Origin of the sequence: Catenuloplanes sp. NPDC051500, from assembly GCF_044454585.1 — a bacterium.
Classification (GTDB): Bacteria; Actinomycetota; Actinomycetes; order Mycobacteriales; family Micromonosporaceae; genus Catenuloplanes.
Map to the genome: position 1 here is coordinate 1 of NZ_JBITDX010000017.1, position 217,108 is coordinate 217,108.

At 70.7% G+C, this 217,108-nt stretch carries 174 protein-coding genes and 7 pseudogenes; 103 read left to right on the plus strand and 78 right to left on the minus strand.

The window, feature by feature from the left end; all coding sequences use genetic code 11:
• Positions 1-131: 131 nt before the first annotated feature.
• The 5 genes from ACIA8K_RS28800 to ACIA8K_RS28820 form a co-directional block, all read right to left on the minus strand.
• On the minus strand, positions 132-497 hold the full coding sequence (locus tag ACIA8K_RS28800) for a hypothetical protein (protein WP_396064725.1): 366 nt from the start codon (positions 495-497) through the stop codon (positions 132-134).
• 387 nt (positions 498-884) lie between these two features.
• Complete coding sequence (locus ACIA8K_RS28805; protein WP_396064727.1) at positions 885-1,265, minus strand: cyclic-phosphate processing receiver domain-containing protein; 381 nt, start codon at positions 1,263-1,265, stop codon at positions 885-887.
• A gap of 136 nt (positions 1,266-1,401) precedes the next feature.
• The gene (locus ACIA8K_RS28810; protein ID WP_396064729.1) at positions 1,402-2,166 is read right to left on the minus strand and encodes a DUF6193 family natural product biosynthesis protein; all 765 of its coding nucleotides are present in this window, start codon (positions 2,164-2,166) and stop codon (positions 1,402-1,404) included.
• A 182-nt stretch (positions 2,167-2,348) separates the two neighbouring features.
• Positions 2,349-2,993, minus strand: coding sequence for an alpha/beta fold hydrolase (locus ACIA8K_RS28815; protein ID WP_396064731.1), 645 nt, complete (start codon positions 2,991-2,993; stop codon positions 2,349-2,351).
• A gap of 468 nt (positions 2,994-3,461) precedes the next feature.
• A complete protein-coding gene (locus ACIA8K_RS28820; protein WP_396064734.1) occupies positions 3,462-3,974 on the minus strand; it encodes a hypothetical protein in 513 nt (170 codons plus the stop codon).
• A gap of 461 nt (positions 3,975-4,435) precedes the next feature.
• Here ACIA8K_RS28820 and ACIA8K_RS28825 point away from each other — a divergent pair, with 461 nt between their 5' ends.
• Positions 4,436-5,302, plus strand: coding sequence for a helix-turn-helix domain-containing protein (locus ACIA8K_RS28825; protein ID WP_396064736.1), 867 nt, complete (start codon positions 4,436-4,438; stop codon positions 5,300-5,302).
• Here ACIA8K_RS28825 and ACIA8K_RS28830 read toward each other — a convergent pair.
• Entirely contained in the window at positions 5,224-6,096 is an 873-nt protein-coding gene (locus ACIA8K_RS28830; RefSeq protein ID WP_396064738.1) for an enoyl-CoA hydratase/isomerase family protein, read from the minus strand. The two genes, ACIA8K_RS28825 and ACIA8K_RS28830, sit on opposite strands and share 79 nt — an antisense overlap.
• 513 nt (positions 6,097-6,609) lie before the next feature.
• On the opposite strand from ACIA8K_RS28830, the gene ACIA8K_RS28835 reads away from it, so the two are divergent.
• Together ACIA8K_RS28835 and ACIA8K_RS28840 are read left to right on the plus strand one after the other, a co-directional pair.
• A complete protein-coding gene (locus tag ACIA8K_RS28835; RefSeq protein WP_396064741.1) occupies positions 6,610-7,737 on the plus strand; it encodes a peptidoglycan recognition family protein in 1,128 nt (375 codons plus the stop codon).
• 154 nt (positions 7,738-7,891) lie between these two features.
• Positions 7,892-8,527, plus strand: coding sequence for a hypothetical protein (locus ACIA8K_RS28840; protein WP_396064743.1), 636 nt, complete (start codon positions 7,892-7,894; stop codon positions 8,525-8,527).
• Here ACIA8K_RS28840 and ACIA8K_RS28845 read toward each other — a convergent pair.
• Together ACIA8K_RS28845 and ACIA8K_RS28850 are read right to left on the minus strand one after the other, a co-directional pair.
• Entirely contained in the window at positions 8,511-10,262 is a 1,752-nt protein-coding gene (locus ACIA8K_RS28845; RefSeq protein ID WP_396065103.1) for a sensor histidine kinase, read from the minus strand. The genes ACIA8K_RS28840 and ACIA8K_RS28845 overlap by 17 nt on opposite strands.
• Entirely contained in the window at positions 10,262-10,948 is a 687-nt protein-coding gene (locus ACIA8K_RS28850; RefSeq protein WP_396064746.1) for a response regulator transcription factor, read from the minus strand. Before ACIA8K_RS28850 ends, ACIA8K_RS28845 begins: the two co-directional genes overlap by 1 nt.
• A 97-nt stretch (positions 10,949-11,045) precedes the next feature.
• On the opposite strand from ACIA8K_RS28850, the gene ACIA8K_RS28855 reads away from it, so the two are divergent.
• The 3 genes from ACIA8K_RS28855 to ACIA8K_RS28865 are packed head-to-tail and all read left to right on the plus strand — an operon-like array spanning position 11,046 to position 13,962.
• Positions 11,046-12,092, plus strand: coding sequence for an efflux RND transporter periplasmic adaptor subunit (locus ACIA8K_RS28855; protein WP_396064748.1), 1,047 nt, complete (start codon positions 11,046-11,048; stop codon positions 12,090-12,092).
• Positions 12,093-12,097: 5 nt separating this feature from the next.
• The gene (locus ACIA8K_RS28860) at positions 12,098-12,778 is read left to right on the plus strand and encodes an ABC transporter ATP-binding protein (protein ID WP_396065105.1); all 681 of its coding nucleotides are present in this window, start codon (positions 12,098-12,100) and stop codon (positions 12,776-12,778) included.
• A gap of 26 nt (positions 12,779-12,804) precedes the next feature.
• The gene (locus ACIA8K_RS28865; RefSeq protein WP_396065108.1) at positions 12,805-13,962 is read left to right on the plus strand and encodes an ABC transporter permease; all 1,158 of its coding nucleotides are present in this window, start codon (positions 12,805-12,807) and stop codon (positions 13,960-13,962) included.
• Between the two features lie 37 nt (positions 13,963-13,999).
• Here the strand turns inward: ACIA8K_RS28865 and ACIA8K_RS28870 are convergent, their stop codons facing one another.
• A complete protein-coding gene (locus tag ACIA8K_RS28870; RefSeq protein ID WP_396064751.1) occupies positions 14,000-14,743 on the minus strand; it encodes an SDR family NAD(P)-dependent oxidoreductase in 744 nt (247 codons plus the stop codon).
• Positions 14,744-14,834: 91 nt separating this feature from the next.
• On the opposite strand from ACIA8K_RS28870, the gene ACIA8K_RS28875 reads away from it, so the two are divergent.
• Together ACIA8K_RS28875 and ACIA8K_RS28880 are read left to right on the plus strand one after the other, a co-directional pair.
• The gene (locus ACIA8K_RS28875) at positions 14,835-15,476 is read left to right on the plus strand and encodes a TetR/AcrR family transcriptional regulator (RefSeq protein WP_396064753.1); all 642 of its coding nucleotides are present in this window, start codon (positions 14,835-14,837) and stop codon (positions 15,474-15,476) included.
• A gap of 71 nt (positions 15,477-15,547) precedes the next feature.
• Positions 15,548-16,234, plus strand: a complete 687-nt coding sequence (locus tag ACIA8K_RS28880; protein ID WP_396064755.1) for a hypothetical protein — start codon at positions 15,548-15,550, stop codon at positions 16,232-16,234.
• A 140-nt stretch (positions 16,235-16,374) separates the two neighbouring features.
• Here the strand turns inward: ACIA8K_RS28880 and ACIA8K_RS28885 are convergent, their stop codons facing one another.
• Genes ACIA8K_RS28885 through ACIA8K_RS28930 form a run of 10 tightly spaced genes read right to left on the minus strand, consistent with a single transcriptional unit; the run spans position 16,375 to position 26,150 of the window.
• Complete coding sequence (locus ACIA8K_RS28885) at positions 16,375-17,583, minus strand: glycosyltransferase (protein ID WP_396064757.1); 1,209 nt, start codon at positions 17,581-17,583, stop codon at positions 16,375-16,377.
• 21 nt (positions 17,584-17,604) lie between these two features.
• Positions 17,605-18,003: a holo-ACP synthase gene (locus tag ACIA8K_RS28890; protein WP_396064760.1), complete on the minus strand. Its 399-nt coding sequence runs from the start codon at positions 18,001-18,003 to the stop codon at positions 17,605-17,607.
• Entirely contained in the window at positions 18,000-19,202 is a 1,203-nt protein-coding gene (locus ACIA8K_RS28895) for an acyl-CoA dehydrogenase family protein (protein ID WP_396064764.1), read from the minus strand. Before ACIA8K_RS28895 ends, ACIA8K_RS28890 begins: the two co-directional genes overlap by 4 nt.
• Positions 19,195-19,758: a hypothetical protein gene (locus tag ACIA8K_RS28900; protein WP_396064767.1), complete on the minus strand. Its 564-nt coding sequence runs from the start codon at positions 19,756-19,758 to the stop codon at positions 19,195-19,197. Before ACIA8K_RS28900 ends, ACIA8K_RS28895 begins: the two co-directional genes overlap by 8 nt.
• Before the next feature lie 12 nt (positions 19,759-19,770).
• The gene (locus ACIA8K_RS28905; protein WP_396064770.1) at positions 19,771-20,586 is read right to left on the minus strand and encodes a hypothetical protein; all 816 of its coding nucleotides are present in this window, start codon (positions 20,584-20,586) and stop codon (positions 19,771-19,773) included.
• Position 20,587: 1 nt separating this feature from the next.
• Positions 20,588-20,845 carry an acyl carrier protein gene (locus tag ACIA8K_RS28910; RefSeq protein WP_396064773.1) on the minus strand — a complete coding sequence of 86 codons (258 nt, stop codon included), beginning with the start codon at positions 20,843-20,845 and terminating at the stop codon, positions 20,588-20,590.
• Between the two features lie 3 nt (positions 20,846-20,848).
• Positions 20,849-22,132, minus strand: a complete 1,284-nt coding sequence (locus ACIA8K_RS28915) for a type III PLP-dependent enzyme (protein ID WP_396064776.1) — start codon at positions 22,130-22,132, stop codon at positions 20,849-20,851.
• On the minus strand, positions 22,129-23,487 hold the full coding sequence (locus tag ACIA8K_RS28920) for a hypothetical protein (RefSeq protein ID WP_396064778.1): 1,359 nt from the start codon (positions 23,485-23,487) through the stop codon (positions 22,129-22,131). Before ACIA8K_RS28920 ends, ACIA8K_RS28915 begins: the two co-directional genes overlap by 4 nt.
• 9 nt (positions 23,488-23,496) lie before the next feature.
• Positions 23,497-24,435: a 3-oxoacyl-[acyl-carrier-protein] synthase III C-terminal domain-containing protein gene (locus tag ACIA8K_RS28925; RefSeq protein WP_396064780.1), complete on the minus strand. Its 939-nt coding sequence runs from the start codon at positions 24,433-24,435 to the stop codon at positions 23,497-23,499.
• Positions 24,426-26,150, minus strand: a complete 1,725-nt coding sequence (locus tag ACIA8K_RS28930; protein ID WP_396064782.1) for a condensation domain-containing protein — start codon at positions 26,148-26,150, stop codon at positions 24,426-24,428. The genes ACIA8K_RS28925 and ACIA8K_RS28930 overlap by 10 nt, the downstream gene beginning before the upstream one ends.
• A gap of 180 nt (positions 26,151-26,330) precedes the next feature.
• On the opposite strand from ACIA8K_RS28930, the gene ACIA8K_RS28935 reads away from it, so the two are divergent.
• The 3 genes from ACIA8K_RS28935 to ACIA8K_RS28945 are packed head-to-tail and all read left to right on the plus strand — an operon-like array spanning position 26,331 to position 28,678.
• The gene (locus ACIA8K_RS28935; protein WP_396064784.1) at positions 26,331-26,930 is read left to right on the plus strand and encodes a GNAT family N-acetyltransferase; all 600 of its coding nucleotides are present in this window, start codon (positions 26,331-26,333) and stop codon (positions 26,928-26,930) included.
• Positions 26,931-26,940: 10 nt separating this feature from the next.
• Positions 26,941-27,897, plus strand: coding sequence for an ATP-binding cassette domain-containing protein (locus ACIA8K_RS28940; protein ID WP_396064786.1), 957 nt, complete (start codon positions 26,941-26,943; stop codon positions 27,895-27,897).
• 19 nt (positions 27,898-27,916) lie between these two features.
• Positions 27,917-28,678 carry an ABC transporter permease gene (locus ACIA8K_RS28945; RefSeq protein ID WP_396064788.1) on the plus strand — a complete coding sequence of 254 codons (762 nt, stop codon included), beginning with the start codon at positions 27,917-27,919 and terminating at the stop codon, positions 28,676-28,678.
• Positions 28,679-28,694: 16 nt separating this feature from the next.
• Here the strand turns inward: ACIA8K_RS28945 and ACIA8K_RS28950 are convergent, their stop codons facing one another.
• The gene (locus ACIA8K_RS28950; RefSeq protein WP_396064791.1) at positions 28,695-31,427 is read right to left on the minus strand and encodes a LuxR C-terminal-related transcriptional regulator; all 2,733 of its coding nucleotides are present in this window, start codon (positions 31,425-31,427) and stop codon (positions 28,695-28,697) included.
• 233 nt (positions 31,428-31,660) lie between these two features.
• On the opposite strand from ACIA8K_RS28950, the gene ACIA8K_RS28955 reads away from it, so the two are divergent.
• Together ACIA8K_RS28955 and ACIA8K_RS28960 are read left to right on the plus strand one after the other, a co-directional pair.
• Positions 31,661-34,078 (plus strand): ATP-binding protein, encoded by a 2,418-nt coding sequence (locus ACIA8K_RS28955; RefSeq protein ID WP_396064793.1) that lies wholly within the window; start codon positions 31,661-31,663, stop codon positions 34,076-34,078.
• A gap of 235 nt (positions 34,079-34,313) precedes the next feature.
• Positions 34,314-34,769: a hypothetical protein gene (locus ACIA8K_RS28960; RefSeq protein ID WP_396064795.1), complete on the plus strand. Its 456-nt coding sequence runs from the start codon at positions 34,314-34,316 to the stop codon at positions 34,767-34,769.
• A gap of 424 nt (positions 34,770-35,193) precedes the next feature.
• Here ACIA8K_RS28960 and ACIA8K_RS28965 read toward each other — a convergent pair whose 3' ends face one another.
• Positions 35,194-35,679 carry a hypothetical protein gene (locus ACIA8K_RS28965; protein ID WP_396064797.1) on the minus strand — a complete coding sequence of 162 codons (486 nt, stop codon included), beginning with the start codon at positions 35,677-35,679 and terminating at the stop codon, positions 35,194-35,196.
• Between the two features lie 469 nt (positions 35,680-36,148).
• On the opposite strand from ACIA8K_RS28965, the gene ACIA8K_RS28970 reads away from it, so the two are divergent.
• Positions 36,149-37,639 (plus strand): endo-1,4-beta-xylanase, encoded by a 1,491-nt coding sequence (locus ACIA8K_RS28970; RefSeq protein ID WP_396064799.1) that lies wholly within the window; start codon positions 36,149-36,151, stop codon positions 37,637-37,639.
• Positions 37,640-38,114: 475 nt separating this feature from the next.
• Here ACIA8K_RS28970 and ACIA8K_RS28975 read toward each other — a convergent pair whose 3' ends face one another.
• Together ACIA8K_RS28975 and ACIA8K_RS28980 are read right to left on the minus strand one after the other, a co-directional pair.
• Positions 38,115-38,627, minus strand: coding sequence for an NUDIX domain-containing protein (locus ACIA8K_RS28975; RefSeq protein WP_396064802.1), 513 nt, complete (start codon positions 38,625-38,627; stop codon positions 38,115-38,117).
• Positions 38,628-38,967: 340 nt separating this feature from the next.
• Positions 38,968-39,444 carry a hypothetical protein gene (locus ACIA8K_RS28980; protein WP_396064804.1) on the minus strand — a complete coding sequence of 159 codons (477 nt, stop codon included), beginning with the start codon at positions 39,442-39,444 and terminating at the stop codon, positions 38,968-38,970.
• Positions 39,445-39,942: 498 nt separating this feature from the next.
• Here ACIA8K_RS28980 and ACIA8K_RS28985 point away from each other — a divergent pair, with 498 nt between their 5' ends.
• Together ACIA8K_RS28985 and ACIA8K_RS28990 are read left to right on the plus strand one after the other, a co-directional pair.
• A complete protein-coding gene (locus tag ACIA8K_RS28985; RefSeq protein ID WP_396064806.1) occupies positions 39,943-40,290 on the plus strand; it encodes a hypothetical protein in 348 nt (115 codons plus the stop codon).
• 177 nt (positions 40,291-40,467) lie between these two features.
• Positions 40,468-41,205 carry a hypothetical protein gene (locus ACIA8K_RS28990; RefSeq protein ID WP_396064808.1) on the plus strand — a complete coding sequence of 246 codons (738 nt, stop codon included), beginning with the start codon at positions 40,468-40,470 and terminating at the stop codon, positions 41,203-41,205.
• A gap of 12 nt (positions 41,206-41,217) precedes the next feature.
• Here ACIA8K_RS28990 and ACIA8K_RS28995 read toward each other — a convergent pair whose 3' ends face one another.
• Positions 41,218-42,060, minus strand: coding sequence for an SDR family NAD(P)-dependent oxidoreductase (locus ACIA8K_RS28995; protein WP_396064810.1), 843 nt, complete (start codon positions 42,058-42,060; stop codon positions 41,218-41,220).
• 77 nt (positions 42,061-42,137) lie between these two features.
• On the opposite strand from ACIA8K_RS28995, the gene ACIA8K_RS29000 reads away from it, so the two are divergent.
• From ACIA8K_RS29000 to ACIA8K_RS29030, 7 genes are all read left to right on the plus strand, one after another.
• Positions 42,138-42,740, plus strand: a complete 603-nt coding sequence (locus tag ACIA8K_RS29000; RefSeq protein WP_396064812.1) for a TetR family transcriptional regulator — start codon at positions 42,138-42,140, stop codon at positions 42,738-42,740.
• Positions 42,741-42,923: 183 nt separating this feature from the next.
• Positions 42,924-43,529: an SMI1/KNR4 family protein gene (locus tag ACIA8K_RS29005; RefSeq protein WP_396064814.1), complete on the plus strand. Its 606-nt coding sequence runs from the start codon at positions 42,924-42,926 to the stop codon at positions 43,527-43,529.
• 314 nt (positions 43,530-43,843) lie between these two features.
• A complete protein-coding gene (locus ACIA8K_RS29010) occupies positions 43,844-44,335 on the plus strand; it encodes a hypothetical protein (protein ID WP_396064816.1) in 492 nt (163 codons plus the stop codon).
• Between the two features lie 91 nt (positions 44,336-44,426).
• Positions 44,427-44,891 carry a hypothetical protein gene (locus ACIA8K_RS29015; RefSeq protein WP_396064818.1) on the plus strand — a complete coding sequence of 155 codons (465 nt, stop codon included), beginning with the start codon at positions 44,427-44,429 and terminating at the stop codon, positions 44,889-44,891.
• 347 nt (positions 44,892-45,238) lie between these two features.
• Positions 45,239-46,183, plus strand: coding sequence for a hypothetical protein (locus ACIA8K_RS29020; RefSeq protein WP_396064820.1), 945 nt, complete (start codon positions 45,239-45,241; stop codon positions 46,181-46,183).
• A gap of 28 nt (positions 46,184-46,211) precedes the next feature.
• A complete protein-coding gene (locus tag ACIA8K_RS29025) occupies positions 46,212-47,399 on the plus strand; it encodes a sensor histidine kinase (RefSeq protein WP_396064822.1) in 1,188 nt (395 codons plus the stop codon).
• 1 nt (position 47,400) lies between these two features.
• On the plus strand, positions 47,401-48,120 hold the full coding sequence (locus ACIA8K_RS29030) for a response regulator (RefSeq protein WP_396064825.1): 720 nt from the start codon (positions 47,401-47,403) through the stop codon (positions 48,118-48,120).
• A 39-nt stretch (positions 48,121-48,159) separates the two neighbouring features.
• Here ACIA8K_RS29030 and ACIA8K_RS29035 read toward each other — a convergent pair whose 3' ends face one another.
• On the minus strand, positions 48,160-48,834 hold the full coding sequence (locus tag ACIA8K_RS29035) for an SDR family oxidoreductase (RefSeq protein WP_396064827.1): 675 nt from the start codon (positions 48,832-48,834) through the stop codon (positions 48,160-48,162).
• Between ACIA8K_RS29035 and ACIA8K_RS29040 the strand changes: the two genes are divergently transcribed.
• The 9 genes from ACIA8K_RS29040 to ACIA8K_RS29080 all read left to right on the plus strand — a co-directional run bounded on the left by ACIA8K_RS29040 (position 48,806) and on the right by ACIA8K_RS29080 (position 54,472).
• Positions 48,806-49,345, plus strand: coding sequence for a TetR family transcriptional regulator (locus ACIA8K_RS29040; protein WP_396064829.1), 540 nt, complete (start codon positions 48,806-48,808; stop codon positions 49,343-49,345). The genes ACIA8K_RS29035 and ACIA8K_RS29040 overlap by 29 nt on opposite strands.
• Positions 49,346-49,607: 262 nt before the next feature.
• Positions 49,608-50,000 (plus strand): hypothetical protein, encoded by a 393-nt coding sequence (locus tag ACIA8K_RS29045; protein ID WP_396064831.1) that lies wholly within the window; start codon positions 49,608-49,610, stop codon positions 49,998-50,000.
• A 1-nt stretch (position 50,001) separates the two neighbouring features.
• Positions 50,002-50,319 (plus strand): hypothetical protein, encoded by a 318-nt coding sequence (locus ACIA8K_RS29050; RefSeq protein WP_396064834.1) that lies wholly within the window; start codon positions 50,002-50,004, stop codon positions 50,317-50,319.
• Positions 50,316-51,014 (plus strand): WXG100 family type VII secretion target, encoded by a 699-nt coding sequence (locus ACIA8K_RS29055; RefSeq protein WP_396064836.1) that lies wholly within the window; start codon positions 50,316-50,318, stop codon positions 51,012-51,014. The genes ACIA8K_RS29050 and ACIA8K_RS29055 overlap by 4 nt, the downstream gene beginning before the upstream one ends.
• Before the next feature lie 4 nt (positions 51,015-51,018).
• Positions 51,019-51,675 (plus strand): hypothetical protein, encoded by a 657-nt coding sequence (locus tag ACIA8K_RS29060; RefSeq protein WP_396064838.1) that lies wholly within the window; start codon positions 51,019-51,021, stop codon positions 51,673-51,675.
• Positions 51,672-52,166: an SUKH-4 family immunity protein gene (locus ACIA8K_RS29065; RefSeq protein WP_396064841.1), complete on the plus strand. Its 495-nt coding sequence runs from the start codon at positions 51,672-51,674 to the stop codon at positions 52,164-52,166. Before ACIA8K_RS29060 ends, ACIA8K_RS29065 begins: the two co-directional genes overlap by 4 nt.
• A gap of 28 nt (positions 52,167-52,194) precedes the next feature.
• Positions 52,195-52,731, plus strand: a complete 537-nt coding sequence (locus tag ACIA8K_RS29070; RefSeq protein ID WP_396064843.1) for an SUKH-4 family immunity protein — start codon at positions 52,195-52,197, stop codon at positions 52,729-52,731.
• 47 nt (positions 52,732-52,778) lie between these two features.
• Positions 52,779-53,342, plus strand: a complete 564-nt coding sequence (locus ACIA8K_RS29075) for an HAD domain-containing protein (protein ID WP_396064846.1) — start codon at positions 52,779-52,781, stop codon at positions 53,340-53,342.
• Between the two features lie 83 nt (positions 53,343-53,425).
• Positions 53,426-54,472: a magnesium transporter CorA family protein gene (locus ACIA8K_RS29080; RefSeq protein WP_396064848.1), complete on the plus strand. Its 1,047-nt coding sequence runs from the start codon at positions 53,426-53,428 to the stop codon at positions 54,470-54,472.
• A gap of 67 nt (positions 54,473-54,539) precedes the next feature.
• Here the strand turns inward: ACIA8K_RS29080 and ACIA8K_RS29085 are convergent, their stop codons facing one another.
• Complete coding sequence (locus tag ACIA8K_RS29085; protein ID WP_396064850.1) at positions 54,540-54,797, minus strand: hypothetical protein; 258 nt, start codon at positions 54,795-54,797, stop codon at positions 54,540-54,542.
• Between the two features lie 192 nt (positions 54,798-54,989).
• Complete coding sequence (locus ACIA8K_RS29090) at positions 54,990-55,943, minus strand: AraC family transcriptional regulator (RefSeq protein ID WP_396065111.1); 954 nt, start codon at positions 55,941-55,943, stop codon at positions 54,990-54,992.
• Positions 55,944-56,323: 380 nt separating this feature from the next.
• Between ACIA8K_RS29090 and ACIA8K_RS29095 the strand changes: the two genes are divergently transcribed.
• The 3 genes from ACIA8K_RS29095 to ACIA8K_RS29105 all read left to right on the plus strand — a co-directional run bounded on the left by ACIA8K_RS29095 (position 56,324) and on the right by ACIA8K_RS29105 (position 60,394).
• Positions 56,324-56,869: a flavin reductase family protein gene (locus ACIA8K_RS29095; protein WP_396064852.1), complete on the plus strand. Its 546-nt coding sequence runs from the start codon at positions 56,324-56,326 to the stop codon at positions 56,867-56,869.
• A gap of 56 nt (positions 56,870-56,925) precedes the next feature.
• Positions 56,926-57,975 (plus strand): acyl-CoA dehydrogenase family protein, encoded by a 1,050-nt coding sequence (locus tag ACIA8K_RS29100; RefSeq protein WP_396064854.1) that lies wholly within the window; start codon positions 56,926-56,928, stop codon positions 57,973-57,975.
• Between the two features lie 202 nt (positions 57,976-58,177).
• Entirely contained in the window at positions 58,178-60,394 is a 2,217-nt protein-coding gene (locus tag ACIA8K_RS29105; protein ID WP_396064856.1) for a putative bifunctional diguanylate cyclase/phosphodiesterase, read from the plus strand.
• A 69-nt stretch (positions 60,395-60,463) separates the two neighbouring features.
• On the opposite strand, the gene ACIA8K_RS29110 is transcribed toward ACIA8K_RS29105, so the two are convergent.
• Positions 60,464-61,492: a methyltransferase gene (locus tag ACIA8K_RS29110; protein ID WP_396064858.1), complete on the minus strand. Its 1,029-nt coding sequence runs from the start codon at positions 61,490-61,492 to the stop codon at positions 60,464-60,466.
• A gap of 286 nt (positions 61,493-61,778) precedes the next feature.
• Between ACIA8K_RS29110 and ACIA8K_RS29115 the strand changes: the two genes are divergently transcribed.
• The 3 genes from ACIA8K_RS29115 to ACIA8K_RS29125 all read left to right on the plus strand — a co-directional run bounded on the left by ACIA8K_RS29115 (position 61,779) and on the right by ACIA8K_RS29125 (position 64,827).
• Positions 61,779-62,678, plus strand: a complete 900-nt coding sequence (locus tag ACIA8K_RS29115) for a LysR family transcriptional regulator (protein WP_396064860.1) — start codon at positions 61,779-61,781, stop codon at positions 62,676-62,678.
• Between the two features lie 444 nt (positions 62,679-63,122).
• Positions 63,123-64,115 carry an SAM-dependent methyltransferase gene (locus ACIA8K_RS29120; RefSeq protein WP_396064862.1) on the plus strand — a complete coding sequence of 331 codons (993 nt, stop codon included), beginning with the start codon at positions 63,123-63,125 and terminating at the stop codon, positions 64,113-64,115.
• A gap of 133 nt (positions 64,116-64,248) precedes the next feature.
• Positions 64,249-64,827, plus strand: a complete 579-nt coding sequence (locus ACIA8K_RS29125) for a GNAT family N-acetyltransferase (protein WP_396064864.1) — start codon at positions 64,249-64,251, stop codon at positions 64,825-64,827.
• A gap of 248 nt (positions 64,828-65,075) precedes the next feature.
• On the opposite strand, the gene ACIA8K_RS29130 is transcribed toward ACIA8K_RS29125, so the two are convergent.
• Positions 65,076-65,573 (minus strand): MarR family winged helix-turn-helix transcriptional regulator, encoded by a 498-nt coding sequence (locus ACIA8K_RS29130; RefSeq protein WP_396064866.1) that lies wholly within the window; start codon positions 65,571-65,573, stop codon positions 65,076-65,078.
• A gap of 64 nt (positions 65,574-65,637) precedes the next feature.
• On the opposite strand from ACIA8K_RS29130, the gene ACIA8K_RS29135 reads away from it, so the two are divergent.
• Complete coding sequence (locus ACIA8K_RS29135) at positions 65,638-66,846, plus strand: FAD-dependent monooxygenase (RefSeq protein ID WP_396064869.1); 1,209 nt, start codon at positions 65,638-65,640, stop codon at positions 66,844-66,846.
• 163 nt (positions 66,847-67,009) lie between these two features.
• On the opposite strand, the gene ACIA8K_RS29140 is transcribed toward ACIA8K_RS29135, so the two are convergent.
• A complete protein-coding gene (locus ACIA8K_RS29140) occupies positions 67,010-67,810 on the minus strand; it encodes a TetR/AcrR family transcriptional regulator (protein ID WP_396064871.1) in 801 nt (266 codons plus the stop codon).
• 113 nt (positions 67,811-67,923) lie between these two features.
• On the opposite strand from ACIA8K_RS29140, the gene ACIA8K_RS29145 reads away from it, so the two are divergent.
• Positions 67,924-69,522, plus strand: coding sequence for an MFS transporter (locus ACIA8K_RS29145; RefSeq protein ID WP_396064873.1), 1,599 nt, complete (start codon positions 67,924-67,926; stop codon positions 69,520-69,522).
• A 396-nt stretch (positions 69,523-69,918) separates the two neighbouring features.
• Here the strand turns inward: ACIA8K_RS29145 and ACIA8K_RS29150 are convergent, their stop codons facing one another.
• Positions 69,919-70,440 carry a DUF4142 domain-containing protein gene (locus ACIA8K_RS29150; RefSeq protein WP_396064875.1) on the minus strand — a complete coding sequence of 174 codons (522 nt, stop codon included), beginning with the start codon at positions 70,438-70,440 and terminating at the stop codon, positions 69,919-69,921.
• 545 nt (positions 70,441-70,985) lie between these two features.
• Here ACIA8K_RS29150 and ACIA8K_RS29155 point away from each other — a divergent pair.
• Positions 70,986-71,222, plus strand: a complete 237-nt coding sequence (locus tag ACIA8K_RS29155; RefSeq protein ID WP_396064877.1) for a hypothetical protein — start codon at positions 70,986-70,988, stop codon at positions 71,220-71,222.
• A 412-nt stretch (positions 71,223-71,634) separates the two neighbouring features.
• Positions 71,635-71,706 (plus strand): annotated as a pseudogene (locus ACIA8K_RS29160) (hypothetical protein); the annotation flags it as partial.
• A 522-nt stretch (positions 71,707-72,228) separates the two neighbouring features.
• Here the strand turns inward: ACIA8K_RS29160 and ACIA8K_RS29165 are convergent.
• Genes ACIA8K_RS29165 through ACIA8K_RS29185 form a run of 5 tightly spaced genes read right to left on the minus strand, consistent with a single transcriptional unit; the run spans position 72,229 to position 80,614 of the window.
• Positions 72,229-73,764, minus strand: a complete 1,536-nt coding sequence (locus ACIA8K_RS29165) for a vWA domain-containing protein (protein ID WP_396064879.1) — start codon at positions 73,762-73,764, stop codon at positions 72,229-72,231.
• Positions 73,761-74,939 (minus strand): hypothetical protein, encoded by a 1,179-nt coding sequence (locus tag ACIA8K_RS29170; protein WP_396064881.1) that lies wholly within the window; start codon positions 74,937-74,939, stop codon positions 73,761-73,763. Before ACIA8K_RS29170 ends, ACIA8K_RS29165 begins: the two co-directional genes overlap by 4 nt.
• Entirely contained in the window at positions 74,936-77,719 is a 2,784-nt protein-coding gene (locus ACIA8K_RS29175) for a hypothetical protein (RefSeq protein ID WP_396064883.1), read from the minus strand. The genes ACIA8K_RS29170 and ACIA8K_RS29175 overlap by 4 nt, the downstream gene beginning before the upstream one ends.
• Positions 77,716-78,807, minus strand: coding sequence for a hypothetical protein (locus ACIA8K_RS29180; RefSeq protein ID WP_396064885.1), 1,092 nt, complete (start codon positions 78,805-78,807; stop codon positions 77,716-77,718). Before ACIA8K_RS29180 ends, ACIA8K_RS29175 begins: the two co-directional genes overlap by 4 nt.
• Positions 78,808-78,823: 16 nt before the next feature.
• Positions 78,824-80,614, minus strand: a complete 1,791-nt coding sequence (locus ACIA8K_RS29185) for a hypothetical protein (protein ID WP_396064887.1) — start codon at positions 80,612-80,614, stop codon at positions 78,824-78,826.
• A 270-nt stretch (positions 80,615-80,884) separates the two neighbouring features.
• Between ACIA8K_RS29185 and ACIA8K_RS29190 the strand changes: the two genes are divergently transcribed.
• Entirely contained in the window at positions 80,885-82,495 is a 1,611-nt protein-coding gene (locus ACIA8K_RS29190) for a hypothetical protein (RefSeq protein WP_396064889.1), read from the plus strand.
• A gap of 314 nt (positions 82,496-82,809) precedes the next feature.
• On the opposite strand, the gene ACIA8K_RS29195 is transcribed toward ACIA8K_RS29190, so the two are convergent.
• Both ACIA8K_RS29195 and ACIA8K_RS29200 read right to left on the minus strand, forming a co-directional pair.
• Positions 82,810-83,199 carry a hypothetical protein gene (locus ACIA8K_RS29195; RefSeq protein WP_396064891.1) on the minus strand — a complete coding sequence of 130 codons (390 nt, stop codon included), beginning with the start codon at positions 83,197-83,199 and terminating at the stop codon, positions 82,810-82,812.
• A gap of 34 nt (positions 83,200-83,233) precedes the next feature.
• Positions 83,234-83,803, minus strand: a complete 570-nt coding sequence (locus ACIA8K_RS29200; protein WP_396064893.1) for a hypothetical protein — start codon at positions 83,801-83,803, stop codon at positions 83,234-83,236.
• A 319-nt stretch (positions 83,804-84,122) separates the two neighbouring features.
• On the opposite strand from ACIA8K_RS29200, the gene ACIA8K_RS29205 reads away from it, so the two are divergent.
• On the plus strand, positions 84,123-86,990 hold the full coding sequence (locus ACIA8K_RS29205; protein ID WP_396064895.1) for a protein kinase: 2,868 nt from the start codon (positions 84,123-84,125) through the stop codon (positions 86,988-86,990).
• A 51-nt stretch (positions 86,991-87,041) separates the two neighbouring features.
• Positions 87,042-88,988 carry an FHA domain-containing protein gene (locus ACIA8K_RS29210; RefSeq protein ID WP_396064897.1) on the plus strand — a complete coding sequence of 649 codons (1,947 nt, stop codon included), beginning with the start codon at positions 87,042-87,044 and terminating at the stop codon, positions 88,986-88,988.
• Between the two features lie 567 nt (positions 88,989-89,555).
• On the opposite strand, the gene ACIA8K_RS29215 is transcribed toward ACIA8K_RS29210, so the two are convergent.
• A complete protein-coding gene (locus ACIA8K_RS29215; protein WP_396064899.1) occupies positions 89,556-90,434 on the minus strand; it encodes an LLM class flavin-dependent oxidoreductase in 879 nt (292 codons plus the stop codon).
• Positions 90,431-91,786, minus strand: coding sequence for an FAD-binding oxidoreductase (locus tag ACIA8K_RS29220; RefSeq protein ID WP_396064901.1), 1,356 nt, complete (start codon positions 91,784-91,786; stop codon positions 90,431-90,433). Before ACIA8K_RS29220 ends, ACIA8K_RS29215 begins: the two co-directional genes overlap by 4 nt.
• A gap of 87 nt (positions 91,787-91,873) precedes the next feature.
• On the opposite strand from ACIA8K_RS29220, the gene ACIA8K_RS29225 reads away from it, so the two are divergent.
• From ACIA8K_RS29225 to ACIA8K_RS29255, 7 genes and pseudogenes are all read left to right on the plus strand, one after another.
• Positions 91,874-94,528, plus strand: a complete 2,655-nt coding sequence (locus ACIA8K_RS29225; RefSeq protein WP_396064903.1) for a BTAD domain-containing putative transcriptional regulator — start codon at positions 91,874-91,876, stop codon at positions 94,526-94,528.
• 92 nt (positions 94,529-94,620) lie between these two features.
• Entirely contained in the window at positions 94,621-95,379 is a 759-nt protein-coding gene (locus tag ACIA8K_RS29230; RefSeq protein ID WP_396064905.1) for an arginase family protein, read from the plus strand.
• A gap of 854 nt (positions 95,380-96,233) precedes the next feature.
• A complete protein-coding gene (locus ACIA8K_RS29235; RefSeq protein WP_396064907.1) occupies positions 96,234-97,184 on the plus strand; it encodes a helix-turn-helix domain-containing protein in 951 nt (316 codons plus the stop codon).
• A gap of 46 nt (positions 97,185-97,230) precedes the next feature.
• Positions 97,231-97,941: an alpha/beta fold hydrolase gene (locus ACIA8K_RS29240; protein ID WP_396064909.1), complete on the plus strand. Its 711-nt coding sequence runs from the start codon at positions 97,231-97,233 to the stop codon at positions 97,939-97,941.
• A 445-nt stretch (positions 97,942-98,386) separates the two neighbouring features.
• Positions 98,387-100,963 (plus strand): DUF4132 domain-containing protein, encoded by a 2,577-nt coding sequence (locus tag ACIA8K_RS29245; protein WP_396064911.1) that lies wholly within the window; start codon positions 98,387-98,389, stop codon positions 100,961-100,963.
• Between the two features lie 589 nt (positions 100,964-101,552).
• A pseudogene (locus ACIA8K_RS29250) lies at positions 101,553-101,732 on the plus strand (NUDIX hydrolase); the annotation flags it as partial.
• A 50-nt stretch (positions 101,733-101,782) separates the two neighbouring features.
• A complete protein-coding gene (locus ACIA8K_RS29255) occupies positions 101,783-101,962 on the plus strand; it encodes a hypothetical protein (RefSeq protein WP_396065123.1) in 180 nt (59 codons plus the stop codon).
• A gap of 278 nt (positions 101,963-102,240) precedes the next feature.
• On the opposite strand, the gene ACIA8K_RS29260 is transcribed toward ACIA8K_RS29255, so the two are convergent.
• The 9 genes from ACIA8K_RS29260 to ACIA8K_RS29300 all read right to left on the minus strand — a co-directional run bounded on the left by ACIA8K_RS29260 (position 102,241) and on the right by ACIA8K_RS29300 (position 109,736).
• The gene (locus ACIA8K_RS29260) at positions 102,241-103,482 is read right to left on the minus strand and encodes a deoxyguanosinetriphosphate triphosphohydrolase (protein WP_396064913.1); all 1,242 of its coding nucleotides are present in this window, start codon (positions 103,480-103,482) and stop codon (positions 102,241-102,243) included.
• Between the two features lie 38 nt (positions 103,483-103,520).
• Entirely contained in the window at positions 103,521-103,961 is a 441-nt protein-coding gene (locus ACIA8K_RS29265; protein ID WP_396064915.1) for an adenylyltransferase/cytidyltransferase family protein, read from the minus strand.
• 32 nt (positions 103,962-103,993) lie between these two features.
• Complete coding sequence (locus ACIA8K_RS29270; protein ID WP_396064917.1) at positions 103,994-104,476, minus strand: hypothetical protein; 483 nt, start codon at positions 104,474-104,476, stop codon at positions 103,994-103,996.
• Positions 104,476-105,363 carry a hypothetical protein gene (locus ACIA8K_RS29275; RefSeq protein WP_396064919.1) on the minus strand — a complete coding sequence of 296 codons (888 nt, stop codon included), beginning with the start codon at positions 105,361-105,363 and terminating at the stop codon, positions 104,476-104,478. Before ACIA8K_RS29275 ends, ACIA8K_RS29270 begins: the two co-directional genes overlap by 1 nt.
• A gap of 1 nt (position 105,364) precedes the next feature.
• Positions 105,365-106,579, minus strand: coding sequence for a class I adenylate-forming enzyme family protein (locus ACIA8K_RS29280; RefSeq protein WP_396064922.1), 1,215 nt, complete (start codon positions 106,577-106,579; stop codon positions 105,365-105,367).
• Entirely contained in the window at positions 106,579-106,851 is a 273-nt protein-coding gene (locus ACIA8K_RS29285; protein ID WP_396064925.1) for a hypothetical protein, read from the minus strand. Before ACIA8K_RS29285 ends, ACIA8K_RS29280 begins: the two co-directional genes overlap by 1 nt.
• Positions 106,844-108,121 (minus strand): glycosyltransferase, encoded by a 1,278-nt coding sequence (locus tag ACIA8K_RS29290; RefSeq protein WP_396064927.1) that lies wholly within the window; start codon positions 108,119-108,121, stop codon positions 106,844-106,846. Before ACIA8K_RS29290 ends, ACIA8K_RS29285 begins: the two co-directional genes overlap by 8 nt.
• Positions 108,122-108,192: 71 nt before the next feature.
• Positions 108,193-108,990 carry an ABC transporter permease gene (locus ACIA8K_RS29295; RefSeq protein WP_396064929.1) on the minus strand — a complete coding sequence of 266 codons (798 nt, stop codon included), beginning with the start codon at positions 108,988-108,990 and terminating at the stop codon, positions 108,193-108,195.
• Entirely contained in the window at positions 108,987-109,736 is a 750-nt protein-coding gene (locus ACIA8K_RS29300) for an ABC transporter ATP-binding protein (protein ID WP_396064931.1), read from the minus strand. Before ACIA8K_RS29300 ends, ACIA8K_RS29295 begins: the two co-directional genes overlap by 4 nt.
• A gap of 588 nt (positions 109,737-110,324) precedes the next feature.
• Between ACIA8K_RS29300 and ACIA8K_RS29305 the strand changes: the two genes are divergently transcribed.
• From ACIA8K_RS29305 to ACIA8K_RS29370, 14 genes are all read left to right on the plus strand, one after another.
• A complete protein-coding gene (locus ACIA8K_RS29305; RefSeq protein ID WP_396064934.1) occupies positions 110,325-111,224 on the plus strand; it encodes an NAD-dependent epimerase/dehydratase family protein in 900 nt (299 codons plus the stop codon).
• Positions 111,225-111,352: 128 nt separating this feature from the next.
• A complete protein-coding gene (locus tag ACIA8K_RS29310; RefSeq protein WP_396064937.1) occupies positions 111,353-112,543 on the plus strand; it encodes a glycosyltransferase in 1,191 nt (396 codons plus the stop codon).
• Complete coding sequence (locus ACIA8K_RS29315; protein WP_396064939.1) at positions 112,540-113,556, plus strand: ROK family protein; 1,017 nt, start codon at positions 112,540-112,542, stop codon at positions 113,554-113,556. The genes ACIA8K_RS29310 and ACIA8K_RS29315 overlap by 4 nt, the downstream gene beginning before the upstream one ends.
• Complete coding sequence (locus ACIA8K_RS29320; RefSeq protein ID WP_396064942.1) at positions 113,553-114,632, plus strand: alcohol dehydrogenase catalytic domain-containing protein; 1,080 nt, start codon at positions 113,553-113,555, stop codon at positions 114,630-114,632. Before ACIA8K_RS29315 ends, ACIA8K_RS29320 begins: the two co-directional genes overlap by 4 nt.
• The gene (locus ACIA8K_RS29325) at positions 114,632-115,369 is read left to right on the plus strand and encodes an SDR family NAD(P)-dependent oxidoreductase (RefSeq protein WP_396064944.1); all 738 of its coding nucleotides are present in this window, start codon (positions 114,632-114,634) and stop codon (positions 115,367-115,369) included. The genes ACIA8K_RS29320 and ACIA8K_RS29325 overlap by 1 nt, the downstream gene beginning before the upstream one ends.
• Positions 115,366-116,172, plus strand: coding sequence for a sugar phosphate isomerase/epimerase family protein (locus tag ACIA8K_RS29330; RefSeq protein ID WP_396064946.1), 807 nt, complete (start codon positions 115,366-115,368; stop codon positions 116,170-116,172). Before ACIA8K_RS29325 ends, ACIA8K_RS29330 begins: the two co-directional genes overlap by 4 nt.
• Positions 116,169-116,852, plus strand: a complete 684-nt coding sequence (locus tag ACIA8K_RS29335; protein WP_396064948.1) for an HAD-IA family hydrolase — start codon at positions 116,169-116,171, stop codon at positions 116,850-116,852. Before ACIA8K_RS29330 ends, ACIA8K_RS29335 begins: the two co-directional genes overlap by 4 nt.
• Positions 116,849-118,033 carry a sedoheptulose 7-phosphate cyclase gene (locus tag ACIA8K_RS29340; protein WP_396064950.1) on the plus strand — a complete coding sequence of 395 codons (1,185 nt, stop codon included), beginning with the start codon at positions 116,849-116,851 and terminating at the stop codon, positions 118,031-118,033. The genes ACIA8K_RS29335 and ACIA8K_RS29340 overlap by 4 nt, the downstream gene beginning before the upstream one ends.
• Before the next feature lie 27 nt (positions 118,034-118,060).
• Positions 118,061-119,581, plus strand: a complete 1,521-nt coding sequence (locus tag ACIA8K_RS29345) for a GMC family oxidoreductase (protein WP_396064952.1) — start codon at positions 118,061-118,063, stop codon at positions 119,579-119,581.
• Positions 119,582-119,670: 89 nt separating this feature from the next.
• Complete coding sequence (locus tag ACIA8K_RS29350) at positions 119,671-120,861, plus strand: MFS transporter (protein WP_396064954.1); 1,191 nt, start codon at positions 119,671-119,673, stop codon at positions 120,859-120,861.
• Positions 120,858-122,201, plus strand: a complete 1,344-nt coding sequence (locus tag ACIA8K_RS29355) for an HAD-IIIA family hydrolase (protein ID WP_396064956.1) — start codon at positions 120,858-120,860, stop codon at positions 122,199-122,201. The genes ACIA8K_RS29350 and ACIA8K_RS29355 overlap by 4 nt, the downstream gene beginning before the upstream one ends.
• Positions 122,198-122,788 (plus strand): SIS domain-containing protein, encoded by a 591-nt coding sequence (locus ACIA8K_RS29360; protein ID WP_396064958.1) that lies wholly within the window; start codon positions 122,198-122,200, stop codon positions 122,786-122,788. Before ACIA8K_RS29355 ends, ACIA8K_RS29360 begins: the two co-directional genes overlap by 4 nt.
• A complete protein-coding gene (locus ACIA8K_RS29365) occupies positions 122,785-123,777 on the plus strand; it encodes a hypothetical protein (protein WP_396064960.1) in 993 nt (330 codons plus the stop codon). The genes ACIA8K_RS29360 and ACIA8K_RS29365 overlap by 4 nt, the downstream gene beginning before the upstream one ends.
• A complete protein-coding gene (locus ACIA8K_RS29370; protein WP_396064963.1) occupies positions 123,774-124,724 on the plus strand; it encodes an aldo/keto reductase family oxidoreductase in 951 nt (316 codons plus the stop codon). Before ACIA8K_RS29365 ends, ACIA8K_RS29370 begins: the two co-directional genes overlap by 4 nt.
• Before the next feature lie 128 nt (positions 124,725-124,852).
• Here the strand turns inward: ACIA8K_RS29370 and ACIA8K_RS29375 are convergent, their stop codons facing one another.
• The gene (locus tag ACIA8K_RS29375) at positions 124,853-125,224 is read right to left on the minus strand and encodes a hypothetical protein (protein ID WP_396064965.1); all 372 of its coding nucleotides are present in this window, start codon (positions 125,222-125,224) and stop codon (positions 124,853-124,855) included.
• Between the two features lie 148 nt (positions 125,225-125,372).
• Here ACIA8K_RS29375 and ACIA8K_RS29380 point away from each other — a divergent pair, with 148 nt between their 5' ends.
• Entirely contained in the window at positions 125,373-126,266 is an 894-nt protein-coding gene (locus ACIA8K_RS29380) for a hypothetical protein (protein ID WP_396064967.1), read from the plus strand.
• 277 nt (positions 126,267-126,543) lie between these two features.
• Here ACIA8K_RS29380 and ACIA8K_RS29385 read toward each other — a convergent pair whose 3' ends face one another.
• Entirely contained in the window at positions 126,544-127,722 is a 1,179-nt protein-coding gene (locus tag ACIA8K_RS29385; RefSeq protein WP_396064969.1) for a hypothetical protein, read from the minus strand.
• Between the two features lie 368 nt (positions 127,723-128,090).
• On the opposite strand from ACIA8K_RS29385, the gene ACIA8K_RS29390 reads away from it, so the two are divergent.
• Positions 128,091-129,464 carry an Ig-like domain-containing protein gene (locus tag ACIA8K_RS29390; protein ID WP_396064971.1) on the plus strand — a complete coding sequence of 458 codons (1,374 nt, stop codon included), beginning with the start codon at positions 128,091-128,093 and terminating at the stop codon, positions 129,462-129,464.
• 419 nt (positions 129,465-129,883) lie between these two features.
• Here ACIA8K_RS29390 and ACIA8K_RS29395 read toward each other — a convergent pair whose 3' ends face one another.
• Entirely contained in the window at positions 129,884-130,483 is a 600-nt protein-coding gene (locus tag ACIA8K_RS29395; RefSeq protein WP_396064973.1) for a flavodoxin family protein, read from the minus strand.
• A gap of 236 nt (positions 130,484-130,719) precedes the next feature.
• On the opposite strand from ACIA8K_RS29395, the gene ACIA8K_RS29400 reads away from it, so the two are divergent.
• Positions 130,720-131,472: a TetR/AcrR family transcriptional regulator gene (locus ACIA8K_RS29400; protein WP_396064975.1), complete on the plus strand. Its 753-nt coding sequence runs from the start codon at positions 130,720-130,722 to the stop codon at positions 131,470-131,472.
• Positions 131,473-131,794: 322 nt separating this feature from the next.
• Positions 131,795-133,522 (plus strand): endo-1,4-beta-xylanase, encoded by a 1,728-nt coding sequence (locus ACIA8K_RS29405; protein WP_396064977.1) that lies wholly within the window; start codon positions 131,795-131,797, stop codon positions 133,520-133,522.
• Between the two features lie 182 nt (positions 133,523-133,704).
• On the opposite strand, the gene ACIA8K_RS29410 is transcribed toward ACIA8K_RS29405, so the two are convergent.
• The gene (locus ACIA8K_RS29410) at positions 133,705-134,154 is read right to left on the minus strand and encodes a hypothetical protein (RefSeq protein WP_396064979.1); all 450 of its coding nucleotides are present in this window, start codon (positions 134,152-134,154) and stop codon (positions 133,705-133,707) included.
• A 372-nt stretch (positions 134,155-134,526) separates the two neighbouring features.
• Here ACIA8K_RS29410 and ACIA8K_RS29415 point away from each other — a divergent pair, with 372 nt between their 5' ends.
• On the plus strand, positions 134,527-135,927 hold the full coding sequence (locus tag ACIA8K_RS29415) for a hypothetical protein (RefSeq protein ID WP_396064981.1): 1,401 nt from the start codon (positions 134,527-134,529) through the stop codon (positions 135,925-135,927).
• On the opposite strand, the gene ACIA8K_RS29420 is transcribed toward ACIA8K_RS29415, so the two are convergent.
• From ACIA8K_RS29420 to ACIA8K_RS29450, 7 genes are all read right to left on the minus strand, one after another.
• A complete protein-coding gene (locus ACIA8K_RS29420) occupies positions 135,921-138,746 on the minus strand; it encodes a BTAD domain-containing putative transcriptional regulator (protein ID WP_396064983.1) in 2,826 nt (941 codons plus the stop codon). The two genes, ACIA8K_RS29415 and ACIA8K_RS29420, sit on opposite strands and share 7 nt — an antisense overlap.
• 223 nt (positions 138,747-138,969) lie before the next feature.
• On the minus strand, positions 138,970-139,902 hold the full coding sequence (locus tag ACIA8K_RS29425; RefSeq protein ID WP_396064985.1) for a hypothetical protein: 933 nt from the start codon (positions 139,900-139,902) through the stop codon (positions 138,970-138,972).
• Between the two features lie 76 nt (positions 139,903-139,978).
• A complete protein-coding gene (locus tag ACIA8K_RS29430; RefSeq protein WP_396064987.1) occupies positions 139,979-146,011 on the minus strand; it encodes an RHS repeat-associated core domain-containing protein in 6,033 nt (2,010 codons plus the stop codon).
• A gap of 9 nt (positions 146,012-146,020) precedes the next feature.
• Positions 146,021-149,554 carry a LamG-like jellyroll fold domain-containing protein gene (locus ACIA8K_RS29435; RefSeq protein ID WP_396064989.1) on the minus strand — a complete coding sequence of 1,178 codons (3,534 nt, stop codon included), beginning with the start codon at positions 149,552-149,554 and terminating at the stop codon, positions 146,021-146,023.
• 58 nt (positions 149,555-149,612) lie between these two features.
• On the minus strand, positions 149,613-152,525 hold the full coding sequence (locus ACIA8K_RS29440) for a hypothetical protein (RefSeq protein WP_396065114.1): 2,913 nt from the start codon (positions 152,523-152,525) through the stop codon (positions 149,613-149,615).
• 953 nt (positions 152,526-153,478) lie between these two features.
• On the minus strand, positions 153,479-154,225 hold the full coding sequence (locus ACIA8K_RS29445; RefSeq protein WP_396064992.1) for an Ltp family lipoprotein: 747 nt from the start codon (positions 154,223-154,225) through the stop codon (positions 153,479-153,481).
• Between the two features lie 964 nt (positions 154,226-155,189).
• Entirely contained in the window at positions 155,190-155,798 is a 609-nt protein-coding gene (locus ACIA8K_RS29450) for a hypothetical protein (RefSeq protein WP_396064994.1), read from the minus strand.
• Positions 155,799-155,954: 156 nt separating this feature from the next.
• Here ACIA8K_RS29450 and ACIA8K_RS29455 point away from each other — a divergent pair, with 156 nt between their 5' ends.
• The 10 genes and pseudogenes from ACIA8K_RS29455 to ACIA8K_RS29500 form a co-directional block, all read left to right on the plus strand.
• Positions 155,955-164,972 carry a hypothetical protein gene (locus tag ACIA8K_RS29455; protein WP_396064997.1) on the plus strand — a complete coding sequence of 3,006 codons (9,018 nt, stop codon included), beginning with the start codon at positions 155,955-155,957 and terminating at the stop codon, positions 164,970-164,972.
• 275 nt (positions 164,973-165,247) lie between these two features.
• Entirely contained in the window at positions 165,248-166,288 is a 1,041-nt protein-coding gene (locus ACIA8K_RS29460; protein WP_396064999.1) for an NAD(P)-dependent alcohol dehydrogenase, read from the plus strand.
• A 10-nt stretch (positions 166,289-166,298) separates the two neighbouring features.
• Positions 166,299-166,691 carry a MerR family transcriptional regulator gene (locus tag ACIA8K_RS29465; protein ID WP_396065002.1) on the plus strand — a complete coding sequence of 131 codons (393 nt, stop codon included), beginning with the start codon at positions 166,299-166,301 and terminating at the stop codon, positions 166,689-166,691.
• A gap of 153 nt (positions 166,692-166,844) precedes the next feature.
• Positions 166,845-167,237 (plus strand): YbaB/EbfC family nucleoid-associated protein, encoded by a 393-nt coding sequence (locus ACIA8K_RS29470; protein WP_396065004.1) that lies wholly within the window; start codon positions 166,845-166,847, stop codon positions 167,235-167,237.
• Positions 167,237-167,551 carry a type VII secretion target gene (locus ACIA8K_RS29475; protein WP_396065007.1) on the plus strand — a complete coding sequence of 105 codons (315 nt, stop codon included), beginning with the start codon at positions 167,237-167,239 and terminating at the stop codon, positions 167,549-167,551. The genes ACIA8K_RS29470 and ACIA8K_RS29475 overlap by 1 nt, the downstream gene beginning before the upstream one ends.
• A 5-nt stretch (positions 167,552-167,556) precedes the next feature.
• The gene (locus ACIA8K_RS29480) at positions 167,557-168,282 is read left to right on the plus strand and encodes a WXG100 family type VII secretion target (protein ID WP_396065009.1); all 726 of its coding nucleotides are present in this window, start codon (positions 167,557-167,559) and stop codon (positions 168,280-168,282) included.
• A gap of 10 nt (positions 168,283-168,292) precedes the next feature.
• Positions 168,293-168,946, plus strand: a complete 654-nt coding sequence (locus tag ACIA8K_RS29485; RefSeq protein ID WP_396065012.1) for an EndoU domain-containing protein — start codon at positions 168,293-168,295, stop codon at positions 168,944-168,946.
• 22 nt (positions 168,947-168,968) lie between these two features.
• Positions 168,969-169,226: a MafI family immunity protein gene (locus tag ACIA8K_RS29490; protein WP_396065015.1), complete on the plus strand. Its 258-nt coding sequence runs from the start codon at positions 168,969-168,971 to the stop codon at positions 169,224-169,226.
• A 163-nt stretch (positions 169,227-169,389) separates the two neighbouring features.
• Complete coding sequence (locus tag ACIA8K_RS29495; protein WP_396065017.1) at positions 169,390-169,734, plus strand: hypothetical protein; 345 nt, start codon at positions 169,390-169,392, stop codon at positions 169,732-169,734.
• 215 nt (positions 169,735-169,949) lie between these two features.
• Positions 169,950-170,324: pseudogene (locus ACIA8K_RS29500) on the plus strand (DedA family protein); the annotation flags it as partial.
• A 36-nt stretch (positions 170,325-170,360) separates the two neighbouring features.
• On the opposite strand, the gene ACIA8K_RS29505 reads toward ACIA8K_RS29500, so the two are convergent.
• Positions 170,361-170,687 carry an RICIN domain-containing protein gene (locus ACIA8K_RS29505; RefSeq protein ID WP_396065126.1) on the minus strand — a complete coding sequence of 109 codons (327 nt, stop codon included), beginning with the start codon at positions 170,685-170,687 and terminating at the stop codon, positions 170,361-170,363.
• A gap of 632 nt (positions 170,688-171,319) precedes the next feature.
• On the opposite strand from ACIA8K_RS29505, the gene ACIA8K_RS29510 reads away from it, so the two are divergent.
• Entirely contained in the window at positions 171,320-171,805 is a 486-nt protein-coding gene (locus tag ACIA8K_RS29510; protein ID WP_396065019.1) for a DUF3455 domain-containing protein, read from the plus strand.
• A gap of 156 nt (positions 171,806-171,961) precedes the next feature.
• On the opposite strand, the gene ACIA8K_RS29515 is transcribed toward ACIA8K_RS29510, so the two are convergent.
• On the minus strand, positions 171,962-172,930 hold the full coding sequence (locus ACIA8K_RS29515; protein ID WP_396065021.1) for a hypothetical protein: 969 nt from the start codon (positions 172,928-172,930) through the stop codon (positions 171,962-171,964).
• Positions 172,931-173,267: 337 nt separating this feature from the next.
• Here ACIA8K_RS29515 and ACIA8K_RS29520 point away from each other — a divergent pair.
• Positions 173,268-173,333, plus strand: a pseudogene (locus ACIA8K_RS29520) (hypothetical protein); the annotation flags it as partial.
• Between the two features lie 408 nt (positions 173,334-173,741).
• Here ACIA8K_RS29520 and ACIA8K_RS29525 read toward each other — a convergent pair.
• A pseudogene (locus ACIA8K_RS29525) lies at positions 173,742-174,374 on the minus strand (adenylate kinase family protein).
• Between the two features lie 129 nt (positions 174,375-174,503).
• On the opposite strand from ACIA8K_RS29525, the gene ACIA8K_RS29530 reads away from it, so the two are divergent.
• Positions 174,504-174,800: a hypothetical protein gene (locus ACIA8K_RS29530; protein WP_396065024.1), complete on the plus strand. Its 297-nt coding sequence runs from the start codon at positions 174,504-174,506 to the stop codon at positions 174,798-174,800.
• Positions 174,801-175,484: 684 nt separating this feature from the next.
• Here the strand turns inward: ACIA8K_RS29530 and ACIA8K_RS29535 are convergent.
• The 4 genes from ACIA8K_RS29535 to ACIA8K_RS29550 all read right to left on the minus strand — a co-directional run bounded on the left by ACIA8K_RS29535 (position 175,485) and on the right by ACIA8K_RS29550 (position 180,309).
• Complete coding sequence (locus tag ACIA8K_RS29535; protein WP_396065028.1) at positions 175,485-176,159, minus strand: hypothetical protein; 675 nt, start codon at positions 176,157-176,159, stop codon at positions 175,485-175,487.
• Complete coding sequence (locus ACIA8K_RS29540; RefSeq protein ID WP_396065030.1) at positions 176,138-176,392, minus strand: sigma factor; 255 nt, start codon at positions 176,390-176,392, stop codon at positions 176,138-176,140. Before ACIA8K_RS29540 ends, ACIA8K_RS29535 begins: the two co-directional genes overlap by 22 nt.
• 249 nt (positions 176,393-176,641) lie before the next feature.
• Positions 176,642-177,973, minus strand: coding sequence for an FAD-dependent oxidoreductase (locus ACIA8K_RS29545; RefSeq protein WP_396065032.1), 1,332 nt, complete (start codon positions 177,971-177,973; stop codon positions 176,642-176,644).
• Positions 177,970-180,309, minus strand: coding sequence for an ATP-binding protein (locus ACIA8K_RS29550; protein WP_396065117.1), 2,340 nt, complete (start codon positions 180,307-180,309; stop codon positions 177,970-177,972). The genes ACIA8K_RS29545 and ACIA8K_RS29550 overlap by 4 nt, the downstream gene beginning before the upstream one ends.
• Before the next feature lie 91 nt (positions 180,310-180,400).
• Here ACIA8K_RS29550 and ACIA8K_RS29555 point away from each other — a divergent pair, with 91 nt between their 5' ends.
• Positions 180,401-181,618, plus strand: a complete 1,218-nt coding sequence (locus ACIA8K_RS29555; RefSeq protein ID WP_396065034.1) for a DegT/DnrJ/EryC1/StrS family aminotransferase — start codon at positions 180,401-180,403, stop codon at positions 181,616-181,618.
• Positions 181,615-182,517 carry a glycosyltransferase family 8 protein gene (locus ACIA8K_RS29560; RefSeq protein WP_396065036.1) on the plus strand — a complete coding sequence of 301 codons (903 nt, stop codon included), beginning with the start codon at positions 181,615-181,617 and terminating at the stop codon, positions 182,515-182,517. The genes ACIA8K_RS29555 and ACIA8K_RS29560 overlap by 4 nt, the downstream gene beginning before the upstream one ends.
• A 56-nt stretch (positions 182,518-182,573) precedes the next feature.
• On the opposite strand, the gene ACIA8K_RS29565 is transcribed toward ACIA8K_RS29560, so the two are convergent.
• Positions 182,574-182,999 carry a hypothetical protein gene (locus ACIA8K_RS29565; protein WP_396065039.1) on the minus strand — a complete coding sequence of 142 codons (426 nt, stop codon included), beginning with the start codon at positions 182,997-182,999 and terminating at the stop codon, positions 182,574-182,576.
• Positions 183,000-183,209: 210 nt separating this feature from the next.
• Between ACIA8K_RS29565 and ACIA8K_RS29570 the strand changes: the two genes are divergently transcribed.
• Positions 183,210-183,335 (plus strand): hypothetical protein, encoded by a 126-nt coding sequence (locus ACIA8K_RS29570; RefSeq protein WP_396065041.1) that lies wholly within the window; start codon positions 183,210-183,212, stop codon positions 183,333-183,335.
• Between the two features lie 125 nt (positions 183,336-183,460).
• Here ACIA8K_RS29570 and ACIA8K_RS29575 read toward each other — a convergent pair whose 3' ends face one another.
• From ACIA8K_RS29575 to ACIA8K_RS29585, 3 genes are all read right to left on the minus strand, one after another.
• On the minus strand, positions 183,461-183,880 hold the full coding sequence (locus tag ACIA8K_RS29575; protein ID WP_396065044.1) for a hypothetical protein: 420 nt from the start codon (positions 183,878-183,880) through the stop codon (positions 183,461-183,463).
• Positions 183,881-184,397: 517 nt separating this feature from the next.
• The gene (locus tag ACIA8K_RS29580) at positions 184,398-184,946 is read right to left on the minus strand and encodes a hypothetical protein (protein ID WP_396065046.1); all 549 of its coding nucleotides are present in this window, start codon (positions 184,944-184,946) and stop codon (positions 184,398-184,400) included.
• Complete coding sequence (locus tag ACIA8K_RS29585; protein WP_396065048.1) at positions 184,946-185,965, minus strand: LuxR C-terminal-related transcriptional regulator; 1,020 nt, start codon at positions 185,963-185,965, stop codon at positions 184,946-184,948. The genes ACIA8K_RS29580 and ACIA8K_RS29585 overlap by 1 nt, the downstream gene beginning before the upstream one ends.
• A 289-nt stretch (positions 185,966-186,254) precedes the next feature.
• On the opposite strand from ACIA8K_RS29585, the gene ACIA8K_RS29590 reads away from it, so the two are divergent.
• Positions 186,255-186,857, plus strand: coding sequence for an RICIN domain-containing protein (locus ACIA8K_RS29590; RefSeq protein ID WP_396065051.1), 603 nt, complete (start codon positions 186,255-186,257; stop codon positions 186,855-186,857).
• A gap of 141 nt (positions 186,858-186,998) precedes the next feature.
• Here ACIA8K_RS29590 and ACIA8K_RS29595 read toward each other — a convergent pair whose 3' ends face one another.
• Positions 186,999-187,316, minus strand: a complete 318-nt coding sequence (locus tag ACIA8K_RS29595) for a transposase (protein WP_396065054.1) — start codon at positions 187,314-187,316, stop codon at positions 186,999-187,001.
• Positions 187,317-187,351: 35 nt separating this feature from the next.
• Here ACIA8K_RS29595 and ACIA8K_RS29600 point away from each other — a divergent pair.
• From ACIA8K_RS29600 to ACIA8K_RS29625, 6 genes and pseudogenes are all read left to right on the plus strand, one after another.
• Positions 187,352-187,771: pseudogene (locus ACIA8K_RS29600) on the plus strand (transposase); the annotation flags it as partial.
• Positions 187,772-188,408: 637 nt separating this feature from the next.
• The gene (locus ACIA8K_RS29605; protein ID WP_396065056.1) at positions 188,409-189,305 is read left to right on the plus strand and encodes a CPBP family intramembrane glutamic endopeptidase; all 897 of its coding nucleotides are present in this window, start codon (positions 188,409-188,411) and stop codon (positions 189,303-189,305) included.
• 161 nt (positions 189,306-189,466) lie between these two features.
• Positions 189,467-189,769, plus strand: a complete 303-nt coding sequence (locus tag ACIA8K_RS29610) for a transposase (RefSeq protein WP_396065058.1) — start codon at positions 189,467-189,469, stop codon at positions 189,767-189,769.
• A 2-nt stretch (positions 189,770-189,771) separates the two neighbouring features.
• Positions 189,772-190,206 (plus strand): IS3 family transposase, encoded by a 435-nt coding sequence (locus ACIA8K_RS29615; protein ID WP_396065120.1) that lies wholly within the window; start codon positions 189,772-189,774, stop codon positions 190,204-190,206.
• Between the two features lie 16 nt (positions 190,207-190,222).
• A complete protein-coding gene (locus ACIA8K_RS29620) occupies positions 190,223-190,441 on the plus strand; it encodes a hypothetical protein (RefSeq protein WP_396065060.1) in 219 nt (72 codons plus the stop codon).
• 123 nt (positions 190,442-190,564) lie between these two features.
• Positions 190,565-192,796 (plus strand): DUF262 domain-containing protein, encoded by a 2,232-nt coding sequence (locus ACIA8K_RS29625; RefSeq protein WP_396065062.1) that lies wholly within the window; start codon positions 190,565-190,567, stop codon positions 192,794-192,796.
• On the opposite strand, the gene ACIA8K_RS29630 is transcribed toward ACIA8K_RS29625, so the two are convergent.
• Positions 192,766-193,677: a CocE/NonD family hydrolase gene (locus ACIA8K_RS29630; RefSeq protein ID WP_396065064.1), complete on the minus strand. Its 912-nt coding sequence runs from the start codon at positions 193,675-193,677 to the stop codon at positions 192,766-192,768. The genes ACIA8K_RS29625 and ACIA8K_RS29630 overlap by 31 nt on opposite strands.
• Positions 193,678-193,789: 112 nt before the next feature.
• Between ACIA8K_RS29630 and ACIA8K_RS29635 the strand changes: the two genes are divergently transcribed.
• Positions 193,790-196,804, plus strand: a complete 3,015-nt coding sequence (locus ACIA8K_RS29635; protein WP_396065067.1) for a DUF4132 domain-containing protein — start codon at positions 193,790-193,792, stop codon at positions 196,802-196,804.
• A 61-nt stretch (positions 196,805-196,865) separates the two neighbouring features.
• On the opposite strand, the pseudogene ACIA8K_RS29640 reads toward ACIA8K_RS29635, so the two are convergent.
• Positions 196,866-197,333 (minus strand): annotated as a pseudogene (locus ACIA8K_RS29640) (protein NO VEIN domain-containing protein); the annotation flags it as partial.
• Positions 197,334-197,853: 520 nt separating this feature from the next.
• Here ACIA8K_RS29640 and ACIA8K_RS29645 point away from each other — a divergent pair.
• Positions 197,854-198,525 (plus strand): GNAT family N-acetyltransferase, encoded by a 672-nt coding sequence (locus ACIA8K_RS29645; protein ID WP_396065069.1) that lies wholly within the window; start codon positions 197,854-197,856, stop codon positions 198,523-198,525.
• Between the two features lie 82 nt (positions 198,526-198,607).
• Here the strand turns inward: ACIA8K_RS29645 and ACIA8K_RS29650 are convergent, their stop codons facing one another.
• A complete protein-coding gene (locus ACIA8K_RS29650) occupies positions 198,608-199,015 on the minus strand; it encodes a transposase family protein (RefSeq protein ID WP_396065072.1) in 408 nt (135 codons plus the stop codon).
• Positions 199,016-199,376: 361 nt separating this feature from the next.
• Here ACIA8K_RS29650 and ACIA8K_RS29655 point away from each other — a divergent pair, with 361 nt between their 5' ends.
• Entirely contained in the window at positions 199,377-200,144 is a 768-nt protein-coding gene (locus ACIA8K_RS29655) for an SDR family NAD(P)-dependent oxidoreductase (protein WP_396065075.1), read from the plus strand.
• 221 nt (positions 200,145-200,365) lie between these two features.
• Here ACIA8K_RS29655 and ACIA8K_RS29660 read toward each other — a convergent pair whose 3' ends face one another.
• Positions 200,366-201,430, minus strand: a complete 1,065-nt coding sequence (locus ACIA8K_RS29660) for an AraC family transcriptional regulator (RefSeq protein ID WP_396065077.1) — start codon at positions 201,428-201,430, stop codon at positions 200,366-200,368.
• 77 nt (positions 201,431-201,507) lie between these two features.
• Positions 201,508-202,653 carry an MFS transporter gene (locus tag ACIA8K_RS29665; RefSeq protein WP_396065080.1) on the minus strand — a complete coding sequence of 382 codons (1,146 nt, stop codon included), beginning with the start codon at positions 202,651-202,653 and terminating at the stop codon, positions 201,508-201,510.
• A gap of 306 nt (positions 202,654-202,959) precedes the next feature.
• Between ACIA8K_RS29665 and ACIA8K_RS29670 the strand changes: the two genes are divergently transcribed.
• The 3 genes from ACIA8K_RS29670 to ACIA8K_RS29680 all read left to right on the plus strand — a co-directional run bounded on the left by ACIA8K_RS29670 (position 202,960) and on the right by ACIA8K_RS29680 (position 205,670).
• A complete protein-coding gene (locus ACIA8K_RS29670; RefSeq protein WP_396065083.1) occupies positions 202,960-203,850 on the plus strand; it encodes a TIGR03619 family F420-dependent LLM class oxidoreductase in 891 nt (296 codons plus the stop codon).
• A 46-nt stretch (positions 203,851-203,896) separates the two neighbouring features.
• On the plus strand, positions 203,897-204,679 hold the full coding sequence (locus ACIA8K_RS29675) for a GntR family transcriptional regulator (protein ID WP_396065086.1): 783 nt from the start codon (positions 203,897-203,899) through the stop codon (positions 204,677-204,679).
• Positions 204,680-204,875: 196 nt separating this feature from the next.
• Positions 204,876-205,670, plus strand: coding sequence for an alpha/beta fold hydrolase (locus ACIA8K_RS29680; RefSeq protein WP_396065089.1), 795 nt, complete (start codon positions 204,876-204,878; stop codon positions 205,668-205,670).
• Positions 205,671-205,749: 79 nt separating this feature from the next.
• Here the strand turns inward: ACIA8K_RS29680 and ACIA8K_RS29685 are convergent, their stop codons facing one another.
• The gene (locus ACIA8K_RS29685; RefSeq protein WP_396065091.1) at positions 205,750-206,049 is read right to left on the minus strand and encodes a carboxylesterase family protein; all 300 of its coding nucleotides are present in this window, start codon (positions 206,047-206,049) and stop codon (positions 205,750-205,752) included.
• Positions 206,050-206,217: 168 nt separating this feature from the next.
• Here ACIA8K_RS29685 and ACIA8K_RS29690 point away from each other — a divergent pair, with 168 nt between their 5' ends.
• From ACIA8K_RS29690 to ACIA8K_RS29700, 3 genes are all read left to right on the plus strand, one after another.
• Positions 206,218-215,214, plus strand: a complete 8,997-nt coding sequence (locus ACIA8K_RS29690; protein WP_396065094.1) for a hypothetical protein — start codon at positions 206,218-206,220, stop codon at positions 215,212-215,214.
• A gap of 670 nt (positions 215,215-215,884) precedes the next feature.
• Entirely contained in the window at positions 215,885-216,370 is a 486-nt protein-coding gene (locus ACIA8K_RS29695) for a hypothetical protein (protein WP_396065097.1), read from the plus strand.
• 350 nt (positions 216,371-216,720) lie between these two features.
• A complete protein-coding gene (locus ACIA8K_RS29700; RefSeq protein WP_396065100.1) occupies positions 216,721-216,912 on the plus strand; it encodes a hypothetical protein in 192 nt (63 codons plus the stop codon).
• The last annotated feature ends 196 nt before the right edge of the window (positions 216,913-217,108 follow it).

Sequence of the window (217,108 nt, forward strand, 5' to 3'; positions counted from 1 at the left end):
CGCCATCGGCTGGCACCGCACCACCGGCGCCACCAACATCGCCCGCGCCACCCGCCACGCCAACCGCCGCTCACACGACCTCATCACCGCCGTGAACAGCAGTTATCCGACAACGCAATGACCCTGGGGGGTCAGGTCAGGCGACAAAGTGATCCACAGATTGGGCAGAACGCCTGCTTCGCGGTGGAGGTCAGCTCGATCTCGCATCGGGCGCAGTAGCCCTGCTCGTAGAGGCCGGGTTCCGGGCCGAAGCCTCCGTCGTAGTAGTCCCGATCAGGCCAGGCGACGACCTCGAGGCTGACCGCAGGGTCGTCGGCCGTGCGCGGGAGCGTCTCGCCGTACCTCGTCGCCTCGGCCAGCACGAGCTTGCGTGTCATGTCGTTGAGCTCGTCGTCGTGGACGGCCAACACCCGCCGCAGGACGTCAACGAGTTCTGGTGCCGGAAGACCGCGAAGGGCATCGGCGAGGGTCTGGCGCTCGTCGTCGTTGGTCGCCATCTGCGGATCTTAATCGCTTGCAGGCGGTGGATCGGCGGCTCTGCGCTCACCGGCCTACGTCAACGCCGGATGCCGGCCAGTCGCTGACAACAGTCAGAGGCAGTGAGTCCGGCGATCGGTACTCGTCTCCCGGGAAATACTCGATGTGCTGGTGCCGGTTGACCGCTCGGCCCTCTGCGCTCTCGGCCGCGTCGGCGACCCCGTCGAGGGCAAGCCAGAAGATGTTGAGGAACTCACAGCCGCCGGAGACGTGCAACGTCGATTCGTTCCGGAGCGCGATCAGCAGTGGCCCGCTGGTCGCCTCCTACATCACGGTGCCACCCGTGACCACGACCTCCAAGTGCTCGACGCGTTCGCGAAGCAGCTCACCGAGAGCCCGGAGTTACCTCAAGCATCCAGCGGAGCGATTCCGTCGACATAACCGACTGCGGGGTCACCTGAGGCGACGCGGACGGGATAGTTCCAGCGCCGGAGGGCCTGCGCCATCTTCGCGGCGCCCGCGGGATTGGCCGAGTGAATGATGACGACACCAACGTCGAAGGGCCGGCACTCGAAGGCAGCCCGTTCAAGCACCTCCACGACCGGCCAGATGGTGTCATCGTCGCCAAGGTCATGGTCGAGCCAAAGCTCATCGAGTCGTTGGCCGCGGTAACGATCAAGAAGCTCGACACCAGCCGAGCTCGTGCGAGCCACTTCGGCCAGCCGGCCGTCAACGAACGAGCGGAGATCGTCTACAAGTACGATCGTCGTCGGCTTGCGATCAGTCATCGCACGATGATGCACGGTCCTCCACGACGTCTCGAATCAAATATCCGGATCTGCCGCGATTCGTGCTCGCCTGCAGGAATTGCGACGTGGTGAGGGTTGTCGTGTGAGTTCGGCGGCGGCGACCTGAGGTGTGGCGCTACGTCGGCTGGTCGAGCGCGGCCAGCATCAGCGCGACGGCGTCCTGCGCGGTGGCGGGTCCCTTGGCTCCGGGGGTGGGCTTCTCGTTCCAGAGTGTCCTGGGGTCTGGTCCGGGTGTGTAGAGCTGGCGGCGGTCGGTGCCAGCCACCAGGTATGTGCCGTTTCCGAACGGTCGCACCCAGGCCAAGGCCGGTCCATGGCGGTGGGTGACCGAGCGCCGGAAGCCGAGGTCAAGGTGACTGGTGAACGGGAACAATGCGCGGAGTTGCGGCACGTGTGCGGCAGCGGCCAAGAAATCGTGCAACTCGTTGACACGCCGTGGGTGAGGCGAAGCGGTGTCAAGGTATTGCCGCCATCGGTGTTCGATCGCGTCGGCTTCACTGTGCTCGTAGGCCTCGGCGAAGGAGCTGAACCTGATGAAGGGGCAGGCCTTGCCGAACTGACGCAGGGGCGCTCCGGCCAGGAAGAGCGAGACCGCGTCGGCCGCAGCTCGCAGCTCCGTCGTATTTCCTCTGGCTATCTGCACGTGCCGCATTGAACACATGATGAGTAAGGCTCGCTCGTCCCTCGCCATGAGGACGATTACGCTCCGGTCGACGGCGTGCAGCTCGGCGCCGGTGTGAGCCCAGCCCGGCGATGCCGGGAGCTGTACGTGCCATGACTGGCCCGCGTCGTCGAATGTCGTCTGCAAAGCCGTGCGCAGGTCACCGAAGGCGGAGATATCGGGGTAGAGCGGAAAGGCGGGGCGTGTTTCATCCGGCACCGTCCCATCATGACGCGGGTCCCGGTTCGCAGACGGCAGCAGACCAGATGCATTCATCCGCCGCCGAGCGTACGCGGCCGCCACCCAGAGCGGTCACGCTGCGCAATCGCTCCCGACCTGGCTTGAGCGCACACTCGTGCCGAAATTCGTGCACTCACACGGTGGCACCGATCGCAGCGCCTTCAGCGCGGCAGGTACTCGATCAGCTGGTCGGCGAGTTGCTTCGGACGGCTGAGCGCCACCGCGTGGCCACCGTCGATCTCATCCGGTGCGACACCGAGGCGGTCGGCCGCCACCCGGCGCTGGAAGTCGAGCGGGAAGAACCGGTCTTCGCGAGCGATGAGCACTCTCGTCGGTGCGTCCGGCCACGCCGCCAGCGGCCACGGCTCGTTCCATTCTGCGCTTACCTGGTCGCGACTATGCGCCGCAGCCTCCGCGACGATCTCGGTCGGCACGCCGTTGTGAAACAGCTGCTCCGCACTGAACTCTTCAGCGCTGCGGTGACCAGTGTTGCCCCACCAGTCAGCCGGACTCTCGCCAGGCTTGGGGATCATGGGCGTGAGTAGGACGATGAGCCGCACAGGCAGCCTGTCAGCCACAAGTGGTGCGGTGAAAGCACCATACGAGTGTCCGACGATCACGAGGTCACTGCGATCGCCGACGGCACTCACGACCGTGTCACGGAACTCGGCGAAGCCCGCCGCCCTGTCCTCGATCGGCAGCTCCGGCACCACTACGTCGTGGCCCCGTCCGGCTAATTCAGGGCTCAGCAGATGCCAGTCCCAGGAACTGCCCCCGCCGCCGTGGATCAAAACAAAAGTCGCCATGCCGCAACCCTCGCACTGAGGTATGACATCCGGTGGTGCCCCGATTCGCCTTACGCGGCCACCGACCGGCGTCCTGCCGGCAGAATCACGCGCCAGCGGAAGCGTTGTCCCGCGACGACCGGCTCTGCCGCGGTCCGCGCTCGGGGCCGACCGCCGCCGTCACGGTCAGATGGTGCGCTCGACGAAGCTCCCGGCCAGCGCCTCCCAGAATCGTGACCGGCAGGCGCCGAGCAGTTCCCCGGGGCGGTGCGCGAGGGGCTCGCGATACTCCTCGGCGCCGGGGTCGGTCAGCGTGCCAAATAGCCGAAGATCACCGCGCGCTTGACCCACACACGCACGCGCCGGCGACCCCCGTGGTGCGAGGGCCTCCGGCGAGGCGGTTCCGTGCGGTGGATCAGGATCCGCGAAGGATCAGGTTGCCGCTGTCCGCGGCGCCGCTTTGCGAGCCGCTTATTTCGCTGGCGCGTTTTACGGCGCGGCATTCCCTGCGGCTTTATCCGCTGGCGTTTCGTTCAAACCCAAACCACGAAGGATGCTATCGCGGTTCGCGTTTCCACGCAGCGCAGTCAAGGAGTTCAAGCGGCCCAGCAAAGTCGTGGAAGATGCGGGACACTTCAAGTCCTGAATCGCCGACAAGGTCTTCTCAAAACGCTGGATGCGGCTTTCAAGGTCCGCTCCACTCGGCAGGTTCGCATTCTTGCGCGCCACCTGCGCGTTCACCTGGGCTTGAGTAGGCGGACAGCGACCCGGAACTTTCACCCCGGTCGGGCCAACACGATCGGCGGTCGCGGTCGGATCACCCGGGCTGAAACCCAGCGCCGGCACCAAAGCGTTAATGTTACCGGAGCCGGCTCCGGCGTTGCCCTGTTCGGCGGCCTGGCTCATCCCCGTGCCGACCGCGAGAGCCGAGACGAGCAGCGCTGCAGCGGCACCTCCAATCACCAGCTTGCGCGTCCGGCTGCTGACTACGCGTCGATACATGCACGGCTCCTCTTCGTCTCGGTACTACTTGTCGAGACATACGAGCAATGACGCCGCGGCAGTTCAGGACGCTGAACAAGTGTTCCTTAAAGCTTCCCTAACGAGACTCACGGGCGTGCAGCCGCCAACCCCCTCCGGCTGAACGAGCTGTCGGTCAGGCTGTTGGTTGAGCGCGGCGATACCGGCGCGCTGCGTGCCCGCGCCGATGCTGGCGACTATCGAGCCACAGAACAATTTGTTGAGCTGTGCATCGAGCGAGGAGACCTTGACCCACTGCGCGTCCTCGCTAGCTACAGCCGGAGCCGCCTTAAGCGACGACGAGCTGGATGAGTGGGAGATGCTGGCCGGGGCGGCGACGCCGAGGCCGGCCCGAGGCTGCCGACCGGGTCGTCGGCGTCCGGTGACCCCGGGGGCATCACCGCGGCCGGGCCGCAGCGGCCGGCGATCCGTACCGTGGAGGGGTGGTGAACGAGGTCAACCGGGGTGATGTGCGGGACTTTCTGGTCAGCCGGCGGGCGCGGCTGGGGCCCGCGGATGTAGGGCTGCCGGTGACCGGGCGCCGGCGGGTGCCGGGGTTGCGGCGGGAGGAGGTGGCGACGCTCGCAGGGGTGAGCACCGAGTGGTATACCCGCCTGGAAAAAGGCCATATTTCCGATATCTCGGCGGACGTGCTCACCGCTGTGGCACGCGCGCTGCGGCTCGATGACGAGGAACGGGAGTACCTGCGTGAGCTGGCCAGGGTCGCGGGTCCGGAGCGGGCGCGCAGCCCGCGGCCGGCGGTGGCGCTCGAGCCGCACGTGCAGTGGATGCTTGACGCGATGACGCTGGCGCCCGCGTTCGTCACCAACGGGCGGTGGGACGTGCTGGCCAGCAACGCACTCGCCCGCGCCCTCTACGCCCCGCTGCTGGCCAGCGACGTCACCCGCGAGCACGTCAACGTGGCCCGCTACCACTTCCTCGACCCGGGCGCCCGGGACTTCTTCGCGGACTGGGCGGACGCCGCCGCGATCGTGGTCGCGCTGTTGCGGACCGAGGCGGGCCGCCACCCGTACGACAGGGATCTGCGCGATCTCGTCGACGAGTTGTCCGCGCTCAGCCCGGACTTCCGCGCCCGCTGGGCGGCCCACGACGTCCGGATGTACATCAGCGGGCGTAAGACGTTCCGCCATCCGACCGCCGGGCCGATCGAGCTGTTTTATTCCACAGTGGAGCTGCCGACCATCGCGGCAGACGGGCCGCTGATGACCGTCTACGCGGCCGAGCCCGGCTCCGAAAGCGAGGACCGGCTGCGGCTGCTGACCTCCGGCGAGTTCGCCACACCGAGGTAGTGTCCCAGGTCGCGCTCGACCGCATCGGGGCCCACCTCGGCGAAGAGCGCGGCGAAGACCGCGCCGCGGCCCTGGAAGCCGGGCCAGGAAACCGATCCGGTGAACTCGGTCCAGGACGCCCGCACGTCGGCCGCTGGTGGCAGCGTGGCGCGGTTGATCTGGGCCTTCACGCCGAGGACTGACGACCTGTCGAACAGTGCGATGCGCGCGGCGACCGCGTCGACGAACGCGTCGAGGTCGGCGTCCGGGACCGTACGGGTCACCCAGCCGTATCGCTCGGCACGATCCGCGTCATAGTCCTCGCTGGTCAGGAGCACCTCGAGGGCACGGTCACGGCCGACGAGACGGGGCAGCCGGTCGCCCCCGCCACCACCGGGCACCAATCCGGTGGCGACCTCGGGCTGGCAGAAGAACGCCTCCTCCCGGCTGGCGTACCGCAGGTCGAAGGCGAGCGCGAGCTCCGCTCCCCCGCCCCGGGTGCGGCCCCGGATCGACGCGATGCTGACGAACGGCGCCGCGGCCAGGCGCGTCGCGAGCGCGACGAACATCGGCGTGGAGTCGCTGTCGGCGAGCGTCAGCAGGGCGCCGAGCTGGTCCAGGTCGGCGTGGTTGTAGAAGTATCCCGGCGTGCCGCTGTCGAAGATGACGACCCGCACCCGCTCGTCACCGCTCAACGCCTCCACGACGCCGGACAGCTCGGCGAGCGTGTCCGCGCCGACCACGTTGACCGGCCCGTTGGTGAACGTGACCCGGCGGATCGCCGGAGTCACCTGCTGAATGCCGAACTGTGTCATGAGAGGTCCTCCAGGCCGTGACCGGTGGCGATCGCCACCGGCGGTGACCATGCAACAGGCCCGCCGCAGCCCGATCCAGCTCGCGTTCATCGGGGGGATGAGATCAACCCCCCTGCGACGGTACGACGTCGGCGCGCGGCGGTATCGCCGTGTGGCGGGTCGGCTACGAGCGGTGCTCTTCAGGCCGGAACCACCACGTGACAGGCTGGTGCGCCGATGGTCTTACCGGTCGCCGATGAGCAGGGCGGCGGATATGCCGTCCCAGGACTCCCACTTTCGACAGATGCGCCCGCCCGGAAATCTCGGCACGGTGAGGAGCAGCCCCATGGCCGCAACCGGATGTCTGCGCACATCCCGCGCGAGCCCTGGGGGTATTGAACGCACCGCCACGTTCGGAACGGACCGCCCGGGCCCGCCTTACCGGCTGACCGGGTGATTCGAGGCGGCGCCGCCTCGGGGGAAGGGGCGCCGATCGCCGGACCGGCCGGCCGTCTCCACGAAGAAGGGCACCACATGCTGTCACGACGCCACCTGCTCGCGGGCGCGACCGGAATGGGCGCGGTCGCGCTTGCCGGCGCCGCCGGAGCGAGCGCCTTCGCCGGTGAGACCACGGCCCCCGCCCCGCCGGCCGCCCGCCGCCTGCCGGCCACGCTCGCCACCCGGCGGACCCGGATCGAGAGCCGGACCCGGACCGACGTCGCCGACTTCACCCTCACCCACCTGTCGGTCGTCTCCTCCGCGGGCGCGGCGGTCCGGCTGCGTACCGGCGCGGGGTGGGGTGGGTGGCTTGACCTCGCGGCGGCCTCCTGCGGCGGCGCCCGGGACGATCGGTCCGCGCCCACCAGCCGGCGCTCGCTTGTGGTCGCGCGTGACGTCACCGGCTACGAGGTGCAGACCGACGACGGGAGCACGGTCGCGGTCACCGAGCTGAACACCGCCGACGGCCCCGCCGGTCCCGTGGCCGGTGCGAGCACGCGCCAGTTGCGTACCGGTGGCGGCGTCTGTGATCTGCCCGCCTACCTGTCCCGGGCCGCGTGGGGCGCGGACGAGACGCTGCGCTTCGCCGCGGACGGCACCGAACTGTGGCCGGCGAAGTTCTACCCGGTGCAGACGCTGACGGTCCACCACACCGGGCTCTACGAGCACAACGACGACCCGGACCCCGCCGGTACCGTCCGCGCCGTCTACTACGACGACTGCGTGGTCGACGACTACGGCGACATCGGCTATCAGCTGCTCATCGACGCGAACGGGGCGGTCTACGAGGGCCGGGTGTCCGGCGACGACGGCTTCCCGGTCTACGACCGCGAGCTGCACATGGCCAACGGCGCGCACGTCGGCTCGTTCAACGCCGGGAACATCGGCATCGTCCTGCTCGGCCGGTTCACCTCCGTGCAGCCCACGCCCGCCGCCCGCGAGTCACTCGTCAAGGTGCTGGCGCTGCTGTCCAAGGTCTCCGGTCTCGACCCGGCCGGCACCACCGCCTACCTGAACCCGGGCAACGGGCTCGGCGGTCAGGTCCGCACCGTCCAGGGGCACCGCGACTGGGCGGCGATCGGCGCCGGCCCCACCGAATGCCCCGGCGACGCCTTCCACCCGACCCTCGAATCGATCCGCCGGGACGCCGCCGCGCTGCTCTGACAAGCACGGCACCGCTCTGCACAGCACCGCATGGGTGGCCGGGGCGACCGGCCACCCATGGCTGCCGGCGAGCCGCCGCCCCGCCGGCCGAGGGTGGCGACATCGGGTCGCGGCACTAACCGGTTGCTGACATGTCGTTGCGAGAGTCGGCGGCATGAACATCAGCCGATTGCCCGCTCTGCTCACCGCGGCCGTCGCGATCCTCGCGCTCTCCGCGTGCGGCGGCGAGGATACGCCGCAGGGGCGGCAGCCCGGGGTGGTCACGTTACGGACCGGAGCACCGGGCGCGAACCCGTCGCCGAGTGCCGCCGGCCGGCCGATCATTCGCCCGGACGCGAGCCGGGAGGAGATCGAGGCGCTCGTGCAGGCGTATCACAGCTGCCTCAACGACAACGGGTTCCCGCAGTGGAAGAACGCGGAGGGCCGGTTCGACAAGCCACCGGGCGAGGTGGCCGTCGCCCCTGTCGACCCGGCGGCCGCGGAGCGCGCCACCAAGGTCTGCGCGAACGAGGAGCCGGAGAGCTGGACGGCCGTCGAGGAGCGGAATCCCGAGTACCGCGACCTGCTGGAGGACCAGGCCGACTGCATGAACGACAAGGGGATGGACGTGGCGCTGCGGCAGGATCCGGAGGGCGGGCCCTGGTACATCGCGCCGCGTGACGTCGGGCCCGGCACCGCGGAGGAGCAGGCTCGCCGCAGCGTGGAGCTGTCCAATGAGGAGGCTCGCGCGAAGGTCACGCGTGAGTGCGAGCAGAAGGCGTTCGCGGAGCGGATCAAGCTGTACGGGTGAGCGGGACGCGCACGGTGACGGTGGTCCCCGCCCCGAGCGTGCTGACCACCTCCACGCCGCCGCCGTGAGCGGCGGCGAGGTCCCGCACGATCGCCAGCCCCAGACCACTCCCGCCGGTCACCCGCCGGCGGGAGTGGTCCGCCCGCCAGAACCTGTCGAACACGTGTGGAAGATCCTCCGGCGCGATGCCCGACCCGGTGTCCGCCACCGTGATGAGCAGCTCGTCCGCGGCCACGCCGGCACCGATCGCGACCGTGCCGCCCGCCGGCGTGTGCCGGACCGCGTTGGAGATCAGGTTGCCGACGACCTGCCGTAGCCGCACCGGGTCCGCGACGATCGGCAGCTCCGGGTCGTAGGAGGCGCGCAATCGTACGCCGCCGGTGTCGGCGGCGCCGCGGTGCGACTCCGCCGCCGGTCCGAGCACGTCGCCGAGCCGGATCGGCTCCGGGTGCAGCCGCAGCGTGCCGGCGTCCGCGGCGGCCAGGTCGCGCAGGTCGTCGAGGATGCGGGCCAGCTGAGCCGTCTCGTCGAGCAGCAGCGCGAGCAGTCGCGCGTCGGCCGGGGTGACGCCGTCCTCGGCCGCCTCCAGCCAGCTCTGGATGTTCGTCATCGGGTTGCGCAGCTCGTGCGCGATGTCGCTGATCATCGCCTTGCGCTGCTGTTCGGCGCGGTCGCGGCGCACGGACAGGTCGTTGAGCACGGACGCGAGGTGGCCGATCTCGTCCCGGCCGGCGACCGGCATCGGCCGGTGCGCACCGAGCGGCGCGCCGGCGGCAACGGTCAGCGCGCGCAACGGCCGGACCAGTCGTAGGCCGGCGACCACCGTGAACGCCACGGTGACGGCCAGCACCGCGCCGGTGACCAGCACGATCCGGATGATGTTGTCCCGGGACAGCGTGAACGGGCGGGGTTGGGCGCCCGCGGCCGGGTCGGTGACGAACAGCAGCGCGGGCGGCGCCGTGTAGGGCCGTAGCTGCTGCTCGCGCGCGGTCGCCAGGCAGGCGTGGAACTCCTCCACCGTGAACGGCTGGCCGTCGAGGAACCCGCTGGCGGCGTCGAAGTCCGTCCCGATGATCATCTTGACGTCGGGGGTGCCGAGGCATTCGAGGGTACGGGTGGCCAGCTGCCCCAGGGCCGTCTCCTCGGTGTCGGTCGGCAGGCGCAGCTCGTACAGGCCGCACGGCAGACCGGCGTTCCGCTCGTCCGGCTCGGCCGGCCGCACGTCCACCCGCCCGCTCGGCAGCTCCTCGATCTCCGCGCGGACCCGGGACGCCGTCAGGCAGGCGACCACCGCCTCCGCCTGCGCCCGAAGCTCCCGGCGCTCCCGCTCGGGGAGCAGGTAGGGGCCGACCACACGCGCGTCGATCAGCGCGGCGTCGCCGACCCGCAGCGGGTCGACGGTCGCGGTCGGCGGCCCCTGCGCGAGTGACGGCCCGGGTCCCGACTCGGTGATCAGCGTGCGCTCCTCGGTGAGCAGCGAGATCCGTTGCCCGGTCTTCGTCGCGAGCGTCGCCAGCAGCTCGCCGACCCCGTCCCAGCTGTCGTGGACGGCGGCGTAGCCGAGCAGCACGTCGACGATCCCCTGATCGTCGGCGAGGGACCGGCCCTGCGCCTGCCGGACCGCGGCCGTGGTGGTCTGCACCGCCAGCCAGGCGGTGGCGGTGACGGCGAGCACGACCACAGCGATCGAGGTGCCCAGCAGCCGCAGGACGATGCTGCGGTGGATCGGGACCATCACGCGCCGCCGGTGAGCTTGTAGCCGACGCCGTACACGGTCACCAGCAGCACCGGCCGCCGTGGATCCTCCTCTATCTTGCGGCGCAGGTTCAGGATGTGCACGTCTATCGCACGCCGGGTGGCCGAACGGTCCAGCCCGCTCGCCACCGCCAGCAGCTGGTTGCGGGTGAAGACGCGCTCCGGCTGCTCGCTCATCGCGTCCAGGATCGCGAACTCGCCGCGCGTGCACTCGACCCGACGCCCGGCCACGCTGACCTCGTGCCGTCCCGGGTCCACAAGCAGCGGGCCGACCCGCCGCAGCCCGGCCGGATGCGGCACGGATGCGGACCGGCGCAGCAGACCACGGACGCGGGCCATCAGCACCCGCGGGCTGTACGGCTTGCCCAGGTAGTCGTCCGCGCCCAGTTCCAGCCCGACGAGCTGGTCCTCCTCCTCGGTACGCGCGGTCAGCATCAGCACCGGCACCGACGACTCCTGCCGCAGCTGCCGGCACACCTGCAGGCCGCTGACCAGCGGCAGCATCACGTCGAGCACGACGAGGTCCGGGGCGGTTCGCAGCGCGGCGTCGAGCGCGGCCCGGCCGTCGTGCACGACGACCGCGCGGTACCCGTCCGCCACCAGGTACTGCCGGATCACCTCGGCCTGGCGTTCGTCGTCCTCGGCAACCAGCACATATGCACTCACACGGCGGACTATAGGCAGATCGGGCCGCGGATATCGCCGTGCCGATCGTTGCCCCGGCCTAACAGCTTCCTGACCGTCCGGCACGACGATCGGGCCGGTGAAAGCACGCATCGGAATCACCGCCGCGGCGATCGTCGCGATGACGGCGGCCGGTCTCCTCTACTGGAACGGCCGGCCGGCACCCGCGGCGGAGGCGGCGGACGCCGGGACGGTGGCCACGGCCGAGGTCGTCAAGACGGATCTCGCCGACACCCGCACGCTGCAGGGCGCGCTCGGCTACGGCACGTCGCGGCAGGTCAAGGGGCAGAGCGGCACGGTGACCTGGCTGCCCGCCACCGGCGTCACGATCACGCGCGGCGAGCAGCTGGTGCGCGTCGACGACCGCCCGGTCTCGCTCTTCTACGGCGACCTGCCGCTCTACCGCGAGTTGAGCGACCCGCGCACCACCGGCCGGGACGTCGTCGTGGTCGCGGACAACCTGCGGGCGCTCGGCTACGCGGTCGGCGGTCTCGGCGGGAACGCGAAGGCGCCGCGCTACACCGAGGTGCTGATCGCCGCGGTGAAACGCTGGCAGCGGGACACCGGCCGCCCGGAGAACGGCGTGATCGGCACGGCCGACGTGATCGTGCTCCCCGGCGAGGTGCGTGTCGACTCCCTCGCCGTGCAGACCGGGGACGCGGCCGCGGCGACGCTGATGGGGGTGACACCGACCAAGAAGGTGATCACGGTACGCGCCGAGCCCGGCGACGCCGCCGCGGTCAAGGCGGGTACCGCGGTCACGCTGACACTGCCGGACGGAGCCACCACGCCCGGCACCGTCACCGCGGTCGGCACGGCGCTGAGCACCGACGGCGAGTCCGGTTCCGGCCCGCAGACGCTCGCGGTCACGGTCACCGCCGACGACCCGGCCGCGGTCGCCGCGTTCGACGCCGGGGCCGTGTCGGTGGAGGTGACCTCGGCGACGCGGCAGGGCGTGCTCGCCGTACCCGTGGGATCGCTGTTGGCTCTGAGCGAGGGCGGGCACGCGGTGCAGCTGGCGGACGGCACGCTTGTCGCGGTCGAGACCGGGCTGTTCGCACGAGGTCTGGTCGAGGTCACCGGCACCGGGCTCGCCGAGGGCCAGACCGTGGTGACCACCTCGTGACCGCGGTGATCGAGGTGCGGGACGCCGGCATGGCCTATCCCGGCGGCGTCACCGCGCTCGCCGGTGTGTCGCTGCGCATCCACGCCGGCGAGCTGACCGGGATCGTCGGGCCGTCCGGGTCCGGCAAGTCCACACTGCTCAACATCATGGGTACGCTCGACCGCCCCACCTCCGGCAGCGTGCACCTGCACGGCGCGGACGTGGCGTCGCTGAGCGACCGGCGGCTGTCCGCGCTGCGTGGCCGGGTGCTCGGCTTCGTCTTCCAGCAGTGCCACCTGACCGACGGGCTGACCGCGGCGGAGAACGTCGCCACCGGGCTGCTCTACGCGGGTGTCCCCCGCCGGCACCGCCGGGCGAGCGCGCTCGAGGCACTGGACCGGGTCGGGCTCGGGCATCGCACCGGCCACCGCCCGCACGAGCTCTCCGGGGGCGAGAAGCAGCGCGTCGCCATCGCCCGCGCGCTTGTCAACAGGCCGTCGCTGGTGCTGGCGGACGAGCCGACCGGCGCGCTCGACACCCGCAACGGACAGGCCGTGCTGGAGCTGCTGCACCGCCTGCACGCCGACGGCACCACCATCGCCGTCATCACCCACGACCGGGACATCGCGGCCCGCCTGCCCCGGCGCGTCGAGATCCTGGACGGCCGGGTGGTCCGCGACACCGGCACACCGGAGCGTGCCCGGTGAGAGGCACCCGGCTGTCCCCGCTGGACATGCTCGCGCTCGGCCTGGTCGGCATCCGCACCCGGGTCGCCCGTGCCGCGCTCTGCGCGCTCGGCATCTCGATCGGCATCGCCACCATCATCGTGGTCACCGGCATCCCGGCGTCCAGCCGACGAGCGCTGGCCGAGGAACTGGCCGCACTCGGGACGAACACGCTGCAGGCCGCGCCCCGGGAGACCAACGAGTACGCGCTGCCTCAGAACGCGGTGGAGATGATCTCCCGGATCGGGCCGGTCACCCGGGTGAGCGCGGTCGCGAACGTACACTCGCTGGTCCGCCGTTCGGAGACCGTCGACCCGCTCGACGGCTCCGGCCTGACCGTGCTCGCCGCCCGCCTCGACCTGCTCCCGGCGATCGACGCCGAGGTAGCGCAGGGGGTGTGGCTGTCCCCGGCGAGTGAGACCTTCCCCGCGGTCGTGCTCGGCGCGGTCGCGGCCACCCGGCTCGGCATCACCTCGGTCAGGGCAGGCGGCGAGGCGTCCCAGGTCATGATCGGCGACCGGTACTTCACAGTGACCGGCATCCTCGCCGGCATCCGCAACTCCCCGGACATCGACAGGTCGGTGCTGGTCGGCTGGCCCGCCGCCCGCACCTACCTGGGCTTCGACGGGCATCCCACGGTCGTCTACGTCCAGGCGCGCGAGGACGCGGTCGAGTCGGTCCGGGCCGTCCTGCCCGCCACCATCGACCCGGAGAACCCCGGCATGGTGCAGGTCAGCCGCCCGTCCGACGCGCTCACCGCGAAACGCGCGGCCGATTCCACGTTCTCCTCACTGTTCCTCGGCCTGGCCGCGATCGCGCTGCTCGTCGGCGGCATCGGCGTCGCCAACACCATGGTCGTCTCGGTGCTGGAACGCCGTGCGGAGATCGGCCTGCGCCGCGCGCTCGGCGCCAGCCGTGGCCAGATCCGCGGCCAGTTCCTGACCGAGTCCACAATGCTCGCCGCGCTCGGTGGTCTCGCCGGGGTCACCCTCGGACTGCTCGCCACGGTCGGCTACGTCACCTACCAGGGCTGGCCGATCGTCGTCCCGCTGTCCTCCGTCGCCGCCGGCCTCGGCGGCGCCCTGCTCGTCGGCGTACTGGCCGGCCTCTATCCGTCGGTACGCGCCGCCCGGATGACCCCGACCGCGGCGCTGGCGGCCGCCTGATCGAGCGCCGTCCGGCGGGAGGATCGTTCGTGCGGGTTCAGAGCTGGTTCTCGCCGCCGTCGACGTAAAGGTTCGCGCCGAGGATGAAGCTGCTCTGCGGCGACGCGAGGAAGGCCACGGCGGCGGCCACCTCGTCGATCGTCCCGTGCCGGCCCATCGGCACGCCCACCCGGAAGGTCGCCTTGACCGCCTCGGCGTTGTCCTCCCCGACGATCTTGGCCACGGCCGGGGTCTCGATCGCCCCGGGGGAGACGGTGTTGACCCGGATACCGCGCCCCTTGAGCTCGTTGGCCCAGGTGCGGGTGAGCAGGCGCAGGGCGGCCTTGCTCGCGCCGTACGCGCCGAACCCCTCCCAGCCGTCGTCGGCGCGGGTGGAGGAGTTCACGATGATCGAGGCCCCCTCGTTCAGCAGGGGCAGCGCCTTCTGCACGGTGAACAGCGTGCCGCGGACGTTGACCCGGTAGATCTGGTCGAGATGCTCCTCGGTCGTCTCCTCAAGCGTCGAGAACCCGGCCGCGCCGGCATTGGCGAAGACCACGTCCAGGCCGCGTCCCCGGGCCCGGACCGTGTCGTAGAGCCGGTCCAGGTCGGCGAGGTTCGCGATGTCGCCGGGGACCGCGGTGGCCGCGCCGATCGCCGTGGCCGCCGCTTCCAGCTCGGCTTCGCGCCGGCCGGTGATGAACACGTGCGCGCCCTCCTCGGCCAGGCGCCTGGCCACCCCGAAGCCGATCCCCTCGCTGCCGCCGGTGACGACCGCCGTCCTGCCGTTGAGCTGGCCCATGCCACTCACTCCCCCTATTTCGGGACTGATCAGTTCCGAAGTCAACCTAGCACTTCGGGACCGGTCGGTGCCAAATGGCTAGACTGCAGAGGTGACCCACGAGGAGACGCCGATCCGCGGTCGCCCGAGGTCCTTCGACGCCGACGAGGCCCTCGAGCGCGCCATGCAGGTGTTCTGGCGGTACGGCTACGAGGGGGCCAGCCTCCAGGAACTGACCGACGCCATGGGCATCGCCCGCAACAGCATGTACCGGGCCTTCGGAAGCAAGGAGGAACTGTTCGCCAAGGCCCTGGAACGCTACGACCGGGGCCCGGCGGCCTACGGCCGGCGCGCCCTGCTGGAGCCGACCGCCCTGCGGGTGGCGACCGCGTTCCTGCACGGCGCGGCCGAGGCCACGACACAACCCGGATGCCCGCCCGGATGCCTCGGGGTGCAGGGCGCCCTCGCCGTCGGCACCCAGGACCTCCACGCCCAGCGCCTGCTGTCCACCTGGCGCAACGACGCCCGGCAGATGCTTGAGAACCGCTTCCGACAGGCCCTGGACGACGGCGACCTGCCCGGCGGGTCAGATCCCGCCCGGCTGGCCCGATACGTGCTGTCGGTGGCGTTCGGCATCGCCGTCCAGGCCGCGAGCGGTGCGAGCCGCGCAGAACTGCAGGAGGTCGCCGACCTCGCGCTGGGGAACTTCCCCACCCGTCGCGACGCGAGTCCGGACGACCGCGAGGCCGGCTGACGGCGGGCCACGAGCCGCGCGCCGGGCGCGCCACACGCCCGATGCCCCTTCGGGCACGTAGCCTCCACCTGGTGAGTACCAGCCACATCGCGCTCGGCGTGACGGTGGGCGACACCGCCGCTGTCACGTCCGTTCTGGTCGACGGCCGCGACGTCATCGCGGCAGAGATGACGAACGGCTGGGGCGAGCCGCCGGAACAGTTGTTCCCGGCGCTCCGCGCGGAGACGGCACCGCATGAGGTACGGGTGGCCGAGGCCTACTGCGGGGAGTGCTGCGGCGCGCTCTACGTCACCGTGGAGCGGCGCGGTGACGAGGTCGTCTGGCGCGACTGGCGCAATCCGTCGGACCCTCGCCCCGCCCGGCCGGCCGACACGTTCGACGCGGCACAGTACGACGCGGAACTCGCCCGCGCCGACGCCGACCGGTCGTGGGAGTGGTACGAACGGACCGTGGCCCGGCTGATGCACGAACGCCTGACGCAGGACCAGACACCGCTCATGTGGTGGAACTGCGAGCTCGACGGGGTGGTGGCATATCCGAACAAGCGCGGCAGCGTGACCGTGTCGTACACCTACCCGCGACCGCCCCGCGAGCACTTCATGCAGTTCGTCACCGAACTCCCCGTTCACGGCGGCGCCCCGGACGTGGTCGCGGACGCACTCGTCGACAGGCTGTGCCGCAGCTCGCCGGTGCGGCAGGACCGGGTGGTCGGCGGAAGCAGGGCCGCGGCGGAGGCCTTCGGCTTCGGATGGCCATAAGGAACGCCACTTCCACCGCACCTGTAGCCCGCGCGGCATCGCGTCACCGCCGGGGGCGATCACGGCTCGGCGGGTTCCACGGGCCGGGCGTGATGGTCGAGCCGCTGCCCGAACCGAGATGAGTGATCCTGGCGCGGACGTCAGGCAGAGGCGCCCCGACGTCCCCACCGGTCGTCGGTGATGGTGAGAAGCGCCCACAGCCGGTTCGGGATGAGCAGGGCGACGTGCAGCACGCCGTACAGGGCGAAGCGGAGGAATCGCGGGTCGCGGGTACGCCAGACGCCGTATCCGCAGTACGCCGTCGCCACCACCGTGAAGCCGGCGAGGTACCACGGCAGGCTGGAAGTGCCGGCCAGCGCGGTGTGCGACACCACAAGCAGTGCCGAAAGGCCGAGTAGCAGCGGGGCGAGCACCTGCATGGCCGCGTCCAGCACGAGGTACGCCCCCAGTCTGGGGAGCTGCCCGGCGATGCCGAGCGTGTCGCGGTAGGTGCACCGGTTCCACCGCAGCTGTTGACGCAGGAACGGCCGGATGCGGTCCGGCGCCGTGGTGACCGCCCGGGCGTGGGACGCGTAGACGGTACGGCTGCCGATCTGCAGGATCAGGTTGGTCAGGTAGCGGTCCTCGCCGTAGGTGCTGCGCCGGCCCAGGAACCGCTGGTCCACATAATCGTCGAGGACCTTCTCAAGCACCGACCGCCGGTACGCGGAGAACGGCCCGGAGCAGCACAGCACCGCACCGAACCGGGACTGGGCGGCGCGTTCCTGGTTGCAGGCGTACCAGTAGCGGGCGTCGATCAGCCGGGTCAGCCAGTTCTCGTCACGGTTCGCGACCATCATCTCGCCCATGGCGGCGCCGACGCTCGGCTCGTCCAGGGCGACGACGATGTGCCGGATGCCGTCGGGCGCGATCATGGTGTCCGAGTCGACGGCGACGATGATGTCACCGTCGGTCTTGTCGATCACGAGGACCTGTGCGTACCGTTTCCCCTTGTTGTGTGGCAGTAGGGACACGTGGAAGCCGTGGTCGAGCCGGAAGCGCTCGAAGATCGGCAGCAGCTCGGACCGGTTGGGTGAGCCGTCGTCCACCACGTGCACGGCGAGGTGACCCGGGTAGTCCTGCACGGCGAGCGATTCGAGGCACTCGGTGAGCGTCGCCGGTTCCTCGTTGAAGCACGGGACGATCACGTCGACGGTCGGGTACAGCCGTTCCGGTTCACGCGCGGGGGTGTGTCGCCGGGCGCGTTCCGCGAACGCGACCTGGAGGGTCAGGTAGCCGAGCACGGCCACCAGGTAGGTGCCGAAGACGAGCGGTAGAGCCACGTCGAGCGCTCTGGCGACATTGGACACGGTGGTCTCCTCGTCTGACCGTCACCAGCCGGCGACCACGGCGGCGACCAGGCTGTCCTTGTGTGTGATGGAAACGCTGATCGCGCGGATCCCGACTCTGGCGGCGGCTGCCGCCGCACTGCCCACCAACTCCACCTCGGGTGCTCCGCTCGCGCCGCGCGGCAGGCGGATGTCACGTGGTACGACGCCCTGGAACAGGCCGGTGCCCAGGATCTTGAGTACGGCCTCCTTGGCCGCGAACCGGGCGGCGAGGTACTCGCGTCGACGGCTCGCGGCCATCGTGTCGGCCTGGGACCGCTCCTGCGGGGCGTAGATGTAGTTCATGAACCAGGCACGCTCGGTGAGCCGGTCCAGCTCGGACAGTGTCAGGAGGTCGAGGCCCAGTCGCAGCGTCGGCGGGTTCGGGGGCACGCCGGTCACGCCGGTTGTCCCGGAAAGAACGTGCCCTTGAGCAGGCCTTGGAAGATCGACTGCCGGTGTACGTTGGTGGTGCCTTCCATGTACTCGAAGCCGCGTACGTCCCGGCTGGCCTTGGCCAGCCACGGGTGCTCTAGCAGTGATCCGGGGCCGAGCAGGTCCGCGGCGAGGATCGTGGCCTCCGCGCCGAGGTGGCCGGCGCGCATCTTCACGGCGCCGACCCGGTGCGCGTTCACCACGCCCGCGTCGATGTCCGCGGCGACGGCGTGCACCAGCCGGCGGACGGCGCCGAGGCGGTGGCGCATGGCGTCGAGCCGGGTCCGCTGTCCCGCCGGCATATGAGGTCGCTGCTGCGCCGCGTAGTCGCAGGCCGCGTCGCCGACGCCGAGTGCCATTCCGGCGATGGTGGGCCGGCAGCGCAGAAGGGTCGTCATGGCGCCGTGGAAGCCGCGTCGGCTCGGTGGACGGTCGAGCCCGAGGACCTGTGCCGGTGCGACGCGTACGCCGTCGAACTGCAGGTGGCTCAGCCGTGCACCGCGCAGGCCGACGGTGGGCAGCAGCTCCCCACGGAAGCCCGGGTCCGACGTGTCGACAAGCACCGCCTCGATGCCCCACGGGCCGGGTGCCCGGCGGCAGAACACCACTCCCAGCTGCGCGCGGGCGCCGTTGCCGACGAAGCGTTTGGCGCCGTTGAGCAGCCAGCCGTCGCCGTCCGGATCGCGGTCGAGCCGGGTCTCGAGCTCCAGGACGGCGCTGCCCTTGTTCGGCTCGGTGAGCGCGAAGAACGTCCAGGTCGGGCCGGCCAGCTTGGCGAAATACTCCGCACACTGCGCTTCGCTGCCCAGAGCGGCGACCGCGGCTCCGGACAGTGACGGGCCGGGCCCGCCGAGCACCAGACTCGGATCACCGTATGAGATGGCCTCGAGCACCACCGTCCATTCCAGACAGGACGTGCCGGTGAGCGTCACACCGTCGAGGTCCGGTGTCTGGTACTGGTACCGCCGTGGGGTCGCCGCCGCACGCAGTACCGCCACGGCGGGCAGGTCCGTCAGGCTGATGACGGCGTCGGGGTCGCGTTCCATGACCGCACCTGCCGCCCGGATGTCCGGCGCCATGTCGCGGCAGTGGCGTAGCACCGTGGTCATCCGGGCGTCGAGCAGATCGGTGCCGAGTGGCGGGTCCGCGGTGGTCAGGTCAGGCATCCTGATTCTCCGTTCCGGGATGCAGGTAGACGTTGCTTGTCACTTCAGCCAGGAACAGGTCGACCGCGGGCCCGTCGGCAAGGAAGCCGCGCGCGCCGAACAGGTCGAGCAGGTGCCGGCCGGTGGCGATCAGCCGCTGACTGATCAGCCAGTCCCGGGCGGCCGCTGACGGGCCCGGCATGGTGTACATCTCCTCGCACTCCCGGATCTCGGTGGCCGCGTCCGCGAGTGCTCCCTGGATCAGCTGCCGGGACAGCAGGCTCGTGCCGTCGGCGGTGCGGCCGTCCAGGGTGGCCATCGCCTTGGCGACGGTGCCGCGCAGCAGGGCGGTGTGCAGGCGCAACAGGCCGAGCCGGAACCGGTCGGTGGCCGGCTCGGCGTTCCGGCCGGCGGTGGCCCAGGCGGCGCCGAATCTGGACAGGTCACCGTCGACGAGCGGCAGCGCCGCCGACGAGGCGACGACGTGGCCACCGGGGGACGCGACCAGCCGCCCCGGTGCGGTGGCCTCGTGCAGGGCGTCGAGTGACGCCGGGTAGCCGATGGAGCTGTCCGCCATGGGATGCCTCCTCTATGGGTGGAAGTCGGCGCGTAGCAGGACCGCCTGGCTGCGGCCGGAGCGCGGATCGGTGTCGCAGAGCACGACGGCGCGGTACCGCCCGGCCCAGTCCTCGTGCTGCCGGGCGAGTTCCAGCCAGACGCTTGTGCAGTACGAGCCCGCGGTGACCCGGTGCACCGGTTCGTGTCCGGCGAGCGCCTCGGGGTCCGTCCAGGGGCCGGCGACCACGAGCGTGCCGGCTGCCGGCACCGGCGCGACGGCCCGGCCGAGTACGGTGGTCAGCGGCTCACCGGGCAGGCCGGAGTACACGCCGTGGACGTGGAACCCGCCGGCCGCGCCGAACCGGAGCAGCACACCCGAGTCGGCCAGTGACGTGTCGTGGACCAGCGGTTCGTGGTAGGGCAGCGTGCCCTGTTCCAGCACCAACAGGGTCATCGTGTCGCAGCGTCCGGACCGGGCGTACGCAGAGGCGATACGCAGCGCGGTGAACGGTGCGCACAGCCCCTGCTCGGAGACCGCGAAGCAGCGCGATCCACCGCCGAGCAGATGATCGACATGCGCCGCGACGGTCATGAACGGGTACCAGTCGGGCAGCGCGTAACTCACGATGATCATGTCCGGTGCTCGGGGCGGGGACGGTGTGCGGTCGAGCAGCAGCTCGGCGAGGTGCGTGAACGTGACGTTCGTTCCCTCGGCGAGCCGCTGCTCCCGCACCTCGACGTCGAAGGGTGCGGCCAGGTCCCGGTGGTAGACGAGCAGGCCCTCATCGCGCTGATAGGGCCTGGCTTCGGCGGTGACCACGGCCGCGGCCTCGAGGGTCAGCACCATGTCAGGCCGTCAGCGGAACGCTTGAGCCGATCCAGTTGGCGAACGTGTGGACGGTACGGAAGTCGTCCATGTTCAACGACTCCGGGTCGGCTTCGATGCCCAGGGAGTCCTCCAGCGCCATCAACAGGGTCAGCACCGAGGTCGAGTCGAGGTGCAGGTCCTCGAAGAGCCGGGTCTCCTCGGTGATCTGTATGTCGTCACGCTCGAGGACCTCGACGAGCGCTTCCTGAATGGCGGCGAGAATACGGCTTCGGTCCATGGGTCAGCTCTTTCCTGTGTGATGGTGCGACAGCGGTAGGAGTTCTTGCCGGTCGAGCAGGTCGGCGGCCGTGTCCCGGCGGCGTACCAGGTGCGGTGTGCCGTCCAGGACGAGGACCTCGGCGGGGTGTCCGTGGCTCAGGAACAGCACGGGCGAGGCGGAGGGACCGTACGCGCCGGATCGCTGCACGCCGATCAGGTCGCCGGGCCGGATCTCGGGCAGCTTTACCTTCGCGCCCACCACGTCGTTCGGGGTGCAGAGCGGGCCGGTGACCGTGTACTGCCGATCGGCCGGGGCGTCGTAGTGGGTCAGGGACCGGATCGGGAAGTTGCGTTTGACGAAGCTGCCGATGCCGACCGCGGCCATGTGATGGTTGGTGCCGCCGTCGGCCACCACGAACCATTCGCCGCGGGACTGCTTCACGTACTGGGCGCGAACGACGTAGGTGCCGCACCAGCCGGCCAGGTAGCGGCCCAGTTCGGTGATGAGCCGGCAGTCCGGGTGGCGCCGGCGGAACCGGGCGACGGCGTCGTTGATGCCCGCCGTGGTGGCGGCCAGGTCCAGCGGGTTCTCGTTGTCGAAGTACGGCACGCCGAAGCCGCCGCCGAAGTCGACCGTGGCCAGCGGGATGTCGAGTTCGGCGCTGAGCCGTTCCGCGACGTCCAGGACGCCCTGGGTGTTGCTGACGATATCGGCGGCGTCGAGGATCCGCGTGCCCAGGTAGGCGTGGAAGCCGATCACCCGCACCCGCCGCAGCTGCCGCAGCAGCGGCCCGGCGCTCAGCAGGATCTCCTCGTCGATGCCGAACTGGCGCGGTTTGCCGCCCATCGCCAACCGTGAGCCCTTACTACTGAAGGACGGATTGACGCGCAGCAGCACCGACATCCCGGACTCCGGGGCTATCGAGTCCAGCATCCTCAGTTCGTCCAGGGACTCGCACACCACCGCGTGGATGCCGAGATCGACACAGGCGCGCAGTTCGGCCACCGTCTTCCCGGGCCCCAGGAAGATGATGTCGGCCGGGTCGACACCGACGCGCTGCGCCACCATGAGTTCGGCGAGCGAGGAGACCTCCATGCCGGCGCCCAGCGAGCGCAGCACGCCGCAGAGGCTCATGTTCGGGTTCGCCTTCGCCGAATAGAAGACGTCGACGTGCGGGTCGAGCAGGTCGCGCAGACCGGTGAAGGTGGCGCGCAGCACGTCGCCGTCGTAGACGTACAGCGGGGTTCCGTACCGCTGCGCCAGGTCGGACACGGGGATACCCTGCACGGTCAGTTCGTCGGTCATCGGACCTCCAGTACCTGCGGGATGCGGCCGAGCGCCTGCCGGACCGCGCCGTGAAGTGCGTCCAGGCGCGGCCTGTCGGGGGCGAACAGCATGGCGTAGAGCCGGCCGTCGAACGGCGCGGTCGGTTCACCGGACGGCGCAGCGGCGTTGAGCGTGCCGAAGCTGGTGATCACGATCCGGCCGCCGGTGCCGCGTTGCGCGGTGTCGAGGGCGGACTCGACCGCGTCGAACGCACAGTCCGCCCGCAGCCGCAGCGTGTAGTGGCAGGCGAGGCCGATCCCGCCCGGCGGCTGGAACCGTTCGACGACGACACCCTGGTAGGTGGACATGTTCAGCCGCGCGTTGATCTCCAGCACGGGGTACAGCTGCCCGTCGGTGTCGATGATCGCGTCGACACCGGCGACGCCGGTGAACCCGTCCCGGTGCAGCGCCGCACCCACCAACTGCGCGGCCCGCTCGATCTCCGCGCGGTGCGCATCGGTCAGGGCGGCCGGCATCAGGTGGCCCTTGTGCACGCCGGCCTCGGTCAGCGCCTGCTTGACGAAGTCGAATCGCACGTCGTGGGGCGTGACGGTCAGCTGGTAGTTCAGGTCGTGCCGGCGGGGCAACCACCGTTCCACCACCACCTCGATGCGGTTGTCGCCGGTACGCTCCGCGCGCCGCCGTACCAGACGCAGCAGTTGGCCGGCCCGGGCCGGGGTGTCCACCACGACGAGGCCACGGCCGGAGACCCCGTAGGCGTCCTTGACGACAAGTGGCCGGTCGACGATGTCCCGCGTATCCAGTGCCCCGGCCAGTTCGTCGACGGTCTCGCAGCAGTGGCCGGGCACCTCACGCAGTCCCGCACGCGCGGTCAGCCGTCGGCCGTAGATCTTTCCGTTGACCCGCTCGGCGACGTCCGCGCCGGAGCCGGCCAGCGGCAGCCCGCAGCTGTCGGCGAGTTTCTGTTCGTGCACCGAGGCGCCCATCGGCAGCAGCCGGGCGCCCGCACCCAGCCCGCGCAACGTCCGCAGCAGGTCCGGTGAGTCAAGCGCATCCTCGGTGGTCGACCGGTCCGGGTGGGTCCGCTCGGGGCACAGTACGGTCGGCGTGCGGAAGCCGAGCCCGGTGAGGTAGTCCAGGTAGCCGGTGTCCAGCGGGTGTTTGAGCAGCAGGTGGTCGGCCGGGCCGGCGAGCAGGACGCCCAGTTCCTCCATCCGCTGCACCACCGCGGGAGCCGAGGCCACCGCGACGCCGGGCAGCCCCACGTGGCCGGTGGCCCACTGCCGCTCGACCTCGAAGTTGCAGACGAGCACCAGTGGTGTGTCCGCGGCACCGGCCACCGCTTCCTTGAGCTGGCCCAGATATCGACTCATGCCTCCCCCTCAGTGCTCGATGACCATGGCCGCGTAGGTGGAGCCCAGGCCCACCGATGTCAGCAGGTACCGTCCGCCTTTGATCAGCCGTCCGTCGTCCGCAAGCGCCGCGAGGTTGAGCAGCGGATCGCTGCACCAGCAGTGGCTGTACCTAGCGATGGTGTCCAGGAAGATCCGGTCCTGATCGAGACCCAGCTCGGCGATGATCCGGGTCCAGAGCAGCCGGTTGACGTTGTGCGGCACGACCATGTCCAGGTCGCTCAGCCGAAGACCGGCCCGCTCGACGGTCTCGGTGATCACCGCCGTCAGGTCGCGTGCGTAGCTCTCGTTGAAGTCGCGCAGCTGCACCGGTGTCAACCGGATGCCGTGCGCGAACCGGCCCTGGGTGCGAGCGACGTAGGAACGGACCCGGTTGCTCGGGCCGTCGATCCCGACCAGGCAGGCCGCGGCCCCCTCCCCCATGATCGTGGTCTCGGCGATGAACCGGGTGACCGGCGTGAACGCCTTCTCACCGGTGACCACCAGCGCCTGCGCGCCGGGCACGCCGTCGGCCCGCAGCAGCTCGCCGGCGATGTCTATGGCGGCCAGTCCACTGGCGCAGTTCTGCTGGGTGACCGCGAACGCCTCGACACCGGTCAGGCCGAGCCGGGCTGCCACCTCCTCGGCCACGTTCAGGGCTGACGGTGCGACGTCCGGGATGGTGTGCGCGAACAGCAGGTAGCGGATCGTCGACGGGTCGGGCGTCTGCCGCAGCAGCTCGGCGGCGGGTGGGACGACCAGGTCGCAGACCGTGCTCTGCGGGTCCTGGTGCAGCCGGTCCAGTCCATGGAACTTGCGGAACACGCGCCCGGCGTACCGGCTCATGCCGAGCTCGGCGGCGACCTGTTCGACCGGCACCGACCGTGCCGGTACGTAGGTGGCGATCCGGTCCAGGGTAGTCAGCGACACGGCATCTCCTCGGGACGGCCGGCCGGCTGGTCGGCGCGACGCCCGGTACCGGCGGCCAGTACCGGCAGGCGCTGCCAGGCGGCCGGGTCGTCCGGTTGGCCGGGCCGGGCGGCGTGCAGGTGGTAGAGGTGCGGTGCCATCGCGGTGAGCCGCCCACGGAGCCGGGCCACCGCCGAGAGATGGATGTCGTCCAGGCTCATCGTCGGGTCCGCGCACACCAGGTGGCCGACGAGCGAACCGTCCCGGACGTACGCCACGGCGTCGGTCACCCCGGGCACGTCCAACAGCAGCCGGCGTACGGCGTCCGGCCGGATCCAGCAGGAGTCGATCAGGTCCCAGCCCGGTCCGCGCACCGGCGCCGCGATGCCGCTGACCGTCGCCAGCTCGGCCGCCTCGATGTCGCGGTCGGCGGCGGCCAGCAGCAGCCGCTCGACGCCGCGAAGGAACTCCTCGATCTCGCGGGAGGGCAGCAGCCCGCTGTCGGCCTGCAGCACCAGGGTGACCTGCTCGTCGAGTTCGTACACCTGCAGTTGGCAGAGCACCGACAGGTCCCGGGCGGTGATGAACGTGACCCGTGTCTGTGACATCGCCTCCCGCATCTGGGCGAGCGTGGCGGTGCGGGGTGCGGCGCCGGGCATCCTGCGGTGCACGGAGATGTCGGTGAACACGCAGTCGCGGTGGAAGCGGGTGCCACGCTCGTACTCCATCCGGCCCATCACCTCGTACAGGCAGGCGGTGTCGTACTGTCCAGACCGGTACGTGGTCATCAGGGACTGCCGGGAGTCCCGGACCACCGTGTCGAACGCCGGCGCGATGTCGAGCCGTACGAACGCGTCCTGGGCGATCGTGCCGACGTAGTCGCGGGTACCGAGCCGGAACCGGTTGCCTGACACCGCGATCATCGCGCAGCTGTCATGACCCGTGCGGTGGGCGAGCACCGTCGCGTACGCGGCGAAGACCACAGTGGAACGACTGGCACCGGTGCGCGCGGTGATGTGGTCCAGTGCCAGCGCGGCCGCTCGCGAGTACAACACGGCCTGCCGTGGTCCGGACTCGCCGGCGGAGTGGGGCGTGATGGAGAGCATGCACTGCGGCGCCTTGCGCATCGCGCGGTCCCAGGCACGCAGTCCGGCCTCGGCGCGGCGCAGGCCCGCCGGCGAGGTCTCGTCAGCGGCCTGTTCGCGCGGTTGGCGTACCGCGGGCAGGTTCTGCTGGGGGTCCGCGAACATCGCTTCGAGCTGGTGCGCCAGGATCTCCTGGGCGGCGAAGTCGCCTGCCACGTGTGAGATCGCGAATTCGAGCCGTACCGGCCGTTCGGCGCTGGTGATCACGGCGAACCGCACACCGAACTCGGCCGACAGGTCGAACGGCCGTCCCCACCACCGCGGGTCGATCGCGTTCCCGTCCGGACACACCTCGATGGTGACGTCTCCGTCCGGGTGCACCCGCTGCAGCCACTCACCGGCCGCGTCGATCGTGAACGTCGTGCGCAGGCCCTCATGCCGAATCAGCAGGGTGCGTACGGCATCGACGATGCCGGACAGCCGGGTTCCCGCGGGGACCTCGACGGCACGGGAGATCACGTCCGAGCGTTCGGTGTGCTGACGCACGATCCAGGCCAGCACGTTGCGCTGCCCCAGTGTCGCCGGCGCGGTCCCGGCCGACGCGTCGCTGAACCGCGCCGTCAGGTGCTGCGCGCTTGTCAGATCCTGCATCCGCCCTCCCGGCCTTGGCTGCGATGACGCTCCTGTCCGGACCAAACGGTAGGCAGCGACGCAGGTCGCAACAGCGGGGAAATCCCTGACTTCGGATGCTTTCGGGGTGCCGGCGTCTTTACGGCTCCGCACGCCGGTGCGCACGATGTGCCGCATCTGCCGGTGATACGAGGAGCGGCCATGACAGCGATGACGGTGCGGCGCTACGGCCCACGAGAGGCCGCCCAGTCGACCGAGACCCTGGTGGGGGTCCACGCCGAGGTGCATGCCGGGGTGGCCTGGGGTGACGACCCGTACTTCTCCACGGCGGCATTCCGGCGGCGCTGGGGCCTGGCGGTCCGGCAGCCCGGCTTCGAACTGCTGCTGGCCGAGGTGGACGGTGAGGCGGCCGGCCTGCTCTACGGCTGGCCGCTACCGTTCTTCACCCGCTGGTGGCAGCCGCTGGCCGGGCAGCTGCCCGCGGAGATGACCACGGAGACCGGGCGGCGGTCGGTGTTCATCCAGGAGATCATGGTGCGGGCGCCGTGGCGACGCCGCGGGATCGGCAGGCGGCTGCACGACGGGTTCCTGACCGGCCGGCCGGAACAGCGGGCGTTGCTGTGCGTCCTTCCGGAGAACGAGCCCGCGCACGCCGCGTACCGGCGATGGGGGTGGGGTGCCGTGGCACGCGCCGCGACCGGTGCCGGGGAGCCGACGTTCGACTGGATGCTGCGCGAACTCCCCGGACCACGACCGGCCCCCGGGATTTCCCCGATGCTCGCGGTCCGCCCCGCTACCTAGAGTCGGCGTCATGACCACCATCGAGGCACGCGGACTCGCCCGGCGGTTCCGCTCTGGCAGGTCGGACGTTGACGCGGTGTGTGGGGTGGATCTGGACGTCGCGGCCGGGGAGATCATCGGTTTCGTCGGACCCAACGGCGCGGGCAAGACGACCACCCTGCGGATGCTGACCACCCTGCTGCGGCCGACCGCCGGCACGGCGCACATCGCCGGCATCGACCTCATAAGGGATCCGGCCGGCGTACGCCGCGCCAGCGGCTACGTCGCGCAGTCCGGCGGTGTCGACCCGAACGCCCGGGTCGCCGAGGAGCTGTGCCTGCAGGGCCGGCTGTACCGGCTGTCGCGCACCGACGCCGTGTCCCGCGCCACCCGGCTGCTGCGCGACTTCGACCTCAACACCGTACGGGAACGGCAGGTCCGGACCCTTTCCGGTGGCCAGCGACGCCGGATGGACATCGCGATGGGTCTGATGCACAGCCCGTCCGTCCTGTTCCTCGACGAGCCGACCACCGGACTCGACCCGCAGAGCCGCGGCAACGTCTGGGACCACGTACGCGCCCTGCGCGACGACATCGGCACCACGGTGTTCCTCACGACCCACTACCTGGACGAGGCCGACGCGCTCTGCGACCGGCTGTTCGTCATCGACCACGGGCGCATCGTCGCCCGCGGCACTCCGGACGAGCTGAAACGTGGCATCTCCGGGGACCTGGTGACCATCGAGGTCAGCACCGACACCGACGCCGCGAAAATCGCGCTGGCCGGCCAACCGGGGATCCACGAGCTCGCCGTGAGCGACCGGTCGGTACGCCTGGTCGTCGACAACGGCGAACGGGCGGTCGTCGAGTTGATGCAGGCCCTGCAGGCGCACGGCGTCGGCATGCGGTCGATACGACTCGCCCGCCCGACCCTCGACGACGTCTTTCTCACGCTCACCGGGCGTTCGCTGCGTGACGGCGACGCCTGACCCTGCCGGAGGAGAGCCCATGGACACGGTCCGCGACACCGTTCTGATCTACCGGCGGCAGCTTCAACTGTCGCTGCGCAACCCGCTGTGGGTACTGTTCGGTCTGGCGCAGCCGGCGCTCTACCTCGTCCTGTTCGGGCCGTTGCTGACCGGGCTCGTGGGCAGACCCGGCTTCCCCTCCGGCAACGCCTGGCAGATCTACACGCCGGGGCTGCTGGTGCAACTGTGCCTGTTCGGCTCGGCGTTCGTCGGATTCGCGCTGATCGCCGACTGGCGGGCCGGCGTCCTGGAACGGATGCGGGTGACGCCGGTCAGCCGGGCGGCTCCCCTGCTCGGCCGGCTGCTGCGCGACGTCACAGTCACCTCCATCCAGTCGCTGATCCTGATCGGTACGGCGTTCGCCCTGGGGTTGCGGGTCTCGGTCGCGGGAATCGCGGTCGCGATGGCGTTCGTCGCGGCGATCGTGGTGGCCGTGTCGGCGCTGTCGTACGCGCTGGCCATGACGACCCGTAACGAGGACTCGTTCGCCCAGGTCATCAACCTGCTCACGGTGCTGCTCCTGCTGCTGTCCGGGATCCTGCTGCCGATGGCGCTGGCGCCACGCTGGCTGGCCAACCTCTCGGCGCTGAGTCCGCTGCGATACATGGTGGACGCCGTTCGCGACGCGTTCACCGGCCACCTGCTGACCCCCACGGTGATGCTCGGCGGCGGGCTGGCGGTCCTGTTCGCGGCCGGCGCGGTCGGCCTCGGCTGCTATTCCTTCACCCGCGGGGACCGGTGACCCGCGGCGGACCCTCTCAGCCTGCCTTGGTGGCCGGGGCCAGGCACACCCGGGCCATCTCCACCCGCGATCCGACGCACAGCTTCGCGAAGATCCTCGACAGGTGTGTCTCCACGGTCTTCTCGGTGACGTGCAGCCGCTGGGCCACCCGCCGATTCGTCAAGCCCTCGCTGACGAGCATCGCCACCTGACGCTCGCGGCTGGTGAGCGTGTCCAGGCCGGACCGCGGTGCGGATGCGCCGGTACGGGGTGCCCGGCCCGCGAGACGCCGCCGTTCGGCCACCGCGTACCGCGACCAGCCGTACGCCCCGGCCGCGTCGAAAACGGCCTGCGCGCGCCGCAACTGGACGGCCGCCTGCTGTGGGTCACCACCGGCGGCGGCCGCCACACCACCGGCCAGCCAGGCACGCGCCGCGTCCAGCCGCAGGCCCGCGCTGTCCAGGATCCGCGCTGCGGCGGCCGCATGGCACAGCGCGGTGACCGGTTCCTCTGCGGCGAGTGCCTCGGCGATCGCCAACTCCGCCATGCCGGCCCGCTGCGGAGGGCCGGAGGCGGTGACCGTCGTGCCGGCCCGTACCGCCCATCCCCTGGCGTCGGCTCGGCTGTCGCCCGCCAGCTCCAGTCGTGTCAGGAGCTCGTAGGTGTGCGGCCGGGACCAGCGGTCGAGCTCGGGCAGGTCGGCTCCGCCCAGCGCGTCGATCAGGGTCCGGCCGCCCTCGCGATCACCGGCGGCCAGGCGCGCCTCGGCGTACATCCGGTGCGCCAAGGCCGTCACCCATCGGCTGGGTCGCCGTGCCCGCCAGGCGGTGGCCGCGGCGCCGGCGCGCAGGGCTCCGTCCCGGTCACCGGTCCAGGTGGCGACACAGCATCGCGCGGCGAGCGCCAGTACGAGCTGCTCGTCGCTGCCCGATGTGGTCGCCAGCTCGACGGCCTCGGCGGCGGCCGCGGCCGCCTCGGCGAGCCGGCCGAGCGCGCGCAGCACGAACGCGCGCCCGGCCTGCAGGTGAGGGACAGCGAGCAGGGTGCCGGCCGCGCGGGCCACGGTCAGCGCCCGGTCGAGATGCCGCAGCGCGTCGACCGGCCGGCCGGTCATCAGCTCACCCACGCCGAGCAGTCCGGCGGCGACCAGGTTGCCGGCCAGTTCGCCGTCGACCAGTCCGTCCACAAGCGCGGCCAGCGTGTCGAGCCGGGGCGCGGCGTCGTCGGCTCTGACGTCGAGGCAGTCCGCCACGAGTATCAGCCCGTGCCCGACGCCGGCCAGCGCCCGGCCGCCGGAGTGCGCAGCGCCGGTCAACGCCTCGGCCGACCGCCGACGGCAGCTGTCCAGGTGACCGTCAGCCATGTCGATGACGGCCAGCGCCAGCGCATGCGTCGGCAGGAGCGTTGTGGACTCCCTCGAGGTGGTGCCGCCCGCACGGCCCAGCAGCGCCCGGCCTTCGGCGTTGCGGCACAGCAGCCATTCCACCATCGCGCCGAGGCCGGCGAGCCGGTCGTACGTTCGCGAATCGTGCGCGACGATCTCCGGCCACGCCCGATGCAGCGTCACCCGGCTTTCTGCGAGGCGTCCCTCGGCGGCCAGGGTCGCGGCGAGGGCGGCCATCAGGGTGGCCGGGCGGGGCGCCCGGCTGCCCGCCGGTAGCAGCCGCAGTGCGGCGCGCAGCCAGCGCGACCTGGTCGGTGTCATCGTCTCGCCGTCCGCACGGGCGGCCGTGATGAGCAGAGCGATCGCCGCACGGTCACCGACGGCTGCCGACCGCTCGACGTGGTGGGCCATGGCGTGCGACGCCGTGCCGATCGCGCGCAGTGCCACCGCGGCCCGGGCGTGCGCTGTCAACCGCCACGCCGGGGCCGCCGCCGCATACGCCACCGCGCCGACCACCGGGTGCCGGAAGACGAACCGGCCGTCCGCGTCGACCGGCCGGACCAGGTCGTGCCGGGCCAGCTCGTCGATCGCCGTGTGCACGTCCGGTCCGGGGAGCTCGGCTACGGCGGCGACCGCGGCCGGAGCGAACGGATCACCGAGTACGGCCGCCGCCGACGCGGCCAGTTGCGCGGTCGGCGACAGGTCGGCCAGTTCCCCGGACAGTGCCCAGGTGCCCGAGGCGGGCCCGGTCCCCTCCTCCGCCAATACCCGCAGATAGCTCGGATTTCCGCCGCTGTCGGAGTGCAGGGTCGGCCGCCACGACAGCACGGGATGCGCGGCGACCAGCCGGGCCGTCTCGTCCGCGTCCAGTGGGTCCAGGGGCAGCCAGTCGACGTGGCACGGATGGCCACCTCCGATGACGTACTGGTGCGGCCACGCCGCGACCTGACGGGGCCGATATGCCAGCACCACAAGCACCGGTGCATGCGGCGGCCGGCGTAGCAGCCGCAGCAATTCCTCGATTGCGGCCGAGTCGGCACGGTCGACGTCGTCGAGAATCAGCACCAAACCTGGTGCGGCAATACGGGTGAAAAGGTCACGCGGGGAGTCAGATAGGTTAATACCGTACCGATAGTCGTGCAGCGCGTCGGAAAGCGGATCGGCTGCACCTCGACTGCCGTACGGCACCCGCCCGGTCAGCACCGGGTAGCCGTACCCGCAGGCGAGGTGGGTGGTCTCCTCGAGGAGGCGGGTCTTGCCCAGGCCGGGGTCACCCGTCACCGCGATCACCCGAGCCGAACCCGCACTGAGCTGGCTCAACGCCGTCGAAATGGCGGCGATCTCACGCTCACGGCCGATCATCGGTGCCCGCTCCACTGCACTCATCGCACCCTCCACGTCTCTCGTGACGCATGCCCTTTTGCAACCACTGTGGACAGACGCCTGGTGCTCGGATCTTGGCAGCGGTAGAAAGGACGAACGGCAGAATGCAGACGCGTCCAGAAATCGGCATACGCTTCGTCGCCGGAGTTGACAGCCGATGAAAGACCAGCTCGGGCGTTAACGCATTGGCTGTGGTGATTTGCTCCGTATCGCAGCGATCGACAGGAGATGTAGGCATGTCCCACGATCGCGGCCGAGCCGCCAGCCGCATCCTCGCCGAGGCGGCGGACGTCCACGCGGTGGACCAGTTGGCGCAGTTGCTGCGCCGGCTGCGACGCCGCCACGCACGCGACCGGCGCGATTCCGAACTGACCTACCGCGAGCTCGCGGCGGCGAGCGGCTTCTCCGTGGCTGCCATCGCGGAGTACTTCACCGGCCGGACCCTGGCCCCCACCGACCGATTCGACGTACTGATCCGGCTGCTCGGCGCGACGGACGAGGAGTGCGGGGTGTTGGCCACCGCCCGGGACCGGGTTGCCGAAGCCCGGCGAGGTCCCCGCACCAGGCGCGACACCTCCGGCCGGCCCACGCCCGCCGGGGCGGCTACGCCGGCCGCGGTGGTACCCCGTCAGCTGCCCGCCGCCGTGGCGCACTTCACCGGCAGATCACGGGAACTCGCGGAACTCGACCGTCTCGCGGTCGGCCCCCGACCGGAGTCGACGTCCGTCATCTCCGCGATAGGCGGTACGGCCGGCGTGGGCAAGACCGCGCTGGCGCTGCACTGGGCGCACCGGATCGCGGACCGCTTCCCCGACGGCCAGCTGTACGTGAACCTGCGCGGATTCGACCCCGGCGGGATGGCGATGCCGGTCGAGCGTGCGCTGCGCGGCTTCCTGGACGCGTTGGGCGTGGCCCCGTCCCGCATACCCGCCGAGCCTGACGCGCAGGCCGCGCTGTACCGCAGCCTGGTGGCCGGCAAGCGCATGCTGATCATGTTGGACAACGCTCTGGACACGGCACAGGTACGCCCCCTGCTGCCGGGCACGCCGAGCTGCCTGGTGCTGGTCACGAGCCGTAACCAGCTGCCGAGCCTGGTCGCCTCCCACGGCGCGAGGCCGATCACGCTGGGCCTGCTCACCGCGGACGAGGCGGTGCACCTACTGACGCCTCGGCTGGGTGCCACCCGGGTGGCCGCGGAGCCGGCGGCGCTGAACGACATCGTCGCCCGCTGCGCCGGTCTACCGCTGGCGCTCGCCGTGGTGGCCGCCCGTGCCGCGGGACGACCCTCCCAACCGCTGTCCAGGATAGCGACCGAGCTGCACGCCGCCGGCGATCGGCTCGACCCGCTGACGACCGGCGACGATCCGACCACCGACGTACGCACGGTGTTCTCGTGGTCGCACGACGCCCTGACGCCCGCCGCGGCGCGGCTGTTCCGGCTGCTGGGCATACATCCCGGGCCGGACATCTCGGTCGCCGCCGTGGCGAGTCTGGCCGGCGTCGATCCGGCCCACGCGGAACGCCTGGTCCGGGAACTCATCCGAGCGCATCTGATCACCCCGCACGGTCCCGGCCGGTATGTCGTCCACGACCTGCTGCACGCCTTCGCCGCCGAACGCGCCCAGCAGGTGGACGACAACGCCGCCCGCCACCACGCCTCCAACCGGCTGTTCGACCACTACCTCCATCCGCTTCACCGCGCCGCGATGCTTGTGGAGCCCCACCGCCGCCCCATTGCGCTCCCCGCGCCCGCCGACGGCGTGACAGTGGAGGAGATCGTCGACGTGGAACACGCCGTCGCCTGGGTCGACACCGAATATCCGGTACTGCTCGCCGGGGTCCACCGCGCCCTGGAACTGCACCTCGACCGGCACGCCTGGATGCTGGCCTGGGCACTGTGCGACTTTCAGGACCGTCGGGGCCGCTGGCATGATCTCACCGACTGTCAGGCCGTCGCCCTGGCCGCGGCCCGCCGCGCCGCCGCCCCCGTCGGCCAGGCCCACGCGCTGCGCTACCTGGCACGGGCACAGGTCCGGCTGGACCTGCTCGAGCCTGCGGTGACAAACCTCGGCCGCGCACTGGAGCTCGCGGATCACGTGGACGACCCGCTGTTCGAGGCGCGTTGCCACATCGACCTGGCATACCTGCTGGCCCGGCACGATCCACACCGCCTGGGGCTCGGTCACGCCCAACGCGCGCTGGAGCTCTTCGCCACGGCCGCCGATCGGGTCTGGGAAGCCAGGGCTCTCAACGCCGTCGCGTGGCACCACGTGGTGCGCGGCGAGTACGAGCCCGCGGTCGGGTGCTGCGAGCGGGCCATCACGCTGCTCACCGACCTCGACGACATTCCAGGGCTCGCCGCGACCTGGGACAGCCTGGGATACGCGCGTCAGCACCTCGGCCGGTACGCGTCGGCGATCGCCTGTCACCGACGGGCGATCGGACTCTTCCGGCAACTGGGTGACCGCTTCCAGGAGGCCGAGGCACTCACCCATCTCGGAGAGGCGCTGCGCGGTGACGGCAACCCGGCGCTGGCCCGGCAGGTGTGGACGGACGCCGTGACGATCCTCGACGACCTGAGCCACCCCGACGCCGCCGCAATCCGGGTCAAACTGACATCCCTGCAACCAGCCGTCGCCGAATCGCCGTTGTAGCGCAGTCTAGCCTAGATTGGCGAGCGTGGATCATGATGACCTTGTCCGAACAGCAGTCGCGGTGGCCGCTGCCGCTGACCGGCGCGCGATCGAGCGGGCGTGGCTTGCGAGCCTGGTTACGAGGAACCAGAGTCGGCGGAGTGTGTGGCCGCGGCTAACGGTCCTGCGGCACTTTCCCCAGCATGTCTTCGTGCCGTCGCAGCATTTCCACCCCACGAACTGTGGAGTGTGCGGTATGCGCGAGAACGAGGACGCTGTCACATCCGAGGACCTCGCCGGCGACGCCTTCTGGTTGCGGCCGATAAACATTCCGTGGGCCAGCGCCGCGGTGGAGCGGTTCGACGGAGCAGACAATGACTACGATGTCCACCGGGGCCGAGCAGTGCTGGAAGATATCGTTGATGCGATCCGGCTGCTGCCCGAGTCCGCACAGTTGACGGAGCTGAACGCAGCCCTGATCGGCAAACTCAAGTCGAACAAGCTAGAGCGGACAGTTCTGCTCGAAGCACTTGGCTACGCCGGCGCCCTGCCCACGGACGGATACCCGAGTTATGCGACAGAGTTCGTAACGTTCGACGACGCAAACTCGCGAATGCCCAGCCAGTTCTACAAGAAGGAATGGGCGTACCCGGTGCGGTTCTGGACCGGCGTGGACGGAGTCGATCCCGCCCGTCTGCCCACCGGTGAATGACGGATTTCCCGCACCGGCATGTCGGCTGACTCTCCTGCCGCCGACCGCGCGGGGCGGACGACGGTGAGCCGTCACGCGGCGTGACGCACGTCGGAGGTGGCCGACGCCCGCTCGTACCGATGAGCGAGTGCCTGACCCTGCTCTGTTTTCAGCCCTGGGTGCGCGGGCGAGTGTCCGGCGACCAGCTCTCGATCTCGACCAATCAGTCCCCGCCGTCATCGAGCGGGTCGTAGAAGCCGCGCCGGATCATCCCGGGCCTCGGTCGGCACTCCCGCGCGCTCGCCGGGCCGCTGCGACGCCGGCGAGCCTGAGGATCCCCCCGCGCAAGAGTGGGCGCTCGGGTGCGCTCACCTCCGCTTCACCGCCCGTCGTTCGGCCGGGCCGCTGGCACGCCGCGGACCCTCCCCCGCCCACCACCGGCCGGTCAGCAGACCTGGAGGAACCAGATCGGGCGCCAGTCGACGTCCTTCTGCAGGCCCGGCTCCACCCAGCTGTAGCGCTCGCGGCTCTGGGTCAGCAGCCATACCGTCGCGTTGTGGGTCTGTTTGTTGGTGATGGTTCCAGCGTCGATGAAGTTGCTCAGGTTGCGTTCCACGCAGTAGTAGAGCTCGTAGATCGTGTGCATGCCGTCGCCCTGACCGGCGGCGACGCATACGTACTGCGCCGCGCAGTGCGAGAGCATGTAAGCCCGGTCGGCCGAGCTGACGTCCCGGTGCACCCGCTCCTTGGGCCCGGCCAGCTGAAGGTTCGGCGTCCAGCCCGCGGCCGCCAAACCGGTGCCCTGCGGCTCGGCCGCACGGGCGGTCGCCGGCGTGAACATGGAGAGTATCGCGAACAGCACCGCGACCGCCGCGATCAGCGTCAGCGCCCCGTTCCGCGAAACCCGTGTCGTCGTGGCGTCAAGCACCATGTCGTGTCTCCTCGTGAAGTCGGCGGCATCCCGCACCCGCTGCGGTCTCGTGCCGCGTTCACCACCAGCATCACCCCGCGTACCGGCCCGCTCCATCCTTTCGGCGACGCCCTAAAACCCCAGCTCAACAGCCATCACCGGGTACGGGTGTGACGACCCGACACGTCGGTCGATGCCGAGCTCGGGGCGCGGCAGCGCTCCACTTCGCTGCCTGCGCGATCGGCGAGTCCACGCTCGGCCAGCGCCTCCGCCGCCGGTTCCAAGCCAAGCCCACCGGCGCCGGTGGGCGGTGGACTCCACCCGTTGCCGTGCAGACCGGTGTGGCGGCCGTGGTCAGGTCATTTCCGCCGGATTCGCCCGTATGAGATTCCGGAAGTTTTCCGGGAGTTGACATCGCGACGTACCGGTATCGATACTTTGCGACACTGAAATACATCGACGCATGACGATCGATTTGGAGGGAGTCCCTGTGAGCGGCAGCCCGGACCAGCGCAGGAGACGTACCAGAAGAATGGCCCTGCCGGCGGCGGTGCTGCTGCTGGCCGGCGGCGCGGCCATCGTCCAGGGGATCACGCCGGCCGCCGCGGCCGAGACCACGCTGCGGGCGGCCGCCGCCAAGGCCGGCCTCTTCTTCGGGGTGGCGGCCTCACCCGGGCGGCTCAACTCGACAGTGGCCCAGGAGTTCAGCCAGCTCACCCCCGAGAACAACATGAAGCCGGACACGATCGCCACGTCCAGCGGCGGGCTGCAGAACACCGGGGGCGCCGACACGCTTGTCAACCACGCGCAGACCAACAACATGATCGTCCGCGGCCACACCCTGGTCTGGCACTCGCAGGCCGGCGCGCTCCAGGGCGCCAGCCAGGCCACGCTCAACACCTTCATCGGCAACGCGCTGACCCGCTGGGGCAACCGGATCGCGTACTGGGACGTGGTCAACGAGGCGCTGGCCGACAACAACGCGGGCACCCGGCGCGGCGAGTGGCCGCACAGCATGAACCGGGACGCCAACGGCGACGGCGACCTCTTCGACGCCGGCGACACCGACGTCATCCGCGACTCGTTCATCCGAGCCAAGCAGGTCGTCCAGGCCAACGGGCTCTCCACCAAACTGTGCATCAACGACTACGACGTGGAGGGGCTGACCGTCCGCGGCGGCACCCCCAACCGCAAGGCGAACGCGCTGTACGACATCGTCAGCAACTACCGGCAGTACATCGACTGCGTCGGCTTCCAGTCGCACTTCAACGACAACCCGAACAGCATCATCAGCGACGACCTGCAGGCCAACATCCAGCGCTTCGCCGACCTGGGCGTCGAGGTGCACATCACCGAGCTGGACATCGACGACGACCTGAGCAACAACGACATCGGCCAGGGCCAGGCGGACAACTACCGCAAGGTCGTCCGCGCCTGCCTGAACGTCGCGAAGTGCACCGGCATCACCGTGTGGGGCATCGCGGACAGCGAGTCGTGGCGCTCCTCCGAGCGGGGCCTGCTCTTCACCGGCGGCAACGGCAGCTACCAGAAGAAGGCCGCGTACCACGCGGTGCTCGACGAGCTGAACAAGGGCCGTAGCGGCACCGGCACGCCCACCACGCCACCTGTCACCCCGACGGTGACGCCGACACCGACGGTGACGCCCTCCACCTCGCCCAGCCCGGTGCCCGCCGGCTGCTCGGCCACCGTGTCCCTGAACTCCTGGACCGGTGGCTTCGTCGCCACGGTACGGGTCACCGCCGGCTCCGCGTCGATCAACGGCTGGTCCGTCGGGGTGAACCTGCCCGGCGGCGCCACCGTGACCAACGCGTGGAACAGCACCCCGAGCGGCACCAGCGGCGCCGTCCGTTTCGCCAACGTCGACCACAACGCACGCCTCGGCGCCGGACAGACCACCGAGTTCGGCTTCCAGGGCACCGGTTCGGCGACCGGTATCACCCCGACCTGCACCGCCTCCTGACCGCATCGGTGTCCGGGGCGGGTGTCGCCCGCTCCGGACACCTCGCGGCAGTGCCGTGACGAGCCGCCGCATCGAGAGGATCTCCGACCGCAGCTCCCGGGGTAGCGGTCGGTGGCCGACTGCGGGGGTACGGCGTGTCGAAACCGACGGTCCGCGGGCTTCCCGTGGTGGCGGGCGGCATGGGGTTGAGCTGCGTCCTCGATGACGACGAGGTGGTACCGACCGGCGATGGCGGTGAACCGGGGCATGTCGGCCAGTCAGCCGTAGAGGCGGACCGGGGCGATTGCGGCAGTGGGTGAGGGCGGCGGCGGTCGCGGCGACCCGCTCGCCCTGGCTGAGATTTCCGGAGCGCAAGAGGAACACGGCGGCGGCGATCTCGTCGTCGTGCAGGTGCGGTCCGGCTACGGAGATGGTCATGGTGTGCTCTCGTGCGCGCGGGCTGTCCGGCGCCCCCTCGGGTGAGCAGGGTGCCCGGTCAGGGGTGCGGTGTGGCGGGGTCGTAGCCGTGGTGGAGGTAGGCGGTGGTGCCGTCTCGTAGCGCTCTGGCGCAGGCGTGAAGCCGTCGGACCATGTGCGGTGCGAGCAGGCCGGGCCACTCGTCGGCCGCGGTCAGGCGCCAGGCGCGCAGTTCGTCGGTCTGCAGACGGAGGTGTGTCGTGGCCCAGTCGGCGGTGATGGGGCCGCCGTCGAACAGGTGGTTGGCCAGGGCGGGCCGGCCGTCGGGCTGCGGCGGCACCCAGTCGACGGCCAGCAGCCGCCCTATCCGTACGGTGATGCCGAGCTCCTCCATGACCTCACGGACTGCGGCGTCGAGTGGAAATTCGCCCTCTTCGAGCCCGCCGCCGGGGACCTCCCACGTGTCGGTGCGATAGGTGGGCTGGACCAGCAGGATCCGGCCGGCCGGATCGTGAAAGATCGCTCCCGCACCGTTCATGCTCTTCGGGGCGCGGGCGTAATACTCGGCGGGCGGCAGGTGGGTCGCGGTCATAACGGGCGACGGTAGCGGTCCGCGCCCGCCGCTGCGGCCCGACAGCCGTTCACACCCCTACCGGGTGATTACGGTCATCCCATCACCCTGGTTGGTGGGCCTCAGGCGCAGGCAGTGACGCTGTTGTGTGCCCGTTCGGAGCCTCCGGGTCCGGCGCATCCGGTCACCTGACCGAGCTGTCGGTGATCCTTATGCACCCTTCCTGCGGTTCAGCCTGCGCGCTCGGCTCGGAAGGGGCGGGACCGTCGAGATCGTACGGGCATCGGCTATCGCTTGGAATGGCCTCGTGAACGCGTGGTGCCCCGCCGCGCCGGAGCGCGGCGGGGCGGGACGTGAGAGCTCAGCAGCCCATCCGGCCGAGCGGCTGGACGTAGTAGCGCACCCCCGAGTAGTCCACGAAGCCGGAGGCGTACACGCACCGGTTGGCCACCCCGACCACCGAGACCGGACCGGCGTACGAGGAGTACTTGGCCGGGCCGTTGTCAGTCATTTTGCTGAGGACCGTGCAGCCGGGCTGTCCTTCGCCGCTCTGCTCCCGGCAGCTCTCGATGTGCGCCTGGGTAGTGCTGGCGACACCCGCCGACCGGCCACGGTGGTACATGCACGCGGTGTTGGTGCCGCTGTTGTCGGACTTGTAGTACACGATCAGCTCACCGATCGTCCCGCCGGGTCCATCGACCTTCTGGCGGAACGTCACTGAACCGGTGCAGCTTCCCGCGGTCTGCGCCTGCGCCACCGTGGGCTGAAGAGCCAGCGGGCCGGCGAGCGCACAGACGGCCAGGACGAACGCACCGATTGCGGATCGGAGCTTCATCATGTCGTGTCCCTTCTCGTGATCGGATAGGGCCAAGCCTGGACCGCACCGAATGATCTCGACCCGGGAGACGAACAGGCCGTTCCTCTCCCGGATTCACTACGTCTGACCTGCGATCCTTCGTCTGGATCTCGGCCGTGACTGACGCTAGCCATCACCACGGTTCGCCGTGAGCGGTGAACGACCCTCACCCGGAAGTGGACCCGTGCTGTTGGAATGCGGGCCAGTGAGGCTCTCCGAGTAACGCTTGAGGTATGCGCTATTCCGCTTGCGGTGCGGCTCCAGCAGGTCAGATGCCGTTCGTTGCATCGCCCGCATGTCAGAGGAACGGATCCTGGCCGACTTGGTCGTGATTGGCCGCAGGCGGGTTACCGCAACCGCTGGTCTACCTGGTCGGGGCCATCCGAAGCAGCAGTCGCGAGCCGGATTCTGATAGCGTCCGGCGGCGCTACGGGGACTCCGCGGGGGCGGGGCGGCGCAATAACTCATGTGAGGCATCTTGTGGGACTGCTCATCAAACTCCTGATCCTGCCCTTCCGCCGCCCGATCCTGGCGATCATCATCGGACTGGTGATTCTCGGGGGTGTCTTCGCCTACGACTGGGACGGCGCTCCGACATGTGGCGGCTCCACGATGGAGCAGGGCGATGTCTGCCGTAAGGTCGGCGACACGACCGGCTCCTCTGACAAGACGTTCGAACAGGCCAAGTCGAACCAGCAGGCCGCGCCGTACATCTGGGGTTCCCTGGGCGGAGCCCTGGTGCTCCTCGGCGGCGTGAGCTGGCCCGTCCGCCGCCGTCGCGAAGCCGCCCGTCAGGCCGCGGCCACCTCGGTACCCGCCACCAACTGACCAGGCCGAGCTTGGGTGAAGGGCCGGCCGCAGTGCCGGCCCCGCACCCCGCCGAATCGGTGGGTGCGAAGACGGTTCGGTCCCGCACCGCTCGGATCATGCCGATGAGCACCGGGGTGGATCGTCCGCCGGTGGGCCCTGGTGTCATCGCGGTACGGGGGTGCAGACTTGTGCACCATGCCTGTACTTGATCTCCCGGAATCGACGGCGACGGGTAGCCGGCTGCCCTCAGTTCGCGCTCTGGTGGAAGAGCGCATCATCTTCAACTACCGTCTGCCCGCCGACCACCTGCAACGCCTGCTCCCGGTTGCCTGGTTGACCCCCCAACTCGTCAACGGCGGCGCGGTCGCCTCGGTGTGCGTGTTGCGGCTCAGCAAGGTCACGGCCGGTCCCGTCCCCTCCCTGTTCGGCGTCCGAAGCGTCAGTACCGCGCGGCGCTACGGAGTTCTCGACCACAGGTCAGGCGGCCGCCCTGCCGTCTTCGTCACCGAGCGCACGACCAACTCGGCTCTCGGCTCCCTCTTCACCGGGGCCGGATTCTCGTCGCAGCACGAGCATCTACCCGCGACGATCAGCAGAGACGACGAGTCGATTCTGGTCACCCTGGGCAACGACCGCTTCAACGGTCGAGCGGTCCCGGCGCCACGATGGTCGTCGTCGCTGTTCCCCACGCTCGGGGACTTCTCGGCCTTCTTGGCCGAGGGGATCCGGAGCTACGGAACGTCCCGGTACGAAGGGCGGCTCACCGTCCTCGACCTGCTCAAGGAGGACACGGGCTACGAACCCCTGGCCGCCTGTGAGGCCGGTGGATCGCTGGTGCAGCCCTGGTTGGACGCCGGTGCCGTGCTGGACAGTGTCGCCCGCACCACGAACGCGAAATATCGCTGGACCTACCACGGGCTCACTCACCCCTGAACGGTCGGCCGGTCACCGTACTCCGGGGGCGTTGTGGGCGGCCGGGGGCGTGGAAGTGTTGCGCATGGTGCCCGCGGCGGTGAGTAGAACGGCGCGGCGGCGGGTGAAGTACCGCGGGGCGAGGGCCAAGGCGTGGTTGAGGTGCCCGGAGACCCAGCTGGGTGGCGGGTTGCGGCGCTCGAGGACCTGAAGTCCGGTCTCGGCGACCTGGGCGGGTGTCTGAGCTTTCCCGGGACGTGAGGCGGGATCGTCGCTGGCCAGCGCCTCGAAGAACTCGGAACTGGTGATGCCGGGGGCGAGGGCGAGCACCCGCACACCGCTGCCCCGGGTCTCCGCCCACAGCGCCTCGGTGAAGCTGACCACGAAGGCCTTGGCGGCGGAGTACACCGCCTGCATCGGAGTCGAGGAGTAGGCACCGAGGCTGCTGACATTCAGCAGGTAGCCGGACCCTCGCCGCACCATGACGGGCAGGAAAGCGCGGCTCACGTCCATCACCGCCGTCGCGTTCAAGGCCACGATCTGACGCAGCCGCGCCGGGTCCGAGTCGACGAAACGCGCCCAGAGCCCGGCGCCGGCGTTGTTAACCACGCTCGTCACGGTGACACCCCGCGCCGTTGTCTCGGCCAGCAAGCGCTCGCCGGGTGCGTCCTCGCTGAGATCACAGGCGATCACCTCGACGTGTACGCGATGCGCGGTCCGCAGTTCAGCGGCCAGAGACTCCAGCCGGTCGATCCGGCGTGCCACGAGGACCAGGCCGGAGCCGCGTGCCGCCAGGAGCCGGGCGAACGCGGCGCCTATCCCCGAGCTGGCTCCCGTGATGAGCACCGTCTCGTCGTTGTGGTTCACCGGTCGCATGATTCCTCCTGCTGTCACTTCGCTGCCTTGATGGCAGTCTACTGCCACGAAGGCAGGGGGATGCTATAAAAGTGGGCATGACCACTGGACCGTCCCTGCGGCAGCGCACCCGCGACCGGATGCGACAGGAGGTCCTCACCATCGCCCTGCGGCTCTTCGCCGAGCGGGGCTTCGACGCCGTCACCACGACCGACATCGCCGCCGCGGCCGGCATCTCGCCGCGCTCGTTCTTCCGGTACTTCCCCACCAAGGAAGACGTCGTGCTCTCGGGACTCCGCGGATCCGCCGAGCGGGTCCGCGACGCCCTGGCCGCCCGCCCCGGCGACGAACCGGTCTGGGAATCCCTCCGGCTGGCCTTCCATCACCTCCTCGGAGCACCGGGCTCCCCCGCCGCCGACGTCGCGGGCGTCGCCGACATCGCCATGTACTCCACGTCGATGCAGATGCGCAGTGCGGACAAGCATCACGACTGGGAGAGCCTGCTGGTACCGGTCATCGTCGAGCGCCTGCCCGGCGCCGGACGCCACGCGCCAGTCAGCGACGAGGACCGGGCCCGGGCTCTCCTCGCCGCCGGGCTCGCCTGCGTCGATACGGCCGCCCGGGTCTGGCTCGGCAGCAACCGAACCGCTGATCCGATCGCCATGATTGACGCACTGATGGGTCAGCTACGCCTCGACTGACACCAGGACAGTCACGCGGCGGCGGCGTCCGGATCCGCCGCAGTCCATACGCGCCGACGCACCCCGCTGGTCGTCACGGTGCGCATATCGCGCCCGCGTCGACAAACGTGCACTTCTGCCGACGAGCGCGCGCGATCGATCTGCGTCGCGGGCGTCGATGGTGATCCCGTTATGCTTTCGCTCATGCTGGCACCGTTGTGGTCGGAGCTGACGTCCTGGCTGGCAGCCAACGCTCCGCGCCTTCACGAGCAGGTGCGTCCGCCCGGCGACCCGGCACGGTTGGCGTCAGCCGAGGAGCGGCTCGGGTTAGCGTTGAACCGAGAGCTCGTCGAATGGTGGCAACTGCACGACGGCGTCGCCGCGGGCTACCTCCTGCCGAACTACGAGCTGTTCGGTGTCGAGGACATGCTGCGAAGCCGTGAGATCGAACGCGACGTGGACCTCGAGGAGGAGGTCAATGCGATGGCCTTCCGGAACCTGTACCCCGTCGCTGCCGAAGGCGACGTTCCAGGACGGTACTTCCCGTCCGAGTACGTGCCGATCGGGGGTGATGGAGCCGGCAACTGCCTCGTCATGGACTGCCGGCCCGGCCCCGAGTACGGATTCCTGCGCGATCACGACCACGAGCACCGCGGCGTCATTTCGGCGCCCTACTACACGAGCCTGGCCGACCTTCTGACCAGGTTGGTGACCGCCCTGCGCACCGGACAGCCGATGGCAGTAGGGAACTCGGACCGCACATACCCGGCCACCGCGGTCGTCGAGGACGGCTGGTTGTCTTGGCGGTGAGCCGCCACGGTCCGCGCGGTGGCAACCGTGGACCCGCTGGATCTCTTCAGATGTGGTCAGCGTCCATCAGCTCATGACCGGCGGACGCCGGACACCGACAATCTGAACTGCCCGATGCGCTGGCGTTGACGCCGTTCCGCCGCTTCTTGGTAAAACTCATCCACGCCGCGGTCTGGCAGGATCGGCGCGATCCGTAACCTACAGTCGCCGATGCCAAGACCGCGGGCACGCTTGTGCAGCGGCGATCTTGGCGGACTCCGGGTCGGCGGAATTCGCCGCGACAGAGGACTGTGGCAACGGTACGATCGGCGGCCATGAGCACTGTCGGTATCCGGTTCCGTGACCCGATGGTGAGGCTGTCGCGCTTCGGAGACGACATTCTCGTTCGCTGTCCGGTCTGTTCCGGGGCGGCATCGGTTCGGCCGGACCGTACCGCCGGCGAACAACGCCTGGCCGGGCTGCATCGCCGGGTTACCTGTTCCGGCTGTGGGCACGTCCAGTATTGGAGTGCGCCACAGCGCGATAGCGGCTATCTGCTGCCACACCTGTCCGGGCCCGAAGACCCCTACTTCGGCTTTCCCCTCTGGCTGCGCACCGAGTTCCGCGGACGTCTCTTCTGGGCCTACAACGCCGACCACCTCACGCTGCTGGAGCGATACCTGACCGCCGGTCTCCGCGAGCGCGGTCCGGCTTTCTCCTGCTGCGAGATGAGCATGCTCGAACAGCTTCCCGCGTGGATGAAGGCGGGCAAGCACCGCGGCGGTCTTCTGCGCGCCGTCTGGCTTCTGCGGGCCCGCCTGCCCTGAACGGCCCGCTGGCCGCCGAGCCAGGCCGAAGCGTGAAGTGTCGCTATCCGAGATCGAGTCCAGGTTAGTGGCGCCGTTCTACCTGCGAATGATGGGTTTGAACGGCCTGCGGATCGACGATGAGACCTGGGGGCGGCTGGTCGCCGCCAGCCGTACCGTCACCGCGGACGACGTCGGCTCACTGCTCAGAGTCGGAGCGTGGCGGCCGGTGGTGATGGGTGCATGGTTCAGCCTGACGGTGCCCGCAGAGCTGATTCACGACGACCTCATCACGGCGACGGCGCGGTCGCAGGGGTCGTTGACGGCGCCGCCGCTGGCTGCCGCTGCGACAGTGGTGGCCGGTGCCGACGTCGTGCCCGCGATGCTCGCCTACCTCGACTTCATCATGGAACCGACCAGGCGCGACGGGTCCGAGCACGTCGTGGCGTCGGCTGTGGAGCACCTCGGCGCGCGACCGCCGATCGCCCCGACCGAGGAGGGCCGGCGAGCGTTCCGCGACATCCACAACCTGGCCATGCGCCTCCGTGAGGCTGCGCAGCGTGGCCCATCGCTTTAATCGGGCGTCCGGAGCTCCGGTTCCCACCTCCAGCGGCTCGTTGACAGGGCCGATATTGGGATGCCACGGGTCACCCTGGTCGGGTATGTGCTCATCGCCGCAGACCGCGCATGCCGGATACCCCACTGGTTGTCACCCGGTGTGGGTGCCAGGTGCCTGCTACACGCGCGCTCTTGCCGAATTCAGTGCCCCTGATCTTGGGGACCGGCGGTCCGACCGCACGGGGCCGGACGACTGCCAAGCCAAGCGTGGCCGGTGCGATGCGGGGGCACCCCGTACCCGGGTATGGGGTAGATCGGCTCTCCGGTGTGACGATTTCTCCGCTTCCGCGCAGAAAACTGCTCGTCATGTCCTTCTCACCGTTCGCGCCACGTGCGCACCGCCCTCTCGCGGTCCTGACCGCCACCATGGCCGGGCTCGCGGTGTTCAGCCTCGTGGCCCTGCTTGTCGACGACCGCCTGTTGATGGGGCAGCCGGTCTGGGGCAAGCCGCTGAAGTTCGCGCTGTCCACGCTGCTCTACTCCGTCTCCCTGTCCTGGGTGCTGAGCCGGGTCACCCGCTTCCGGCGGGTCGCCGACGCCGCTGCCACCGTGTTCGTGGTCTCCTTCCTCGTCGAGATCGCCTGGATCACCTGGTCGGCGGCGCGCGGCCGCATGAGCCACTTCGGAATTGCCACCCCGCTGGAGGCTTTGCTCTACCAGGTCGCGGGCATGATCGGGGTCGTGGTGTGGATCATGAGCGCGATCATCTGCCTGGCGCTGATGCTCAGCGCGACCGAGGACCGGGCGCTGGTGTGGTCGGTGCGCGCCGGGTTGCTGATCGCCCTGGCCGGCATGGCGGTGGGTGGGCTGATGACCTCGCCCACACCCGAGCAGACGGCCAACCCCGGCGGTGTCCTGGGCGGTCACTCGGTCGGGGTGGCCGACGGCGGTGCGGGGCTCCTCCTGCTCGGCTGGAGCACCGAAGGCGGCGACCTTCGCATCCCGCACTTCATCGGGATGCACGCGCTCCAGATTCTCCCGCTGGTGCTGGCCGCGCTGCGGCTCGCCGGGCGGCGGCTGCCCACGCTGCGGCGGCCGGAGGTAGAGTTCCGGCTCGTCCTGATCACCTCGGCCGGGTACGCGGCCCTGCTCGGCCTGCTGCTGTGGCAGGCGCTGCGCGGCCAGTCGATCGTGTCGCCGGACGGGCTCACCATCGGGGCGGGCGTGACCACGGTGATCTGCCTTGGCGCGGTGTCCGCCGCCGTGGTGCTGCGAGCCGGTCGTGGTACCAAGACGGCTCCGGTCGCATAGGCGCCCGGTGTCCACAGCAGGGAGCCCGATGTCCGACCTCACCACGAACAAACCCGGAGTCGTGCTGACCTCAGTGGTGCGCTCGGTGGCGTTGGCGCTGTTCGCCATAAGTGTGCCCGTGTACGTGAGCGGGCACGGGATCGCGGTCGTCCCGGCCTTCGTGCTGGCGTTGGCGCACTGTGCCTGCATTCCGCTGTTGATCCGGTGGCCGGGAATCGCGATCGGGGTCTCCTCGGCCGCGGCGTGCGCCCTCGCCGTACTGGCGCATGGGGCGAGTGACGCGGCGTGGCCGTGGTCCGTGCCCGGTCTGCTCACGCAACTCGGCGTGATCGCCGTGGCCGGGTGGCACGGAGGATGGGGACGCGGCCTGGCGGCCTGGCTGCTGTCCGCCACGGTGTCGGTCGCGCTCGTCCTCGCCCTCCCGGTGCCCGTGGAGGACTGGGGCGCGAACCTGACGGTCTTCGCGTCCAACTCGGTGCTGGTGCTCGTGGTCTCCGTGCTCGCCGGTCAGCGGTCGGCGATCCGGGCCGAACTGACCCACGCGCGTCACCGGGCGGAACTGGAACAGGCGAGCCGTGTCCTGACCCAGGAGCGCTCGCGGATCGCGCGTGAGCTGCACGACGTCGTCGCCCACAGCATGTCCGTGATCCAGGTGCAGGCGCGATCCGCCGCCTACCGGCTGCCGCAACTCGACGACCCCACCCGCCGGGAGTTCGACAGCATCGCCGACGCGACCCGCACGGCACTCGCCGAGATGCGGCAGGTGCTCACGGTGCTGCGCGACCAGCACGCCGGCACGGACGTGGCCCCGCAACCCCAGCTGGAGGACGTCGCCGACCTCGTGGCGGCGGTGACACGGGCGGGCGCGGTGGCGCGGCTGCACGTCGACGGCGACCTGACGGACGAGGCGATAACCGTCCCGATCGGCCTGACCGCGTACCGGATCGTTCAGGAGGCCCTCGCCAACGCGGTGCGGCACGCCCACGGCGCGCCGATCGACGTGAGCCTCGACGTCATGCGGGAGGAGTTGTCGGTCGAGGTGGTCAACGGGCCCGGCCTCGCGGGGCGGCCTGGTGATCCCCTGGCGAACGGGCACGGCCTGGTGGGCATGCGGGAGCGGGCGGCGCTGCTCGGCGGCCGGCTGCGCGCCGAGTCCACCGCCGACGGGGGTTTCCTGGTGCGCGGCACGATCCCGCTCACGACGGGACGGTGGTGACGTGGCCGTCCGAGTGGTCATCGTCGACGATCAGCCCGTAGTCCGGGCGGGACTGGTCGCGTTCCTGACCGCCCAGCCGGACCTCGACGTGGTCGGGGAGGCCGCCGACGGGTACGCCGCGATAGAGGTGGTCGGCGCGCAACGGCCGGACGTGGTGCTCATGGATGTGCGAATGCCGCGTATGGACGGCCTCACCGCCGCCAAGCGCCTGCTGAGCCCCACCTTTCCCGACGGGTACGTCCCGAAGGTGCTGATGCTGACGACCTTCGACATCGACGACCACATCTACGAGGCGCTGAGCGCGGGAGCGAGCGGGTTCCTGCTCAAGGACGCCCTGCCCGAGGAACTCGCCGCCGCCGTCCGGGTCGTGGCCGCCGGCGAGGCGCTGCTCGCCCCCAGCGTGACCCGGCGCATGATCGAACACTTCGTCAGCGCGCGCCCGATGCGCCCGGAGCCGGGCGATCGGCTATCCAGCCTGACCGCGCGGGAACGCGAGATCCTGACGCTGATGGCCGGCGGGCTCTCCAACCACGAGATCGCCGCTGACCTGGTGATCGCCGAGCAGACGGTGAAGTCCCACGTCAGCCGCATCCTGATGAAGCAGGGTCTGCGTGACCGCGCACAGGCCGTCGTGCTGGGCTACGAGACCGGGCTGGTGCGGCCGGGACGGAACGAGATGCCCCGGACGTCACGTGACGAAGCGATAGGCAGACGCGAGTGAATGGCGTCGCGAACACCCGAATGTCCTAGGGCAAGGGGCTCACCACGGCACGGTCTGGCCGCGGTGGTCCAGGAATCGCAGACCGGGCGTGCCGTGCTGGGCGAGAACGGTGTCGATCACGCCGGGGACGCTCTGGTCGATGCTGAGCGGCGCCTCCGGGCCGCCCAGCTCGGTCCGGACCCAGCCGGGGTTCAGCAGCAGGAGGGGGCGCGCGTCGCCGGCGTGCCGGGCGGCGAAGCTGCGCATCAGCTGGTTGAGCGCCGACTTGCTGGCCCGGTAGACCTCATGCCCGCCGCGGGTGTTCAGCGTGAGGCTGCCCTGGCTGGAGGACAGCACGCCGATCGTGCCGGTCGGGCTCACCAGCGGCAGCAGCGTTTCGACGACGCGCAGCGGCGCGTAGGCGTTGACCGTCATGACCTGGGTGAACGTAGCCTCGTCCACGTCGCCGATCGGCTGGTCGCCGTTGGTGATGGCGGCGCTGACCAGCAGCAGGTCGAGGGTGGTGCCGGCGAGCGTGTCTCGCAGCGCCGCCCGGGAGTCGGCGTCGGTCATCTCGAGGCGCTCAACGGTGAGCCGGCCATCAGAGCGGTCGGCCAGGTCGTGCAGGGCAGTGCGCGCGGTGCCGCGCACAGTGCCGATGACGGTCCAGCCGCGGCGCAGCAGCTGCTCGGCCAAGCCGAGCCCGATGGTCCGGGACGCGCCGACGACGAGCACGGTCGAGCGCATCGCCGCCCGGGCCGGGGTCAACAAGGAGCGGCTCTACAGCAACTACGGCGGGAAGGCCCAGCTCTTCGACGCCATCCTGGAGGAACAGCTCGCCGGCATTGTCGAGAGCGTGCCGTTCAGCGCCGACTCGCCGGACGACCTCGTGGAGTTCACCGGGCGCACCTACGACTACCAGCTCCGGCATCCGCAGCTGACCCGGCTGCTCGCCTGGGAGTCCCTCGCCGACGCCGGCTCCGTGCCGGGGGAGTCCGTCCGGGCGGTCGTCTACCAGGACAAGATCGCCCGGTTGACGTCCGCCCAGGAGCGTGGCGTGATCGCCGCCGACCTGCCCGCGCCCCAGCTGCTGCTCACGCTGCTGTCCCTGGCGAACTGGCCGATCACCTCCCCGCAGATCACCCGGATGGTCCTCGGCGACGACTCCGCGGACCAGACCCGCGCCGCCGTCACCCACGCGGCCCGCCTGCTCGTCACCCCGAGACCCGAACTTCCGGACCGGTAGGCGGAACCTCCGCCGCACGGCCGATAGGCGCTGACCGGTACGCGTGGGTGGGCGGTGCGTCGGTTGCACGCCCGCGCCGACCGCCTATACAGGACCGGATGGGAGGCATTTGCCTGTAGACGGGCAGTGAGAGCGTGTTCGGCGGCACTCCCCCGTAGTAGGCCGCCACCGCCCACCGACGACCAGCTGGATCGGAATGACCGCTTGGCGTGCCTTGCTAGGCTCGGGCACGGTACGAGACGGGACGACTTCGGGGGATGCGTTGGCGGCTGTCTTCCTGCGCTTGGGCGATGCATTCGACCCTGACAGCGCGCTTGCCCGGATGTACGCGTGGAAGGGCGGCATCAACAAGAAAGCCGCCGGCACACGGGCGATGAGCGCGCGACTATCCGCACTCCGCGTGACGCATGGCGACGCGAATGGTCCAGCCGAGGTCACCGGCAACCCGGTCGATCTGACGTTCGGCCGATCCGCCTCGCAGGCGGCGCCGGACCTCCTCGCCCGGGCCGTCATGACCCTGATCCGTGACGCCGCCGCGCAGCTCGCTGACCAGCCACAGGAAGTCATCGCCGAGTCTGTCGCGGCCCGCGCGATCGCAGACAGCGTTCCGCGGCGGCCGCACCAGGTCGATCCGCACGGGTCACAGGAGCACTGACATGGCTGCCGGTTGGGAGTCGGACTCGGAGCAGATCCGTATGCACGCCCGGAACCTCGATGCGCTGCGCGAGCAGTTCGCTGCGGTCAAAGGGGCCAGCTCGCACATCACGCGCGACGATCAGGCGTACGGACTGCTCTGTGGCTGGATCTCCGCGATTCTCGAGGCCCGGCATCAGCCGTGGGACGAGGTGGTCGCCTATCTGGAGGAGAACCTTCAGATAGCGGCGGATGGGCTACGCGAGACCGCGGACGCCTATGACGCGGTCGATGCGGACACCACCAAAGGCCTGCTCGCGATCGAAGGCCGGCTGCGGTGAGCGACGATTCGCTTGTCGCACCGGTTCATTCCACGCGTGAGGCGTGGACCGGTGCCTCGCTTGCTGACGGGTTCGAGGACCTGGTCGACGCGGTACGTAGTGAGGGCTGGGTCGACGATCTGCTGGCCGGTGCGGCTTTCGGGCTCGACGTGGTCTCCTCTGCCATGGATCCGTTCAGCGCGCTGCTGGCGAACGGCCTCGGCTGGGCGATGGAGTATTTCGAGCCGTTACGCGAGATGCTGGACGCGTTGACCGGCATGCCGGACGTGGTCGCCTCGCACGCGGCCACCTGGACGAACATGGCGACGGCGCTGGACCAGATGGGCCGCAACCTCCAGTCGCACCTGGCCGGCGACGTGCCGGACTGGAAAGGCGACGCGGCCGCGGCGTACCAGGGCATGATGTCCTACAACGTGCAGGGCTTCGCTGAGGTCGGCTCGATCGCGCTGGCGATGTCCATCGCCACCGAAGGGGCCGGCAACCTGGTGCAGTTCACCCGGGACATCGTCCGTGACCTGATCGCCGACCTGGTGGCCCGCGTCATCGTCTGGGCCGTCGAGGCGATCTTCGTCGTGACGCTGCCGGTGATCGCCATGCAGATAGCCGCTGCGGTGGTGAAGTGGGCGGGCCGCATCCTGACCTACACCACCGCCCTGCACACGAGCATCAGCAACCTCGCGAAGCTGATGGGCTGACCGGGTGGCCACCAGACCGGGGACCCACGGCGGCGACGGAAGCAGCAGACCGAGGGGCGACGGCGACGAGGGATCGACGGCCGAAGGTGGCGGAAGGCCGCGTGCCAGCGGCTCCAGGCCCGCGTCCAACACCCGGGTCGCGCTGGACAACGCGAAGATCACGGTGGTACACGGCCGTGGCCGCGGACGGCTGCCGGTCAAGACACGTGATCCGAACAAGACGTACGTGGATGGTCCGGACCACACCAAGGAGCCGGTCACCATCGAGCTGAGGATGGACGAGGGCTACAACCGCGCAGAGTTCATCCGCAAGGCCAGGGCGCTTCAAGATCTGGGTGAGGAAGGCGCGCTCTACAAGGCCACCAACCCCGGCGCTCGGGACCCCAACCTGACGCTCGACCACAAGTACGATCTGCTCAACCGTATCGAGACGGTGTATGCGCACGTTCCCGAGTTCCGCAACCGGCTGCTCAGCCGCGTCTACGGTTCGCAGGCCGACCATGTGCACGAGCTGCAGCTCGGCGGGAAAGACGTCCGCGAGAACCTGCGCATGTTGCACGCTGAAACGAACCGTGGCGTGGGTGAACAGATACGACTCGCCATCGTGAGGGATAAGATCGCCGACGGCACACCGATTCGAATAAGGATTGTCGACGAATGATTGACGAAGTCCGCCGGAAAGCGGAAGCGGTCCGCGCCACCATCGCCGCTGACGGCAGAGCGGGCGTATTCGGCCCGAAAGACCCCGCCGCCGACGTCTCCGCGGCCCTGCCCGCCGGGCTGCGAGAGGTGCTGCAGGTCATGGACGGGTTCGTCACCGCCTCGGTGCGGCTCTTCAGCACCACGCAGATCCCCTCCAGCCAGCGCACCCTCCAGGTCGCCACCGAATTCCCCGCCATCATCGACGACCCCGACCGCTGGCTGGTCATCGGTGAGATCGACGAGGCACCGCTGCTACTCGACCGGCGTGACGGCCGGATCTGGTGGTTCCCGGACACCAGCGTCACCTGGTGGGACAGCACCGAGTTCGTGCCGGTCGCCGCCGACGCCGTCGAGTTCGCCGACCGCTTCCTGCTCGGCGCAGAATACGAGAACCTGGCAGCCGACGTACGGTGGGAACCGCTGCTTCGCCGCGCCGGCGCCATCAACTAACACATTCACCACCACGCAATGGAGCGCAATGAGCGTCACCTATGCCGAGCTGCGATCACTATGGGGCGACGGCAACCTGATCCACTTTCCGCTCGACAAGTTCGACGCTGTCCTCGGCCCGCTCGGCCCTGAGCTGTTCCCACCCGACGGCGCACAGCCGATCGACGTACCCATCCTCTTCACCACCGTCATCGCGCACTCCCAGATCGAGGTGTACACCCACCTGCAGCTGGAAGTCGGTGACGAGGAGTATGAACTCATCGTCCTCGGGGCCTCACCCAGAGATGACGAACTGCTGTTCTGCCTGAACGCCGCCACCGGCGCCGTACTCCTGCTCGACCTCGGCACACCCGCGCTGGAGCTGTGCAACAGCAGCTACGCCACGTTCGTCGAGTTCCTCTTCCGGCTCGGTCAGCTGATCGCCACCGACCCCGGCGGCCGCGAGCGCGCCCGCCGCGCGATGGAGCTTCACGACCGACTTGAATCCCTGGACCCCGCCGCTTTCGCCGATCCAGAGGCATGGTGGCCGATGGCGTTCAGTCAACTGGAGTCCACCGGAAGGTAGCGCCGTTCAGCTTCGGGCCGACCGGGATGAACCGATATCGTGCCGCCGTGACCGGCTCCGCGGTGCGCCCGCTGCTCTTCCTCGACGTTGACGGACCCCTCATTCCCTTCGGTGGCACACCGCAGCGATATCCGAACTACCAGACGGGCACCGAACGACGGGAGACAGGCTCGCATCCGCTACTGGGCAGGATCAATCCCGAACACGGTCCCCGGTTGGCCGCGCTGCCATGCGATCTCGTCTGGGCCACGACCTGGATGGACGACGCGAACGACACCATCTCGCCGCTGATCGGTCTCGAGCAGCTGGCAGTGGTGATCTGGCCGGAGCCAACCGACACCGACGAGCACGACGGGCGAAACGGACTGCACTGGAAGACCCGCGCCCTCGTCGACTTCGCCGCAGGACGCCCATTCGTCTGGGTCGACGACGAAATCACCGACGCTGACCGCGCGTGGGTGTCAACACATCACCCAGGACACGCCCTGCTTCACCGAGTCGACCCCCGTCTGGGCCTCACCGATGCCGACTACGCCGCTCTCGATGACTGGCTGCGCCGGGCCGGCGGCGGCGGGCCGGGCGGTCCAGGCGGCGAGGAGACGCTGGATTAACCGTGTCGCACTGATCACGATCAACGTCAAAATACCGTGAAAAACCGCCGGGGGTACGGTCGGGATGCCGCATGCTGGCCTGCGTGCACATCCTCAAGATCACCGAGGACGGGGCCGCACGGCACACCGTCGACGACCTCGCACGGCTGCTCACGGAGCAGGACGGCTTCGTGTGGGTCGACATTCCGCACTGCGACGACACGGCCGTACACGTGCTGGCCGAGGTCTTCGGTTTTCACCGCCTGGCGGTGAAGGACTGCCGGGAACGCAACCGGGTGCCGAAGATGCACGCCTACGACGATCACGTCCTCGCGGTCCTGCACGCGCCGGAACGCGGCGAGCGCGGCCATGTGCACTACCTGGAGCTGGACCAGTTCATCGGCCGCGGCTACCTGGTCACCGTGCACGGGCCGAACAACCCGGCGGTGACCGCCGAGGCGGCCGAGCGGGAGACCCGGGCGGTGCGCGACCGCATCGACGGCGGGCGGCTGCGCCCGGACAGTCCGGCCGCGCTGTCGCACGCGATCGTCGCCGCGCTGATCCGCAATCAGGAGGAGTACGTCGAGCACGTCACCACCGACGTCTGGGCCCTGGAGCAGCAGGTGACCGGCGGAGACGTCGCCGAACCGGAGGCGTTCCTGACCGAGCTCTTCCGGGCCCGGCACGGCCTGTTGACGGTACGGACGATGGCCGCGCTCAGCGGCGCGCTCTACACCCACATGGCGACGCTTCCCGCCCTGCCGAAGGGCCACCGTGGGTCCGTGGAGGACACCGCCGACCGGTTCACCCGGGTCCGGCGAATCACCGACGGGCAGCGCGAATACCTGCAAGGGGTGATCGGCTTCTACCAGAGCCTGCTCACGCTGCGGTCGACGCTTGTCGGCCAGACCCAGAACGAGCGGGTACGGGAACTGACCGAGGCCAGCTACGCGCAGAACGAGGAGGTCAAGAAAATCTCCGCCTGGGCCGCGATCTTCTTCGCCCCGTCGCTGGTCGCGGCCGCGTACGGGATGAACTTCACCCACATGCCGGAACTGAGGTGGGCGTTCGGCTACCCGTTCGCGCTGGTGCTGATGGCCGCGGCGGGCATGGCGCTGTACTGGGCGTTCAAGCGGCGGGGCTGGCTGTAGCGAGGCGGCGGGCAGCCCGCACCGGACGGCCCCGCCTCGTCCGCTTCAGCTCACGCGCAGTAGCAGGTCATCGAAGCTCTCCCGGCGTACCAGCGTCTCCGTCCGGCCCTCCGCCACGCCCACCACGGCGGCACCGGCTCCTGACCTGCGACTCGGACAGCACGTGCACCGGCGTGCCGTACGCCTCGGCGAGCGCGGTCACCGGTACCCCGTCGATCAGCAGCTCACCGTGCTCACCCCAGCGGGCCGAGGCCGGCCAGACACCGCCGTCGAGGTGCGCCCGCAACGATGCGCGCAGGGTCGGGAGGATGTCGGTGAGCGTCATGTCCCGACCATGCGCCCGGGGCCGCGGGTGCGGAAGCCGCCTTACGTGATGTTGACGGCGCCCGCGCTCTTCTTCACGGCGCCTTGACGCCGGTGGCGGGAGGCATCGCCCCGCACCACCGGCCGGCATGGCCGACGAGTCCCGGTACGGACCGCAGCGCACGCCCGATGTCAACGTCCGTGATGCCGACTCCTATCCGGCTGTTTCGACACCCCCGACGTCCAGGTCGGTACGGGTGGCCGCCGCCGTCATCGCCGGTACGGCGGTGGCCCGCTGCCGGAAGCGGCCCGGCGACACACCGAATCGGCGACGGAACGCGTTCCCGAAGGCGTAGGCGCTGGAGTAGCCGACCTGCCGCGCTATCACGGCCAGCGGTGCGGCCGACTCACGCAGGGCCCGCGCAGCGCTCGCCAGGCGCCACTCGATGAGATAGCCGATCGGCGGCGTACCCACCATGGCGGTGAACTGCTGTTTGAACGTGGTGCGCGACATGCCCGCGACCTCGCCGAGGCTCTGCAGCGTCCACGGCCGCTGCGGGTGGAGGTGCATCTGTTCGATCGCCGCCGCGATGCCCGGATCGGTGACGACGGGTGACATGCCGTGGCGGGTCTGTTCCCAGCCGTGACGCAGCGCGTGCGCCAAGGTCAGGTCGACCAGCGCCGCCCTGGTCGCCGACGTCCCGGGCGTCTCCGCGGACACGTCCGCCGAGAGCATCTCGATCAGCGCCCGCATCTCCGGGTGGCGGTCCTGGTCCAGCGAGATCACCACGACCGGCGGCAGATCCCGGACGAACCGCTGAAGCCGGGGCTGGTCGAGCCGGTAGCACCCGAGGACGAGGTCGATGTGAGTGGAATCGCCCGCCGGTTCGCTCCACGACGGCTCCAGCATCATGGGCAGCTCACCGAGCCGCGACGTCGCTCTGTGGCTGAGCCCGTGTTCCGTGCCATACGGCACCAGGACCACATCGCCGGTACGCAGCCTGCGCGGTGGCCCGGCAGCCGTGGTCAACCAACCCTCACCACCGACGACGACGTGGAAGCCCATGCCGCCGATACCGGGAAGGCGGAAGCCCCACTCGCCCTGCCTGCTGGCCCGCGCCGCGAACGGGCGCCCCGCGTGAAGCGCGCCGATCGCCTCGCTGATCATGTCCACCGCATGATCGTAAAGGCCGCGGAAGGGCGGTCCTGCCTCGTATGTATCCGGGCCTGCCGCGTATGGCCGCGGGCCGCCTGGCGCGTTTGGGTGGGAGGCGTGATGGAGACCCTCGCAGTGCACGCGGCGGAGACCGAGCAACGCGGCCGACCGGCCACGGCCGGCCACGAAGCCGCGAGGTCGGCCGGGGGCCTTCCCCCTCGGCACTCAGGCTCGCCGGATACCCGACAGGTCGAGTTCCGGGGACTCGGTGCACTGTCGACGGTGGTGGGCGCGACGCGCGGTGCCCTGGATGTCATCGAGTCCGTGTCGCCGCCGGACCTCACGGTGGAGGGTTTCGGCCGGGCACCGGCCGCATCCACGCCGGTCACGTCATGAACGTCCCGGCAGCAAAAAGGAAAGGACCGGGTCCGCCCGTGGACGCCGAACTGTTCCGCACGATGCTGCGCCGGCATGCCGCCGTCGTCGTCGTCGTGACCGTCCCGGGGGCACCGCCGGCCGGATTCACCGCCACGTCGTTCACCTCGGTCTCGCTCGACCCGCCGCTGGTGTCCTTCTGCCTGTCCCGGACCGCGTCCAGCTGGCCCGCCGTCGCTGCCGCCGGCACCGTGGCCGTCCACGTGCTGGCGCAGGACCAGGAGCAGGTGGCACGTACGTTCGCCACCAGCGGCATCGACCGGTTCGCCGCGCACGGCGCCTGGCGGCCGGGGCCGGACGGCACCCCGCTGCTCGACGGCGTCGCGGCCCGGATGGTCTGCCGGATCGTCCATCGCGTCGAGGCCGGCGACCACTCGATCGTGCTCGCCGCCCCGGAGCCCGGCCATCATCACGTCGACGAGTCGGCGGCACCACTTGTCTACCACGCCGGCCGGTACACCCGGCTCCGCCCGGCGGGCGGCGCCTCGTCCGACATCGTATGAATCCCGGCCGACCGATTATCGCCGCGCACCGCCGATCGCGCTTCGATGGGGATGTGATGGACATCCTCGCCGCTCACGCGGCTGACACCGAACAACGCGGACGGCTGGCACCTGAGAGCCTGAAGGCCGCCCGGGAGGCCGGGGCGTTCGCGCTCCGCACCCCCGTCGCGTACGGCGGATCCTGGGCGGGCGCCGTCGAGGTGGCCGGGCTCATCGCCGCGACGGCCCGCCACTGCCCGTCCACCGCGTGGGTCGCGAGCACCTCCCTCGGCAGCAAGAACATGCTCACCTTCGGTGACTTCCCGGACTCGCTCCTCGACGAGGTGTTCCGGGATCCGGACGTGCCGTCCTGCGGTGTCGGTGCGCCCTCCGGCATCGGGGTGAGCGGACCGGACGGCGTACGTCTGCGCGGCCGGTGGGCCAACGCCTCCGGGTGCGAGGACGCGGACTGGGCCTGTCTCGGCACCATGGTCGACGGCGCATTCGCCCTGGTCGTGGTCCCGACGGCCGACCTGATCATCGACCACACGTGGAACGTGGCCGGCCTGCGCGGCACCGGCAGCCATTCACTGGTGGCCGATGACATCCTGGTGCCCATCGACCAGGTGGCATCGGGTGGACGCCTGCACTACCCGCCCGACGCCGCGAGCGTTCAACTGTGGGGGCTTACCGTACTGGCGACCGTGGTGGGCGCGACGCGCGGTGCCCTGGACGTCATCGAGGCCGTGTTCGCCTCGTCCCGGAAGCCGTTCATGACGTCCTACCGGAGCATGGGCGAATCCCCGGGAGCCCGGCACTGGCTGGCCGAGGCTGCCGCCCTGCAGCTACGCGCGCAACGCACGATGCTGGCTCTCGCGGCACGCATCGACGCGGAACCCGCCATCAACGCCCTGGAGAACAGCCGCATGCAGTACGAACGGTCCCAGGCCGCCAAGGACTGCCAGGCGGCGATCGACCGCATACTCGACCTGCACGGCGCCAGCGGATTCGCCGCGGGCAACCCGCTACAGCGCTTCTGGCGCGACATGGCGGTGGCGAGCCGCCATCCGCAGCTCAACGCGTACCTGACGGCCGAAGGCTTCGGCCGGGCGCTGACCGCGGCCTAGCCGTTGGGTGCGAAGCCGTCGGCGCGGTCTCGGTTGTCGGTGAACGGCCGGGAGTAGATCCACTGCAGCAGCGGTTCCATGACTTTGACTCAACCCCGATCCCGTGGTGCCGATGTCACGGGTGATGCACGAGCACCGGAGCGAGAACAGGGTCGCGGCCGCTGCGGTCGGCGGCGCGGGTCTGCTGCTGACCGTCTTCTTCGTGTTCTACCTGGGCCGGTGGGGCAGCGACGACGCCCGCAGGTTCGTCACCGATCTGGTGCACGTACCCATCTCGCTGGTGTACACGGTGCTCGGCCTGCGGATCGTGCTCCGCGGTCAGCGCACGCCCCGGACACAGCGAGCGTGGATGTTCATCACCGCCGCGTTCGGCTGCCGGATGGTCGCGCAGGTGTCGTGGTTCATCGAGGACGCGGTGCTGGGCTACCCGTCGTATCCGGCCGTGGCCGACTACTTGTTCATCGCGTTCGTCCCACTCATGTTCACCGGCCTGCTGGTGATGCCGACCGACCGCCGTTCCCGCATCGACCGGATCAAGCTGGTCCTCGACGCGTTGATCGTCGCCGCCGGAACGTTCATGATCCTGTGGTATCTGTTGCTCGGCCCGATCGTCGTGACCGAGAACGTCCCGCTGCACCAGATCGTCTTCTCCTCGGCGCTGCCGGTCGGTGACCTGCTGCTGGTGCTCGCCCTGGCGATAGTGCTGATGCGCCGGTCCACGGGGGCCGACACCGCGATGCGCCTACTGGCAGCGGCGGTCGCGTTGTTCGTTACGGCCGATGTCGCCTACGGTTATCTGCAGCTGCACGTGGGCTTCGTGGGCGGGACCTGGCCGGACCTGTTCTGGCTCAGCGGCGACTACCTGCTGGTACTAGCCGCGCATCAAACCTACCGGCAGGATCACGCCGCGTCGGAGGGTGCCGACCGTCGCGGAGCAGCAGTCAACTGGCTACCCTACGGGGCCATCGCGCTCGCGTACGGCCTGCTCGGATACCTGGCTCGGGCACAAGGCCTCTACCCGCTCGGTGGAATGATCATCGGAGCCATCGTCATGACGTCCCTGGTCATCGCCCGCCAGATGTACGTCCTGCACGAGAACCGCGAACTCGCGGTGACCGACCCGCTCACCGGCCTGGCCAATCGCACCATGATCAACAATCGAGTGGCCGCCCTGACCTCACCACCACCCCGCGCCGGACGCTGCTGCGCGGTGCTGGCCATCGACCTGGACCGGTTCAAACCGATCAACGACGAGTACGGCCATGAGGCCGGCGACGCCGTACTCCAGGCCGTCGCCGTGGCCCTGCGCGCGGTGATCCGAACCGGTGACACCGCCGGGCGCCTCGGCGGTGACGAGTTCGCCGTGATCCTGCGCGACCTGCCCGACCGGGCGGCCGCCGAACGGATCGCGGCCCGCCTCGTGGAAGCCCTGCGCACTCCGGTCATCCTCGGCGACGTCGTGCTCACCGTGGAGGCCAGTATCGGGGTGGCGGTCCTCGACGCCACCAATCCCGCCGACCGGGACCAACTGCTACACCAAGCCGACGTCGCCATGTACACCGCGAAACGCTCAGGCCGCTGCCGGTACGAGTTCTACACCCCGCAGCTGGAATCGGGCATCCGCGATGCCGAGTTGCGCCACGCGATCGACAACGACGAACTGGTCGTGCACTACCAGCCGGCGGTGGCACTGGGTATCGACCGCGGCAGCGGCTTGCAGCCCGGTGACATCGTCGCGTTCGAAGCCCTGGTCCGCTGGAATCATCCCGCCCGCGGTCTGCTGATGCCGGGCACATTCATCGAACTGGCCGAAGAGACCGGTGCCGTGGTACCGATGGGGCAGTGGGTGCTGCGCGAAGCCTGCCGCCAGGTCGCCGCCTGGCGTACGAGCATCCCCGGTGCCGACCGGATCAGGCTCAGCGTCAACCTCTCCCCGCTGCAGGTCAGGCAGACGGACCTGGTCGACGTGGTCTCCGACATCCTCGATGAGACCGGCTTCCCCGCCGACCGGCTGGTCCTCGAGATCACCGAAAGCGTCGCCCTGCAACCCGACCAGCAGACTCTCGCCCGGCTGGAGACGCTTCACGAGCGGGGAATCCGCCTAGCCGTCGATGACTTCGGCACCGGCTACTCGGCGTTGAGCTACCTGCAACGGTTTCCGGTCAGCATCCTGAAGATCGACCGGTCTTTCATCAGCGGCATCGCGGACACGGCCAAAGCCCGCCGGATCGCTGAAGCCGTCATCCGCCTCGGCTCCGCGTTCGACATGCATGTGGTCGCCGAAGGCATCGAGACAGCCGAACAGGCACGGTTACTGACGGACATGGGATGCGGCTTCGGGCAGGGCTACTACTTCCATCGCCCTCTCGACCCCGCCGCCGCAGCCGAGACCCTGTACACCGGAGCCCGCACGGCCTGACCACGCGACGGTCGGCGGTCGTCGATCGGTTCCACAAGCGACTCGGGTGCCGTGACAGGGCTTGTCCCGCTATCGCAACGTTGCCTCCAGGACAGAGAAAGGACTTGGGGTCGGCACCACTGCGTCCACGTTGAACCGGGCGGTTGCGAGCAATCGTCGATACTGTTCCTCGGTCCGTTCCTGACCCCCGAGGATGGCGAGCATCGTAACGTCCATGGCCTTGATCGGATGTGCTTGGTCGCCGTCGGGCACGATGCCTTCGACGACCACCAGACGCGCGCCCGGACGTGCCGCCCGAGCGATCGTGGTGAGGATGCGCTGGGCGTCAGAGTCATTCCAGTCGTGCAGTACCCAGCCCAGCAGGTAGATATCAGCAGTCGGCACCGCCTCGAAGAAGCTGCCACCGACCAGTTCGATCCGATCGCCGGGGCCGGATGCGGGCATAGCCGCCCGGATGCCGTCGACGACTTCGGGCAGGTCGAACAGGATTCCTCGGCGATGTTCGTTTTCCGGTCTCGAAAGAAGATCGATCAGCACATGACCGCTTCCTCCGCCGATATCCGCGATGACTTCGCCAGCCGGAAGCCGATAGTTGTCGAATATCCCTTTGCGCAGGGTCTTCATGAAGGTGGCCATCGCTCCCTGGAAGAGCGCGGTGCGGGCCGGGTCGGCGGAGATCCATTCGAAGTAAGGGACTCCATAGAACTTCGATGCCGCCGACTGTCCTGTACGAAGCGTGTGCTCCAGCTCGCTGAATGGGAGGTAATGCAGATTCTTGGCGCCGATCGCGATGCCGTGCAGGGAACGCGGGTGGTCCACGGACAGAGTCGAGCCCAGCTCTGTCAAACTCACTCGATCTCCGCTGAGGTGAAAGACGCCGTGTGTGACCAGTAGACGCACCAGCCGCGCCAAGGCGTCGTGGTCGACCCCAGCTCTCTCCGCCAGATCTTTGAGGGTCAGCGTTCCGGCCCGATCGAGAACTGTGGGGATCTCCGTCGCGGCCACGGCGAACAGTGCTTGCGAAAGCTCATACCCGGTGAGCATCTGCTGCATCGCCGCGAGGTGGTCGACGGAATGAGGCTGGGGACCCTCGGTCACCTGGCGTCCTCTCGTAGAGCGGTCAACTGGTCGTCGAACATCGATTCGGGTTCCGGGCGCACCCAACCACCCGGAGAGGTCTGCGTGCTCGGCCACCCGACGGCGTCCGGGAGCAGACAGTTCAGCTGCGCTCTCGGTACCGGGTGAACCGGTGTTCCGCTGCGCTGAACCTGTCGGCACGCGCCACTGCCCGCATGCTCGATCCCTTCGATGTCGTCGCACGATCATCGAATACCGTCCGCGATATAACTTCAAATGCATGTCACGTATAACTAACATTACTTCGATGCATATTGACTTGAACCTTCTCCGTACCCTCGATGTCCTGCTCGATGAGGGCAGCGTCGGCGCGGCCGCCGAGCGACTGCACCTGTCGCAGCCGGCCATGAGCCGCGCGCTCGCCCGCATTCGCCGGGCGACCGGCGATGAGATCCTGGTGCGATCGGGTCGCGGCATGGTGGCGACGCCCTACGCGGAAGGCGTCCGCGCCGAGGTCCATGCACTCGTGCAGAGGGCGCAGTTGATGCTGCAGCCCGTCGTCGACCTCGACCTGCGGACGGTCGAGCGCACGTACACGTTGCAGTGCAACGACGCCCTGAGCGAGGTACTCGCGCCACGCCTGGCTCGTACGCTCGCCGATGAGGCCGCGACGCTGCGGCTGCGATTCCTGGCCGAACCCAGTTCGACCTCCGACGACCTGCGCCGTGGACACGTCGACCTGCGGGTCAGCTCCGACCTCGCGGAATCGTCGGACCTGCGATCGTCGACGCTCGCGCATGACCGGCTGGTCGCCGTCGTCCGAGACGGGCACCCACAACCCGATGCCCTCGACACGGCCGCCGGGTTCGTACGCTTGGACCATGTCATCGTGTCGCGTCGTGGTCGATTGCGAGACCCGGTCGACGAGGCACTGGAGGCGGACGGCCTGCGCCGGCGCGTGTTGCTCACTGTCGCGACCGCGACGACAGCCGTCCAGGTCGTCTCCGCAAGCGATCTGGTGGTCCTGCTGCCCAGCCGCATGCTGGCCACACAGATGGCGGCCCACCGACTCGTCTCCAGACCGCTGCCCGTCGACGTACCAGATGTTCCGATCGTGATGACGTGGCACCGGCGACACGATCGCGACCCGGCACACCGCTGGCTGCGCGACCACGTCCGGGCCATCCTGGCAGAACGGTCGGCCTAGCCTGGGCGAAAGGTAGGAGGAACCGGGTCTGGGTGAGGCGTTCCGAGACGGCCCGGAGCTCTTGCGCGGGGTCGTCGTACAAGGCCACGCCGGACCGTTGTATCCCGAACAGGCGGGGGCCACTAAGGCTGGCTGCGGGGACGTGGCCAGCAGGGCGGGCCGGGCGCCGTCGCGCGAGTTCTGGGCGATCAGACGGTCCGCCGCCCGGCACCCTACCGAGCAGGGGCCAGCTGATCTCCTCGGTCGCCGAACCCGGGGAGCGCAACGGTACCGTCCACATAGGTGGGTGTCGGCAGCGACCTCGACAGCACCGTGGGGCGCCGGTACAGTCGCGGCGCTCTCGCTCGAGAGGACGGTGGCGTCGCGGATCAGCGGCTGGGCGACCTTTCTGCAGGGTTCGGATGACGAGATCATCGAAAGGCCGTGAGTCAGGTGGGACACGACATGCCGGATGCGGATCCCGGTGCGGCGCTGGCTGCGATCGGCGCGCTGGGACTGGCCGGTGAGCAGGCCGCGCTGATCCGGGGCGCGCTGGCCTCGGGTTTCCTGGCGCGATGCCGCACACCTGTCACCATCGCCGAACTGACCGAACTGACCGGGCTGCCGCTGACCCGCGAGTTGTGCGTCGCGCTGGCCGCCGCCGGCGTCCTGCAGGACCGCGACGACACATACCAGCTCAGCGAGGTGTACGCGGGAATCTTCACCGCAGGGGCCGACAGCTCGGCGCTGCGCGCGCTGACCGGCGCCGCGGTCCGCGAGAGGCTTGTGGACAGCTACTTCCGCTCGGTGACCGCCGACAGCTACTGGCGGGTGACCGACGCCGACCGGGCCGCCCTCGCCGCCGCCACGTCGGTCGATCCGGCCACCGACCGCGGGCGCGGTGTCCTTGGCGCGCAGATCGAGGCGTTCCCCGAGGTACACGATCTGCTGCGCGGCGGCGCCCGTTACCTGGAACTGGGCTGTGGCCTCAGCGGGGCGGTGCTGTCCCTACTACAGCTGTACCCGAAGGTGACTGCGGTGGGCGTCGACCTGGCCGCCGATCTCGTGGCACGCGCACGCTCACAGGCGCAATCCCTCGGGGTGACCGACCGGATCCGGTTCGTTGTCGGTGACGCCGCCGACTACGTCGACGAGGAACCGTTCGACGTGGCCTTCTGGAGCCAGTTCTACTACCCGGAGCACACCAGGGCGGCCACGCTGGCCAACGCCTACGCCCGGCTGCGCCCGGGTGGCCTGCTGGCCGCCCCCGCGTTGATCGCCGACGAGACACAGCGCTCCGACCCGGCCACGACGCTCAGGACGCTGATGGTCCGCGCCTGGGATGTCCCCGCGCGCACGGCCGCGCAACTCGGCGCCGAACTGACGGCGGCCGGGTTCGCCGACGTAACGACAGGCAACGGCCCAGGCGGCACGACCGTCGTCGGCCGTCGCCCCTGACACGCCACGTCGTGCCCGCAGGATCACCCATGGCAGGCGTCCACCTGGGCCACCGGCAGGCCCGCAGAGAGTCTGCGCCGGGGCGATGAGCAACCGATCAGCGTTCGGCAACCGGGCCGGGATGAGGGGTAGCGTGTCTGGTTTCCCGATCTCCGAGATCGTCAGTGAGCGGCTGGCCCTCGGGCCGGTCGAGGAGCGCGACGCGGCCGAGGTGCACGCGACGTGGCAGGACGGGTTGTTCGTCCGGTGGGCGCCGGTGGGGTATCCGTACGCGGGTGCCGACCTACCGACCGCGATCGAGTGGTGCACGACCGGTGCCGCGATCCGGCGGGAGGATCCGGGCCGGGCCGAGTTCGCGTTGCGGCCGCGTGGCGCGGACCGGATGGCAGGGCTGGCCGGGCTGTTCGACACCGACTGGGACAACGGGATCACCGAGATCCATTACTGGACCGCGCCGTGGGCGCGCGGTAAGGGATACGCGGCGGAGGGCGTCCGGGCGATGGCGGAGTGGGCGCTGCGAGAGGTGGGCCTGGAACGGGTGCTCCTGCGCGCGGCGGTCGGCAACGCACCGTCGCTGCGGGTGGCGGAAACGGCCGGCTTTCGCGCCGAAGGGCTACTGCGGAGCGCAGCGGTCCTACGCGACGGCGGGCGCACCGACCACGCGGTCTACGGCCTCATCCGGGCCGATCTCGGCGCGGCGGCGTACAAGTGACTCAGAATCTTTAGAGATCTTTAGCGACACCGTGAGCGCCGGCCGCTCCCCGATCAGCCGGTCCACGCCGTAGAGCATCATCCGCCGGTAGTCGCCGATGATCCGTCCGCGCCGTTCGCGAGCCCGGTGACGATGTGTGAACGAGGAGCTTTCAACACCATCCGGGGTACGCGTCGTGTCCCCGCCTGCGCCGTCACCTCCGGCTCCCATCACCGTTCTCAGCCGGCGTGGTCCCGGGCGGAGCCGAGTCAGCCGGCGCCGGGTCGCTGGGCTGCCCGCAGTTCCGCGTTGCGTGCCGCCGTCGCCTCGACCACGTCGGTGAGCAGCTGTTCTGTCCGGCCCAGGGTGTCGTCGTCGTAGCCGTCCAGCACCCGGTCGACGCGCTCGCCGGTCGGGACGAAGAACGCCACGGTCCGGGTGTGGGCCTGCGGCGTCAGGCGCAGCCGGATCACCCGCCGGTCCGAGTCCTCCCGGCTGCGGGCGACGAGACCGGCGGCCTCCAGCCGATTCAGCAGGTTCGCCGTGGCGCCGGAGGTGAGGCCGATGCGGTCGGCCAGGCGGGCAGGAGAGAGCGGGCTCAGCGTGCTCTCGGCCCACAGGATCTCCGCGATAGCGACCGCGTCGTTCGGGTGCACGCCCAGCTCCCGTGCCAGGTTCCGGGTCAGCTCGACGTGGGCGTCCGTGTAGGAGCGCAGCAGGTGCAGCACCCTGGCCCGCCGGCCGGGCCTGAAGAGCGAGTCGGCCATGCGTGCACATTACTCGATCGTGTAGTAGCTTCATGAAAAAGTAGCTTCATAGAAAAGGTAAATCATGAAGGTGTTGATCACCGGCGGCAGCATCGCCGGACCCGCGGTAGCGCTCGGGCTGTCGCGGGCGGGGTTCTCCGTGACCCTGCTGGAGCGCGCCGCGCAGGCCCGCGATGCCGGGCAGAACGTCGACATCCGTGGCGCCGGCCATGAGGCCCTGCGACGCATGGGGCTGCGCGACGCGGTGGCCGGTGCGACCACCGGCGAGCTGGGGACCCGGTTCCTGCGCCCGGACGGCACCGTCTACGCCTCGATACCGGGACGGCCGGGCCGCGACGGGCCCACCGCGGAGCTGGAGATCCTGCGCGGGCAGCTCTCCCACCTGCTGCTACACGCCACAGCCGGCGAGGCCGAGCACCGATACGGCGACCACCTGGTCCAGGTGGACCAGGACGAGCACGGGGTCGACGTGGTCAGCGCGGCCGGCCGCCGGGAGCGTTACGACCTGCTGATGATCGCCGAGGGGCGCCGGTCCCGGACCCGCGATCTGGCCTTCACGTCGAAGGCCGGCTATCGGGACCTCGGTCAGTACGTCGCGTACGGCACGATCGACCGGGCCGGCACCGATGACCGGTGGTGGCGCTGGCTGACCGCCACCGGCAGCCGCGTCGCCTCGCTCCGGCCGGACAACGTGGGGACGATGCGGGCGGCGCTGGCGTTCCTGTCGCCGCCGCTGGGGCTGCACCGACTCGACGTCGAGGCCCAGATAGCGGTGCTGCGCGCGCGCTTCGCCGGGGTGGGCTGGGAGACCGGGCGCATCCTGGACGGCTTCGCCGCGCGGCCGGCGGAGTTCTACTTCGAGCGGGTCGAGCAGGTGCGCACGCCCCGCTGGTCCGAGGGCCGCGTCGCGATCGTCGGCGACACCGCGTGGGGCGCCCCGACCGGGATGGGCACCTCGCTGGCGCTGCTCGGGGCGTATGTGCTGGCGGGCGAGCTCGCCGTCGAGCGGGACCGCGGCGGCGCGTTCGACCCGGCCCGCGCGTTCCGCGCCTACGAGCAGCGGTTGCGGCCGCACGTCGAGAAGACGCAGCGGGTGCCGCCGGGCGTGCCCGCTGTGGCCCTGCCTAAGTCCCGCTGGGGCCTGGCGGTGCTGCAGGCCGCGCACCGCCTCGCCGCGAGCCGCGCGCTGAGCGGCCTCGCGGACCGCGCGCTGCCGTCCTCGGCGTCGGCCGGGCTCACCCTCCCCGACTATCCGCTGCCGTACTCGCGCTGATCAGCGCGGGTGGGCGAGCCGACTTCCACTCCTTCCACCGGTACGCCCCGCGCATCCGTTTCTTCCGCGTCGGTGCCGGTCCGCGGCGCTAGCCGTCACACACATCGGCGGTGACTTCGGGGCGCGCCTTCCTGCGGTCGTGCCGGTCCCGGTCGGGTCGGCCTCACCGGTTTCCCGGGGCGCGGACCGGCCGGGGGTGGCCGTCGCGGTGCGGTTGGGCCAGGCCGGCCAGAATGCGGTCCAAGCCGAACTGGAAATCCTCGTCGGTGTAGCCGATGGTGCCGGTGTTCGCCTGGTCCGCGAAGAGACGGCAGAACATGGGATACCGGTTCGGCGTCAGGACCGTGCCGAGAAACCCGAAGTAGTCGTCTGTCACTGCATCGCCGCCGTCCGCGATCCTCGGATCCAGCGTGAGGCGGGCCTGCTCGCGGACGTACCCGGAGATCAGGGTGACGGCGCGGAGCTGGTCGTGGGCACTCAGGGTGCTGTGCGACAGGGCCCTGAGCATGTGCTCGCCCCACAGTAGTTCGTTCGGTGTCCTCGGCGGGCCGGACGTGGGCACCTGCAGCACCCACGGATGCCGCCGGTATAGGTCGTAGATCTGCCAGGCGATGGCGGCCAGTGACTCGATCCACCGTCCGGGGTCGGGCGGCGGCATGTCGGGTGGTGGTGCGGCCGCGGCGTCGCGCATCACCACGATGAGGTCGTCTTTGGACCGGATGTGCCGATACAACGCGGTCGTCGCGGCGCCGAGGGCGGTGGCGACGCGAGCCAGTGACACGGCGGTCAGGCCTTCACGGTCGGCGATGTCGATGGCGGCCGCGACGATCCGGCCCAGGGCGAGAACCGGTCGCGGGCCGGGCTTGTGCCCGTTGCCGGGTTCGTCCGGGTGGGCCGCGTCGCTGGAGGCGCGCCAGGCCAGTTCGATGCCCGTCGGTGTGCCTACCCGGTGCTGTTCGCCCATCTCGGCCGTCTCCCTGTTGTCGCGGGGGGTGCGCCGGTAAGCCTATAATGGCGAAGTGCATTCACCACTACGGTGAACGGCGTGCGCCAATAATGGGCGGAGAGGCGGCTCTCATGGCTGACACGAAGGCGATGGCAGGCAGGCGGGAGTGGTTCGGCCTGGCTGTGCTGGTGATACCGACACTGCTGATCTCCATGGACATGACGGCGCTGTTCTTCGCCCTGCCCCACCTGAGTGCGGAACTCCAACCGAGCAGCGCCCAGCTGTTGTGGATCATGGATATCTACGCCTTCCTGCTGGCCGGGTCGATGATCACGATGGGTGCCCTGGGCGACCGGATCGGCAGGCGCAAGATGCTGATCATCGGCGGTGCGGCGTTCGGGGCCGCGTCGGCGCTCGCGGCGTACTCGACGAGCGCGGAGATGCTGATCGCGAGCCGCGCGGTTCTCGGTCTCGCGGGTGCCACGCTGGCGCCGTCCACGTTGTCGTTGATTCGCACCATGTTCCACAACGACCGGCAGCGGCGCACGGCCATCGCGGTGTGGACCGCCGGATTCTCAGGCGGCGCGGGACTGGGCCCACTGCTCGGCGGGGTGCTGCTGGAGCACTTCTGGTGGGGCTCGGTCTTCCTGATCAACGTGCCGGTGATGGTGCTGTTGGTGGTGCTCGCCCCCGTGCTGCTGCCGGAGTTCAAGGCGCCGAACCCCGGCCGGTTCGACCTGCTCAGCGCGGCGCTGTCGCTTGCGGCCGTCCTGCCGATCGTCTACGGCGTGAAGCTGATGGCCGAGGACGGTTTCGCGGCGCTGCCGGTCCTCGCGGCGCTGTTCGGCATCGTGACCGGCACGATCTTCGTGCGCCGCCAGCGCCGCCTGCCGGATCCGCTGATCGACGTGCGGCTGTTCGCCGGCCGCGCGTTCAGCACGGCCCTACTGGCGAATGTGTTCAGCATCTTCGCCCTGGTGGGCTTCGGCTTCTTCGGTACCCAGTACATGCAGCTGGTGATCGGCATGCGCCCGCTGACCGCCGGACTGTGGACATTACTGATCGCCCCCGCGATGGCGCTGTCCGTGACGGCGGGCACGATACTGGTCCGGCGAGTGCGCCCCGGCTACGTGGTCGCAGGCGCGATCGGGGTGATGGCAGCGGGCTTCGCCACCCTGACCCAGGTGTACGTGGAGGACTCCCTACTCGCCGTCGGCGTGGGCTACATCCTGCTGGTGGGCGGGTCGGGCGCGGTCGGCGCCCTGGCCGTCGACATGATCGTCGCAGCGGCCCCGCCCGAGTCGGCGGGTGCGGCCTCGGCGCTGTCGGAGACCGGTTCCGAGTTCGGTGGCGCCATGGGCATCGCGGTGCTGGGCAGTATCGGTGCGGCCGTCTACCACTCCCGAATGGACACCGCGGTACCCGCGCACCTCCCCGCCGACGCCGCCGAAGCCGCCGGCGACACCCTCGGCGGTGCCGTCGACATGGCGAAGTACCTGCCGGAACAGCTGAGTGGCCCGCTCCTGCAGGCCGCGCAGGAAGCCTTCACCGAAGGCATGCGGCTGGCCGCGACAGTCGGCACCGTGATCATGGCGGTGATCGCCGTGCTGGCCGCGATCATGTTGCGGCACCTACGCCCTGACGCCGGCCCTGACGCCGACGACCGGCCAGCGGAGCTTGCCGACGAACGCCAACCTAAAGACCACACGTCACCGTGGCCTCAGAGGTAGGCCTGGTCACTCCTCTGCCACCTCGGTCCAACACCGTCCCCCGCAACCACCTCACGACCGCGGGCGCCGGCGCGGCGGCCTCAGGATGGATCGCTGCGAACACGGCCGGTAGGCGAAGCCGCGCAGCTGAGGTAACTCTCAGCTACTTCATGCCCCAGCCCCAGAGCGAACTCGCCACGATTGAATACGCGTTCCTACCGCCCGGCCAGGCCTGCAGGGGTTTTCAGCGACCCGAGAAGAAAAGGCTCCGGGGTGGTCCGTCGCAGAGTGACCCGGTGACATCCTCGCCCACGCCGGTCAGGTCGTGCGTCAATGGCGTCACGTCGTCGGTACCAGTCGTGAAAACACTCCGGGGTACGGGATGGGACGTTGCCCGCGTACCCCCGGTGCCCTGGATCATTCACGCGGCTTCAGCGCCTCGCGCACCTCCTGGAGGTGGAGCCGGACCGGCACGGCGGCGACTCGCGCGGAGTCGCGCACCGCCGGAGCGCATCCGCCGGCCAGCTCACGGTCGATGAAGTCGAGCGACTGGACGTGCGCCTTCTCCTGGAGAGCCAGCCAGGCCGCGTCGAACTCGACGCCGTTCTTCGCCGCCACGGCGGCCAGGTCGTCGCGCTGCCTCTGGTTCGGCTTCGGCGGCATCGCGACCCCGTGGCGCTCCGCCAGGTCGGTGATCTTCTGGTCGAGCCAGGCGTGGTGTCGGATGAGCATGCCGGCGATGGTCCGCACCCCTTCGTTCGCCGACTCAGCGAGCGCGGCCTGGCCGGACGTCACCTCGGCGAGGTTACCCCGGTGCGCCCGGACCAGATATTTGGCGTCCTCCGCGCAGAACTCCTCGGACGCGGCGGCGGGTGAGGCCACGGCGAGCGCCAGGCCGGCGGAGAGCGCGGCGGCGGACAGCACAGCGGTGATACGCATAATTGATCTTCCCCCGTGTGGACGGCGCACTGTAACGGCGCCGTTCGTCCGCGCCGAGTACCCCTTTATCCGCAGGTCAAGCGCGGTCCGTGCCGCGAGCGGCGCGGTGCGCGGCCTCCCCTTGGGGTCGGGCGCACCGCTTCGATGCCCCTGCGGGCCGAGTCGCCGCGACCTGCCGGTCCTCGTGCCGCTCGCCGGGGGCGTCGGCGCCCCGGGCGTTACCGTGCTGTCGCTACGGCTCGCCTTCCACTGCGGTAATTGTCAACAGACGCACCACGAATGGTCGGCAGGACGGCTGGTCTCCCGAACGCCTGCGTCGTTCCAGGCGATAACGGGCTCGGTTCGTTCTCCGGCCGTCTCAGAGTAGACAACCTGGTAGCGGCGACCATGGCGCCGGCTGGCGCGTCCGGGTCCGGGTCGTCGGTCGATCGTCGAGCGCGCCGCCGCCGCGAACACCCCGTCATGACGGCGGAGCACGCGCACACCAGCTCGGTTCGGTACGGAGCGGGACCACAGTCCGTAGCCCGCGAGGTCAGGAGCCAGGTGTGAAATCGTCGGCTTCCCGGCCTCGCCGTGCGCTCCCGTTCTGGGCCTGGTGCGTCGTCGCACTGTTCGGCACCGGCTTGTACACCGTCACCGTTCCCCTCACCACCGCCGTGTACGAGCTGGATCTCGCCGTCGCCTTCGCCATCGCCACGGTCCAGTGCGGCTCCCTCGTCCTCGCGGTGGTTCGGGCCCGGACAGCGGCGCTGGTGCACCTGGCGTCGATCGCGGCGTGGTGATCGCCACCCGTGACTCGGCCGGTGGTCCCTGGCCGTTGCCGATCACCAAGCTGGTCTCCCCTGGGCGGCCTGATCGTCCTGCTCGGCGTCCGGGAGCGGTGGACGGTGTCGTTCGGCGTCTGGTGGTCGAGCGTCGCACTCCTCGTCGCGCTCATCGGCACGTCGCCGCAGCGATACGCAGACCCGGACCAGTGGGGTACGAACCTGACCGTCTACGCCAGCTACACGGCCACCGTGCTGGCGGCGGCGATCGCCGTCGGGCAGCGGAGCCGGATCCGGGCCGACCTCGCGGAGGCGCGGCGAGACATCGAGCTCGAACAGGCGCAGCGGCTGCACATGGAGGAACGCGCCCGCATCGCGCGAGTTGCACGACGTCGTCGCGCACAGCATGTCGCTGGTCCACATGCAGGCGATGTCGGCGCCGATCCGGCTGAGAGGGGCGAGCGCGTCGACGGTGAACGGCGAGTTCCAGGAGATCGCCCGGTCCGCGCGCACGGCGCTGGCGGAGATGCGGCGGCTGCTGGGCGTGCTGCGGTCCGACGACGCCGAACTGCTGCCCCAGCCCCGACTGAGCGATGTCCACGAGCTGGTCGCGGCCGTCTCCAGGGCGGAGATCCCGATCCGCGCGACCATCGCTGCCGAGGCGGATCTGGCGAGTCCCGTGGTCCAGTTGACGACCTACCGCATCGTGCGGGAGGCGCTGAGCAACGTGATCCGCCACGCACCCACCGCCGTCGTCATCCCGCCCTCATCCCCAAGGTCCCGGCTGCACGCAGAGCGGCGCGCCGTCATTTGTCACCGACGGCGAGACCGACGTGTGCAGCGTGAGGACCGACAACCGTCCGAGTCTTTCGGCGAGAGGTCGACGCGGGGTCAAGCCCTCAGGCGCGGTTGCGAGTCCTTCTCATGGCTGACCTCGAGGTCAGACGGCAGGCGGTCCATCCGCCGGCTCGCCGGGGGTGGTAACACGGATTCCGGCTACCGGCCCACGTATGTCGTACCCGGATCAGCCGATCGGGGCGGGTACCTCAGGATGGTGCCGGAACTTCACGCCGTTGACCATCACCTCGAGGCCGCGCGGGCAGGTGTGGGGTTGCCCGGTCGCGTCGGTGCGAGAGACGAACGTGATCGTGATCCCGCCGTCCCGCAGGCTGCGGAAATCGACCTGCTCCACTCGCCCGGCCAGCGTGAGCGTGGTGGCCGCCCGACGCAGCCGGTCCACCTCCACGGTCGCGGTCACGCCGTCGGGGGTGAGGGTCTCCACGGCACCGCTCATCGTCGGCCGGGACCTCAGTGCCCGCAGCACCACCACGACGAACACACTGGCCAACAGCACCGCTACCACCAGCCAGAAAGCGCCCGGCAGGCCGCGGCGGCCGCTGCCCTCGACCGGTGCGGCGCCGTCGGCCAGCGACAGCTGCGCCCGCTGGGCGAGGCCGCCGCCGGCCATCGCCAGGTAGGGCGAGCTGAGCCTGGCGGTTAGCGTCAGTGTGCCGGTCACCGAGACCTCGTCGGTCTGCACCGCGCCGCTGGCGGCCGGCCACTCGACGGTCATGGTCGCCTCCAGCGGCCGGTCCGGCTCGATCCGGCCGCCGCCGGTCTCGGCCGTCGCCGGTAACTGCCGGGGGTTGGCGCCAGTGCGGTCTGTGATCACCACGTCGAGCACCCCGGTCAGTTCCTCGACCACGATCGGGGCGACGCCGGTGGTGCCAAGCGTGATCTCGACCTCGGCCCGGTCGTCTGTCGGGTCGAATCGCAGCGGGCGGCCCGACCAGCCGACGGTGACCTGTCTGGTCAGCTCGCCGCGATCCTCCAGCACCCGCTGGGCCTTGCGGGCGCGCGCCGCGTCCTTGGTCTGCCGCAGGTCAGCGGGGGTCTGGGCGCTGGTCGGCTCGAATGTCTGGGCCCCGGCGAACGCCTCGCCCAGCACCGACTGCGGGGTGATCTCGGGGCAGTACTTGCCGTCGACCGCCACCGGCAGCGCGTACGCGTTGATCGGGCGGGCCTTGGCGAGCAGGTCGGCGCGCTCACGCAGGCCGGTCCACCGCTCCGTATCGCCGAGTTCGCAGCGGGCGTTGCCTGGCACGTCCGGGTCGCCGTCGGTGAGCAGCAGCACGGTACCGACCCGGTCGGTGTCGGTACCGAGCAGATCTACGGCCCAATCCAGTACCTCATAGAAGTCAGTGGCGCTGGAGGTGGCGGCGGGCAGGCCTTCGATGGCGGCGGTGGCCTCCGGCGAGCGCGCGGGCAGCCAGGGCGCGGGCGGGCGCGGCGCGTCGTCGAACTGCACGATCGCAATCCGGTCGTCGTCGTCGAGGGATGCGGTGAGGGCCTTGATGCTCGCCTTCAGGCTGTCGTACGAGGAGTCCATCGAGCCTGACTTGTCCACCAGGAAGAGGAAGTCGGCGGCGACGTCGGTGATGCCGAGCCGGGTGTACATGTCGACCCGGTCGTCGGCGCGGACCGGGATCGCGGAGGCGGCGACCAGCGAGATTGTGGCGGTCGCGGCCAAGGCCGCGACGAGGCGGCGGAGCACGGTCATGACGGGGCCTCCTGGTCCGGGGTGGGGGGTGGGACGCGGTGGCGGTGGCCCGATTCCGGGTCACCGGTGTGCAGAACAACGTCGAGACCGGTCTCGTCGAGCCGCACCGCCAGGCGGTAGTCGCCCGCGTGCAGGCCGTCGTGCAGGGGCAGGTGGCGCATCCGGCCGCCGACCCGCACCGGCAGGCCGGAAGTGCTGATGTCGACCCGGACGGGACCGGCTGCGACCGGTACGGTTTCACCGGCTCGCAGGGTGAATGGGGCCGCCGCCGGGAGCCACTCGTTGTGCGGCTGGCCGGCGGCCCAGCGATGGGCGCCGATCTCGACCGGCTCGGCCAGCACGTCGACGACCGGGGCGGTGCCCTCGGCGATCAGGGCGGCCCCCTCGGCGATCAGGCCGACACCTTCGGCGGCCGGGCCCGGCCCGGGTGCTGCGGACGCCTCCGGGCCGGGCCGCGTCAGCTCGGCGACCGGGCCGAGATGCCGGGCCCGGACGGCGGCCAGCACCATCTCGCCGAACGCGGCCACCTCCTCGGGCGCCCCGGTCAGCAGGACACCGAGTACGCCGTCCGGCGCGCCGACGCCGGTCAGCGCGCGGGCGACGACCGCGTCCACGTCGGCCCCGGTCGCCGTGACGGCGGGCCGGAGCAGGCCACCGGCGGTGTCGAACCGGGTCAGCTCCGCCGGCTCGGTCCCGAGGTCGGCGACCAGTATCGTCTGCTCCTGCGCCCGGGGGTTGCGGTGGATCACGTGGGCGAGGGCTGCGGTGGCCCTCCCGACCACCCGGGTGACCGGCAGGCGGCAGTGCGCGGCGCAGATCCGGCGGAGCCGGTCGGTCGAGTCCCGGCCAGGGGCGCCGGGCAGCAGCCAGCCGTGCGGGACCGTGAGGACCACATCGGTGAGATCATCGTCCACCCCGGCGAAGATCAGCCCAAAGAACGCCTCCACCAGTTCCTCCACCGGCCGACCGAGCGGCGGGGCGCCGGTGCCGTGTAGCGCCCGCTGCAGATCGGTGCCGGTGACGACCACATCATCGGGGTGCGGGTACCGGGCGGGACCGAGCAGCACACTCTCATCCCGGCAGGTCAGGACGGACAGGACGGTGACCGGTGATTGCGGTCCGGAGTGAACGACGCGGGTGTGCCTGGCACCCCAGTCGACACCGGCGGTGGTCATCGCTCCTCCTCCCCCAGCACCCGGGCCGCGATCAGCACACTGGCGAGGGTCAGGGCGAGCACGATCACAAGGATTGGGCCGGGCCCGAGGGCCTCCCACGTCAGAAACACGACCACCGCGGCAACGATCACGAGCAGGACGATCAGCAGGTCGAGGGCTTGCGGCCGGTACCGCACACGGCGCCGAGCCGCACGCTCCTCGGCGCGCGCCGGGGGGAAGCGTGCCGGTCGGGGCCGTGCGTCGGTGCGGACCGGTGCGGGCGACGCCTCGGTGCGGGGCTCGGGCATCTCCTGCCGCCCACGTCCTCTGCCCTGCCACCGGCCGATGCGGATCTGTGGGAAGCGACGCCGCTGCGGCCCGGGCTCGGCGACCGCACCCGGCTCACCGGCGAAGGCGCCGACGCGGGTCCACAACCGCCGCCGTTTCTCCAGAACGGCCTGTTCCTTGTCGATCTGGCGCAGTGTCGTCCGGCTCAGCCCTCGCACCGAGGCGAGATAGCGGTCCCGCTCCCGATCCGGCAACGTCTGGGCGAGGAACGCCACCGTGCTGGTCAGCCGGTCCGTCTCCGGCGTCGCGGACGGCAGCCGCCCGGCCAGTGCCTCGGTCAGCTCCCACCACAGCCGGTTCCAGTGCCGCCACCGGAGCAGCAGGGTGGCGATCTCCCCCGACGCGCAGGCCAGCATTCGGGCCCGGTCGAGCGGTAGGGCGAACCGGCCCGGTTCGGCCCCCTGGTCGGCGGCCCGGCTGAGGTCGCGCAGGACGCGCCGCTTCTCGACGCGCGGAGCCTTCGCCGTCATCCGCTCCCATACCTTGGTCTCGGGGCTCTCGGGATCCTCCGAGAGCCGATCGGTGAGCTCCGGTCGCGCATCCACGGCATGGATACCCCGGTCGGCGAGGTCATCGAGGCCGAAGCCCTGTTCCTGCCGCAGTAGCTCCAGCAGCCGTAGCGCGTCGGCGGTGCCGTCGTGCCCGGAGATGTGGTCACCGAGTCGTTCGAGGACGGTATTCGCCCACCTGGGCTGGGCACCGGCCTGTACGGCGATGCCGCGCGCATAACCGGCGTCGGTGGCGAACGGCGAGCCTTTCCGCAGCCCGGGCGCGCTGATGCCGCCGGCACACAGCAGCACGAAGTCGATCGTGCCGCGGGCGTACGCGTACTCCGTCTCGATCCCGGCCAGCCAGTCGGCGGCGACCGCCCGTCCGTCCACTGTGTCCAGCCCGGCGATCAGCATCGGCGCAAGGCCGGGTAAGAGGTCGGCGAGCGCGCGGCGGTCTTCGGCGATCCGGCCGGCGCGCTCCACCCAGGCCGGTTCGGCCCGGCAGTGGTCCGGCACCGGCCCGGAGTTCAGGGCCGCCAGCAGCAGCTTCACCCAGTCGGGCGTGCCCGGGCCGTCGAGCCAGGACAGCCACGCGAGGAGCCCGCCGGTGTCGTCCGGCAAAAGCTCGCGGACCGTCCCGGCGTGCGCGGGGTCGAGCAGCCGGGCCCGGGTGCGCACCGCCTCGCCAGGACCGGGCGCTCCGGCGAGCCGCAGCAAGTCGAGGGCGGCTATGGCCGCGGCGGAATCGGCCAGCACCAGGTCGAACAGCTCGTCGGTGAGTCGCAGGTGCTGGGCCAGCCGCACCACGGCCCGCTGCCAGGCGGCCGGGCGCGGCCGGGCCGCCGCCGCAGCCAGCTCGGCGAGCGCGGCGGGCAGCCAATGACGCTGGACCCGGGGCAGGTCATCGACCCCGCCGTGGTGCAGCAGGAAGCGCAGGTATGCCAGGTGCGGCCCGGGTGGAAGCCGGTCGGCCAGCGAAGCGGAGTCGACCAGCCGTCGCACCTCGGCCGGATCCACCGGCTCTCCCTGGGCGAGCAGTGTGCCGACCTCGTGCAGCCGGTCGAGCATGCCGAGGTAGGCGGTGGCCTGCCGGGCGGCCCCGGAGCCGAGCTCAGCTGGGACGACCGCGTCTCCGCGGGCCAGGTGCCTCAGCACCGCCGCGTCGCCGTAGTGCGCGCGCATCTGCAGCAGCACGTCGAAGTAGCCGCGTACCGCTTCATTGCCCTCGAGGTCGGGCTGGCCGCCGAAGGGCACGGCGCTGGTCCCGGCGGGCGCGGCGGCGGCGAAGGCGAGGTTGAACGGATCCGGGTCCGGTGCGTCCAGCCAGGTGCACATCCAGATCGACGGGCGCAGACCGGCCGGCAGCAGCGTGGCAGCCGCGGACAGGCAGCGCAGCCGGGTGAACCAGTCGAGCGGCTCACCGTCAGCGGCGGTGATCCGCACCGGGCGGCGCAGGGCGAGCGCTGCGGTGGCCCCCAGGAAGTCGAACCAGCCGTCCTCCAGCCAGTCGTCGGCGGTGCCGGGACCGCCGGGCAGCCGCAGCGCAGGCAGTGAGGCGGTACGGTCGGCACGCAGCACCTGCCAGGCCGTGCGCGCGTACTCGGCGACCGCGAGATGCGGGACTGGGGCGGGCAGGATCAACCGGAGATAGAGCACCGCCACGGCGGCACGGCCGACGCCGTCGCTGTGCCCGGCCCAGTCCCACCACAGCACCGTCACCTCGTGGTGGCCGGGCGGGATCGGCGTACCGCGGTGGTCCTGCACGATGGCCACCCAGGGTAGCGCCCGCAGTGGGGAGCTCGGATGCTCCGGTGGCGAGGCCAGCCGAAACCGCTCCAGGTCGGCCTCGACACCCGGCAGCTCATCCCGGGTCGCGTTTCCGGCCAGCACCGCGTAGTCGGCGCGGCTGCCGGCGTCCTTGCTCCACCACGCCCAGACGACTCGTCCGGTGTCGGTCGTCATCGCCGGCGCTCCCGCATGATCGACTCGTACAGACCGATCACGATCTCCCAGACGTTGAGCGGCATCTGGCGCTTGATGTGCGGCTTCCCGTTGCGCTGGATGACGTTGAGGAACGTGCCCTCGTCGAAGTCGTGGCCCGGCTCGATGTAGAAGCCGACCGCGGACACGACGTGGTAGTCGACCCGGTTTTCGTCGAACCGAGTGAGAAGGTTGGGGATCTGGAAGTCCCCGGGACCGGCGCTGCGGTCGCACAGGTCGGTGAAGAAGCGACGGGCGCCGTCACCGCTGGGCACGAAGGGCGGGCCGGTCGGCTCCCGGTCGACCACCCCCAGTTCCTTGGCCCGCGCGTAGACCGCGGGGTCGTCGAACTTGGAGACGCAGACCGCGAGATGCTGGGTGAGCCGGGGACTACCGCCGTCGTTGACCCGGTGGCTGGCCAGGTCGGGCAGCATACGGAAGAGGTACGCCATCGTGCTGTCCAGCTCCTTGTCACCGACCACGGGTAGCGGCTGCAACATCAGCGTCGGGTCGATCATCAGCAGCAGTCCGTCCGCATCGTTGATCTCCCGCAGCATCTCCTCGGCTGGTCGCAAAGAGTGGCTGCCGGGGCGGTCCACGATGGTCAGGTCGAAGGACTCCTCCCGGCGCGGCGCGGGCAGAGGCGTACCTGAGAGGAGCCGGCGGCGGGGTGGCGGCGGCGCCTGCGGATAGCGGCCCTGGATGCGCCACGTCTCGGCGGCTCGGCGGGTGGAGGCGGCCGGAAACTCGCCCCGCATCGCATGCCTGCGCAGGTCGGAGTCCAGCGTCTCCCCCGCGCCGTCGCCGCCGACCCGGGTGGCGGTCCACTCGCCGTGCCGCTCTCGGTTCGGCTGCCCGGTCAGCAGTCCTTGAAGGAACGTCGTCTTGCCAGCGCTGGCAGGTCCGAAGAGCGCGATCTTGATGCCGTTCCGGGACGGCCCCGGCCGCCCCGCGGGTGGCTCCCGGCCGGGCATCGGGATCGCCCCCCGGGGCTGCGCTGATACCGGGTTCGCCGGCACGTCCTCGGTGCTCTCGTCGGCGTACCGGGTGTTCCTCACCGGCTCCTGCATGGGTGTCCTCCTCGCATCACGGCCGCGGCTGCTCGGCCAGCGCCAGCCGCAGCGGCTCGGTGCTGCTCGGGGCCAGCGACGTGCGCAGCGCGCGCAGGCACGGCGCCACGTCGTCGAAGGCCGGTTCGTCGGAGATCGCCGCCCAGGCCCGCTTGGCCCACTCCAGGGCGGCCGGGTGCGCCCCGCTCCAGCCGGCCTCGGTCACGACCGGCAGGATCCGCACGCCAAGGTCGCCTTGCAGACCAGCGGCCGCGCGCCCCAGATCCTGGGTGCAGGCGGTCAGCCCCCAGTCCTGATGCGGCGGGTGCGGCAGTCGGGTCGCGAACGGCACCACCACGCGCCGTCCGCCCGGCCGCCAGCCGAGGCCGGTCACGGAGGTGAGCGCGTCCTCGAGCGGGGCCAGCAGGTCCTCGTACCCGGGAACCGGGTGAGCCTGGCCGAGCGCCCGTCGCGCCACCTCCGGGTCGCCGAACGGCAGCACGTCCAGCCGCAGAGTCTGGCCTGGGCGATGGTCGCCGTAGGTGATCACCGCGACCCGGGCCGGCGGGCCCAGCAGCCCTGCCTCACCCAGTCCCACCAGTAGCTCCCGGGCCTGCGCGAGCGGCCACTCGCCACCACCCAGCTCGACGGTCACGGCCAGGTCCAGCGGCTCATGCTCGGGGTCGGTAGCCCGCAGCAGAGTGGGCAGGGCTGCGGCGCGGTCCGGCCACGGCACGTCGTCGGTCACCGCGTCCCGGGCGATCAGCTTCACCCGGCCCGGTGTGTCCTGGCGGGCGGTGATCCGGACCGGCTCGCCGGGCGTGGTCCGCAGCCGGATGGCCGTGACCGCCGCACCGAGCCCAGCCGCGTGCGGCACGACCGGGATGAGCACCTCGCCGCCCGCACCGGGGCCGTAGACGACACGGTGCGCGGTGCGGTCGGTGTCCTCCTCGACCGGCTCCGGCGCAAGTAACGGATACCTGGCCAGGGTCAGGCCGCCGCCCGCCGTGCCGGGCGCCGCGAGCAGCAGGTCGTATCCCTCCGGTGGGGGCAGCCCGCGCAGCAGCGTCACGACGAGCCGGTGCAGCTGGGCCCGGTCGCCGAGCGCGGGCACGACGCCGACCGTGGTGAGCGCCCGCGCCGCGTCCGCCGCTGCCCGTTCCAGCAGCACCCAGCCGCGCGGGGCGGTGACCAGCAGCAGCGGCGGGCGGACCAGGCCGGTCAGCTCGCCGAGGGCGGCGCCCACCTGGGCGTCCCACTCCGGGCGGGAGATCGGACGCAGCTGCCCCACGCCACCGGCCAGCTGGAACAGTCGCGCGTCCGAGTCGGCCGAGAGCCGCGGGCAGATCTGCCGCCAGCCACGAGACCAGGCCGCCCGCAGTGCGGGACCACCCTCCTCGGTCTCCGACAGCCGCAACCCCTCGGGGGCGATCTCGACGATCGAGATCCGGTGGTACGGCTGGTCCCCGTGCAACCGCCGCGCGAGGTCCGGCAGCCCGGCCGTCGGCGTGTCACCGTCACCCGGCAGGACCGGCATCTGCGTGTCGCCGTGGCCGCTCGGGCGGGCCAGAGCGGCCAGCCGCCCGGTCCCGGCGGCAGGATGGGGCCCGGCCGCCGGTCCGGCCCGTCTCGCGGCGGCCAGGTCCCAGGCCCGGCCGGCCGCGGCCAGCTCGGCGGCGGCCGCGTCCAGGTCGGCCGGGGTGAGCCGGCCGAGCCGCAGCGGGCCCGCCAGGCGGCGGCCGCAAGTCCCGCAGTCGGCCCGGTCCGCGATTACATTTTCCCCGCATACGGGGCATATAACCCGGATCTGGGCAGGCGGAATCGCCAATCTGGCCCCCTTGAGAATGTGTGGACAGCCGTCCGACGTACGCAATCGTTCAGCGGGACGCAGCCGGAACACAACGCCTGACCGGATCCCCCGCCCCAGAAGGGGGTTGATCCCCACCCGGACCGGTCGGATCGGCGACACGGACCGACCGGCTGCGTCGGCGGCCGACGAATCGGCGTCGCGCGCCTGAACAGCCACATTCGACTCGCGCCTGCTCCGCGGCGGCCGGCCGGGAACCTACTGTGGGTCCCCGGCTAAGGAGGATCCGCGATGTCCCACTGGCACGACCACCTCTGCGGCGACCCCGCCAACGAGAAGTACCGGTACGAGATCATCGAACGCCTGGCCGGCGAGACCGGCCAGGCCCACGTCTACCTCGCCCGCCCCGCCCAGGGCCCGGCCGGCGACCGAGTCACCCTGCGCGTCTGGCGCAGCCCTCAGAACGGCCGGGACATCCAGCAGCACCTCGTCTCCTGGGAGAACGGCGACGCGATCTTGGCCCGGATCAGCGGTCACGTGCCGCACATCTGCCGGCGCCGCGACAGCTTCAGCGGATTCCTGCCCTGGCCACACGGCCAGGCCCCCACCGGCACGCGGGTCCCCATCCAGGTCCTCGAATATCTAGACGGCACCTCCCTCCGCGAGCGGCTGCGCACCGCCGGCGCTGAGCCGATCGACGGGCTGGCCGTACTCACCACGCTCGCCGAGGTGCTGGGCGTGTTCGCCCGCCCTGAAGTGCCCGGCCTCGGCGATGGCCCGCTGGTGCACCAGGACATCAAGGCCAGCAATGTGATCATCGGACCGAACAGCAGCACCACGCTGATCGACTTCACCAACGCGCGGGTCGCGGGCAAGATCACCGCAGTGGTGGGAACCGAGGGGCAGCGGGCCCCTGAGGTGGACAGAGGCCAAAAGCCAGGACTTCCGTACGACGTGCACGGCTTCGGCTCCATCGCCTACCACCTGATCACCCGGGCCGATCCGCGGGTCGCGTATCCGCCGCACGACCTGAACGTCGTACCCGGTTTACGTGATCACCCGAAGCTGCAGAGACACCTTCTGTTGCCGCTGAGCGCCGACCCGGTCGCCCGGCCCGTGGCGGCCGAGCTGCCGCGGTGGTCGGGCCGGCTGGCCGAGATCGTCCGGGAGGTCGGCTATCCCACGCCCGGGGTGCGGTGGGGCACCAGCGACACCGTCGCGGTGCGGCTGCCCGGGCTGCCGACGGCGCCCGTGCCGCCCACCCGGCCGCTCAGCACGACACCCACCGCCGCCACCGAGCCGCGACCCGCCGCCACCGAACCGGCCGACACCTTCGTAACCGCGGCCGACCTGCGCCGCCGAATTACGGCCCGGCCACTCGTGCCGGTGCCCCGTTCCCCCGGCGTGGCGCTGCTCGCCGTTCTCCCCGCGCCCCAGACCATCGACCGGACGCTCACCGAGCAGCAATCGCCACCGGACCCGCCGCCGCGATTCATCGCCAAGGTGGCGATCGTTGTTCCCGGGCCACCGCAGCCCACTGAGATGGACGTGACCACGCCCTATCCACCGACCCTGCCGGAGCGACTGCGTCCCTGGCAGGTCCGAGCCCGCGCCTTTCGGGATGGCATCACGGTGGCGCTGTTACCGCTGGTCGTGCTGGCTGTCTTCTGGGCGGTCTGGCAGGTCGCCGTCGCCTCGGACAACGCGGTCAACGGCGTGGCCTCACTGGCGGGGGTGATACTGCTGGCGGTGGTCTCCACCGTCCTGTCCCGGGTCGGCCTCGGCCATTTCGGCCGCCAGTTGCCCGGTCGGCGGGTACCCGGCTGGCTGTTGCACCTGCCAACCGGCGTCCTGCTGTCGCTGGCCGCCTTCTGGTACGCCTACCTGATCCTCTGGAGCTGAACGTGCGAGGCCCGTCACGGCCGGGAACCACGCCCGCGGGCTGCGGCATCCCACTCTCACCGCGGCAGCGCGGCCCTTCGGCTACGCCCTACTGGACCCGATGGCAGAGGCGATGCCGGTCCACTCCTCAAGGTGCGCGCCCGCAGCCCCGGCAGTCCGCCCTCAAGGGATCTGAGGAGCCGGAGGACACGCGGCGCGAGTCGCCGCGCTGCTGCTCTACGAGCCCGTACCGACCGGCTTGCGGTGGAACTCGCCCGAGGGCTGCCTCCCGGCCGAGGCCGGCCGTCGTGGCGTCACCAACGGCAGGGCGGGCATTAGGCTACGGGTGGCGCGGCGGGAACCGCGACATGTCCGGCGAAGAACGATGCCAGCCGTACATGAGCGTCGTCATTCGCGGCGAGCACCGACACGAACGCTCTCGCAGCCGGCTCAGCCGCGCGAACCGGCTCCATCACGTCAGGAATTCGACGCTCCGTGGAGATGCTCAGCAGGCCCGACGAGAACGGATACGCGGTCACCACGTGAACACCTCGATCGGCTGACACCGGACAACCGGCGCGACCGACCCGGCCCGCGCCACGCGCCTTACCAATCGACGCCAATACCACCTGATCGCCGCGGCGAACAGCAACTTCCCGATGCCGTAACGGCCCTTGACGAACCGGCTCTTCGTACACACTGCCCGCGGGCAGTGTGTACTTCACGAATTGAATCCGGGATGCTTTTCCCGTGACATTCTTATCCTCGCAGTATCGGGTCGATCTCGTCGTCGGTGGGCATCAGGTAACCCGCGCGAACAAGGACGTGAAGATACTCCGGATCCGACAGCGGAAGATCGCGTCCGAGACCGAGCGCATATGCCTTTTGGCGGGCCTCCTCAAGTCGGCGACGCACCGCTTCCGGGCCGATGCCGAGTTGCCTCGCCACCTGTTTGATGCGCAGCGGGACCGCCTGCCGCAGCGGGGGCCAGGCGAGCAGTTCCGCATAGAGCAGCCGGAGGGCCTGCTGCTGGGCGGCGGTCAGCGGCTGCGGGGGCGCGAGGGTTTCGGTGAGCCGGCTGGTCAGTTGCGGACGAGGCGCAGCGATGCTGAAGGCCGGATTGTCGAGCAGCACCAGATGACGCAGCGCCTGGTCACCCCGCACGGTGACCGTGATGCGCGGCCAGCGCAGCGCGACCTGTGGCTGGTGAGCCATCGGCGCCTGGCCCCAAAGCTGCATGTCGGCGCTGTGCCGGTTGGTGACGTCCACCTCCCATCCGTCGGGTCTCGCGGTGACCGTGACCGCGAGCCGGGAGATCTTGCCGTCCAACGGGTCGACACCGAGAGGGAGCTCCCCCTCCCTGCCGATGGAGACCGGGCGGCCAGCTACCGCCCGGCAGGTATGCACCGCTCCCCGGCTGCCGTCGCCCCGCACGCTCAGGACGTGAACGTGAGCACCATTCACCGACTGTATCCCCTCTGCCTTTCCATGATGTCGCCGAACCCCATTCGTACACGCGATGAGCGGGCGGAACCCGCCCGACGTCCAGTGACAGGACCCTGCACCATGCGAATTGCCGCCGAAATGCCGGGGCGCCAATCAGAGAAGAATTCATCAAGCGCCTCCGGCAGTGACATGGAGATTCTAAATGCCGCACGATGATGGTTTTTATGTCGGCCCCGAGGCATCGCCGAACAAGTACCGACTGCTGGATTGCCTTGGGGCGGGCGGCGAAGGTGAGGTGTGGACCGCCGACCTCACGCTGTCTCCGCTCGGGCGTCTGCGGGTGGCGGTCAAGATCCTGCGCGACGACCTAATCGGCAGAGACGACGCGTCCTGGGAACGCCACGCCGATCTTCTCCGCAGCGTCAGCCATCCCGGTCTGGTCCGTGTCGTGGAGGTGTTCACCGGCGCGCGCAAACACCGGCTCGGCGACGCGCTCCCGGCGGGGCGCAACCGCTATGTAGTGATGGATCACATCGAAGGCGACACCCTGCGCGACTGGCTGGCCGAACACCCCGACAGCACCCTGACCAGCCGGCTGCAGCGGCTACGCAACGTCGCCGCCGCACTGGACGAGATGCACTCGGGCGACCAGACCGTCGTGCCCATCGCCCACGGCGACGTGAAGCCGGGCAACATCGTCATCCGCGAGGACGGCACGACGGAACTGGTGGATCTCGGTCTGATGAGGATCTCCGACGGCACGGGCATCCGCGGCGCGACCGCCCCCTACGCCGCACCGGAGTTGCTCCGCTCGGGAGCACCGACGACTCCCGAGGCCGATCGGTTCGCGTTCGCCGCGACGGTGGCGCACGTGGTCCTGGGCGAGTCCCCGCCGACCGGCGACGCGGGTCCGGACCTCAAGCAGACCTCGGCCATGCTGGCTCGAAGCCCGCTGAGCGCGCGGCGCCACATGCTGCAGCAGCAGGTGATGGCGGCGCTTGAGGCACCCCCGGAACAGCGGCCGAAGAGCCTGAGTCGCTGGCTGTCCACGTTGACCGACAGCCTGTCGCAGGTGACCGAGCAGGGCGGCGAGGCGGCCGCCGGGCCGGCCACCTCCACCCACGACGGCGTGGGCGATGGCGCCGGCTCGCCGACCGGGCCACTCTGGCGACGCCGCGGGCATCTGGCCTCGTCCGCCGTTCTCGCGCTGCTCGCATTGGCCGGGGTCTGCAGCCTGGTCGTGCCCGATTCCCGCGAGTCGAGCGGGGCCCTCCCCCGCTGCGCGAGCGCCGGCCCGAGTGCCTCGCCCGCCGTCCGCGGGTCCGCCGCGGCACCGGCGACCGGCCACCCCGACGAGTTGCTGATCTTCGCCTCGCAGGACAAGACCGAGCTGATCAACGATCTCGCCCGCGCCTACGGCCCGCGCTTGGCCGCAGGTCAGTGCATGACGATCAGGGCCGAAGCTCACAATTCCGGCAAGTTGCGCTCGATGCTGGCACGCGGCTGGCACGCGCAGGACGGGCCCAGACCGGATGTCTGGAGCCCTGCGGCATCCACCTGGGTCGCGCTGGCCCGACACGAGGCGAAACCCGGAATCCTCGGGGATCAGGCCGAGTCGATGTTCTCCTCACCCCTCGTCATCGGGATGCCGAAGCCGATGGCGGAGGCGCTGGGCTGGCCCAATACCGCCATCGGCTGGTCTGAACTGGCCGAACTCGCCCGGGATCCGCGGGGCTGGGGCGGGCATGGCCATCCCGAATGGGGCCCGTTCCTACTGGGTAAGACCAACCCACGCTACAGCGCGTCCGGATTGGCCGCCACTGTCGGAGCGTTCTTGGCCGCCACCGGGCGCACCGACGAGCTGACCGAGGAGGCCGTGAACGCGGAGAGCCGGGCCGAGCCGTCAGTCGTCAAGGACATCGAGAAGGCTGTCGTGCATTACGGCGACACCACACTGACATTCCTCGCCAATCTCCGCCACGCGGACGACCGCAAGGCCGACCCGCCGTACATCTCGGCGGTGACCCTGGAAGAGGCGTCGCTGGTCGCCTACAACCGCGGATATCCCTGCGGAGCCGCGAGCGATGAGCCGGGATGCGCCAGGACGGACGAGCCCACGACACCACTGGTCGCGATTTATCCGAGGGAGGGCACCCTCTCGTCGGACCATCCTTTCGTCAAGATGGTCGGGCTCAGCGACGCCAAGAGCGCCGTCGCGGACGACTTCCTGGCATACGTACGGTCGGATGCTCCCGAGGTGATCGACAGGCTCGCCGATGTCGGATTCCGGACCTTCGACGGGAAGCGGACCAAGAACCTGACCGCAGAGCACGGCGCAGTGCCCTCCGGCGCCGCGAGCATGCTGGAGATCCCGCCCGCACGCGTACTCACCCGACTCCTCGAGGTCTGGCCGGAGCTGCGTAAGCCCGCCAACGTGCTGGTCGTCGTGGACACCTCGGGATCGATGGAGAACAAGATCAAGGATGACGGCACGACAAAACTGGATCTCGTCAAGCAGGCGGCGAATGCGCTCGTCGCTCCCGAAGGGTTCGGCGATGACGACCGCGTCGGGCTATGGCAGTTCTCCGAGGAGACGAACGGCGGGCCCGCCCACCGGGTCGTCGTCCCGAGCGCGCCCATGGCCAGTCGGCAACGCGACCAGATCACGAACGGCATCGCCGGACTGCGAGCAGGGGGCGGCACCGCCTTGTTCGACACCATCGACGCCGCCGTCGCCCAGATCCGCAGCACGTGGGATCCCAACGCGATCAACGCTGTCGTCGTCCTCTCCGACGGCAAGGACGAGGACAGCCGCCGGATCGACACGGTGGAGAAACTCGTCCCGAAGATCCTGTCGGAAGACGAGCCGGTCCGCGTCTTTACCATCGCCTACGGCAAGCAGGCCGTGACCGACGAGGCCAGCCGGGCCACCGGTCGTGACGACGGCGATCAGGACGACCGGAACGGAGATCTGGCGAACATCTCGAACGAGACCGGCGCCCACCGCTACACCGCGCCGGACGCCACCACCATCGCCGACGTGCTCATCGACGTCATCTCCAACTTCTGATACACCACCGGCGATCACCGGCGGACCACCGATCATGAAAGGCACGCTGCGATGTCCCCTGAGATCGTCGGCTACCACGGCGCACTCTCCCAGCACCGGTTCCCGATCCGCGGCGAACGGATGACCTTCGGCCGCGGCGCGGCAAACGACGTCGTGATCACCAGCCCGGACGCCTCCCGGGAGCACGCCGAGGTGCGCCTCGGGGCGGACGGTCATGTCCTGCGCGACCTCGGCAGTCGTAACGGCACTCTGGTCAACGGACGACCGGTGGCCAGGCACGTCCTCCAGCCGGGCGACCTGATCACCATCGCGGATGACGTCTTCCGCTTCGAGGCGGCGGACCCGGCCGAGCCGGTCACCGTCCCCCTGACCAGCGACCTGAGGGCCGGCGTACTCAACGTCACCATCGCGGGCGGCGGCCCGGTCGGGCTGAGCCTCGCCCTGCTACTGGAACAGTTCCTGGGCAGGCGGGTGCTCGTCACCGTGTACGACCACCGGTGGGTCGGGGACGGATCGCGTGTCGTCTGGAAGGACGAGACGCAGGGGAACGCGCGCAGGCGGCAGGTGGTCACGATCCAGAGCCGCCAGTACCTCCACCTGCCGGCCGATGTCCAAGAGAAGCTGTTCCGCCCCGGCTCCTATTCGGAGATGTGGCCCATCGGTCCCGACTCCGTTCGAGGGTACGGTCCCCGAAACGTGCGCATCGCCGATGTCGAGGACACGCTGCTGGAGGCGGCGACCATGAGGCAAGGCACGATCCGGCTGGTACCCGAGGCGTTCAATCCGGGCGAGAGCCGAGAGACATTGGCGGGCAGCCATGTACTCGCCATCTGCGAGGGGGCGCGCTCCAGCACACGGGAGTACTTCTCCGACAGGTTCGGCAGCGCCGACAGTTCGATCTACTCGCTGGACGGCCATCACGTGCAGGACGTCATCCTCGGTCTGCGAGTAAGGTCCAGGCTCCCGGATCCGATGATCGCCGCACTGACCGTGGCACAGAACCGTTTCCTGCTCAACTCGCTGTCCGGCGACGGATTCCTCAACATGCGACTCACCCCAGCGGAGGCCCGTGAGGTGATCGGCATCGATCCCGTCCGGCACGTCTTCGAGGAGTGCGTCGCCTCCAGCCCGTGCGTGATGGACCGTGACACAAGCGGCGACTTCCGCTGTCCCACCCACGGGACTCTGTTCCTTCCCGCCCTGGTCAAGGGATCGGCACTGTGGAAACGGGTACGGGAAGGGCTGATCCTGTTCGGCGTAGCCGACAACGACCTGAGCGCGGTGACCGCCTTTCGGCTGGACATGGTGCAACGACCGCTCTTCACCGCTGCGCTGCGTCCCGCGACCCCGGCAGGTCCCGGAACGTATGGCTTCCTTCTGGGCGACGCCGCGAACGCCATCCACTTCTGGCCGGGGCGTGGGCTCAACAGCGGTCTGGCATCGGCGGTCTCGCTCGCCCGGACGCTTCGTGACACCTGGCGCGGCACCCCGTTCCGGGACGCCGACTTCATGCGCCACGAGGCTGCCATGTCGATGCTCCAGTACCGGCACAAGAGCCGAGCGTGGCGAGCCATGGTGACGGTGGATGAACACGGCTCCAGTCGTGCCATCAAGGACCTGATCGCCGACAGCATCGACGCCGCGCAACCCGGCGTCCCCGACCGGAACACCGACATCGAAACGCTACTCGACAGGTTGCGGGGAGTCCGGCAGCGACTGTCGTCGCGTATCGCGGGAATGCCGGACGATGCCGTCCTCGGAGACCACCTCGGGCAGCTGTCGGCGCAGACCCTGCGCACTCTGGTCGCGAGCGGCGGCTGGGACACGCCGATCGTCGGCGGAGAGGAGGTGGACATCGATATGTTCCAGCGACGCGAGCCGGCCACGTCGCCGAGCCGTGCCGCGCGACCGCCCACCGCAACGACGCCATCCGGAGGTAACCGGACCGGGCCACCGCCGCGGATGCGCGGACGCGCCGTGCCCTCGACGACCGGATAGACGGCAGACCGCACTACCCGGAGCTGACCGAGAACAGGCCGGCGCCGCCGTAGTGATCAGTACTCCGCGCTCGGCGAAGAAGCTGTCGCCGGCGTCTGACCGGACGCAGGTGCGCACGGCAGAGATCGGGCGACCCCGACGATGACGAAGGGTCGAGGCGTCCGGTCTTCGACGCGCGGAATCCAGATCCGGCGCGAAGTGGACCTGATCCGGGCCTCTGAGCCAGTACCCAGTCGGCGGAAAGTGGATCTGATGACCGGCATTCGACATGAAACCCGGAGCCTTCGGCTGGTGTGACAGCTTCGGACCCAGGTCGACATGACCAACTGGTCGCCGCATACACGCACCGCACGACCGGCGCTGCCCGGCCCGCCTGCCGAGCACAGGTCACACCGTAGGCGTCGGCGGGTCGCGATGTCGTGGGTGGCTCCGGCCATCCACCAGCGTCGGCACCCGGCCGCACCCAGGACTCAACGTGTCGCGGTCCTCGACGACAGCCCGGCTGACGGGCGTGCGGGAGGAAGCGTCGGCTGAGTCCGGTGCGGCCGGGCCGCGGCGGGTGGCGGGTCAGAGCCCGGCGGCCTCCGCGAGCCGGTCGATCTGTGCCGGGTCGGGGATGGTGGGGTTGAACAGCAGCTGGTCACCGCCGACATCGCCGGCCTGGCTGATCGTGCGGCGCACGTCGGCAGCGCTGGTCAGCACCTGGGACGCCATCCACCCGGCCGTCTGCTCCCCCAGGTACGAGTAGTAGTGGAAGACGTCGGCCCGCCCGCGCTCGACCTCCTCATCGGAGCCGAGCACCACATAGGACAATCCGGCAATCCGGGGCGCGCCGTCTCGTCCCGCGTCCGCCCAGGCGGTGCGCGCCTGGTCGAACAGACCGGCCGCGAACTCCGGCAGGATCGACGGGGCGATGTAGCCTGCGCCCCAGCGGGCCATCCGCGCGAACGACGCCGGGACGGTGCCGCCGAACATCATCGGCACCCGGCGGGTTCCGGGCGGCACGGCGGGATTGTCCCGGCCGCCGATCGGCTTGCCGTCCCACACGTCCCGGTAGACCGGCAGTGCCGCGTCCAGCCGCGCGCCGAGCCCGCGTGGGCCGAGTCCGGGCAGCGGGAAGTCGTCGGTACGGTGGCGGTCCCCGAGGCCGAGGCCGAGGGTGAGCCGGCCGCCGGAGACGCCGTCGATGCCGGCGACCTCCTTGGCGAACAGCACGTCGGGCCAGGCGGTGCCGACCGCGACGCCGCTGAGCAGCGCGATCCGCCGGGTCGCACCGGCGGCCGCGGCGAGCGCGACCGTGTCGATCACGCCTGGGTACGCGAGCCGCCCGACCGTGCCGAGCGACGCGAACCCGGCCTGCTCGGCCGCGGCCGCCCACGGCGCGATGATCCGCGGGTCGACGCCCAGCACCTGGTTCGGCAGCCCGATTCCGATCGTGACCGTCATGACGGTGTCTCCGTGATGTCGCGGATCGCCTGGACGTCCGCGGCGAAGAGCCCGTCCGGGTCGACGCGGGAGCGCACCGCGGCGACCCGGGCGACGGTGTCCGCCCCGAACGTGCGCTGCTGCTGGGCGACGTGGTCGACGAAGGTGGGCGCGGTGTAGCCGGTGAAGCGGGGACCTATCGCGTCGCGTACCCGCTGAAGGTCTTTGATCGTGTCCTCGCCCGGCAGGCCGCAGGACCAGTAGAGCAGCGGCGCGCCCGTGTGCCCGAACGCCCCGTCGCGTGCGCCCGGCCTGGCGAACGCGCCGCCGAGCTGCCGCAGCTCCACGGCCAGCAGCTGGGCGGACCCGGCCGCGGCCAGCAGCCCCGGCCAGTCCTCGGCGGTGAACGTGCCGGTCAGGCCGGTGTCGGACGCGAACGGCAGCGGGTCGGCCGGGTCCATGTGCGTCAGCGGCAGCAGGCCCGGCTCGGCCGGACCCCAGGTGTTCAGGATCGGCTCGGCGAGCGCGGTCAGCGGGTCCAGCAGGCCCGCAACGGTCCGCTGCGCGTCCGGCAGGTCCGCCTCGGTCGGCGCGGCCGCCGCGCCGTCGATCGCCAGGATCCGCCGGCCGCGCAACAGCGCCGGGATGTGCTCCATCGGGGGTACGTTGAGCAGCCGCAACGACGTGGTGATCGCCTCCGGCGCGTGCTCGGCCCACGACTGCCAGGCCGGTGCGATCCGGGCCGCGTCGGCGGCGTCCCAGACGGCCATGCCGGTGATCACCCGGTGCATCGGCACCAGGTCGATCTCGACGGCGACGACCACGCCGAAGCCGCCGCCACCGCCGCGCAGCGCCCAGAACAGCTCCGGGTCGGCGTCCGGGCTCACCGTGACCACGGTCCCGTCCGCGCGGACGAGCGTGATCGCGCGGACCGTGTTCGCGGCCACGCCGTGCAGCCGGCCGTAGAAGCTGATCCCGCCGCCGAGCAGGTAGCCGACGACGCCGACAGTGGCCGACGAGCCGTGCACCGCGGTCAGCCCGTGCCGGTTCGCCTCGGGCAGCACGTCCGCCCAGCGTTTCCCGGCCGGGACCACAGCGGTACGCGCGATCGGGTCGACCCGGACCGGCTCGTCGATCAGCGGCCGGACCAGCAGCTGCGGGCCGGCGACCGGCGCGGTGCGGCCCATCGCATGCCCGGTCGTGTGCACCCGCAGTGGCATGCCGTGCTCCCGGGCGACGCCGACCGCGCGGACGACGTCGGCGACGGTGCGGGCGGTGAACGCGCCGGCCGGCTCCACGGCCGCGGCCAACTGGAACGACGCGCACGCCTCGGCGTACCCGGGCGTGCCGGGCGGAAGAAACGGTACGAACAAGGCTGCTCCCTCGAATAGGCAGCCAGCCTCCCGCCGGCCCCATACCGCCGACTTGCAAACGGCAGACAGCACGGCTTACATGGGCGGGTGCTCAGATTCGCCGTGCTCGGCGCCGCCGAGGTCCACGACACCGGGCACCCGGCGCCGCTGGAGATCGGCGGGCCGGTCCCCCGCCGGCTGCTGACCATGCTTGTCGCAGCGGACGGGCGCCCGATCCCGGACGACCGGCTGGCCGCGGCGATGTGGACCGGCGGCGCCCCATCCGACCCGGCCGGAGCGCTCCAGGTGTACGTCTCCCGGCTGCGGCGTGCCCTGCCCGGAGCGGAGATCGCCCGGACCGCGCACGGCTACCGGCTGGCGGTCGCCCCGGAGCAGACCGACGTGGGCGTGTTCACCGCGCGGGTCACGGCCGGGACCCGGACGGACCTGCGGGAGGCGCTGGGGCTGTGGCGCGGCGAGCCGTTCGCGGACGTGACCGGCGACGACGGCATCGAGGCGGCCCGCGCCGGGCTGCACGAGCTGCGGGAGACGGCCCTGGAGGAGAGCGCGGCCGGGCTGCTGGCCGACGGCGGGCACGCGGCGGCGGTCGCGGAGCTGGAGGAGCTGGTCCGGGCCGCGCCGTACCGGGAGCGGCGGTGGGCGCTGCTGGCGCTCGCGCTCTACCGCGGTGGACGGCAGGCGGACGCGCTCGGCGCGATCCGGCGGGTCCGCGCGCTGCTCACCGGCGAGCTGGGCGTCGAGCCGGGCCCCGAGCTGCGTGAGGTGGAGCGGCGGATCCTCGCCCACGATCCGGTGCTGCTGGAGCCGGTCGCCGCGGGCCGCGCCACCGGGCCGCCGACCACGACGGCCGGCGCCGTGCCCCGCACCCTGTCCGCCTTCATCGGCCGGGAAGACGAGCTGGCGCTGCTCGACCGGCTCACCACCTCGTACCCCCTGGTCACGGTGGTCGGCGCCGCGGGCGCCGGCAAGACCCGGCTCGCGATGCAGCACGCCGGGACCGCCGTGTTCATCCGGCTGGCCGACGCCGCCGACCCCTCGGCGCTGCTCCCCACGATCGCGGCCGCGCTCGGCGTGCCGGACACCGCCGACGACCCCGGCGAGGCGATCGCCGCCGCGCTGCGCTTCCACACCGGCACACCGCTTGTGCTCGACAACTGCGAGCACCTGACGGACGGCCTCGCCGCTCTGGTGTGGACGCTGCTGGAACGGGTGCCCGCCCTGCGGATCATCGCCACCAGCCGCACGCCGCTCGGCGTCGACGGCGAACGGATCCTGCCGCTCGGCCCGATGCCCGCGCCGGACGCGGTCGCGCTGCTGGCCGACCGGATCCGCGCGGCCCGCCCGGACTGGACGCCCGCCGCCGCCGACCACGAGGACCTGAGCCGCCTGGCCGGCGCGCTCGACGGACTGCCGCTCGCGCTGGAACTGGCCGCGGCCCGCGCACGCACCATCGGCCTGCGTGAGCTGACCGCGCGACTGGGCGACCTGACACTGCTCGGCCGGGTGCCGCACGGCGCGGTCACCCCGCACCGCACGCTGCAGGAGGCGATCGCCTGGAGCTTCGGCCTGCTCAGTCCCGCCGAACGGGACCTGGTCGTCCGGCTGTGGCCGTACGAGGGCGGTTTCGACGCCGACGCCGCCGGCGACCTGGACGCGCTGGCCGCGCTCGTCGACCAGTCGGTCGTCACCGCCGACGCGGACACCGGCCGGTTCCGGCTGCTGGAGACGATCCGCGCCTACTGCCGATCGGTCGACCCGGACCCGGCCGACAGCCGGGAGACCCATGCCGCCTGGGTACGGGCCATGGTCGCGAGCAAATCGGCGGACCTGGTCGGCGACCGGGGTCCGGCCGCGATGCGCGTGCTGCGCCGCGAACTGCCGAACATTCGCGCCGCCCTGGCCCACGACCTGACCCACGCGCCGGAGCAGGCGCTGCGGGCCGCGGCCGGGCTGATGTGGTTCTGGATCCGGGCCGGGCTGCTCACCGAGGGACGGCGGGTGCTCGGCGACGCGCTCGCCGCGGCCCCCGGCGCGCCGGTCGCCGACCGGATCCGGGCGCGCGCCGCGTACACCGGCCTGGAAGGGATCATCGGCGACCGGGCGCTGGCCCTGGAGATGCTGGCCGACGCCGCGCGAGAGCTGGACGGGTCTGCGGAGCAGGACGCGCTGCGCGGCGAGGTCCGCTACTACCAGGCGCTGCTGCAGCTTCCGGACGGCGACGCGCACCTGGCGCTGGCCGCGGCGACCGAGGCGCTGGAGATCGCGCAGACGACACGCATCCCCTGGCTGATCCCGTCGGCGGAGATGGCCCTCGGCGGGGCGCTGGTCCTCGCCGGCGACCTGCGCGGCGGCCGGGAGCGGCTGCGGGCCGCGATCGCCCACGGCCCGACCGTCGGCCAGACGTGGGCGGCCGGGCTGAGCGAGCTGATGCTGGCCCAGACCATGATCACCGAACGGGACGGTGACCCGCTGCCGCTGCTGCGCTCGTCCGCCCGCCGGTTCCGCGACGAGGACGACCTCAGCGACCTGCTCGCTGTGCTGCATCAGGGCGCGGTGGCGCTCGACGGCGACCCCCGGTCGGCGACCCTGCGGGCCGTGGTCCACCATCACCTCGCCCGGCATGCGATCTCGCCAGTCCGCTCGTACTTCACGACGGTCGTGCCGGACGGCTGGTACACCGGGGACCCGCCGCCGGATCCGCCGTCGCTGGACGACGCGTTCGCCGCACTCGGCGACGACTGACAGGCTCGTCAGTCCGACGTGGTGCGCGTCTGCGACGCCCGAGAGGCGGCTGCAGGGGACAATTCGCATGCAGTCGCCGTTACGGTGTAGGCATGGCAGTGATCGGCGTTCCCTATCACCTCGACCAGTACCTGCCCGACCTGGACTTTGCGCTACGGCCCGGCGAGATCGTGACCGCGGAGCCGGGCGCCGGTGACATCTGGGCACGACTCGCACCGCTGTACGCAGCGACCGCTGACGCGGTGGCCGCGGCGCCCTCGGCCGACGGAGACAATCCGCTGGTGGTCGTCACGGGCGACTGCCTGACAGCGCTGGGGATCGTGGCCGGGCTTCAGCGCGCGGGCACGGATCCCGGCATCGTGTGGTTCGACGCGCACGGCGACGTACAGACGCCGGAAACCACGACGTCCGGCTATCTGGCCGGCATGTCGCTGCGCATGCTGACGGGCTACCGGCCGGAGCTCATCGCCGAGCGGCTGGGCCTGCACGCCGTCCCGGAGCGACGGATGATGCTGGCCGGCGCGCGGGACCTGGACCCGGCAGAGGCCGCCTACCTGGAGCAGGCGCAGATCCGCCGGTGCGAGGTCGCGGACGTGACCACCGCCGGTCTGCCGGACGGGCCGCTGTACGTCCACCTCGACATGGACGTCATCAGGCCGGCCGACCTGCCGGGCTTGCGTTTCCCGGCGCCAGGTGGGCCGTCCGCCGCGCAGGTCGCCGACGCACTGCGGCTGTTACTGGAGACCGGACGGGTCGCCGCCGTGGGCCTCGCCTGCAGTTGGCTGCCCGGGCGCGGCACGGCGGAGGCGATCGGCCCACTGCTGGCGGCCACACTCGGAATCCGGCAGTAGCCACGATCAGTTCGCCCTGGCTACGTGGAGCAGGTGCTCGAGGATCGTCCACCTGCGCGCCGGCCGCTCATGCCGAGGAAGCGAGCCGGCCCGCGACGTCTGCTCGGCGCACTACGGCGCGGACGGTGGCCACTCTCCTCGGCGCGCGAGGCGATCCAGGTAGTCGAGAAGCTTCACCTCACTGCGATCCAGGCGCTCGCGGTCAGGTGCCGACAGACCAGCCAAAGGATCGCCCAGGTCCTCGTTACGGGGTACATGCACCATCGCGCCCGAATACTCTCGACAGACCGAACACCAGGCCAAGCCGATGCAACGCTCGTAGAACTTGTCGGACCGCGGGTAGAAGCGGTATCGGTACGAGCGAACCACGCCACGACACGCGGCACCACGATCAGAACGAGGTCCATGGATCTCGCTCACCTTGGACCATCTCCACATCGCGTCGCGGCCCATGACTCGATCCTCCAGCATCGCGTACCCGCATCGGTAGCCGGATCTGCCGCTGGCCGCGTCCGAGGGAGTCACACGGTGTGGCCGAGGCGCCCACGCGGGCGGCATCCGGTCCGCCGATATGAGTGCCCCGGTCCCGACGATGGCGAGATCGTTTCCGTCCCTCAGCGCGTGCCGGGCGTCGTCTCCGCGCCGAGGATCTCCAAGGCGTCGCCGCACCTTCGACTGGACCTGATCAGCCCCATCCCACACGCTTTCAGCAGCCGATCTTGGGGGGCGGAAACCATGGCCGGGCCACGACCGATGTACCGTCGCGACACCAGATGGCACTGAAGCGACACGTTCTCGACCCGGGCGGGAGACTCAGCATGGCCGGACCTCGGTTCTCTGGCCCGGCTCGCCGAGTGGGCACGTTCGACGTCGACGCCGACGCTACCGGCACCGGGCGGGACACCTGGGAACCCTTCATCGACACCTGGAACGACCGCATGGGGGACCTGTACCCGCTGCCGGAGTTCACCGAGTCCACGGTTGACGGCTTCCAGGGGACGATGCGCTCGGTGACGCTGAAGGACGCCGCCGTCAACGAGTTCTGGGCGCACTCACGAGTGAGCACCAAAACGGTCGGCCGGGAGGAGCAGGATCAGGTACGGCTCTATGTGGGCTTGCGTGGTGTGCTCGCCCTGCGGGAACCGGACGGGCACGGCGGCGACGCTCACGTTCCGGCCGGCACCTACTTTCTCCACCATTGCGCGCGGGAGAACCAGTTCCGGACCACACCCGAGATCGCCAGCCGGGTCTTCGTCCTTCCTGGCGACGATCTCCGGCACCTTATCGCCGGGAGATCGCGCAGCGGACGGGCCTCCGAGCCCATGGCGCAGATCCTCATGAGCCATGCCGGCATGCTGCAGCGCACCGTGGGACACCTCGGTCCGGACGAGGCCCGTACCGCCCGCAACGCGCTGCTCGAACTGGCCAAAGGGCTGATCCTGAGCCGGTTCGACGACCACGAATCCGCCTTCGCGCCGACCCTCGTGCAGGCGGCGATGGACGTGGCCGACACCCGGCTGACCGACGCCGGCCTGTCCACGGCCACGATCGCCGCACTGTTGCACGTATCGGTCCGGACCCTGCAACGGGCCTTCGCCGACCGGGCCGAGTCGCTCACCGCCTACGTCCGCCGCAGGCGACTGGAGGAGGCGGCGCAGGCGTTCCTCCGCCCGGGTTCCCGGTTGACAGTGTCGGAGGCCGCGGCCATCTGGCACTTCACCGACGGCAGCCACTTCATCCGCTGCTTCAAGAAGGAGTTCCACGCGACTCCCCGCCAATTCCAGTCGTTGCATGGCGCGCGGTAGGAAATCCGCGCCAGCCCGCCCCGGGCGTCGTGCTTGAGTTCGCCGCATGAATTTCGTCTTCGTGCCCGGCACCAATCACGGTGGCTGGTGCTGGCATCCGGTCGGCCGACGGATCCGGGCGGCCGGCCACGGCGTCCACGCGCTGACCCTTCCAGGCCTGGCGATGGGCGACGACCCCTCCGGGCTGCGCCTGACCGACGCCATCGAGTACATCGTGCGCGAGGTCGAACGCCGCGACCTGACCGATATCGTGCTCGTCGGTCACAGCTTCGCCGGCGTACCCATCACCGGCGCCGCGCCCAGGATCGCCCGCCGGCTCAAGCACCTCGCGTTCTTCAGCGCCTTCATTCCTCGCCCCGGCGAGTCGATGGCAGCCGCGCTCGGAGCCGAGACCGCCGCGTGGATGAGGGCTACGGCGCTCGAGACTCCGGCGTTCACCATCGACATCGACTTCGAGACGTTCCGTACCCGGCTGATGCAAGACGAGCCCGAGCAGCTCCAACGACTCGTCTTCGAACAACTCACCCCACAGCCTGCCGGGTACGTACTCGACGCGCTCGACGACCAGCCCTTGACCGGCCTGGGGGTACCTGTCACGTACCTCCTCGCCGAGCGGGACATAGCTCTCGCCGCACCCGGTACCGAACTGGCCGCTCGGCTCGACGTGGAGCCGGTCATCGTGCCCGGCACCCACGAGGCGATGCTGACCCACCCCGGCGACCTGGCCGACGCACTCCTGGAGAACGTGCACGCATGACGCCGTGTCTCGCCGTGCCGCACTACGGTTCGGCACTATCAGACCTCGCCGGATTGCAGCGCTTCGCCGGCGAAGCCGAGCGGCACGGCTACGCCACGCGCGGCGGCGAGTGAGCAGCAGCACGATGGCGGCGAGCGCGCCGATCAGCGATAGCCGGGCGACCATGACCGGGCCGAAGTAGCTGGCCCGCACCGCGCCCGGGTCGGCGACGGCGACCTCGGACGGGCCCGCGCCCGAGAGTGCCTCCTCCCCCGTTGCGGGTCGCAGCACAAGGGCGGCCGGCGCGATCGGCTCAAGCTCCCCGATGCGGAGTCGAAGTACGCCGTTCCACATCAGTCCGCCATCCCGATTCTCTCGTCACACCGTCCTGTCGTTCTCGGGCGCCCGCAGGGGCGCATGAGATCACGAGGTGTTCTGTCGTACCGCGGCGGTAGCGTGCGCCGCCATGGAGAACGTGATGGAGCCGTTGAATGGTTGGCGCCGGACGCATCGGCTGCGGCGGGGCGGCTGGTTCACGGATCCCCCGGCGAAGATCGACCGGAGGAGGACGGCGACGCTGACCGCGGAACTGCTGGCCGCGCGGCGGGACCAGGCGGTGCGGATCCTGTCGCATCCGGAGACGCCGCAGCCGCTCGGCGAGGACGCGATCGTGCTCCTGGACGCCCTGGACGGCGGCACGCCAACGGCGATGGCGATGATGGTCGTCGCGTTCAGCAGCGGGCTCAGCTGGAACGGCGACGCGGCCCTGGCACACCTCGCCGACCAGATCGTGGTGACCCGCGGTGTGGTGTTCGCGGCGGAGACGGCCGTGGAGCTGGCCGCGCTCGCCCTGACCGCGCATCCCTCGTCCTACGGGAACGACACGGCGGTGCGACCGGTCACCGACCAGGAGTACGCCGCCGATGACACACGTCTCGTCTGGCCCGACAGCGACCTGCCCTTCAGCAGCCGGGTCCGCAACCGGCTCGCGGTCGCCTCGGACGAGGACTACGCGGCCGCCGAGGCGATCCTCGCGCGGTACCGCGGCGGTGGGCCGCCACAACGGGCGATGGTCACGTTCCTGCTGCCGACGCGGGAGGACTGGTTCGACGAGACGATGGCGTGGCTGGTCAGCGCGCCGATATCGCGGTGGGTGCGGCACCGGGCGACGCACGTGATGACGTCATCAGTGCGCACGCCCGGCCAACTGATGCTGGCAACCGGTTCGATCCACAACATCGGCTGGGGTACGCCGGCGCTGTCCGCAGCGCTTGAAGGTCTGGGTCCGGCGCTGCTGCCCGAGCTGCTGAGCGTGCTGGACAGCGAAGGCTGGGGCAGTGACGGCTCGCGGCTGGTCGTGTCGATGATCGCGATCATGCCGACCGACGAGGCGTTCACCGCGCTGCTGGACCGGCCGGGCAACAGGTTCGTGCTCCCGGGGCTGCACGAGGCCGCGTCCCGGTTCCCGCGGCGCGCGATGCGGCTGTTGGCCGAGGACGGCACCGCGCACGCCGCGGAGCTGCTGCGCGGCCACGTGGCCCGGCACCCAGAGATCGCCACCACGCTGCTGCCGGACCTGAGCGGGGCGGCCGCGCCCCGGGTCCGTGACCTGCTCGCCGGCACGGCCGTCGCGGAGGCACCGGCCGACCGGCTGCCCCCGCTCCTGACCGGACCGCTGCCGAAGAAGACCACGATCAGCGCGTGGGTGGACGCGGAGACGTTGCCCCGGGTCGAGCTGCGCGACGGTGCCGGCGCGCTGCCGGCCGAGGCCATGCACCACCTACTCCTGCAACTGGCGGCCGCGAACCCGGCCGTTAAGGACGTGATCGCGCCGGGCGACCTGGCCGCGCTCGGCTGGACGCTGTTCATGCGGTGGCGGGCCGCGGACGCACCGTCGAAGGACGGCTGGGCGCTGAGATCACTCACGATCACGGGCGACGACGACACGGTACGCCGGCTGGCGCCGATCATCCGGGCCTGGCCGGGCGAGGGCGGCCACGCTCGCGCCGTGATCGGGCTGGACGTGCTCGCCGGGATCGGCACCGACGTCGCGTTGATGCACCTGCACGGGATCTCGCAGCGGCTGAAGTTCCGCGGGCTGAGGGAACGCGCGGCCGCGAAGATCGGCGAGGTGGCGGACCGGCTGGGCCTGACGCCCGACCAGCTCGCGGACCGGCTCGTCCCCGACCTGGGCCTGGACACGGACGGCACCCTGCGGCTGACCGACGGGCAGCGGGAGTTCGTGGTCGGCTTCGACGCACAGCTCCAGCCGTATGTCACCGGCGCGGACGGCACACGCCTCAAGACCGTGCCCAGAACGGCCACCGACGCGTACGCCCGGTTCGCCGCGCTGAAGAAGGACACCCGCACGCTGGCCCGCGACCAGCTCGACCGCCTGGAGAAGGCCATGGTCAGCGGACGGCGGTGGACGGCCGCCGAGTTCCGCGCGCATCTGGCCGGCCACCCGCTGCTCGGGCACATCGTCCGCCGGCTGATCTGGGGCGTCTACGACGGTGACGTGCTCACCGCCTCGTTCCGGGTCGCCGAGGACCGCAGCTTCGCAGGCCTCGACGACAGCACGCTGACCGTGCCGGACGACGCGATCATCGGCGTGGCGCACCCGGTCGAGCTGGGTGACGCCACCACGGCCTGGGCGGAGGTGCTCGCCGACTACGAGATCGCCCAGCCGTTCGGGCAGCTCGACCGCGCGGTGTTCCGGCCGGCGCCGGCCGACGTCGAGGCCGTCCTGGACCGCCCCGCCCCGGTGCACCGGCTCCTCGCCCTGGAGAAACGCGGCTGGCGCCGGACCGCGCCGATGGACGCCGGCATCCAGTGGGGGATCTTCGCGTCCCTGCGCGGCGGCGGACTTGTCGAGATCGACCTCGACCCCGGCATCTCCATCGGCGATCCGGGCGACATGGGCTCCCAGTCACTGCGCAAACTCCGGGTCACCCGCGATCGCGTAGAGGTCCCGCTCGATCGGCTCCACCCGGTCGCCCTGTCCGAGCTGATCCGCGACCTCACCGACATGACCACGCCCTGAGACCTGGCCGCCGGGCGGACACCTTTCGGTGTCCGGCCGGTGTTCTGCGGCCCGGTGACGAGATCAGCTCTTCCAGGTGTCGCCGGTGAGGCGGCCGTCGGGCCAGAGGATGATCTCGTAGTGGTCGCCGAAGCGGCCAGGGGCCCAGCTGACGCCGACCGTACCGCCGGCGCCCTTGTACTTCGCACCGCCGGAGATCCTGCGGGAGACGGTGGACTTGGCACTGAAGTCGGCGTAGATCTTGATCCGATGCCAGCACTAATGGGATTTCCCCATAGCGCTCTGGCGGGTTGTGCACTGGCCGCTTCAAGCGGTGGCCCGTCAACTGAACTGATGGTCAATACGCTGGCCGAGGCGCTACATATTCGCGATGAGAAAGTCTTGGTGCGTGGCAGCGCCGTGACTGCCGGTGCCGACTCCGTGCATCCGAGAGCAGATCGTCCACGCTGGAGACCCGAGCGATGCCGTACGCCACCCTTCTGGCTGGTGTTGCGGCGCGGCTGCCGACGGGGAGGCGCTGCAGCGTGCAAGGTGGCACCGTGCCCACCTAACCGATAGGTGACTGCCGACCTACGAGAAGAAGGGCTATATGAAACAGCTCAAACTGGCCGGCTGTGTGATCACGGATGGCCATGGAGGAATCCTTCTTCTGCATCGCAACACCGCTAAACGCGTCCACTGGGAGATCCCCGGCGGCAAAATCGATCCGGACGAGGATCCGCGGATGACGGCATCCCGTGAAGTGCGTGAGGAGACCGGTGCCGAGGTCGACATCATCACCTATCTGGGGGAAAGTCCTTCGAAGAAGACTCCTACACAATGGTCTACTCCTGGTACCTCGCCCAGGTCGTCCGCGGCACGCCATCGGTCCGGGAACCGGAGACCCACGACGACTGCAGGTACTTCAGCTTGTCCGAACTCGACGGCATGGCACACGAGCTGTCGCCGAACACCCTCAACTTCCTCGCCGAGCTGAGATCCGGAAAGGTCTCGATGTAGCGACGCCGATCGGAGGCAGTTCTGGTGAGGGCGCACAGCGACCACGCGGAGGCGCACACGATCCGCGACCTGATCAAGGTTGAGGCCCGCGCGGACTACGTCTACATGTATCCGCCACGACCGGCCTACCGAACACTCTCACCAGAAACTCAGCCAGCAGTGCCCGGCCTGGTGAAACGCTGGCCGGAGGACGAGTCGAGGATCGACCCGGCGACCGATGTCGCCGTTGTCCGTCAACCGGACGGGACGCTGGTGGCCGCAATCCCGCCACATTATGGTCACCCGCTGACGAGGCGGCGGTGCCAGGTGACGGCGGCCGGGTCGGACAGGCTGGCGACCTGATCGATGACCGCCCGGAGGCGCGCGGCGTCGTCCGGCGCCTCCTTCCACGCCTCCGCGAACAGCGGGGTCAGGTGCTCCGGTGACCGGGCGGTCAGCAGCTCCACCAGGTCGCGGAGGATCTCGCGTTGCTGGTCGTACCACGGCTCCGCGGCACGTACGCGCATCACGTACCGCAGCGCCATGCCCTTGAGCAGTGCGCACTGACGCCGGATCCCGGCCGGTACGACCAGGGAGGCCTCGTAGCGGCGCATCGCGGGACGGTCGTGCGCCGCGAGCGTGGCCGCCACCGCGTGCGAGACGAAGCGGCCGATCAGCGTGCTGGTCATGCGTTTCAGCGCGTTCTCGGCGAGCCGGGTGCCGTCGTAGCCGGCCGCGGCGCGCACCGCCTCGTCGGCCAGCAGGCCGGACAGCGCCTCGCTCAGCGCCTCGGGTGAGTCGTCGAGATAGGCGCCGGCCACGTCGGCGCAGAGCGCGTGGCGCTCGGCGGGGTCGTGAATCAGCGCCCGGAGCGGGATGAGGCCGCTGTAGAGGCCGTCCTCGACGTCGTGCACCGAGTACGCGATGTCGTCCGCCCAATCCATCACCTGAGCCTCCAGGCAGGGACGGTGATCCTCCGGCCGGCCCTGGCGGATCCAGGCGAAGATGACGGCGTCGTCCTCGTACACGCCGAACTTCGCCCGGCCCGGCCCGCGTGGCCACGGGTACTTGCAGCAGGCGTCGAGCGCCGCCCGGGTGAGGTTGAGGCCGGCGCCGTCGACCTTCGCCTCCAGGCGGGTGAGGACCCGCAGCGTCTGGGCGTTGCCCTCGAACCCGCCGCACGGCCGGGCCACCGCGTCGAGCGCCTGTTCGCCGTTGTGGCCGAACGGCGGGTGGCCCAGGTCGTGGGCGAGACCCGCCAGGTCCACCAGGTCCGGGTCGCATCCGAGCTGCGCGCCCATTTCGCGGCCGATCTGGGCGACCTCGAGCGAGTGGGTCAGCCGGGTGCGCAGGAAGTCGTCGGTGCCCGCGGTGTGGACCTGGGTCTTGGCGGCCAGCCGGCGGAACCCGGCGGAGTGCAGGACGCGGGCGCGGTCGCGCTGGAAGGCGGTGCGCCGGTGGTCGTCGTGCTTGACGGGCTCCGCGACCCAGCGTGCGACGTCTGAGGGTGTCTCGTCCGGGCGGTCTCCGCGCAGTGTCATCAGCGTCCCCAGGGGCTCGAGGCGGTATCGGGCGGGTCTCAGCCGGCGGCGCCGTTGATCACCTGCGCCTTGATCCGGGTGGAGGACTGGCCGTCCACCGGCCTGGGCAGGTAGACGAGCAGGATGCCGTTCTCGTCCAGCCACTGCGCGGTGAAGTTCATCTGCGCGTAGTAGTCCTTCGGCGGCGCCCAGTCGACGCCGATGGCGATGACGTCCGGCCGCACCGACAGAATTGTCGGCTTGGAGTCGGCGCCGTCGGTGTTCGGAATGACCCGGGACACGTACCGGCAGGACTCCAGCACCTCCTTGCGGCCGGCGTAGGAGACCGCCGGTCTGCGCCCCTTGAACTGTTCGACGAACTCGTCGGTGTTCAGCGCCACCACCACCTCGCCGTCGCCGGCCAGGCGCTTGCAGTTCTTGAGCAGGCTGACGTGCCCCTCGTGGAACAGGTCGAACGTGCCGCCCGTGTACACCTTCATCTGCGCTCCCTGATCGGTCGTGCGGTCACTGACTACGAACCGGTCCAGCGGAGGACCACGTTCGTGAGGTACTTCTCCTCGACGGCCGCGACCGGCGTCCCACCGGCCCAGAGCAGGGCCCGTACGTGCAGCACGTGCGGCCCGGCCGAGGGGGCGTGCTGGCTGACGATCTGCCGGCGGAACCGCAGCGCGCCGATGGCCACCCCGAGCGGCACGTCGCTGCGGTCAAGCGCGGCCCGCATCGACGGCGTGACGCGGGCGGCGACGACGAGCGCGGCTATCTCGGAGAGCACGGTCCCGCCGGTGGCGCGGAGCGTGCCCGCGCGATCCTGCACCAGAGCCCCGGGCGGTATCCGCAGGACGTCGGCCTCGGCCGGGGTGGCGGCGCGCCAGACCCGGCGCGTCACCCGGGCCGTGATCGGGCAGCGGCACCACACGCCGAGCTGCCGGGTCGCGCTCGGGTCGGCGTTCAGGACGCGGACGAAGCGGTCGACGGCGTGTGCGCGGTCGACCATCAGGCGACCCGGGCGGCGGCGCGGCACTCGCTGTCGAGCGACCGCAGCGTCCTGCCCACCATGGAGTCGAACGTCTCGTGGGAGAGGTGCCCGCCGCCGCGCCTGGCGGACAGCACGTCGTGCAGCCGCCGCAACGCCTTCCCGCCGCGGTGCAGCAGCCGGCCGGCGGGCCGGTCCGGATCGTGGCAGGCCGCCGTCCAGCGCACGTTGGCGGCGTACACCCAGGCCATCCGCTCCAGCGTCCAGAGCGGCGTCGGGTGCTGGTCCGAGGCCACGGTCCGGTCGTTCCACGCCTCCGGGGTGGCGAAGCGGCGCACGGTGCGCACGAAGTCCAGGATCCCGGCGTAGCGCCCGTCCCCGGTGAGTTCCCGGACGGCGGCGTCCGGGTCGGGGGCGTCGTGGTGCGCGCCGGGCAGGACCGAGGCGGCCAGGTAGCCCGGCGGGAGCACGGCGAACGACCCGGCGGGCAGGTCACCGTCGAAGAGCGAGGCGAGCGTGCCGTCGACGACGCGGGTGACGCCGTCGCCGGCCGGGCCCGCGGGCAGGACCGCCAGCGCGTGCTCGTTGTGGGTCCTGCGGTGGTCCACCATGTGCGGCATGTCGAAGGTGTCGACCACGACGACGCCGGGGCCGGTGAGCGACTGGCCGGGAAGGACCGGTCGCGCCCGCATGCTGATCCCCGCGGCCGCGGCCTCCGCGATGAGGAAGTCAAGGATCGGGGTGAAGTGCAGGCCGTCGCCGGTCAGCGTCGAGGTGTGCAGCAGGCTGGCGGGTGACCGGCCGAGAACCGCGGGCGGGTCGTGGAGACCGAGCTCCGTGAGGGTCACCCCGAACGCGGCGTGGAAGCAGCACGCGTCCGTGAACCGCCGGGACCGTCTGTCCGACACGTCAGTGCCCGCCTTCCACGAGACTCCGCAACGCACCATGATCGACTTTGCCGAGCGCGGACACCGGCAGCGCGTCGAGGCGCAGGATGCGCTTCGGCCGCTGGTAGGCGGGCAGCCGGGCGGCCCGCTCGCGCAGGTGCGGATCGGCGCCGTCGCCGTCGCGGGACGCGTACACCCACGAGGACTCGGTGATGCCGTCCGGATTCGTGGTCAGCACGACCGCGAACTCCGCCACGACGCCGTCGCCGGACACCGACCGCTCGATCAGCCCGGGGTCGAACTTCTTGCCGTCGATGTTCGCGATCCGGTCCACCCGGCCGAGCAGGACGACGTCACCCGCCTCGTCCACCGCGCCCAGATCCTGGGTGACGAACTCGCCGCGGTCCAGGCCGGCCGCGCGGGACGCCTCCGGGTCGCCGAGATAGGCGACGGCGACGGTCCCGGACCTGACCACCAGCCGCCCGGCGGCGGAGACCACCACCTCGACACGGGGGTACGGCCTGCCGACGCGGCCCTCGGTGAACCCGCCGGACAGGTCCACGGTCACCGATCCGGTCTCGGTCGACCCGTACTGCTGCGCCGGGTACACGCCGAACCGCCGCCGGAACCTGTCGGCCACCGCGCTGCCCAGCGGCGCGCCCGCCGTGATCACCACCGGGAACCGCGCGGGTACGTCCAGCTCGGCGTCGCCCGCGGACCAGTGCGCGATCTGGGCCGGCGACGCCACCAGGTACCGGACCGGCCGTTCGGCGAGCATCCGGGTCAGCGCCCGGGGGGTGCGCGGGTTGGCCGTGGTCAGCACCGCGCCGGAGGCCCGCGCCGCGAGCGTGCCGACCCCGAGGCCGAACGCGTGGTGCAGTGGCACGCAGCAGAGGATCCCGTCCCCGGGCGCCAGTTCCAGCCGCGCCGCCACCAGGTCGCCCTCCTCGTCGAGCGCGGCCGGGGCGCGCAGCACGAGCTTCGGCCGGCCCGAGCTTCCGGAGGTCCGCAGGACGACGCCGCCGCCCGGATGCTCCGCGAGCCCGGCGGGCGGGTGGTAGGCGGTCTCCGGCGACGGGCTGTCGTCCAGGCCCAGCTGTGCGGCAATCTCCGCCGCGGCGGTGGCGTCCTCCGCGAGAACGGCGACGTTGCCGTCCCGCGCCCACCGCACCAGCGCGTCCGCCTGCTCCACCGAGGGGTCGATCCCGAACCGTAGCCGCCGTTGCGAGACGCGCATCAGCCCTCGTCCTCCCGGTCCAGGATCGTGCGCAGGATGTCGCCGGGTGTTATCTCAGTGGTTCGCAGCGCGTCGTCGAGCTCGATCTCCGCGTCGAACGCGTCCTCCAGCGACACCAGCAGCGATGTCACGTCGAGGCTGTCGAAACTCGTCGGCGGCGCGGACAGCGCGCGGTCCCAGCGGATGTCCGCGTCCGGCGCGTCCGTGGGCCGGATGCGGCGGATCTCCGCCTCGATCCGCTGCCGGACGGCCGGCTCCCGTATCTCACTCACCGTCGCTCCTCATCCCTTCGATCCGGCCGACCAGCTCGCCGGCGACACCGTCCATGCGCGCGCCGATCCGTTCCGCCAGCGCGTGCGCCCGCTCCCGGAAGCCGGTCGACGGGTCGAGCAACTGCGCGGCGGCGGACACCACGACGTCTTCGATCGGCAGCGTGGACCGGTCCGGAAACAGTCCGTTGTGGACGGCGAGCCGGGCGCCGTCCTCCTGCGAGGTCCACCGGGCCAGCCGGCCGACGCCAACGTCCTCGACCATGAACCGGCCGTTGGCCTCGTTCTCGCCGAGCGCGGGCACCACGCACAGTGGCCTGCCCGCCTGCTGGGCCGCGAGGATCGTGCCGTGGCCGCCGTGGCAGACGACGATGTCCGCCCACCGCATCAGCGCCTTCACGCTCCCGAACGAGGTGACCCGTACGCCGGGGCTCAGGCCGGTGGCGTACCGGGCCGGGGAGGCGGTGCTGAACAGCACATCGGCCGCGAGCGTGTCCGCGAGCGAGTTCAGCAGCGGGGTGGCGTCCCCGAGCGCGACCTCGCCGCTTCCCAGCGTCACCAGGATCCGCGGCCGGCGCGGGCCGGACGGCTCGGGCACGGCCGTCCCGGGTGTGACCGGGTCCCAGACCAGCGGTCCGACGTAGGCGCCCCGGCCGCCCAGGTCCGGCTGCCGGGAGTCGAGGAAGTCGAAGCCGGCCACGAGCGAGTAGTCGCCCCGGGTGATCGCCGGGGCGCTCGCCGGGAGGTCCAGCCCCAGGTCGTCGCAGAGGTCCCGGATCCGGCCGTCAAGCGACGGGTACGGCGAGACCGCGCTCAGCGGGCCGGCGAGCCAGGGCATCCACGCGTTCCACGCGTCGCCGAAGTAGTCCGACTCGCAGATGCCCACCGTCGGCACCTGCAGGTGGCGGGCCGCCATCGCGCCGCTCAGATGCATGTCGGTGACCACCAGGTCCGCCTTGGCCTCGTGCACCACCCGCAGGTCCCGGTCGAACCAGTGCCGCAGGGTGGACCGCAGATGCAGTCCGGCGGCCGCGAACGCGGAGTCCATCGACGGCGACGACAGGTAGCGCTGGGTGTCCGCCGGCGCGCGCCGCCCGACGGTGATCCGGGGGGTCTCGCCCAGGACCGGGAAGCCGTCCGCGCGCACGTCCTGCCGCGGGGTGTCCGCGGCGAAGAGGCAGGTGTGCCCCGCCTCCCTCAGCAGCGCCGCCGCGACGAGGCACCGGCCGACGTGGGCGGCGCCCACCGGGTACGGGAAGAACAGAATTCTCATGAGGGCTCCAGAGGGCCGGGCTCAGATGAGCTGTCGATGTGGGGGTCCAGGCCGCACGTCGACACAGGTTTCTAGTCCGTCATCTTGTGCACGAATCTGGTGATCGTCAGCCCCATCAGCGCGGCCGCCATCACCACGAACGTCAGCGCGTGCGCCGCGACCTGCCCGTCCCAGTGCCCGGCGAAGATCGCGCGCCCGACGTGGATCGCCTGGTAGAGCGGGGAGATCTGGACCAGCGGCCGGACCGCCTCGGGCAGCGCGTCGACGGGGAAGAACACGCCGGAGAGGTAGTACAGCGGCGCCACCACGAGCGTGTTGAAGTACAGGAGGTTGGTGAACTTGGGGCTCATCGACGTCCACAGCATCGCCGGGGCGGAGAAGCAGGGCCCGGCGACGGCCAGCAGCAGCGGCAGTAGCACGATCGACGGCGAGAAGTCCGCGCCGGCCGCGAGGAACAGCGCGGCCATGATGGTGCCCTGGAACGTCGCCCGGAACGCGTGCCACATCAGTTCGCCGCCGATCACCTGCGCGATGGTCAGCGGCGCGGTCAGCATGGACTCGAACAGCCGGCGGTCGTACAGGTTGGTCCTGGTCGCGTACAGGCCGTCCAGGGTCACGGTCTGCAGGCAGGAGCCGAGGACCAGGGCCGGGGCGACGAAGTCGATGTAGCGCCCGCCGCCGGGCAGCGTGACGTATTTGCCCAGCAGGATGCCGAAGGCGATGACCGCGACGGTGCTCTCGGCGATGCTGAACACCGCGTGCCGCCGCCAGTCCGGCAACCAGACCCGCAGCTCCCGGCGGAAGACGCGGAACGCGGGTGCGACCGCGCGGGTGAGGGTGGCGGGCCGGGTGCCCGTGGTGACGGTCATTCCGCGTCCCGCTGTCCGAAGAGGGCCAGGTACAGGTCGTCGAGGCTGGCCGGGGCAGTGACGGTGTCCGCCGCGCGCGCGACGCCGGTCCCCAGGTGGCGGTGGATCAGGTCCCGGGGGCTGCCGCTGTCGAGCTGCCGGCCGCGGTTGATGATGATCACCTCGTCCGCCAGCCGCTCCGCCTCCTCCAGGTAGTGCGTCGCCAGAAGCAGCGTCTTGCCGCTCCTGCGCAACTCGTGAAGCGTCGCCCACAGGCTCTCCCTCGCCACCGGGTCCAGACCTGTGGTGGGCTCGTCGAGCAGCACCAGATCGGGAGAGTGGACCAGCGCGCGGGCCAGCGCGAGCCGTCGTTGCATGCCGCCGCTCAGCGTGGAGATGGACTCGCCGGCGCGGTCCTGGAGGCCGAAGAGCTCCAGGCACTCGTGCGCGCGTCTCTTCGCCTGCCGTCCCGGCATGCCGTGGTAGATGCCGAAGACGGCCAGGTTGTCGAGCACGGTGAGCTCGGCGTCGAGGTAGTTGTCCTGGGTCACCACGCCGATGCGCGACTTCAGGTAGCCGGCGTGCCCGGAGGGGTCGCGCCCGAGCACGGACAGCTCTCCGCCGTCGCGCCGGATGCGTCCGTAGACAAGGCGGTTGAGCGTGGATTTCCCAGCGCCGTTGGGTCCCATCAGCGCGGTGCAGGATCCGGCGGCGACATCGGCGGAGAAGTGGTCGAGGGCCGCCGTCCGGCCGAACCTCTTGGTCACCCCGACGGCGTGGATAGCGGCGTCCGTGCTCATCTGACGACGACCGATCCACCGCGCCGGGGAGATGAAGGCAGCATTGATCGACTGGCTCTGGAAATAATGAGAAAACCCCCGTGGACATTGTTTCCGGAAGCGCCCACTTTACACGACCGGGCTCACCGGGACCGGCCTTCGAATGCCGGCAGGCTCTCCTGCGATTACCTCCATGTTTTCCCCTCACTGTCCTATCTCGCCACCGCCCGCGATGTAGTGTGACACTCGTCACAGCACGTCAGACGGTTTGCACGCGCCCATGCGGGTTTCCGTTTCGGCTCGCCAGTGTCGCATGTGGACGGCCGTTTCGCGCCGCTCAATGCGGGCTCCACGTGCGACGTAATGGATAGGAAACATAGCTTCGAGGCGATGCCTTGCTAAGCGGCCACAACCGCACTATCGTCCGTCGAGTAGCCGACGCGTGCGGTCGGTATAAATGATCTAGGTGAGAAACACGGCGCGATTAACTCCAGGCCGGCTCACCACGCGGATATGACGTCTCTCGATATATCGCGATGCGCTCCAAAGAACGGGCGCCCGGTATCCAGTGAACGCATGATCCGAATCTCGAACGCGAACGGGGGAATTGCTGTGCTGATCGGTGTGACTGGTGGTGGCGGAAAGATAGGGCAGCGGGTCGTGGCCGACCTCACCCGGCACGGGCACAAGTGCCGGAGCATCGACGTCGGCATGGTCTACGAGACCCCCGACCGGTACCGCCGCGCCGACCTGCGGGAGCTCTGGCAGACCCTCGACGCGCTCGACGGGCTGGACGCGGTCGTCCACCTCGGCGCGCTCGGCGCGCCGGACCCCGCGACGACCTCGCACGGCTTCCTGGCCGAGCAGAACACGTTCGCCACCAACACCGTCGCGACGTACAACGTCTTCACGGCCGCACGCTCACTCGGCATCGACCACGTCGTCTGGGCGTCGAGCGAGACCGTCGCCGGCTTCCCGTTCCAGGTGGCCCCGCCGGACTTCCTGCCGGTCACCGAGGAGCACTCGATCCGCCCGGAGTACAGCTACGCCCTCTCGAAGTCCGTCGGCGAGCACCTCGCGCAGAACGTCGCGTACCAGCACGGGCTGTCCATCACCAGCCTCCGGTTCTCCGTCGTCTTCGACGCGGGGCGCTACGAGCTACTGCCGGACTACTGGGCCGACCCCCAGCTCGGCAGGTGGAACCTGTGGAGCTACGTCGACATCGACGACGTGGCGACGAGCTGCCGGCTCGCGATCGAGGCGACCCCACGTGGCGCGGAGTCCTTCGTGGTCGCCGCGCCGGACACGCTGATGAAGCAGCCCACCGAGGAGCTGATCCAGCGGTTCGCGCCGGAGCTGGCGCCACTGGTCCGCGAGCCGCTGCCCGGTTTCCGGTCCCTGCAGTCGACCGACCGGTTCGCCGAGGTGTTCGGATTCCGGCCGGAGCGCTCGTGGCGCGACCGGCCCACCGGGTGAGAGCCCTGCCCGTGGCCTGAGCCCGGTGACCCGTCACCGAGGTCTCCGCACCGTTACCGAGAGGCGCCGTGATGCTCACACCGGTCTGGGAAATCGCACCCGGCTCGGCAAGACCGTTACTCGTGCACGTGAACGCGACCGCGACCGGTGGCGGAGTGGCCGAGATGCTGCGCGGTCTCGTGCCGTTCCAGCACGCCGCCTGGGCCGTGATCGCCGGCACCGACGAGTTCTACGCGGTGACGAAGTACCTGCACCACCTGCTGCACGGGCAGGCCGACCCGGGCCGGCTCGACGACCCGGCGCCGCTGGCCACCTACCGGGCCACGCTCGCGCCGCAGACCGGCTGGTTCGCGCGGTTCCTCTCACCTGGTGACGTGGTCGTCCTGCACGACCCCCAGACGCTCGGCCTGGCCCCGGCGGTCAAGGCCACCGGCGCGCGGGTGGTCTGGCACTGCCACATCGGCGCCGAGGTCGCGCCGGAACGCGGCCCGGGCGCGGTGTGGCGGGCCTTCGACACCGAGCTGGCCGCCGTGGACGCGGTGATCACCACGCTGCCGCGGTACGCGCCGCCGCACGTGCGCGACCGGCACACCATCGAGCCCGCGATCGACCTGACCTCGCCGAAGAACCGGGACCTCACCGAGGAACGGGTCGCCGACGTGCTGGCCGGGATCGGGCTGACCACCGGCCGCCCGTCCGCCGGGGTGACCGTCCTGCAGGACGAGCCGCTCCCGCGGCACGCCCGCGTGGTGCTCCAGGTCTCCCGCTGGGACCCGCTCAAGGACATGCCCGGCGTGGTGCGCGCCGCCGCCGGGCTGCCGGACGACGTGCACCTCGTGCTCGCCGGCACCGACCCGACGAAGATCCCGGACGACCCGGAGGGACTCGCGGTCTTCACCGAGGTGCGCGCGCTGGTGGCGGCGCTGCCCGACGCGGACCGGCGGCGGGTGCACCTGGTCGCCAACGCGGAACCCGACCCGGAGCAGAACGCGCTCGTGGTCAACGCGCTGCAACGCCGCGCCGACGTGGTCCTGCAGAAGAGCCTCCAGGAGGGCTTCGGGCTCACCGTGGTCGAGGCGATGGTCAAGGGCCGCGCGGTGGTCGCCTCGAACGTCGGCGGCCTGCGCCTGCAGATCACCGACGGCGTGAACGGCCTGCTCGTCGACCCCGCCGACCTGGACGGCGTGCGCGCCGCGCTGCGCAGGCTGCTCGACGACCCCGCGCTGCGCCGCACGCTCGGCGAGCGCGCCCGGGCCGGCGTCCTGGAGCGGTACACCATGGCCCGGCTGGCCGAGGACTACCTGAAGGTGCTGCGGTGAGCGGCCCGATCACGGTGCTGGACATCGGCGGCACCCACCTGCGCTGGACACAGTGGTCACCCGGCCACGGCCTGGGCGAGGTGCGGCGGACGCCGTCGCCGAGCTTCTCCCGGCACACCGGGGCGACGGTCGAGGAACTCCAGGCCATGCTGGTACGGGAGATGGCCGGCGCGGTGCCGCCCGGCGGGGTGGCCGGCGTGTCGTTCGGCGCGGCCCTCGACCACCGGACCGGCACCGTCTACGCCTCCGCCCCGCTGTGGGGCGCGCACGCCCGCCCGTTCGACCTGCGCACCGCGTTGGCCGCGGCCCGGCCGGACGTGCGCTGGCACGTGGTCAACGACGTCACCGCGGCGCTGCTGCACCTGGCCAGCAGCCCGGCCGCCCGGGACCTGCGGAAGATCGTGCTGGCGACGATCAGCACCGGCATCGCCTGCCGCACGATCGACAAGCGCACCGGCGAGATCCCGGTCGACGGCTGCGGGCTGCAGGGCGAGATCGGCCACCTGCCGGCCACGGTGACGCTTGACGGCGCGCCGGTGGAGCTGCGCTGCGACTGCGGCCGGCCGGGGCACGTGGCCGCCTTCTCGTCCGGGCCCGGAATCCGGCGGCTGAGCGAGGTCCTGCGCCGCCGCCGGGCCGGCGACTGGGCGTCCAGCGGCCTCGGCGCGCGGCTGGCGGCCGGCGAGGGCTTCGAGTCCGCGCTGGCCACGGCGCTCGACGACGGCGACCCACTCGCCGGTGAGCTGCTCGGCGCCGCGACGAAGCCGGTCGCCGACGTGGTGCGCACCGCGCTGTGCCTCGACCCGGAGATCGACCTGGTCGCGTTCACCGGCGGCGTCGCCGTCGGCCTGGGCGCCCACTACCGCGCCGCGGTGCTCGCCCACCTGACCCGGGACGGGCTCTACCTCACCAGCGAGCGCGACCCCCGCTGGGTGCCGGACCGGGTCGTCGTCTCCGAGGCCGACGGGCTGATCGGCGCCGGGATCGCGGCGCTGGCGGGAGCGCCGGTATGAGCCGCCGGCACCGGGCGATCGTCCGCGCGGGCGCGACGCTGTCCGTCGCGCTGCGCCCGACGGCCGTGCCCGGCCCGGGAGAGCTGAGCGTGGCGACCAGCTACGCGGGCCTGTGCGGCACCGACATCCAGATGCTGCGCGGCCTGCGCGACGACCCGGCGCCGGTGATCGGGCACGAGGGCGTGGCCCGGGTGGTGGCCGCCGGCGCCGGCGTCCCGGAGACGCTCGGGCCCGGGACGCTTGTGGCGGTCAACCCCACCCACCCCACCGATCCGGCGTTCCTGCTCGGGCACAACGTCGACGGCCTGCTGCAGGAACGGACGCTGCTGCCCGCGACCGCGGTGACCGGCGGCATGGTGCTGCCGCTGCCGGAGACCACCGACGTGACGCTGGCGCCGCTGCTGGAGCCGCTGGCCGTGGTCCGCTACGCGCTCGGCACGCTGAGCGCGTTCCGGCCGGCGACACTGCTCGTGATCGGTGACGGCATCGTCGGGCATCTCGCGGCGCGGGCCGCCCGGCGCTGGCTCGGCCCGCGGGTGCGGGTGGCGATGGTGCACCACACCACCCCCGGCCGGGAGTTCAGCGCGGCCGGGCCGTACCCTGCTGATCTGCTGTTGACCGGTCCTTCGGAGGTCACGCTCGACGCGCCGGTCGCGGCGTTGCTGGCCACGCCGCGCGACGCGACGGTGGCCGCGCTGGAATCGGCGCTCACCGCCGGCGCGGAGGTCGTCGACATCGTCGGCGGGCTGCCGCCGGGCGCCACCACACCGCTGCTGCCCGGCGTCGACCTCACCGCCGTGCGCGCGGCGAACTGCGGCGGCCGGCCCGATCCGGCGCGCATCGCGACGGCCGGCCGGGTACGGGTGTTCGGCCACCGCGGGGTGGCGAACCGGCATCTGCTGGACGCCGCGGCCGAACTCGCCCGTGACCCCGCCCGCTACCGCGACCTGATGACCCACGAGACCGACCTCGACGGCGCGGCGCGCGTGATGCGGGCCCTTGCCGGTTCCCGCGAGCGCACCGTCGACGGCCGGCGGCTGATCAAACTCTCGGTCCGGATTACGGAGGATGACTGATGGCATTGCTGACCGGACGGCGCATGATCGTGATGGGTGGCTCGGCCGGGATCGGGCGCGGCATCGCCGACGCGTGGGCCGGCGCGGGCGCGGAGGTCGTGGTGTGCAGCAGGCACCGCCCGGCCGAGGCCGCGCATCTGACCTGGGAACGGATCGACCTCACCGAGCCCGGCGACGCCCGCGCGCGGCTGGCCGCGCTGGCGGCCGGCCCCGTCGACGCCGTGTGCTACTCCGCCGTCTACTACGGGGACCGGCGCGCCGACTTCGGCGACGTCCGCGAGGAGGAGTGGCGCCGCCAGCTCGACGTGAACGTCACCGGGCTCTGGCTCACGCTGCGGGCGGTGCTGCCGTCGCTGCGCGAGGCCACGCCGGGCCTGATCCTCGGCGTCTCTTCCGAGGTCGCCTTCAACGCCGGGCCGGGCCGGTCCGGCTACGCCGCCACCAAGGCCGCCGCGAAGGCGCTGCTCGACTCGATCGCCCAGGAGGAGAAAGGGCTGCACGTGGTCCAGGTGCTGCCGGCCGGCATGGTCGACACTCCCGGCATCCGGCGGCGCAGACCCGACGGCTTCGACTACAGCGGGTACGCGCAGCCGTCCTCCTTCGCCCGGGTGGCGGTCGAGTTGGCGGCGATGACCGGCCGGGAGCGCCACGGCGACAGCCTGGTGGTCGACGGCGACGGCGGCTGGCGGTCCGTCCAGGACGGCCTGCCCGCCTCACAGAGCCGGGTGCCGGTGTGAACTGCCTGGTCGGCCTGGCGGACTGGCGACTCCCGGCGCGGGGCGCCGACGCCGTGCGGCTGGCCGCGTCCGTCGGCGCGGACGGGGTGCAACTCGACTTCGGCGGCCCCGGCCGCGGCGTGGAGATCGACACGCCGGGCCGGATCGACGCGGTGCGCGCCGCGGCACGCGAGCACGGGGTGCGGCTGCTCGCGCTGGCCGGCAACCAGCTCAACGACGTCGGCCTGACCCGCGGGCCCGACGTCGTACGACCGCTGCTCACCCGGTTGCTCGACGCCGGGGTCGCGCTGGGCGTGCCGCTGGTCTTCGTGCCGAGCTTCCGGCGCAGCGCCATCGACGGGCCGGTCGCGTTCGCCCGCACCGCCGGCGCGCTGCGCTGGGCCGCGGCCGAGGCGCAGGCCCGGGGTCTGCTGCTGGCCAACGAGAACGTGCTCGCCGCGACGCCGGCCCGCGCGCTCGCCGAGGCGGTCGGCTCCCCCGCGTTCCGGCTGGTGCTCGACACGTTCAACCCGGTCGGGGCCGGCCTGGACCCGGCCGTGCTGGCCGGTTCGCTGGCCGGGCTGCTGGCCGATCAGGTCCACCTCAAGGACGGGCCGCCCGCCGTCGGCACGTCCCCGCCACTGGGCGCGGGAGACGGCCGGCTCGACGACACCATCGACGCGCTGCGCGCACACCGGGTCCCGGTCCGCGCGTTCGTGCTGGAGAACGACTACCGCGATGGGGATCCCACGCGGCTGGCCACCGACCTGGACTGGGCACGGCAGCGTGCACGGCAATCCACTGCGACCTGGGCGGGACAATGAGCGATACCCGACTGCCAGCCACAGTCGCCGCGGCGGCGCTGCTGTTCGACATGGACGGCACGCTCGTCGACTCCACAGCGGTCGTCGAGCGGACCTGGCGTACGTTCGCCGACCGGTACGGCCTGGACGTCGCCCGGATCCTCGCGGTGTCGCACGGGCGCCGTACCGCGGAGACTGTCGCCGAATTCGCGCCGGCCGGCGTGGACGTCGACGCCGAGGCCGGGCGCCTGGGCGCGCAGGAGGTCGCCGACACCGAGGGCGTGATCGAGGTGCCCGGCGCGGCCGCGCTGCTGGCCGCGCTGCCGGAGGGCACCTGGGCCGTGGTCACCTCCGCCGGGCGGGAACTCGCCGAGGCCCGGATGGCCGCGGCCGGGGTGCCGGTGCCGCCCGTGATGATCAGCGCCGAGGACGTGACCGCCGGCAAGCCGGACCCGGAGGGCTACCTGCTCGCCGCCGCGCGGCTCGGGGTCGCACCGGAGCGGACAGTCATCTTCGAGGACGCCGAACCCGGCGTGGTCGCCGCGCTGGCCTGCGGCGCCCGCGCGGTGGTGGTGGGCGACTGCGCCGCACCCGCCACGGAAGGCCTCGACCGCGTCGCGGACTTCCGTGACGTGCGGGTCAGCCACGACGCCGGCCGGCTGCTGGTGTCGTACGCGCAGTCGGATCGGGGCCGGAGATGACCGACGGAGTCGGACTGCACGTCGGACGGTCCGGCTCGTGGCTCGTCCGCACGCGCAAAGAGGTCAGCTACGAGGTGCGGTTCCGGGACAACGTGTTCCGGCCGGACCGCACCGACGTGCTGGAGATCGGCGCGGGCTTCGGTGGCCGGCTGCGCCGGTTCGTCGTGGTGGACAGCAACGTCGACCGGCTGCACGGCCACACCATCCGTGCCTACTTCGAGCACCACGACGTCGACTACGCAATGGTGGTGGTGCAGGCCAACGAGATGCTCAAGGACCTCGACCACGCCGCGCTGATCGTCGAGGAACTCGACCGCTTCGGCATCGCCCGGCGGCGGGAGCCGATGATCGTCATCGGTGGCGGCGTCCTGATGGACATCGTCGGCCTGGTCGCGAGCCTCTACCGGCGCGGCACCCCGTTCGTGCGGGTGCCGACCACGCTCGTCGGGCTGGTGGACGCGGGCGTCGGCGCCAAGACCGGTGTCAACTTCAACGGCCACAAGAACCGGCTCGGCACGTACGCCCCGGCGGCCCTGAACCTGCTGGACCGCTCGTTTCTGTCCACGATGGACCGGCGGCACATCCGCAACGGGCTCGCCGAGATCCTGAAGATCGCACTGGTCAAGGACTTCGCGCTGTTCGAACTGCTGCGGGAGTACGGCCCGCTGCTGCTCGACGAGAAGTTCCAGGGTGTCACGCCGGCCGGGGACCGGGCCGCGATCGCCGTGCTGCACGCCGCCACCCAGGACATGCTCGAGGAGCTCCAGCCGAACCTGTGGGAGGCCGAGCTGGAGCGCTGCGTCGACTACGGGCACACCTTCAGCCCCACCGTGGAGATGCTCACGCTGCCGTCGCTGCTGCACGGCGAGGCCGTCTGCATCGACATGGCGCTGACCACCGTCATGGCGTACCGCCGCGGCCTTCTCACCGAGCAGGAGCGCAACCTCGTCCTGGCGGTGATGGCCCGGCTCGAACTGCCGGGCTGGCACCCGCTGTTCCATCCGGAGGTGCTCGCGCACGCGCTGGAGGACACGGTCCGGCACCGCGACGGTCAGCAGCGGCTGCCGCTGCCGGTCGGGATCGGCGGTGTCACCTTCGTCAACGACGTCACCCAGGACGAGCTGAAGGCGGCCGTCGCGATGCAGCGCGAACTGTTCGAGGGAAGCACCTTCGCCGCGTAGCCGGCGGCCGACCGAAATGGAGAGGCGATGACCGAGCACCTGCGAGCCGACATTGTCGTGGTCGGCGGTGGCGCCGCCGGTTGCGTGCTGGCCGGCACGCTCAGCGAGGACGGCCGTCAGTCGGTGCTGCTCCTCGAGGCGGGGCCGGACTACGGGCCGTTCGAGGAGGGGCGCTGGCCGGCCGACCTGCTGGACTGCCGGTCGCCGGCGCGCAGCCACGACTGGCACCCCGACGGGCCGCCTGACGACTCACGCGCCAGGGTGATCGGCGGGTCCTCGGTGAGCAACGCCGGATGGACCACTGTCGGCGCGCCACCGGACTACGACGCCTGGGCCGGCCCGTCCGGTGGCGCGTGGGACTACGCGACGTTCGCCCCGTACCTGACGGAGGCCGCGCGCCGACTGCGGGTGCGCGCCGTTCCGGAGTCGGACCGGGTGGCCGTGCACCGTGCGGTGGTGGCCGGCGCGGCGCAGCTCGGACTGCCGTTCCTGCCCGACATCAACGACCCCGAGGCCCGGGAGGGCGCCGGCTGGGTACCGCTCAACGCGGTCGGCCACACCAGGTGGAACGCCGCGTTCGCCTTCCTCGACCCGGCCCGCCACCGGCCGAACCTGCGGGTGCTCGACGACGCGGTGGCCGTACGGCTCACGGTGCGGGGCGGGCGGGCCACCGGCGTGGAGATCGTGCGCGGCGGGCGGGCCGAGACGGTCTCGGCGGGCACGGTGGTGCTCGCGACCGGCGCCTACGGCAACCCGCCACTGCTGCTGCGCAGCGGGATCGGGCCGGAGCGGCAGCTGCGCGCGCTGGGCGTGCCGGTGACGCTCCCGCTGGCCGGCGTCGGGCAGAACCTGATCGACCACCCGAAGGCGCACCTCACGCTGGCCCCGGCCGAGGCGCTCGGCGCGCCGGACCGGGCGGCGTACATGGCGCAGACCCTGATCAAGGCGCGGTCGAGCATGGCGGCCGACGACTACTGGGACCTGCACCTGGTGCCGTCCGCCGGTGCGGGCGAGGACGAGTTCGGCAGGTACGTCGGGCCGATGGCCTTCTCGCTCTACGTGTTCGTGCTGGCGCCCCGGTCCCGCGGCAGCGTGCGGGCGCGCTCCCTGGACCCGCTGGCCCCGCCGGTGATCGAGCACGGCTACTTCACCGACCCGGAGGGCCACGACCGCCAGGTGGCGCTGGACGGTGTCGATCTCGCACACAAGCTGGCCGAGACCGGGCCGGTCAGCGCGCTGGCCACGTTCACACCGTGGGACGCGGCCCGGCGGAGCGCGATCGCCGAGGCGCCGGGCGGGTACTGGCATCCGGTCGGCACCTGCGCCATGGGACCGGCCGACGATCCGTCGGCGGTGGCCGGGCCGGACGGGCGGGTGCACGGGCTGTCGAACGTGTACGTCGGGGACGCCTCCCTGATGCCGGTCATCCCGCGGGCCAACACGCACCTGACCACGGTCGCAGTCGCGGCCCGGGTGGCCGCGGCGATCCGGCGCGCGGAGTCGGCCGCACCGGCGGGGGCACTTCCCGAAGTGGAGTCGATCCGGTGAGAGCCGGAATGGAGGCTGAGGCCCGCCCCCGTTTGCCTTCGAGACCGTTGGGGAAACCGGTGCGTCCGCAATCCACAAGGGGTCTCTCAATGCGTTCGGAACGATTCTCGGTTTTTGTTGTCTTTGTATTGAACGGCCTCATCGCCGGGTCCTGGGCGCCCCGCATGCCGGCGCTCGCGGACCAGATCGGCGCCGGTCCCGGCATGCTCGGACTGGTTCTGTTCGGTGCGCCCGTCGGCCTGGCCGCGGCCGCCTCCTTCGCAGGTCAGCTGTGTGCGCGCTTCGGCGCCCGGATCATGGTCCTCGTGTCGGCCGTGGCCGCCGCGGGTGTGCTCCCGCTGCTGGCGCTGGTCCGGTCGCCATGGCAACTGGGTATCGTGCTGATCCTTCTCGGCGCGTCATTCGGGCTGTTCGACGTATCGAACAATGTCGCCGCCATGGTGGCCATCCGGCACGCGGAACGGCCGTTGATGCCGGTATTCCACGCCGGATTCAGTTTCGGCGCGCTGGGTGGTTCGCTGCTCGCCGCGGCCGCCGCCGGGAGCCGTCTCGCCCTGCTGCCGTACTTCGCGCTGGCCACCGCCGGCGCGCTGATCGTCATCTCGGCCGTCATCCGGTTCGTGCCGCGGCAGGAGACCTCGCCCGAGGACGCGGCGGGCGACGGGCCGCGGACCGCGGTGCGCCGGCCGGCGCTGTGGCTGCTCGGCCTGGTCGCGTTCTGCGCCGCGATCGCGGAGGGCGCGAGCTACGACTGGTCCGCCTTCTTCGCCGTGCACGAGCGTGGCATGTCCGAACGGGCCGGCGCGGTCATGTTCTCCGCCTTCTGCCTCGCGATGGGCGTGGTCCGGTTGACCGGCGAGCGCATCCAGCACCGGTTCGGGCCGGTGCGCATGCTTGTCGGCGGCTCGGTGCTGGGCGGGGCCGGTCTGCTGCTGGCCGCGACGGTACCGGCCGCCGGATTCACCTACGCCGGGTATCTGCTGGCCGGGTGCGGACTCGCGTTCGGCTTCCCGGTCGTGCTGGACCTGGCCGGCGCGGCCGGGCGGCGCGATGACGGCACCGGCGGCGAGCGGGAGATCGGCTTCGTCACCACCGTGTCGTACACCGGGTTCCTGCTCGGGCCGCCCCTGGTCGGCGGCCTGGCCCAACTGGCGAACCTGTCGGTCGCGATCGGGTTCACCGGAATCGTCGGACTGCTGATCGGGCCGCTCGCGCTCGCCTCCCTCGCCGCCCGCCGGCGGGAGAAGGCGGGCATGCACGAGGTCGGGGCCGCGCCGTGACACCGCGGGACGGCGGCCCGCCGACCGCGGTGATCCTGGCCGGCGGGCGGGGCACCCGACTACGTGAGATCAGCGCGGACCTGCCGAAACCGCTGGTGCCGATCCTCGGCAGGCCGGTGCTGGAGTACCAGATCGAGTCGCTGCGCCGGTCCGGTGTCACCGAGGTGGTGCTTGTCGTCGGGCATCTCGGTGAGCTGATCCGGGACCACTTCGGCGACGGCGCCCGGTTCGGTGTGCGGATCGGGTACTTCACCGAGACGACGCCGCTCGGCACGGCCGGGTGCTTCGCCGAGCTCCGGCACCGGCTGCCCGAGCGGTTCCTGGTCGTCTACGGCGACGTGATGCTGGACGTGGACGTCGCGCGGCTGGCCCGTTTCCACGACGGTCACCGGGGCGCGATCTCCATGTTCGTCCACCCGAACGACCACCCGGCCGACAGCGACGTGGTGGACGTGGACGACGGTGACGTGGTCCGCGGGCTGCTGCGCAAGAACGAGCCGCGCGCCGACTGGTACCGCAACCTGGTCAACGCCGGCATCCTGCTGTGCGAGCGCCGGGTGTTCGACGGCCTGACCGCCGGGCGCGCCGCCGACCTGGAACGCGACGTGGTGCTCCCGGCGATCGGCGGCGGAGCGGTCCGCGCCTACCGCAGCAGCGAGTACGTCAAGGACATGGGCACGCCGGAGCGGTACCGGCAGGTCACCGAGCACGTACGGCGCGGCGTGGTCGCGGCGAGATGCCTGCGCGTCAAACGCAAGGCGGTGTTCCTCGACCGTGACGGCACCCTCAATCAGCACGTCGGCCTGGTCTCCACCCCCGAGCAGCTGCATGTCGTGGACGAGGCGTTCGACGCGCTGGCCGCGCTGAACGACTCCGCCTACCTGGCCATCGTCATCACCAACCAGCCGGTGGTGGCCCGCAACCTGTGCACCCTGGACGGGCTGCGGCGCATCCACCGCAAACTGGAGACGGTGCTCGGCGAGCACCACGTCTACCTCGACGATCTCTACTTCTGCCCGCACCACCCGGACCGCGGCTACCCGGAGGAGAACGCCGAGTACAAGATCGTGTGCGGGTGCCGCAAACCCGCCACCGGCCTGATCCATCGGGCGGCCGATGACCACAACATCGACCTCACCGCGTCGTACCTCGTCGGTGACACCACAGTGGACGTCCAGACCGGCCGGACCGCCGGCCTGCGCACGATCCTGCTGGACACCGGCGAGGGCGGCGCGGACGGCAGGTACAACGTCGTGCCGGACCACCGTGCCGCAGGCCTGCGCGCCGCGACCGAGATCATCCTGGGCGAACGCCCCCGTGTGCGAGGAGTATCCCGATGACCGTACCCGACGACCTCACGAACGGGGTCGAGGAGTACCTGGCCGGCCTGAAGAACGCGATCGACAGCCTGAACGTGCAGGAGATCATCGTGGTGATGGACCAGCTGCTCGCCGTCTACGAGCGGCAGGGGTTCGTCTACATCTTCGGCAACGGCGGCAGCGGCGCGACAGCGGCGCACTTCGTCAACGACTTCAACAAGGGCATCGGCCAGAACCTGCCGAAACGGTTCCGGTTCTGCTGCCTCAACGACAACGTGCCCACCGTGCTGGCGACGGCCAACGACACCGACTACAGCCAGGTCTTCGTCGGGCAGCTGCGCAACTACCTCAACCCGGGCGATGTGGTGATGGCCATCTCCGCGAGCGGCAACTCCCGCAACGTGCTGGAGGCGGTGGAGTACGCCAACGACCTGGGCGCCGAAACCGTGGCGCTTGTGGGCTTCGACGGCGGCAAGCTCAAGGAGCTGGCCGGCCGCACGATCCACGTGCCGGTGCACGACATGCAGAAGGTCGAGGACGTCCACCTCGCCCTGAACCACGTGATGATGTCCGTGCTGAAGAAGCGCCTGGAAGGCTGCACACCTTGATCGTCAGCCAGACCCCGCTCCGGGTCAGCCTCTTCGGCGGCGGCACGGATCTGCCGGACTACTACGCCGCGCACGGCGGCGCGGTGCTCAGCCTCGCCGTGCGCCGGTACGTGCACGTGGTGGTCAAACCGCGGTGGGAGGGCGACATCGTGCTTCACCACTGGTCGTACGAGCGGGCCACCCGGGTCGCCGACCTGGAGCACGGGATCATCCGCGAGTGCCTGCGGGAGAGCGGCATCACCGGCGGCGTCGAGATCACCTGCCTGGCGGACGTGCCCGCGGGCGGCAGCGGCCTCGGCGCGTCCAGCGCGCTCACCGTCGGCCTGCTCCACGCGCTGTTCACGCTGACCGGCCGGGACACGACCCCGGCGGAGCTGGCCGAGCTGGCCTCGCACATCGAGATCGACGTGCTGGGCGAACCGATCGGCAAACAGGACCAGTACGCGGCCGCGTTCGGCGGCTGCGCCGAGTACCGGTTCCACCCGGACGGCCGCGTCGCTGTCGACCCGGTCGGCCTGCCCGCACACGCGGAACGGGAATTCCTGCGCCACGCCGTGGTGCTCTACACCGGCCGGACCCGCCGCGCCGCGGAGATCCTCGACGACCAGCGCGCCGCCATCCCCACCACCGTCGAGCACCTGCACACGCTCAAGGCACACGTGACCACCGGCCGCGCACTGCTGCACGCGGGCAGGATCGCCGAGCTCGGCGCGCTGCTGCACGGCGCCTGGGAGGTGAAGAAACGGCTCAGCTCCCGCATCCACGACGACGCGCTCGACGCGGTGTACCGGCGCGCCCGGCTGGCCGGCGCGTTCGGCGGGAAACTGCTCGGGGCCGGCGGCGGCGGGTTCTTCCTGTTCCTGTGCCCGCCCGAACGGCAGGACCGGCTCCGGGCCGCGCTCGACGGCCTGCGCGAACTACCCTTGTCGATCGACGGGGCCGGCAGCACGATCCTGGTGAACACGCTCGCGCGGCCGGCAGCGGCATGAACGCCGACATCCGGAACCACCGCCTGCTGTACGGGTGCCTCGGGCTGGGCGGCGACTGGGACACGCGGCCGTACGGCCCGCGCGAGCTGGACGCCGCCGAGGCCGCGATCGGGGCCGCGCTGGACGCCGGCATCACCGCGTTCGACCACGCGGACATCTACCGGCACGGCAAGTCCGAGGCGGTCTTCGGTGAGGTTCTCGCCCGTACCCCCGGACTGCGCTCCCGCATCCTGATCCAGACCAAGTGCGGGGTGCGCCCGGCCGACGACAGCGGGCCCGGCCGCTACGACCTGCGCGCCGACCACATCGCGCGCAGCGTGGAGGACAGCCTCACCCGGCTGCGCACCGACGTCATCGACGTGTTGCTGTTGCACCGGCCCGATCCGCTGGCCGACCCGGCGGACACCGCGCGGGCGCTGACCACGCTGCGCCGGCAGGGCCTGATCCGCGAGGCCGGCGTCTCCAACATGGGCGCGGCACAACTGGCGCACCTCCAGTCCTACCTGGACTTCCCGCTGGTGGCGAACCAGCTGGAGATGAGCCTGGCCCGCCGGGACTGGCTGGAGGCGCACGTGCTGGCGAACACGGCGGAGTCCACCGCGGTCGGCTTTCCGCCCGGCACCGTCGAGTACTGCCGAAGCAACGGAGTCGGCCTCCAGGCGTGGGCGCCGCTCGCCCGCGGGCGGTTCACCGGCGCCCAGCACACGCCGGCGGAGCATCGGACGGCCGATCTGGTGGCCACCTTGGCCACGCGCAAGGGCACCACACCGGAGACGATCGTGCTGTGGTGGCTGCGCCGGCACCCGGCCGGCATCGCGCCGGTGGTCGGCAGCGCCCGCCCGGAACGCATCCGCGCCTGCCGGGACGCGGCGACGCGAGAACCGGACCTGACCCACGAGGAGTGGTACGAACTCTGGCTCACCGCCCGCGGCCAGGCCCTCCCCTGAGGAACGCGGCAGCCCCACCGGCGCGAGCCCGACGGTCGTCGGGGTACTCCTCGGTACGGCCGTCGATCATTCTCGGCACGCGCCGGGGCCGAGGCGAGCGGCCTTCGCCGGGCTGTGCCCGGCTGCGGTTACCCGTGGGCCGTCCGCGTGGCTTCCAGGTCGCGGGGAGGTCGCCCGAGCAGCCGCTGCACACCGTCGCCGAGGCAGGCGTTGCGGCCGTCGAGGAGCGTGCCGAAAAGGTAGCCGAGCAGCGCGATCGCGTCCCCGGGTTCGCCGGCGGACCGTAGCTCCGCCACGAAGCCAGCCATCGGCACGCTCAGGAACGTGCCGCCGCCGGTCGACGCGACCGCTTCGGCGCAGGTGAGCAGGCATGACCCGGTCAGCTCGTAAATCCGGCCCTGGTGACCGCCGCCTAGCAGGGCTGTCACGACCGCCTCGGCCACATCGTCGGCGTCCACGAACGGCTCGGTGACCGCCGGGTCCACCGGCAGAGCCAGCACGGCGGCGCGTAAGGCTCCGCGAACGCGCCCTCGGTGACGTTCTGTTTCAGCCAGGCCGCCCGAACCGGGGAAATCACGCTTGATCTTCGTCCAGCACGGACGATGGCGACGTATCTCTCCGTGACTGTCACATAACGAGAGGCACGCGGTGACAAACACGGAGCAACGGCCCAGACGGCACCGGGCACCCTCGGCGATCGCGGGTGTGATCACCGCGGCGGCCGGCGGTACCGCAATCCCCGAACTGCTCGGCGTCCTCGCGAACGTCGCCCAGGTCGCGCTCATCCCGACCGGCAACGACTACTTCCTGATCGGCTGCGTCGTGGTGGGGCTACTCGGCATGATCGCGCTCTTCGATCCGGGGCAGGACGGGTACCGCGACTCGCGGGTCCGCGTCGGGGTCACGATGTTCGCGGTCGTGCTCTGCGGCATCGCGGCCGGCGTCGGCGTGGCCGATCGCGTCTGGGGCGACAGGTACCCCCCGGTGGTGACGACCATCCCGTCCCCGTCCCCCATCGGGAGTACCCCGCCGAGCGTTCCCACTCCCGCCCCGACGTCCGGCACCGATACCCGAGACCCCGACCCGCCACCGCCGCGCTCGGTGCCGGTCCCGGCCAGCGCGCCGCCCGCGCCCACGACCTCGCCGCCCGGCGTCATCGAGACCCGGACAACCATGTCGTGCACACCTGCCACCTGCGAAACCTCAGAGGACAACATGACCCTCGCCGGTACGTTCAGCGGCGCGCTGGCCGACGGCGACCAGCTGATCCTCTTCGTGCATGCCCCGGACAACCTCTACTACGCAGGCGCGAGACCCCGCCCCGCCGGTGGCACCTGGTCCGGTGCCGTCCATCTCGGCAGCCCGAACGGCACCGAGACCCGCTACACCTACACCGGCTGCCTCTACCGCATCGACGGTACCTTCGCCGCCGACCTCAAGACCCTCGGCGACGAACGGCTCAATCAGGGCCTGGAATCGATCCCCACCAAGGGCACCGCCACCGAGCTGGCCTGCCGCACGCTGACCTGGAACCGTCCATGAGCCGGCAGCGGCGGGACGCAGTGGTTCCCGGACACGCTCACCGCACTGATGGCACAGACCGCCAACGACGCGCCAGATCACTCCGTCAGGCACTTCGCCATGCTCGGTGACGGCGCCCTGATCGGCGGCTGCCTCGCCCACCCCGCACCGGTGGCCGCCGCCCTTCCTGCACGGCGCCGCAGACCTGGTCCGGGCCCGCGCCGGGCGCTCCTGACGGCGGCGCGCCTGCCATGGTCCGGCCCCGCGTAGAAATGCCGGACCATGGCAGATCACGCGGTCACAGGCCGTATACGGCGATCCTGCTGCCGTCGGTCAGGTAGATGCGGCCGTTCGTGATGACCGGCGCGGCCGTCACGCCGGCGAACGCGGGCGTGGCGATCGAGGTGCCGTCGACCGGATTCAGCACATGCACGCGGTCGCCCGGCACCGTCACGTAGAGCACGCCGCCGGCGATGATCGGCTTGAGCGGCGCCGCTGGGAACGACCTCGTCCAGAACACCGGCCGGGCCGCGGTCACGTCGAACGCGCTGACGCCGTGACTGACGCCGTTGCTCCACGCCGTGTACGCCCGGGTCGGGGTCACCGTGACGTGCCTCGCCGCGATGTTCGACGCGATCGCGGTCGCCGCGCCGGTGGACGCGTCGACGATGTACACGCCCGCGCCCCAGGCGGCGTAGAACCTGGTGCCGGCGTCGTCCGCCGCGAGGGCGGCGTACTCCGGCCCGTCGACGGTGGCGACGACAGCGCCGGTGACCAGATCACGGACCTGGCTGCGGTCCTGCCGCGCGGAACGCAGCAGGACCCTGCCGTTCGACACGACCGGAGCGGCAGTGGAGTGGGAGACGTCCTCCCAGACCTTCCCCAGGTCGCTCTGCCGCAGCACCTCGGTGAAGAATCCCCGCTGGCCGCTCCACAGCGTCACCGCGACGTGGCCCCGGTCGGCGGTGATGTCCTGGATCGCGCCGTAGTTGACCGGGGCCGCCTCGGCGATCTTCGCACCGGTCGCGGTGTTCAGCGTCACGAGCGACACGTAGGAGCCGCCCGGGGCGCCGGGGATGTTGTCCCAGCCGGCGATCAGCACACCGTCCTCGAACGCGAGCCGGACGACCGAGCCGACGTTCGGCGGGGTCGGGTACGCGTACGCCCAGAGTTCCTCCCCGGTGCTCTCGCTGAACGCGAAGATGCCCCGCTGGTCGGCGGCGAAGATGCGGCCCTGGGCCAGCACCGGCGCGCCGATGTCGGTGCTTCCCGCCCGCAGCGACGCCTTCTCGGTCACCCGCCCGACCGTCGAGAGCAGGATCGACGTCTCGTGCTGACTGAAGCCGCTGTTGCCCACGGTGTAGCCGGGCGTAGGCCACCAGCCCTCGGTGGCTGCCCGCGCCGCCCCCGGGGTCAACCCGACGACGGCCACGCCCGCGGCTCCGGCCAGCAGCGTCCTTCTCGAAACCTGATTCATGATCATCTCTCCCCGCGAATGTCCCGGCCCCCGGGAGGATAACGACGCCCTGCCACCACAAAGGACCTGAGTCCCACGGTGAGTGTGACGGCCAGGCGGGGCAGGGATAAATCGAGGGCGGCGCCATCCCGCCTGCCTGGGTCGCGCAACTCCCCCGAAGGCCGGTGTCATGGGGCGCCAGAGCCCGACAGTCGTTGCCGCGTTCGCCCTTGATGTCGCAGGACCGCCGGCGGCGACACGAAGTCCCATCGAGGCTACTTGGCGTAGCGGACGCGCTACTAATTGTACATTTCCGCCGGTAAGGCCTTTTTGCGACAGACGGGAATGCTATGTCGACTCTGCCCCGACCTCGGTCCACGCTCGCTGTATTGGGCTGCGCGCTAACGGCGCTACTGATCGCGCCCGCACCACCGGCGGCAGCCCGCCCCCATGCAGCCACCGCGCACCCGGCCGCGACGGCCCGTGCGGCCGCGTCGCCGTGCGTCAGCCCCGGGTCGGACAACTATCCGGTCGACTACTACTGGAAGAACGCCTTCGGCATGCGGCTGGGCAGTGGTTCGGTCGCGGTCACCACCTCCGCGCCCTTGTGGGGCGGAAGGATCGCACCGGGGAGCGCCTTCACCCTCACCCTCGCGCACCGCACCGCGCAGTGGCCGCTGCTGGTGCGTACCTACACCACCACCTGGGACCTGTCCTCCCTGCTGGCACAGGCCGACATCGTCGGCCAGTCCGGCGCCGGCACCATCAGCGGCAGCACCCTGTCGATCACCTCACCCGGCAGTAAGACCGACCCGGCCGCCAAGACCATCACCTTCCAGGTCCGGCAGGGCACCGCCGGAAACAGCATGACCATCCGGCCCACCGGAATCAGCAGCGTCATCGCCGCCCCCGGCCAGCTCGGCAACAACAGCGCTGCCGCCCCGATCCAGATCGTCGCCGGCCAGTCCATCGCCCCCACCCGGGCCGTTGACGACATCGCCACCAGCCAGGGCAAAGCCGTCAGCGTGCCGGTGCTGGCCAACGACATCGCCACCGCACCGGCGATCAGCACCATCACCCAGCCCGCCAACGGGTACGCGTCGGTCTCCGGCTCCAACGTCATCTACACCCCGGGCCCGGGCTTCGTCGGCACCGACACCTTCACCTACACCGTCACCACCGCCTGCGGCACCAGCACCGCCCAGGTCACCGTCACCGTCCCCTGCACTGACACACCCATCCGCCTGACCAACGGCAGCTTCGAGGCACCGTCCGGGACCGGCGTCCAATTCCGTCCCGACGCCTCCACCGACCCGGCCATCGGCTGGCGCACCACCGACCCCAGCGGCGAACTCGAGCTCTGGAGCCACGGCGCCCTCGGCGTCCCCTCAGCCGACGGCCAGCAGTTCGCCGAACTCAACGCCTACCAACCCGCCACGCTGTATCAGGACCTGCCCACCGTCCCGGGCACACGCATGACCTGGTCGCTGTACCACCGGGGCCGATCCGGCATCGACGTGATGCACGCACTGATCGGAGCGCCCGGCGCCACCGTGGCCCAGACGCCCGCCGGGACCTCCACCCCCGACATCGCCGACGACAACACCGCCTGGCGCCAATACACCGGGGTGTACGTCGTGCCCGCCGGGCAGACCGTCACCCGCTTCGCGTTCCAATCCGTGACCACCACGGGCAACGCCCCGGCGGCCGGCAACTTCCTGGACGGGGTGACCTTCGAGACGCCGGCCTGCCCGCCCGCGTGAACACCACGAGCGACAACGAGCGCGACGTCGTCTCCGGTCACCACACGCTCGCCTGCTGAGCCATTCCTGAGTCCTCAACGCAACGACCACGGATGGCCGCCCTCCCCGGCAGGGCGGGCGGCCATCCCGCCGGTGAGACATGGATCCGCACGCGAACGATCTACGGGTCTTTCACCGCAACGCGCCCACCCGGCCAGCTGGGCGTCGATCCGGGCCTGCGGCACCTGACCGGGCTGAGCCGGGCGGCGGTTTTCGGCCGCGCCGGGAACCACCTGGGCCCCGCCCCCGGCTGAAGGACGGGCACAGGTGCGCACGGCGCCGTGGCGTGAAGCTGGCGCACCCTGGCCCGCGGGCCACTTTCCGGGCGTCGCGGTGCCGGTATTCGAGAGGCCACCGGCCGGCGGGGTTTCCTGATGCTGTCACGCGGCTCGTTCGACGGACCTTCGGCCGGACGCGTAGATGTGGGCCGCCTCGGCGACGCGGCCACCGAGGTGGCGGGCGGTGCTCAGGTCGGCGTGGTGCACCGCATCCGGGCCTTGGTCGTTCCAGCTCTGGGCGCCTGCTCCGAGGTAGAAGCCGAGCCGATTGTCGTCGTGCTCGGTGGCGACGGTCGTGTTCCAGCCCGGCAGAAGTCCGAGGCTGATCCAGTGCATGCCGTGCTGCGCGGCGAGCAGCGACAGATATTGCAGGGTGTGCAGCTTGTCCCCGCTCATGGATCCGGAGTTGGTGAATCCGGCGGCGAGCTTGTCCTGCCAGGAGCGTGCCAGCCAGGGCTTGGAGGTGGCCTCGGCGAAGGTGTGGAAGGCGCCCGACGCGCTGCCCATGTAGGTGGGGGTGCCGAAGACGATCGCGTCGGCGTTGTTGAGCGTGTTCCAGCCCTCACCTGAGATGGTGGCGACGTCTACGAGGTCGACGTCCGTCCCGTTCACGGCCGAGGCGCCGTCGGCGACGCTGTTGGCCAGTTCCCGGGTGTGGCCGTAGCCCGAGGTGTAGGCGATGGCGACTGATACGTGGGTCATGGGTTCCCCTGCTTCGGTTGTTCAGCGGGCTTCGCCTGCGGAAAAGGTCCCGGTCATGTCCGGGCACCGTTCCCCGGCGATGGCTTCGAGCTGCGCCGGCTCGTCGTTCGCCAAGATCAGCTCTGTGGCGACGATGTTCTCCAGGAGCCGCTCGCGCCGACGCTGTTTACGATGGAAACAATATTGACGTTACAACGTCAATGTCAACGTCAACGCGTTTGCGTTATCGTTGACACATGCCAGCCGTCACCAGCGAGACCACCGCCAACGAGCGCAGTGAGCAGACTGAGCGCATCCTGCGTGCCGCAGCCGCCCTGCTTCAGGAACACGGCCCGGCGGGCATCTCCACCCGGGCCGTCGCCACCGCCGCCGGGGTGCAGACGCCGACCTTGTATCGCCTGTTCGGAGACAAGGACGGCCTGCTCGACGCTCTGGCGAGCTACGGTTTCGACAGCTACCTGGCCGAGAAGAGGGCGCTGGAGCCAAGTGCGAACGCCATCGACGATGTTCGGCGCGGCTGGGACATTCACGTCGAGTTCGGGCTGCGCAATCCCGCGTTCTACGCGCTGATGTACGGCAACCTGCGCCCGGGCCGCCGCCCGGCCGCCGCCCTGGAGAACGGCGAGATCCTGCGCCGCATGCTCGAGCGGGCCCGCGAGCAGGGCCGGCTTCGTGTTCCGGTCGAGGCCGCCGCCCAGGCGATCGAGGCCACGACCACGGGGGCCGTGCTGCTGTTACTCGCGCAACCCGAGAGCAAACGCGACCCCACTCCGCTCGCCGCACTGTGCGACACGGTGATCGCCTCGATCGTCACCGACGGCGACCCGCCCGGCGACGCCCGCACGACCGTCGCCGGGCGGGCCCTGGCATTGCTGGCCGCACTCGGTGACGGCCACGGCGAGCCTGACGACGACCCTGTGGTGGGCGCCGGATTCAGCACCGCCGAGGCCGCCGTGCTACGAGAGTGGCTCGGCACGTTGACCCGGTGATTCTCGCCGGCCGGTGCCACCGACCGGCGGCGTCGCGAAGGCACGTCGGCGGACGGTGATCGCCTGCCCGCGCTCCCCCGCGCGTCACATGGTCCCGCAGACCGTCCAGGACGCCGCGTGACACGAGGCCGCGTCAGTGTGGCGATGGACCGCGGGCGTCGAGCGGGCCAGGAGGCCGATGGCGACGTCCGAGGCCTCGGCGCCCTTGTCGGACATCAGGGGCGCGACCAGGCATCACCCGTCACGATCCTTGCCCTCCGCGTCACGGTGCGTGCCGTCTGTACTGTCGGGCGTTCCTGCATCGCCGACTCCAAGAGGACCCGTGCCGAACGTCTTCCGAGCCCGCCTGGCCCTGTTCGCATCCGTGCTGTGCCTGCTCGCCGGTGGTGCCGCCGCCTGCGATCCGTCCGATGGCCGGGATGCCCGGCCGGGCGCATCCGGCGCCGGCCCGGCGCCCGGCCGGGTGGACCTGCTGGCCGGGGACTGGAGTCACGTGCCGGGCGGGACCGTCGGGCCCGGGGGCGTGCGTGTCCATGGCTTGGGACGGCAGATCGTGCTGCAGGACGGCACGGGCGGGCAACCCCATCCGCCGGTGAACCTGCGCGGCCCGCGGCTCATGGTTCGTGGCGACTTTCAGGTCGGTGCGACGGTGCACCGTGCGGCCGGCCAGACCGCGTCGCTGTACTTGTACGGTGAGGTGCCGATCGTCTACGACGAGTGGCTTCAGAACCGGCGGGGCCTGCGAGTTTCGGTCTCGGAACGCGAGCTGAGCCTGGCCGTCTGGGACGGCGGTTCCGCCGCGCCGGTTGAGGACCGCACCGCGTCGGTCACGTCGCCCGCCACGGTCACCGTCACTGTCGAACGGCACGGCGGCGACCTGGTGCTGTCCGCCGGCGACACCCGCGTGTCCGTCCCCGATCCGGGGGTGTTCGACGCCGGTTCTGTCACGTTCGGGGTCGACGCCGTGCCCGGCGCACCGGATTGGACCCTGGCAGCGCTGGAGGCGACGGCGCGTGACGACGGCGGCGTCGCGGTCCGTGACACTCCGATGGCGGGGCAGTCGGCCAAGCCCTCGGACTCCCTGCGTGCCCTGGCGGAGGCCACCGGCCGCCGGCTGTCGATCGGGGCCGCGATGGCGGCCGAACCGCTTGTCAGCGACGACGGCTACCGCGCCCTCGCCGCCACCCAGTTCTCGATGCTCACCACCGAGAACGCCCTCAAGCCCCAGTTCGTACACCCGATGCCGGACACATACGATTTCACGGAGGGTGACCTGCTGGCTGACTTCGCGGCTGCCAACCACATGCAGGTGCACGCGCACACCCTGGTCTTCGGGGAGGCCAACCCGCCCTGGATGCGGCAGACAGCCCTCGCCGACCGGGAACGCGTGATGACTGACCATGTCAAAACCGTCGCCGGTCACTACCGTGGCCGGGTCGCGGCGTGGGACGTCGTCAACGAACCATTGTCGCCGGACGACGACGGACCCGACGGCGCCCCCGGTCTGCGCGAGCACCTGTGGCAGGAAGCGATGGGCGAGTCGTACATCGACAAGGCGTTCACCGCCGCCCGCGCTGCCGACCCCGAGGCGAAGCTGTACCTCAACGAGTTCGGCGCCGAGGCCGACGGCCCCCGCTGGGACGCCCTGTACGACCTGGTCGTCCGCCTCAAGGAGCGTGGAGTGCCCATCGACGGGGTCGGCTTCCAGAGCCACATCCACGAAGCCGGTGATCACATCGACCCCGAGGTGCTCCGGTCCCACATCGCCGATCTGGCCGAACTCGGCCTGTCCGCGCGCATCTCCGAGATCGACGTCTACGGCGAATCGCCGCGCGTCCAGGCCGACCAGTTCGCCGGCGTGCTCGGTGCCTGCCTGTCCGAGCCGGCCTGCACCTCGTTCAGCACCTGGGGCATCACCGATCGGTACGGCTCCACCGCCGAACACGACAGCTATCCGCTCGAACCCGGCGACGAACTGCCGTGGGACCAGCGACTACACCCGAAGCCCGCCGTAGCCGCCCTGCGGGACACCCTACGAGCCGCCCGCTGAGCGGACGTCCGATTCCAGGATCGGCCGGTCGTGCTGATGACCGCGAGGTCGTGGTGGGTGGTCGACAAGTCGATCTCACGTGAGAGCTCTGCTGCAGCGCCGCTTCGGCCCCGGCCCTTCCCCGCCACACCGCGACAGGCCGGGCGGACTCGGCGAGGTCGAGTGCGCCCGGCGCGGCCGGGTCAGGCCCTGATAGCCGGGGAGGACAGACCGCACCTGACGATCTTGTCGGCGACGGTGCCGCTCGCACCCGACTCGTACGTGCACGCTCTGAACTGGAACTCCGAGCCCTCGATGAAGTTCATGTTGCAGCTGCCGACGGCATGCTCTCCTCGCTTCTCCACGCAGGCACCGCGGCGGTACAGCGCGCCGTTGACGAAGTTCTGCCAGACGATGGCGGCCGAATGGCCGTCCGCCGCGAGGTCCGCGACGCTGATGTGGTCACCGTTCGCCTTGAAGCACCCGGACGCCGCACCGGTGAGATCCTGGCAGTCATTGGTGATCTCGTTGTACCAGGTGCCGGAGGCGATGGTCTCGACCCAGGCGGGCGCCGCGGTGGCAGGGAGCTGGCCGACGGTCACCGCCACGGCGAGGCCGGCCATGACGGAGGCGAGCATCATCTTGATCTTCAAGTGAACTCCAGGAGATAGCGGAAACGGTACGGCCGACAGGTACCGGCGTCGACGACGGTCAAACTACCGACGCCCCGCACACTCCTCATACATCGATAAAAATCGTTCAACTGGCATCAAAGAACGAGACCCGCCAACGCCAGGCCCACATCTGCGCGGTACGGCCGCGAGCGCACGACAGTCACCGACGATGATCTTTCGTGGGCGGCGGATCGCGGACTCCCAGTCATCGCGGTGGCGAACTGGGCCTCGTGACGTCCGCGCTCCCCACGACCTCTTCGGCGCGGACGGCGGTGCCGCGGATGTATGGCGGCTGTACGGGGGATCTCTAACGTCCTGCCATCATTACTCATCAGCAGGAAGGCACTTCAGGTGAGAGTACGAACGATCCTGGCGGGTCTGGCCACAGCCGTCATGGCAGTCAGCGGCGCGGTCATCGCCTCGCCCGCCTCGGCGGCGGCCACGATCACGGTCATCGAGGACACCGCGCAGGGCACGGGTGTCGGGCAGGTCGCGTTCTCGTCCGGCTGGAGCAACTGCTCGGGTAACTGCGGCGTGGCCGCGGACAACAGCTTCCGGTGGACCTCCACTGCCGGTTCGACGGCCACCATCCGATTCATCGGCTCGCAGATCACGCTCTACGGCATGAAGGAGCCGTGGGCGAACATCGCGACGGTGGCGATCGACGGCCGCGCGGCGACGGACGTGGACTTCTACGCCGCCACCTCCACCGTCGAGACCGTCGACGTGTACAACTCCCCCACGCTTGCGGAGGGCACGCACACGCTCGTGCTGACCATGACCAGCCGGCGCAACCCCGCGTCGGCCGGCGGCTCGGCGATCACCTTCGACAGCGCCGTGGTCAGTGGCGACGACGCCCCGGCGAGCGCGAACCGCTCGGGCCTGCCCTGGTCCGACGGCGGCTACTTCAGTCACAGCGGCGTCGAGGCCAAGGCGTTCCAGGAGTGGCGCGGCCGCCCCGTCGACAACATCGTCTCGTTCACCGACCGCAAAAACTGGGGCGCCCAGCTCAACACCTGGTGGGCCGGCACCGTGCCGAGCACGTTCGAGAAGGCCACCGACGACTTCATCCTGTCGGTGCCGCTGTGGACGGACGACAACGACAAGGGCACCGACGCGCAGTGGAAGCAGCTGGCCGCCTCGATCGCGGCTGTCGACCCCGACGGCTACGTACGGCTCGGCTGGGAGATGAACTGCTGCTTCTCCCACGCCCGTGACGCGGCGTCCTGGCGGGCGCAGTACTCCCGCGCGGTCGACCTGATCCGTAGCACCGCCCCGGGCCTGAAGATCGTGTTCAACCCTAACGAAGGCACAAGTAACAACAACACGATCGCCGACCCGCGCACGCTGTACGTGGACGGCAAGGCCGACGTGATCGCCATCGACTCCTACGACTGGTGGGAGCCGTTCACCAACGACGCGAACGCGAACAACCACTTCACAAAGACCTACGGCTGGAACTTCTGGTACGACTTCGCCCGCTCGAAGGGGCTGCCCTTCGCCGTGGCCGAGTTCGGTGTCATCTCCACCAACACCGCGGAGCACCACTCCGGTGGCGACAACCCGAAGTACTTCACCTATGTCTACGACTGGCTGAAGGCCAAGAACGCCGCGAACCCCGGCTCGATCGAGTTCGTGTCGTACTTCAACGACTCCGAGGTGAACGGGTGGAAGTCCAACCTCTACCCGACTACTACGAACCCCACCTCGGGCGTGCGCTACAAGCAGGTGCTGAGCGCCGCGGTTCAGTGAGCCACGCCGGCCTGCGCCAGCAGTGAGCAGGTCAGCTCGGCGGCCTGCGTGAGCCCCATCTCGCGGAAGCCGGCTTCGGCGGCGGTCAGCAACGGGACCGCCGCCGCGGGCCGGCCCTCCACCAGCTCGATCCGCCCGGCCACGCGCCGGGCCGACGCGACACCCCACCGGTGCCCGAGCCGTGTCGCCCTCACCAGGCACCGTGCGGCGATGGGCCGGGCATGCTCGCTCGAGCCCAGATCCACGTACGCATCGGCCAGCACGATCTCGGCCATGGTCAGTTGCATATCGTCCCGCAACTCCGTGTAGGCGAGCACGGCCGCCCTCGCATGCCGGACGGCGGCCGCGGGCTGCTGCTGTGACCGGTAGCCCGCCGCGAGGAAGGTGTGCACCTCCGCGCCGCCCCACGTCTCCTGGGTCGCCTCGAAGATCTTCAGGGCCCGGCCGAGCGCCGCCGTCTCCTCCTCCGGCGATGAGCTGATCGGCCGCCGGAACGCGAGGTGGACGTAGCCGGTCGCGGGCGTGCCATCGAGCACTGGCAACAGCGCCGCGGCCCGGCCGTAGGCGGCGAGCGCCTCGTCCAGCCGCCCCAGTTGCCGCGCGGCGACGCACCAGGCGACCGCGGCCTGTGCCATCCCGGACGCGTCGTGCAACGCGTGGAACATGTCGTAGGACCGGCGCAACTGGGGCAACGCGGTCCGGTTGTCGTCGCGGAACCGGTGCAGGTTGCCCAGGCTCAACGTCAGCAGCGCGGCGGTGGCGGGGGGCAGGGCGGCGTCGGCCGGGATGGCGTCATGCGTGGCGGCCCAGTCGTCGGTCCGCCCGCGCAGCACGCAGAAGTTGACGGTGGCGGTCGCGAGGCGGGCGGCCAGGTCCACCCGGCCGAAGCCGACCAGAAGCGGCACGAGCGTCCGGATACCGTCCAGCTCGCGCTCGAACCACTCCACAGGCGTGTCCCCGGCTCCCGGGGCGGGTGACGCCGGCGCGGGCAGTGCCATCGGCCGGCCCGGCAGCCGCCGGTTCGCCGTCAGCGCGGCCGCCAGGTACACGTGCCCCGCCGCGTCGACGAGTTCCCCGGCGGGCGGCCCCGGCAGCTCACCGGCCGACAGCCGGACCAGGTCGTGCAGGGCGTAGCGCTGCTCACCGGCGCGGGTGAGCACCTGCGCGTCACACAGCCGCTCGGCCAGTGCGAACGCCTCCGGTTCGCCGAGCCCGGTCAGTGCCGCGGGCAGCCACGGCGCGAACGACCGCATCGGCAGCAGGCTCATCGTCCGCAGCAGGGCGAGCGCGGCCGGCTCCAGCCGGCGGTAACTGACCGCGAGACTGGCACGAATGTCGAGGTCACCGACCGTCAGCCGATCGAGGCGCTGGTGCTCGTCGGACAGCCGTGCGACGAGTTGTCCCAGCGCCGGCCCCGGCAGCGATGCGGAGCGGATGCCGACCGCGCGGATGCCCAGCGGTAATCCGCCGCACATCTGTGCGAGGACGGCGGCGGCCTCGGGCTCGGCGGCCACGGCGTCGCTTCCGGCGATCCGCTCGAGCAGTGCCACCCCGGCATCGGTGCCGAGCGGCCGCAGCTGCAGCAGATGTGCTCCCGGCACTGTCAGCAACGCCCGGCTGGTCACCAGCAGCGCGCTGCCCGGCCCCGGCATAAGCTGCCGCACCTGGCCGGCCTCGGCCGCGTTGTCGGCCAAGATCAGCACCCGGCGCCCGGTGAGCAGCGACCTGAGCTGGTCGGCGCGCTCCTGCGTGTCGTGGGGCAGGCTCTCCCCGGGTACGCCCATCGCGCGCAGGAACCGTCCGAGCACCTGATCCAGTGGCGTCGCCGTGCCGTCCGTGCGCTGCAGGTCGGCATAGAGGCACCCGTCCGGGAACAGCTCCGCCACCTCGTGCGCGACCCGGACCGCCAGCGTGCTCTTGCCGACGCCCGCCATGCCCCCGACCACTACCGTCAGCCCCGCACCCGGTACTGGTTCCTGCCGCTGCCGGCGCAGCAGCGTCGCCAGGTGCGCGATCTCCGGTTCGCGCCCCACGAAGTCCGCCACCGCCGGCGGTAACTGGAACGGTGCCACGAAACCGTCCGGCTGGCTCGGCCCGGCGTTCAACAGCCGCCGGTCACGGCGCAGCACGGACTGGTGGATCGCCGCCAGTTCCGGGCCGGGGGCGATGCCCAACTCCGCGGCGAGCACCGCCCGCGCCTCCTGGTACGCCACCAGCGCCGCGGCCGCGTCGCCACCCCGGTAGAGCGCGAGCACAAGCAGGCTGCGGAGCCGTTCCCGCAGAGGGTACCGGTACACCATCTCTCTCAGCAGGGCCTGCGCCGCGGCCGGGTCGCCGTCCTGCAGCAGCAACTCGCTGTGCAGCTCGACCGCCGCGAGATAGTCGTCCTCCGTCGCGGCCGCCCTCGCCTGCAGTACCGGCCCGGTCGACTCGCCCGCGAACGGCGGCCCGCGCCACAGCCGCAGCGCGGCCGCCAAGCTCTCCCGCGCCGCCACCGGCTGTTTCGTCGCGGCGGCCCGCCCGGCGGCGACGAGCGCGGTGAACTCGGCCAGGTCGAACTCGCCCGCCCGCACCTCGAAGCGGTAGCCGCCCGTACCGGAGCTGATCCGCCCGGGGAACAGCGTGCGCAGCCGGGACAGGTAGGTGCGGATGTTGGCCACGGCGGAGGCGGGCGGTTGCTGCGGCCACAACTCGTCCACCAGAACGCCGAGCGGCACCGGGCGGTTGCCGGCGGTCAGCAGCAGCAAGGCGACCAGCCGAGGCTTGGCGGCGACGAGCGGCACCGGGAACTCGGTCGCACCAAGCACCCGGAACAGCACGCCCCACCCTAGCCCCGGTGGTCAGCCGGCTTGTGGTGTCCAGTCCTTAAAGGAGGTTCAGCTCACACGCTGCGGCCATTCCCGGCGCCGGCTCCGAGGTGATCGCGACCCGGCCCGAACGGACCAGACGATCGAACGCCCGGCGCCGCCGGTACCGCGTCCGGGCGACGTTAAGAGCCGTGCCCAGCAGCCAGAGCCCGGGGCCCGCGGTACCTCTACCGCGTCACTGCGGCCTGACTGCGGCGAGGATCTCGGCGAGACGGCGGTGACCGGCGGGGGTCAGGCCGACGCCGGCCGCGTCGCCGAGCACGGCGCGGGCCTCCGGGGGCAGGTCCTCGCTCTCGCCGACGGTGATCCAGCCGTTGGCGACGGCCTCCGCGACGAACGCGAGCACCTGTTCCTGCCTGCCGTCCGCGTCGGCCGTGGCGCTCACCGGCGCGGAGCCGCTGTCCGGGCCGGCGGCGTCCGCGAACACCAGCCGGCTCAGGTCCTCCGCGGCGACCTGCCGGGGACGGCCCGGCGGGAGCACCGGCGCGACGGCGCGGAAGACCCGCCGGACCGCGTCGCCGTGGTAGTCGCGCGGGTCGTCGGTGGCCACCAGCAGCAGTCCCCCGCCGTCGACGGCGATGACCCGGGCGAACGCGGCGGGGTCGACCCGGGCCGCGAGCGCCGGCGGGCAGTAGGTGGCCCAGTCGTAGCCGCGCAGGTGGGTGCCGGCCTCGTCCGCGGAGACCTCGGTGGCGCGGCCGAGCGCGATGTCGAGCGCGGTGGCCGGCGGCAGCACCCGGGCGTTCGCGACGATCTCCCCGTAGGCGGCGTCGTGCGCGCCGAGGAACCCGGCGAACAGGTCGAGCAGCGCGGGCGTGACCGTGGTGATCGGCCGGCCGGGAGCCATGCCGACGGTGAGCCCGCAGAGCGTGTGGCCGCCGAACCGGGTGACCTCCGCGTCGGCGTCGGCGACGGCGACGGCGCGGCCGCCGGGGATCTCCCAGAACGTCCGGCGGCCGACGGTCTCCTCGGTGGGCGCCCAAGGCCGCAGCCACTCCCTGATGCGCGAAAGCCAGGACTCGGCCGGCGCGCCGGGGAGTTGCGCCCAGGCGACCGCGAACTCCGGCTCCTGCTCGCCGTCGAGAACCCAGTCGGGAACGGTGGTCACGACGCACTCCTCCTCGGGGCCGGTTCGCCTCGACGGTACCGCGCCGTCCGGGAACGGACGGCGCGGTACCGCCCGGTCAAGCGAGCGCCGGGTTGAAGATGCACAGCAGGATGCATCCGATGATCGCGATTCCGCCCACGATGACCTCGCCGACGACGGTCGCGGCGTCCTCGTCGACCTGGATGTCCGGCTCCCAGCCGCCCTTCGGCGTGTTCGGCTGGGTGGCGCCGCCGGGCGGTACGGGCTGCGGGACCGTCCGGGGTTGCGGTTCCGGCTGGGCCTTCGGCACCGGTTGCGGCTGGGTCTTCGGCTCGGCGACCGGTCTGCCCTTCGGCGGGTCCGGCTTCTTCGACGGGTTCTCGGCGTAGAAGATCACGCCCGGATTCCGCTTCTCGCTCCAGACCCGGATGGTCTTGCCGTCGCCGGTGGGCACGGTCGGGACCGTGGGCAGCCACGGACCGGGCATCACCTTCTGCGGCAGGCCCTGCTTGACCAGGTCCTCCTGGAGTCGTGCGATGTAGTTGTCCAGGTCCTCGGGGCCGTGCTTGCGGCCGTATCCGTTGGCGGGCTTGACCTCCCACACGTAGACCACGTCCTTGCCCCACCAGATGATGTCGGCGGCGCCGTCGCCCCGTTTCTCCAGCGGCCGGTCCTTGTGGTCCTGCCGGGCCTTGGGAATCGTGTTGTTCTTGCTGCTGCCGATGTCGACGGTGACCTTGCCGCCGCCCAGTCCGTGCATCCGGAACAGGGTGAAGGCGAGGATCATCGCGGCGATGGCGATCAGCGCGAGGTTGTGCGGCGAGTCGAGGCGCGACTTACGGCCGGGGTCGTCCTCGGGCGGGGGCCGCATCCCGGTCGGGTCGCTCAGCGTGACCGGGCTGTTGCCGGCGTACGCGTACCCGTTGAGCTGGTTGAGCTCGGTGTAGTCGGTGACCGGGTCGTCGGAGATGAACCGGCCGAGCGACGGGTCGTATTCGCGGGCGCCCAGGTGGGTCAGGCCGCTGACGTCCTGGAACCCGCCGACGAAGCCGCGCCGGGTCGGCCAGGTCGCCGGGGCGGTCCCGCGTGTCTCACCGAACGGCGACGTCCGGCGCACGGTGGTCGCGCCGGTGGTCGCGTCGATCGAGATCAGGCCGGTGCCCTGGTGGTCGGCGGCCAGGAAGGTGACGCCGGTGACCGATCGGACCGCGACGACCTGACCGCCGAAGCTGTAGTAGCGGGTGCCGTCGACGACCTTGGTGGCCGTGTTCAGCCGCAGCTCCATGCCGGGCAGGAACAGTGTGGTCGCGCCCGGCTCCTTGCTGAGCAGCCGCTCCCCGTCCGGGGTGTAGACGTAGCTGGTCGTCCTGCCGCCGTCGGTGACCGACTCCAGGTGGCCGTCGGCCGTCCAGTTCAGCGTCTGCTTCGTACCGTCGGCGAGGTCTCGGGTCCGGGTGTTGCCCGTGGTGTCGTAGGAGTAGGTGGCGAGCGTCTGGCCGGCCGAGGTGACCGACCGGACCGTGTGTGGCTGCGCGTCGGCGTAGACGTAATCGCGGGTGACGCCGTCGACGGTCTGGCTGGCCCGGTTGCCCGAGGCGTCGTAGGTGTACGAGTGGTGGTAGGCCGCCACGCCGCCGACCCCGGTCGCCGCCGGGCCACCCGCGCACGGGTCCTCGGCCGTGGACGGCGACGTCCACGCCTCGGTCAGCCGGCGCGCGCCGTCCTGGGTGAAGCACTGCACGTCACGGGTGCCGTCGATCGGGGTGTCCGCGATGGACAGCACGTTGCCGGCGGCGTCGTAGGAGTAGTGGGCGTCCCGGGCGAGCACGCCGACGTCCTGGCGCTTGACCTCCTGGCGGGTGAGCCGGTTGGTTCCCGTCTCGAACGTGTTGGAGATCCAGGCCTTCTTGCCGCCGGTGTTCAGCTCGACCCGCAGTAGCGACCCGGTCCTGCCGTAGTCGGTGCCGGTGACGTAGGTCTTGACGCCCTCCAGCGCGGTCGGCCGCTCCAGCGCGTCGTAGGTGTAGGCGAGGCCCTCGGCGGGCAGGCCACCGGCGGCCGGCATACCGAGCCCGGACATGGTGCCGTCCCGGTTGTAGCTGTTGCTGAACTCGTACGTGGTGGCCAGCTCGGCGCCGGCGTCGTCGGGGATGACGTACCGGGTGCGTTCCGGCCGGTAGAAGGCGTCCCGGTTGGTGTAGACGACGCCGTAGCCCTTGCCGTTGACGAACCGGGCAGAGGAGTACAGCTGTCCCTTGTACGCCGTGTCATAGGTGTTCTGGGTCAGCCGCGTGCCGGCCGTGCTGGTGCCCTCGTAAGTGGCGGTCACCCGGCCCGCGTCGTCGTAGGTGGTGAACACCTTCCGCGTGCGCGAGTCGGTGGTGAGCGTGACCCGGTCCAGGTCGTCGTACGCGTACGACGTGGTGCCCGAGTCCGGGTCGTAGCTCTCGATCTTCCGGCCGCGCTGGTCGTACGTGGCCGTCCAGGTGTCCCCGGCCGGGTCGGTCACCGCGTCCAGCTGCCCGGACGGCGTGTAGTGGTACTTCGTGCGGTGCGCGCCGTCGATCACCTCGACGGCCTGGCCCTTGGCGTCAAGCAGCGACGTCCTGGTGGCCGCGCCCTGCGGCGGATCGACGGTGACCCGGTCGCCGCCGTAGCTGGTCACCGTGCGCCAGCGCTCGAGGCCGGCGACCAGGAAGATCTCGTTGGTCTGCCGCCCGGCCCCGTCGTAGAGGAACATCTGGTTGCCGAGGATGTCGCCGCTGTCGGTGCCGAGGATCCGGTCGTCTGGCGCACCGGCCGCGTAGTAGGCGTCGTTTGCCTGCATGACCAGGCCGAGCCCGTTGTAGTAGGTGTCGGTGACGAGCCGGCCGGCCTCCGGTCCCGGCGCCTGGCTCTGCCGCAGTCGCAGGTGCCCGTCGTAGAGGTCGAACGACTCCACGTACGTGCCGTCGGTCTCCACGTTCTCGGTCTTGACCGTGACGCCGACGTCCTTGCGGTGCAGGTAGGTGTACTTCACCGACGGGCTGATCCCGGCCGCCTTGGACCGGTCCGCGAGCCAGACCGCGGTCCGCCGGCCGAGCGGATCGTAGGTCAGGTCGGTGCGCTGCTTGTTCACGTCGATCCGCGCGGTGACCAGGCCCCACGCGGGCGCGAACTCGGTGGAGCTGTCCTGGCCGAGGAGGTTGAACTCCTTCTGCCCGGTCTGGAGCCCGTACGTGTCCGTGTACTCGGTCCGGGAGGTCTTGCCGAGCGTGTTGGTCAGGCTCAGCTGCCGCCCGTACGTGTCGTAGGTCGACTCGTTGACCATCTGATACGTGCCGGTGGTCCCGTTGTGCGACGTGAGCCGTTCCACCTTCGACGGCTCGCCCTCGACAGGTGCGGCCCCGAGCGCGAGCTTGTCGTAGTAGGTCCGCTCGTCCTTGACCACCTGGGTGCGGCGGTCCGGGGTGGCGGCGCACTTCACCGACACCACCTCGGTGCGGTAGAGCAGCTTGTCCGGCCCGCTGCCCGCGTCCGTGTAGTACGAGCGGGTGCACTGATCGTCGGCGTCGGTGCTGATGTCACCGAGATCGTCGACCACTGTCGCCAGGCCGTAGGTGGTGTCGTAGGTGGTGCTCTGCTTCGTCTCCCGCCAGCCGCCGGCCGCGAGCGCGGTAAGCGTCCGGGACGAGGCCGGGCGCACGATCGAGGCGGTTCTCGACCCCCACGAGCCGGTTTCGGTACGGGTGACGTGGCGCCACACGTCGGTGATGCTCTTGGTGACCACCTTCGACCCGTCGTAGACGGTCTTCTCCAGGTCGGTCGGGTTGACCCCGTCCGGGTCGGCGTGCGACCCGCCGGTGGAGTCCTCGATGCTGGCGCCCATGCCCCGGTAGTAGACGGTGTCGGTGCGTGACGGCATCGCCTGTCCGTCACCGCGCCGCTCCCGCACGGTCTGGTATCCGCGCCAATCGCTCCAGGTCAGGTACTTGTTCGGGGAGATCCCGTCGGCCTTGGCCTTGGCCCAGCCGGCGTCGCCGAGGTACTCGTACCGGGTGACCATGTCCTTGCCCTTGGCGACCAGGTCCGTCTCGATCAGCTCCGAGACCACGTACTTGTGGAACCAGTCGACGACCGGCTCCTCGTCGCTGGCGTTCGGGTGCCACTTGACCGGGAAGCACCGGCGGGTGCTCTCGCCCTCCTTGGGCAGGTCGCCCGCGGCGCAGTCGGCGTCGGCGTAGTGCACGTCGAGCTGAGCGCCGGCGTCGGTCTGCACGGTGGTGAGCCGGAACCGGATCAGGGCGGAGATGTTGTCGCCGGGCTTGTCGACCCGGTTCGGCAGCTGGGCGCCGAGCAGCCGCACGTTCGGCAGGTCCGCGGTGTCACCGACCAGGCCCCGGTGGTCGATGTCGCGCAGCCACAGGCTCCGGCTGCCGTCGCCGTTGTCGGTGAAGATCTGGGTGAGCGTCCACCTGTCGACCGGGGACCAGTCGGTCGCGCCCCGGATCTGGGTGGTGACTGTGGTCAGCCGCTTGCGGGTCCAGAAGGTGGGTGAGTTCTGCTCGATCTTGCACTTGGCGCCGGACGCGCAGTTGCGGTCCCAGGGCACGTCCGGCCAGTGCGCGGCGGTGGAGTCCTTGAGGTTGCCGGGCGCGCAGTCGAAGCCGTCGTCCTCGATGCATCGCTCGGTGGTGCCGAACACGACCCGGCCGGGGGCGTTCGTGGTGTAGACGGCCTTGTGCCGCTGGCCGTAGTCGATGCGCTTGAGCACGCCGCCGCGGTGGTAGGACGTACCCTCGACGTCGGTCTTGCCGCTGCGGGCGTAGTAGTTGGTCTCCCGGTCGTAGAAGTACGAGATGACGTTGTCGTGCGGGTCGCGGACGTAGTCGAGGTTCCACCGCCAGCCCTGCCGGCACCAGGCGTCGGCGAACGTGGCCTTGTAGCAGGGCTCGGCGGAGTCGTCACCGAAGACCGGCGTCGACCAGACCGAGTTCGTCTCGTCCTTGCCCGTGCTCCACCCGTCGAGCCGGTTGAGCCCGAAGCTGTAGATCGTCCCGTCCGGCGTGGTGACCTCGAAGTACTCGCCGTCGTTGTCGCCGTTGGTGGCGCCGGTCCGCCGGGTGACCTTGGTGCCGTCGTCGTCGGTGAGCCGCCACACGTCGTCGCTGTCGCGGACCAGCTCGTGGGAGCGGCCGCCGAGCGAGATGGTCAGGTTGTCGCGCGCCCAGCACAGGTCGCCGGACTTGTCGTGGCCGTCGTCCTTGCAGGCCCGGTACTGCCGCTCGACGTAGCCGGGCTCGTAGGTGAAACCCTCACCGATCCAGGAACCCTGGTTGTTCGTCGCGGCGGTCCGCCCGTCCACGGCCTGCGACGAGTAGGAGAGCTCGACCTGCGGTTCCAGCCCGCCCGGCACCGGCGGCACCCGCATCGGGTACGACCAGCTCAGCGCCCCCGACGAGCCCGCGACCGTCCAGCTGGACGACGCGGTCGGGGTGGTCGCCGAGTAGTCACCGGCCGCCGAGGAGTCACCCGCGGCCAGCGCGAGGACCGCACCGGCGGAGGAGACCCGGGCGGTGAGCGTGCCCGCCTCGGTGTCGTTGACCGCGTCGATCTCGGTCGTGCCCGACATCAGCCGCAGCCGGGAACCGTAGCCGCCGCCGTAGGACGCGGCCAGGTCGCGGTAGTCGAAGGAGACCTCTGTGGAGTGCGCGGCCGAAGCCGCGACCCGGTCGGCCCGGTCCTCCACCTCGGACGACGCCGGGGTCAGCCGGATGACCGATCCGCCGGTCACCTCCGCCCGCAGCGGTGCGCCCTCGCCGACCGACAACCGCAGCCCGCCGAACCGCGACGGTTCCGCGCCCGGCCGCAGCGTGGCCCGCCCCGGCGAGACCGGCGTGTGCGCGGGTGCCCCGGTCAGCGCCGCCGCCGAGGCCGCGTCGGAGGCACGCCCGGCGGACGGGTTGACCCGCGAGCCGTGCACGACCGGCGCATCGGCGGGCAGCGCGCCCGGACCGGGGTCGCGCACGGCCGCCGAGGCCGGGCTCTGCACCACAGCGGTCAGCCCGGCCACCGTCATGACGACGGACAGCAGGCCCGCGAGCCACCGGCGGGCGCCGGCGCGCAGCATCACATAACAGCCGAAGAGCATCGAAGTTCCCTACAGCTCGGGCTGCTCGGAGAGCAGCGCCATCCGGGTGATCGCCGCGTCGCCCGCGACACCTGCATAGACACGCACGTCGTCGACGACACCGGCGAAGTGCTCGCGGTACGCGCCGCCGACCAGCTGACGGCCGACCTGCAACGGCCCGGCGGCCTTCCACGGCTTCGGGTAGTCGGCGACCGCGTTCAGCGCCAGCTGGCCGTTGACGTAGAGCTTCGCCTCGTTGGTGAAGGCGTTGTAGACGTAGGTCAGATGGGTGCCGGAGAACGTCGGCTCGACCGCCACCTGATCATCGATCACATGGGTGATCTGCCCACCGGCGGCGTCCGCGGCCGGCAGCGACACCTCCCAGCGGCCGTCGGCGCAGCGGATCGCGAACCCGGCGGCCTTGCTGCCCGACTGCGACAGCACTGTCATCGGCGCGTCCGGGGTGGCGGCCAGCCGCACCCGCAGCGACACAGTGAAGCTGCCGTCGGTGGCCGCGATCGGACCGGCCGTGGCCGCGTAGTCGTCGATGCCGTCGAGCACCAGGTGCCCGGTGCCGACCAGGGCCGGCTCGCCGAACGGGTCGTCGAGCACTGCCACCGTGGCCCCGCCCGCGAGGGTGAGGTCCTGTCCGCCGTCGTACTCGGGCGCCTCGGCGCCGGCGACCTCGTTCAGCGGCCAGTACGCGAGCCGGACCGGCAGCAGCTTCGCCATCTCGGTGGCCTCCTTCGCCTGGATCAGCCGGGGGATCACCGCCACGTTCGCCACGTCACCGGTCCAGAACCCGGTGTATCCGGTCTTGGCGTAGGCGCGGCCGATCTGCACCGGGCCGCGCGCCCTCCACTCGGAGCGGCGCGCCGCCGGCGTGGACGCCTTGCCGTTGACGTAGATCGTCAGCGTGTGCTTGACCGAGTCGAACACCGCCGCCAGATGCGTCCACCGGCCGATCTCCGGCGCGTCGGCCGCGGTCACCTTCCACTCGCCGAGCGAGTCCACGTCGGTGACCGGGACGGCGAACGCCCACTTCTTCTCCGCCGCCCGGTAGCCGAGCGTGAATCCGGGCTCGCCGCTGCCGTCCAGGCTGACCGCGACCGCGTCCCTGGTGGCGTCGGTCAGCCGCACCCAGGCGGCGACCGAGAATCCCTGCGACGTGTCGATCATCCCGCCGGACGCGGTGGCCAGGTAGCCGGACGCGGTGCCGTCCAGGCGGACCGCCCGGTCGCGCACGCACTCGTCGCCGGTGCCCTGGCAGCCGGGGCCGGGCACGCCGAACGCCGCACCCGGGCCGGGCAGCGCGGGACGGTCACCCCGGCTGTCCGCGGCCGGTCCGCCGGCCGGGTCGTCCATGCTCCACTCGCCGGACGCGTTGACGGTGGCGACAGAGAAGTGGCACTCGGCGACCGCGCTCGGGTTGTTCGCCTTGTCGTACCCCTTCACGGTGATCCGGCGCGGCCCGTCGGTGTCCGGCAGCCACTGAATGCTGACCGGCCCACCGGCCGCGGTCGGGGTCAGGACGTTCGCGGGGCTGGGGTCGGAGTTGAATCCGTACTCGTAGCGGACCGTGTCGGCGGAAGGCGCGTCGAACGTGAACGTGCCGTAGGTGCCCATCGAGCCCCGGTCGGCCGCCTCCTCCGCGCAGTCGCTCGTGGTCTCACCCGCGTCCGCGGGCAGGTACTCCGGCGAGTCGATGTCCGGCGCGGGCGGGATGGTGGCGTCGTAGACGAACTGGCAGGCGGTCTGCGTATCACCCTCGTAGCTCCACGGCCCCCACCCGGTCCCGTCGCTGGCGCGCACCTGCCAGGTGATCACCGTGTTCTGCGGGATGCCGCTGAGCGTGTACTGGATCGTCGTACCGCTGGCCTTCTTCCCTGTGGTGAAGGTCTTCAGCACCTGTGTGCCGCCGGCCGGGGTCCAGTAGACCTGGATCTCGCCGTGCACGCTCTCGGTCCGGCCCGCCGAGGGCGCGTGGTCCGGATCCCGGAAGATCATGTAGAGGGTCGGGGGCTTGTTCACGTACGGCCGGCTCGCACCGGACACGCACGAGCCGCCCGGGTTCATGGTCAGCTCGGACTGCTTCGGCTGCACAGGTGCCCGGTTGTAGTTGACCGACAGGATCGCGTTGCCGCAGAAGCGCTTCCAGGCGTGGTACTCGCCCTCGTCCTGCGCCTTGAGCCCGAACGTGGTCGTCGACTTGTTGTTCGTCACCGCGTACTTGACCGCGTCGGTGGCGTTGAACCCGACGTTCTGGTTCGTCGACGTGCACGAACCCTGGGTGCCCTTCGGCGACTTGGTCTCCAGCACGTCCGCGACCGACGGCTTGTTGCTCCAGGTGGTGCCGGAGCTGATCGTGGACCCGCCGCGGAACAGCTGCACCGGCTGCGCCGAACTGTCGTAGGTGTGCGTCATCGTGACCCGGAACTCGGCGCTCAGGATCGTCTTCCCGGCGTACGGCGTCGGCAGCGCGTAGTAGACCCGCTTGATCCCGACGCCGTTGCACCAGCCGGAGGAGACCGGGCACTCGCCGACGCCCTCGTCGTCCTTGAACTTCCAGTACTTCTCGGACGGGTAGCCGCTGGCCACCATCGCCCAGCCGCTGTTGGTGGTCGACTGCCAGACCGGGTCGACGTACACCGGCCAGCGGGTGGCGGGGCTGGTCAGCATGGCCGCGTCGGGCGTCAGCGCGATGCTGTCCCCGTCGACGGCCACGTCCACGCCGGCGACCGTCGACGTCTCCGAGGGCTCGGTCGACACCACCACCGCGGCGGCGGTACGCGCGGCGGGCGCGGCCTGCCCGGAGTCCCACATGATCGGCGCGGCCGCCTCGAGCACCGCGTCACCGGTGGCCGGGTCGACCGCGGCCAGCCCGCCCTCGGCGTTCTCCGACACGGTCAGGTTCTCGGTGTCCAGCCCGAACTCGAGCGTGGCGAGATCCGGGTTCGCGGCCGCCTCCGGAGTCTTGATCACCAGGACGTGCGAGAAACCGGTGACCTGCGCGTCAAGCACCAGATCGACGCCGGGCAGCACCTCGGCGTAGGTGGCCTTCGCCCCGTGCAGCACGGGTGCGGGCAGGTCGCCCGGCCAGTCAAGCGTCATCTGCCGACCGGCCCGCTCCACCGAGATCAGCGGTTCGGCGCCGCCCCGGGAGATCCGCATGCCGATCGTGGCCGCCTTCGGGCCGATCGACCCGTCCTCGCCGACGGTAAGTGTCGCGTCGACCGGGACCCAGCTGCCGCCCTTCGCCACCCGCACCGGTTCGGCGTGGTCGACGGAGGTGGTGGTGCCGTCCGCGTTCGCGTAGACCTCACGCGACTCGGTCCGCAGCGCGCCGATCTCGACCCGGGCGCCGATCGCCACCGCGTGGGCGAGCGCCTCCGGCTCGGTCTGCCGCATCGGCTCGGCCGACGTCAGGTCCAGGGCGGGCGGCGCCGCCGGTGGTGGCGCGGCCTCCGGCTCCCAGGTCACCGCGGAGCCGGCCAGCACACCGGCCAGACCGGCGGCCAGGCCGATGTGCCGCAGCCAGCCCTTCGTCCGTCTCGGATCGTCCACCGTCGGCCACTCCCCCGTCGTACCCTCGCGAAAGCTCTTGATCTTTGACATGGCCGCGTCAGCCGATCGACGTGCCGAAGGCGGCACCGGACGGCGACGACCAGACCGGCCCGGCGGACAGGTCGGGCCAGGCCAGCGCCCGCACCTGACCGTCCCCGTACGGGCTGCCCAGGTAGAGATGGCCCGGTGAGCCGCCGAGCGACAGGCCGAGCAATTCGCCGGCGACCGGCGCACGATCCACCACGACCGCGGTACGCATCGGTGCGAGCCAGTCGACGACGCGCACCCGCCCCGCGTCCGGTGCGCCGCCGGTGTCCTCACCCGGGCTTCCGACGGCCGCCATCACGGTCCCGTCGCCGGACGCGGACGCGAAGACCCGCTCACCGAAGTAGTCGCCCTCGGCCTGCCCGCCGTCGGCGAACAGGTTGCTCCAGCCCGCGTCGCTGAGCAGGAACCGGTGCACCATCCCGGCGTCGTCCACCTCGCCCACGTCCTCGCCCGGCGCGCCGACGATCAGCAGCGTCTCCGGCCCGGCCGCGAACTTCGCCATCGACACCGACTTGCCGAAGGTGTCGTTCGGCTCGGCCGCGTCCATCGCCGCGTTCTGATCCAGGCTGGCCAGCAACGTCGGCTTGCCGGAGGTCAGCGCGTGCGTGTAGGTCTGCACCGCGCCGGCGAACTGGTTCGTGCCGATCGCCTCACCCGGCGAGCCGATCGCGAAGAACCCGGGCGCCGCGGCGAGCGAGTAGCCGAGCCGGTCGTCGTTCTCCGCCGCGCCCGGGACGCCGGCGCCCGCGTAGAGCGTCACGCCGGTGGTGCCGCGCCGGTAGTGGACGAGGCCCGCGTCGACGCCGGTGCCGATGTCCTCACCCGGCACGCCGACCAGCAGCGCCGCCTCTCCGGTGGTGGTCTGGGTGGCGGCGAGGGAGTAACCGAACCAGTCGCCGGCCTCCACGGTCTCGGTGAAGCCCGCGGTGCCCTGGTCGTACCAGAGACCGGCCGGGCCGCGGCCCAGCCCCGCCGGGGAACCGAGCATCAGCACCACGCCCCCGGCCTCGGCGACCGTGCCGATCGCCTCGTAGGGCGCGCCGACCGCCAGGTCGCTGCACCCGTCCCGATTCGCGTCGTAGGTGGCGAGCGAGAACCCGAACTGGTCGTTGGTCTCCGCGCCGCCGGGCACCTCCTCCAGGTTCTGGTGCAGCACCGACACCGTGCCGGTGCCGCCGTAGGTGACCGTCACCCGCCCGGCCCGCGCCACACCGTCCACTGTGGCCAGCGGGTCACCGATCGCGGTGTCCCGGACGCCGTCACCGTTGTAGTCGTGGTCCATGCCGGGTGTGCACCCGGCGACCGGCGGCACCGTCACGTACGTGGTCATCTCGCACCACGACGTCCACACCGCGCTGTTCGCCACGCCGTCGGAGGCCCGCACCCGCCAGGAGTAGGTGCCGCCGTCGATGAACTGCCCGGCGGGCACCGTCACTGTCGCCGTGCCGCCGGACGCCGTGCCCGCCACGGTCAGCCCGCCCAGCTTCGCGGCGCCGCCGGTGACCCACCATTCGAACTCGACGGACATCGCGGTGCCGTCCGCGTCCGTCACTGTCGCCTTCAGCTGCGGGGTGAGCGAGTTGACGAGCGGGCGGCCGGCGCCGGTGACGCAGCTCGTGGCCGGCACCGTCGCCCGCGCGGTCACCGTCGGCCAGGCGTTGTAGGTGACTGTCGCGTACGGCACCCGCGTGGTGTCGGTGTCCCAGTCCCGCGACCGGAACTGCTTGAATCCCGCGGGTACGGTCTCGTCCGTGGCCCGGATGCCCATGTGCGCGGTCGTCTGCTTGGCGGTGGCCGCCTTCTGGAAGAACGAGGCGCCGCTGATCGTCGCCCAGCCGTCCGCGCAGTCCGTCGAGCCCTTGGTGACCGTCGAGGTCGCCTCCTTCGCCGACCAGGCCGGCTGGCTCGTGTAGCGGGTCGACGCGGACGCCGCGCCGGTCGTCCAGATCTCCCACGACGTGGCCGTGCAGGTGTGCGACCACCAGTTGTAGAAGTAGACGGTCGAGGAGTTGATCTGCTTGCCGGACAGGACCGCGGTGTTCCAGGAGACGAACGAGCGGGCAAGCGTCGGCGGCGTCGTGGCCAGCAGGCCGATCTGCAGCTCGCCGGTGGAACTCTGGTCTGCGGTGATCTTGTCCCGGACCCAGGTGTCGAACGTGGTCAGCGCCGGGTTCAGCGTCGGGTCGAGCGTCACCGGGAACTCGGTGGACGCGTCGCCGAGCCACCCGGCGTCCGGCTCCAGCACCAGGTCCACACCGCGGTCGCGGGCGGTGACGGTGGTCCGGATCGGGGCGATCCGGTCGTGCACGCCGCCGGCCACCGTGCCCGCGTCCCACATCGACGGCGCGGGCACTGTCGCCAGCGTCTCGCCGCCGGCACCGGTCAGTGTCAGGGTTCCGGCCGCGTCGGTGCGGTGCCCGGCGATGCCCGGCCCGGTCAGCGTCAACGGCACCCGCCGCACGCGCTCCAGCGCGGCGCGGTCCTTGACGATCAGCGACTCGCCGAACGCCGCATCGGTGGCGGTCACCACCAGGTCGACGCCGGGCAGCACCTCGGGGTAGGTGGCGGTGGCACCGGCCAGGACCGGCTCGGGCAGCGCGCCGTCCCAGCCGAGCGCGATGCGCCCGTCGCCGGTGCCGGAAGCCGCCAGCTCGTGCTGTCCGGCCGGTCGTGCACCGGAGATAACCAGGTCGCCGGGGTGGGCGCCGGGCGCGGCCCCGGTCTCGGTGCGCGCGAGGGTGAGGTCGAGCGGGACCCAGCCGGCGCCCCGGCGCACCCGGGCGATGCCGGCCGAGATGGTCGCCTCGAGCTGACCGTCCGGGCGGGCGAAGACCTCTGTCGTCTCCGAGGTGCGGGCATCGACACGCACCGGCTGCCCGGTGGACTTCGCCCTGTGCAGCGCGGCCGTCTCGGCGGCGAGCATCGGGTCGGCCGGCGGCGCGCCGGGCTCGCGGGTCACGACGGCGACCGCTGTCGCGGCGGTCAGCACGGCCAGCCCCGCGATCGTCGCCGTCCAGGCCGGACGATGACGAACGCCTGTAATAAACCGATTTCCAGACACAATAGACGCCCAGCGATCACTCGCCACGCAGTCCTCCCCCGTGAGAACGCAGCATAGGTGGAGCGGGACGGTACGCGGTCCGTAATTACGATGTCAATCAATACTTATAGTGATCAACAAAGGCCCGTTCCGGACATTCTCGGCACACGGTCACCATCATTGTGAATTTCTTGGGAGGTCGCCGGGAGACAGCTGGGAGCCGGACGATCGGCCGTGTGGACGGAATGAACGGCAGGTAACAGACGGTGAAACATGGAAGATCTTCACCTCGACGTCCGCCGAGGTCCATGTCGACACGAGCGCAAAGACGCCATCACCGTCCGTAGTTGACACCCCGCGTCCACCGGACTTCTGTTGCGATGTCGCGGCCCGATTCGGCCAGAACCCCCGTCGGCCGTGGGTGTGGAGCGCCGCGCGGCCTGTCGCGATCCGGACGGCAGGGGTTCACGCCCGGCGGCCTGCCGCGTGATTTCGGCACTGGAGAGATCCACTCGTGCCGTCGGACTCCGGAGCCGAATGCCTGCGGCGCTGTACACGGCGTTGGCCACCGCGGCGGCGACGCCGGTGATGCCCTATCTCGCCGGCGCCGTGCCCGCCCATCGGTGCCCGCCCCAGCACGCTGCCGCTGGGCGCCAGCCGGAGCACGAAATCAGCCCATCAACCGATGCGGCACCGACGCCTTCGCAACCCGACGATGCGATCCTGTGGGCTTTGCTCGGCTTCTGGGCTCGCTCAACCCATCCGGTCGCCAGGTGCCGAGCATTCGCCTCTCCGGTCCTGAGCCAGCCGCACGAACCAGGCGGCGGCCCGGTCATTCAGAAACCGTTCTGCGACGCGCCGTACTCGGCCTGCGCGGTGGTGAATCCCTCGAACTCCAGCTGATCGATTAGACCCGATCGAGAGAAGGCGGTAAAGCCTAGATAGTCTTTTGCCTTCGCGGCAGCCTGCGCGTTCCAGTCCGCGTTCTGCTTGTCAGTACCGTAGGTCGCATCCTTGGTGGAGAAACCCTCGAACTCCAACTGCTTAATCAGACCTGATCGAGAAAAGGCAGTAAATCTTAGATAATCCTTCGCCTTTTCTTTCGCATTCTTCTGACTAACCGTCTCTGTTGGTTCAGCTGCGGCTTTCTCGGCGGCCGCCTTCTCTGCGGCCGCTTTGTCGGCAGCTTCCTTCTCGGCTGCGGCCTTATCAGCGGCTTCCTTCTCGGCAGCCGCCTTGTCAGCGGCCTCCTTCTCAGCAGCCGCCTTGTCCGCAGCCGCCGTGTCGACAGCGACTTGGCTCGCCGTTGTCGCCGCCACCTGCACCGCGTCACGGTCTGCCGGGTTCTCGGAAAGGCTTCCGATCAATCCGCAGAGCAAAAGCACCACGAACGTCCCGGCCGCGGCGGTAAGCACCTTGTGGCGCGAGAACCAGTTGGAGTCCTGCTCCTGAACCCAGAGCGGCCAGCCCGCAGGCGCGGGCTGCCAGCTCGGATCCGGCTGCCAGCCGGGTTCGGGAGTCCAGCCGGCGGGTGCCACCGGCCAGTTCGGGGGCGGGTTGAAGCGCATACGCGGATTCGTCATCACGTCGTCCTAGCGACTAGAGAGATCTTCCGGGACTGAACCATCGGCCCAAGACCGAGGATCTGAGACAATTTTGACGCGATCATCGGAAGTGCAGAAATTTCTTCCCTGGGGACAGGAACTCCCCCATCGACGGATCGACCAGCCAACCCGCGACGAAGCGTGCAATTGCCATCGTTGCCACTATCGCCTGAATCCCGGCCAGCAGAGGTGGACCCCGTTACGAGCTTTGCCGCCTACTTAGGACTCCACCGCTGGAACACCCTGCGGACCTCGTGCGGCCATTCTCGAATTCCGTTGGACCAGCCGGCGCCCGGCTGACCTGTGTCCTTGTTGACCACAAGCGCGGCAAGAGAGCAGTCCTCGCCTCTGGCCCGGCAGTCCTTCGACACATCGTCGAGCACATGTCGAAGGTGGTTCCGCAGGCCGACGCCCTCGATACCCAGGGCCATACCGAGTTCGCCGTAGGTCAGGAGGGTCCGACGCGTTGCGGCGATGATCAAGGCAGCACGTGCTTGGGAGACCCACTCACTCTGCTTCTCTGGCGGCATGCGCAAACAGTGTCGCACCGAACGTCGGAGCGCATCATCGATGAGGCCGAAGTGGACCGACCCATCGTCCAAGGGTTTGACGCTCGAAATCGCGTACAGGTGCACAAGCCGCCACTGTGGTCAGTCCGAGCGGGCCCGTTCTCAGCCTGTATGACTCGCTGTCCGAACTGTTCAGTGCGGCAGCCGGACCAGCTCATCCGTTCCATCAGTGGGACAGGGTGCCGCCGACCAGACCTGGTCTGCAACTCGGCGGCACCGCGGCCCGTGAGGGCCAGGTCGGTCCGCCCGGAGCGGCGCAGCCGACCGGCCAGAGCTCCCTTGGGCGCATTGAGACGCCGGTGGTCAGCCGATTGACCGCATTCGCCGTGGCGGGCTCAACTCTGATCGGCGAGGTGAGCCGAGGCCGGATCAGCTCAGCCGCCGATCGCGATCTCCCGCCGGGCGGACGCGTACCGCCTGTCCAGTTCCGCGTCGATCGCTGTGTCGTCAGCCTCCGTGAGCAGCACCGCGGGCACCGCCGGTGGAAGCTGGGCGATCCGGCGCGCCCGCAGCCCGGACGGCGGATGGCTGGCGAACATCGACACCTCCTCGCGGATCGAACGCTGCCGCACGACCGGATCCGCGACCCGCAGCTGCGCGACCGAGGCCCGCGCCGCCGCCGGGGACAGCCCGGCACGCGCGTCCCGCCGCACGTACATACCCAAGGTCTCGGACCGGGCCAGCAGGTCGAAGAACGAGACCGCCGCCTCGGTACCGGCCGCGCGGGCCGCCAGGTCGTCCGCGAGGTACTCGGCGTGCTGGCTCTCCCGCATACTCAGCCAGACCACCAGCACCTGCGCCGCGACCGTGCCCGAGTGGACGACACGCAGCACCGCCCGCGCGAACACGTCCGCGGCCATCATGAGCAGCGAGTCGCCGCTCCGCGGTCCAGGGCGGAAGATCAACGACAGTTCACCGAGGGTACGGGTGGCGACGCCGGTCAGCTGTCCACCTCGGACGGTGAGAGCAATCGGGTCTGTCACCAAGGGCGGAGATCGACGGCATCGGATCACCCGATCGTCAACCCGCGGGTCAGATCCACCATTTCCGTGAACCGGTGCTGAACCGAAAGGGACGGTGCCACGTCAATCCGGCGTCGACGCGGCGGCTGTCCTTGCGCGCCCGGTGAGGAGTGTGACGTGGCGGGTGCCGGGGATACCTTTCTGATCTGCGCGGATGGTCGTTTCATCGCGGTGCCGGGCGGCGTGTTCTACCACGACGGCGCGATGTCCGACCCGGTCGACCATGCCGCGCTGACCGGAGCGATGCAGTCGCCGCGCGTCAACGGCTCGATCATGGTCTACGTCCAGGACACGATCGGCATCGGCGCGCTCGACCGGGTCCGTCGCGCGCTGGAGGAGATCCCCGCCGCGATCCGCGACCGGCTCATGCTCGGCACCCTCCCCGGCGAGCGCGTCAACCCGGCCGTCTGGATGGACCTCGCCGACGCGTTCGGCCTGCCCAAACACGCCTTGTTCGCCCCCGGTCTGACGCCGTCCGCCCGCGTCGTCCCGCTCGGTGTGACAGGTCTGGAAACCCGGACAGATCCGGCCACGGTACGGGTGCTGCCGCGCGCCCAGGCCGCCGCGCGCGAGACGCTGCGCACGGTCCTGGACGGCGGCGAGCCGTCCTGGAACCGGCTGGAGGAGCTGATCGCCGGCGCGGCCGCGATCCGTGACGAGCTGCGCATCCCGCTGAGGCTGCGTGTCGACGGGCAGCGCGGCCAGTCCGGTGCCGCCTACGCGCTCGCGGCCGGCATCGCGCTCTACGGTCCGCCACCCGGCACCGACCCGGCCGCGTTGCTGCGCGGCGTGCGCCCGATCGGCACGGACGACGTGCTGCGTGCCTGGGGCGGTCCCGCGGTCGCCACCGAACCGGGTGCGCTGGTCGCCGCCCTCGTCGCCGCCCCGGGCTCCGGTGCACTGGTCAGGCTGGACGTGGCCGGCGGCGGACGGCCCGGTCTCGGCTGGCTGGTCTCCCGCCCGGACGGCCTGGTCTGGATCGACCTGGAGCTGGACGGCGACGCCTCGATCCGGGTGATGACGGCGCCGGACGCGGTGTCACTGCTTGGCGCGCTGCCCGGCGGGCGCCCCGCCGTGCTCCGGGTGGACGCGACCGGCCGGCCGGCCACCGGCCTACCGGTGCCGGCCCGGGCCACTGACGTCGGCGCCCGGGGCGTCACGCCGGCCGGGGCGCCGGAGCGTGCGGCGCTTGGTGAGGGGCAGATCCTTGAGCTGTTCGGCCGGGTGGTCGAGTCGGGCGAGCGGGCCGCGGCCGCACACGGTGATCGGACGCTGGCCGAGTGTCTTGCGCTGATCCAGGACCTGGTCGGCCGGTTGCACCACGACGGTGTGCGCGTCCCGCGTACCCGCGAGGAACCGGGCGCCGGACGGGCCGCGGAGTCATGGCTCGGCGACCGGCAGGACTGGCAGCGATTCGGCGGCTGGGACGCACTGACCGACCGCCTGACCAACGAGCCGGAACTGGGACCCGGCTCACTTGCGGTCGTACTGACCGAACGAACCAACGCCACGGCCGGACACGTCTACGCGGCCTACCACACGTCCGATCAGGGCGTTCTCTGGATCAACCTGACCAGCGCCGGTACTGCGCCACGGGTCGGCACGCCCGGAGGACTCCCGGCGGAGTCCGCCGCGTACACCCGGGCGATCGTGATCGATCCCTCCGGAACAGTGTCGTCAGATACGCGTGCACCGGAGCCGGAATGGCGATCGACGGCACGATCCGTGATCGACGCCCCAATCACCATCGGCTACCGCGGAGGCGGCATCGAAGCCGAGCGCACCATGCCTCTCGAACTGCCCGCGCTGAAGGAGGGCGAGGTCGATGACATCACCCTCGCGCACACCGCGGACCGCAGCATCGACCTGCTCCTCGAAGAGAAGTGGCTGTACCAGCGGGACGGCACGTACCACCTGACGGCGACGAGCTCGGACGAGGAGTCGGAGCGGACCGCCGTCGTGGAGGTGCGCGCCGGCGTCCTCGGCATCCTGCCCGGCGAGGAGAACCGCATCCAGGACTCGGACGAGTTCTGGGATCGGCTGATCGCGCTCGAGGAGCGCTTCGAACGGGTCGACACCGAGCCCGGCACCCCCGATACCCGCCTTCGGTTACTGCTCTCCGGGCTCGGGTTCGGCTTCACCCCGCTCGCCGTCGGCGCGAAGATCGGCGCCCCGCCGGAGGGCGACGCCGGCGGCAACCACGGGCACATGTCGTTCGGCGTCGCACCGGCGATTCTCAAGCCGGTGCTGAAGACCGTCACGGACGGGACCTGGCGTGACGACAGCATCACCCACGAGAGCATCGTCGGCCCGGTCCCGTACCGGACCAAGGCGGGTCAGGCGGAAGGCACCACGTTCGGCGCCGAGACGGCCGGGCGGCTCGACGAGTTCTTCACCTCGCACGGCCTGGCCGGCACGGCGTACGTGTCCGAAGCCGTCGAAGGCATCCTGACACTCGTCTACTCGCACACCTCCGGCTACCTGGACTCCTGGGTGCCGAGTGACACCGTCAAGAAGGCGCACATCGCCACGCTGTCCCGCCAGGATCATCGGTTGTACTGGGCTGACCTGCCCTGGTGGCAGGCGTTCGGCCTGGCACTGCACGCGACCGAGGTCCGGGACGGGATCGGCCGGTCGTATCTGCGGAACAACCAGGCGTTCCTGGACCGGATGCGGCAGGTGGGCAAGCTCAGGCCGGAACGGGCCGGGATCACCGCGGAGAATTGGAGCGGTTATCGGACCGGGGCCGCGCCGACGGCCGACGAGTACGTGCGCGCCTCGATCACCGGCCGGACGCTGGACCCGCGCGATGTGTTCGGCCCGATCACCCTCTTCCCCGAGCTGGACACCAACGAGGGCCGGCTCCGGCACGGCCTGGCGATCCTGGAGGTGCGTTCGTTCGGCGCCCGCCGGGTCACGATGCGCGAACTACGCGACCGCTTCCGGACGATCGCGGACGTCATCCGGACCGAGTACGCGCGGATAGCGGACCAGCCGCCGCTGCGTACCGTGCGGCTGCAGGTGACCGACCCGGGCGTGAACACCCCGACGGCCGCGATGTTCCGGGCGGTCGCACTGGCACAGGACGGCGACCTGGACGGTGCCGCCCGGCAGACCGCAGTCGCGAACGCCGGGCTCGGCGACGCCGAGCGGGAGCAGTGGACGAGCATGCTGACCCGGCGGGCGCCGATGGAGCAGGACGAGGCGTTCGGCGGGCAGATGCGGAAGATCGCCTACGAGATCGCACCGCCGGACGCCAGGGCCTGGTTCGACGCCGTCACGGACGACAGATGGGCGACCGGCGACGACAGCGGCTCCGCGCGAGGGACTACGTCGCCGTGGTACGACATCGGCCTCGCGCTCATCGAGGAGCAGCAGTACGAGGCGGCCGGGGCGCTGTTCCGCACGCTGGAGACCTCCGTGCGCGTCTCCGCGGCGGCCGAGCACGCGCTGGCGCTCATCCGGGCGAACACCATGACGGCCCGGCTCGAAGCGTTGCGGGATCTGCTGAGCATGGCCGGCCCGGACGGATTCGGTGCGGCGCGGGCCGTGCTGCAGGCCGTCGACGTGCCGGCCGATCAACGCCGCATGGTGGAGGCGCTCGGCGCGATGCTCAGCGACGACCTCGACAGCGCGTTCGAGATCGTCGACTCGCTCTTCGCGCGCCTGTCCCAGGAGTTTCAGGGCAGCTGGGCGGGGGTCGCGTACGACCTCGCCGGGTCCGGGCCGTTGCCGGATCGTCTGGTCGAGCTCGCCGTCGAGGCCTGGCAGTCCGTGACCGACCCGATGTCCGCCTACTTCGCGCAGCTGCGGCTGACGTCGTTCGTGGAGGCCGGCGGCCCCGGGATCCGACGGCTGGTCGACGACCGTGTCTCCGCCCTTCTCGGAAAGACCCGGACCCCGATCGGCGTACGACGCAAAGCCGTGGCCTGGGCACTTGGCGATCTGGGCATCGCGCCGGAGATCTACCACCTGCTCAACGCGGAGAACGCGGCCGGCCGGCAGCGCATCCTGCAGCACACGATCGACCGTTCGCCGGAGTCGGACTCCGAATCCGAGTCGATCACGCCCAGGCAGTCGGCGGATCCGGGCCCGGTGATCGAAGCGCGCACTGTCACGCACTTCCAGACGCTGCTCGCGCTCGTCGACGACGCCGAGCCGCTGGACATCGTGCTCCGCGACACCTTGGGGGCCGTGGCCGCGGTGGCCTCCGGCGACGAGAGCGGGGTGCGGTCGACGCTACGCGACCTGCTCGCCGAGAACCAGAATCACGTCGAGCACGTGGTGTGGCTGCTGGAGGCGCTGCGCAGCCGCAATCTGGCGCCCTCGGTGCGAGACGCGGTCGAGACGGTCGATCTCGTCGTCGCGGACAGTTCGACGTCCTCGGCGGTGCCGGCGCCCGGCGGTGGCCTCCTGAAAACGGCGCGCACCGCGCTCGGTGAGGGGCAGATCCGTGAGCTGTTCGGTCAGGTGGTCGAGTCGGGCGAGCGGGCCGCGGCCGCACACGGTGATCGGACGCTGGCCGAGTGTCTTGCGCTGATCCAGGACCTGGTCGGCCGGTTGCACCACGACGGTGTGCGCGTCCCGCGTACCCGCGAGGAACCGGGCGCCGGACGGGCCGCGGAGTCATGGCTCGGCGACCGGCAGGACTGGCAGCGATTCGGCGGCTGGGACGCACTGACCGACCGCCTGACCAACGAGCCGGAACTGGGACCCGGCTCACTTGCGGTCGTACTGACCGAACGAACCAACGCCACGGCCGGACACGTCTACGCGGCCTACCACACCTCTGATCAGGGCGTTCTCTGGATCAACCTGACCAGCGCCGGTACTGCGCCACGGGTCGGCACGCCCGGAGGACTCCCGGCGGAGTCCGCCGCGTACACCCGGGCGATCGTGATCGATCCCTCCGGAACAGTGTCGTCAGATACGCGTGCACCGGAGCCGGAATGGCGATCGACGGCACGATCCGTGATCGACGCCCCAATCACCATCGGCTACCGCGGAGGCGGCATCGAAGCCGAGCGCACCATGCCTCTCGAACTGCCCGCGGTCGAGGGAGAAGCCCACGGTGGCACCCGGCTCGCGCGCACCGCGGACCAGAGCATAGACCTGATCATCGACGAGAAGTCGTTGTTCAAGCGGGACGGCGCCTACTACCTAACGGCGGAGAGCCTGAGTGAGAAGGCGGTCTCGACCCCGATCACGGAGGTGCGCACCGGCGTCCTGGGCATCCTGCCCGGCGAGGAGAACCGCATCCAGGACACGGACGAGTTCTGGAACCGGCTGATCGCGCTCGAGAACCGCTTCGAGTGGATCCTCACCGACCCCGGCACCCCTGAGGCGCACCTCGGAGACCTGCTGAGCGGCCTCGGTTACCGGTTCTGGAAGGCCGCCCGCGGCGCGATGATCGGCGCCCCGCCGGAGGGCGACGAGGGCGGCAACCACGGGCACATGTCGTTCGGCGTCGCACCGGCGATCCTCAAGCCGGTGCTGAAGGCCGTCACGGACGGCACCTGGCGTGACGGCAGCGTCACCTACCCGACCGTCCTCGGCCCGTTGCCGTACCGGACCAAGGCGGCCCAGGCGGAGGGCGCCACGTTCGGCGCCGAGACGGCCGGGCGGCTCGACGAGTTCTTCACCTCGCACGGCCTCGCCGGCCAGACGTACGTGTCCGAAGCCGTCGAAGGCATCCTGACACTCGTCTACTCGCACACCTCCGGCTACCTGGACTCCTGGGTGCCGAGCCCCAACATCATGAAAGCGCACATCGCCACGCTGTCCCGCCACGACCACCGGGTGTTCTGGATCGACCTGCCCTGGTGGGAGGCGTTCGCCCTGGCGCTGCACGCGACCGAGATCCAGGACGGGATCGGCCGGTCCTACCTGGGGAACAACACCTCCCACCTGAATCGGATGCACGACGTCGTCACGGAGCAGCCGGCGATGGCCGGCATGACCGCCGAGAACTGGAGCGGCTACCGGCTCGACAATGCGCCCACGGCCGGCGAGTACGTGCGCGCCTCGGTCACCGGCCGGGGAATGGACCCGACCGACGTGTTCGGCGGGATGACCCGCTTCCCCGAGCTGGACACCAACGAGGGCCGGCTCCGGCACGGCCTGGCGATCCTGGAGGTGCGCTCGTTCGGCGCCCGCCGGGTCACCATGCGCCAGCTGCGCAACTACTTCCGTCAGCTCGCCGACGTCATCCGGACCGAGTACGCGCGGATAGTCGACCAGCCGCCGCTGCGTACCGTGCGACTGCAGGTGACCGACCCGGGCGTGAACACCCCGACGGCCGCCATGTTCCGCGCGGTCGCACTGGCACAGGACGGCGACCTGGACGGCGCCGCCCGGCAGACCACAGCCGCGAACGCCGGACTCAGCGACACCGAACGGGCCCGTTGGGTCAGCATGTTGACCCGGCGGGCGCCGATGGAGCAGGACGAGGCGTTCGGCGACGCGATGCGGCACATCGCGTTCGCGATCGCACCGCCGGACGTCAGGGCCTGGTTCGACGCCGTCACGGACGACAGATGGGCGAACGACGACGACGCCATTGACGACCTCGTGGGGAAGCCGACGTGGAGCGACGTCGGCCTGGAGCTCATCGAGGAGCAGCAGTACGGCGCGGCCGGGGCGCTGTTCACCGCACTGGAGTCCGCCGTCGTCGTCACCGCGGCGGCAGTGCCCGCGGTGCAGCTCATCCGGGCCAACACCGTGCCGGCCCGGATCAGCGCGCTGTGGGAGCTGCTGAGCGTCGCCGGGCCGGACGGATTCGGCGCGGCGCAGGCCGTGCTACAGGCCGTCGACGTGCCGGCCGATCAACGCCGCATGGTGGAGGCGCTCGGCGCGATGCTCGACGACGACCTCGCCCGCGCGCTCGAGATCGTCGACTCGCTCTTCGCGGGCCTGTCCCCGGATTCGCGGGGCCGCTGGGCGAAGGCCGCACACGACCTCACCGGGTCCGGGCCGCTACCGGACCGCCTGGTCGAGCTCGCCGTCCAGGCCTTTCAGTCCGCGCCCACCCCGCTCCTCACCTACGACGAGCAGGGCCGGATGCGGTCGTTCGCTCAGGCCGGCGGGCCCGCGATCCAGCAGCTGCTCGATGCGCGGATCAGCGCCCTCCGCGAGAACGACCAGGTCCCGCTCGCCGCGCGCCGGCGCGCCGTGGCCTGGGGGCTGTCGAACCTGGACATCGGCGCGGACGCGTACCACTTCCTCGAGGCGAAGAACGCGGACGACCGGCGGAAGCTGCTGATCAAGATGATCGACCGCTGGGCCGACTCCGGCTCCGAGTCCGACTCGGACACGATCAGGCCCGCCAGGACGGCTGCGACGGGCGAAAGCCCGGTGTTCGACGTCCAGGTCGTAGCGCTGTTCCGGATGCTGCTCGCCGTCGTCTCCCACGCCGAGCCGCTGGACATCGCGCTCCAGGGCACGTTGCAGGCGGTGGTGCAGGTGGCCACCGGCCACCCCACCGGGGTGCGGTCGGCGCTGCGCGGCCTGCTGGACCAGCACCGCAGTCACGTCGAACACATGGTGTGGCTGCTTGAGGCGCTGCGCAGCCGGAACCTGACACCCGGGGTGCGAGACGCCGTCGAGCAGGTCGACGCGATCGTCGCGAGCACCTCGGACAACCCGGCAGCGCCCGCGGTCTGGACGGCCCACCAGCCCGGTCCGTCGTCCCAATGGGACCACCACCAGACCTACCTGGCCCGGGTCGAATTCCAGAACCCGCCGGGAATCCCGTCGGCACTGCGCGGCCTGGAGACCGGTCACCGGCTCGATCGGCTGCGCAAGCACGCCCGAGCCGCGGAGCCGAGAGTCAGCACGACGCTCGCGCGGTTCCCGAACTCGGACGAGGCCGCACGCTGGCGCGCCGCCATCGCCGGCCTGAAGACCGCGACCGCGGAGTCCGGCCAGGTCCGCGACCTCGTCGCCGCGTTCGACCATGCCGCATCCGGGCTGCTCCGGCTGGATCCCGGGGCGGTGGGCGACCTCACGCCACTGTGGACGGGACGGCTCACCGCGGCGCGCGAGACACCCGCGCTCCGTACCATCGGGACCTGGCCGTTCGGTGATCTGAGCGCGCTCACCGCCGGTCTGGACCGTCCGGTGCTGACCGTGAACCTGGGCGGGCGCGCATCGCACACGCTGGACGAGCTGGAGAGCACGCTGCGCGAGCACCGGCTGTGGGGCGAGACACCGATCGTGTTCGCCACGCTGGGCACCACCGTGACCGAAGCGCGGTTCACCGCGTTGCACAGGCGGTTCCGGCCGATCGTCGTCCAGCAGGCCATGACTGACGACATCGAGATGGTATGGCGCCTGTTCCAGCAGGACGGCAGGCCGGCGACGCAAACCGGCCTGATCGGCGCGGACCTGCTGCGGGAGGCGGTCGCGCTGCCGGTCGTCACATCGGGGCGGTTCGTGCCTCCGGTGCTGGCCGGCCTGCTCACGGCAGGGGACGGCGCGCAGAGGTTCCACCGGGAGAACGCGCAGAAGCTCACCGATCCGGGGGTACGGGACGCGCTGCGTGCGCTTGCCGACACGGAGCCGGACGGCGCACGGCTGGCCGGCCTCCAGGTCGCGCTGGGCATGCCCGCCGCGCCCGCCGATCACCCGGTCCCGTCCGCGACCTCGGTGCTCGACGTCGAGCCGCCCTGGACCGGCGGGCCGGTACCGGCCACGTTCGCCCACGACTTCCTGGCCCAGAACGGCGGCCGGGCCGAACGGTACCGGATGGACGGCCTGCTGTTCGCGATCGTCACCGCCGGGCGGATGTCGCAGGCGGACGCGCTCACCCTGCTGCGTGCCACCGCGGCGACGAAGGCCGACCTGGCGGTCACTCAGGTCTTCGAGTCGGTGTTCGACGTGCTGAACCTCTCCGGCGAACGCGCCGCCGCGGACCCGCACACCGACCCGGAGCTGCTGCGCATCCTCGGCAGGGTCAGCACGGTGTCCAGCACGGCGCGTCCGGCGGGCACGCCGCTACCGGACTGTGTGGACCCGAACGACCGGACCGCGTTCGTCGGCCGGCTCGACGCGCTACGCGACCGGCTACGGGCCGAGGGACGCTCCGCGCACGCCGACCTGATCGAAACCGTCAACTACATCCTCGCCAACTGCTGAGCCGGGCGCCTGATGCTCCGCCTGTACGCGGAGGCGCGCCGCACCGTCAGTGGCGGCGGCGATCAGCTCCGGGGCCTTCGCGCCGATGGCCTCGAGTCCCCGTTCGGTGGTGCCGGCCGCCGGGCCGGGACGGGCGGGCTGCCGGCGGCCCCCACCTCGGCGTCGAGGTCGGCCGCCGCCACCAGGAGAGCCTTCGCGGTCTTGTCCCACGGCCGGCCGCCGCGCTGCGTGCGGCCTTGCGTTGGAGCGCACTCCAGCGGTTAGCGTTCAGCCCCATGCGGAGAACGACCGGCATGGCCCTGCTCAGCCCTGGGGGCACCTGGGAACCCTTCACCGTCGTGCGCCGGGAGCTCCGGCCGGACGACATCGCGGTCCGGGTCGCCTGGTGCGGGGTGTGCCACACCGACCTGCACGCGGCGCACGCACTGGCCGAGGGGGCTCCGCCGCTGGTGCCGGGGCACGAGTTCGTCGGGGAAGTCACCGAGACCGGGTCCGCGGTGACCGCGTTCCGGGTCGGGGACCCGGTCGCGGTCGGCGGCGTCGTCGACTCCTGCGGCGTGTGCCCGGCCTGCCGGGACGGCGAGGAGCCGTTCTGCACGGAATACCCGACCGAGGCGTACGGCGGCACGGACCGGATCGACGGGACGCCGACGCTAGGGGGATACGCGCGCGAGTACGTGGTCCGGGAGTCGTTCGCGTACCCTCTGCCGGCCGGCCTGGACCCGGCGGCCGCGGCGCCGCTGATGTGCGCGGGTATCAGCACGTTCGAGCCGCTACGGCGCTGGGACGTCGGGCCGGGACAACTCGTCGGCGTGGTCGGCCTCGGCGGCCTCGGGCATCTCGCGGTCAAGTTCGCGGTCGCGCTCGGCGCGCGGGTGGCGGTGTTCACCACCTCGCCGGGCAAGGAGGCGGCGGCGCGTGAGCTCGGCGCGCACGAGGTGGTCGTGTCCGCCGACGCGGAGGCGATGGCGGCGCAGGCCGGGCGCTTCGACTTCATCCTGGACACCGCCTCCGCCAAGCACGACGTGACGCCGTACCTGCACGCGCTGCGCGTCGACGGCACGCTGTGCATGCTCGGCATCCCGGACCGCTACGAGCCGGAGCCGCTGGCGATGGCGTTCGGGCGCAAACGGCTGACCGCCTCAGCCGGCGGCGGCCGTCCCCGTACCCGGGAAATGCTCGACTTCGCGGCCCGGCACGGCATCGTCGCGGACGTGGAGAAGGTCCCGGCCCGTGAGGTCGGCGCCGCGCTGGCCCGGCTGGAACGCAACGACGTCCGGTGGCGCTTCGTGCTCGACCTGCGCGACCTTGACTAGCCTGGTGCCGGTGGAGACGCCACTCGGAATTCGTAAGCTGTCGGAACTGACCGGCCTGACGCCGCACACGCTGCGCTGGTACGAACGCGAGGGCATCATCCCCGCGGTCGACCGATCCGCGGACGGCCGCCGCCTCTACAGCCCGGAGGCGGTGCGGGTAGTCCGTTTCGTCCAAGCGCTGCGGCGCACCGGCATGCCGGTGGCGGAGGTACGCGGTTTCGTGCGCCTCGGCCCTGGCAGCCCCGCCAACCACCAGCGCCGGCTGGAAGCGCTGCGCCGCCAGGAGGCCGCGCTCCGTCACCGGATCGCCGATCTGCACGGCGATCTCCGCGCCGTCCAGGAGAAGATCGCCGACTACGACGACATGATCGCCACCGGCCGCGCATGCGAGCACGACGACTGAAAGCAGGCCGCCAACCCACACCCGAGCACACGCCCGGCGCCCGGTCACCGCGTCGGCCGTCTCCCGCGCTCGGCAATCGTGGTGTGGCGGGTCGCCGCTACACTCACGTCTCGACATCCCCTGCTCGGAGACGGAGAAGGAGACGGAGGCGTGATGGCTGGTCCGCTGTTGGACGCCGAGGATGCGCGAGAACGCCTGGTGGCCTGGCAGGCCGATGCCGCGCGCCGGGCCGCCGACACGCAGGCCGCAAGTGCCGGCTTGCTCGCGCTGCGAGTCACGGCCGCCGACGCCCACGGGATCGTCGAAGTCACCGTGGACTCCACGGGGGCGATGGTCGATGTCCGGCTCTCCGCGCGGGTGCAGCGCCTGAGCCTGGAGCAGACCCAGCAGGCGATCATGGGCGCCTACCGCAACGCGCGGGTCAAGCTCGCCGACGCCGCCGCCGAGGTCGTGCGGGAGACGGTCGGCGCCGACTCGGCGACCGGCCGGGCCCTGCTGGCCGGATTTCGGACCGCCGACACCGAGGACGACGAAGGACGGTACTGATGGCCGAAGGGTTCGAGGTCGACATCGAGGCCCTGCGCGCGCACGCCACGGCGATGTCGGCAATTCACGACCGCTTCGCCGCCATCAAGGCCGCGAGCGGCACCATCTTCCAAGCCGACGATGCCTACGGACAGCTCTGCCAGTTCCTGCCGCCCGTCCTGGAGGGACGCCACCGCGACCAGGACACGGGCGTGGACATGCTCGCCGAGAACATCGATCTGCTCGCCGCGGGAATCAGGAAGAACGCCGACGCCTACCAGCGGACCGAGGAGTCGACCACCGGCGACTTCGACTCCTTCCGCTCCGCGATCTGAGCCTCATGAGCAACCCACTGGTCGCCACGGCCTCCGACATCCCCTCGGACAGCGCCGCGTACCGCGACGGCTGGACCGGCCTGCCGCTCGCCGATGACTACAAGGGCATCAAGGAGGCCATCGACTCCGGCAGCTGGATCGACGGCTCGGTCGCGGGCCTGGGCGCCGCTCTCGACGGGGCGTCCATCGCCATCGACCCGTTCAGCACGCTGCTGTCGATGGGCATCGAGTGGGCCATCGAGCAGGTCGAACCACTGAAACAGGCCCTCGACTGGCTCGCCGGCAACCCCGAGATCATCGAGACGCACGCCATCACCTGGGACAACATGGCCGATGAGCTGTTCTCGATCGCCGAGGACCTCAAGGCGCGGCTGATCGGTGACCTCGACGGATGGCAGGGCGCCGCCGCCGACGCCTACCGCGACATTCTCGCCGTCAACATCGACGTCGCGGGGATCTTCGCGGGCACCGCCGCCGGCATGGGTGCCGCGACCCGTGGCGCGGGAACCCTGGTGCAGACGGTGCGGGAGGTCGTGCGCGCCTTCATCGCCGACTGCATCGCCAAGGTCGTGGTGTGGCTGCTCGAGGAGGTCCTCTCCCTCGGCTTCGCCACACCACTTGTGGTCTCCCAGCTCGCGGTCGCCGTCGTCCGCTGGACAGGTCGCATCTTCGGCTGGCTGATGGGCCTGGTCACCAGCATCTCCGCCCTCCGCGCCCTTCTCGACGTCTAGGCGGCCCTCGATGCGACGACTCATGGCGGCTCTGCGCAACACCGCCGTCCTGGTGGTCCTGTTCGCCGTGGTGAGCCTCCACAACAAGCACCCCTCAGGCCCCACCCCACCGCACGGCGGTGACAGCGACGGCCCCAAGCGTCCCAAATTCAACCCCGCCAATATGCCCAAACGCGTGGGACCGGCCCAGCAACACGGCATCCAGCGAGCCAGGGAGGGCCACCCGAACGGCGGCGAGGACGGCAGCCCGAATGGCACCGGCACCTCCGAGACCGAGGCGCCCAAGAGGACCAACCCCTGGGACGACCCCGACCTCGCCGACGCCATGTACGACATGCACCGCTTCGGTCAGATGGGCGACGGGGCCATGGACAAGATCTGGGACGGCGACGGCCTGGGAAGCGGCAACCACAAGCCCTCGTCCACCGAGCCCGGCAAGACGCTCTTCCCGCCCGGCACCACGAAGGAGCAGGTCGAAGGCTGGTTCAAGAGCATTGCCACCAACCCCGACAGCCGTCCTCAGTCACGTCCAAACGGCGACGGCTGGCGCGTCACCGGCACCCGCGACGGCATCACCTTCGTCGTTACCCTGGACAAGGACGGCAGCATCTCCGGCGGCCACCCGCTCAGCGGCGAGGGCGTCACCACCAACCCGCCGGCCTGACCACCGAACCCACGGGAGACCCATGGACGTCAACGAATTCTACCGGCGCAGCCGCCGGATCACCGACCAGCTCGTACATAAGATCAGCCCGACATACCGACCGATGATTCTGCAAGACGGCGGCGCCGGGGAATGGCCCCTGGCGATCGACACGCTCGTCGGCGCCCTGTCGGAGGAGGACGTCGCGATCACCACGGCGGAGAAGGACGCGCTGCGGGAGCTCATGGAGTTCTGCCGGAAGCCTCTGACGTACCTGGAGCAGATCCGAACCTCGGACTGACGGCTCGCAGCGTGGATCGGGCCTCCCCGCGCGGGAGTGCCTGTGTGAGGAACCCTTGCCCTCGGTCGCGAAGATCACTGGAAGAGAGCCGCTGCCATTTGGCTGCATCAACTCCGGGTCATTGCCTTCGCGCGCTGCTTCCGTACCGCCATCGGAGAACGTCATGGCGAGCGTGGACGCGACCGGGCAGATCGTCCCGTCGGCGTTGCGCTTCAGGGTCGGGTCGACCGGAACCCGCGAGCCACAAGACCTACACCTTCCGCGTCCCCGGTACGGCGGGTTCGCCCAGGCGCGGTGGCAGGTGATCGAGGTGCACGCCGAGGCCGGGGAGCACAGCGCGACGAACGCCGGCATGCGGCCCGTCGGGGCCACCCGGCTCGTCGACGATCAGGGCCCGGCACTCACCTCGGTGCACCGGCCCTACCCCGCGCCGGCCGACTACTTCGACGATGGCGACGGCGTCACCGTGCCGTTGATCGTCTACGCGGGCAACGGCATCTCCCTCTGAGGCAACTTCCCCATGAAACCCCTTTTCAGCGCCGTACGCCGCGAGAACGCAATTGCCCTGGGGCTGTCCCTACCCCCGAGACGGGTGCCTGCTCTATCGATCTTCTAAGAATCGGCCCATAGCGTCGAGGACGACGGAGACGACGAGGGGACCCGGCAGCTGTGAACATCGAAAGCCTGTGGCAGACGGACCCGATCGGCTTGATCAGCCCGTTGATGACCTCGCCGCTTCTGTACCCGGCGCTGACCGCGCTCGGCGGCTTGGACGGCATCGCGCCGATCATCCCCTCCGAGGTCGCGCTCATCACGGCCGGCCTGTTCTCCCGCACCGGTACGCCAGTCCTGCTGCTGGTCGTGCTGGCGTACGCGGCCGGCGTGGTCCTCGGCGACCACCTCGTGTACGGACTGAGCCGCAGCATGCTCGGCACACGCCTGCTCGGCCGGTTCCCCCGGATCAGCGCCGCGGTCGACGCCGGCGGCCGGAAGCTCGAGCGCCAGGCCGGCCGCGTCATCGTGGTATCCCGGTTCGTGCCGGGCGGCCGGGTCACGACGAACATCGCGTGCGGCACCATCGGACTCCCTCTGTCCCGGTTCAGCCCGGCGTCCGCGGTCGCCGCGGTGGCCTGGTCAGGCTATTACGGCGGCCTCGGCGTGCTCGGCGGCGCGGCCTTCCTGCAGAACCCGATGCTCGGCCTGCTGGCCGGTCTCGCCGTGTCGTCCGCGATCGGTGGCGTCATACCGCTGGTGAAGAGGCTGCGCACCATGTGGTTCCGGCCGGCGTCGCCAGCGGGTGTCGGCGCTGCCGTTGCCGGAGTCCTGGACGACCTGCACACCCCAGGTAGCGGACGCGCCGAGGAGCGTGCCGCTGTGCCCGTTGCGGATCCGGCAGGTACCGTCGCCGTTGTTCAGCAGCGCCCCGAGACGGTCCACAGTGCCGGTGTCGCCCCACAGCACGCGCGCTCTGCCGGCGGTGGGCATCGGGCACGAGGCCGAAGGACACGCGGTCGACCACCACGCGCCGGCCGTAACCGACCCGCAGGTCACGAACCCGGAGCAGTGGATCGGGCGGCGGCTCCGCCAAGGACCGTTCCGCAGAAGGCCGCTCCACCAGAGATGACTCTCCGAGGGCTTGCCCGGGCAGGAGAGCGGCCTCCATCGCGACGCTGTCGAGCGTCGAGGCCGTACGCGCATCGCGGTTCCGCCGTCGCCGATCGGCGGCACGGGCGTCTCGTGGCGCGGCGAGACGTGTGCCGATTCTCGGCCGCCGAATGCCCCGGGGCGACGTACCCCGCGGACCACCCACCGCGCCGATCGCACCCGGCACGACCCGCCCGGGACCCCGATCCGACGGCGGTTGTCAGTCGTTTACCGGCGGAGAGCCGGTAAACGACACCCACACGCGCCCGCAACGGAAAATCGACTCGATCTCGCAGCACCACCGAGGAGACCCGCCCAGCCGAGCGCGCCGGCGGCCCAGCCACGGATACCGCGACGCTCTACGAAAAATCACCGTTTTATGGGGCACGCGGTTGATCCATCTCAGCCCGCGCTGCGTACCCATGCGCATGCGCACACTGAAGCGGAAGATGGCCCTCGTCGCAGCCGCCGTTGTCACAGCAGGCGTCTCCGCGGTCACCTACCAAGCCTCCGCCGCCGAAGGCCCGTCGCTCCAGCCACCAGCCGGCCTCACCATCATCGGCCAGTTCGTGGTCGGCAACGGCACCCAGACCTACACCTGCTCCGGCGGAAAATTCACCGGCTCCTCGACCCCCGAGGCCGATCTCTTCGACGGCGCCAACCGCAGGATTCACCACTTCGGCGGCCCGAGCTGGCAGTCCACCTCGGACGGCTCCCTGATCACCGCCGCGCCGGTCGCCAATTCACCGGTCCCCGGCGCGATCCCCGAACTGCTACTCGAGGTGAAGACCCACACCGGAACGGGATTCCTCAGCACGGTGACCCACATACAGCGAATGAACACCTTCGGAGGCGTGGCCCCGTCCGCCCCCTGCACCGACGGCCAGAAGACCAGCGTTCCCTACAACGCCAACTACATCTTCTGGGGTAACTAAAACACGTCCGCGCCAGCCGGCCGGTCACCTACCGCACCATGCCGCGACCGGCTGTGAGAACTCGGGCTTCCGCTCAACCAGGCCCGCAACTCCGCCCGACGGCAGCCGGTGCTGTAACACCGGCCTCGGCTTCCGCCGGAACCACCACCAACATGCTCATGCCGGCGGCACCCGGAACCGCTGCCCGACCCCACCGCCCGGTGACAACCGGTAAAAACGGTGGCTGCGACGGCCGATCGGACCTCGGAGGCGGACAGCGGCCCCAACAAGCCTCGCAGCCGGGCGAACATCCGGCCGACTCGCAGCGCGCCGTGGACCGCCCAGAGCCGCCGAACAGCCTCGCATCCTCTCGACGTCGAAAGTGGAGGCGAACGCCCCCTCCAGAAGGACCGGCTGGAGCACTTCGAAGACGCGCGTGGCGGCGTCCTGGTCGTACTCCGACCACGATTCGGTCGCCTGGAGCAGGAGGCCGCCACCGGGAATCGGATCCACACCGTAGAACGCACCGGACGCAACGAGTTCATCGCGGCCGCCAAGCACCTCGGCAATCTCCGGCGGCAGCACAGTGACCCAAGAATAGCCACGCAACAGCCGCCGCGAGTCGTCCAAGCTCTCTATCGCCAGGCGACGGAGATGCTCCTCCAACCCAGTGTCCGCATTTGCAGCCGGACCGAAACCGACAATCCCGAAAACCGGGCGACTGATCTCCACCACCTCCCGGAAAGCCGCTAGCAACGCGGATTCCGCCTCCGGCGAGGAAAACAGCAGCTCCTCACGCGCATTCATGTTCATGACGATAAGACCGCCACCGAGCTCCGGATAGTCGACAGCGGAAATGGCAAGCGCATAGGCGGTCTCATTCATGGTCAGCGGCAGCTGATACTCATTCATCGGCTGCGCGAACAGGCTGCCACACCATAGCCGACCGAGGTCGTCCTGGAACTCACTCCAGACCGTCGCGTCATAGTCATGCCACGGTCTATGATCGTCGCCGGCATACGCATTGGTGTGCATCGCGACCCGCACCCCATGCCGCGCGAACGAAGCAGCAGAGTGCCCGCCCTCGACGGCCTCCCGCACCTCCCGACCCACGATTCGCCAGCAGCGATCGAACCACAACTGCACCGCCGGCCCACAGTCCGAATCCACGCTCAATACGCACTGCACGTGCATCGTTCGACGCGCAACCATCGTCACCCCTGCGCTACTAGAGCCTGTATCGAAGTCGAGCGAGGCTTGCGGCGTGTTGTCGCTGAACGCAAGCGAGGTCTCCGGTAGAAGGTTTTTCGACCAAGAAAACTCTGAATACCGGAGACCTGGTGGACACCTTATCGGTGCTGCGGCGGCATGATCTGGGCGACGGGCAGTGGGCGCGTCTGTCGCCGTTGCTTCTTGTCTCTGACCAGCGGCGTTCTGGCCGTCCGCCGGGCAGGTCGCGGCGGACGGTGATCGACGCTATCCGATGGGGGGGGTGCGTGCCGGGAGTTCGTGGCGGGACATTCCGTCGTGTTACGGCTCCTGGTCGGCGGCGTATGCGCTGTTTCGCAGGTGGCAGCGGGACGGGACCTGGGCGCAGATCCTGGCCTGCCTGCGGGCTGTGGCCGAGGCGACAGGCCGCATCGTGTGGAATGTGTCGGTCGACTCGACCACCGCGCGGGCGCATCAGCACGCCGCCGGGGCCCGCCGCGACAGCGCCGGCGGAACGCCCACGCCCGCCACCCCGACGTCCTCGCCGCCCAACGACGTGAACGCGCCCGCATCCGCAGCGCACGCCAACACCGCTGGGGCAGGCCATGCGTCCAGATCGCCGCCTAACCACAGCCCTGGCAAACGTTCGTGGACAGCCCACTAGCCACGACCTCAACCTCCGGCCGACGCCGGATCCGGTCGGTGCCGTGAGGCGCCGGTGTGGCAGTCCTCGACGTCGCTCGTTCCGTCAGATGAGGGCCTCGTCGAGGAGGCGAAAGACCGGCAGCGTGGCGTCGACGACACGCAATATGCCGAGCCGGTCGTAGTGGTCCAGGACGGGGGCTGCGGATCGCCGGTAGGCGCCGAGACGGACCGCGATCAGCTCGGTGTGGTCGGCTTCGCGCTGGCGCGTCTCGCCGCCACAGTGGTCGCAGATCCCGGCCTTGAGCGTCGGTGCCGATTCCACGTGCCAGGGACGGCCGCATCCAGAGCACATGCGACGGCCGGAGAGCCGGCGCAGGACTTCGGCATCGGGCACGTGCAGGTGCACGACGCGATTCAACGGCGTGTTGCGCTCACGGAGCAGGTCATCGAGGGCCGGCGGTTCCAGACCCGTCACGGGAAAATTGGCGATGACGTACCCATGCGCCACATCCGGCCTGGTCAGCCGTTATCCCAGCATCGCCGCCAGGATGCGGGAGGGAACGAGCTCTCCGGCGTTCATGTGCCGGGGTGCGATGGCGGCGAGCGCACTGCCGGCCGCAGCCTCGGCCGCGAAGAGGTCCCTGATCGCGATCGGCGGGACGCCGAGCCGGTCGGCCAGCAGCGCTGCGATCGACTCGCACTCGCTTCCGGGTGCGCCGATCATCGCGATCCTCATCGGCAGATCCTATTGGCGTCCCGGTGAACGGCGGATACCCCAGACGGTCGATGCGGTGGTCCCGGAGTGGTCACGCATAAGCCCTGACCGGCGTGTTTGACCCGCTCAGGTACGGGCACACCAAGTCGCATGAGCGACGAGACCCAGACCGACAGCACCCTTGACCGGCACACCGATCTGGAGGCGCTGCGTAACGGCGGCACCCCGCAGAACCCGGGCGTCATGACCACCACCGGTGGCACGGCCGGCCCGGCCAGCGTGGCCGCCGCAATCAACCGCCACCGCACCCCGGGCGAGGGCGAGGCCGCCACGAACTCGGACTCCGACGAGCCGGACCCGCAGGAGGCCCACGGCGGCAGTATGGCCCCCGGCCTGGTCAGCGACACCGGCGATCTGATCTCGGACCCGCCGCCCGCCGGCCGCTGACCCAGTCACGGACACCGACGGCGTCACGGTGGCGGCGGCGCGACGGCCCCGCCCACCGTGCCCCGCAAGGTCTCAGCCGATCGGCCGTAGACCCCGCCCCGCCGAAGCGCTGACGCCCGGCGCGGCCGGTCATCGCGCGGGAGGCCCCGACGTACCAGCGCATCCAGCCGACGCCGGAGCTTCGCCGACACGAAGTAGCGGCTGTTCGTGCCGCGGAGACTGCCCAGAGGTCAGCGCACCCAGACCGGCGAACGCGCTGACGCTCCCGGTTAGACCCACAGACCCGTCCGCGGGTACGGATGGGAGTGACCCTCCGCGCCGGAGCCGTCGAGTCGTGGCCGGCGCCGTACCTCCCGGCAGGTCACCGCGTCGGAGTCGGCGTCGGGCGGCTACCCCGGCTTTGCGACGCGGGACGCGAAGACCTCTGACGAAGCGGATCCGCAGGGCACCTTCGCGTACCCTCGCCGGCCCTTGGGAAAGACCGCGGAACGAGAACCGCGCGATCAAGCCGGCCCGCCGCGGCGCTCGCGTCATGCCGCGCCGGCGGAACCGGCGGCGGAGGGCGGGCGGCCGACGCGGCGCAGCCGGCGGCCGGAGCGCCGAGGTCGAGGGGGCCGCCCGAGCGGGTCTTCGGCAGCCCTCAAGGTTCCTGCGCCGGATCGTCGAGGCGGGGCGGTTGTAGGTTCACCAGGTGCGAGGGTCGTCGATCCGGTCGGCGAACCGGAGACCGTCGACGATCCTCATCACCTCCTCCTTCGAGAACGCGCCGTCGCGGTGCGGGTTCGACACGCTGATCGCCCGGCCGCCGTAGGCCATCGTCCAGTCGTTGCCGGTCTCGTCCTCGGACACGAAGTTCGGCTCGCGCGTCGTCGTCAGCCGGGTGCGATTGGCGTAGTCGCTGGTACGCAGGCTGAGTTCGCGCCCCCCGCCGGAGATCGTGAAGTCGCTGGAGACGCGGAGGCCCTGCACCGGGTCCGTCTGGAGGCTGACGATCCGCTCCACCACGCTCATCCCCGTGGGCAGGTGGCCGGGCCGGATCGCCAGCAGGCATCGCCGGGTCTGGTCGAACCGGACCTTCCCGAGGTGGTCGAGCGCCTGATCCAGGCTGGTGGTCTGCATCTCGGCCCGCGCCCAGAACCCGTCCGCAGGCTGCCAGGTGAACACGTACAGATTCGGCCCGGTGCCCTCGCCGTGGCGCCACCCCTCGACGGTGCGCACGGTCGCCGGACGGCCGGACACCTCGACGCCGACCGGATCGGGCAGGTGGTCGTCCGGCCCCGCGCCGGCCAGCATGGTGTCCTCCGGCAGCTCCGGCACGGTCCGCGCCAGCGTCACGCTCAGCTCGAGATCGTTACGCACGACACTCGCCAGCTCGAAGCCAGGCGGCGCCGCCACGAGAGGTGCGTATTGATCACCATGCGCCGCACGTAGAGATCGGGCCGGTCCAGGCCGCCCACCCGGCGCCACCGGACGTAGGCGCTGGCCAGCACGTCCTGCACCGGGTCCTCGGCCCGATGCTCGTCGCCAGTCAGCAGACGCGCGAACCGCACCAGGCCCGGGCCCCGCGCGAGCACGTACTCATCGAACGTCACGCCCTATGAAACGCGGTACGGATGCCCGCGCGTAGACACCACACGTCAGGTTCTCGCGGCGATCAGGGCATGAAGAGCTCGGCCAGGCGTACCGCGACGCCGTTGCTGGTGGTCAGGCGGACCAGCTGCCGGACCGGTTCGATATGGCACCTTGCTCACGCAGCGGTTCTCCCGCAGTCAAGTGCACGCCCTCGTGTTCTGATCCACGATTACCGCCCCTGTCGTTTGGTGACAGGTCGTTGGCGTCAGTCAATCGGTGAGCACGGCGGCGAGGCGGCGGGCGAGCGCGAGAGTGGTCAGCGACGGGTTGGCAGCACCGCTGCGGGGGAAGGCGGCCGGGCCGGCGACGTGCACCCCGCGTACCCCTTGAAGATCGTGGCCGTTCCCGAGCAGATGTCCGAAGGCTAGCGTTCCCGCCTCGTGATATTCCGTGCCGATCGCCCGTGACCAGGTCACCGGGGTACGCGGTGGCACGGGACCGTGCATGTCCGGCAGCACCATCTCCAGCGTTCGTTCGGCGGTGGCGAAGTCCGGGAAGGTCAGGTCCACCGGCTCGAGGGCGAGGAGGCCGGCGAGGTCGCACCAGATTTCGCGAAGCAGGCTCCGTTGCTGTGCCACGAGCGATACGTCGTCCGGCCCGAGCGCGGGGTGCACCACCGGCGGACGGACGACACCGGCCGGGTCCACGAGCTGCTCGCCCATCGCGCCGACGTTGATCACCACAGCGGCGGGCCCGGCGTCCACGTTGAGCAGCACGTTCGTCCGGAGGCTGGCGTTTCCCCGCCAGACGTAGGCGCCGCCGGGAGGCAGGGGCGCCGACGGCGGGACGGCTACGGTGAAGCCCTGGGTGATCTTGTCCACGATGGGGTACGGCGAGGCCGGCACGGACAGCCCGGCGGCGAGACGCGCGTTCTCCACGGTCCCCGCGGCCAGGACCACTGTGTCGCACGAAATCCGGTCGCCGCCGGCCAGCCGCACTCCGACGGCCCGGCCGCCGGAGGTCAGCACCTGTTCCACGGCGGAGCCCAGCGACGCGTCGGGACGGAAGCCAGCGTTCAGCGCGCTGTACGCCTCCCAGCCCACCCCCGCGGGCCGGATCGCCCGGGGTGTGCGGCAGAACTCGTACCCGCCGATGGTGATCTTCTTTGGACCTGCGGGCGTGTAGCCGCCACGCCAGGAGTCCAGGTCCGCCAGGACGCGGTCGTACAGCGACGGGCCGCCGCGGAACGAGCCGGTCAGGTCGCGAACGATCTCCTGGGGCCAGTCACCCAGGGCCCACGATTCGATCGGCAGCGTCACGCCCTGCCAGTAGAGCGACCGGCCGCCGAGTCGGCGCCGCAGCCCGGCGACCCCGGCGTAGTGAGGCGGCCGGGCCGTCTGCCAGGGCCTCCAGAAGTATGGGTCGAGACCGGGCTCCAGCCAGGTCTGGAGCGGCGACACCGGGCCGCCGGCCGCGTTGACGTGCACCGGTCCCGCGTCCGGGCCGGCCTCGACGACGCGCACTCGCCGCCCGGTCAGGTGCCGGGCGACCTCAAGACCAGCCAGGCCGCCGCCGACGATCACCACGTCCGCGCCGGTCATCGGCTATCCAGGAGGCGTGCGGCAGCGCCCTCCAACTCCGGGTTGCCCAGGCGGCGGGCGTTCTCGATCAATCGCTGCAGGGTGAACCGGGATGCCTGACCCGGCGTCTGGGCCTTCCCCAGGGTGAGCAGCACCAGCGACTCGCTGTACGGATCGCCGAGCTCGCGGAACCGGGCCGCCGACCGTTCCAGTCTGGGCACGGCGCCGGCCACGTCGCCGGCGACCAGGTCGCGCCGGGCCCGGTGATACTCGGCGATGTCGGCCCAGCGCAGGTCACCGATCTCGACGAAGGTGCGCAGCGCGCGGTCGAGCAGGTCGCCGGCCTCCTCGCGCACGCCCAGATCCAGCAGGCTCGCCGCCCGGTGCACCTGGGCGATCGCCTCCCAGAGCGGGAAGCTGAGCGCGGCGAAGATGTCCTTGGCCTGGGCGTAGAGGGCGAGCGCCCGGCCCGGATCGCCCTGCTGGCGCAGCGCGCTACCGTAGTGGACCAGGCAGACACCCTCGCGGTGCCGGTCGCCGACGGCACGGAACAGCTCCAGCGCTCGTTCGAACGAGGCGGTGGCCGCGGGCCAGTCGGCCTGGTCGCGGTGCACCACGCCGAGCGTGCGGTGGGCGTAAGCCTGCCAGCCCTGCTCCCCGGTCGCCTCGAAGTGGGCGAGCGAGGCGACCGTCAACTCCCGGGCGGCCTGGTTCTCGCCCACCGACCGGAGCAGCACCGCGTAGATCAGTCGGGTCTCGGCCAGCGCTTGGGCGTCACCGAGCTGCTGGTAGCCGTCGATTGCGGCTTCCAGGTGCTCGCGGGACTCCGGGTAGCGGCCGAAGTCCCGGAAGGCACGGCCCAGGTCGCGCTGAGCGCCGGCCAGCCGGGCCCGGTCGCCGGCCCGGCCACTCGCCTCCAGGACCAGCCGGTGCACCTGGATCCGATCCTCGGCGAACGGGGTGAGGATGAGCAGGGCGAGCATCGCGCCGGCGAACCGGTCGACCCGATCCATCCGGCCGTCCCGCGCGACCCGGCGCAGGCTCGCCAGGATGCCGTCCCGACCGGCCGCGAACCACGTGACCGGGGCTGACGCGATCTCCCGGCGAAGGCCTGCGAACTCGTCGTCGGGGCCGGGATCGAACGGAACCGTCGTACGGCCGCCCGAACCATGTTCGCGCAGCGCGCGGGCCGCGGTCTCGACCAGGTCGAGGTAGCGGTCGTTGAGCCGATCCAGCATTGCGGTGCGCTCGGCGGCGGACTCGGTGCTCATCAGCAGCTCGCGGGCCAGGTCATGGACCAGGTCGTGCAGGCGATAGAGGGTCTGGCCGGTGCCGTCGACCCGGGTGACGAGCACGAGCTGCGCGTAGACCAGCCGGTCCACGAGCCGCTCGCTCCTGGCCGCGCTCACCTCGAGGAGCGGAGCCAGGACCCAGCCCGCGAACTCGTCGCCGTCGGTCAGTGCCAGCGCCCGCAGTGCCCGTTGCTCGTCGGGATCCCGGTCGGAGTAGCTGGTCAGGAGTGTCGCGCGCACCTCAAGGTCCCCAATCCGGAGGATGTCGAGGCGGTTGACGGCCGCTACCATCCGGTCAGCCAGCCGGCCCATGTCCCAGTCCGCCCTGGTCCTCAGTTTCGCACCGGCGACGCGCAACGCCAGTGGCAACCGGCCGCACATGTGTGCCAGCCGGGCCGCCTGATCGACGTTCGCCGCGTCGATCCGCACCCGGGCGAGGCTGCCGAGCAGTGCCACGCTGTCTGCCTCGGGCAGCACCGGCACCTCGATCAGCTCGGCGCCGGACAGGGCGGCCAGCGGCGGACGGCTGGTCACGATCGCGCCGGAACCGGCTGTGCTGGGCAGCAGCGGGATGATCTGGGCTGCCGAGGCCGCACCGTCGAGCACGACCAGGACCCGTCGACCGGCCACCACCGTCCGGAACTCGGCGACCATGCGGTCCTCGGTGGCGCCCTCGGCCCGGTGACCGAGCAGGTGGAGGAACTCGGCGAGTACGTCGACGGTGTGCCGGGACTCGGAGCCGAAGGCGGCATAGAGGATGCCGTCGGGAAATCGGTCGCGAAGCCGGTGGGCGGCGCGGATCGCCAGCGCGGACTTACCCACCCCGCCGGGACCGAACAGGTTCACCAGCACCATGGTGCCGGTGTCGCCGAACATGCCCACGATCTCGCTGGTCTCCGCCGCCCGGTCGGCGAAGACTGCGACGTCGAGCGGCGCGGTGAACGGCGCGGCGCGGGGCGGCACCAGGTTGCTGATCACGATGTCGCGCCCGGCGGCGTAGTCCCCGGTGACGGTGGTGTCCCGCCCAGCGAGCGCGCCGGAGCCGTCCCCGTGCAATTCGACCATCGACACGTTCCATTCTGCTTGCATAGTCGCCGCCCAATGCCAAAAAATAGTCTGCGATACGATCTCGCACTCCACAACGGCCGGAGGCCCGGTGCTGGCACTGCTCGGCGGACCCCCGGTTCTCCGCCCCGATGAGCTGCGCGGCTGGCCGGGAGTGACGGCGGAGGACGAGGCCGCGGTGGTGACGGCGCTGCGGGACGCAACGCCGTGGCGATGGCCGATGAGAGCCGCGACCGAGCTGGAGGAGGCCTGGTCGGAACTGACCGGGGCACCGTACGTGCTGGCCGTCAACTCGGGGACGGCCGCGCTGCACATGGCATTGACCGCCGCGGGGGTACGCCCCGGTGACGAGGTTCTGGTGCCGGCCGACACGTTCGGGGCGACCGCACAGGCGGTGCTGCACGCGGGCGCACGACCGGTCTTCGTGGACAGCGACCCGATGACCTACACGATCGACCCCGTGCTCGCCGCGTCGGCGGTCACCCCGCTGACTCGGGCGGTGCTCCCGGTCGACCTGCACGGTCTACCCGCTGGCTACGACGCCCTGGGCCGGATCGGGCTTGCCGTGGTGGAGGACGGGGCGCAGGCACACGGGGCGACGTACCGGGGCCGACCGGTGGGAGTGCTGGGCGACGCGGCGGGGCTCAGTCTGAACGGATCCAAGACGCTCTCCTCGCTGGGCGAGGCGGGCCTGTTCTGCACTGCCGACCGGGAGGGATTCCGCAGGGCTCAGGCGCTTATGACCTTCGGCGAGGACCCGGACGCGGCGGCCGGTGACATGCCCGAGGTGATGTCGATCGGTTGGAACTACCGGATTCATGTGCTCGGCGCCGCCTTTGCCCGCTCCCAGCTGAGCCGCCTGCGCGAGATGTCCGGGGCGAGGACGGCCAACGGCGCCGCACTGACCGAAGCGCTGGCCGGGATTCCCGGGCTGCGGCTGCCGACGGTGCCGGACGACCGCACCCACGTCTACTTCCTCTACCCGCTGCTGGTGGTGCCGGAAGAGCTGGAGATGGGCGCGGAGCACATCCCCGCCTTCCGGGACGTGCTCCGCGAGGCCGCCACCGCGGAGGGTCTGCCGATCAGCCGCTGGCAGACGAAGCCACTGCCCCGGCACCGGCTCTTCCGGACATCGGCGCGATTTCCGGTCGCCGAGGACATCTGCGCCCGCCGTCTGGTGATCGGCCACAGCACCTGCCCGATCGGCCCGCCGCACACCCCGGCCACGATGCGGAGGATCGCCCGCGTGTTCGAGAAGATTCTGGTCACCGAGAAGAAGACGTTCCGGCGGCTGGTGAACGAACGATGAACAGCGTCGTCCTCTGCCTCGACGCCCGCTACGTCTGGCCCACCTGTGTGGCGGTCCGGTCACTCGCGCGCACGTGGCGTTCCGCGGAGCCGCTCCGCATCCATCTGCTCACCGACCCGAGCGTGTCCCCCGACTCCCTGCTGGCTCTGCACGCGGCCGCCGGCCCGGCGGAGGTGACCGTCATTCAGCGGGACTTCGGCTTCCCCGACATGCGGATCGGATACATCACACCGATGGGGTACGCCCGGATCGCCGCCCCGGACCTGATCGACGCGGAGCGGCTGCTCTACCTGGACTCCGACATGCTCGCCTGCGTCAGTGTGCACACCCTGCTGCGGCAGATCGGGCACGACTATCCCATCGCGGCGGCACGCGACCCGTACATTCCCGAACTGGGCAGCCGGCACGTGGAGACCAACCGGTTCCCACTCGGCGGCCGGGCACCGGAGTTCCCGTACTTCAACTCCGGCCTGCTCGCCATCGACGTGGCCCGCTGGCGAGCCGAACGGCTTACCGAACGGGCAGCCGAGCTGATCGCAGACCCCGGCTGGCGGCCGCTCTTCGGCGACCAGGACACCCTCAACTACCTCATCGGCGGCCGGTTCGAGCTGCTCGACCCGAGGTGGAACGTCATGCCGGTCAGCGCCGTACAGCAGCGCCTGGACTTCACCTTTCACGGCGAACGGTACATGCCTGCCGCTTACCAGCTGGATCTCGAACGGGCGCCGTTCGTCATGCACTACGCCACCGAGGCCAAGCCGTGGACCGACGCGTTTCCGGCCGGGCCGCTGCGAGATCGATGGCACGCGGTCGCGGCCGAGGCGGCGTCGATGATCGAGACGGCGGGGTTGCCGGTCCCGGCGATCAGCGGCACGGTACGTCCTGCGGCTCATTCCTGATCCCGGGCCACCGCTCTGCCGGCGGTGACCCGACGTCACCAGGACCGTGACCGCGGTCAGCTCGCGTCCGGACCGCCCACGTGAAGGTCGCGACCCGCCGCGTACCGGCCGGAGATGCGCACATCGCCGGCCGCGACCGCGCCACTCTCGTTCGCCTGGACGATGGTAGGGCTAGACTCGCCCAGCGCCTCCCGCAACGCCGCCGCGAACGCCGGGTCGGCGGTGATCTGCCGAACCAGCCGCAACGTCAGCCGCTCCTCAGCCACCTCGGTCGGCGCGGTGGTCACCTCATCCACCATCTCAAGCGTCCCCGGATCATCGGCGAAACGCCGCCGCACCACCTCCGCCAGCCGGTCGCCGCCGGCGACCATCCGCTGCGCGACGCCGGAGGCCACCCCGGTGGAGAGAGCCGTCAGGGCTCCCACAACGACGCCGGCCAGGTCTATCGGCTCCATCCGTGCCTCCCAGTCTGACTTCCGCATCCAGCCTAGGCTTTCACCACAAGAAATCTCCGCAGGCCTGTTCGGCACGTCGGCGCTCAGTTGAGGCTACGAGTACGCGCACCACGCCAACCATTCATGACCATGTCGAGTTCCCTGTTGCGCTGGACGCCTCCTGGACGTCGACCAGTCTCTCGCCGCGGTCGCCCCCAGACGGTGGTGATAGGAGGAACCGGCCACGGACTGCGCGGCATGCGCGAACGAGTCGCCGCCCACGGCGGCAGCCTTCAGGCCGACCCGCACGCGGACGGCGCGTTCGGTGACAGCACGCATATCCCGTACCGCACCCGCACCCCAGGCCACGGTGGACAGCCGTAAACGATCCGGGTACTACGTGTATGGCGCTGACCTGATCGCCCAGCGAACGTCCAACGCCCGCCCGGGCCGTCCGGGATCTCAGCGCGCGGCGGGCGGCATATCGTTTGCTGTGCCCGGCTCGGTGGTCAATTGCTCCGGACGCCGCCGGGCCCGACCCAGAAGGTTTGGCCGTGCCGCGTCGGCCGGACGACCACGTTGACGACCGGGGTGTTGTACTGGGGCGGGCGACCGCTCTTGAAACAGATCCCCTGGCCGACCAGCTGCACACTTTCGTTGATTCCGACCCGCAGGTAAGCCAGGTCGTCGCCGGAGTCGGAACTGTATCCGCTCGTGCTACCCGAATAGCTCGACATGCCGACGTACTTGACGGATCCGCCGAGCGGACAGTTTCCTAGCCACGTCGGCAGTGACACGTAGATTGAACCCGTCGCCGCGCTCGCCGGAGCCGCCGCGAGCAGCGAGGAGAGTGTCATGACGACGGCTGCGGCAGCTGCGGCGGACATGCGCCCGCTCCGCTTGATGCGACACTGAATGCTCGACTTCATGTTCCCATCCTTGGCTGAATCGAAGGCCGCAAAATGTCACCGATAAGCAAACTAATGCTCCAGGAATGCTTGCGGATTCCGCCATTCGGCCTTTACTTCGGGCGGATGGACTAATCCGGTAGAGTGAGCACCGGACGCCCGTGGAACAGCTGCACGTCCTCATCGAACTCGCGGTTTTGGATGAGGCCATGAGGAGCGGGCAACGGTTGGTGTCAGCTGGGCCGGTGCTGTCCCGCACGGACACGGTGGCCTTCCCGGTCGGCACGCCGATCGTCGCCGGCAGGCCGAAGGCGCCGTCGAGTCGACCGAAGCCCGCGCCCATCAAGCGGGCGAGCAGGTGAAGGACGCGGCCCACGAGGTCGGCGAGGCATTCGGACATCGCTGACCGGAGACGCCACGGCGGCGCTACCGGCATCAGATTCGCGACGCGGCTTAGGTCACCGCGATGCCGGCCCGGTTCGGCGAGTCCGAGCGGGGGCGTGCACGGCGTACCGTGTGATCGTTTTTGGACGTTCGGTCAGAAGCAGGTGCCGCAGGTCGGGTTCGGCTGGCCCGGACGCTGTGGCGGGCTGACCTGGCCGGCGAACGGCGTGATCGTCGCCTCCTTGGCGACCAGCGGATCGTTGATATCCAGCGGTGTGATCGTGGCGGAGACCCGGTTCTCGGCCACGATCACCCGGACGCAGGTGATCCGCTCGTGCTCGCCGGCGAGGAGGCAGACGCCATACTCGCCGGGCACTGCCGTCATGGCCGCGATGCCGAAGCCACGGCGCGCGTTGATGGTCTGGAACAGCCGCGCCTGGTATGCCGCGGACTGGCCGAGATCCGTGTCCGGCCGGTACACGACCAGGCTGACGCCGCCGCCGTCGACCGTGGGCGCGCACTCCAGGGGCCCGCCGGTGATGACGAACCAGCCCACCGCGCTGTCCCGCGCGATGCCGTCCGGCGGCGCGGCGGTCGCGCACGGCGCCAGCGTCCACGGCGCGGGAGCGGCGGCTGAGGCCGGCACCGGGCCGGCGAGCACGGCGAGCAGCGCCGTGAGGAACACGGCGAATCTGCGAAGCATCAGGACTCCTCTGGTTGCCAAGGCGACGGTGGCGGCGCCTCGGGTATCGGGACGGCGCGGGCCGCGCCGAGCAGCAGGGCGAGCTGGAACCGGTTCTGCACGCCGAGCCGGTCCATCAGCGCGCGCAGCGTGTAGACGACGGTGCGACGGCTCAGGCCGAGCTCGGCGGCGATCGCGGCCTCGCTGTGACCGGCGCTGAGCAGCGCGATGATGGCCTGTTCCCGGGTGCTGAGCATGATGGTGGGCGCCTTGTGCTGGTAGATGTCGCGGGCGTCACCCCAGAAGCGATAGAACAGCCGGGTCAGCTGCGCCACCGCGTCCGGGTCGGTGAGGAGCACGGCCCCGGCCTCGCGGTCGGCCGGGTCCGCCGGGAACAGCGCGGCCCGCTGGTCGAAGACCATGAGCTTCAGCGGCAGCACGGACCGCTCCCGGTGCTCGGCGCCGGCCGCCAGCGGCTCCGCGTGATCACCGCTCGGCGGCGGCGGCGTGAGCGTGCGCAGCCGAACCCCCCGGGCCAGCAGCGACCGGTCCAGCGGCGACGCGGCCGCGGACGCCGCGGCGCTGAACTCGTACTCCGTGTTGATCGTCAGGTGTTCGCAGCGCTCCGCGGCGACCAGCCCGGCGATCCGGTCGCGCGCGGCCTCCCGGCTGGGCAGCCGGCTCACCGACTCGGCCGGCAGCCGGTCCAGGTGCAGACCGGCGACCGCTGCCAGATGCCGACGCAGCCGCACGTCCCGCACGTCCGGGACGCGCTGCCGGTGCAGCATCGACACCACCACATCGCCGGCGACCGGATGCCAGTACCGGGTGCGGCCGTCGGTCCGGACCCGCACCGCGCCCACGCCGACCAACTCGTCCAGCGCCCGGTCGACCTGCCGGGCCTCGACGCCGAGATGGCCGGCCAGCGACCGGGTGGTGTCCGGGCCCTGCAGCACGAGCCCGCGATAGACCAGGTCCGCGTGGGCGGACAGGCCCCAGCGGCCAAGGCACGGCACGACCCTTTCCTGGGCAACACTCATGAATCGCCTCCCCCGTGACAGCCCCACCAAACCGCGTCCGGGTCGCGGTGCCAAGGCCGCTCACCCGATTTGTTGCTCATCTGCGCAACCGGTCTTCGGGGGTGCGCATCTGCGCAGCCGATTCCCGAGTGGACCTCGACGGCGCGGCTGCCGGATGGCGGAATGGGGTCGCACCGGGAGCGAGCGGTAACGAGGGAATGCCATCGCATTCGTCCGTGGCCGATGGTCTCACCGCGCTCGACGACCCCGGCGGAAGCCCACGGAGATCGCACCACGTCAGGAGAAGGTAATGTCGATGCGCTCAACAATCCGCAGGTCCGCCGTGGTGGCGGCGTTCGCGCTGGCCATGACCGGGGTGGCGGCGGCGCCGGCCGCCGCGACGGCCGCGCCCGTCAGCGGGACCGACACACCGGCCGGTACGGTCCTGACGCGGGACATGGTGCAACGTGCCGGGCTGGCGGAGGCTGACAGCTACCGGCTGGCGTTCTCGCACAGCAGCAAGTGTCTCGACATCCCCAACTCTTCGCCCGTGATGGGCGCCTCGGCGGTTCAGTGGCAGTGCAGCACCGAACCGAACCAGACGTGGACGTTCGCCTGGAAGCCCAACGGCTACGAATTCCAGCTGCGCGTGGCACATTCCCAGATGTGCCTCGACCTCGTCGGCATCAGCCAAGCCAACGGCGCTGCCTTCGGTCAGTGGGAGTGCAACGGCGGGAGTAACCAGACGTTCAGAGCGTACGACTCCGGGGTGGGGGGCTGGTTCTTCCAGGTGCAGCACTCGCGCAAGTGCATCGACGTCGTCGGGTTCGCCCCTGGTAACGGCGCGACTGTCGGGCAGTGGGACTGTGACCCCGCGGGCACGGCGGCGAACCAGCGGATTATGTGGATCTGACATGCATGGGGCGCGTCGTCCGGGCATCCCGGCCGACGCGCCCTCGGCGCGCCCGACACCGCAAAACGTCGCGCCTCCGGCATTGCATCAGGACCGGCTGGACACCGTATTCGGCCTGTTGGGAGTCGACGAAGGCGACCTTCATCGCGAAGGACGGTCCAGATCCGCCGCGAAGTACGTCGCCGCGGACTTCAAGATCTGGTTCGCCCGCCGCAACTCACGGACCTCCCTCTCCGGAGCGGCGAGACGTTCGGCGTCACTGCTGGTCGTGCCCGGCCGGTCCCCGGCATCGGTCTCGGCCTGCTTCACCCACACCCGCAACACCTCCGGATGGATTCCGAGTTGGTCGGCGATCCGCCGGATCGCCCCGACCGACGCAGCCGGATCCCGGCGGGCCTCGACCGCCAACCGGGTCGCCCGCTCACGCAACTCATCCGGGTACTTCTTCGGTGCCGGCATAGCTACATCGTCTCCCAGGTTTCGATGTATCCATCAAACCCGGTGCGGGACACGGCGGTGTTCCACTCGCCGTCCGCCTGACCGGCGGCAACCGCAACGATGTCACCCAACTCCTACCCCTGATCGACGCAATCCCACCGATCCGCGGCAAGCCCGGCAGACCCCGACGCAAGCCGGGTAACCTCCTCGCCGACCGCGGCTACGACCACGCCAAGCACCGCATCCAGGTCCGTGAACGAGGCATCCATCCCGCGATCGCCCGGCGCGGCACCGCCCACGGCTCAGGCCTCGGCGCCCTGCGCTGGGTCGTCGAACAAACCATCTCCCACCTGCACGGCTTCCGCCGCCTACGCATCCGCTGGGAAATCCGCGACGACATCCACGAAGCCTTCCTCACCCTCGCCTGCGCCCTCATCTGCTGGCGCCGCCTCAAAAAGTTAGGGGCCCTACAGTAATCCCGAGCGGGGCTCTGCTCAGCCCGATGATCGCGTGTTTGGAGGCGGTGTGGGCGCCCTGCCAGGCGATGCCAATCACGCCAGCACCGTAGTAAATGCTCACGATCGCCGCAGCCGAACGAGTACCGAGCCTCGACAACTTGCCCCATGTGAGTCGGTTCAGCTTTCCAGCGGTGTTTCTGCGGGGACGGCTCAAATCCGCATCGAAGAAAGGCGGCCCTGACGGAATCGAACCGTCGGCCTGCGCCCTCCATCGCGGTTCCGGCATGTTCGAACGGCACCGCAAGCGCGAGGGTGGGGATGCGCCGGTAGAGGGTGCCGTAGGCAACCTGCAGCTCAACGCGGGCCAGGGCGGGCCGAGACATTGGTGCGCGCCGTGGCCGAAGGCGTGGCACGAGCGAGCCGGCTGCATGAGGTCGAGGCGGCCGGGCTTCAAGAACTCGGCCGGGTCTTACGTGGCTCCAGCGAGTACGAAGATGACGCCGTCACGCGATGGCGTCCCCGTTTGGCCCGGTGCCCCTAGTGCTAGCCAGCGCCCCGCGCCCCGTACTGCGGTACGGAAGCGGGGGCTAGCCTCACCTTGGAGCCAGGGGCTAGCAAGATCGATGTCACGTCGGCGTTTCGGCAGACTCGGAGCATGCGAACGACACATCGGGAGCCCACGTCCGTTGCCGACGTGGCCCCTGCCGACAAGTACACCCGGCGTGGCCTTCTGCTCTACCTCGTTGTCACATTTCTGGTGAGTTGGGGCTCCTGGACAATCGCGATTCAGCTCGGTGGTTCGGCCAACGACTTCCCCACGGTCGCGCTGTTCGCACTCGGCGGCTTCGGACCGCTGATCGGTGCCGCAGTGGTCCGCTACCGCCGTAGGCGCCAGCCGGCGCCCACGCACGCGGTCCGCTCCCGGGGCTGGCGGCTCGCCTGGATGCTGCCCGCCTTGGTGATGGGCGCCGGCTCCGTGGGCCTGGGCGCGCTGATCAGCGCAGCGCTCGGCGGTCCCGCGCTCGACCTCACCTCGTGCCTGGACGTGGTCGCGGAATCAGGTGGTTGGCTCGCCTTCGTGGGTCTCACGCTCGTGACCGGCCCGCTTGCCGAGGAACCCGGCTGGCGGGGCACTGCCTACCCGCGGCTGCGCGCCCGGATGGGTCGGCTGCTCGCCATGCTGATTCTGGGCACCGTGTGGGCGGTATGGCACCTGCCGCTGTTCTTCATCCCCGACACCATCCAGAACCTCTGGGGCCTGAACACCTGGGAAGGCCTGTTCTTCCTGCTCGCCATCTACCCGCTGACCGTACTGACGAGCTTCGCCTACGAGCGCGCCGGTGTCGCAGCGTCGGTCATGGTCCATTTCGGGCTCAACGGCGCCATCACCTTGCTATCCGTCAACGCCCCGCTGACCCTGGGAATGTCCGTTGCGGTACTGACAGTGGTCGCCAGCATCGTGCTGGTCACCTCGAAGCCCAAACCGACGGCGGTCGAGCAGATGCGGATGAAGGGGGTCGACAGCGAGCGGAGGACTCAGCTGATGAGGTAGGTCGACGGTGCGAGCACCCCGGATCGTTATGACGGGAAGTGCTCGCCCAGCGTGGTGAAGACAGCTGTGAATCCAGTGGCGGTGGGCCTGACCCGTTTTGACGGACATCCAAGATCAGGGGACCTGGGGTCTCCGGGAGTATGTCCAGCATCATGGAGAGCGTGGGGAAGAAGCGATCGGGGCCGCGGCGGGTGTTCACGCCGGAGTTCAAGGCCGAGATCGTGGAGTTGTGTCAGCGCGGTGACCGCACGGTCGGTCAGGTCGCGCGGGATTTCGATCTGACCGAGACCGCGGTGCGGTCCTGGGTCAAGCAGGCCGACCTTGACGCCGGAACCCGATCGGACGGGCTGACCGGTGATGAGCGGGCCGGGCTGGCCCGGTTGCGGGCGGAGAACCGCCGGCTGCAGCAGGACGTCGACATCCTCAAACGGGCCACGGCTTTCTTCGCGAGGGAGACCCGGTGAACATGTACCCGTTCATCGAGGCGGAGCAGGCCGGCAAGCACAACGTCAAGCGCGCGTGCGAGCTGCTCAAGGTCTCCCGGTCCGCCTACTACCAGCACGCTCGCGGCGAGCGGTCCACCCGCGACCGGGTCGACGAGCGGCTGACCGAGCAGATTATCGCGGTGCACGAGGCGTCAAACGGCACCTACGGGGCGCCGCGCATCCACGCCGAACTGACCGCGGCCGGGCTGCGGCACGGCCGTAAACGCATCGCTCGGCGGATGCGCGCCGCCGGCGTCCGCGGGAGAAGTCCACGCCGCTGGAAGACCACCACGATCCCGGACCCGCACGCCGGTGCCCGACCGGACCCGGTCGACCGCGACTTCGCCGTGGATGCGGCCGCCGTCGACACCCGCTGGTGCGGCGACATCACCTACATCAACACCTGGGAAGGCTGACCGGACGAAGCCGGCGATGCCTGGCGTGGCGCGTGCGTTGTATGTGCGTGAAGACCGGCTGCTGGAGTTGGCCTCGAAGGCATTGCCGGCGATCGATCAGCGGTGGGATCGGCGCTCATTGACGCCTGAGGAGGCGCTGCGTCGGCAGGATCTGCTGGTGGTGTGCAGTCAGAACGAGGTCGAGTTTCGCGCGGCGACAGACCCGGCGGCGGTACGACGATCGCGCATCATGTAGTTCTCCGTGGGTGATGTGCGGGGTGGATTTGGATCTGGTGCGCCGACAACCCTCGACTTGATCTCTGCGTGCGTGATAGGCAACGGTACGTAGTATTCGCGGTCGTGGTGGGAGGGCTTGCCGGTGGGTGGCGCGTCGATCAGCGGGGACAGCTTCTCCTTGTCGGAGCTGTTCAGCAAGGCCACGTACACCATCGACTACTACCAGCGCGAGTACGCATGGTCGGCTGAGGATGTACGGGTGCTGGTCGATGACCTCTGTTCGCAGTTCGACGAAGCGGCGCAGGACCCGCGGACGCGGCGGGGGATGCGGCACGCCGATCCGTACTTCCTCGGTCCGTTCGTCTACTACGAGGAATCTCGAGGCGATGGCCGCTTCCTGGTCGACGGGCAGCAGCGATTCACCACCGTGCATCTCATTTTCATGCATCTGCGCCGGCAAGCACGCACCCTCGGACAGGACGACGCCGTCGCGCAGCTCGACCGGGTGATCCGCGAGAGGCGGGCGGGTGGCTGGCGATTCCGGATCGACATCCAGGAACGACGCGACCTCCTTCAGGCGCTGCATGACGGACGCGACTACGAGCCACCCCGGCACGGAGCATCGCTGTCGCTGCGGAATCTGCACGCGCGCAGCCTGGAACTGGAGCAGCTTCTCACCGCACGGCTGGACGCGGAGGACGTGCCCCGGTTCACGGAGTGGCTGCTGGACCGGGTGATCCTGGTCGGGATTGAGGCGCCCAGCCGTGACGCCGGATTCCGGATCTTTGAGTCGATGAACGACCGTGGCGCTCGCCTGACCGCGGTTGACCTGCTGAAAAGCTTTCTGCTGTCGCATGTGGGGCATGACGAGGAGGACCTGAACAAGCGGTGGCGCGAGATGCTGGCGGCGTTGACTCCGGCCAGGGACGATCCTGGTGCACCGGCACGATTCTTGAAAGCCGCTCTGATCGCCCACCATGCCCGGCTCGATGGGGACTTCCACGATCGGGAGAACATCGACAACACGCTGCACCTGTGGGTGCGGGAGAACGCCGAGAGTCAGCTCGCCCTGAGGATGCCCCACCAGTATTTCGATTTTGTGGAACGGCTGATCAATCTGGCGACGGTATATCGCACGTTCCAGGCGGCGAGCGACAGGCCTCATGACGAGCACGGGCTCGAGGCGGTCTACTACAACACCGTCAATGGCCTGACGAACCAGATGACCTTCATCCTGGCCGCGATCCGCCCGACTGATCCGCCGTCCGTGGCGAAGGAGAAGGCGCGCTTGGTCGCGAACTTCATCGACAGGTGGTTCGTACTGCGGGTCCTCGCCGACGAGCCGGCGCTGCCGCGTGACCTGGACGAACTGACGCCCGTCCTCGTTCCGCAGCTGCGGAAGTGCGCCACTGCCGCGGACGTCGGGACGTGCTTGTGGGCGGAGATGCCACCGGATGACAGCTTTCAGACGGTACGGTCGTTCGGTCTGCGGGGAAACAACCTCTCCCAGGTCCGGTATCTGCTCGCGCGGCTGACCGAGTTCGTGGAGACCGAACGAGGCGGGCCCAGGGCGATCACCGAGTACCTGGCGCCTGAACGCCGCTGGCAGGTGGAACACGTCTTCGCCAAGAGACCTGAGCGGCATCCCGATGTTGCGGAGCCTGTGGACTTCCGTCTGCTCCGCAACCGGCTCGGCATACTCGGACTGTTGCCCGCCACTGTGAACCAGAGTCTTCAAGACGCCGACCTGCCGGCCAAGGTCGAGGTCTACCGCAGCGAGAATCTGCTCCTGCGCTGCCTGCACCGCGCCTTTCAGCAGAATCAGAAGCCGATCCGTGTCCTGATCCAGAGATATGGTCTCGCCGGGCTCATGGGTCCGCTGCCCGCCGCCGGCGGTATCCGTGCCGCCGTCGAGCTACGGCAGGAGTTGTACCGGCGCCTGTTCTGCGAGATATGGGCACCGATCCGGCTCGGCTTCCCCGCCGTCGAGGTACCTGCCGAGCCTCAAACCGGCGCGGAGGTGGTTGGCGCCGACGAACCAGCTCCCGCGGCACCATCCCCTTCCCCGCCGCGGAATCCGCATAGTCGGGCGAGAACCGCCCGGCCGACGGATCTTCAACGTATGGTCTTGGCCGGAACCCTGCGCGCAGGTGCCACCTTGGTGGGTGTCGTCGCCGGGCAGGACGTTCATGCGACGGTGCAGGTCGATGGGACCCTGCGGCTCAGTACCGGGGATGTCTTCCGGAAAGCCGACGATGCCGGGCAGGCGGTTACCGGGAAACGCTGCGCCGGTATGACTTTCTGGCATGCGACGATGCCCGACGGCACTCGCCGCACCCTCCGTCAGGTCCGCGACGCACCTGCCCCGGTGTGACGCGAGCCCCGTGCCACGCGCCGGTTCGGATCATGCCAAGGTGTGCTGCTGGGCGTGCCGGAGCCGGTCTGCCTGGATGCCGTTCTCACGCTGACCGACTCGAGTTCGGTGATCGTGATGGCGTCGCGCCAGATCGGGGACGTGGTGATCGCGAAGTACAGCTGGGCCGGGGTGGCCTGCGGCCGTGACCGGCGGAATGTGGCGATGATCCGGTCGAGTTCGGCGCCCTGGTAGGCGTTGCTCAGGCGGCTGCGCAGGCCGGTGTCGTCGATGCTGAAGATGTCCTTCGGTCCGAAGAGGCTGAAGAACACCGTCTCGTCGCGGGTGGTGCCGACCATCAGCGGTTTGCCAGCGGAGAACGGTGCGACGCCGTCGGCGAACGGATGCCGGGGAATGATCCGGCCGTCGACGAAGGCGCCGAAGCCGGGCAGCACCGGGTCAGGGTTCCCCCACGGGGCGACACCGTTCGTGGCCTCGGACACTTGGATCTCCAGGAGCCGGGCCTCGTTGCGCAGCCGGGTGAACGCCCGGGTGGTCTCGGGCACGAAGAAATCGAACCAGCCGCCCACGTGCAGGCCGGGGGTAGTGATGTCAGCGAGCCGCTCGCTAGGGGAAGTCTCGGTCCAGTAGGCGTCTTCGACACGATGCTCCAGGGACTCCGGCCACCAGTGCAACTGCTTGTTCAGCCCGGGTTGGTGGCGGCCGGGCGGCGGAACGCGTACTGGTGGACGACGCTGCCGCCGGCCAGGGTGCGGTGGCGATGACGGTGAACGCGGCCCGGCCCCCGGCAAGCCGGACGCGGCGTCGGTCGCCAGTTGCGACGCTCCCTGGCGTACCCGCTGGTCGTGGTGTTCCCCGCCAGCGCGCGGAACGCCGGCCACGTGCCGCACCGCACCACGAATCGACAGCGAATCGGACGCGGTGCTCGCCGGGCGTCTCGTTGTCGTACCCGGTGCGTAGGCTCCTGGCCGTTCGATGCCAATGGAGGTATGGATGCGGTTCGACCACGGCTGGGACATGCCGGCGGATTGGCTGAGCAGTTTGCTGCCCCGGCACGGCGGACGGCCGGTGCCGCCGCCGAAGATCGGTCCGGACGCACCGGCCGAGCTGCGCGCGCGGCTCGCCGCATCCGATCTGGCCGCTCGGCAGTACGCGGACTACGACGACGCGCTGTGCACGGAGGCAGAGCGGTTCGTCGCCGCACTGAACGACCCGGGCGCGGACCTGTCCATGCGTGGTGCCGCCGCTGCCGGATTGTTCATGGCCGAGTACGCCAACATGGTGATGTGGCCGTCCGAGCCGCTGGAGGCTCTGCTGGCCGAGGCGCTGATCGCCCGCGGCGGGCTGGTGTTCGCGGCGCACGTGGTGTCCACGATGTCCGGCCTGATCCATCACCCGGACCTCGCCGCCACGTCGCTGTGCATTCGCCCGATCCGCGTGCCAGCCGACCGGGGCTGGCATGAGAACTACACCCCCGTCGAGGCCCGGCAGCACGGTGAGGACTGGGTCGTCTGGCACACCGCGAGCGCGGTCCGGGCGCACCTGGCCGCCGCCGACGACGAGACCCGCGCGGCCGTGGCCCGCAGGATGGAGTCCGAACGCGACGGCCCGCTTCCGCAGCGGATCGTCGCGTCGTTCATGCTGCCGGACCGGGCCGAGTGGGTCGACGCGGACATCGCCGCTATACCCGGCTGGTTCGGCGAGTCCCTGGCGCATCAGGGCAGCCGGATCTACGTGATGCCGGTGTTCTCGGCGAGCACGGCCGATCAGCTCGTCCGGTGGGCCACGGCCGCCGAAGCACTGCCGGCGTCGGGTTGCTGGTGGGATCTGTACGCGTTCTACGGCAGCGACCCGGTGCTGGCCACGCTGCTCGACGGTGTCGGCCCGGCGGCCGTCTCGGTGATCACCAGCGGTGAGGGCTGGCTGCGGGCGGCCGGATTCTGGACCTACCGACATGGTTACCTAACGCAGGAGGCGCTCACCCGGCTGATGCGGATCCCTGCCGACGAGTCTCTGCACCACGTCGCGCTGACCACGATCGAGCATCGCCAGTCCGACGCGCACACCGTCGGCCTGCTCACCCGCGACCCGGTGCGCGCGGCGCGCGTGCTGAGCGGCCCGGGCCTGCCGCCCACCGCTGCCGACCTGGCCGCGATGCTCGTGATGACCGGTGCCGCCGCACGCGACCTGCTGGCCGCCGACGACCTGGCCCGTATCGACGCGCACATCGGCGACGGCAGGGCCGTGGGTGCGCGGATCGCCCGCGAGCTGGACGAGGTCGACCTGGAGAACCGGTGGCCCCGCTACGAGTCGGACGTCGACCGCCGCCAGTCGATCACCTGGCTGTCCCGGATTCCGACCGACGGCGCGTTCCGGATGCTCGCCGAACGCGCCGATCGCCGCGACATCCGCCCGGTCGTGCTCAAACTCGCGGCCCGCACACCGGAACGCGCGCTCCGCGTCCTCGCATCGTCCGCGCCGGAACGGCCCGAAGCCGCCGCCGTCGTCGCCGAGCTGCTGCGAGACCACGTGCTCACCCACCCCGCGCTGTCACTCGGCGAGTTGGACGTCGACGCCCATGCACGCGTCACGGCGATCATCGCGGCCCATGCGGCCACCGGCCCGGCCGCCCCGGAGAACATGTGGCCGGACGCGCTACGCACGAGCGGCAAGACCAAGCCGTTGCCGGTCTGGGTCGTGATCCCGACGCTCCCGCCGATCCGGCTGACCGATGACGCCGGTGCGCTGACCGAGGCGGCCGTGCGGCGGCTGTTCGCGCTGCTGACCGCGTCCACGTTCGCCGCGCCCGCGCCCGGTCTGGCCGAAGTCCGCGACACGTGCGACCGCACCGACCTGGCCGCGTTCGCGCTGGAACTGTTCGCGCAGTGGCAGCGGGCGGAACACCCGGCAGCCGACAAACAGGCGCTGCTCGCGCTCGGCTTCCTCGCCGACGACTCAGTCGTCACCCCGCTCACCGATGTGGTGATCGCCTGGACCGAAGACGCGATCGCCCGCGCCAAGCTCGGCCTGGACGTGTTCGTGGCGCTCGGCACGGACGCCGCGATCGCCGGTCTGCTGCGGTTGTCGAAGTCCACGAAACAGAAGGGCTTCCGCAAGCAGGCCGAGGCGAAGCTGGTCACGATCGCGGACGCACGCGGTCTGACCCCGGCCGAACTGGCCGAACGCGTGACACCCGACCTCGGCCTGGACCCGGACGGGCGGATGACGCTCGACTACGGCCCGCGCCGGTTCACGGTCACCTTCGACGTGAAGCTCAACCCGATCGTCCTCGACCAGGACGGCCGCCGCTTGCGCTCACTCCCCCGCGCCGCCGCCACCGACGACGCGGAACGGGCCGAGCAGGCCAAACGCGCGTTCGCCGCGCTGAAGAAGGCGGCCCGCACGCTCGCCGTCGAACGCGGACGCGCGCTTGAGGACGCGATGGTCACCGGCCGCCGGTGGAGCGTGCCGGACCTGCGCCGCTTCGTCCTCGACCACCCGGCCGTACGGCACCTGGCCCGCGCCCTGATCTGGCAGGTCCAGGACGGGCACGCGTTCCGGATCGCCGAGGACGGCACCCTCGCCAGCCTCGGCGACGACACCCTCACGCTCGCCGACGATCAACACATCTCGCTCTGGCACCCGGCTGCCGACACCGATCAGCGGGCATGGGCCGAGGTCCTCGCCGACTACGAGATCTTCCAACCGTTCACGCAGGTCGGCCGCGCCGTCCACACGCTCACGCCGGAGCAGGCCGCCGCCCGTGTCATCCCATCGCACACCGGCCGCTACTTCGAGGTAGAGGCCCTGCACCCGGTGGCCGCGCGCGGCTGGCGGCACAACGCCGACGGCGGCGTGGAACGCGACTGGCCCGGCGGCTTCACCACCCAGGTCCGACTGGAGGACATCGCGGTGATCGCACCAGCAGGCGCGGTCTTCGGCGACCTCGGCCCGATCGCGGCATCCGAGACGCTGCTCGCGGCCGAACGGTTGCACGCGGCGGCTTGACCCCCGTGCTCCCGGGCCGGACCGCATGGCCCGGGAGCACACAAACCGGATCGTCCGCCCTGGTCGACTTGACCTCGATGAAGATGGTCCGGCCGTCTTCGTCGAGGCTGCGGAGGTCGTACGGCGACAACTCGTTGATCCGCGACTCCCACACGACGAGGTCGGGGTCCTGTCCTGCGGCTCGCAGCCGTTCACGCTCCATGCGGTAGGCGATCTCCTCACCGCGGCTGCCAACCCGGCGGTTCTCGGCGTCGGTCTGGACCGACAGGGCCGCGCCGCCGTAGCCGCCGTGACGTGCGGTGACGGGCTTCTCCGCAAGCGCGCCAGGGGTCCCCTCGACGAGGCGCACCTGGCCGTAGTCGACCGGCGGGATCGGATCCGCGGCCGGAGCAGGCTCGGCGGAGACGGAGACGGGGCAGAGAAGGCGGCGCCGGGAACGGGCATCGGCCAGCGCATCCGGCCCGAGAATCCGTGAACCGTCGATCAGCGCCTGGTAGAACCGGGCCACGTCCCGCGCCGTGCTCGACACGGTGGCGGCCGGAATGATGGCCTCCCGGAAGGCACGGCTGTTGAACCCAGCTGCCGGATGCCGACACCGCTGAGACCCGCGCCGCGCAGCCGGACCCGTCGGCCCCAGTCCCGCTGGGGCGTTCCGAGATATGTGTCGCGCATCGCGAGCACGTCGAGCACCTTCCGTCGAATCACGTCGCGCAGCGGCTCGCCGTCACCCGTTGCACGAACTCGCCCAGCAGGAATCCGTAACTGAGCACGTGGTAGCCGGGGACGCGGCTCAGCGGTTTGCAATCCCACGCGGGAGATGAAGTCAACGCCCGAAGGAGGGGCGATCGCGTTGGCGGGAACCCCGGCCGAGCGCGCGTGCCTGACGCGGTGCCGATCGGCCGGGCCGGCTGTTCGATCGACGCGGGGCGGCGGGCAACCCGGGACCCTGCACCGGCAACGATTGCGCCGCCTGCGAGAGTGTTCGCCAGGCCTGAGGCTGCCGACTCGCCGAGTGCCGCTGGGCACAGCAGACGGCAAGGAGCAATTTCGTGACAGCAGGTTCCACCCTGACGCTACGTATCGGCCAGGTCCGGCGTGAGGAACGCGACGACGTTTTCGGTTTCCACCAGTCATTCATCGGAGAGTTTCTGCTGCCGCTGACTCCGGAGGCGTTCGCCGAGCTGGTCGAAGCGGGCACGCTGCTGGCCGTGCACCGCGACGACCGGATCGTCGGCGTCTGCTATGTCAAGCCCGACGGCAAGAACCTGGACGACGTACTCCGCTGGGAGATCGGCGGCATTCACCTCGATCCGGCGGTGCGCGGCTACGGCCTGGGCGAGGCCCTGACCGCGGTCCGCATCACGCAGGCGATCGGCATCGCGCCGCGGCCGGTGATGGCGTACGTGCACCGGGAGAACCGGGAGCCCCGCGGATACCTGCGGCGGCTCGGCTTCGCCGACACCGGCCGGACCGTGCGGCTGGGTCCCACCGACGCCGCCGGATATCTGCGCCGCGACGCCGCCGGCGATGCGGTGGCGGACGTGCTCACCCTCGCACCCCCGGCGCTGTCGCGCCTCGCCACCTGGCTTGAAGACTTCGACGGTACGATCGCCGGGCGCAACGGGCGTGCGGCGATCGCACTCCCCGGCACACCATTGTGGACGTCCCGCACCGGCCTGGCCGCCACCCTGCGACAGGCCGCGGAACAGCGCACCTTCTGACCCCGGCCCGACGGCCGCGGCGGCGAGGTCGCGCATGACGCGTGGACGTCTGCGCCGTGCGTGCGGTGCAGAGCCGTGCCGGTCAGGCTGCCGGGGCGGTCAGGACCGCCTCGGCGGCCAGCCGGAAGCTCCCGATCATCGGATTCGGGTCGCCCTTGCGAGTGACCACGACGAGACGGATCAACAACCGCCAGACAGTCGTCCCGGCCGGGATGCCGGAGGCGAACCCGAGCCGGGTCCGCCCGGTGTCGTCGAGATCATGCAGCCAGTCGGTGATCGCCGCGAACGACGACGCCCCGGCCGGCACGGCACAGACCGCCATCGCGAGCAAAGATGCCAGTGGGTAACGGATCCCTCGCGGGTCACGAGGATCAGGAACCGCGGCCAGCACGTCCAGCTGCCCGCCACGTTCACCGTCGGTCACCGACGCGGGCGGGCCTGCGGAGGTGGGTGCTGTTACGGCGAGTGCGGGGATGAGAGACGATGCCATCGGCGGGTGGGGTCCTTCTGGTGGTCTTGAAGCCTCGCAACTCCATGATCACCTATGCGGTCCCACCCGCTTTCTCCGCCTCCACAGAGGCCGACCACACCTCAAACACCCTGGTCACACACCCGCCACGCGACTACGCAATGGCCCTGGGATCACAGTCTTGGTGTGAAATTCTGAAAAGCATTCCTGGACGATCGATAAACAAAGTTGGATTCCACACTATGGCCCTTGTCGTCGAATGGCCGCATAGTAGTTGTCGTAGCCAAAAAGCCCAGCATTGCGCTTGGAACGGCGGCCCGTCATCCGGAACGGACGAATCCCTCGCGTCGCTGCGGCTCACTCGACCATCGAGGTTAATCAAATGTCACAGACGCTTGCCGGAAAGACCGCTCTCGTTACCGGGGGCTCCCGCGGCATTGGACGCTCTATTGCCGAACGCTTGGCACGGGAGGGCGCAACCGTCGCTGTCACCTACAACGAACGCAAATACGGCGCCGACGAGACGGTAGCCACGATCGAGAAATCCGGCGGCACCGCCTTTGCATTGCAGGTGGACCTGGCCGACGCGGAGTCGATTCCGGATCTCTTCGAGCGACTCGACCAGGAGTTCACCTCGCGTACCGGCAGCAATGCTTTGAATGTACTGGTCAACAATGCGGGGAACACGGCCTGGGGCGGGATCGCGGCCGCTACACCGGAAGCCTGGAATGCCACTTTCGCCGTGCATGCCCGCGCGCCTCTCTTCATCGCACAGACGGCGACGTCCCGCCTCTCCGACGCGGGTCGCATCATCAACATCTCCTCTGGAGCGGCCACGCGACCGTTGTCGACAGCCCTCATCTACTCCGCCGCCAAGGCGAGTGTGAACAGCCTGACTCAGGCGCTCGCCATCGAACTGGGGCCGCGCAGAATCACGGTCAACGCGGTGGCCCCCGGCTGGACGCGAACCGACATGAACGCCGCCGTCCGCGAGAACGCCCACATGGTTGCTGCGATCGAGGCGGACACCACGCTGGGACGCTTCGGTGAACCCGAGGAAATCGCCTCGGTCGTCGCCTTCCTGGCCTCCGAGGAGGGCCGCTGGGTGACTGGTCAGGTGATCGAGGCGAGCGGCGGCTTCAAGCTCTGATGTCCGGCTCCCAGTGGACATCGATCGGGTCTGCTGCATCGATGGGCGACAGATCAGGTCACGCGGCCTGATTGGCCGGTGGGGTCATGACGGTCTCGTACCCGATAGGGTCAACCGCTTGCCCCCACCGGTGCGATGTTCGGTGATGCCGTCAGCCACCACCGGTTCGGCCCGCCGGTGGTGAAGTCACCTCTGACGAGATCGTCAAGCAACCTCTGCACCTATCGCGCCAACGCCTGCTCCCGGGCCTGCCCTCGGAACATGCGAGGTGACGAGCCGACGACACGCCGAAAGGCGGTGCTGAAGGCGCTTTCGGACTCGTAGCCGACGGCTTCCGCCAGCTCAGAGATCGACCGTGTGTCGTTGCGCAGGGCATCGCGTGCCAGACTCATCCGCCATCCGATCAGATACGTCAGTGGCGCCGTGCCGACTTTGGCCTTGAACGAGGCGGCGAATGCCGAGCGTGAGGTATGGCTGATCGCGGCAAGCTCGTCGAGGGTCCACCGGCGACTCACATCGGCGTGCATCGCTCGCAGGGCCGCTCCGATCCCGTCGTCGACGAGAGCACCCAGCCAACCGACGGGCCGTTCGCTCCCGTCGGCGTGCACACGCAGCAGATGCACGAGGATGAGCTGGGCGAGATGCTCCAAGGCCAGGGATCGACCGACATCGGCCGACTCCATCTCGGCGACCGTCAGCGCGGAAAGGTGCTTGAGCATCGCACCTCGCGGATCGCCGGCTCGGACGAGCACGACGGGTGGGAGCACGTCGAACAGCATCGAGGCGTTGGCTTCCTCGAACATGAAGTCGATGCTGCACACGTAGGTGTCCTCGTCGGCCTCGTCGCCGATGCGCAGCTCGCCGCCGTCCGGCTCTTTCAGGTAGACGAAGGCCGCGCGTGGCGTCACATCAGGCGCGCTGGACAGTGTGTAGGTCGGTGGGTCGTTCAGAAGGAAGAAGTCCCCCTCGTTCAGCAGCACTGGTTGGCAGCCCTCGATGCAGAGCCAGCACTCGCCGTCGAGGACGACGCCCAGCCGCACGTGCGGCTGGGGATCGAACCGCACCGCCCATGGTGTCGCTGCGTGCACACGTGCCGGTAGGACCGCGTACGGCCGTAGGAGCCGAAGGACGTCGGCGATCGGATCACCAGACCCGATGATTGAGCGGACTCGCGTTTCCGGGAGGGCCATTGGGTTCTCACGACGCGCAGCGCTGAGCTGAGATCTCGCGGGGTCGGTGGCCACCATGGAGGCCGGTGAAGTGGGTGGATCCTTCAAGGTGATCATCGATTTTCTCTAGTGGGACTTCGTTAGGTCGGGACCGGTTGGTGACAGTGCGGGCGTGGCGACCGGCCCGCGCGTGGTCACGATCGCGCGGTCGGCCGCACCATGATGTGGCTGACGATGCTCATCGTGCAGGCGATGCCCACCACCAGTGAGAACAGTTGCACCGCGAGGATCAGGCCGACGTATGACGAGAGAGCCCCGACGCCGACGACCGCGACCGAGACGCCGAGGTAGATCGCCACGAAGAACATCGACATGATGTTTCCGCGGCTGTCGCTCGGTGCGATGGTGCCGACCTCACGGGCGGCACCGCTGAACACCAGACCGTGTCCGATGCCGGCGACGGCGGCTGCCAGCGCGCAGAGCACCGCGGAGGTGACCGCGGCCGCGCCGGCGAGAATACCGAGGCCGGCGACGAGCAGTACCAGTCCGACGATTTGCAGGGGCTGTGACCGGCGCCTGCGGCTGCCGATCTGGGCGAGGGCGGAGCAGGTCAGCATCAGGGCCTGGATGCCGCCGTACACCACGCTGTTGTCTGTGTGAAGGTAGGTCCTCAGCAGGGAGGGTGCCAGAGCGAGGAAGAGGGCGGCGATGATCCAGGCGAGCACCGCCGAGCTGCAGGCCTGGACGAACGTCGCCCGGATGTTCGCGGGAACCGAAGGCCATTTGATCTTGACGTGCTGCCCGCCCGCCGACCTCGCGGAAGGGAATCCGGTGGACAGCACCGCCAGAGCGACCAGCAGCAGCGCCAGCTCCACCAGGTAGGACAGACGGAGCGGTATCGGGCCGTACTGCGCGAGCACCCCGACGCCCATCGGCCCCACCGCGGTTGCCACGCACGTCGCCAGCGTCGCCGCCAGCGCGGCCTGCGCGACGTCGGAGCGCGGATGGGTGTCCACGAGGGCAGCCGATGCCGGGCCCGAGGTGGCACCGACGGCCAGGCCCTGCAGCGCGCGTCCGGCAAAGAGCCACCAGACGTTCTGCGCCGCGGCGAGCACGACCGTGGCCACCACGGCCGTGACGATCGCGATGAGAAGCACCCGCTTACGGCCGATGGCGTCGGAGAGCGGTCCGAAGAACAGCAGCGCGGGTGCGATGCAGAGCGTGTAGGTGGCGAAGATCCCGGTGACGGTGAATGCGGACAGGTCGAACGCGTCCACGTACCTCGGGAACAACACCGGCGGCAGATTGACGCCGATGGTGACGATGGTCAGGACCAGCACCGTCGCCGCGAAGGGCTGCCGGCCGACGGCGATCCCCGCGCCGGAACGGTCGAACCGACGTGCCGACCTCACGTCACCCGTGCCGGAGGAGCGCTGACTTCGGCTGATCATCACTGCATCACCCCTCTCCCTAGGCCGACGCCTACCCATCGGCGCCGCATAGCGACCGACACTACGTCAAGTGTCAACACTTTTGGAGGGCAACTCGGCGTGGGCCTTCCCCCATCGGCACGTTCGCTGCGCGTCATCGCAGACAGACCCGACAAGAGTTGACACTTTTTCCGCAGTACAACTACTCTCAGTAACGTGAAATTTGGTGTCGTCTCACACACGACCGACTACACGATCAACCCCGTGGAACTCGGCAAGGAACTGATGTGCCGCGGGCTGCAGGCGCTCTTCGTTCCCGAGCACAGCCACATCCCGGTGAAGCGGGAAACCCCGTGGACCGGGCTCTCGCACGCGGACCAGGCCGCCACCGACGATCCGATGTTCCTGCCGGACTGGTACGAGAACGCACTCGACCCGTTCATCAGCCTGGCCGCCGCGGCCACCGCATCGCCGGGGCTCGTGGTCGGCACCGGGGTGGCGCTGGCGGCGCAGCGGCACGCCATCAGCTTCGCCAAAGCCGTGTCCAGCCTGGAGGCGGTGATCGGGCCCGACCGGTTCATCTGTGGCGTGGCGGCGGGGTGGAACGTCGAGGAGATGCGCCACCACGGCGTCGCCGAGAAGCAGCGCTGGCGCGCGCTGTACGAGACCGTCGAGGCGGCCATCCGGATCTGGACCAGTGAGGAGGCCGAGTACCACGGCACCGTGGTCGACTTCGATCCGATCCGCAGCTTCCCCAAGCCGGCGACCCGGCCGCATCCGCCGGTGCTGTTCGGCGGACACTCGCGGGCCACGCTCGACCGCATAGTGGCCGTCGGCGACGGCTGGATGCCGGTGGTGGGCCGCGGAGCCCGCCCCACCATCGACGACGTCGAAGCCGGCATCGCGTTCCTCGCGAGCCGGTCCGAATCGGCCGGTCGGACCTTCATCACTACCGTCCTCGACGTCCGCGTCGACCCGGCCACCATCGAGCGGTACCGGGACATGGGCGTGGACCGGTTCCTGTTCGGCGGCCCCCCGCTGCCCAGGGACGAGATGCTCCGTAACCTCGACACGTGGGCGGACGCCGCGGCGCGCCTCGGTGCCTGACCACGAGACCAGCAAGTGTCAACACTTCAGCGAACGGGATGTCCTGGTGAGGGAAGAGCGGAGACTCGACGAGGCCGACGGTCCGCCCGGCGCCGCGCAGGACCTGGCCGCTGCGGATGAGACCGCGGACGGCGGGCGCGACTCGAGCACGGTCGCGTACCTCAAGATCCGCTCGGATATCCTCGCCGGTCGCGCCGCGCCCGGAAGCTATCTGAACCAGGTCCACATCGCGCGCGACCTCGCGATCAGCCGCGGCCCGCTGCGTGAGGCACTGCGCCGGCTGGAGAACGAGGGCCTCGTGGTGCCGGAGAAGAACCGCCGCAGCCGCGTGGCGGAGCTGTCCGCGTCCGACGCCGAGCAGCTCTACGCCCTGCGGTGCGTGAACGAGCGGCTCGCCATCGAGCTCAGTGTGCCGCTGCTGACCGAGGACGATCTGCGGGAGATGGCCGACGCGTTCGCGGCCATGCAGGCGTCCGACACGTCCGACGAGGATGACTGGGAGGCGGCGCACCAGCGGTTTCACGAACTCGCTCTCACCCGCGCCCCCGGCCGGATCTACCGGGTGGTGCGCGAGCTGCGGGAGCACGCCGGCCGGTACATCAGGCTGCTGCACGTGACGGGGGCGCACCCGTTCGCTCTCATGGAGCACGAGCAGCTGCTCGCCGCGGCTCGGGAGGCCGACGCCGCACGCGCGGCGCAGATCGTCACGAGCCACCTCTCTCGTACGGCGTTCGGGGTGCTCACCTTCATCGACCCTCGCTACGAACCGGCCGCGCTGCGGCAGCTCGTGCGCCGGATGCTGGGCGATCCGACCGTCACCCCCGGCTGACACCAGATCACTGCCGGCTTCTCCGACCACTGGCGATGCGCCGGCGCATCGCCAGTACTCCGTGCCACCACGTAGGCGCAAAAGTGTAGACACAATTGTTCACGTGGCGTTGACGCAGCGGGAGGCCGACGAGTAGGTTCGGAACCTGCCGGCGCCCCCTCCCATCTCCTCAGGGGCGCCATCGGAAGGTGCAATCATGCGATTTCTCGCTGTTCATGGCGGCTGCCACGGCGCGTGGACCTGGGACCTGGTGAAGCCCGAGCTGACGAAGCTGGGCCACGAGCTCGTGGCGGTCGAGCTTCCCGGTCACGGAGCCCGACACCACGAAGTGGCGACACTTGACGGCTACCGTGACGCTGTTGTCGAGCTGATGCAGCCTGGCGACGTGCTCGTCGGCCATTCGTCCGGGTGCGTGGTCGCCACCCTCGCCGCGAACGAGCGTCCTGACCTCGTCTCGCACATCTGCTACGTGGCGGGGATCCTGCCCGTCGACGGCAAGCCCCTCCCCTACGAGACCACGTCGACCAGCCTCGGCGCCGACCCGGGATCGCCGGTCGACGCGGAGACGGCCCTGGACACGTACATCAAGGTGACCGAGGGCAACGAGGCGTTCTACTTCGAGCGGCCGGGCGCCATGATGGCGTTCTTCAACGACTGCTCCGAGGAGCAGGTCGACTGGGCCTATTCGAGGCTCACCCCGGAGCCACTCGCGCCCATGTCCGAGCCGGTCTTCGTGCCGAATTTCTGGAAGCAGACCGATCTGTCTCGCAGCTTCATCATGGGCTCGCGGGATACGATCTGCGTTCCCGAGCTCGCACGCCTGCAGGCGAAGCGCCTGGGGGTCGTCCCCCTGGAGATCGACACGGGCCACTCGCCGTGGCTGAGCAGACCCGCCGAGTTCGCCGCCCTCCTCGTCGAGGCGACGAAGACCACGCCGGTCGGACCGCTCATCCCGACGTCCTTGCACCACGACGCGGAGCACGCCGGCTGAGGCGGTCTCGACCGTTCGCGACGCGGGCCCGTGCGGCGTTACCGCACGGGCCCGGCGCACGTGCGACCGCACCTCAACCTCAGATGCCGCACTGGTTCGCGGTCGAGAACTGCCGGTCGGAGATCATGGACTGGCTCCGCGTGTCGACCAGCGTGACCGCCGCCAGGCCCGACGGATCGTATGCGGGCCACGCCCGCACCGTCCCACCGTTGGGGTTGCCGGTGCGGGCGAAATTGGTCCAGGCCAACATCAGCCGGTACGACAGAGCGGCCTGTTCCGGATCGAGCGGATGAGCTACGCCGACGGGTCCACCGTGGAAGCCGGGAAACAGATATTGCAGGTCGGCGGTGTGGTCCGCCAGCGGTGTGAAGCCACGCATCGCCGGAAGGGACGGCTGGCTGCTCGAAGACCCGGAGGGGAACCGCTTCCACGCCGCGCGGGTGGTTGACGGGTGACGGCGCCCCGGTCCGCCGGCGAAGATCGAACCAGCGGGCGGGCCGGGCCGTTATGACGGGTTCACCGCCTCGTCCGCTGACCGGGAGACACCGTGACCAGCCCGACCGCATTCCTGCAGATCTGCGCGAACGGCCGGTTCATCCCCGTTCCCGCGGGGGTGTTCTTCCACGACGGGCCGATGTCCACGCCGGTGCGGATCGGCGCACTCACCACGGCGCTGTCCACCCCCCGGCTTACCGGCGGCACCGCGATCTTCGTGCCCGAGCCCGCGACCCGTGACCCGGCCGCGCTCCACAGTCTCGCCAGGGCGATGGACAGCCTGCCCACGGCCGCGCGGGACGGCCTGGTCCTGGGCTGGCTGGCCGACGACACGTTCGACCCGGACCGGTGGCTCGGCCTGACCGAGACGGTGGGGCTGCAGAAGCACGCGCCGTACCGGGACGGCGTGCCGCTGGGCCCGCGCGTGGTCGGTGTGGACGCGCAAGGTCTGGAGACCGGCAGTGTACCGGCCGCGATCCGGGTGTTGCCGGCCACGCAGGCCGCCGCGCGCGAGACACTGAAGATCGCGGCCCGGCTGTCCCGGGACACCGTGCGCACGCCCTGGGCCCGGCTCGAGGAGTTGCTCGCCGAGGCCGCCCGGCTGCGGGGCGAGCTGGGCGTGCGGCCGGCCCGGACGCCCGCCCCGGCCTCCGCCGGGTATCAGCTCGCAGCCGTGCTGACGCTGCTCGGGCCGCCGGTCGGCCTCGACCTGGACCGATTCACCCGAGGCGTGCTGCCGGTCACCGCCGGGCAGGTGCTCGCCGCGCTCCGCGGGTCCGCCACCGGTGAGCGGATCCCGGCGGCGGAGCTGGCCCGGGCGCTGTCGGCGGCGCCGGGCACGGTCGCGGTGATCCGTACCGAAGTTCCCGGCACGGGCGAGGAGCACCTCCGGTTGCTGGCGTCCCGGGACGGGTCCGTCCACTGGGTGGACGCGGAGCAGGACGGGGAACCGCTATCGCCGTTCGATCCGGCGGCGGGCGATCGGCGTACCACCGAGCTGGGGTCGTCGCACACGGCCGTGACGCTGCTGGATCCGGCGGGCCGGGTCACCACCCTGGCCGGACTGCTCGCCGGCCGGGCGGTCCGGTCCGGTGGCGAGGCGAGCGCCTCGGTGCCGCGCGCGGACACCCGGGCGGACCTCGCGGCGTTGCGCGCCCGGCTGACCCGCCCCGGCCTGGTCTCCGACGGCGCGCTGCGTGAGCTGGACCGCATCCGCCGGGAGGCCTTCGGCGGCGCGGTCGGCGACGACAGCGGATATCCGGAGATGATCCGCGCGCTGCTGGCGAGCGAGGACGACGTGACCGGCGCGCGCCTGACCGCGCTGGCGGAGCTGGTGCACGCGGAACGGGTGCGGGTGCGGAAGCTCGGCACCCGGGCGCGCAACACCGCGTCGAACGTGCTGGAGCTGCTGCACCTGCGCGGCGCGGACCGGACACCACCGGCTGGTCTGCGGTCCGCGCTGAACGATCCCGGCCGGGTGGATCTGCGGGAACTCGCCGCCGCCGCGATGCGTGCCCACTGGCCGAGGGAGCATCGGCCGGCCGGCGGGCTCCCGGCGGAGCTGGTCGACGCCGCGCACGGGCACGACGTACCCGGTCTGCAGTACGTCTATGACATCGCGAACCTGCCCGAGCTGAGCGAGTGGCTGACGTCGCTGTTGCCGGTGCCCGGCGCCGTGATCTCGCCGGAGCGGCTACGAAGCGCGCTCACCTCCGGCTTCACCGCATCGCTCGACGAGGGCGTGCCGCTGCGCGTGCCGGTCGGTGGCGACACGTACCTGATCAACCTGTTCGCGGACGTGACCGGCCCGCCCCGGAAGCTGTCCGGAGTGGACACCTCGGCGCGGCTGGAGACGCGCGTCAACGTCACCGAGGAGATGCAGCGGCTGGTGTCGCGCACCTGGTCGGCCGTGCTCGAGCTGGGCCCGGCCACCCGCCTCGGCGCACGGCTCATCGCCGCACTGCTGGCCTACATCACCGGGGGCATCACCGGCGGCGCCGGGCGCAGCGGCACCGCCGCGGTCTCCACCGCCGTATACACGTTCTTCAAGCCGAGCGAGGCGGTGGAGGCGGTACGGGTGCCGCTCGGCTTCTCCGCGTCCGTCAGCCGGGAGGGCGGGACGGCGTTCCGCCACGAGGTCTGGCGCGGCCGGGACGGCACGGTCCGGCAGGAGGACGCGAAGCTGTACGTCGGCCGGAGCCAGGTGCCGGGCGGTGTGAGTGACACGCACCCGGTACCGGACAACCGGGCACTGCCGATCTGGCGGATGCACGTCGGCGTAGAGCGCGTCCACGCGGCCCGGCAGCTTCGTAAAGCGGTCTACGACGCGATCGGGCCCGCCGAGTACGCGTTCTGGCGCGCGCCGCTGGACCGTTTCCTCAGCCAGGATCCGCTCAGCGGGGTGTTGCTCGACGCGTACGACCCGGACGCCGGTTTCCAGGACCGGCCGCGCCTGATGCTTCGCGAGGGAGCCCGGCACCTGAGCCTGGCGCTCGCCGCGCGCGCCGACCGGATCGTGGTCCCGAGGACCGGCACCACGAAGGTCATGGTCGACAAGACCAAGGTCAACATGACGAAGGGGCAGCAGGGGCGGGAGCGGCGGTTCGGCTACCGGGGCACGGCCGGGGCAGCGTTCCGGGCCGCGGCCGGGCTGTTCAGCTACAGCCGCCGTTACGGCGTGACCAGGACCCGCGGCCGGCAGTCGATGAACACGCAGCGGATCTTCTCGCAGACCGCGACCCGGTCCAACAACCCGAACCGGGTGCCCCGGGTGGAGACCACATTCACGCTGGACCTGGCCTGGGGCACGGACGGGGCCGCGACGGCGCGGCGGACCGTACCGGACGTGAAGGGCTTCTTCCTCGGCCGGTTCCGGGACGCGGAGCTGAACGCGCACCTCGCCTCGTTCGACGGCTGGACGGCGCCGACCGCCCCGCCCACCCGCAAGAACCTGTGGACGAAGCTCTCCGGCGGCGACGCCAGTTGGTGGTCGCCGACCGCGGACGGCCGGCACGGCATCGGTTACGGCGGTCCGACCGGCCTGACCGGGATCAGGACGCTGTACGACTCGCTGGTGCCGTACCTGGTCCGGAAGGACTACCTGCCCGCGGCCGCGCGACCGGCGACCGGCTCGGCCTGGGACCACCTGCAGGGCCTGTCCGCCACCGGCGAGGAGCTGAACAAGAGCGGCTGGCGGTACGACAACTGGCGGATCCTCGTCGATCAGGTCTCCGAGCGGTACCTGACCCGGCGCGCCGCCGACCTCACCTCCGGCACCAGCACCGCACCGGGCATGCCGATCGTGTTCAGCGGCGGGTTCGGCCGCAACGACCTGACCATCGGGCTGTCCGCCGTGCTCGGCACCGCCAGCACGTACCTGGAGACCGACAACATCTGGAACCTGAACAGCTACAGCTCGCAGGCGGGCGTGACCACGCGGCGTACCAAGACGGTGAGCGTGGATCGCAGCCGTGACATCAACGGCGTCCTCGGCAACCAGGACTATCAGCTCCCGGAGCCGGTCAACCTGGGCGCCGTCCACACCCGTGCCAAGGCGCACCGCGAGGTGGTCCGGGCCGGCGAGTCGGTCTCGGCGAACGTGCAGTCCGCGGCCGCGATGGAGATGGAGGCGTCGAGGTTCGCGGTCGGTGCGGCGTTCCACTGGTGGGCCTACGACGGCACCTCCAAGACACCGATGGACCGGTCGTCCGGACCACTGGCCGGCGAGGTGGAGCTGTGGCAGCCGAACCCGATGACGGCGACCGAGACGAAGCCGGCCGCGGACGGCGGGCCGGGCTGGCTGCTGCCAAACCTCGCCCCGATCAGCCGGGAATACCTGGACCGGGGCGCGGACGGGACGCGCGAACTGTCCCCGCTGGCCGGGCTGACGCCACGCGCGGCCATCTCGGCGAGCGGGCTCGCGGAGCTGCGGACCCAGGTCGCGGCGAAGTCGTCGGCCAGTTACGGGCAGATCCTCGACGCCATGGGCATGTCCTGGTACAAGGCGAGCCTGCCGCACGCGTTCCAGGGCGGCATCCCGGCGCTCCCCGGACAGGAGAAGGCGATGCTGCGGGTACGGCCGATCGGGCGCCCGCAGATCATCGACAAGGTGACCGTCTACAACGACTACACCCTGGAGAGCCAGACCGGCTCCCTGCGCGACACCGAGATCGCGAAGTCGCTGATGAACCGGATGGCGGGCGGCTGGCGGACCGGCCTGGCGGGTGACGCGGCCGGCGCCACGTACGGCTGGGGGTCGACGAAGGGCACGCAGGAGCAGGTCGAGGAGACGGCCGGCGCGTACCGCACCTGGACCGGCTTCAACGACATGTACATGGTGCGCACGTACGTCGAGAACGTCTACACCACCGAGGACGGCGACAAGATCAAGTCGCTCGGCGAGGTGATCATGATGGTCTCCGCCGAGGACCTGCACACCCGTTACCAGCGGTTCGACGAGATCGACGTGCTGATCGACGGCTACTCACTGCCCGACCGCTTCGACCTGGCCGCGCAGGAGCTCAACACCGACCGGAGGCTGCCGGCCGGCCTGCGCGCGGGGCGTCCGTGGGCCGGCATCTACCTGGACCCGATCGGCAAGAGCCGGCTGCACCGCGAGATCGGCCGGGCCGCGAAGGGAATGGGCGGCGCGCACCTCAAGTTCGCCGTGCTGGAACGCATGGTCGGCCTGCTGACCCACCTTCCCGAGCTCACCGACGACGGCAAGGCCTGGCTGATCACGCTCGGCCGGAAGACGTACGAGCTGCGGATTCGGGTCGACCTGCAGCCCACCGCCCGGTACATCAACCGGGGCCGGCGCGACCGGACCAAGCAGTACCTGCGGGTCAACAAGGGCTCGTCAGGTGCGGCCCGCGTCTCCACCCTGCGCTCGGCCGGCGTCACCGGCGGCTTCAGCACGATCAACCGGGGCATCTCCGACGAGGCGAGCATGCCGATGACCGCCAACATCACCGGCGCCAAGGTCACCGACGCCGGGCGGGGCCGGACCGCGAACATGCTCAGCATGACCGGGGTCCGGCCGCAGGACGCCGCGAAGTTCGGCCAAGACATGATCTTCGACTGGGAACTGGCCGAGCTGTCGGCGATCCGGCCGGCCCGCCGGCAGGGCCAGGTCAAGGACAACCGGCTGGTCTACACCGCGTTCGGCGGGACCCGGCACGACGGCGAGCAGCCGGCCGACCTGAGCGGTGTCCAGCTCGGCCTGCTGCCGGACAGCGCGCGACTCCTCGGCGTGCAGGGCCTGCGCGCGCTGGCCGACCTGGTCACCGCACCGGCCACGGCCCGGCGGGACCGGGCGAAAGTCGTGGAGGTCGGCGTGCTCGACCAACTGCGCGACGTGACGATCCTGACCCAGAACCGGCTCCTCGCGGACTTCCGCACCGCGCAGCGCACGGTCGGCGGGATGGCGATCGCCGGCCTGAACACCGGGTCGCGGCGGCTGCTGCTGGCCGACGGCACCCGGCTCGGCATGCGGTTCGGCGCCGTACGCGACGCGTTCTACATCCGCAGCGCCGAACTGGAGGAGTACGAGCACGGCACACAGGGACTCAGCGAGGGCTCCGGCTCGGCGATGCGGATCTCCGGCGACATCGCCGCCAACGTCCAGGTCCCGACCGAGCCGATGGTGTACGCCGGCGGCCGGTTCACGCTCGGCGGCGACGTCTCGTTCGGGCGCGGGGTGAACCGGATCCAGGCCAGTGAGCACCGGGCCTGGCTGCGGCGCACCTACACCTCGGACGGCGTCTTCCAGGTCTTCGCGGACGTGGAGTTGACGATGCAGTTGCCCAGCGGCGCGACGCCCAGGGTCGCCGGTACCACCGAGTTCGTGCTGGACCGGGCTGCCGCGCTGGAGGCCGGCTTCACGGCCGAGCAGCTACGCCAGATCCAGTCGGACCGGATCGCGGCCACCACCGACCAGGGCGACCGGCTCTTCTTCCGCGCCGACGTCAGCGAGGTGCCCGGCCTGGCGTTCTTCGACGCCGTGCAGCGCAGCGCCGCCAACCAGGGCGTCACCCTGCCGGTGACGGCCGTGGACGGGCGGGAGCTGATGCGGGGCGTGGCGGATCTGGCTGCGCACACCGAATCCGGATTCCTGGACTCGCTCGCCCTGCCCGCGGCGGGGGAACTACTCCTCCGCGACGCGGACGAGCGGGTGCTGCGGCAGTTGGCCGCGTTCGCCGAGCGGACGTTCGGCCTGCGGGTACCGCCGCTGCCACCCGGGCTGGCGGAGCAGGCGTACCAACTGGAGGAGGAGAACCAGCTCCGGGCGCGGGCCGCGCGGGAGAACCTGCCCGACTGGCGGACGATGACCTCGGCGCAGCTACTGGCCCTGCGCGACGGCACCCCGCGCGACACCGGTACCCCGGAGATGGCAGCCCGGCTGCGGGAGGCGCAACTGCTCTACCTGCGCGAGCAGCTCCGGTCGATGATCTCGGACCAGCCGGTGGAGATGCTCACCGAATTGCGGGCGGCATATCAGTCGGACCCCCGCCGGTACGACGGCATGGCCGCGCTGATCAGCGTGCACCTGGACGAGCTGCACCGCACCGGGGAGTTCCCGGACACCGCCGCGCTCATCACCGCCGCGCTCGCGGACGAACGGCTGCACGACACGCCGGTCGGCGACGCCGTCATGACGGTCACCGGCGCGCTGCTCGGACTGGAGCTGCGCCTGGTCGACAGTCATCGGATCATCGCCGGGACGGCCGCCCCGGGCGCACCCCCGCTCTACCTCCGCCGGACGGCGGGCCGCTTCGACGCGCTGGTCCGGACCGGTGGCGCCGAGGCGGGCAAACGGCGCGCGCTGGACGAGGACCCGGACGACGAACCCTCGGGGGCGTTGCCGCAGGTCACCGACGACGGCGCGCCGAGCGACGAGGCCGGTGGCTCCGGCGGGCCGGTCGGTCACCTGACACAGATCGACAGCGGACTCTACCTGGACTCGCGCCAGAAGATCTGGCGCCGCAGGGACGACGACTGGGAGCCGGTCGACCGGATCGAGCAGGAGATCGAGGTCAACCTGGTCCGAACGCCGGCGGTCCCGATCGGGGCGCCGTCCAAGGCACCGCCCGCGCTGCTGTCCTGGGTGATGAGCGAACCCTGGTCCGGGCCGGGCACGCTCGGCCTGGCACGGTTCGTGGCCGAGGCCGCAGACCAGGTGGTCCGGCAGGCGCTCACGGACGACCACCCCGTGGCGGCGACGGCCTGGCGGCAGGCCCGGTCCGAGCTGCGCAGGCTCGGCCGGGCGGCGCACCGGAGCTCCGGCGTGCATCCGGCGCTCCGGTTCCCGGCGCCCGCGCTGACCGAGGCGGTCGGCACGCTGATCCGGGCCGCCGAGCTGCTCGTCGAGATCAACCCGGTGCTGGCCGGCGCGTTCCGGCCGGGCGGCGCGGTGCGCGAGGTGCGCACGGGGGCGGACGGCGTCGTGCGCGCGGACGGCTTCACCGTGCCCCGGCCACGGGTGGAGGCGCACGGCCGTACCCTCGTGGGCCTGGTCCCCGCATCGGAGCTGGCCGCGGTCACACCACCGGACGGAACCGGCGACGTGCTCGTGGTGCGCGCCGAGGGTGGCTACGCACGGGTGCCGGTCGCCCAGTCCGACGGCACGGTGCACGAGGTGCTGATGACCGCGGGCCAGGTCGCTGCGGCGGTCCGCGACCTGCCCGGCGAGCCGGTGTTCCTCGGCGCGCCGGACCCGGTCTTCCAGGAGCTGTTCCGCGCTGCACGGTCCACCCGGAAAACAGAGTCCACCCGGCAATCACCGTCCGCCCGGAGCACGCAGGAGGCACCGGACGCGCACACCGCGCATGCGCCGCTCCTGCTCGGCGACTGGTCGGGGGTGGATCCCAGCGTGTGGGCGGCGGCGGGCCGGCCGGTGGTGGCCGCGAACCTCGGCGGACCGGCGACGGCGTCCGGGCAGGTCCTGGACGAGTTGCGCGACGTGCTGGCCGGCTACTGGCGGTCGGGCATCTCGCCGGTGGTCGTCGCCACCGAGACCACCGCCACGTCGGGCGAGCTGTTCGAGGCGCTGCGGCGGGAGTTCGCACCGGTGCTGATCGCACCGGTCCCGGCCGGGTTCGACCGGGTCTGGCTGCTGCAGTCCACCGGCCGCGAGTCGATGCTGATGCGGGACCGGCTGGACCGGGAACTGCTCGCGGCAGCCGGTGGACTGCCCGGACCGGACGTGCCCGCCGCGCGCACGCCGGGCCCGCTCGGCGCATGGCTGCTCGCCCGTACCTGGGCGGAGGCCGCCTCGTACCACCGCGCGCACCGGGACACGCTGCACACGCCGGACGCGGAGCGGGCGCTGGCCGGGGCCATCGTCACCGAGCCCGGGAACGCGCGGCTGGCCGCGTACCGGACCGTGCTGGGCGTGGCACGGGACAGCGGCGGCCGAACGGGCGAGGACGTGCCACGGCTGGCGCCGGTGGCCCGGTCCGTCCTGGACGTCGAACCGCAGGTCACCGTGGACCGCGACGACCCGGCGGTGATCGGGTTCGTCTACGACTACCTGGCCACGCTCGGCCCGCGCGCGGACCGGTACGCCATGGACGGCCTGCTGTACCGGCTGATGCTCGACGGTGTGCTGCGCCCGGACGAGGCGCTGGACCTGGTGCGGGCGACCGTGACGACCCCGGTGGACCGCGCCGCCCTGGCGGTCTTCGAGGCGGTCGTCGCGCTGATCCGGTTGCCCGCCGACGCGCTCGGCGCGGACCCGATGACCGACGAGCGCCTCCGGCAGATCATGGCGAAGCTGGGTGGCGCCGCGGCCTCGACCAGGAGGGCCGGTGGCGGGTCCGGCCTCGCTGGGACGGTGCGCAACGTCGAGTGCGTCGACCCGGCCGACCGGACCGCGTGGATCGGCCGCCTCGACGTCCTGCGCGAGGTGCTGCACGGCAGCGACGGCGCGCGGATCCTCGGCGTTCTCCGGGCCGACCCGGAGGATCGGGCCGGCCCGGCGAGCCCGGCTGAACCCGGCCTGCTCGTCACGCTGGTCGAGGTCGCCACCTACGTCCTGAGCAACTGCTGAACGGCGGTGCTGATCGAGCTCCTGGTCCGGCGCACCGGGCAGACCGCGGGCCGTCGCGCTCCGTCACGCACGCCCCGGGGCATCGAGAGGCGGGCGGCCTACGGGGATGGCGGGTGGACGCGCGGGGTACCGTGCCGGACGGCGATCTCCATCGAGGGGGAGACTATGGGCGGCAGCCCTGGGCTGGCGATTCCGGCGTACGTGGAGAGCCTGCGCGGGAGCGTCCGCCGGGCACCCCGCTTGGGCGGTGGCTGCTGAAGGACCGGGTGCAGCCTCCGACCACCGGCTGACAGAACGCGGCCCGATGCCCACTGCGGTGGGCGTTGACGTCCCCCAATAGGCATATGGGCGTCGATTTGCTCGACTAAGGCTGGCAGATCTCCGAGGTGGGAACAACCGCCGGAAAGGCTCGGAGCCGGCGGCGGAGGCGCTGGCCGAGCGTGGACTCGCCGATCGTGCAGGCAGCGAAGTGGAGCGCTGCCGCGCCCCGCCCGGCGTCGACCGACGTGTCGGGTCGTCACACCCGTACCCGGTGATGGCTGTTGAGCTGGGGTTTTAGGGCGTCGCCGAAAGGATGGAGCGGGCCGGTACGCGGGGTGATGCTGGTGGTGAACGCGGCACGAGACCGCAGCGGGTGCGGGATGCCGCCGACTTCACGAGGAGACACGACATGGTGCTTGACGCCACGACGACACGGGTTTCGCGGAACGGGGCGCTGACGCTGATCGCGGCGGTCGCGGTGCTGTTCGCGATGCTCTCCATGTTCACGCCGGCGACCGCCCGTGCGGCCGAGCCGCAGGGCGCCGGTTTGGCGGCCGCGGGCTGGACGCCGAACCTTCAGCTGGCCGGGCCCAAGGAGCGGGTGCACCGGGACGTCAGCTCGGCCGACCGGGCCTACATGCTCTCGCACTGCGCGGCGCAGTACGTATGCGTCGCCGCCGGCCAGGGCGACGGCATGCACACGATCTACGAGCTCTACTACTGCGTGGAACGCAACCTGAGCAACTTCATCGACGCCGGAACCATCACCAACAAACAGACCCACAACGCGACGGTATGGCTGCTGACCCAGAGCCGCGAGCGCTACAGCTGGGTGGAGCCGGGCCTGCAGAAGGACGTCGACTGGCGCCCGATCTGGTTCCTCCAGGTCTGCTGACCGGCGGGCGGTGGCGGGGAGGCTCACCGCCACCGCGTCTCCTGCATCGTCACGCGCCTGGTAGCGATCGTCGTTTCCCGCATGATCGCCGACGACCTGTTGTTCGCCCTCACCTACACCGTCGACGCCTTCGACCGCGGCGCGGCCCGACGCCGGTGCCGCTGCTGCGACAGCACAATCAGCAGCTTGCCCGGACCACCAGGCCCGCGCGGACCTGCTGCGGCTCGGCTGCTTCTACGTCGCCGCTGCCCTTGACACCGGTGACACCCCGCTGTGCGAACCGACCGGTAGGGCAGCTCAGACCGTCCGCAGGAGAGGCGACCCCGGCGGGTGCGTGCGAGGGTGCCTGCATGCTTGCGGAGCGCCGTCTGACTCATGCCGTGCGGTCCACCCTGGATGCCTTACTCCTCGATACGGCACGTTTTCGCAACTCCACTGCGGTGGCTGAGGTGAGTGGCCTGACCTCCGAAATCGCGCTCGCCACGCTCAATGCCTTGGCTTGCATTCTTGACCTGTTTGAGTTGACCCCGGGTCACCCTTGATTAACCATCGGCCACGCGCTCGTAACGCCGCACAACTCCCTAGCTCTCGCAAGCGCGTCCCGCCGGCATTCAGGGTCATTGCGTTGTCGGATAACTGCTGGTCACGGCGGTGATGAGGTCGTGTGAGCGGCGGTTGGCGTGGCGGGTGGCGCGGGCGATGTTGGTGGCGCCGGTGGTGCGGTGCCAGCCGATGGCG

Excerpts from the sequence above, each read along its gene's own strand:
- ACIA8K_RS29240 (WP_396064909.1), top strand. The coding sequence starts at position 97,231 with ATGAATTTCGTCTTCGTGCCCGGCACCAATCACGGTGGCTGGTGCTGG.
- ACIA8K_RS28900 (WP_396064767.1), bottom strand. The coding sequence starts at position 19,758 with ATGGCGGACAGCTCCATCGGCTACCCGGCGTCACTCGACGCCCTGCAC.
- ACIA8K_RS29575 (WP_396065044.1), bottom strand. The coding sequence starts at position 183,880 with ATGAAGTCGAGCATTCAGTGTCGCATCAAGCGGAGCGGGCGCATGTCC.
- ACIA8K_RS29660 (WP_396065077.1), bottom strand. The coding sequence starts at position 201,430 with ATGATCACCTTGAAGGATCCACCCACTTCACCGGCCTCCATGGTGGCC.
- ACIA8K_RS29165 (WP_396064879.1), bottom strand. The coding sequence starts at position 73,764 with ATGACCGTGCTCCGCCGCCTCGTCGCGGCCTTGGCCGCGACCGCCACA.
- ACIA8K_RS29190 (WP_396064889.1), top strand. The coding sequence starts at position 80,885 with ATGTCCCACTGGCACGACCACCTCTGCGGCGACCCCGCCAACGAGAAG.
- ACIA8K_RS29255 (WP_396065123.1), top strand. The coding sequence starts at position 101,783 with ATGGTCTACTCCTGGTACCTCGCCCAGGTCGTCCGCGGCACGCCATCG.
- ACIA8K_RS29510 (WP_396065019.1), top strand. The coding sequence starts at position 171,320 with ATGGCCCTCGTCGCAGCCGCCGTTGTCACAGCAGGCGTCTCCGCGGTC.
- ACIA8K_RS29260 (WP_396064913.1), bottom strand. The coding sequence starts at position 103,482 with ATGACACTGCGCGGAGACCGCCCGGACGAGACACCCTCAGACGTCGCA.
- ACIA8K_RS29595 (WP_396065054.1), bottom strand. The coding sequence starts at position 187,316 with ATGCCGGCACCGAAGAAGTACCCGGATGAGTTGCGTGAGCGGGCGACC.
- ACIA8K_RS29280 (WP_396064922.1), bottom strand. The coding sequence starts at position 106,579 with ATGCGCGTCTCGCAACGGCGGCTACGGTTCGGGATCGACCCCTCGGTG.
- ACIA8K_RS29605 (WP_396065056.1), top strand. The coding sequence starts at position 188,409 with ATGCGAACGACACATCGGGAGCCCACGTCCGTTGCCGACGTGGCCCCT.
- ACIA8K_RS28930 (WP_396064782.1), bottom strand. The coding sequence starts at position 26,150 with ATGCAGGATCTGACAAGCGCGCAGCACCTGACGGCGCGGTTCAGCGAC.
- ACIA8K_RS29570 (WP_396065041.1), top strand. The coding sequence starts at position 183,210 with ATGCGCGAACGAGTCGCCGCCCACGGCGGCAGCCTTCAGGCCGACCCG.
- ACIA8K_RS29430 (WP_396064987.1), bottom strand. The coding sequence starts at position 146,011 with ATGCTCTTCGGCTGTTATGTGATGCTGCGCGCCGGCGCCCGCCGGTGG.
- ACIA8K_RS28830 (WP_396064738.1), bottom strand. The coding sequence starts at position 6,096 with ATGACACAGTTCGGCATTCAGCAGGTGACTCCGGCGATCCGCCGGGTC.
- ACIA8K_RS29025 (WP_396064822.1), top strand. The coding sequence starts at position 46,212 with ATGTCCGACCTCACCACGAACAAACCCGGAGTCGTGCTGACCTCAGTG.
- ACIA8K_RS29015 (WP_396064818.1), top strand. The coding sequence starts at position 44,427 with ATGGGTTTGAACGGCCTGCGGATCGACGATGAGACCTGGGGGCGGCTG.
- ACIA8K_RS29370 (WP_396064963.1), top strand. The coding sequence starts at position 123,774 with ATGAACGCCGACATCCGGAACCACCGCCTGCTGTACGGGTGCCTCGGG.
- ACIA8K_RS28950 (WP_396064791.1), bottom strand. The coding sequence starts at position 31,427 with ATGAGTGCAGTGGAGCGGGCACCGATGATCGGCCGTGAGCGTGAGATC.
- ACIA8K_RS29530 (WP_396065024.1), top strand. The coding sequence starts at position 174,504 with ATGAGCGACGAGACCCAGACCGACAGCACCCTTGACCGGCACACCGAT.
- ACIA8K_RS29005 (WP_396064814.1), top strand. The coding sequence starts at position 42,924 with ATGCTGGCACCGTTGTGGTCGGAGCTGACGTCCTGGCTGGCAGCCAAC.
- ACIA8K_RS29115 (WP_396064860.1), top strand. The coding sequence starts at position 61,779 with ATGCATATTGACTTGAACCTTCTCCGTACCCTCGATGTCCTGCTCGAT.
- ACIA8K_RS28980 (WP_396064804.1), bottom strand. The coding sequence starts at position 39,444 with ATGATGAAGCTCCGATCCGCAATCGGTGCGTTCGTCCTGGCCGTCTGT.
- ACIA8K_RS28815 (WP_396064731.1), bottom strand. The coding sequence starts at position 2,993 with ATGGCGACTTTTGTTTTGATCCACGGCGGCGGGGGCAGTTCCTGGGAC.
- ACIA8K_RS28895 (WP_396064764.1), bottom strand. The coding sequence starts at position 19,202 with ATGCCTGACCTGACCACCGCGGACCCGCCACTCGGCACCGATCTGCTC.
- ACIA8K_RS29245 (WP_396064911.1), top strand. The coding sequence starts at position 98,387 with ATGGAGAACGTGATGGAGCCGTTGAATGGTTGGCGCCGGACGCATCGG.
- ACIA8K_RS29585 (WP_396065048.1), bottom strand. The coding sequence starts at position 185,965 with ATGAGTGTTGCCCAGGAAAGGGTCGTGCCGTGCCTTGGCCGCTGGGGC.
- ACIA8K_RS29135 (WP_396064869.1), top strand. The coding sequence starts at position 65,638 with ATGAAGGTGTTGATCACCGGCGGCAGCATCGCCGGACCCGCGGTAGCG.
- ACIA8K_RS29020 (WP_396064820.1), top strand. The coding sequence starts at position 45,239 with ATGTCCTTCTCACCGTTCGCGCCACGTGCGCACCGCCCTCTCGCGGTC.
- ACIA8K_RS28820 (WP_396064734.1), bottom strand. The coding sequence starts at position 3,974 with ATGTATCGACGCGTAGTCAGCAGCCGGACGCGCAAGCTGGTGATTGGA.
- ACIA8K_RS28960 (WP_396064795.1), top strand. The coding sequence starts at position 34,314 with ATGCGCGAGAACGAGGACGCTGTCACATCCGAGGACCTCGCCGGCGAC.
- ACIA8K_RS29270 (WP_396064917.1), bottom strand. The coding sequence starts at position 104,476 with ATGGTCGACCGCGCACACGCCGTCGACCGCTTCGTCCGCGTCCTGAAC.
- ACIA8K_RS28975 (WP_396064802.1), bottom strand. The coding sequence starts at position 38,627 with ATGACCGCGACCCACCTGCCGCCCGCCGAGTATTACGCCCGCGCCCCG.
- ACIA8K_RS29695 (WP_396065097.1), top strand. The coding sequence starts at position 215,885 with ATGGTGCTTGACGCCACGACGACACGGGTTTCGCGGAACGGGGCGCTG.
- ACIA8K_RS29445 (WP_396064992.1), bottom strand. The coding sequence starts at position 154,225 with ATGACGAATCCGCGTATGCGCTTCAACCCGCCCCCGAACTGGCCGGTG.
- ACIA8K_RS28840 (WP_396064743.1), top strand. The coding sequence starts at position 7,892 with ATGAACATCAGCCGATTGCCCGCTCTGCTCACCGCGGCCGTCGCGATC.
- ACIA8K_RS29620 (WP_396065060.1), top strand. The coding sequence starts at position 190,223 with ATGCCTGGCGTGGCGCGTGCGTTGTATGTGCGTGAAGACCGGCTGCTG.
- ACIA8K_RS29175 (WP_396064883.1), bottom strand. The coding sequence starts at position 77,719 with ATGACGACCGACACCGGACGAGTCGTCTGGGCGTGGTGGAGCAAGGAC.
- ACIA8K_RS28920 (WP_396064778.1), bottom strand. The coding sequence starts at position 23,487 with ATGAGTCGATATCTGGGCCAGCTCAAGGAAGCGGTGGCCGGTGCCGCG.
- ACIA8K_RS29685 (WP_396065091.1), bottom strand. The coding sequence starts at position 206,049 with ATGCGTGGCTTCACACCGCTGGCGGACCACACCGCCGACCTGCAATAT.
- ACIA8K_RS29150 (WP_396064875.1), bottom strand. The coding sequence starts at position 70,440 with ATGCGTATCACCGCTGTGCTGTCCGCCGCCGCGCTCTCCGCCGGCCTG.
- ACIA8K_RS29700 (WP_396065100.1), top strand. The coding sequence starts at position 216,721 with ATGCTTGCGGAGCGCCGTCTGACTCATGCCGTGCGGTCCACCCTGGAT.
- ACIA8K_RS29010 (WP_396064816.1), top strand. The coding sequence starts at position 43,844 with ATGAGCACTGTCGGTATCCGGTTCCGTGACCCGATGGTGAGGCTGTCG.
- ACIA8K_RS29065 (WP_396064841.1), top strand. The coding sequence starts at position 51,672 with ATGATTGACGAAGTCCGCCGGAAAGCGGAAGCGGTCCGCGCCACCATC.
- ACIA8K_RS29130 (WP_396064866.1), bottom strand. The coding sequence starts at position 65,573 with ATGGCCGACTCGCTCTTCAGGCCCGGCCGGCGGGCCAGGGTGCTGCAC.
- ACIA8K_RS29000 (WP_396064812.1), top strand. The coding sequence starts at position 42,138 with ATGACCACTGGACCGTCCCTGCGGCAGCGCACCCGCGACCGGATGCGA.
- ACIA8K_RS29655 (WP_396065075.1), top strand. The coding sequence starts at position 199,377 with ATGTCACAGACGCTTGCCGGAAAGACCGCTCTCGTTACCGGGGGCTCC.
- ACIA8K_RS29680 (WP_396065089.1), top strand. The coding sequence starts at position 204,876 with ATGCGATTTCTCGCTGTTCATGGCGGCTGCCACGGCGCGTGGACCTGG.
- ACIA8K_RS29580 (WP_396065046.1), bottom strand. The coding sequence starts at position 184,946 with ATGCTTCGCAGATTCGCCGTGTTCCTCACGGCGCTGCTCGCCGTGCTC.
- ACIA8K_RS29395 (WP_396064973.1), bottom strand. The coding sequence starts at position 130,483 with ATGACCCACGTATCAGTCGCCATCGCCTACACCTCGGGCTACGGCCAC.
- ACIA8K_RS29295 (WP_396064929.1), bottom strand. The coding sequence starts at position 108,990 with ATGACCGTCACCACGGGCACCCGGCCCGCCACCCTCACCCGCGCGGTC.
- ACIA8K_RS29440 (WP_396065114.1), bottom strand. The coding sequence starts at position 152,525 with ATGCTCGCCGCCGAGACGGCCGCGCTGCACAGGGCGAAGTCCACCGGG.
- ACIA8K_RS29460 (WP_396064999.1), top strand. The coding sequence starts at position 165,248 with ATGCGGAGAACGACCGGCATGGCCCTGCTCAGCCCTGGGGGCACCTGG.
- ACIA8K_RS28910 (WP_396064773.1), bottom strand. The coding sequence starts at position 20,845 with ATGGACCGAAGCCGTATTCTCGCCGCCATTCAGGAAGCGCTCGTCGAG.
- ACIA8K_RS29480 (WP_396065009.1), top strand. The coding sequence starts at position 167,557 with ATGAGCAACCCACTGGTCGCCACGGCCTCCGACATCCCCTCGGACAGC.
- ACIA8K_RS29320 (WP_396064942.1), top strand. The coding sequence starts at position 113,553 with ATGAGCCGCCGGCACCGGGCGATCGTCCGCGCGGGCGCGACGCTGTCC.
- ACIA8K_RS29120 (WP_396064862.1), top strand. The coding sequence starts at position 63,123 with ATGCCGGATGCGGATCCCGGTGCGGCGCTGGCTGCGATCGGCGCGCTG.
- ACIA8K_RS29210 (WP_396064897.1), top strand. The coding sequence starts at position 87,042 with ATGTCCCCTGAGATCGTCGGCTACCACGGCGCACTCTCCCAGCACCGG.
- ACIA8K_RS29560 (WP_396065036.1), top strand. The coding sequence starts at position 181,615 with ATGAACAGCGTCGTCCTCTGCCTCGACGCCCGCTACGTCTGGCCCACC.
- ACIA8K_RS28935 (WP_396064784.1), top strand. The coding sequence starts at position 26,331 with ATGACAGCGATGACGGTGCGGCGCTACGGCCCACGAGAGGCCGCCCAG.
- ACIA8K_RS29215 (WP_396064899.1), bottom strand. The coding sequence starts at position 90,434 with ATGACGGTCACGATCGGAATCGGGCTGCCGAACCAGGTGCTGGGCGTC.
- ACIA8K_RS29400 (WP_396064975.1), top strand. The coding sequence starts at position 130,720 with ATGCCAGCCGTCACCAGCGAGACCACCGCCAACGAGCGCAGTGAGCAG.
- ACIA8K_RS28990 (WP_396064808.1), top strand. The coding sequence starts at position 40,468 with ATGCCTGTACTTGATCTCCCGGAATCGACGGCGACGGGTAGCCGGCTG.
- ACIA8K_RS29335 (WP_396064948.1), top strand. The coding sequence starts at position 116,169 with ATGAGCGATACCCGACTGCCAGCCACAGTCGCCGCGGCGGCGCTGCTG.
- ACIA8K_RS29650 (WP_396065072.1), bottom strand. The coding sequence starts at position 199,015 with ATGGCATCGTCTCTCATCCCCGCACTCGCCGTAACAGCACCCACCTCC.
- ACIA8K_RS29360 (WP_396064958.1), top strand. The coding sequence starts at position 122,198 with ATGACCGTACCCGACGACCTCACGAACGGGGTCGAGGAGTACCTGGCC.
- ACIA8K_RS28845 (WP_396065103.1), bottom strand. The coding sequence starts at position 10,262 with ATGGTCCCGATCCACCGCAGCATCGTCCTGCGGCTGCTGGGCACCTCG.
- ACIA8K_RS29495 (WP_396065017.1), top strand. The coding sequence starts at position 169,390 with ATGGCGAGCGTGGACGCGACCGGGCAGATCGTCCCGTCGGCGTTGCGC.
- ACIA8K_RS29475 (WP_396065007.1), top strand. The coding sequence starts at position 167,237 with ATGGCCGAAGGGTTCGAGGTCGACATCGAGGCCCTGCGCGCGCACGCC.
- ACIA8K_RS29340 (WP_396064950.1), top strand. The coding sequence starts at position 116,849 with ATGACCGACGGAGTCGGACTGCACGTCGGACGGTCCGGCTCGTGGCTC.
- ACIA8K_RS29490 (WP_396065015.1), top strand. The coding sequence starts at position 168,969 with ATGGACGTCAACGAATTCTACCGGCGCAGCCGCCGGATCACCGACCAG.
- ACIA8K_RS28940 (WP_396064786.1), top strand. The coding sequence starts at position 26,941 with ATGACCACCATCGAGGCACGCGGACTCGCCCGGCGGTTCCGCTCTGGC.
- ACIA8K_RS29485 (WP_396065012.1), top strand. The coding sequence starts at position 168,293 with ATGCGACGACTCATGGCGGCTCTGCGCAACACCGCCGTCCTGGTGGTC.
- ACIA8K_RS29635 (WP_396065067.1), top strand. The coding sequence starts at position 193,790 with ATGCGGTTCGACCACGGCTGGGACATGCCGGCGGATTGGCTGAGCAGT.
- ACIA8K_RS28945 (WP_396064788.1), top strand. The coding sequence starts at position 27,917 with ATGGACACGGTCCGCGACACCGTTCTGATCTACCGGCGGCAGCTTCAA.
- ACIA8K_RS29615 (WP_396065120.1), top strand. The coding sequence starts at position 189,772 with ATGTACCCGTTCATCGAGGCGGAGCAGGCCGGCAAGCACAACGTCAAG.
- ACIA8K_RS29550 (WP_396065117.1), bottom strand. The coding sequence starts at position 180,309 with ATGGTCGAATTGCACGGGGACGGCTCCGGCGCGCTCGCTGGGCGGGAC.
- ACIA8K_RS29145 (WP_396064873.1), top strand. The coding sequence starts at position 67,924 with ATGGCTGACACGAAGGCGATGGCAGGCAGGCGGGAGTGGTTCGGCCTG.
- ACIA8K_RS28995 (WP_396064810.1), bottom strand. The coding sequence starts at position 42,060 with ATGCGACCGGTGAACCACAACGACGAGACGGTGCTCATCACGGGAGCC.
- ACIA8K_RS29305 (WP_396064934.1), top strand. The coding sequence starts at position 110,325 with ATGATCCGAATCTCGAACGCGAACGGGGGAATTGCTGTGCTGATCGGT.
- ACIA8K_RS29230 (WP_396064905.1), top strand. The coding sequence starts at position 94,621 with ATGGCAGTGATCGGCGTTCCCTATCACCTCGACCAGTACCTGCCCGAC.
- ACIA8K_RS29180 (WP_396064885.1), bottom strand. The coding sequence starts at position 78,807 with ATGCAGGAGCCGGTGAGGAACACCCGGTACGCCGACGAGAGCACCGAG.
- ACIA8K_RS29565 (WP_396065039.1), bottom strand. The coding sequence starts at position 182,999 with ATGCGGAAGTCAGACTGGGAGGCACGGATGGAGCCGATAGACCTGGCC.
- ACIA8K_RS29070 (WP_396064843.1), top strand. The coding sequence starts at position 52,195 with ATGAGCGTCACCTATGCCGAGCTGCGATCACTATGGGGCGACGGCAAC.
- ACIA8K_RS28800 (WP_396064725.1), bottom strand. The coding sequence starts at position 497 with ATGGCGACCAACGACGACGAGCGCCAGACCCTCGCCGATGCCCTTCGC.
- ACIA8K_RS29545 (WP_396065032.1), bottom strand. The coding sequence starts at position 177,973 with ATGACCGGCGCGGACGTGGTGATCGTCGGCGGCGGCCTGGCTGGTCTT.
- ACIA8K_RS29050 (WP_396064834.1), top strand. The coding sequence starts at position 50,002 with ATGGCTGCCGGTTGGGAGTCGGACTCGGAGCAGATCCGTATGCACGCC.
- ACIA8K_RS29095 (WP_396064852.1), top strand. The coding sequence starts at position 56,324 with ATGAACGTCCCGGCAGCAAAAAGGAAAGGACCGGGTCCGCCCGTGGAC.
- ACIA8K_RS29345 (WP_396064952.1), top strand. The coding sequence starts at position 118,061 with ATGACCGAGCACCTGCGAGCCGACATTGTCGTGGTCGGCGGTGGCGCC.
- ACIA8K_RS28805 (WP_396064727.1), bottom strand. The coding sequence starts at position 1,265 with ATGACTGATCGCAAGCCGACGACGATCGTACTTGTAGACGATCTCCGC.
- ACIA8K_RS28905 (WP_396064770.1), bottom strand. The coding sequence starts at position 20,586 with ATGGTGCTGACCCTCGAGGCCGCGGCCGTGGTCACCGCCGAAGCCAGG.
- ACIA8K_RS28915 (WP_396064776.1), bottom strand. The coding sequence starts at position 22,132 with ATGACCGACGAACTGACCGTGCAGGGTATCCCCGTGTCCGACCTGGCG.
- ACIA8K_RS29385 (WP_396064969.1), bottom strand. The coding sequence starts at position 127,722 with ATGAATCAGGTTTCGAGAAGGACGCTGCTGGCCGGAGCCGCGGGCGTG.
- ACIA8K_RS28835 (WP_396064741.1), top strand. The coding sequence starts at position 6,610 with ATGCTGTCACGACGCCACCTGCTCGCGGGCGCGACCGGAATGGGCGCG.
- ACIA8K_RS29140 (WP_396064871.1), bottom strand. The coding sequence starts at position 67,810 with ATGGGCGAACAGCACCGGGTAGGCACACCGACGGGCATCGAACTGGCC.
- ACIA8K_RS29040 (WP_396064829.1), top strand. The coding sequence starts at position 48,806 with ATGGTCCGGGACGCGCCGACGACGAGCACGGTCGAGCGCATCGCCGCC.
- ACIA8K_RS29085 (WP_396064850.1), bottom strand. The coding sequence starts at position 54,797 with ATGACGCTCACCGACATCCTCCCGACCCTGCGCGCATCGTTGCGGGCG.
- ACIA8K_RS29090 (WP_396065111.1), bottom strand. The coding sequence starts at position 55,943 with ATGATCAGCGAGGCGATCGGCGCGCTTCACGCGGGGCGCCCGTTCGCG.
- ACIA8K_RS29265 (WP_396064915.1), bottom strand. The coding sequence starts at position 103,961 with ATGAAGGTGTACACGGGCGGCACGTTCGACCTGTTCCACGAGGGGCAC.
- ACIA8K_RS29470 (WP_396065004.1), top strand. The coding sequence starts at position 166,845 with ATGGCTGGTCCGCTGTTGGACGCCGAGGATGCGCGAGAACGCCTGGTG.
- ACIA8K_RS29350 (WP_396064954.1), top strand. The coding sequence starts at position 119,671 with ATGCGTTCGGAACGATTCTCGGTTTTTGTTGTCTTTGTATTGAACGGC.
- ACIA8K_RS29290 (WP_396064927.1), bottom strand. The coding sequence starts at position 108,121 with ATGAGAATTCTGTTCTTCCCGTACCCGGTGGGCGCCGCCCACGTCGGC.
- ACIA8K_RS28965 (WP_396064797.1), bottom strand. The coding sequence starts at position 35,679 with ATGGTGCTTGACGCCACGACGACACGGGTTTCGCGGAACGGGGCGCTG.
- ACIA8K_RS28870 (WP_396064751.1), bottom strand. The coding sequence starts at position 14,743 with ATGGGCCAGCTCAACGGCAGGACGGCGGTCGTCACCGGCGGCAGCGAG.
- ACIA8K_RS29205 (WP_396064895.1), top strand. The coding sequence starts at position 84,123 with ATGCCGCACGATGATGGTTTTTATGTCGGCCCCGAGGCATCGCCGAAC.
- ACIA8K_RS29170 (WP_396064881.1), bottom strand. The coding sequence starts at position 74,939 with ATGACCACCGCCGGTGTCGACTGGGGTGCCAGGCACACCCGCGTCGTT.
- ACIA8K_RS29325 (WP_396064944.1), top strand. The coding sequence starts at position 114,632 with ATGGCATTGCTGACCGGACGGCGCATGATCGTGATGGGTGGCTCGGCC.
- ACIA8K_RS28865 (WP_396065108.1), top strand. The coding sequence starts at position 12,805 with ATGCTCGCGCTCGGCCTGGTCGGCATCCGCACCCGGGTCGCCCGTGCC.
- ACIA8K_RS29100 (WP_396064854.1), top strand. The coding sequence starts at position 56,926 with ATGGACATCCTCGCCGCTCACGCGGCTGACACCGAACAACGCGGACGG.
- ACIA8K_RS28955 (WP_396064793.1), top strand. The coding sequence starts at position 31,661 with ATGTCCCACGATCGCGGCCGAGCCGCCAGCCGCATCCTCGCCGAGGCG.
- ACIA8K_RS29590 (WP_396065051.1), top strand. The coding sequence starts at position 186,255 with ATGTCGATGCGCTCAACAATCCGCAGGTCCGCCGTGGTGGCGGCGTTC.